Raw genomic sequence first — 230,686 nt, 5'->3', positions numbered from 1 at the left:
AAAGAAGAATTGTCATCATTATCAGGTACAAAGCAAATATTAGAACAACAAGGACCAGATGGCGTTAGTAAATGGTTAAAAGAACAAGAAGATGTACTATTAACGGATACGACGTTTAGAGATGCGCATCAATCATTATTAGCAACTCGTATGAGAACGTACGATATGTTACAGATTGCACCTGAAACAGCGAAACATTTAAATGATGCATTTTCATTAGAAATGTGGGGCGGTGCAACATTTGATGTAGCCTATAATTTCTTGAAAGAAAATCCTTGGGAACGATTAACACGTTTACGTAAAAATATCCCGAACGTACTTTTCCAAATGTTATTACGTGCTTCTAATGCTGTTGGATACAAAAACTATCCTGATAATGTTATTGAGAAGTTCGTAAAAGAAAGTGCAGAAGCCGGAATTGATGTATTTAGAATCTTTGATTCATTAAACTGGTTAGATCAAATGAAAGTAGCGAACGAGGCGGTTCAAAAATCAGGTAAGATTTCAGAAGGTGCAATTTGCTACACGGGTGATATTTTAAATCCAGAAAGATCAAATGTTTATACATTAGATTACTATATAAACCTTGCTAAAGAATTACAAAGTGAAGGCGTACATATTTTAGGTATTAAAGATATGGCCGGATTACTTAAACCAAAAGCAGCGTTTGAATTAATTAGTGAATTAAAAACACATGTAGACATTCCAATTCATCTTCATACACATGATACAAGTGGTAATGGATTAATGATTTATGAAAGTGCGATAAAAGCAGGGGTAGATGTAATAGATACAGCTGTTGCTAGTATGAGTGGTACAACATCTCAACCATCCGCCAATTCATTGTATTATGCATTGAGTGGTAATGAGCGAAATGTAAGAACAAATATTGAAGGACTAGAGAGATTATCTCAATATTGGGATACAGTTAGAAATTATTACTCTGACTTCGAAAGTGATATTCGTTCTCCACATACAGAAATTTATCAACATGAAATGCCAGGTGGACAATATTCTAACTTAAGTCAACAAGCGAAAAGTTTAGGATTAGGTGAGCGCTTTAATGAAGTTAAAGATATGTATAAACGTGTGAACTTATTATTTGGTGATGTTGTAAAAGTAACACCATCTTCAAAAGTAGTTGGAGACATGGCATTATATATGGTACAAAATGATCTAGATGAAGAAAGCGTAATTAAACGTGGACGTTCATTAGACTTCCCTGAATCAGTAGTATCATTCTTTAAAGGTGAAATTGGACAACCTGTGAATGGTTTCAATAAATCTTTACAAGATGTTATATTAAAAGGCCAAAAACCACTTGATTCAAGACCAGGTGAATTATTAGAGCCTGTTGATTTTGAAGCATTACGTGAAGAATTACAAAGTAAACAACAAGGTGAAGTGACTGAACAAGATTTAATCAGTTATGCGATTTATCCGAAAGTGTATGAACAATATATTCGTACATACGAAAGTTTCGGTAACTTATCATTATTAGATACACCAACATTCTTATTCGGTATGGCTAAGAATGAAACTGTTGAAATAACAATTGATAAAGGTAAAATTCTTATCGTTAAATTGTTATCAATAGGACATGTTTATGAAGACGGTCATCGTTGGGTTTACTATGAATTAAATGGTCAGCCAAGAAAAGTATATGTTAAAGATGAACACGTTAAAGTTTCTGATGCGATACTTCAAAAAGCAGACTTAAGTAATGAATCACATATTGGTGCACAAATGCCTGGAACAATTTCAGAAGTGAAAGTAAAACAAGGCGATGAAGTGAAACAAGGTGATGCCTTAATCATTACCGAAGCAATGAAAATGGAAACAACAATACAAGCGCCATTTGATGGAACGGTAAGTAATATTTATGTTTCAGCAGGAGACAGTATACAAACTCAAGATTTAATTATAACTGTAGATAAATAAAAGAGAGTGGCTGAGACATTATATTATGTCCCAGCCACTTTTTTTATATTTAAATTCAAAAAATCGGATGGGACATCGTGTCCCATCCGATTTCATATTAGATTAAGATTTTCTCTTGGATCTTGCAATCAACATGATGAAATAACAGAGTAAACCAAATAGCATCGTAATAAATAATGCATGTAATAAAGCGATAAATAAATTCACTCTAGTTAAAACTGATAAAGCACCTGTTGTTACTTGTAAACAAACAAGTATGAAAGCTAATGTCCAACCATATTTAATGACACGATATTGTGAATACTTTTTGAAAGTATAAATGAAGATATATAATATCCAAATAAATATAAAGAAGGCGAGTGTTCGGTGTGTCATTTGCACCCACTCATAAAAGTTTCCAGGTAATCCAAGACTACCATTGTGACATAGTGGCCAACTTAAACATGCTAAACTTGCGTCGGCATGTCTTACTAATGCTCCTGAATATATAACGATATAAATATAAAATGTAACGCCGTAAGTATGGAATTTTAAATGCTTATCAATTACTAAACGCGTTGCTTCGAATTTCTGATCGACTTCATAAATAATTAATGTAAGTAATAAGACAGATGCAAAACTAATAAGTGAAATACCGAAGTGTAATGATAAAATGAAATCATTTTGTTGCCAAATAACGGCAGCGGCACCAATTAACGCTTGTGCAAATATAAATGCAATACTCGTGATACAAAGTGGTTTAACTTCACGAATATGTCCGAGTTTAACCCAACTTAAATATGATAATAAGCATACAAGAATCAATGCTAATCCTGAAACACCTCTGTGTGCTAATTCTATAATTGTTTCTATTGGCCAATTAGATGGGATGAAAGATCCGTTACATAATGGCCATGAACTTCCGCAACCATCAGCTGATCCTGTCTTTGTAACTAAGGCTCCACCTAATTGTACAAATAGCATCACAATCGTTGCTATAGTAGATAGCCATTTTAAGAATTTATCACTAAACAATATGAACACCTCAAGTAAAATAAAATTCATATTTAAACTACTATAAAATGGGCTTTATTCTAAAATAAACCTTATTTATGTTTAAAAATATGATAGAATTTAAGAGAACACCGTATTAACATTTATTGTATCTTTTTAATACGATTCTGTTTTAAACACTAATATCTATAGTATAACAATGAAAAGGGATTGTAAATGTTACACAATAATGACTTTTTATGATATCTGCAGAAAAGCAATAAAATGTCAAAATTTTGTTTCAAAAATGTATAGATAATGTGACAATTTTCATATATCATTGAGTTATATGTGAAAGTTATGGAAGGAGGGACAAATTTGCAACAAAATCAATATAGTGTAGCTTCTGAGAAGGACATTGTGACAGGTAGACTTACGTTATATGAATTAAAAGCCATTATTAAAATGGGACTTGTTCAAGGGAATCTAATTCCAACATTTGCAGGTGCTTGGCTTGCAATTGTATTTGGTGGATTTCACTTCTTCCAAAGTTTGCCGGTAGTATTACTTATGATGGTCGGAACAACGTTAATTATGGGCGGAGCTTGTGCAATTAACAATTACTATGATCAAGATATAGATTCGATCATGCCATCTAAACAGAAAAGACCAACAGTTAATGGAAGAATTAATGACAAACACTTAATTCAACTCAGTTTTGGTTTGATGATTGTGGGTGAAATTTTATTATTCATGATTAATATGCAAACCGGAATCATTGGATTATTAGGCATATTTGGGTATGTCGTGTTGTACTCCATTTGGTCAAAAAGACATACAGTTTGGAATACTGTTGTAGGTAGTTTTCCAGGTGCAGTGCCACCACTAATTGGATGGGCTTGTATTGATCCATCATTAAGTCCACTAGCATGGTTACTATTTTTAGTGCTATTTGCATGGCAACCGGCACATTTCTATGCTTTAGCATATCGTCGTAAAGATGAATATGCATTAGCTAAAGTACCAATGTTGCCTTCAGTGAAAAGTTTCAATAGAACAAGATTAAGTATGTTGTTTTGGGTTTTATTATTATTACCGTTACCATTCTTAATGACACAACTAGGTACGGCATTTATTATCATCGCTACTTTACTTAATTTAGCGTGGATGATATTAGCTTTTTATGGTTTTAAAAAAGACATAAACAAATCAAAATGGGCGATGAGCATGTTTATTTTTTCTTTGAATTATCTTGTTATTTTCTTTGCTATGACGGTAGTAGTATCAGTCATACAGTTAATATAATTAATTTGAATGAATGCATGAAAGAGGGGTTAAACGAATGAAGACACGTTTAAAAAACACGAAAATGTTCGGTTTGCTTGCTACACTACTGTTTGTTCTAGCAGGGTGTGGCGAACCACATTTATCGGTACTTCGACCAGCTGGTGAAGTTGCTGATAAACAATTCTTTTTATTAATGCTTTCGATAGGCATTATGTTGCTTGTTATTGTTATAGTAGTTATTATTTTCTTAATTGCAATGCTTAAATTCCGTCGAAAAAAATTAGGAGAAGATTTTGTTCCTAAAGATGTGGAAGGGAACCACAAACTAGAATTAGTTTGGACAATCATCCCAATTATTTTACTTATTGTTTTAGCGATTCCAACTGTCATGCTTACATTCTCATTAGGAGATACGAAAGCAATTGACAAAGTAGATGAAAAAGGAAACAGTAAAGAACTTGTTATTGATGTTACAGCGAATCTTTATTGGTGGGAATTCAGCTATCCAAACGAGAAAGTCGTTACCAGCCAAGAATTAGTTGTACCTACAGATAAAAAAGTTTACTTCAGATTACATTCAGCTGATGTTAAACACTCATTCTGGGTACCAGCTGTCGGCGGTAAAATGGATACAAACGTTGAAGGCATAAATAAATTCTATCTTGAATTTAATGATAAAAAAGCCAAAGATGTTAAAAACTTATTCTATGGTAAGTGTGCTGAGTTATGTGGTCCATCACATGCTTTAATGGACTTTAAAGTGAAAGCCCTACCACAAGATGACTTTGACAAATGGGTTAAAGATATGAAATCTATTGATAAACCAGTAGCAGCGACTTCTAGTCAAGCTAAAGAAGGTGAAAAGGTATTTAATAAATCATGTGCAGGTTGTCACGCAGTAACACCAACTGGTGAAGGTGCTAAAGGCCCTAACTTAACTAACTTCGGTGATCGCGATTTAATCGCTGGTTATTTAAAACATGATGATGAAAACCTTAAAAAATGGATTAAAGACCCAGAAAGCATTAAGCCTGGTAATAAAATGACTGGTCAATACAAAGTTTCTGATGAAGACATTGATGCTTTATCTGCCTACTTAATGGAAAGAAAAGTTGATAAGTAAGAATTGAAAGGGAGGTTACTCTAGTGTCTACTCAAAGTAAAAAGGGGTTTGGAGCAACTGTTTGGGATTTTCTAACAACAGTTGACCACAAAAAAATTGCTATTTTGTATTTAATTGCTGGTGGATTATTCTTTGCTGTTGGTGGTATAGAAGCAATGTTAATCCGTATCCAGTTAGCAGTACCAGAAAATGATTTTGTTACTGCTGGATTATTCAATGAAATTATTACAATGCATGGTACGACTATGATTTTCTTAGCCGCAATGCCATTATTATTTGGTTACATGAATGCGGTTGTTCCATTACAAATTGGTGCACGAGATGTTGCGTTTCCATTCTTAAATGCTCTAGGTTTCTGGTTATTCTTCTTTGGAGGAATATTCTTAAACTTATCATGGTTCTTAGGTGGCGCGCCAAATGCAGGGTGGACATCTTATGCAAGTTTATCACTTGAATCGGCTGGACACGGTATTAATTTCTATGCATTAGGTTTACAAATTTCAGGTGCTGGTACATTGATTGCTGGTATTAACTTTGTTGCTACAATTGTAAATATGAGAGCACCAGGTATGACATATATGCGTATGCCTTTAATGACTTGGACAACATTTGTTGCTTCAACATTAATCGTATTTGCATTTCCACCATTAACAATCGGCTTATTCTTGTTAATTTTCGATAGAATGTTTGGTACTTCATTCTTCGTTGCTTCTCAAGGTGGTAACACAATTATTTGGGAACATTTATTCTGGATCTTCGGACATCCAGAAGTATATATTTTAGTATTACCAGCGTTTGGTATTTTCTCTGAAATCATACCTGTATTTTCTAGAAAACGTTTATTTGGTTATTCAGCAATGGTATTTGCAACTGTATTAATCGGTTTCTTAGGATTCATGGTTTGGGCTCACCATATGTTTACAGTTGGTTTAGGCCCAGTTGCTAACGCTATATTTGCAGTAGCTACAATGGCAATTGCAGTTCCAACAGGTGTTAAAATATTTAACTGGCTACTCACTGTTTGGGGTGGTAGCGTTGAATTTACAACACCAATGCTATATTCATTGTTCTTTATCCCATCATTCGTTATGGGTGGAGTAACAGGTGTCATGCAAGCATCAGCGCCAGCTGATTATCAACTACATGATTCATACTTCATTGTTGCTCACTTCCATTATGTTATCGTGGGCGGTGTCGTATTTGCACTTCTCGCAGGTCTGCATTATTGGTTCCCATTAATTGCAGGTAAAATGCTTAGTGAGAAGTTAGGTAAAATTACGTTCTGGTTATTCTTCATTGGATTCCATTTAACGTTCTTAATCCAACATTTCTTAGGACTATGGGGAATGCCTCGTCGAGTATTTACATACTTACCAGGACAAGGATATGACATTCCAAACTTAGTATCATCAATTGGTGCAATCTTAATGGCCATCGCTGTCATTATAGAAGTATTAAATGTTATTATTACATTGATTAAAGGTAAAAAAGTTGGAAGAGATGCTTGGGGAGATGGTCGTACTTTAGAATGGTCATTACCAGTACCAACACCTCATTATAACTTTGCACAAACACCACTTGTTCGTGGTTTAGATGCATTTTGGATTGAGAAGAAAGATAACAACGGTAAGATTTTACCTGCTGAATCGTTAGATGAGATACACATGCCTAATAATTCATTTATTCCATTTATGCAAGCGTTTGGTTTATTTGTAGCATCATTCGGTGCAATGTATTTTGCAGATGGAAAAGAGTGGGCTTTAGATGCAGTTAAAGACTTAAATGAAAAACCATGGGCAGTATTTGTGTTAATCATTGGTTTAGGTATTACTGCTGGAAGTATGATTGTAAGATCACTTAAAGATGATCATGGACATCATATTTCTAAAGAAGAGTTATTAGAGTATGAAAGAGGTGAGCGTTAATGTCACAAGAAGAAGTTAAATTTACTGCTGACAATTGGCCAGATCATCCGGAAACGGCATCGTTAGAAGGTAAGAATAAATTAGTTGGTTTTTGGGTATTCCTTGGTGGTGAAGTTGCTTTATTCGCATCATTATTCGCAACTTATTTAGCATTGAAAGATGCTGTACCAAGTGAATCACATATATTAGCTAAAGACTTATTTCATTTACCATTAGCGTTTGTAATGACAATGTTATTACTGACATCATCGTTAACGAGTGTTTATGCTTTATATCATTTACGTAACTTTAATGCCAAAGGATTATTTATTTGGATTGGTATTACAATCTTATTAGGATTAGGTTTCCTAGGATTAGAAATTTATGAATTTGTTGAATATGTTCATCAAGGTCATACTTTCCGTTCAAGTGCATTTGGTAGTGCGTTCTACTTCTTAGTAGGTACACATGGTTTCCACGTATTGATCGGTTTAGTTTGGTTAACATTACTTCTTTTCCGAAATAAATCTAGAGGATTAAATATTTATAATGCACATAAATTTAATACTGCTGCTTTATACTGGCACTTCATTGACGTTGTATGGGTGTTCATATTTACAGTAGTATATTTGATGGGAGCGTTAGGATAATATGAGCGAACAAATCAATCATGACGCACAAGCGCTAAAAGCATATAAGAGACGTAAAAGCACTAAAGAGATGCGTTTACAAGTAACTAACTTTGCAATTATGATTTTTGTTACATTTATTGCTTTCGCATTAGTAGCTGCAGAATTACCGAAAGAATTTGTTATACCTGTAATTTTAGGATTAGCAGTATTACAAGTTATCTTGCAGTTCTACTATTTCATGCATATGAAAACGGAGAAACATGGTATTTCTAAATTATTTATGATTACTGGCGTTTTCTTTGGTTTATCATTTATCGTAACCTTTATATATATTGTATGGTTAGGTGACCCATTATTTGTGAAAACAAAATAATGACGTTATGAAAAGAGGCTGGGACATAATGTATGTCTCAGCCTCTTTTAGTATCTTGGCAGTAGATGACTGAATTGAAAATGCGCTTGTACCAAGCTTTTTTCAACTCTAGTCATCCTTGCTGGGGCGAGACTACGAAATCTTTTTTATATAAATAAGATTTCTGTCCCGCTCCCATTTTTAAATTGTGTCGATTGGTCATACTCTTGTCATAACTTATTTTTTTGTTGGGTTGTTTAAATTTGGATTAAATTTTATAATAATGGTAATGACTTTATGAGGAAGTGTGATGATGGGAAACTTAACCTCGATATCAATTTTTGGTTTTTGGGCAAATTGGACACCTTTCTTCTTTGTAGGTGTGTTATGCGTAATTACTTTATATTTCTTAATTTGTGGAAAGTGGTATAAAGACATACCCGGTGGCAGACCTTTAAAAAAAGGTGAGGCAATCGTTTTTGTCATACTTATGCTTGTGATTTACCTTTTAGAAGGTGGTCCAGTCAATATTTTGTCTCATATTATATTCAGTTTTCATATGTTACAGATGGCGGTACTATTTCTTATTGTCGTACCATTGCTATTCTACGCGATACCAGAATATATCATTAAGTATGTAGAGGAATTACCGGTTGTTAAACAAGTAGTTCAGTTATTTACAAAACCAATTTTAGCGATTATTCTATTTAATGGATTATTTTCGATTTATCATATTCCATTAGTATTGGATACTTTAAAACAAGATGCTGTATTACATGATTTATACACGATCATTTTATTTATCAGTGCATGGTTCATGTGGCATCCAATATTTAATCGACATATTTCTGAAGAAGAACATATGTCTAGTATTAAGAAGATTTTATATATTTTCTTTATTGGTGTTTTATTAACACCATCGTGTGGATTGATTATCTTTAGTGGAACGGCGATGTATGATACGTATACATCTGGCCAAGCATGGTTAGGAGCTATGACGCTATGTGTACCACCAGATACATTAAACTCTGTTGTGCAAGGCTCAGGTATTTCTGGACCAGAATACTTCACTAACTTTACACCATTAGAAGATCAACAAACTGGTGGCGTGATTATGAAGGTGATGCAAGAAATCGTATTTGGTATTTATCTCTATATCATATTTATGAATTGGTTTAGATATGAACGTAAAAATGAAAGCCAAATTACAGAAGATAGTTTGAAAAAGTTACAAGAACAAAAAGCATTATATAATCAATTTAGATAGGATGTATAACTATGAATTTACCAATTTTACCGACAATTAGTACAACGTTTATTGTTTTAAGTGCAATCTTAGTTGCTATAGGGTGGTACTTTATTACACAAAGAAAAATAGAAACACATAAAAAATTCATGTTGTCAGCAGCAGTGGCGGCAGTTGTATTCTTTACGATTTATGCAAGCCGAACTGTGTTCATTGGTAACACGTCATTTGGTGGACCAGATAACATAAAAATATATTATACTGTTTTTCTTATTTTCCATATTACGCTTGCTACTACAGGCGCAATTTTAGGGATTTACACAATTTATTTAGGGTTAAAAAATCAATTAGACCGACACCGTAAATTTGGACCAGTCACATCAATTATTTGGTTCTTTACAGCTATTACGGGCGTTGCTGTGTATTTATTATTATATGTGTTTTATCATGGTGGAGAGACAACATCAATGATCAAAGCAATCTTAGGACATTAATTAAAGCATGAAATAAAGAGTCGTCATTCAACATACTGAATGATGACTCTTTTATTATGTAAATCATTAAATTTTAAAGTCAGTCTTGATTAAACCAGAGTCTAGAATTGTCTTAATAACAATTAAAAACAAAGGTCCGATAAAGAATCCTAGAAATCCAAGTAATTTTAAGCCGATAAACATAGAAATTAATGTAGGAAGCGGGGATAAACCAACCCCCGTTCCAAATATTTTAGGTTCTAATATTTTTCTTTGAATTAATAATACAATGGATAAAATAATCAGTTGAATACCTAAAGTTGCGTCGCCGACAATATATGCATAAATAGCCCAAGGTATGGTTAATCCTGTAGCACCTACAATCGGTAGTAAATCAACTAACCAGATGAATAAACTGATGACAAATGCCGAATCAACACCAATGATAAGCAACCCTAAATAAGTGAATACCCATGTAATAAAACTTAATACAACGGTTGCTGAAAGCATACCAACAATAGAATGATTGATTTGTTTATATATTTTAAAAGATTCTCGATAAGTTTTAGGATATAGGTGTTTTTTTATGAAACGATGGATATTCGGCACTTCTAACATAAATAAGAAGAGTGCAACTAAAAATACTACAAGACTGATAATAAAGCCGGGTAGGGATGATACAATTTCCGTTATATTTTGGACACTAATATAATTAGAAATGGAGTCTCTCATAGAGACGACTACGTTTTGTAATTCTTTATTTATCGTTACTGCCATTTCATCTGGTAATACGGCTTTCATCTTATCATTGTATTGTTCGATGATTTTGATGAGTTTATTGATTTTTTTCGGTAAATCTTCGATAAATAAAGCAATCTGATCATATAATTTTGTTAAAAATAAAAAGATAGCTAGCCCTGTAATGGAAATTAATGCAGTATAAATTAATGTTACACTCCATTTTCGACTTTTGATTTTTACTTCTAATTTATTAACTAATGGATTAAAGGCGAGCGCAATAATCATTGCCGTAATTAAAGGAATTGATATTGGCAAAATGAAATAAATAAAAAGAATCGCTAATATTATGATAATCGTGATGCTAATATTTCGTTTGTTTATCCATTTTTTCATGTGTATGACCTCTTTGATAGAATTATATATAAATGAAGAGACGTGATTATCACGTCTCTTCATTTATATATTTGTTTATGTTGAGTTTAGTGAGCACCTAAGCTGTTTAATGCTTTGATGTCTGACGTGATACGTTCAATTTGTAAGTTGCAATGTGAGACTAAATTGTCTGGATATACTTCGTCGTCGCCATATTCAACGCCAGTAGGATAATAATGTTTACCAAGATAAGGTTCCATTAATTGAATTGTTGCATTGTTAGCACCGATATCCCCTTTAAGTGCGTAACCTGGGACTCTTAAGTAATAAATGCCTTCACTGATTTCGTATTTAAAATCGTAAGTGATGCGTTCATAATCCCAATGACCCCCAGCAACAAAACCATGCTTATTCATAACATCTTTTAAAAGTTCTTGTTCAATAATAACGCTTTCAAGACCTGTATCATTAAATATCATGTGAATTTCCTCCCTCTAAGTACCTTTAAGTTTATTTTAAGATAAAAGGCCCAATGTTGCAATGTACATTTAAATTTAACATTTATCTTGTGATATCGATTGATTTAACTCAAACTTTTACTGTAAAATGATATAATTGAAAACAGGTAGAAATGAGGAGGTAAATAAGTGAAGAATATTATCATTAAAGTTGTTGCGATAACGATTTTAATCGTTGTACTCTTTTATTTATTCTATTCTCCTAAATTAGAATTTGATGTCTTAAAGAATCCTAACTACTCGCATGACAAAGCAGACCAGAATTACTATGATCAACAAGCTAAAAAATCGACTGGTAATGCAAAGTTGAAAGAGGGCGTAGGTACTTATGTTTATAAAAATATAAATGAAGTCATTAAAAATTTAGGACAACCAGATAGAGTATATAAAGTAGCACATGGTAAGAAGGAATACGTCTTTAAGTCTAAAGGTAATTATTATTTAGTTTCTGCTAAAAATAATAAAGTAGCCTCAGTGTTTGCAACAGGTAAAAACGTAAATGTATCTCCTATAAAGATAAAGCAAGATGCAACAAAATTCTTTAACGGAACGAATATAGATATGGAACCAATTGTTCAGAGTTCATATGGAAAATATCAAATTGAATTATCTGAGCGTGATATAAAGACACAATTACTCATTAAATATGGTAATGTATATGCACAAGTACTAATTGATAGTGAAACGAATGAAGTCATGGGTGTACAATTTATGGATTCAGACGTTGTTGTTGAGCATGCACCATTTTCAATGTCTAAGATATCAGATAATAAAGACAAGAAACTAAAACGTGCAGATGAACAAGATTTTCAAACACATATGAATAAAGATTTAACTTTATTAGAAATGGTTAATCAATATAGAGAAATGAAACAAGTAAAACCATTAGACATGAATGATCAATTAACATACATCACTCAAATGGAAGCAGATTCGATTGAAAATGATATTCCTGAGGATGAAGCAGTGAAGACATTAGAAGATGGTATAATGAAGCATATTGATAATCAGAAGTTAGAATATGAATCAATAAATCAAAATTTAGCATTTAACTTTTATGATGTACCTACATTAGTAAATAGTTGGCTAAATAAAGATACTTATCGAGAAAAATTATTAGGTAGCCAATATGATGAATTTGGTGCTGGTAACTCTCGAGAGTATTATTCTCTTGTATTCAAAGAAAATAAAGAATAAGGAGGCCACAATTATGTTTACAACTGAAACTGTTCATATATTGGATCAATCAGATGAATTAAGCGCCTGTATTATGAATTCAGAAATATATCAAGAATATCAAGAAGCAAAATATAAATTAGAAACAGATATAGAAGTAAAAATCTTAAGACAAAAGTTTGATCAAATTAAATCGCACTATGATGATTGTTTAAGATTTGGTAGATATCACCCTGATTATAGTAGGGTGATGAAAGAGACGAGACAACAGAAGAGAACTTATGAAATGCATCCTGTTGTTTCTAATTTCAAAACGAAAGAAACAGCACTTCAAAATTTGTTAGATGAAGTAATTAGTATTGTATCTTACTCAGTATCTAATAATGTCAAAGTAGATACCGGAAATCCATTCTTTAGTAGCGAAAGCCACGGAGGAGGATGTTCTACAGGTGGATCATGCGGTTGTTCAACGTAGAATATATAAAAGAAAGACAGCATCTAAATAAGAGGCTGTCTTTCTTTTTATTATTATTTAATATTGTTTTTTAATTAAGAAATGTGCTGTGTCTGGGCGATCTGTAACGATGGTATGCGCGCCTTTTTGAATGAGGTCGTCCATGATATCGATTTGATTTACAACCCAATAACCTACTGATATGTTCAGTGAAGTTAGAAATTGTATGAAACCAGCTTTATCAAGTGGAATATTTTTCACTTGTAATGGTAATTGGAAAGTATCTGTTTTTGGTTGATATGTGTGACCATAACCTGAAGTGTAAGCTAAATAGGCTTTAGCGACTTCATTTTGACCTGTACCAATCGAAATACTGCCTTGTGCATATAAGTTGAATCTTTCAATTTGTTCATCATAGAAACTTGTTACATTCACTCTGTCTTCAACTTTTAAATCAGTAATCAAACGATAAAGGTGAGATGGTGCTAAACTACCTGTGTATGATTCTGGATGGTCTTTTATATCAATGTTAACTAAAACATCTGGGTATGCAGTGAGTAGCTCTTTAAGTGTAACTATTTTAGCTTCTTCATGACCGCGGTATGGATGTTCATTGTTAATATCTTTAAAGTGATATCCGAAATCAAGTTGTTGTAATTCAGCTAACGTATGTTCGCCTACATAACCTGAACCGTTACTTGTTCTATCTACTGTTTCATCATGTGTGACAACTAATACTTCATCTTTAGTAAGACGAACGTCGATTTCAAAACCTGTCACGTCATATTTTAACGCATGGTCAAATGCTAATCGTGTATGCTCTGGTCTTAATGCCATACCACCACGATGTGCAAAGACGTAAGGTGCTTGTTGTGTGAAGAATGGTTTGATGCTGCGTGGTTGCACTTTAGATGTAGTTTTCGTAATTATCCATGAACCTGCAACGACACCTCCGATAAGACCTGTTGTTTTAAGTAAATTTAATTTTGCCATTTTATCCAATCCTTTCGACATGCAAATAAAGACTCATATATATTCTATCAAATAGCTTTATGATATCAAAGCAAGTAACTTAAGATATGAAGTTATCTTCTTTCATCATCTTATAGAACATGCTAATATAAAAATAAAAACTAAAGGAGGTATTGTGATGGAGCTCGTGGAACGTATCAGTTTAGTTGTATATTTAAAACATATGAAACATGAACGTCAATTACGAAAATTCGGGAATATTTATTTCGTAAATAAAGATCAACAGTACGTGATGTTATATACAAATGAAGATAAAATAGATGATACTTTACAACATCTCATGAAACTTAAGTACGTTAAAGATGTTAAAGCATCACCGTTTAAATATGTGAAGAGGGACTATTCGAGTTCGAATAGTGATAAAAAGGAATACTTAGACTTTTAATTTATTGTAATGGTGGTAAGTAATGTTCAAGTCTTAGCACACCTTTTAAATATGTAAAATAGAGGTCGTCCTCAGCAAACTCTGAACGAGATTTCACGTCTAAACCTTTTACTTGTATATCGTATGCTTCTGCCCAAGATTGAATCAAATCGAATTTCTTATTAGCTTCTGGATAGGGATATTTAATACCTTCTAAGATTGTATAAATAGCTTGAAAATGTCTACCTTCTGTTGGTTTCATAATGATACAAGCTGAAGATAATTTATCTTTAGACAAAGGTGTATGTAACATTAAAATATCTGAGATACGTGCATGGTTATATTCTATAATCGTTTGGAATTCAAACAAGTCTGTAAGACCATGCCCGATGACGATAAATGATTGTTTCATTTTTATAAACCTCGTTTTCGTTAATATACTATATAGTATAGATAATAATTTTAAATAAAGAAAGTGATGATTAAACTTGAGAGTAATTGGTGGTAAATATAAAAGATTACATATTAAAACGATAGATGGTCAATCAACGAGACCAACGACAGATAAAGTGAAAGAAAATATTTTTAATGGTCTTCATGATATAGAAGGCATAGGATTAGACTTATTTGCTGGTAGTGGTGGCTTAGGAATTGAAGCATTGTCACGTGGATTGGATAAAGTGATTTTTGTAGATGGTAACTTTAAAGCAACTAAAATCATTAAAGAAAATTTAAATACGTTAAACATTCCAAATGAACAATTCGAAGTTTATAAAAATGATGCAATAAGAGCACTTAAAGCTATAGGAAAAAGAGACATACAATTCGATTATATCTTTTTGGATCCACCATATAGAAAAACATTAATTGATCAAGCGCTAGAGAAGATTGAAGCATTTGACTTATTAAATGTAAGTGGTACAATAATTTGCGAATTTGATAAAAGTGAAAAAATAGATACGCGTGGGTTTGAAATATTAAAAAAATATGAATACGGACTCACACATGTTATGTTGCTGACAAAAGGAGAAAATCATGACAAAGAGAATAGCAGTAGTTCCAGGTAGTTTTGATCCAATCACGTTAGGTCATATTGATATTATTAAGAGAAGCGCTAAAATATTTGATGAAATTCATGTTTCCGTTCTGAAAAATGGTTCGAAAAAAGGATTATTTTCAACTGAAGAACGAGTTGAATTGATTGAAGAAGCGGTTAAAGACGTGCCGAATATCGTCGTACATTCATTTCATGGATTACTTGTTGATTTTTGTAAAGAAATTGATGCAAGAACCATTGTTAGAGGATTGAGAGCAGTCAGCGACTTTGAATATGAAATGCAATTAACATCAATGAATAAAAAATTAGACGACAATATTGAGACGTTATATATGATGACAAACAATAATTATTCATTTATTAGTTCTAGTGTTGTTAAAGAAGTAGCACAATTTAACGGGGATATTTCTGAATTCGTACCTGAAAATGTGAATAAAGCTTTACAAGAAAAAATAAAAAACAATAAAGCGTAATATAAAAAGACCATGACGATTTAAGTCATGGTCTTTTTTTAATTAGCATTTTTTATGCGCATGCTTTTCGCAGGAGTCAGCGCAAAAATGTTAGAGATATAATGCTAACGAGATAGTTCTGAGAAACAATCCCGTTAGAAAATCTAACGAGATAGAAAGTAAAAACAATCTCGTTAGCGCACAAATAGATCGCGAAAAAGCCTGAAAAGCCTATAAAAAGTGAGAAAACAACGCGCTAACGAGATAGTTCTGAGAAACAATCCCGTTAGAAAATCTAACGAGATAGAAAGTAAAAACAATCTCGTTAGCGCACAAATAGACCGCGAAAAAGCCTGTATAGCCTATAAAAAGTGAGAAAACAACGCGTTAACGAGATAGTTCTGAGAAACAATCCCGTTAGAAAATCTAACGAGATTGAAAGTAAAAACAATCTCGTTAGCGCGACTTTTCTACATAAAAAGGAAATAAATAAAAAGAGTTGAGCGGATGCTCACCCATATAGTGTCTACTAACTTATGAACTTTGTCGACGTTTTATGCGCATGCTTTAAATTTCTCTAATATATACAGGTTGGTTAAAATCAGTTTCGGTTTGTCCTGAAATTTGTTGGTATAATTCGGTTGCTTTAATTTCATTCGAGAATAGTGTAGCGGTTTTCTTGTTTACATTTGTAATGATAGGGACAGGGCATTGGTCTTTAATGGATTTTAAATATGCTTGTCCTTTTTTCGTCATAGCAAGGACGCGTATGCCGGTGATTTCATCGCTTTCAACGTCTGTTGTTTTAATATTTAACAGCACTGCAGTTAATAAACGTTGCAATCTTGTCCACGTATATCGTTTTGATTTTAGCTTTTTAATAAACATTTCAAAGTGATCACTTGTTTGAATATCTTTTTTTATTTTATATTCTAGACCTTCTGTCATCATATAAATATCTCTTAGTTCCTCATGCGTGGATCGTAAAATTGTCCATTTAAGCACAGGAAAGAAGTCGTCCCAATTTACACCTTGAGATTGATTTAAGATATGTGCAGTTGTTTGGGGGACGCTTAATTGGTAGTCTTCTTCATGAGCAAAATATGCTTTTCGGATAGAAGTTGCACTTGAAACGTGAGTATGTTGATTTAATGTGTCATCTAAATATAAATTATCTTTTCTCTGAATGGTTACAGGTTCTATAGAAAAGTTATTTTCTATAATATGCTTAACATATTCAATAGCGAGTAAATTATTTGACCCTGATAGTATAGAGTCATCGTCCATCAATTCTGATAAAATTCTAGGATGAGATTTACCTTCCTTGAGCATTGTTTGATATCTTGGATCGTTTTTAAGGTTATTTATTTGTTGAACTGCAGATTTAAATTCATCAATATTCCCTGATTCGCTACCAAATGATAAAGTGTCACACTGTAACATTTCAGCAATTTGGACGCCACCGCTTGCAAATAAATCTCCAGAAGAAATTGCGTTTATAAGTGGTAGTTCGATTACTAAATCAACATATTGAATGGCCATTTGTGCACGTTTGAATTTGTTTAAAATGGCAGGTTCTCCTCGCATTGTAAAAGAACCACTCATAATAGAAATAGTAACGTCACTTTCGGTTATATTTTTAGACGTTTCAGCGTGATATACATGGCCATTGTGAAATGGATTGTACTCCGTTATTAAAGCAACACTTTTCATTTGCATTTCCTCCCAATTCACGTCATCATAAGTATTGTATCAGATAATGAATGTTAAGAAAAAATCTTGACAAACATTGTCGTTAAGGTTACAATAATTTTTGTGTTTGTAAGAGGTGAACCCAGATGAAGTGGTCAATAACACAACTGAAAAAATACCAAAACGAACCATTTACTTTTGATAAAGAAATCGATATGAAATATTTGACTGATAGAGTTGATGAACTTATCGATATATCTCCAATAAAAGTAACAGGAGACGTTCAAGTGCGAATGCATGAGATAATTGTCAATCTTGACATTAATGGTGTATTGACGTTACCATGTGCCCGTACTTTAAAGCCAGTAGAGCTACCATTTGATACTACATCAACTGAAATATTCGACTTAGATGAGGTCAATGAGCGTAATGATGACGATGACGAATTGAGACATAAACTCGATGGCGGAATGGTTAATTTATTACCAATCATAGAAGAACTCGTCATTTTAGAGAAACCTTTACAAGTGTTCTCTGAAGGTAGTGAAGATATTTCAATGGCAGGCAATGGTTGGGAAGTTATTGGCGAAGACCAATTTGAATCAACTGAAGTTTCAGAGGATCATCCATCTGAAAAGAAAATTGATCCAAGACTTCAAAAATTACAACAATTCTTCGATGACGAAAAATAGTCGAACAAGTGTTTATAAAATTTAAGGAGGAATAAGACATGGCAGTTCCAGCTAGAAGAACTTCAAAAACAGCTAAAAGAAAACGTCGTACGCATTTCAAAATCTCAGTACCAGGTATGGTAGAATGTTCAAACTGTGGAGAAATGAAATTATCTCACCGTGTATGTAAAGCATGTGGATCATACAAAGGTAAAGAAGTCGTTTCTAAATAATAACTTGTAAAAAACGTCCTCATTCAGGGCGTTTTTTTAATTTATATGAAATGACTTATAAATGATTCGAATATCAGATATACTATATAAATAAGAATAATGAAATACGAGGAGATTATATGGAAGAAATCACTTCAGTACAAAATACTAAAATTAAACAAATTAATAAATTGAAAAAGAAAAAAGAGCGTGTTAAGCAAGGGGCATTCCTAATAGAGGGGTTCCATTTAATTGAAGAAGCGTATCGTAGTCACTTAAATATTGTTACGTTATTAGCTGTTGATTTTTCAAGAGTAGATCCTGAAATCATCGCTTATGCTAAAGAATCGTTTGTAATTAATTTCAGAGTAGCTGAAGCTTTATCTGATACAACGACACCACAAGGTATCTTTGCAATGGTAGAGTTACCAGAATACAAAGCTGATACGTTCAATCAAGTACTTATATTAGATAGAGTACAAGATCCAGGAAACATGGGTGCGCTTATTAGAACGGCAGATGCTGCAGGTATGGATGCTGTTATTTATTCAAAAGGGAGCGCAGATCCATATCAAGATAAAGTGTTGAGAGCTTCACAAGGAAGTGTATTTCATTTGCCAATCGTTGAAGAAGATATACATCAATTTGTTGAGCAGTTTGAAGGGAATACTTACGGCACAAGTTTACAAGATGCTGTACATTATAAAGAGGTAGAAAGCCAATCACAATTCGCATTAATTATGGGGAATGAAGGAAGCGGTGTTGATGAAACGTTATTAAGTCAAACAACAGCAAACCTGAATATTCCTATTTACGGTAAAGCAGAAAGTCTGAACGTAGCAGTGTCAGGTGGCATCTTGCTCTACCATTTGAAAGGTTGACCAATGTTATAATATTTAATATAATGATTTCATAATCAATATGAGCTTATAAAAGGACGTAAATTAATGTTTACACATGATAAGGGAATGGATTCGAGACTGAAAGATCCTATGTTGTAACTTAATTTTTTTCATCTTTTTAGCTACTTAAAGAAATTTAAGTCGGAATGTATATCCGTTATCAACATATAAGTGTATGCATAAGTATGTATAAATTTGGGTGGTACCACGGAAGACTTTCGTCCCTCTATATGAGGGGTGGAAGTCTTTTTTTCGACTAAAATAGGAGGATTTAAATGTCATTACAAGAAAAGTTATCTGATTTAAGACAAGAAGCACTTGTAAGAATTAATGAAGCAGAAGCAGAACGAGCATTACAAGACGTTAAAGTGAATTACTTAGGTAAAAAAGGTGTAATCACTGGATTGATGAAAGAAATGAAAGACTTACCTAAAGAAGAAAGACCAGAATTTGGTCAATTAGTTAATGAAGTACGTCAAGCAGTGGAAAAAGAAATCGAAGCTAAAAAAGTACTTTTAGAAGAAGCGGCGTTAAATGCTCAATTAGAAAATGAAGCATTGGATGTAACGTTACCTGGTAGAAAAGTATCTATAGGAGCAAAACACCCATTAACAAAAATCAATGAAGATTTAGAAGATTTATTTATTGGATTGGGTTATGAAATTGTTGAAGGATACGAAGTAGAATCAGATTATTATAATTTCGAAGCATTAAACCTTCCAAAATCACACCCTGCAAGAGACATGCAAGATACATTCTATATATCTGAAGAAATTTTAATGCGTACACATACTTCACCAGTTCAAGCGAGAACGTTAGAACAAAGAAAAGGCAAAGGCCCAGTTAAGATTATTTGCCCAGGTAAAGTATATAGACGAGATTCTGACGATGCGACACATAGTCATCAGTTCACGCAAATTGAAGGACTAGTAGTTGCTGAAAATATTAAAATGAGTGACCTAAAAGGCACATTAGAATTATTAGCACGTAAATTATTTGGTGCGGATAGAGAAATTAGATTGAGACCAAGTTTTTTCCCATTTACTGAACCTTCTGTTGAAGTAGACGTATCATGTTTCAAATGTAAAGGTGATGGCTGTAACGTTTGTAAACAAACGGGCTGGATTGAAGTACTAGGCTCAGGTATGGTACATCCAAATGTATTAGAAATGGCTGGATTCGATTCAAATAAATATTCAGGATTTGCTTTTGGACTAGGTCCAGATAGAATGGCAATGTTGAAATATGGTATTGAAGATATTAGACATTTCTATACGAATGACGTGAGATTTTTAGAACAATTTAAGCCTGTAGAAGATGGTGGTGAAGCATAATGTTAGTAAGTAAAGAATGGTTAAATGAATATATAAACACAGACGTTGAAGTTGAAGCATTAGCTGAGAAAATCACTAGAAGTGGTATCGAAGTGGATAGCATTCAAACATATGGTGATGAAATTAAAAAATTAGTTGTCGGTCATGTTGTTTCTAAAGAAAAACATCCAGAAGCTGATAAATTGAACATCTGTAAAGTGGATGTTGGAGAAGAAGACCCCGTACAAATCGTATGTGGTGCACCGAATGTAGATGTAGGGCAATATGTTATTGTTGTACGTGTTGGTGGTCGACTTCCTGGTGGCGTTAAAATTAAAAGAGCTAAACTAAGAGGCGAAGTTTCTGAAGGTATGATTTGTTCATTACAAGAAATCGGATTTGATGCTAATGTTATGCCTAAAAAATTCGCTGACGGTATATATGTATTTTCAAATGAACAAGTTCCAGGTAGTGATGCCCTTGAAGCATTGTTATTAAATGATCAAGTGATGGACTTTGATTTAACTCCAAACAGAGCGGATTGCTTAAGTATGTTAGGTGCTGCACATGAAGTGAGTGCTTTATATGGTAATGAAGTGCAATATCCGAATACTGAAGTACAAGAATCGACTGAGCAAGCATCAAAAGCATTATCAGTTACTGTACAAGATGAAGAAGCGGTGCCATTTTATGCTTCAAGAATCGTTAAAAATGTAACAATTGGACCGTCTCCTGAATGGATGCAATCAAGATTGATGAAAGCGGGCATTCGTCCAATTAATAATGTTGTAGATATTTCAAATTATGTATTGTTAGAGTATGGTCAACCATTGCATATGTTTGATCAAGATCACATCGGTTCTGAACAAATTGTCGCTCGTTATGCTAATGAAGGTGAAACGATGACAACATTAGATGATGTTGAAAGAACGTTGACAGAGTCTGATATTGTTATTACAAATGGAAAAGAGGCAATTGCAATTGCAGGTGTTATGGGTGGAGATTTCTCTGAAGTAACAGAACAAACGCAAAATGTAGTGATTGAAAGTGCAATGTTCAATGAAACTAATGTGAGACAAACATCTAGAAGACTTGGCTTAAGAAGTGAAGCTTCAAGTAGATTCGAAAAAGGCATCGCGAGTGAAAGAGTTATTGATGCATTGAATAGAGCGGCATCATTATTACAAGAAATTGCAGGCGGTACGGTATTGAGTGATATCGTTTCAGACGGTAAATTGCCAGAGACTTCACGCGTGATTCAAATTACAACAACAAATGTGAACCAATTAATTGGTTTTGAATTAACAACTGAAGAAATAAATACAATTTTTGAAAGATTAGGCTTTGGTACAAAAGTGAACGGTGAAGCATTTGAAGTTGAAGTACCATCTCGTAGAAATGATATTTCAATTAAATCTGATTTAATCGAAGAAATCGCAAGAATTTACGGTTATGATCAATTACCATCAACATTACCAAACTTTGAAAGTGCGACTGCTGGACATTTAACAGAGAATCAACTTAAAACACGTAAAGTGAAAGAAATTCTTGAAGGTGCAGGATTGAATCAAGCAATCACTTATTCATTAGTGCATAAAGAAGTTGCGAAAAAATATACAATAGAACAAAATGACGTTGTCGAATTAATGATGCCAATGAGTGAAGACCAAGCAGTGTTAAGACAAAGTCTATTACCAAGACTTATTGATGCAACACGTTATAACGTTGCAAGAAAAAATAAAAATGTAGCGCTTTATGAATTAGGTAGAGTATTCTACAGCAATGGACAAGATCAATTACCAACTGAAGTAGAATTCTTGAGTGGTATATTAACTGGTCAATATGCGGCTAATAAATGGCAACAAAAAGAAGAACCAGTAGATTTCTTCTTAGTAAAAGGAATCGTTGAACGAATCGCTGAACAATTGAATTTAACACTTACTTTTGAAGCGACACAATTAGATTTATTACATCCAGGTAGAACAGCTTATGTTAAATTAAATGACAACGTTGTAGGTTTAATTGCAGAATTGCATCCAACAGTTGAAAAAGAAAATGACTTAGATCGTACGTATGTATTTGAGTTAAACTTCACTAAATTGTTAGAACAACAAGTTGGAAAAATAGAATATCAACCAATACCTAAATTCCCAGGTGTTTCTAGAGATATCGCTTTAGTCGTAGGAACTGACGTATCTGCAGCTTCACTTATAAATACAATCGATGCGAATGGTGATGAAATATTAAATCATGCAGAAGTATTTGATGTATATGAAGGTGAACATATGGAAGAAGGTAAAAAATCAGTCGCGATTCGAATCGATTATTTAGATATCAATGATACGTTAACTGAAGAAAAAGTAACGACAGTTCATAATCAAATCTTAGCTGCACTTGAACAAAACGGTGCAACATTAAGAGCATAATATTGAAAAGCTACCCTTGAATACTTTCAAGGGTAGCTTTTTGTATCGAGATATCGTGCGATTGGGTGTGAATCGCACGAAGACTTTAGGTGTAGAGCTGAGATATCGTGCGATTGGGTATGAAACGCACGAAGACTTTAGGGGTAGTGCCGAGATATCGTGCGATTAGGTATGAAACGCACGAAGACTAAAGGAAAATGCTGAGATATCGTGCGTTTCTATTATTTATACGAATAACACTATTTCTTTTTCTTATTCAATATTGTTATTTGTTTACCGATGAACCATATTAAATAGCAAATGACTACTAAAGCCAATATGACTTGCCAACTGAATGTAATGAACAACATATTAATCTCTCCTTTTACGGCTGACTAAGCTCAATGCTTTGTCTCTATTTTTAAAATGTTTCTTTGTAATTTGATCGAGTTGTTGAATACTATGTTTTTGGATGAGCTTTGCAGCTTCTAAATCGACTTTATTACTTGCTCCTTTTGGTATCGTAACATTATATGTTTGTGATAGTTTATCCATATGTTTAACAAATGCATATCGTGCGATAATACTAGCTGCTGCAATAGCAATCGATTTTGATTCGCCTTTTGTTTCGAAATATGTAATGTCTTTACGAGGCATTGGTCCAATCACATATCTTTCATAAGTGCTTGCTTGCACAAATTGGTCAATCACGATTTGTTCTAGTGACTGTTCATCTATTCGATTAATGACGTTTGTGATTGCTTGATTATGTAAGACTGCTTTCATCTTAACTTGACTCCAACCTTCAGCTTGTTTCTCATTATAATTTTGATTATCAAGTACGATAAGTGAATGTGGACATATTTGAATGATTTGTTCAGCAAGGGTAACGATTTTTGTGTCTGTTAATGATTTTGAATCCATCACGCCTAATTCTTTTAAAAGTAATGCATTCTTTTTTGAAACATATGCTGCACATACAGTTAATGGTCCGAAATAATCACCACTTCCTGCTTCGTCACTACCAATAGTATTGTGTGAATCAAATTGATAAGTCTTTGGTGTTTTAGGCGCTGAACTTTGCGTAGGTGTCATTTTTTGACCGAGTACTTCACTTGCAACTTGTTCTGCGTCTTTACCTTGAAACATAATTTTCTTTGATCGATAAATTTGAACTTGGGTACTTTTAATTTTTTTGCGAGCGAGTGTACCAGTTGGTAAATTTGTGGTTTCCATATGATATTTTGAAATGATTTGATTAATTGTTTCTGTATTTATAATTTTTACGATGTTAGCCACAGTTATGTCCTACCTTTAATAAATTTTCTATTAATAGATTAGCACAAATAGATACAATAAACGAATATTCTCAGATGAAGTTTATGATATTCATACACAAATGAACTTATGTCATGTATAATATATTATGATTAAATATATAGAATTCCATTTATAATTTGAACAGGGGTAGTATAATGAGTGAAAACAAAAATAGAGTTACAGTAGTTATAAATGATCAACATTATACAATTATTGGTGAAGATGATCCTTCTCATATTCGATATGTAGCTGGAAGAGTAGACGAGAAGATTAAAGCGCTTGGGCGATTAAATGCCGGTTTAGATACAACGCGTAAATCAGTACTCACTGCTGTAAATGTGATGCATGAATATGTTAAATTAGAAGATGAAAATGAAAAATTAAAAGAAGAAATTAAACAATTAAAAAATAAAGGAAATTGATAATGATTACATTACTCACGGTTTTATGTTTGTTATTGGGTGTTATCATTGGCTATAGACGTGGTCTCGTCTTACAATCTTTACATTCCATTGCAACAATCAGTTCATTAGTTATAGCAGCAATATGCTATGTACCATTTAGTAAACAATTACATTTAATTCTACCTTATCCAAGTGCTTCAACGGATGGTAAGAATGTGATATTTGATAATATAAATAATGAGAATGCGTTCTATAATATTATGGCAATTCTCATTTTGTTTGTTTTTACAAAAGTGATTTTACAAATTATAGCTACTGTATTTGATTTTTATCATCAAATGACATTTGGTGGCAAATATCAAAAATATTTTGCGATAGCATTAGGCTTTATCGAAGCTTACATCATCGTCATCATTATAATTGCAGCAATTGCAGTTATACCGGTACCTTCATTTATAGAATCATTACATCAGTCTTCATTAGGAAATCTGATACTAACAAAAACACCATTCTTATCTGATCTATTAGTAAAATGGCTTTCAAATTAAATGAATTCATATTAGAAAAAAAGTCATGGGAGAACCTATGACTTTTTTTACGGAGGAATAGAGATGTTAACAAAAAAAGATATTATAAAAATGTTAGAAACAATTGCGATATATATGGAGATTAAAGGGGAGAATCCTTTTAAAGTATCTGCGTATAGAAAAGCAAGTCAATCACTTGAAACCGATGAAAGAACATTGCAAGAAATAGAAGATATTACAACTTTAAAAGGCATTGGTAAAGGTGTAGGAGATGTCATTAATGAATATTTAAATGAGGGTACACAAACCTATTTAGACGAATTGAAACAAGAAATTCCTGAAGGTTTAATCCCACTTCTAAAAATTCCTGGTTTAGGTAGTAAAAAAATAGCTAAACTTTATAAAGAATTAGATATTAAAAATAAAGAAGATTTGATAGATGCTTGTGAAAATAAAAAAGTTTCTGAATTACCTGGTTTTGCTAAAAAAACAGAACAAAAATTATTAGAAGAAGCGAAAATATTAGGTCAAAGACCTGAGAGATATCCAATAAATTCAATGATTAAAGCACAATCGAGCATTCAAAAATATTTAGAGAGTATCGACGAAATAAAACAATTCCAAGTTGCCGGAAGCTACAGAAGAATGAGAGAAACAAGTAAAGATTTAGATTACATCATTGCTACAGACGATGAAATGAAAGTACAGTCATTATTATTAGAACTACCTAATATTAATGAACAAATTGCTGTAGGACAGACTAAAGTTTCACTCGATTTAAAGATTGATGATGATATTATCGGTGTAGATTTTAGATTAATTAAACCAGCATCTTTTTATCATACGTTACAGCACTTCACTGGATCAAAAGACCACAATATTCGAATAAGACAACTTGCTAAACAAAGAAATGAGAAAGTCAGCGAATATGGAATTGAAAAAAGTGATGGAAGTTTAATCACTTATGATAGCGAGAAAAAAATATATGAACATTATGATGTTCCGTTTATTCCACCAGCAATGAGAGAAGATGGTACTGAATTTGATAAAGATCTTAAAGATATCATTCAACTCGGTGATATAAATGGAGATATCCATATGCACACGACTTACAGTGATGGTGCATTTAAAATTGAAGAAATGATTGAAGCGGCAATTAAACGAAATTATAAATTTATTTGTATTACGGATCATTCTAGAAATTTAGCAGTCGCAAATGGTTTGTCGATTGAACGATTACTCGAACAAAATAAAATAATTAAATCTCTCAATGAAAAATATCAAGAAATTGATATTTACAGTGGTACGGAAATGGATATAAAGCCAGATGGCACATTAGATTATCCTGATGAAGTATTGAAAGAGTTAGATTATGTTATTGCTGCAATTCATCAGAGCTTTAACCAAACTGAAGAAGAAATTATGCATCGACTCAAAACAGCTTGTGAAAATCCATATGTCAGACACATTGCACATCCAACTGGTAGAATTATAGGCCGAAGAGAAGGGTACAAAGTTAATATGGAGCAACTCATTAAGATGGCGAGAGAGTCGAACACAGTGTTAGAATTAAATGCAAATCCACAAAGGTTAGATTTAAATGCAGAAGTGTTGAAAGCCAATCCAGATTTAATGATTACAATTAATACGGATGCACATCATATTGATCACTTTGATTTCATGAAATATGGTGTTGGCACTGCACAAAAAGGCTGGGTACGTAAATCCCAAGTCATTAATGCAATGAGCCGTGACGCATTCAAAACATGGATTACTTCAAATAAATAAAAGTATTAAAGAAGAGGGAAGATAAAATGAATGATAAAACATTAAAAGTTCTTGAGTATCCCTTAATTATTCAACAATTATTAGCACATGCGACAAGTGATATTGCTGAGCAACTCATAAAAGAACTACAACCAAGTATAGATATAGAAACCGTAAAACATAGTTTAAACGAAACAGATGAATTAACTCAAATTTATAATAAGCACAGAATGCCGGGATATTCAGGGCTTAAAGATATTAAATCTTATGTTAGACGCTCTGAAATTGGTAGTTTATTGAACGTTGAAGAACTTAATCAAATTAAGCGAAACATTCAAGTTCAGAATCGATTTAAAACTTTTTATGCAAGTATCGTCGATGAAGATGAAGACATCCTTTATCCAAATATAGATGGATACGCAGCGCAATTGCCTGTATTAAGTGATTTGCTTAATCAAATCAGTGAACAATGTGATGAACATGATTTATTTGATAATGCGAGTCCAAAATTAGCTGATTTAAGATATCAAATCAGAAAAACAACAGATAGAATCAAATCAAGACTAGAACAAATGGTTCGATCTCAGTCCAATCAGAAGAAATTATCTGATGCGCTAGTAACTGTAAGAAATGATAGACATGTTATACCAGTTAAAGCTGAATATAGACAAGACTTTAGCGGTATTGTTCATGATCAATCTGCTTCTGGTCAAACTTTATATATCGAGCCAAGTGCAATTGTAGAAATGCATAATCAAATTGCACAAGTTAAGGCAAAAGAAAAAGAAGAAAAAGATAGATTACTTTATATCTTAACCGAAAGTGTCAGTGAAGTAGGTCAAGAATTGTTATTAAGCACACAAATTATGGGACATTTAGATTTTGTCACTGCGAAAGCAAAGTATGGTGCAACTATTAAAGCTACAAAACCAGCTGTATCGGATGATAGAACAATCTATTTACCTAAAGCGAGACATCCACTCATTAACCAAGATGATGTAGTCAGTAATACAATCGAGTTTAAACAAGATATAAATGCTGTGATTATTACAGGACCAAACACAGGTGGTAAGACTGTTACATTAAAAACAGTTGGCTTAATTTCATTAATGGCACAGTCTGGTTTGTTAATCCCAACTTTAGATGGCTCTATTATTACGATATTCAAAAAAGTATTTTGTGATATTGGAGACGAACAATCTATTGAGCAATCATTATCAACATTTTCATCTCACATGAAAAATATTGTAAGTATCATTGATCAATCTGATAAAGATTCTTTGATTTTATTCGACGAATTAGGTGCGGGTACGGATCCGAGTGAAGGTGCCGCTTTAGCAATGAGTATTTTAGATTATACGATTGAACGTGATGCGTTGATTATGGCTACAACACATTACCCAGAATTGAAAGCATATAGCTACAATCGTGAAAAAGTAATGAATGCTAGTGTTGAATTTGATGTTGAAACGTTAAGACCAACATATAAATTATTGATGGGCATTCCTGGTCGATCAAACGCATTTGAAATTTCAAAAAAATTAGGATTAAAAACAGAACTTATCAATCATGCGAAAACATTAATCGGACAAGATGAGAAAGAAATCAATCAAATGATTGCTTCATTAGAAAAAAATGCAAAATCTGTTGAAAATGATAGAATTGAAGTTGAAAAACTTAAACAAGAATCAACTGCATTACATCAATCATTAAGTCAAGAATTACAACGTTTTGAAAACTTTAAAAAACAGTTAATGGATGAAGCACGTACGAAAGCAAACCAAGAAGTAAAACAAAAGACAAAAGAAGCTGAAACGATACTTCAAGAATTACGAGAAATGAGAGACAATTCTGCAGCAAATGTGAAAGAACATGAACTCATTGAAAGAAAGAAACGATTAGATAACCAATATACAGCTGAATCACTGAAACAAAATGTGCAAAAAGAAAGACACGATAAGATAGAAAAAGGCGACGATGTCAAAGTACTTTCATATGGACAAAAAGGTGAAGTCATTGAAGTGATCAATGAAGAAGAAGCGGTTGTTCAAATGGGTATATTAAAAATGAAAATTGAAATAAAAGATTTAGAAAAACTAGATAAGAAGAAACAGCCTGTGAAAAAAGTTGTACCTAGAACAAATCGATCTACAATAAAAATGGATTTAGATTTAAGAGGTTATCGATATGAAGAAGCAATGATAGAATTAGATCAATATTTAGATCAAGCTGTACTTTCAAATTACGGTACAGTAAACATTATTCATGGTAAAGGTACGGGTGCACTTCAAAAAGGTGTCACTGATCACTTAAAACGACACCGTTCAGTTGATAGTTACAGAACAGGTATGCCTTCAGAAGGTGGATTTGGTGTAACTGTAGTAACGTTGAAATAAGGAGGAAGCATATTGGATAACTTTGATATGTATAAACTAGCAAAAGTATTGCTCGTTATTTCTGCAGTAACATTTATAGCAGGTATTGCATATTTAATATTTTTTTAAAGGAGGCAAACAATGATTGAAACAAAAATAGAAAATCAAATATTGTTTATTCAATTAAATCATGGACCAGTAAATGCGCTAAATGAAGCGGTGTTGAATGGATTGATTGAAGCGATTGAAAACAAAGGATTTGATCCAAATATTAAAGTCATCGTTATAAAAGGTAACGGTAAATGTTTTTCTGCTGGTGCAGATATTAAATCATTTCCAAATTTAACTAAGCACGAAAGGCTTAATTTAGCATCTACAAGTGCAAAACTATTTAGATTAATTAAAACTTGTCATAAACCAGTGATTAGTTCCATTCATGGTGTATGTTTAGGTGGAGGATTTGAATTAGCATTGGCATGTGATATGCGTATCATTACACAAGATACTAAAGTAGGTTTACCGGAAATTAATTTAGGTATATTCCCAGGCTTTGGTGGTGTCAGAAGGTTGTCTGATATGGTTGGACAACATAAAGCACTACAAATTGCATTAACTGGTGAGAATGTAAATTTAAATGATATTAAAGAATTGTTTAACGATATCGTTAAAGATGAAGTGGAATTAGATCAAGTAACTTTAGCGTTAGCACAACAAATTGCATCTAAATCAGCAGATTCAATTAAAGTCATAAAACAAATGTCTAATTTAGATTTATCATTAGAAAGTGATCAAATTGAAGAAAGACATTTCGTAGATATTATTGATACTGAAAATGCTAAAGAAGGTATCGATGCATTTATATCAAAGAGAAAACCACAATTTAAGTGATTGCTTCATAGCAATTCATGAAGTAAAATACAGTGTGAGCAAACAACATGCATTGATAAATAAAGCGTGCTATACTCTCACTATCATAAGTAAACAAGGAGGATTTTTCCTATGGCATTAGTAAAAGCAACTGATTCAAATTTCGATGAACAAATTAAAGAAGGCGTAAGTTTAGTGGACTTCTGGGCACCTTGGTGTGGACCTTGTAAAATGATCGCACCAGTACTTGAAGATTTAGCTAAAGACGTTGAAGGTAAAGCTAATATCGTGAAAGTTGATGTAGACGAAAACCAAGCAACTGCTGCTAAATACGAAGTAATGAGTATTCCAACTTTAATCGTATTCAAAGATGGCGAAGCTGTAGATAAAGTAGTTGGTTTCCAACCTAAAGAACAATTGGAACAAGTTTTATCTAAACATTATTAATATAACTTAACCATCATGAATATGTTGGTTCAAGAGGCTGGGACATAATATAATGTCTCAGCCTTTTTTATGTATGTTAAATAAAGACATATATTTATGTTTGAAGATTATTTATTGATATAATATTTAACGAAGGTAGGTGTATAAAGGTGGAAGACTACCAATTAAAAATAAAACAAAAATTAGATGTATTACCTACTGAACCGGGTTGTTATATTATGAAAGATAGACACCAGTCTGTGATTTATGTCGGGAAGGCAAAACGACTAAGAAATAGAGTGAGAAGTTATTTTACCGGGGCACATGATGAGAAGACAACACGTTTAGTAGCTGAGATTAGAGATTTTGAATTTATTGTTACATCTAGTGAAATTGAATCTTTATTATTAGAGTTAAATCTTATAAAGAAACATCACCCTAGATATAACATTTTGTTAAAAGACGATAAAAGTTATCCATTTATTAGAATAACAAATGAGAAACATCCACGCTTACTCGTAACGCGTACAGTTAAAAAGAATTCAGGTAAATATTTCGGACCTTATCCAAATGCATATGCTGCACATGAAACTAAAAAATTATTAGATCGCATATATCCTTTAAGAAAATGTGTCACAATGCCAAATAAATTGTGTTTATATTACCACATTGGGCAATGTTTAGGCCCTTGTGTTTATCCTGTAGAACAATCTGAATATCAAACAATGATTAAAGAAATTACAGATTTCTTAAATGGTGATGATAAAACGATTGTGAATGACTTAAATGAGAAAATGATGGCTGCGAGTGAAGCATTAAAATTTGAAGAAGCAAAAGAATATAGAGATTTAATACAACATATAGAAATGTTGAATTATAAGCAGAACATGATGTCAGCAGATATGACTATGAGAGATATCTTTGGTTATTCAGTTGATAAAGGCTGGATGTGTATTCAAGTATTTTTCATTAGACAAGGAAAGCTCATTGAAAGACAAGCCTCAATGGTGCCAATTATACAAACTGCAGAAGAAGAGTTTTATACATTTATTGGTCAGTTTTATAGTTTGAATCAACATTTAACGCCAAAAGAAATTCATATACCAAAAAATCTAGATTTGGAAACAGTAGAGTCAGTTGTAGATGCTAAAGTAGTTCAACCACAACGCGGTAAGAAAAAAGAAATGATAGATTTAGCAATAAAAAATGCAAAAATCGCATTGAAAAATAAATTTGAACTTATCGCAAAAGACGAATCTAGAACGGTAAAAGCGATTGATAACCTTGGAGAAGCAATGGGAATTCAAACGCCAATTAGAATAGAAGCATTTGATAATTCTAATATACAAGGTGTTGATCCAGTTTCTGTAATGGTTGCATTTGTTGATGGAAAACCAAGTAAAAAAGATTATCGAAAATATAAAATCAAAACGGTTGATGGGCCAGATGACTATAAATCAATGCAAGAAGCTGTGAGAAGAAGATATACAAGAGTTTTAAAAGAAGGATTACCGATACCAGATTTAATCATCGTCGATGGTGGTAAAGGTCATATGTCATCGGTAAGAGAAGTATTAGAAAACGAATTAGGTTTAGATATTCCTATTGCTGGTTTAAGTAAAAATGACAAACACCAAACGTCAGAATTACTTTACGGCATGCAAGCAGAAATTATACCACTAAAGAAAAATTCACAAGAATTTTACTTATTACAACGAATTCAAGATGAAGTGCATCGATTTGCAATTAGTTTCCATCGATCAACACGTCAAAAAACAACTTTAAAATCTGCTTTAGATGATATAGAAGGTATTGGACCGAAAAGAAAACAAAATCTGTTAAAACATTTCGGCTCAATTAAAAAAATGAGAGAAGCAGATATGGAAGCATTTACAAATTTAGGTCTACCAAAAAAAGTTGCAGAAAACTTGATTGAAAAACTAAAATCTTAAGAGTAAATTTACAATAAAAAATCCATTTATAAGGGTATGAGAATTATTCTCATACCCAAATTCATGCTAGATAATGTTACAATATACATGTAATGCTCATCGAATTTTTTTTGGAGTTGATGTAATCGTTTACAAATATTACATCCTTAAAAATAACGATCGAGCCATAGATTAAAGTTAGGGGGGACTTCTTTTGGCGTCAAGCGAAAAACAGTTTATATTACGTCGTATTCATTCATTATTAGGTGTAATTCCTATAGGGATATTCTTAATTCAGCATTTATTAATTAACCACTTTGCAACTATTAGCCCGGAGGCATTTAATAAAGCTTCGGACTTTATGTGGAACTTACCATTTAAAATTGTATTAGAGGTTGTAGTAATTTATATTCCTATACTATTCCACGCTATTTATGGATTATACATAGCGTTTACTGCTAAAGAAAATATTGGCAGACACTCATTATTTAGAAACTGGATGTTTCTATTACAACGTGTTACAGGCATCATTTCATTTATCTTTATTGCCGTACACGTATACCAAACACGTATTCAAGCTGCATTAGGTCATCATGTTGATTTTGATATGGTTTCAGATATATTATCTAATCCTATTTCACTCATCCTTTATGTTGTTGGTGTTCTAAGTGTTATATTCCATTTCTCAAATGGTTTATGGTCATTCTTCATCACTTGGGGAATCACACAATCACCTAAATCACAACGTATCATGACTTATGTAACTTTATTCGTATTTATCGTAGTTAGTATTATTGGCTTAAGAGCTATATTTGCATTCGTATAAGATTTATACTTTTTAGGGGAGTGACAATTTTTATGGCAAACAACAAAATTATTGTTGTCGGTGGTGGTTTAGCTGGATTAATGGCAACGATTAAAGCAGCAGAAAAAGGTGCACATGTTGATTTATTCTCATTAGTTCCTGTTAAACGTTCACACTCTGTTTGTGCACAAGGTGGAATTAACGGTGCTGTAAATACGAAAGGTGAAGGCGATTCAACGTTTATTCACTTTGATGATACAGTTTACGGCGGAGATTTCCTAGCTAACCAAACACCGGTTAAAAATATGACTGAAGCAGCACCAAGCATTATTCATCTATTAGATAGAATGGGCGTAATGTTTAACCGTACACCTGAAGGTCTTTTAGACTTCAGAAGATTTGGTGGTACTTTATATCATAGAACTGCATTTGCTGGCGCAACAACTGGTCAACAATTATTATATGCATTAGATGAGCAAGTGAGAAGTTTTGAAGTTAAAGGCTTAGTTACGAAATATGAAGGTTGGGAATTTTTAGGTATAGTGAAAGACGAAGAAGATGCTGCACGCGGTATCGTCGCACAAAACTTAAAAGATTCTAAAATTGAATCATTCGGTTCTGATGCTGTAATTATGGCAACAGGTGGACCTGGTATCATATTTGGTAAATCAACGAACTCAATGATTAATACTGGATCAGCAGCTTCTGTTGTATACCAACAAGGTGCGAAATATGCGAATGGTGAATTTATTCAAATTCACCCAACAGCAATTCCAGGTGATGACAAACTAAGATTAATGAGTGAGTCAGCTCGTGGTGAAGGTGGCCGTATTTGGACATATAAAGATGGTAAACCTTGGTACTTCTTAGAAGAAAAATATCCTGACTATGGTAATTTAGTGCCTCGTGATATTGCAACACGTGAAATCTTTGATGTATGTGTGAATCAAAAATTAGGTATCAACGGTGAAAACATGGTATACCTAGACTTATCACATAAAGATGCACATGAATTAGATGTTAAGCTTGGTGGTATTATTGAAATATATGAAAAATTCACTGGTGACGACCCTCGTAAAGTCCCAATGAAAATATTCCCAGCAGTCCATTATTCAATGGGTGGTATTTGGGTAGACTTTGATCAAATGACTAATATTAAAGGTTTATTTGCAGCTGGTGAATGTGACTATTCTCAACATGGTGGTAACAGATTGGGTGCAAACTCATTATTATCAGCAATATATGGTGGTATGGTTGCAGGACCAAATGCAATGGAATATGTTAAAAATATCGAAACATCTTATACTGAATTAGATGAATCATTATTCCAAACAAGAATCGAAGAAGAACAAGAAAAATTCGATCGCTTATTAAACCAAAAAGGTACTGAAAATGCTTATAAATTACACAAAGAATTAGGAGAGATTATGACAGCTAACGTTACTGTTGTTCGTCATAACGATAAACTTCTAGAAACAGATAAACAAATTGTGGAATTGATGAAGCGTTATCAAGATATCGATATGGAAGATACATCAACTTGGAGTAACCAAGCAGTATTCTTCACACGTCAATTATGGAATATGCTTGTATTAGCAAGGGTTATTACAATTGGTGCATACAATCGTAATGAATCACGTGGTGCACATTATAAACCTGAATTCCCAGACCGTAATGATGAAGAATGGTTAAAAACAACAATTGCACAATTCAGAGGCGCAGAAGAAGCACCTGAATTCTCATATGAAGAAGTTGATTTAAGTCACATTGAACCTCGTAAACGAGATTACTCTAAGAAATCTAAAGGAGGGAAATCATAATGGCAGACACACAAACAGTTGAACCAAACGCACAAGGTCAAAAACAAGAAAATAAAACTATTTCATTAATCATTAGACGTCAAGAAAATGAACAATCAGCATCTTATGAAGAAAAGTTTGAAATACCTTACAGACCGAACATGAACGTAATCGCTGCGTTAATGGAAATTCAAAGAAATCCTATTACGTCAAATGGTGAAAAAACTACACCTGTAACTTGGGATATGAACTGTCTTGAAGAAGTTTGTGGTGCTTGTTCTATGGTTATTAATGGCAAAGCGCGTCAATCATGTTCTGCAATTATTGATCAATTGGAACAACCTATTAAACTTGAACCAATGAAAACATTCCCTGTCGTACGTGATTTACAAGTAGACCGTTCACGTATGTTTGATAACTTGAAAAAAGTTAAAGCTTGGGTACCTATTGATGGAACTTATGACTTAGGTCCTGGTCCACGTATGCCTGAGAAAAAACGTCAAACAGCATATGAATTATCAAAATGTATGACATGTGGTGTTTGTTTAGAAGTTTGTCCAAACGTGAATGTTAATAATAATTTCATGGGTGCACAAGCGATTTCTCAAGTACGTTTATTCAATTTACATCCAACAGGTAGCATGACTAAGGATGAAAGAATTAAAGCAATAATGTCAGATGGTGGTATTCAAGAATGTGGTAGTTCACAAAACTGTGTGAACGCATGTCCTAAAGGAATTCCATTAACAACTTCAATTGCATCAATGAATAGAGAAGCAACATTCCAAATGTTCAAATCATTCTTTGGTTCAGATCACGAAGTAAATTAATTGATATAAGACCTACATAAATTTTGTTATCGTTACAAAATTTATATAGGTCTTTTTTTATGTGTAAAACATATCAATTGATTAACTGACAATTCATGAATATGTTATTATATAAAGTATAAGTTTTATGTAGAAAGAGGTACTATCAACCATGGAAGAAATAACAAAACAGATTGAATATTCTTTAAGACATATTGGTGAAAGAACGAAGTTAAAATCACGTGAACATTTAAAAGTATATGATATTTCACTACCACAATTTATAGCGATGCAATGGTTACATGAACGAGAGCAATTAACGATTGGTGAATTGTCAAAAAAACTATTCTTAGCTTATTCCACAACTACAGATATTGTAGATAAACTTGAACGAAAAGAATTGGTCTTAAGGGTACAATCTGAAGCAGACAAAAGAGTATTCCATGTTAAATTGCTAGAAAAAGGTTACAAGTTAATTGATGAAGTGATCTATGCAAGACAACAGTATACTGAAGGTATATTGGCTGTCATGGATGAAGATGACAAATTAAAATTTAATGAAGCTTTAGAAATCATGTTAAAAAGAATGAGAAGTGAAGACGAATGAATAAACCGATTGGTGTAATAGACTCTGGTATTGGCGGCTTAACAGTAGCTAAAGAAATTATGCGTCAATTACCAAACGAAACTATTTTTTATTTAGGTGATATAGGTAGATGTCCATATGGTCCACGTTCTAAAGAAGAAGTTAAATCTTTTACAATTCAATTAGCTAATTTCTTAGTGGAGAAAGACATTAAAATGCTTGTGATTGCTTGTAACACTGCAACAGCTGTTGCTTTGAAACCATTACAAGAACTACTATCAATTCCTGTTATTGGCGTAATAGATCCAGGTTCAAGAACTGCGATTATGACTACGAAGAATAATAGAGTGCTTGTATTAGGTACAGAAGGTACGATTAAATCAGAAGCATACAGAAAAAGTATCAAATCCATTAATCCACAAGTTGAAGTTAAAGGGATATCTTGTCCTGGATTTGTACCGTTAGTAGAACAAATGAGATATAAGGATCCGACAATAACTAGTATTGTTATCCATCAAACACTGAAACAGTGGAGATATGATGATTCAGATACAATCATTCTTGGATGTACACATTATCCATTACTATATGAAGCGATTCATCAATATTTTGACGATGGAAAGACGATTATATCTTCTGGCTTGGAAACAGCAAGAGAAGTAAGTGCATTGTTAACTTTTAGTAATGAACATTCGTATTATACACCTAATCCAAAGCATCAATTTTATGCCAATGGTGATGTTGAGCATATTACAAGAACAATAAAAGAATGGCTACATATTGAAGATGCTGTAGTAGAAAGAATAACATTGTAAGGGGAGAATTCTAATGAAAGATATTATAATTGCATCAAATAACAAAGGGAAAATTAATGATTTTAAAACAATTTTTCCAAAGGCAAATGTAATTGGGATATCAGAAATAGCACTGGACTTTGATGTTGATGAAACTGGCAAAACATTTAAAGAAAATGCAATTTTAAAAGCAGAATCAGCGTCTAAACAATTACATAAAATTGTTATTGCAGATGACAGTGGACTTTCTGTTAAAGCTTTAAACGGTGAACCAGGTATTTATTCAGCAAGATATGCAGGAGAAGCGAAGAATGATCAAGATAATATGGATAAATTACTTGAAAATTTAAAAGGAATTGAAGATAGAGCTGCTGAGTTTGTATGTGCAATTGCAGTAAGTGAACCTAATAAAGAGACAGTCACTTATATAGGAACTGTACAAGGTGAAATCATAGACGAGCCACGCGGTGAAAATGGTTTCGGTTATGATCCAATTTTCTTTGTACCATCATTAGATCGAACAATGGCTGAGTTAACATCAGCAGAAAAAGGTGCAGTCAGTCATCGTGGAAATGCAATTAAATTGATGAATGAAGACATAGGGGAGAGATTTCAATGAAATGGGTAATCGTAAGTGATAATCATGGAGAACAAGGTATATTACATGAAGTATATGATCACCATAAAGATGGAAACTTATTTCTGCACTTAGGAGATTCTGAGTTCGATTATAATGATACAGAATTAGCTTTATATGACCGCGTGAAAGGAAACTGCGACTTTGATGCGCAATTTCCAATAGAAAATCAAGGTGAAGTAGAAGGCGTTGGATACTTCTATACACATGGTCATAGATATGAAGTGAAAGGTACGAGAGAAGTACTTAGCGCACATGCCCAAAATACTAACGCTAAATTTGCGTTTTATGGACACAGTCACATAGCACTATGTGAATCAATCAATGGTGTTTATTGCATCAATCCAGGAAGCATATCTCAAACAAGAGGTACTTGGGAAGAAACATATGCAATTTTAGAGTTTGATGAACAATATGAAAATGCTAATTTGACATTTTTAAATAGAAATCATGAAGTAGTAGAGAAACAATCCCTCGCATTATAATTAATAAAGTACACAACCAAAATGTAAATAAGATTTTATGAAATGAGATATTCATCTGAATATCTCATTTTTATTACAAATTTAGAATAAACTTTCAATTAAAGTAAAATTGTTTTATAATTATTAATGTTCTTAATTTCAAGTAAATGCAATAAGGTAAATCTGAAATGTAATAGGGAGGATGTTTAAATGTATAGAACATACGTGACATCAGTTATAAATCAGGAAGATTTTTGTATAAATACGGGGAAAGATAATGAATTACATACGAATGAGAAAATATATGTCTTAAGTGCAGCTGGATTAGTTAAGGCGAATGTAGTAAAAATATTTGATGATCAGTCGATATGTAAGGCAGATAAAGAGAATTCAGTCAAAATCAATGACATTGTAATAACAGATTAAATAGAAGTATTGGAATAAATATGTAATAATACCTCTAAAGCGATTAAATAAACATTTTTCTTTAGAAAATGTATTGATAAAATGGCATCTATTAGATATAATTATTCTTGTGTTGAAAATGTCCTGGTAGCTCAGCTGGATAGAGCAACGGCCTTCTAAGCCGTCGGTCGGGGGTTCGAATCCCTCCCAGGACGTAAATTACCTATATCCCGTTGTAACAAGTGATTAGTCACTCGTTATGACGGGATTTTTTGTGTTCAAAAACTAGGTAGGGTTATTTTTTTATTATAAAACATTGTATACTATTCATATTTTTTTGTTGTTTAAAATATTTGGTTAAATTATACTATAATAAAATAAAAGTAAACAAAGGGAGTATATAATGACTATCAAAGTTGCTACAGTTGGATCATGTATTACAAGAGATAATTTTAACTCTAAATTTAATCCATATTATAAGTTATTTTTTGATGTTATCGCTCATCAAAATCAAACAGCTATTCCGAGTTTGATGTCAGATAAACTCGAATTAAAAGTTACAAAATCAATTAAAAATAAAACGAATTACGTTCAAAATTTATTATTAAGAGAATTTGACAAAGGTTTCTTGGAAACTTTAAAAAAAGAAAAACCACAATATTTATTAATGGATCTAAACCCAGACGTGAAATTCGGTCTGTTGAAAATTAAAGATAACAACTATATAACAAACAACCCTAATTTTGAAGGTATTGATAATATAGATACATCTGATGTACTAAATATTAATGATGATTTCGACCAGTATGTTGAAATTTGGAGTTCAGCTATACATAAATTTTTTAATTTCATAAATAATGAAGTACCAGGATGTAAAGTTGTTTTAGTTAAAGCAAGATTTACAGATATCTTCACGGACGATACTACATTAACTGAATTAAGAACTAAACAGAACATTACGCTACAAAATTTTGAATCTATGAATAAGATATGGGATAAATTAGACGATTATATAGTTAATAATTTCGATGTTGAAGTACTTGATATGACAAATACTAACTTTAAGTTAGATGAAAATCATGTATGGGGACCATATTATTTACATTATGAGAATAAGTTTTATAATGAATTTTTAAATAAATTAGTTAATATTACATACAAAAATCACAACAGTTCGGTAGATAATTTGCCAAGAAGTGTCCAACGCGTTCATATTGATGATGAATTAGAACTTTTACACACTAAAACTGTTGAAGTTATATTAAACTCAGAAAAAAATATCATTGAAATGTCTAGAAGAAACGAAAAAATTTATAACTTGTATAAAGAATTGCTCAAGAATGACTATATTTTATATCTTCATAAAGACGGTATATCAAAACTATATAAACGCAAATATATTAATGAATTGTGGCAAAGGAATGATCTACATCAAGAAGGTGATGTTTTTTATACTCTAGATAAACCTTTAGACCGTAAAGAAAATAAAAGTTCTATTGATAAAAAACTGATTGTTATATTCACATGTATGCCAAACGTTGAAGGATATGACAATTATTTAATGCCTAGCAGAATGTTCCCTAAATTCTTTAGTGAAATTGAGAGAAGTTTAGTCAAAAATGTGTATACTATGAGAATTATGGATTTAAACCTATCTCATGGCTCACATTACATTAACTCTGTGAATAATGATACTTTTGAAAAAGATATTACGAATGCCATTATGAGAGTTAAAGAAGAACTTAATATTAGTGAAGAAGACATTGTATTATATGGTGCTTCTAAAGGTGGTACAGGTTCATTATATTATGGTTCAAAATTAGACTTAAAATGTTTAGCCGTTGATCCAATTATAAGTTTGGGTGAATATAATGTGAAAGATGAACATTTTCTTAAAGATTTAAGAAAAGAAGATATCAGCGATAATATTAACGAATATCTTAAAGCAGGTTCAAATAATGAAAAGTATATAATAGGTTCTGAGAATGTATCTTTTAATTTTTCACATATCTCGAAAATTGAAGGGGATAACATTATAAAAATGAATCAAGTCGATGAACATATCAAAGCTCATCCTGATGTATCGAAAAATACAATACCAGAACAATTAATGATATTAAACAAAATGTTGTTGAATACAACGTTTTAAATTAGAGAAAGATAAATTATATATGATTGGTTACGTATTATAAAACATATACTTCTTAAATCGTTAGATAAACCACCTAAATAGTGAAGTGCACCCCTAAAGTTGAATTTTGGTTCAACTTTAGGGGTATTTTTTGTGAATAAAAAATATAGCATTATTAGTTTTTATAGAAATTCATCTTTTCCTTATGTATAATTACCTTACAACTTTGGTTTTACATAATTTAACAATTAGAGAAGGAGCGTAGATTTGTTTATTCCAATAAAAAATTTAATTATGAATTTCACTTTAATTTTCTTAGTCGGTATTTTTATAAGTTATGTCGGTTTAACTAAAACATTTGATCTATCAGTTCAAGTTTCATCAGTGGGTGGATTATTATTAGGATATTCTCTTTTAATACCAATAAAGTTATTTGCTAATTACTTAGACAACAATCGTAAATAATTAATCTCGTCAAAATTATATATTTAAAAAAGAGGTGTAATTAAAAGTGGTTAAATTATTATACATAGTGAATATATTTAATTATTTATTTTTAGTTATTGGTAGTATCATTTTTTACATACAGAAATTAGAATTTGCTGATTTACTATATTATTTTTTCCATACATCGATAATAGCAGGTGTCATTTCATTAGCATTTGTATTTTCAAGAATTAAAAGAGTTAGATATACAGGTTTAATAAGGTTTGTTATGAATTTAGTAAATATATTCGCATTAATACCATTTATAATCTTCTTATTATTTTTTATTATATAGATTTCACAAATTTAACCATTATTCACGTTATAACCCCAAAATCCCTTCAATAATTTAATATCACTAAGCAATGTAGTTAACATTTTGTTTTTACTTTTGCTATAATTTTTATATAAATAAGATGGAGGTATTGAAATGTCTACATTAGTTATTCTTGTACACCCTAACATTGAGGAATCTGTAGTAAATAAAAAGTGGCGCGATGCTTTGTTAAGTGAAAATATTGATGTTCATGAATTATATTTAAAATATCCAAATGGCGAATTAAATATTAAAGAAGAACAAGATTTATTAGAAAGCTATGATAATATCATTTTTCAATATCCATTGTACTGGTATAGTTCACCATCATTATTGAAAAAATATTTAGACGAAGTATTTGAGTATGGTTGGGCATATGGATCTACTGGAAATGCCTTAAACAATAAAAATATTGGACTGGCTGTTTCTATAGGTGCAGATAGTGATAAATATGAATCTGAAAATGCAACAAGATTTTCAACAGATACGCTATTGTCACCGATGATGGCTACAGCTGATTTTGTAGGAGCTAAATTTGTGGGGATACATAAATTATATGGTGCTCTCAATTTAACTCAAGAAAAACTTGAAGAGAATGTTAAAGCATATATTGCAAATATACGTGAATTAGAAGAATCAAATTAACATAAAAAACACCCGTTGTATCACATTAATATTGATACAACGGGTGTTTTTTATTCTGGCACAGTATATAGATCTAGTTCTTCTTGCACTCGAGTTTCATATTCTTGGAATGTTTCTTCAGGTGGTGAACTTAAACCAGGTCCATCGCCAATATCGTCTGTAGGGCCAGTCATTTGAAGGTCTTGCGCAGCTAGATACTGTTCATAAGTAATATCATTGATTTGAGGTTCATCTTCAAATGTTGTAGTTTCATAAATATTTTCTTCTTCGTTTATTTCTGATGTTGTATTATTTTCATTTACATTGTTTGAAGTAGGTGAATTAGTGAGAACCGCTACATTGTTAGTAGTTGTATTGCTGCTTGAATTAACATTTGTGATGTTTTCAACTGGTTGAGTGTCTGACTGTACAGTTGCTTTATCGTCCTTTTTGTCTTCCTTTTTTTCTGCTGATTGTTTTTCATCAGACAAATCAAATGTAACTTCTTTAAAACTAAATAAACTTGATGATACAACTAATTTTTTATTTTTATCATTAGCTACTTTTTCTGATACATCAAACGCAACTTTACCTTTAATAGTACTGTCAGGATTTACTTTTTCAAGGAAGAATGAGTTGCTAATAGAGCCATTATCACTTTGGTTAGCGCTAATTGAACCAGTAGAATCTGCATCTGCTGTTTTGTCTCCAGCTTTTAATTTAAACATATTAGTATCGATCGTCAGACTGTCGTTACCTTTATTTTTGATCGTTACATCAGCTACAACATACGTATCTTTTGCTTGTGTCGGTGCGATAGAAGGACCAACCTGCTTAGTTGTCTCAATACCATTCACAGTAACTTCTAAATCACCATTTTTAGCTGTTTCACCAATTTTATATACTTTTTCTTTATTGGATTTACTTGATGAATTACTAGAGTTTGATGAATCATTGCTAACTAATGCAGCACATCCTGCAAAATGATAGCTAGTATTACGAAAACTCCTAAACAACCCATACAGCCCCAAATAAATTTTTTCTTGCCATTATTCATACTTTATCCCGCCTTTGTAAAAAATTTATGTTCAACGTCTGAGATGTTATAAAGACGTACAAACCAGAAATTAAAATTCAAAAAGATTACATAATTAATATTTTGTTGATAAAAAATATTGTAATCAATTAAAATAACATTTCGAACAACATAAAATGAGCTAAAAAAATATACACTTATTCAAAATCTATGTAAGGTGTTAAAGTTCAATACACAGAGTGTAGACTATTTATATTTTAATCGACTACTTTATCAATAACTTTTGTATATTTTTTGAAAGTAGATTCATCAATTTCTCCATTCATCTGAATCAGTACATTGTCTTTCGCATAAGTATGTGAAAAGAATATAGCACTTTTTTCTCCTAATTTATCATAATATTCTTTAGTGTCTTTTAAGTCGCTCTCGTTATCAAAAACAAATATTCTAGCATTATTATCTTTGGTTACAGTAAATATTTTAGCGTCTTTTGTTTTGTTAGGAGCAAAACAAAAATCTTCATTTTTCATATCTCGGCTATCTTTAACAGAAAGACCTTCTTTTTCAAAACCTTGAATTAAATCCTTAGTTTCAACAGTTTTACCACATGCTGCTAAAACTAATAATGTTGCAAATAATAATAAGTATACTTTTTCATTTTTATTACCCCTTAAAAATCGTATTGAAGTTATAAATTAAATTAATAAAATTGAAAATAGGTGTATATTTCTATTCTATTATTCATCATATTGAAGTAGTTACAAGTAAATATTGGTACTATCACTCCTTTTTAAATTATAATTGATTACCATTTGTTTTTACTTTATATTGAACTCCTTTCTAAAAAATTAATATATTTAATCACCCTTAATGATGCAGGTTAAAAGATTAAACATTTCAAAAGAGTGGTTAAAGCAAATTTTATTAAAATTGATAAAAGACATATTAACAAAACTTTAGAATTTTGCACTTAATCACTTTGTATTTTATTTATCTTTTTTACATATTATATTTTAATTAATTATAATAACATTTCTCACAACATAAAATGAGCTAAAAAAATATACCCTTACTCAAAATTTATGTAAGGTGTTAAAGTTCATCTAAAGAATTATCATGTTAAATCTACTGATTTGTAATTCACAAATTTATTATATAAGGTTGTCCCATTATTGCAATACTTTTCACAAACTTTTTTACATTTAAAGTGATATTTATGCTCTGAATTTATCAGAGGATTTACTAACAATTTAACTTGTCTACAATTCAATTTTATTATAATATAAAATTGAATGATTCAAAAAAATGGGAAGTCAATCAAAATTAATTAGAATGAGGTGTTAAATATGAGTAATTTCATTGATAGAAGTGAATTTAATCAGTTTGAGCAACGAGTTGATGATAAATTTAATGCGATTGAGAAGAAAATAGATAATATACCTTCTAGTTCTGATATAAAGTTAATGTTGATGGAAAACAATAAAGAATTAAAGAAAGAAGCCAAACATGATCGAAATACAATCATTGGATGGACAATTGCTATTGTAGGATTAGCTGTAACAATTACAAGGACGCTAGGTTGGTTGTAAATTATATATTATTTAAACGAGGTGATAATTATGAGTGAATTTATTGAAAGAAAAGAATTTGATCAGTTTGAGAAGAGAATAGATGATAAGTTCGATAATTTAAATAAAAAAATAGACGAATTACCTTTAAAGATTGAAGATAAAATCAAGTTTCAAATATCTGAAATGAAAAATACACAAATTAAATGGTTCATTGGTACATTAATTGTTATCATTTGTTTAGCAGGTAAAGCTTTTGGAGTGTATTAATGTTTAATTATTTATGAGTTATTAGCTCTTTGTTAGATTTAAATACAATAATAAGGGATAATTGTTATAGTAGTAACATTTCGTTTCAAAAAGGAGAGGTTAAGATGATAAAAAGAAATCTAGACCAAATGATAATATGGAATATGTAATCAAGAAGACGGATGACTTGTCTCCAGCGGAATTAGTTCAAGTATTTCAAATGCGTACAAAGGTTTTTGTAGTTGAACAAAGTTGTCCATATCAAGAAGTGGATGAATTGGATTTTGAAGCGATTCATATTATTTTTAAAGACAATGAGAAAATTGTTGCTTATTTAAGAGTGATTGAAGTGGACAATGTTATACATATAGGTAGGGTTTTAGTTGATCCAAATTATAGAAGGCATAGTTATGGTAAGAAAATTGTTGCGTATGCGATTGATTATGTAAAAGAGAATTTAGAAACGAATAAAATTATCATTTCTGCTCAATCTCGACTGATTGATTTCTATTCAGCATTTGGATTCAATGCTATTTCAGAAGTTTATTTAGAAGATGATATTCCACATATTGATATGGAACTTAAATTATAAAGAAGTAACCTTGTTAAATGTCATTAAATTATGATTATTAACAAGGTTTTTTTTATGTTTTTTAATATTTTACGTAAAATGTTTTAGGTTTGCCTAAAAATAATTGACAATTGTAAATAAAAATAGATAAGATGGTTCTTGGGGTTGAAAGGAGAGGCTTATGAATTTCAAGAAGCGATTTAAATTTAAAAAGAGTTCGGGAGGAGATATCGGTATACTGTTCACTTATTTTATACTTGCGATGATTGGCGTAGTGATGATATACAGTGCGAGTATGGTTTCTGCTAATAATGGTGCTTTAACGAATGGTGTACCTATTAGTGATAAGTATTTTATTAAGAGACAGTTTATATATTTCTGTATTGGTAGTTTAGTTGTGATTACGATGAGTTATAGAGTGAACATTAATGTATTTCAGAGGAAAGAGATGCAGCAAGTAATCTTAACAGTAGTACTCGCTTTACTTGTAATTACGTTGTTGTTCGGTAGTGAAATTAATGGTTCTAAAAACTGGTTGAATTTAGGTATCGTAAATATACAATCGTCAGAGTTGTTGAAAATTTCTTCTATACTATATTTGTCATACATTATTGATCGTCGATTACGTGCGGGTAGTCATTTTAATTTAAGCTCGCTTGTGTCACCTTTATTAGTATTAGGTTTTGGTATTATGCTAATTTTAATTCAAGGTGATTTAGGGGGTGCACTTTTAAATAGTGCGATTATAGCCTTTATGTTGTTGTATTCAGATATAAAAAACAAAATCAAAATACAAATATTTTCAATCACGGCTTTACCTATGATTATTTACCTTGTATACACACTACTATTTGATGCACAAAATATTTATAGAATGAAAAGAATTAAAGTGGTTGCTAATCCGTTTTTATATGAAAATGGAGATGGGTATCAGTTAGCGAATGCATTGCTAGCAATTGGTAATGGTGGTTTTTTTGGAAAAGGTCTTGGTAATGGGATTATGAAACTAGGGTATCTGCCTGAACCACATACTGATTTTATATTTGCTGTAATTTCTGAAGAACTTGGATTAGTCGGTGTGTTAGTAATTATTGCGATGTATGCTTTTATTACATTCAAGGGCGTTATTTATGCAAATAAGACATCAAACCATTTTTATAAAATGATTTGTATTGGTATTTCAAGTTATATATTTATGCAAGTTTTTATTAATTTAGCTGGAATTTCTGGATTAATACCATTAACCGGTGTCACTTTGCCGTTATTAAGTTATGGTGGCTCGTCATTCTTAAGTATCAGTATTGCACTAGGTATACTTTTGGCGACAAGTAGAAAAATCAATAAAGAGTTGAAACAATAATCATACATATAAGAAGCACCGATCGTTAGTAATAGTTACTAATAATCGGTGCTTTAATTTTTATTGTGTTGATTATTTATAATTGAACAGTAGTACCATGTGGCAAACTGTAATTCCAATGATTTTCATCTAGTCGGTTGTTTAATTGAATATCTACATATGTATTCAATAGATGTTGAGCAATTGTAGTATTATGCAATGTGATGTTTTCTTCTTTGTACTTTAAGCGATCGACATAAGTGATTGTATTTAAAGTATCCGTGCAGAATATTTCAGTTAAATGTCCATTATAGCTTTCTGAAATGACCTCATCTATAGAAATATCACGTTCTTCTATCGAATAACCTAATTGTTTAGCTAACAAAATGATTGATTGGCGTGTCACACCTGGAAGTATACTATCGTTTAATTGTGGTGTTATGATTTTGTCGCTAATCACAAAAAATACATTCATATTGCCAACTTCCTCAACATAGTGTCTATACTTACCATCAAGCCACAATGCTTGATCAAAACCAAGTTGATTAGCTTTTATTTGTGCAGTAAATGTAGAAGCATAGTTGCCACCAAATTGTGAAGTACCAGCACCACCAGAAATTGACTTGATGAGCTTTTCTTCAACAAGTACTTGCATAGCATTTAATTCTTTTGACATGTGAGTTGATGCTAAAGGAGATAAAAAGGCGATACATTCGTACGTATCTGATTTACTAACACCTAACTTACTTTCAGACGCAAACATAAATAATCTGAGTTGAGCACAACTGATTGTTTGATTTGAGGAAAAAGAGGTATTTTCTTCAAGTAAAGTAGAAAGATAGGTAAGCATTTGATCAGGATTTACTTCTGGCATTTCGATTCTTCTTAATGAACGATTAAACTTATTTAAATGATCAAGTGGCTGAAATATATGAATGTCATCATTTATATTGAATACTTTTATATCTTCAAAAACAGTTTGACCATAATGGAGACATTGTGCACTTGGGGAAACGGTTATTGGTGCATAGGGCTTAATTTCTGGAAGGGACCATCCTTCGCTTGTTTGATATGTCATTGTTAACATTTGAGTTTCGGAAAAGTGGTTTGTTTCTGTATGGCTCGTATAATGGGGCATCATTTGTTTCCTCCTGTGTAATTTATATCAATGAGAAATATTATATCAGCTATGTTGACCTAAAACAATATAAAGATTGAAAATTCTGAAAAATTAAAAGGATAAATTTAAAATGATGTATATTCGTTGTGATAGTGATATAATTTTTTATACTTAAAGGAGTGGAGGTGACAAGCATGTTAATAACGGTGAGTTTGCTCATTTTGTTTATTATTAGTTATGTAATAGAGTTTAGAGAGTACAAAAACATTTTCATATTAGGTGCATGGATAATTGCGCTTTTAAGTAGTATATTTTTTGGAATGGTAGTTCCTCAATTACAACTAAATATGAATATAAATTATTTACTCATGGGCAATATTGTTTATAGTTTAATCATCATCGTGATCATGTTGTTGTCACTTTTAAATACTAAAAAGAAAATTGCTAATGAAGGTAAAGTTGTAACGAATACTATCGTCTTAGGCTACGGGATATTTATTCTATTTAACTTTCTAGTCATAATATTTAAACCATATATCTTTGTAGATTGTCTAAATGGTTTGATATTAATCTTATTGTCGTTCACATTTTATTATTTTAATCTGATATTTATATTGCATAACTTGTACACGTGGATTATTAATCGTGTATCTAAAAAGCATAATAGTGAATTTATCATTGTTTTAGGTGCTGGTCTTATCGAAGGAAAAGTGACACCGTTGCTTCAAGCAAGATTAGATAAGGCTATAAAAATAAAACAGAGCAATCCGGAAGCATTGATCATTGTTAGTGGAGGTCAAGGACCTGATGAAATGATTAGTGAAGCTGAAGCAATGAAGAATTATTTATTAGAACAAGGTATAAACATTGAAGATATCATTTTAGAAAATCAATCTACGAATACTAGTGAAAACCTAATGTATTCTATGAAGATAATGAAGAAGTTTAAGAAAAATCCAATTGTAACGATAGTGACGAGTCATTTTCATGTATTGCGAGCAGCATGTTTATCGAAAGAATTAAAAATAAATGCCAATATATTTGGTGGTTCATCAAAGTATTATTTTTATCCCAATGCATATATTAGAGAATGTTTTGCTTTAATGTATATGTATTTAAAGACACATATTATTGTGATTATCATCTTGCTTGCGATAATCATTACGTATACTTTGATGAAATAGTGTCGACAAAGTCATTTACTTTGTCGGCATTTTTTTGCACATGCTGTTCTTGCAGGAGTCAGTACAAAAAATGCTTGAGACTTGTGTCTAACGAGATAGTTCTGGGAAACAATCTCGTTAGCGGGTGAAATGAGTACCCAAAAGCCTGAATGAACTATATAAAGTAGAAAAATAAAGCTCTAACGAGATAGTTATAGAAAACAATCCTGTTAGAAATTTTAACGAGATAGTTCTGGGAAACAATCTCGTTACCGAATTTATACTATATAAAAAGTATTTGGACAAAGCAAAAGAGACTAGGACATTTGTCCTAGTCTCTTATTTTATTTACATTTTATTTTTCTGGTGTCCAAATAACAATGTCTTCACCAGATTGATTTTGTTGTTCAATATCTTTAAAACCATGATTTAAGAAGAAATCTTTCGACTGATTACGTGCGATACATTTTATTGGTAAGTCGAATTTCTTAGCATAGTCTAATAATTGAATACCATATCCTCTGTCTTGATAATCTTTTAAAACTTCTAATTTCCATAAGATAAGGTAGTCATTAAATTCTGGAAAATACGTTTTTTCAACTTCATCTTGTTGATATAAACACATTCTAGCAACGAGTTTATCCCCTACGTAGATACCGTAAAATGGTGAATCTGAACTAGCATCAATCATTTTACCTTTTAATTCTTCTACCATATATAAACCTTCGTTACCGAAGTTTCTGAAGTGTTCAAAATCTTCTTCAGTTTTATAATTAATTTGTAAATGTTCTACTTTTGACATGATTATCCCCCTTGTTCTTTTTCTTAATTATACTTCATTTGTAATAAATTTTAAATTATAAGCCGTTAAATTGTTTTATTTACCTACAATCTTTATACTATTAGTAGTAATTAATTTTGAAGGAGAAAGACTCGTATGGACTGTAAGAAAACGATTATTGATCAACAAAATAGTTTTATTGATAGATATACAAATCATAGTGAAGAAATATTGAACTTTTATGAATATAAACCTGGGAGTCAAAATGACTTTGAACAACGTGCTCGCACAGAAGCTAATGGTAGAGAATCAGAGCTGGCAGATGTAATAGAAAGTTATATGTCTGATCTAGATTTAACTGAAACTCAAAAGGATCATTTAGAACAGATTCGTGGAGGGCATAAAGTTGTTATAGGGGGACAACAAGCTGGTTTGTTCACAGGACCACTGTATACATTTCATAAAATGGTTTCTATTATAGTATTGGCTAAAGAACAGAGTGAAAAATTAAATACACCAATTGTTCCAGTATTCTGGATTGCTGGAGAGGATCATGACTTTGATGAAGTAAATCATACATATGTTTATGATCGTATTTCGCGTCAGTTGAATAAAGTGAAATACAGTACGATGGAGCCGCCAGAGAAAAGTGTGTCGCAGTATTCATTTGATAAAGATCTTATCATTAATGCATTAAATGAGTTGTTCAGACATATTGGGGAAACGTCGCATTCTAAAGATGTTAGGCATATGGTAAATAAAGCCATTGAAACTTCAGAATCGTGGAGTGATATATTTAAACACATTACTCACGATGTATTTAAGGAGCAAGGTTTATTATTAATTGATGCGAGTTACTCAAAATTAAGAAAATTAGAAGTACCAATGTTTAAAAAAATGATAGAGCATAGTGCACAAGTAGATGAATCGTTTAGAAAAACACAGGATGATTTTTCTAAAGTTATTAACAAACGCATGATTTTGACAGATAGTAATGTTCATTTGTTTTATGATTACAATGAAAAAAGACAATTACTTATGTTTGAGGATAATGAATTTTATTTAAGCAAAGATACGGATGTAAGATTTACGAAAGATGAACTCTTGTCATTAGTAGAAACATATCCAGAGAGATTCTCAAATAATGTTGTTACTCGACCAGTGATGGAAGAATATTTATTTAATACATTAAGTTTTGTCGGTGGGCCGAGTGAAATTATTTATTGGGGTGAACTGAAGGAAGTCTTTAACACGCTTGATATAGAAATGCCAATCGTCATACCACGAATGAGAATCAGTTATTTAACTCAAGAAAGCAAAAAATGTCTTGAGAAATATAATATTGATTTAGATCATGTGTTAATAAATGGTGTTGCACAAGATAAAGAACGTTTTATTAGGGAAAAAGCATCTGATGACGTCTTGAGAGAAATTGAAGAAATGAAAGATTCTCAAAAATCATTCCACCAAAGATTAATTGAAGAAATTGGAGACGGTTACCAAAATAGAAAATTAATCGAAAAGAACAATCAAATTCACCAGCATCAATATCAGTATTTAATAGATCGCTACTTATTAAATGTTGAAAGAGAAAATGAAATAAGTATGAGACATTTTGAAATCGTGGAGCATACGTTACACCCTCACCACGGGTTACAAGAAAGAGTGTGGAATCCGGTTCAATTATTGAATCAATTTGGGATGAGTATGTTCAGTCCCTCCACTTATCCACCACTTAGTTATACATTTGAACATATAACCATTGAACTCTAGTCATATAAAGGTTTAACACCCAATTTACGAAATCGTAAATTGGGTGTTTTTTTGTCTAATTACACAAATTTTAAGAAAACTTGTATAAATAGTGGAGGATTGTGGGGGAATGTGGTAAATTATAAATAAGGCGAGGTGAGATAAAATGTTCATGGGTGAATACCAACATCAATTGGATACAAAAGGGCGTATGATTGTGCCTTCTAAATTCAGATATGATTTGAATGAACGTTTTATTATTACTAGAGGCCTTGATAAATGTTTGTTTGGTTACACGCTTGACGAATGGGCGCGCATCGAAGAAAAACTCAAAACCTTACCTATTACAAAAAAAGATGCACGTAAATTCATGAGAATGTTCTTCTCAGGCGCTATAGAAGTTGAATTAGACAAACAAGGACGTATCAATATTCCTCAAAATTTAAGAAGTTACGCTAATTTAAGTAAAGAATGTACTGTAATTGGTGTATCTAACAGAATTGAAATTTGGGATAGAGCTACGTGGAATGATTTTTATGATGAATCTGAAGACAATTTTGAGGACATTGCAGAAGATCTCATTGATTTTGATTTTTAGGAGTGAATTAAATGTTTCATCACGTATCCGTACTATTAGAAGAAACAGTAAATAAATTAGACATAAAACCCAATGGTACATACGTAGATTGTACATTAGGTGGAGCAGGGCATAGTTTATACCTTGTTCAACAATTAAATGACAATGGTCGACTGATCGCAATTGACCAAGATGAAACAGCAATTGAACATGCAAAAGATATTTTAAAGGATCATATTCATAAAGTAACTTTTGTGCAAGATAACTTTAGAAATTTAGAATATATATTAGAAGACCTACATATTAGTGAAGTAGACGGTGTACTTTATGATCTTGGTGTATCTAGTCCGCAATTGGACACACCTGAAAGAGGATTCAGTTATCATTACGATGCAAAATTAGATATGCGTATGGATCAATCGCAACCTTTATCTGCATACGAAGTGATTAATGAATGGTCATATGAACAACTTGTGAAAATCTTTTTTAGATATGGTGAAGAAAAATTTTCTAAGCAAATCGCGAGAAAGATAGAAGCAAGAAGAGAACAAGTACCTATAGAAACGACTTTCGAATTAGTGGATTTAATAAAAGAAGGTATTCCTGCTGCGAAACGTAGAAAAGGTGGACATCCTGCCAAACGTGTATTCCAAGCAGTGAGAATTGCAGTTAATGATGAATTAGGTGCATTTGAAACGTCGATTGAAGCAGCAATACAAAATGTTAAAGTTGGCGGAAGAATTTCTGTAATTACATTCCATTCTTTAGAAGATCGTTTGTGTAAACAAGTCTTTCAAGAATATGAAAAAGGGCCAGACGTACCAAGGGGAATTCCGGTAATACCAGATGAGTACAAACCGAAATTAAAACGTGTTAACAAAAAACCAATCGTTTCTGATGAACAAGAACTTGAGCAAAATAATCGAGCGAGAAGTGCGAAATTACGAGTAGCAGAAATATTGAAGTAAGCAGAGGAGTGGCAATTGAATGGCAGTAGAAAGAGTATATCCAAATTATAGACCTAATGAGTGGCAAGAGCCACAATTCGAACCGCAGAAGAAAAAGGTAACGAAGACCAAAGTTGTTGGTATTTCTAGAATCGAAAAAATCGTATACATATCACTTATAACTATGATTGCGTTAATAAGTATTTATATGCTATCTTTAAAAATGGATGCGTACAATAGTAAAACTCAAATTGCAGAATTAGACAATAAAATTGCACAACAGCAAACAACAAACAGTGATTTGAAGACGGAATCAATGAAGCAATCGTCATATGAACGCATCTACGACAAAGCTAAAGACTACGGTCTTAAGTTGAATAATGACAATGTAAAGGTAGTGCGTAGTGATGCCCAAAATTAAAATAAAGAAAAATAAAATAGGAGCAGTCCTCTTAGTAAGCTTTTTCGGACTGCTCTTTTTTATATTGGCCGTTAGATATTCATATCTAATGATAAGTGGTCATTCCGGTGGGGAAGATTTAGCTTATCGTGCGAGTGAAAAGTATTTAAGACAGTCAGTAGCAGAACCAGAAAGAGGTAAGATTTATGATAGAAATGGTAAAGTATTAGCTAAAGATACAGATAGCTATAAACTGGTTGCCATTTTAGATAAAAAAATGAGTGAAGGTAGTAAAAAGCCAAGACACGTTGTAGATAAGAAGAAAACTGCAAAAGCAGTATCTAAAGTCCTTAAAATGGACGAAGATGAAGTGCTAAAAAGATTGAAAACAAAAAATGCATTTCAGGTTGAATTCGGTCAAAAAGGTAAAGATTTAACATTCAAACAAAAAACGACACTTGAAAAGTTAAAATTACCTGGATTAACGTTTGAAAACGAGAAAAAACGATTTTATCCTAATGGTAACTTTGCGTCGCATCTTATTGGATTAGCAGACAAAGACCAAAAAACAAATCAATTAAAGGGTGTTTCAGGAACTGAAAAAACATTCGATAGTTATTTAAGAGGTAAAACAGGTAAAAATTCATACAAACAAGATATTTGGGGCATGCTTATACCGAATAGTGAAGATAACATAGATGCTAAAAATGGTGACGATGTTCATTTAACAATCGATTCTAATATACAAGTCTTTGTCGAAAATTCACTTGATGAAATGGTAGATAGATATAAACCAGAAGATGTCTTTGCTGTTGTTATGGATGCAAAAACTGGTGAAATATTAGGTTACAGTCAACGCCCAACGTTTAATCCTGATACAAAAGAAGGATTCGGCAAAAAATGGGCAAATGACCTTTATCAAAACACGTATGAGCCAGGGTCAACATTTAAAACATATGGACTGGCTGCTGCAATAGAAGAAGGTAAATTCGATCCTAATAAGAAATTTAAATCTGGTCATAGAGATATTGATGGATTTAAGATTTATGACTGGAATGATGATGGTTGGGGTAATATCCCAATGACAACAGGGTTCACTTATTCTGCAAATACACTTATGATGAGATTGCAAGATTTAGTAGGTGAAGATAAAGCTAAGGCTTACTATGAGAAATTTGGATTTGGTAAAAAGACAGGTGGTTTATATGATAGCGAAGCACCTGGGCATATTGCATTTGATAATGAACTTCAAAGAAAAACATCTTCATTCGGACAGTCTACAACTGTGACACCTGTGCAGATGTTGCAAGCAGAGACGGCTATATTAAATCAAGGAAACATGTTAGAACCATACTATGTGAAGTCCATTGAAAATAAACAATCAAATGAAACCATTAAAGAAGGTAAGAAGAAAGTTGTCGGTAACCCGATTTCTAAAGATACAGCTAAGAAAACGATGCATGAACTAGACAATGTAGTAAATAGTAAAGAAAGTCATGCGACAAACTATAAAATTGATGGTTATCGTGTAGCTGGTAAAACGGGTACTGCACAAGTACCTGACACTAAAAATGGTGGTTATGTTAATGGAGCGAATCCATACTTCGTAAGTTTCATGGGATATGCACCAGCTAAAGATCCACAAGTAGTGGTTTATGCTGGTATGTCACTTGCTAAAAAACGTGATTTAGAAGCTTATGAATACGGTGTATCTAGAGCTTTCAATCCTATAATGGAAAACACATTGAAATATTTAAATGTTGAAGCAACAGATAAAAAAGTGAAATCAAACGTGGCTGAAGTACCTGATGTAGTTAATTCAAATACTCAAAAGGCAACTGACACGATAAAAGGTAAGAAATTAGAACCCGTTGTCATTGGACAAGGTGATAAAATTACGAAACAGTTACCGCTTAAAGGTAAAAATGTAGAAGATAAAGAAAAAATATTGCTCGTAACGGATGGTGAATTAACGATGCCAGCAACTGAAAATTGGACGAAGAGAGATCTGTTGAAATTGGAAGAAGCTACGGGTATCAAAGTTGAAACTGAAGGTACAGGTTACGTTACTGAACAATCTGTCGAAGAGAATGCAACAATCAAATCTGGGGACAAAGTGAAGTTTAAATTATCGAGTCCTCATCCAAACGGCGATTCATCTATAGGGCAAGTATCTGATACATCATCTTAAAAAAGGTGTTAATGGAAAGTTAAAAATGAAAGGCTTCGAGGTTGAAAGAAAAGGTTTCAACCTCTACCGATAAAAAATAAAAGAAAAGGTGAACGATTATGAATTTTACGCTACCTGTCATTGCGTTTTTATTGACTTTAATTCTCGTACCAGTGTTAATACCTACACTGAAAAAAATGAAATTTGGTCAAAGTATTAGAGAAGAAGGTCCAAAGAGTCATATGAAAAAAACAGGCACACCAACTATGGGAGGGCTAACGTTTTTACTATCAACAATCTTAGTGACAATTATAGCGTTGTTCTACGTAGATCAAGTTGGTCCACTTATTCTCCTGTTATTTGTGACGATTGGCTTCGGATTAATTGGATTTATTGATGACTATATCATCGTTGTAAAGAAAAATAATCAAGGATTAACAAGTAAACAAAAATTCTTTGCACAAATTGGTATTGCAGTTGTATTTTATATCGTGAGTGTGATTTTACCGAATTACGATTTTGATACTTCTGTTAATATTCCATTTACTGATTGGTCATTACCGTTATCAGTTTTCTATATTATCTTCATTGTCTTTTGGCAAGTTGGATTTAGTAATGCAGTTAACTTAACAGATGGTTTAGATGGATTAGCTACTGGCTTATCAATCATCGCTTTCGCATATTATGCAGTCTTATCATTTATATTAGACAAACCTGAAATAGGTTTATTCTGTTTAGTTATGTTAGCAAGTTTAGTTGGATTTTTAATTTATAATAAATATCCGGCTAAAGTATTTATGGGTGACACAGGTAGTTTGGCATTAGGTGGTATATTTGCAACAATCTCTATTATGTTAAACCAAGAAATAACATTATTACTTGTAGGTCTAGTGTTCGTTATCGAGACACTTTCAGTAATGTTACAGGTTACATCATTCAAACTTACGGGTAAAAGAATATTTAAAATGAGTCCATTGCATCACCACTTTGAATTAGTAGGTTGGAGTGAGTGGAAAATTGTACTCGTATTCTGGGGTGCTGGAATTGTTACAGGTGCAATCGGTTTATGGATAGGAGTTATGTAAAATGAAAACATATGATGATTTGCAAGGTAAAGATGTATTAATTTTAGGGTTAGCAAAAAGTGGATATGAAAGTGCAAAATTATGCCATAAATTGGGAGCTAATGTTGTCGTAAACGATGGTAAAGACATCTCAAAAGATCCTCATGCAGTGGAATTACAGGAGTTAGGTATTGAAGTAATCGGTGGGGAACATCCAATGTCGTTATTAAATAATCGACCTTTAATCGTTAAAAACCCAGGCATACCTTATCATATTCCTTTGTTAGAAGAAGCGGTTAAGCAAGGTCTAGATATCATTACTGAAGTAGAACTAAGTTTCTATATTTCAGAGGCACAAATTATAGGTATCACGGGTACTAATGGTAAGACAACTGTAACTTCACTAATTGGTGATATGTTCGGGAATAGTAAAGTAAATGGACACGTTGCTGGTAATATTGGCGTCGTTGCATCAAAAGTTGCACAAGAAGTGAAATCTGATGAATATTTAATAACAGAATTATCTTCGTTTCAATTGTTAGGTACAATTCAATATAAACCACATATCGCGATTGTTACGAATATATATTCAGCACATTTAGATTATCATGGTAATCTTGAAGAATATCAAAAAGCTAAAAAAAATATTTTTAGTAATCAGACAGAAGAAGATTATTTGATCTTTAATTATGAACAGCGACACCTTATAAATAAAGATGAAATAAAATCTAAAATATTATACTTTTCAACAGAACAACAAGTTAACGGCATTTACATAGAAGATGATTATGTCGTATGTAATGGAATACGTATTATTCATGTGAATGATATTGTACTGCCTGGTAAACATAATTTGGAAAATGTATTAGTTGCTGTACTTGCTGCAGTGTTATCTGGTGTAGATATAAAATCAATCGTACATACATTGACAACATTCTCAGGCATTAAGCATCGCTTACAATATGTCGGCAATAATCGAGGGAATAAGTATTATAATGATTCTAAAGCTACAAATACACTTGCAACTAGATTTGCCTTAAGTTCATTTAGATCGCCTATTATCTGGTTATGTGGTGGATTAGATCGTGGTAATGATTTTGATGATTTAATTCCTTATATGGATAATGTGAGATTGATGGTTACTTTTGGTGAAACAAAAGATAAATTAAATGCTTTAGGTGCAAGTCAAGGGAAAGAAATCATTCAAGCAACAGATGTCAAAGATGCTGTAGATAAGATACAGAGTATTATTCACCCGAATGATGTTGTTTTATTATCTCCTGCATGCGCGAGCTGGGATCAATACGATACGTTCGAAGCGCGAGGAGATGCATTTATTGAAAGCTTCCAAAAACATCTACCAACTTTCTAAATTTGTGTAAAAAGGAGTGACAACCGTGAATAAAAGTTCTGAAAATCATGAAGATGTATTACAATTTGAAACGTCTACAGATGATGAACGTTTGAAAAAGTTAAGAATGAAAAGAAAACGTAGCCGTCAAATTCAATTAGGGATCTTCATAGGTGTCATTCTCTTTGTTATTCTAATTGTGCTATATATGTTCACAGATATAAGTAAAGTTGACAAAGTTGATATTAAGGGTGAAAAACTTGTTGCTAAATCTGACATTAAAAAAGCACTCAATATTAAATCGGACTCACGCATTTACAATCTGCCAATAAGTGATATGAAATCAAAAATTGAAAAGTACGAGGGTGTCAAAAATGTCGAAATTAAAAGGCATTTTCCAAATGATCTTACTGTAGAAGTTAAAGAGTACGAGACGGTCGGTTTAATTAAAAAGAAAAAAGGGTATGAACCTCTGTTGGAAAATGGGTCAACAGTAAAAAACCTTTCAACAGATTTACCAATAGATGTTCCTATATTAAATGATTTTAGTTCGAAAAAATTAGATAAAGTAATACCTGAATTAAGCAAAGTAAAACCAAATGTGAGATCGATGATTTCCGAAGTTAATTATAAACCCGGAAAGAATAATCAAAATAGAATTCAGTTCTTTATGACAGATGGTGTAGAAATTATTGGTGATATTCAAACTTTTGCGAAAAAAATGAATTATTATCCTAGTATTTCTGATAAATTAGAGAGAGACAACTCAGGCCAATTAAAAACACCTGGGTATATTGATTTCCAAGTCGGTGCGACTTTCTTACCTTATGAAACGAAAGAACAACAAAAAGAACGTACTGATAAAGAAACTAAGCAAGAAGAAAGTACAAAAACTGAACACAAAAAGCTAGACCAAGCATTGCAAGATTTATCTAAAGAAATCGATAAATCAGATGAAGAAACAAAAAAAGATAAAAAAACGGAAGAATAAGTAAAAAATCAATAAATAAACATATAATTAGTTCACATTAAATCGACTATCATGTAAACTAATAATAGTGTAAATTTGATTATCATGTGTTAGAGGAGGTGCCTATCGATGGAAGAGCATTATTATATTAGTTTAGATATAGGTTCATCGAGTGTAAAAGTAATAGTAGGAGAAAAATTTCATAATGGCATTAACGTGATAGGTACAGGGCATACGTATACAAATGGCGTTAGAAATGGTTGTATCGATGATTTTGATATAGCTAAACAAGCTATTAAAGACACTATTAAGAAAGCAGCAATTGCTTCTGGTGTTGATATAAAAGAAGTCTTTTTAAAAATGCCTATCGTGAATACTGAAATATACGACGAGAAATTTGAAATACCTTTTGAAGGAACTGAAACTGAAATAAACGGAAGTCATATTGAATCTGTTTTAGAAGGCATAAGAGATTTAAATGATATCCCTGAAACAGAAGTCATTGGTGTATTTCCAGTTAAATTTATTGTTGATGATTTACATGAAGTATCTGACCCTAAAGAAATGGTTGCAACTCAATCATTGAAAGTAGAGGCAGGAGTTATTGCTACATCTAAATCTCAGTTAATAAATATAATTAAATGTGTAGAGTCATGTGGAGTAGATGTGTTAGAAGTATTCTCTGATGCTTATAACTATCAATCTGTATTGTCTCCAACAGAAGTAGAATTAGGCGCATGTGTCATTGATATTGGTGAAGATTTAACGCAAGTAGGTTTCTATGAAAGAGGAAATCTTGTAGATGCGGATACAATTGAAATGGCTGGTAGAAGTATAACAACAGATATCGCTAAATCATTAAATACTACATATGACAATGCTGAGAAAATTAAACAACAATATGGGCATGCTTTTTATGATTCAGCATCAGATCAAGATGTCTTTAGTGTTGAGCAAGTCAACGAAGATGGACATGCACAATTCACGCAAAAAGAATTAAGTGAAATTATTGAGTCACGTGTTGAAGAAATTTTCTTTGAAGTATTTGATTTGTTACAAGAAATGGGTATCACAAATGTAAATGGTGGTTTTGTTGTTACTGGTGGTACTTCAAATTTACTTGGTATCAAAGAATTGTTACAAGATATGGTTAATGAAAAGGTACGTGTACATACACCGTCACAAATGGGTATACGCAAGCCTGAATTCACTTCAAGTATATCTACGATATCTAGTGGGGTTGTCTTTGATGAGCTACTAGATTATGTTACAATGAATAATTATGATGCAGATAATATTGAAGAAGAAACATATGAAGACGTAAATCAAGAAACTAAAGCTAAGCCTTACGAACAATGGTTTAAAAAGAAAACAAATAAAGAGAAAAACAATGACGCAAAAGCTTCAAATTCTGGTGAGGAACAATACTCCGAAGCAACTCATGATTCGGAAAATCAAGAAGAGAAGCCAAGTGTATTGAAAAAACTAATGAAATCGTTATTTGATTGATGGGTCATAAAGATTAGGAGGATATTAAATGTTAGAATTTGAGCAAGGGTTTAATCATTTAGCTACATTAAAAGTAATAGGTGTTGGTGGCGGAGGTAACAACGCTGTTAACCGTATGATAGATCATGGTATGAACAATGTTGAATTTATTTCAATTAACACAGATGGTCAAGCATTAAATTTATCAAAAGCTTCATCTAAAATTCAAATTGGTGAAAAATTAACACGTGGTTTAGGCGCTGGAGCTAACCCTGAAATTGGTAAAAAAGCTGCAGAAGAATCACGTGAACAAATAGAAGATGCAATCCAAGGTGCGGATATGGTATTCGTAACTGCTGGTATGGGAGGCGGAACTGGTACTGGTGCTGCGCCTGTAGTTGCTAAAATTGCAAAAGAAATGGGTGCATTAACAGTAGGTGTTGTAACTCGTCCATTTAGCTTTGAAGGACGTAAACGTCAAACACAAGCTGCTGCTGGTGTAGAATCTATGAAAGCTGCTGTTGATACATTAATCGTTATCCCTAATGATCGTTTATTAGATATCGTTGATAAATCAACACCAATGATGGAAGCATTTAAAGAAGCTGATAATGTATTACGTCAAGGGGTACAAGGTATCTCAGATTTAATCGCAGTTTCTGGGGAAGTTAACTTAGACTTTGCCGATGTTAAGACAATCATGTCTAACCAAGGTTCAGCATTAATGGGTATTGGTGTTTCATCTGGTGAAAACAGAGCAATTGAAGCAGCTAAAAAAGCTATTTCATCTCCATTATTAGAAACTTCAATCGTTGGAGCTCAAGGTGTGTTAATGAATATTACTGGTGGAGAATCTCTATCATTATTCGAAGCACAAGAAGCAGCAGATATCGTCCAAGATGCAGCTGATGAAGATGTAAATATGATTTTCGGTACTGTAATTAATCCAGAGTTACAAGATGAATTAGTAGTTACAGTTATCGCAACAGGTTTCAATGACAAACCTTCTAATGCACGTAAACCACAATCTGGTGGCGCATTTGGTGGAAACACAGAAGAAACTGTTTCAAATAGAGAAGAAGGTGAATCACTAGGTAGAAAAGCTTCATTTGATAATCAACCTACAAATGAATCAACTGATGATAGTGATATTCCAAGTTTCATTAGAAATAGAGAAGATAGACGCTCTAGACGCTCTAGAAGATAAATGAACTTTAAAAGTCATCAGGCTCAGACCTGATGGCTTTTTTTAATAGGAGAGATGAAATGAAAGAGATCTTTAGTCGTCAAAAACATTATTTATCTTGTGATATCGATGGACATGATGATATAACACTTGGTATAACAACACGCCATAATGGATTAAGTCTTTATCCGGAAAAAGCTTTTAATATGGCTAGATACATCGATGATGAACCTGATAATATTACACAACATCAAGAGATATTAGCTAAAGAAATTGATTTTAAACGTGAGGATTGGGTTTTTCCGATTCAAACTCATGAAAATCATGTGAAAGAAGTGCGAAGTTCAGATAAAGGTACTAATATTCGGGAATTAACAAATGAATTACATGGCATTGACGGATTATTCACTTATGAACCTGATTTATTATTAACAATGTGCTTTGCTGATTGTGTCCCAATTTATTTGTATGATGTAAATGAATCATATGTTGGTTTATGTCATGCAGGTTGGAGAGGCACGCATTCACAAATAATTAAAGAAATGATCGCGCAATATAAAGGCGATATATCTCAACTTAGAATTGTTATCGGACCATCAACATCAAATAGTTATGAAATAAATAACGATATTTATTTGAAATTCAAGACATTACCTATTAATTCAGAATTATATATTGAACAACGTGGGCATGATAGATATGGCATTGATTTGAAATTGGCAAATGAATTATTGGCGATTCATTACGGCATTGATCCAAAACATATAATTAAATCTCAACATTGTACGGCTAGCGAAACGGATTTATTCTTTTCTTATAGAGAAGAAAAGGGTAATACTGGTAGGATGCTAGCTTTCATAGGTAGAAAGTAGGGAATCTGGTGAAATCTGTTAAAGAAAACTTAAAAAAAATTCAGACACAAATTTGTGACAGTACTGAGAAATCAGCATTTGAAACAGTACCTAAAGTGATTGTTGTGACAAAATATGTTACAATAGAGCGAGCTAAAGAAGCTTATGAATCAGGTTTGAGAAACTTTGGTGAGAATAGAATTGAAGGTTTCTTAGAAAAGAAAAAACATTTACCTGATGATGCTGTTATGCATTTTATAGGTTCTTTACAAACACGTAAGGTAAAAGATATCATCAATGATATTGATTACTTACATGCTTTAGATAGAATGAAACTTGCACAAGAAATAAATAAACGTGCAAACCAAGTTGTTAAATGTTTTGTACAAGTGAATGTATCTGGTGAATCATCTAAACATGGTATATCTCCAGAGGAAGTCATTCCTTTTATACAAGAACTTGAAAATTATGAACAAATTCAAATAGTCGGCTTAATGACTATGGCACCTTTAACAGAAGATAAAGATAAATTAAGAGAATATTTTAATCAACTAAGGGAAATAAGAGATAAAGTACAATTATTAAACGTAGCACATGCACCATGTACAGAATTGTCTATGGGTATGAGTAATGACTTTAATGAAGCAATTTTAGAAGGTGCTTCTTACGTGAGAATTGGTACAAAATTAGTTGGTGAATAGGAGTGTAAATTATGGCGATTAAGGACGTTTTTAAAGGTTTCTTCATAGTAGATGAAGAGGAAGAAGTATATGAAGAACCACAAAGAGAATCACAAAGAGAACCACAACGTGAACAAAATCATACACCACAACAAGAGTCAGTATCACAAGAGAAGAAGACGAAACAACAATCAATAAAAAGTGTACCTACTCAACAAACAAATACGACAAGGTATCAGTCACAACGCTCTCGTGATTTTAAAAAACCTGAAAGGAAAGAGGCTATGACTGAAAAACGTACAAATTCATCACAAACAAATGTTGTTAGCATGAGTGGAAATATGGATTTTGCGCAAAGTTCAAAAATGTGCTTGTTTGAGCCTAGAGTATTTTCAGATACTCAAGATATTGCAGATGAATTGAAAAATAGAAGAACAACATTAGTGAACTTACAACGTATTGATAAAGTATCAGCTAAACGCATCATTGATTTCTTAAGTGGAACAGTTTATGCGATTGGTGGAGATATTAGACGAGTAGGGACAGATATATTCTTATGTACACCAGATAATGTTGAAGTAGCGGGATCAATTACTGAGCAATTAGAACAAGTTGACCCTTATCAAGAATAGAGGTAAATGAATATGGATAGCGGATTATTAAGTACGATTTTAGGATTCATTTTATTCCTAGTTAAAATCTATCAATATGGCATGATTATTTATTTCCTTACATCTTGGTTACCAGGTGTAAGAGAAGGTGCATTCGGTCAATTTTTAGGGAAAATATATGAACCATACTTAGAACCATTTAGAAGAATCATACCGCCATTAGGTATGCTAGATATTTCTTCAATTGTTGCATTTTTAACATTAGGCTTATTCTATATGGGGCTAATTCAGATATTTAATATTTTTGCAAATGTAGTGCCAATATTATAGTATAGCAACAGTCGATTGATTAGGGTGAGACGTTAAATGTCACATCCTATTTTTTATATAATTAGAGGTGTAAACATGGATATATATCAACACTTTAGAAAAGAAGAAAAAGAAGACATTGATTTATTTATTAATAAATGTGAAATAGCGGATAGGAATTATCAGCCTGTATTAACGGACTTCTTAGATCCAAGAGAACAATTTATATTAAAAACAATAGTTGGCAGATTTGATACATTAGAAGTGCATTTTTTTGGTGGAGACGAACAATCTGAAAGAAAACGAGCTATTGTTGCACCTGATTATTTCACACCTTCAGAAGAAGATTATGAAATGGTGCTCATTGAATTAAAGTACCCATCAAAATTTGTGAATCTAACTCATAGAAATATACTAGGGACAATCATGTCACTTGGAATTGATCGAAATCAATTAGGTGATATTATAGTGAATGATCGCATACAGTTTATTTTGACAAAAAGATTTGAATCATATATTATGTTGGAACTAACAAAGATCAAAGGTGCAGGAATCAAATTGAGTACTATTCCTTTTGAAAATATGATACAATCAAATGAGCATTGGTTGACGCATGATGTGACTGTGAGCGCGTTGAGACTGGATGTAATAGTAAAACATATTACTAATACGAGCAGAGCTTTGAGTAAGAAACTTATTGAAGGTAAACGTGTTAAAGTTAATCATCGGGAAATTGATGCAGTAGACTTTATAGTCGAAGAGAATGATTTGCTGTCAATTAAAGGTTATGGTCGAGCAGTGATTGTAGCTAATAATGGCGAATCTAAAAAAGGTAAGTTACGAATAACATATAGAACATTGTTTAAATAGTGCTGAGGAGGAAAACTGATGGCATTTACCCCAGAGGATATCAAACAAAAAGAATTCAGTAGAGTTCACAAAGGTTTAGATGAAACAGAAGTAAGACAATATTTACAAACTTTAAGTGATGAAATCGAAAAGTTAAAATCTGATAAAGAACAACTGCAAACATTAATTAATGATAAAGATGAAAATATTAATCGTTTCAAAGCGGTTGAGAATACTATTTCAGATGCACTTGTTCAAGCTCAAAAAGCTGGAGAAGAAACGAAACATACAGCTGTATTAAAAGCAGATGCAATTGTTAAAGAAGCAGAAGGACGCTCTGATCAAATTATTAATGATGCACTTCAAAAAGCGCGTCATATCAGTTTCCAAACTGAAGATATGAAGAGACAATCTAAAGTGTTCCGTTCACGCTTCCGTATGTTAGTTGAAGCGCAATTAGACTTATTAAAAAATGATGATTGGGATTATTTATTAAATTATGATGTCGACCAACAAAAAGTTACTGAAGAAAATATTGACATTTTGAATAAAGAAGACGAAAATAATCAAGAGAAGATAAATAATGAAGTAGTAAATAATGAAGAGGACAAGTCTTCAAAGGAATGAATTGATTAGCGAGTTAGGGAGAGTGAAAGCCTAGCGAATTCACCTTTTTAGATATCACCTGTTCAGAAAAAACATATATGTAATTTGAGTGAACTCTAAGTTGAGTTAATAAGGGTGGTACCGCGATTTAAATCGTCCCTGTTATTTCAACTTAGAGTTTTTTTACTTTAATTTAAATGATGAAGGAGTATGAGAATGATGGACTACAAAGATACGTTGTTAATGCCTAAGACTAGTTTTCCTATGAGAGGTGGCTTACCTAATAAAGAGCCGCAAATTCAAGAGGAATGGAAAGAGAAAGATTTATATAATAAAATTTTAGAAAAAAATAAAGGTAATAAACCATTCATCTTACATGATGGCCCTCCATATGCAAATGGTAATTTGCACATGGGACATGCTTTAAATAAAATTTTAAAAGACATCATCGTTAGACAAAAAGCGATGTCAGGATATTACACACCTTACGTTCCTGGTTGGGATACGCACGGTTTACCAATTGAACAAGCGTTAACAAATAAAGGTGTAAAACGAAAAGAAATGTCAATCGCAGAATTCCGTAAAAAATGTGAAGCTTTTGCGTTAGAACAAATTGAATTACAGAAAGCCGATTTTAAACGATTAGGTGTAAATGGTGATTGGAATAATCCTTATATTACTTTGAAACCAGAATTTGAAGCGGCACAAATTAGAGTATTTGGTGAAATGGCAGCTAAAGGTTTAATCTATAAAGGTAAAAAACCAGTTTATTGGTCACCTTCAAGTGAATCATCATTAGCTGAAGCTGAGATTGAATACCAAGATAAAAAGTCTCCATCAATCTATGTAGCATTTAATGTTGTAGATGGTAAAAATGTCGTTGACGAAGATGCAGCGTTTATTATTTGGACAACAACACCTTGGACAATTCCTTCAAATGTAGCGATTTCTGTGAATCCTACATTGACATATGTTCAAGTTAATATTGAAGGTAAAAAATATATAGTAGCTGAAGCATTACTTGATGCAGTATGTGAATCATTAGAATGGAATAAAGAGACAGTAGTCATTGAAAAATCATTTAAAGGTTCAGATTTAGAATATGTAACTGCACAACATCCATTTATCGACCGTACGTCATTACTTATTTTAGGTGATCATGTAACTACTGATGCTGGTACAGGTTGTGTTCATACAGCGCCTGGTCATGGTGAAGATGACTATGTTGTTGGTCAAAAATATGGTCTAGATGTAATTAGTCCAATTGACGATAAAGGTGTATTTACTGAAGAAGCTGGAGAATTTGCTGGTCAATTTTATGATAAAGCAAACAAAACAATTACTGAGAAATTAGAAGAAGTAGGTGCGTTACTTAAACTTACATTCTTCACACACTCATATCCACATGATTGGAGAACTAAAAAACCAGTTATCTTTAGAGCGACTGAACAATGGTTTGCTTCAATTAGTAAAGTAAGACAAGATATCCTAGATGCAATTGATACGACTAAGTTCAAAATCGATTGGGGTAAAACACGTCTTTATAACATGATTAGAGATAGAGGCGAATGGGTAATTTCTCGTCAAAGAGTTTGGGGTGTACCATTACCTGTATTCTATGCAGAAAATGGCGAAATCATCATGACAGAAGAAACAATTAGTCATGTTGCAGACTTATTTGAAGCGAACGGTTCTAATATCTGGTTTGAAAGAGAAGCAAAAGAATTATTACCTGAAGGATTTACACATGAAGGAAGTCCTAATGGAGAATTCACAAAAGAAACAGATATCATGGATGTTTGGTTTGATTCAGGCTCTACACACCGTGGTGTACTTGAAACAAGACCAGAATTATCATATCCAGCAGATATCTATTTAGAAGGTAGTGACCAATATAGAGGTTGGTTTAACTCTTCAATCACAACTTCTGTAGCAACTAAAGGCATCTCACCATACAAAATGTTATTATCTCATGGTTTCGTAATGGACGGTGAAGGTAAAAAAATGAGTAAGTCATTAGGAAATGTTATCGTACCAGATAAAATCGTAAAACAAATGGGTGCAGACATTGCTAGACTATGGGTGAGTAGCGTAGATTATTTAGCAGATGTGCGTATTTCAAATGATATTTTAAAACAAACATCAGATGTATATCGTAAAATCAGAAATACATTCCGTTTCTTATTAGGAAATGTAAATGATTTTAATCCAGCAGTAGATAGTGTGAAATATGAAGATATGCTTGAAATTGACCAATATATGCACAATAGATTGAATCAATTTATTGGACGTACGTTATCACATTATGAAGCATTCGATTATTTAGATATTTATCAAGATATCCAAAACTTTATCAATGTTGAATTAAGTAACTTCTATTTAGACTACGGTAAAGATATTTTATATATTGAACAAGCAGATGCATTAAAACGTCGCAGTATGCAAACAGTATTGTATGAAACATTAGTTAAATTAACTAAAATACTTGCCCCAATCATTCCACATACTGCTGAAGAAATTTGGGGACATATTCCACATGTTGAAGAAGAAAGTGTACATTTATCAAACATGCCTAATCCACATGAAGTTGATACGGAATTAGTTGAAAAATGGACGCAACTTATGAAACTCAGAGACGATGTAAACAGAGCATTAGAAGTTGCTCGTAATGAGAAAGTCATTGGTAAATCATTAGAAGCACATATCACACTTACAAATTCAGCTGACTTTGCTAGCGTTGAATTCTTAAATCAATTTGTTGATTTACAACAATTATTTATTGTATCAAAAGTTGATCTAGTAGATGAATTAACTGATGGTGAAGAATATGAATATGTTAAAGTGAAAGTTGAACATGCTTCAGGCGAAAAATGTCAACGTTGTTGGAATTATTCAGATGAACTTGGTTCAGTAGGCGAACTAGATCATTTATGTCCACGTTGTCAATCAGTCGTACAAACACTTATTTAAAGTGATAACACCTATTTTTCAAAGATAGTCCTTCACACTTTGAAGTCTATCATTGAAAGATAGGTGTTTTATTTTTGCCATTATTATATGCCGTCTCTTTAACATAAGGGGTGTGTTATGTGGTAAAATAGTCAAGATTGGAGTGAATAAAAGATGCGTAAAGGATACAATATTCCTATATGGAGTACTTTTATATTAATATTAATTATATTTGATCAACTTACTAAGTTTCTAATAGTGAAATCTTTAGAAGTTGGTGAATCGGTAAAAGTAATCAATCACATTATCTATATAACTTCTCATAGAAATCAAGGTGCAGCGTGGGGTATCTTGCAAGGAAAAATGTGGTTATTTTATATTGTTACAATTGTTGTGCTTGTCATATTAATTGTGTTCTTTAAGAACGAAGGTTACGGTAAACCATTAACTCAACTTGGATTGAGTTTACTTATTGCGGGTTCAATAGGTAATTTTATTGATCGTTTATTTAGAGGTGAAGTTGTAGATTTTGTAGATACATATATATTTGGATATAATTTCCCTATATTTAATGTCGCGGATGCATCTTTAACGATAGGTGTAATTGTTTTAATATTAGTAATTTTATTTGAAAGTAAGGAGGAAAAAGCTTGAATACATTTGAATTTAAGATAGAAACAGAAAATGAAAAAGGCGTAAGAATAGATAAAATATTACCAGAATTAAATCCGGATTGGTCACGAAATCAAATTCAAGATTGGATTAGATTAGGATTGGTTGAAGTAAATGGCAAGGTAATCAAAGCGAATTATAAAACGAAGTTAAACGATGTTATCGTTGTAACAGAAAAAGTCGTAGAAGAAGTAGATATCGTTGCAGAAGATTTAGGTATTGAAATTTACTACGAGGACAAAGACGTTGCTGTCGTTTATAAACCTAAAGGCATGGTTGTTCACCCTGCACCGGGTCATTATACTGGGACTTTAGTGAATGGACTTATGCATGAAATTCAAGATTTATCAGGTATTAATGGCGAAATTAGACCAGGTATTGTGCATAGAATTGATAAAGATACATCAGGTTTATTGATGATTGCTAAAAATGATATCGCACACAGAGGTCTTGTAGATCAATTAGTTGAGAAAACGGTAACGAGAGAATATACAGCTTTAGTTCACGGTAATATCCCTCATGAATTTGGTACTGTTGATGCACCAATCGGAAGAAATCCGAAAGAGCGTCAAGAAATGGCAATTGTAGATGATGGCAAAGAAGCAGTAACACATTTCAATGTCATTGAAAAATTCGAAAAATATACATTAGTAAATTGCCAATTAGAAACAGGAAGAACTCATCAAATTAGGGTACACATGAAACATATTGGTTTCCCACTTGTTGGCGATCCTAAATATGGACCGAAAAAGACTTTAAATCTGGATGGCCAAGCACTTCATGCAGGTTTATTAGGATTTGAACATCCAGTTACTGGCGAATATATTGAAAGAGAAGCACCACTTCCAGAATACTTTGAAACGTTACTAGAAAAGTTACGTAACAGAGAAGATAAAAAATAGTCTGAAGTGTAATAATGCTTTATTAATTTAGATAAACCTTTGACATTAGTCGTGAAAAACGATAATATTAATTTAATCAATTTATAAGTCTTTAAGAGACAGTCCAGAGAGGCTGAGAAGACATATTATGTACGTGTGGACCATTCTAATGGTACAAGTATATACCCATGTCTTCTCGAGGACATGGGTATTTTTTTGTGAAAGGAGATTACTAATGGCTGAAAGAATGATTATGGATGATGCAGCGGTAAATCGAGCTTTAACGCGTATGTCACATGAAATATTAGAGAAAAATAAAGGTACGAAAGATATCGTCTTATTAGGTGTCAAAACGAGAGGTGTTTTTCTTGCTAATAGAATTGAAAAGAAAATTCAAACGATTGAGCAAGTGCAAGTGCCAACTGGTGAAATAGATGTGACACATTATAGAGATGATGTGAAAAATCAACAAGACGCAATAAAAGTTAAATCATTTAATATTGATGTAGATATTAATGATAAACATGTAATCATCGTTGATGACGTGTTATATACAGGTAGAACAGTACGCGCTTCATTAGATGCGATATTAGATCACGCTAGACCTAGAAAGATAAGCTTGGCTACACTTGTTGATAGAGGACATCGTGAACTTCCAATAAGAGCAGATTATGTTGGAAAGAATGTACCGACAGCATCAAACGAATCGATTGTTGTTGAACTTGAAGAGTTCGATAATATGACAGCAGTAAAATTAAATTAAATCCTTTTAATTCAGTACGAGAGACTGGCAAAGGAGTATATATGATACAAGATACCTCTATAATTTTTGGGTACTTTTGTATACATAGATCCCTTTGCATATCTTGTGAAGGGATCTTTTTTTGGAATAGGAGAATGAAAATGTCACAAAATGAAGAAATGTTTGAAAGAACAGTAGAACCCATACTAGATGTAAATGAAAAACCAAAACCATCTCAATGGTTCTTCTTAAGTACACAACATTTGTTTGCCATGTTTGGCGCAACAGTACTTGTACCATTTTTAACAGGTTTACCAGTGTCTGCAGCTTTGATTGCATCTGGATTAGGTACATTACTATATATATTAATAACTAAAGGAAAGATTCCAGCATACCTTGGATCGAGTTTTGCGTTTATAACACCCATCATTGTTGGACTTAAAACACATGACTTAGGCGAAATGCTTGTTGCACTATTTATGAGTGGTGTCTTATACGTCATTATTGGCTTCATCATTAAATTGACCGGAACAGATTGGCTGTTGAAATTATTACCACCTATCGTCGTTGGTCCAGTTATCATGGTCATTGGTCTAGGACTTGCACCGGTAGCAGTTAATATGGCGATGTATACAGATTCAAATGCGATGAAAGGTTACAGCGGCATTTATATTACTGTTGCATTAATCACTCTCATTACAACAATATTAGTATCAATATTCTTTAAAGGATTTTTATCCATTATTCCAGTATTAATAGGGATCATTGTTGGATATATATCATCACTGTTATTTGGAATTGTAGATTTAACGAAAATTTCAAAAGCAAGTTGGATTCAAATGCCAGACATATACTTACCGTTTCATGATTACACACCGTCATTACAACTTGGATTGATATTTATTATGTTACCGATTGTTTTCGTAACAGTCAGCGAACATATTGGGCATCAAATTGTTATTAATAAGATTGTTGGAAAGAACTTTTTCAAAGATCCAGGGTTACATCGTTCATTAATTGGTGATGGCGTTTCGACAATGGTGTCATCGATTATCGGTGGACCACCAAGTACGACATATGGTGAAAATATTGGTGTGCTTGCTATTACTCGAATTTATAGTATTTGGGTAATTGGAGGAGCAGCAACGTTAGCATTGATATTAGGCTTTGTAGGTAAATTTACAGCTATGATTTCAACGATTCCTACACCGGTTATGGGTGGCGTATCTATACTACTATTTGGTATTATCGCATCAAGTGGATTAAGAATGCTCATTGAGAATAATATCGATTTTGGTGACAATAGAAATTTAATTATCGCTTCGGTTATTTTAGTGTTAGGTATAGGGAAAGCGCATCTAGATTTTACAGGTATAGGTATTCATTTGAATATAGAAGGTATGGCTTTAGCAGCAACAGTCGGTATATTATTAAATCTTATTTTGCCAAAGAAAATAAAATAATTCTCAGGAGGCGTGTCATTTGAAAAATTTACTAACTATGACGGATCTAACTAAAGAAGATATTTTGAATATAATTACGAAAGCACAAAGCATTAAAGAAAAAGGAATTGAACCTTTTGAAAAAGGAAAAACAATCGCAAATTTATTTTTTGAAAATTCCACACGAACTAAATGCAGCTTTGAAATGGCAGAAAGAAGACTAGGATTAGAAGTCATTCCTTTTGAAACAAGTACATCATCAGTACAAAAAGGTGAGTCATTGTATGACACGTGTAAAACATTAGAATCGATTGGCGTAGATGCGCTCGTTATAAGACATAGTGAGAATGCATACTATGATGAATTAGAACAATTGAATATACCGATTCTCAATGGAGGAGATGGTAGTGGTCAACATCCAACGCAATGTTTACTTGATATGATGACTATATATGAAGAGTTTGGACATTTTGAGGGATTAAAGATTTTGATTTCTGGAGATATAAAAAATTCAAGAGTAGCAAGAAGTAATGCTGAAGCGTTAACGAAATTGGGCGCTGAAGTGATGTTCTCAGCACCAACACAATGGCAGTCAGATTTTTCAAATGTACCATACGTTAACATTGATGAAGTTATTGATAAAGTTGATGTGTGTATGTTACTCAGAGTTCAAAACGAAAGACACGAGGAACATGATACATTAGGTGTAGAAGATTATCATAAAGCATTTGGACTCACTGTTGAACGCTATGACAAATTGCTTGAACATGCAATTGTCATGCATCCAGCACCTGTTAATAGAGGTGTGGAAATAGATTCAACTTTAGTAGAAAGTGAAAAAGCAAGAATATTTAAGCAAATGGAAAATGGTGTTTATATCAGAATGGCTTGTATTTATGATGTACTTAATCACAAGGAGGAGAAAATAAAATGTCACTTATAATCAAAAATGGAAAAATCTTATCTGAGGGTCAACTTGTTAGTAAAGAAATCGAAATAGAAGATGGGAAAATCAAACGCATTGCAGACGAAATTGAAGCAACACAACATGAAATTATTGATGCGAAAGGTCATTTTGTTTCAGCAGGATTTGTAGATGTACATGTTCATTTAAGAGAGCCAGGAGGAGAACATAAGGAAACAATTGAAACTGGAACTAAAGCAGCAGCTAGAGGTGGTTTTACAACAGTTTGTCCAATGCCTAATACGAAACCAGTACCAGATTCTGTTGAACATTTACAACAATTACACAATATCATTGATGAACATGCAGTCGTAAGAGTATTACCATATGCATCAATTACTGTAAGACAAGCTGGTAAAGAGCATGTTGATTTCAAAGCATTAAAAGAATTAGGAATGTTCCAATTTACAGACGATGGTGTAGGGGTACAAACTGCATCAATGATGTATGAAGCAATGAAAGAAGCGGCTAAAATAGATAAAGCGATCGTTGCCCATTGTGAAGACAATTCACTTATATATGGTGGAGCGATGCATGAAGGAAAAAGAAGCCAAGAACTTGATATACCTGGTATTCCTTCTATTTGTGAAGCGGTACAAATCGCAAGAGACGTATTATTAGCTGAAGCAGCAAATTGTCATTATCATGTTTGCCACGTATCGACTAAAGAAAGTGTTAGAGTAATAAGAGATGCTAAAAAAGCAGGTATCAAAGTTACAGCAGAAGTAACACCACACCATTTATTATTGACTGAAGTTGATGTGCCAGGCGATGATGCAATTTATAAGATGAATCCACCTTTAAGAGCAGTTGAAGATAGAGATGCATTAATTGAGGGATTATTGGATGGAACAATAGATTGTATTGCTACTGACCATGCACCACATGCGAAAGAAGAAAAAGAAGTTCCAATGATCGATGCACCATTTGGTATTGTAGGTAGTGAAACAGCATTCCAATTACTTTATACGCATTTCGTTAAAACTGGAAAATTCACTTTAGAACAATTAGTAGCATTTTTAACAACAAAACCAGCTGACACATTTAACTTACCTTACGGAAGACTAGAAGAAGGTAGTTATGCTGATGTGACAATCGTTGACTTAGACACTGAAAAACCAATTCTCGGAGAAGCATTCGCATCTAAAAGTACTAATACACCATTTATTGGAGAAGTTGTATCAGGACATCCAATACTAACAATCTGTAATGGTGAAGTCGTTTTTAAGGAGGAAGTATAAAATGAGAAATAAAAGATACTTAGTTTTAGAAGATGGAACGACTTATAAAGGATATGCATTAGGTTCAGATAACTTAACAGCAGGTGAAATTGTATTTAATACAGCAATGACAGGATATCAAGAAACGATTTCAGATCCTTCTTATACAGGTCAAATTATTACATTTACTTATCCTTTAATAGGTAACTACGGTATAAATAGAGATGACTTTGAGTCATTAAGACCAACTTTAAATGGTGTAGTTGTGAGAGAAGCATGTGACTATCCAAGTAATTTTAGAAAAAGTAAATCATTAGATGAAACTTTAAAATTCTATGATATCCCTGGTATTTCAGGCGTAGATACAAGAAATTTAACACGTAAAATCAGAAAATTCGGAGTCCTTAAAGCAGGATTTGCTCAAAGTGAAGCAGATATTCCACAAGTAATCGAGAAATTAAAATCAGGTTCATTTAGAACAGATGAAGTAGACCAAGTTTCATCCGTAAGACCATATATCTCTACTGGTGATGGTTACAAAGTTGTTCTCATAGATTATGGTAAGAAAGAAAATATTATTAGAGAATTAAATAGAAGAGGTTGTGACGTTACAGTTGTACCTTATCAAACAACTATCGAAGAAATTATGAATATTTCTCCTGATGGAATTATGGTTTCAAATGGACCAGGTAACCCAGAAAGTGTACAAGATACAATTGAAACAATTAAAGAAGTAGTAGGTAAAATTCCTTTCTTCGGTATTTGTTTAGGACATCAACTCTTTGCATTATCTCAAGGAGCTACTTCATACAAAATGAAGTTTGGACATAGAGGTGCGAACCACCCAGTTCAAAATTTAGCGACTGGCAAAGTGGATTTAACAAGTCAAAATCATGGTTATGCCATTGACGAAGCATCGATTGAACAAACAGATTTAGAAATCACACATATCGCATTAAATGATCGTTCTATTGAAGGATTGAAGCACAAGACATTCCCAGCATTTTCAGTACAATATCATCCAGAAGCTTCACCAGGTCCACATGATTCAAATTATTTATTTGATGAATTCATTGAAATGATTAAACTACATAAAGAGAAGGAGCGTACAATCAATGCCTAAACAAACAGATATTAAATCCATACTAGTAATCGGGTCAGGTCCTATCATCATTGGTCAAGCTGCAGAATTTGATTATGCAGGTACACAAGCTTGTCTAGCTTTAAAAGAAGAAGGATATAGAGTCATACTTGTAAACTCAAATCCAGCAACAATTATGACAGATACAGAAATAGCGGACACAGTATATATCGAACCGTTAACTTTAGATTTTGTTAGTCGTATTATACGTAAAGAACAGCCAGACGCATTGTTGCCGACATTAGGTGGACAAACTGGTTTGAATATGGCGATTGAATTGCATGAAGCAGGTGTTCTTGAAGAAAATAACGTTCGATTATTAGGAACACAACTATCATCAATTGAACAAGCAGAAGATAGAGACTTGTTTAGAAATTTAATGAACGAATTAAATGAACCTGTACCTGAAAGTGATATTGTAAATGATCTTGAAGGTGCCTTAGCATTCGCGAATCAAATTGGCTATCCTTTAATTGTTCGACCAGCATTTACTATGGGTGGTACTGGTGGTGGTATCTGTAAAGATGAAAAAGAACTTAGAGAAGTTGTTCAAAATGGATTGAAATATAGTCCAGTAACACAATGTTTATTAGAAAAATCTATCGCAGGATATAAAGAGATTGAATATGAAGTAATGCGTGATAAAAATGATAACGCAATTGTTGTATGTAACATGGAGAATATTGATCCGGTCGGAATACACACTGGAGATTCAATTGTTGTAGCACCGAGCCAAACGCTATCTGATGTTGAATATCAAATGTTAAGAGACGTATCATTAAAAATTATAAGAGCATTGAAAATCGAAGGTGGCTGTAATGTTCAACTTGCATTAGATCCTCATTCATTTGACTATTATATTATTGAAGTAAATCCTCGTGTATCACGTTCATCTGCACTTGCTTCAAAAGCAACAGGTTATCCTATTGCTAAATTAGCAGCAAAAATTGCGGTTGGAATGACATTAGATGAAATGTTAAATCCAGTTACAGGTACATCATACGCTGCATTTGAACCAGCATTAGATTATGTCGTATCTAAAATTCCAAGATTCCCATTTGATAAGTTTGAAAAAGGTGAACGTCAATTAGGCACGCAAATGAAAGCAACTGGGGAAGTAATGGCAATTGGTAGAACATATGAAGAATCACTTCTAAAAGCAATCCGTTCACTTGAATATGGTGTCCATCATTTAGGATTGCCAAACGGTGATGAATTCGAGTTAGATTTCATTGTAGATAGAATTAAAGAACAAGATGACGAACGATTATTCTTTATTGGTGAAGCGATTAGACGAGGGACTTCACTTGAAGAAATCCATGAATTAACGGAAATTGATTACTTCTTCTTAAATAAATTCAAACATATTATTGAAATCGAACATGATTTGAAAGAGAACAAAGGTAACTTAGACATGTTGCTATGGGCTAAACAATATGGATTTAGTGATAGAGTGATTGCACATAGATGGGAACTTTCAGAACGTGAAGTTTATGATTTAAGACAGCAACATAATATTAACCCAGTTTATAAAACGGTTGATACATGTGCAGCAGAATTTGAATCTGAAACACCATACTTCTACGGTACTTATGAAGAAGAAAACGAATCAATCGTGTCAGAAAAAGAAAAAATCATTGTTCTTGGATCTGGACCAATCAGAATTGGACAAGGTGTAGAGTTTGACTATGCCACGGTTCATGCAGTTTGGGCGATACAAGAAGCGGGTTATGAAGCAATTATTATCAATAATAACCCTGAAACAGTTTCTACAGATTTTTCAATATCAGATAAATTATACTTTGAACCATTAACTGAAGAAGATGTTATGAGCATTATTAATCTGGAACAACCTAAAGGCGTAGTAGTTCAATTCGGTGGTCAAACAGCGATTAACTTAGCAGATAAGATTTCTGAAAAAGGCGTAAAAATTCTTGGTACAAGTTTAGAAGATTTAAATAGAGCTGAAGATAGAAAAGAATTCGAAGCTTTATTACAAAAAATTGACGTACCACAACCACTAGGGAAAACAGCGACTTCTGTACAAGAAGCAATCGATAATGCCAATACAATTGGATATCCAGTTGTTGTGAGACCATCTTACGTACTAGGTGGACGTGCAATGGAAATTGTTTATGCTGAAGCAGAACTACGCAATTACATGGAACAAGCTGTTAAAGCAAGTCCTGAACATCCAGTATTAATTGACCGTTATTTAACAGGTAAAGAAATTGAAGTGGATGCAATATCAGATGGTGAAACAGTAGTGATTCCTGGAATTATGGAACATATTGAAAGAGCCGGTGTACACTCTGGTGACTCAATAGCTGTATATCCGCCACAAACATTAACTGACGAAGAGATTGATATGTTAGTAGATTACACGACTAAATTAGCTAAAGGATTAAACATTATCGGATTAATCAATATCCAATTCGTACTTTCAAAAGGTGATGTGTTTGTACTTGAAGTGAACCCTAGAGCAAGTAGAACGGTTCCATTCTTAAGTAAAATCACAGATATCCCAATGGCTAAAATTGCGACAAAAGCAATTACAAGTATCTCATTAAAAGATCAAGGCTATGAAAGTGGTTTAGTATCTTATAAAGAAGGCGTTTATGTTAAAGCACCGGTCTTCAGTTTTAATAAATTGAAAAATGTTGATATCACATTAGGACCTGAAATGAAATCAACAGGTGAAGTAATGGGTAAAGATAGTACACTTGAAAAAGCACTTTATAAAGCCTTAACAGCAAGCGGATTAAAAGTACAAGACCAAGGTACAGCATTATTTACAGTTAGTGATAAAGATAAATCCGAAGCAATGAATATTGCTAAGCGATTCCATGAAATTGGATACCGCATATTTGCAACTGAAGGTACTGCTAATTACTTTAAAGAAAATCAAATACCTGTAAACACTGTTGGCAAAATCGGTGGAGAACATGACTTGCTTTCAGTTATTCAAAAAGGTGAAGTACAACTTGTTGTCAATACAATGACGAAGGGTAAACTTTACGACCGAGATGGCTTCCAAATTAGAAGAGAATCAGTTGAAAATGGTATTCCTTGTTTAACATCACTTGATACAGCAAATGCTTTAGCTGATGTAATTGAAAGTATGACATTTAGAACTGATCAAATGTAAAGGGAGGATTAAGATGTCCAAATTAATGACAGTTGTTTCAAATAAACAAATCGCAGACGCAATCTTTGAATTAAAAGTACAAGGCGAGCTTACTAATAATATGAAAATGCCTGGACAATTTGTCCATATAAAAGCTGGAACAGGAACAGAACATATGTTAAGACGACCAATTTCTATATGTGAAGTCGATCGTGAGACTCAAACTTTTACGATGCTTTTCAGAAGAGAAGGACTTGGAACTGAAATGATATCTCAATTAAAAGCTGGGGATTCCATTGATATTATTGCACCTTTAGGAAATGGTTTTCCTGTTGAAGAAGCACAGGATACAGCATTATTAGTTGGAGGCGGAATTGGTGTACCACCATTGTATGAGTTATCTAAACAACTCAATAAAAAAGGAATAAAAACTATACATGTATTAGGTTTCCAAAGTGCCAAAGATGCATTTTATGTGAAAGAATTCGAAGCATTAGGTGAAACTTATGTTGCAACAGTTGATGGTAGTTTAGGTACAAAAGGATTTGTTACGACTGTTATTGATGAATTATCAACACCCTTTGACATTTTTTATAGCTGTGGTCCAAAAGCTATGCTTAAAGCCCTTACTGAACAATTGAGTGAAGTAAGAGGCTACATCTCTTTGGAAGAACGTATGGGATGTGGAATTGGTGCATGCTATGCATGTGTTTGTCATACAAATGAAGATAATGGTTATGTTAAAGTCTGTACCGACGGACCAGTATTTGAAAAAGGAGCTGTCATAATATGAATCGATTAAATATCACGCTTCCGGGTTTAAACTTAAAAAATCCAGTTATGCCAGCAAGTGGGTGCTTTGCATTCGGTAAAGAATTTAGTCAATTTTATGATTTATCTGAGCTTGGTGCAATTATGATCAAAGCAGCTACACAAAATGAAAGATATGGTAATGAAGCACCACGTGTTGCCGAAACAGCGAGCGGAATGATTAATGCAATAGGACTTCAAAATCCAGGCGTACACCATATAATTGAACACGAACTCAAATATTTAGAACAATTTGATGTACCTATTATTGCAAATGTTGCCGGTTCAACTGAGGAAGAATATGTTTACGTTGCTGAACATATTTCTAAATCACCAAATGTTCATGCATTAGAATTAAATATTTCATGCCCAAATGTTAAAGAGGGCGGTATTCAATTTGGTACAGTTCCTGAAGTAGCACGCGAATTAACTAGAAAAGTTAAATCTGTGTCAGAAGTGCCAGTGTATGTGAAATTATCACCTAATGTAACTAATATTGTCGAAATGGCAAAAGCAATAGCAGAATATGCAGATGGTATTACAATGATTAACACACTTGTTGGTTTAAGAATAAATGAGAAAACAGGTAAACCAATTATTAGTAATGTTATAGGTGGTCTGAGTGGACCAGCTGTTAAACCAGTTGCATTAAGAATGGTTTATGAAGTGAGTCAGCAAGTTGATATACCAATCATTGCAATGGGTGGTGTACGAACTGCTCAAGACGTTATTGATTATATTTCAGTAGGTGCAGATGCTGTTGCTGTAGGTACAGCTAACTTCGAAAATCCAACAGTATGTAAAGACATCATTGATGAATTACCTGGATTATTAGATCAATTAGGAGTTGACCACATTTTAGAACTTAAAGGTCGTACGTATAAACAAGAAGGAGCCATAAAATAAATGAAAAACACACCAATTATTGCATTAGACTTTGCAACATTAGAAGAAGTAGAGCAATTTCTGAATTTATTTGATGAACCACTTTTTGTTAAAATTGGAATGGAATTATACTTACAAAACGGCCCTGAAACAATAAAAATGGTCAAAGAAAAAGGGCACGATCTATTTTTAGACTTAAAATTGCATGATATACCAAATACAGTAAAAGGTGCATTAAAAGGATTAGGTAAATTTGATATTGATTTAATTAATGTACATGCAGCTGGTGGTATACAAATGATGCAAGCTGGATTAGAAGGTTTAAGGTCTTCTAATCCTAATGCTAAATTGATTGCCGTAACACAATTAACATCGACAACAGAAGCACAAATGAGAAGCGAACAAAATATTCAAAGTTCCATCGAAGACGCTGTGATTCATTATGCTGAAATAGCAAAACAAGCTGAATTGGATGGTGTCGTTTGTTCGCCACTTGAATCACAATTGATAACTGAACATATTGGAAATGATTTCTTAAAAGTGACGCCGGGCATTCGACTAGAATCTGATAAGACGCATGATCAACAAAGAGTAACAACGCCTGAAGATGCAAAAAAATTAGGTTCTACACATATCGTCGTAGGTCGTTCTATAACACAACATGAAGATCCAGTAGCAAGATATCATGAAATATTAAGAAGATGGAAGGGATAAAATATGACACAAAATATTGCACAATCATTATTAGAAATTAAAGCTGTAACACTATCACCAGAAGATCCATATACTTGGAGTTCAGGAATAAAATCACCTATTTATTGTGATAACCGTGTGACATTAGCATATCCAGAAATTAGAGAAAATATTTATAAAAATTTAATTAAATTAATCGAGCAACATGCACCTGACGCTGAAATCATTTCAGGAACTGCTACTGCAGGTATTCCACACGCAGCATTTATCGCTGATGAGCTACGCTTGCCAATGAGTTATGTCCGTTCAAAGAGTAAAGGTCACGGTAAAGGGAACCAAATCGAAGGTGCTTCAAGTAAAGGGAAAAAAGTAGTTGTAATAGAAGACTTAATCTCTACTGGTGGTTCTTCAATTAATGCAGTAGAAGCTTTAATTGAAGATGGTGCTGAAGTTTTAGGCGTATTTGCAATATTTACGTATGGTATTAATAAAGCAGAACAAGCATTTAATCAAATGGAAATACCTTTCTATACATTATCAAATTATGATGAATTGATTACGGTTGCAGAAGAAAAAGGATATATCGAAAATAAAGATATAAAAACTTTAAAAGACTGGAAAGATACTTTATAATAAAGTCAAGAAAAGGGGGGTCTTTATGGGAAACCAACATCGATTATCTGCAGAAGAACAAAATGAGCAGATACAAAAATGGGGACATATTAATGATTTTCTAAAAAAAGATACTAACCAATCAGCTGACTTTAATCATTATAAAGTAAGAGATCCACAATCTTTTGAACGTAATGGTTATTCTAATAATACGAATGTAAATCGACAAAGAAGATATGATTTAGACGATAAGAATATATTTAAAAGCATTAAAAAAGAATTAGAGTCAAATGGCTTTTTCGATAACGAAAGAGATGAACATTAATCATACTAAAAAGGCTGGGACATATATGTCCCAGCCTTTTTGTGTAATAGTAAATGATAATTCACTAAATATTACTATAGAAGCTAGCTTTTAAAATTCTAAAAAGAATAAAGAATACACAACCTATATAATAGAATATTCAGAAAATGGTACTACTGTGGTAAAAACTTTGGTAAAATGTAAACGAATACAAATATAAGGGGGTATAAATATGACTAAAAGAGAAGACAAGTTTTCTCAAAAATTGTGGAAAGAGAGTGGCAGGACGAAAGAAATGTTGAAGTTTTTTTCAACTGATGCTCTAAAATCACAAAAGGAACCGAAGCCTGAACCTGAATTGAAAGCTTATAACACGGCTCAATTAATCGGGTTGATTTTAGGACCATTATTATTTATATGTGTCTTATTATTCTTTAATGCTGAAGGTTTAAGTCAAAAAGGGGTTTATGTTTTAGCAGCGACACTTTGGGTTGCAGTTTGGTGGATCACTGAAGCAATACCTATTCCGGCAACAAGTTTAATGCCTTTATTCTTATTTCCATTAGGCGGGATTATGGATAGTGCGACTGTTTCAAGTGCATATGGTGATGATATTATTTTCTTATTCTTAGGAGGATTTATTATCGCAATTGCAATGGAAAGATGGAATTTACATACGAGAATCGCATTAGTCATTATAAAAAGTATTGGTACAAGTACGGGTCGTATATTATTAGGTTTTATGGTTGCGACAGGTGCATTATCAATGTTCGTTTCAAATACAGCGGCTGTTATGATTATGATTCCTATCGGTATGGCAATTATTAAAGAAGCACACGAATTAACTGTCAAAGATAATGAGAAACATAGTCTGACACAATTCGAAAAATCACTCGTATTAGGTATTGGATATGCAGGTACAATAGGTGGGCTAGGTACGTTAATCGGAACACCACCTTTAATCATCTTAAAAGGTCAATACGAAAAGATATTTGGTGAAGAAATTGGCTTTGGACAATGGATGGTTATGGGTGTACCATCCGTTATTATATTACTGGCGATTACTTGGGCATATTTAAATTTCATGAAATTTAAGCACGATATGAAGGAATTACCTGGTGGTAAAGAAATTATTACGAAAGAATTAAAAGCATTAGGTAAAACAACATACGAAGAAAAAGTTGTATTTACATTATTCTGTTTAGCAGCATTTTTATGGGTATCTCGAGAGTTCTTATTAACGCAACTGCCATTTACAGAGTTGGTTAAAGATGGAACAATATCCATGTTTATTACTGTAATCCTATTCTTAATTCCTGCTAAAAGAAAATTTGCAAGAATATTAGATTGGTCAATAGCAAAGGATTTACCTTGGGGGATTTTATTACTGTTTGGTGGAGGATTAGCGGTAGCGTCAGCCATTACAGAAAGTGGATTAGATAAATGGATGGGGAAACAAATTTCAGGTTTAGATGGTGTGAATGTCATCTTAATCATCTTTATCGTTACGATGTTTGTTCTATTCTTAACAGAAATTACATCTAATACTGCGACAGCAACTATGATATTACCGATCCTAGCAACAATTGCAGTTGGTATTCATGTGCATCCATTAGCATTAATGATTCCAGCAGCAATGGCGGCAAACTGTGCATTTATGTTACCAGTAGGAACACCGCCAAATGCGATAGTGTTCGGTACAGAGAAAGTAACCATACGAGAAATGGCGACGGCTGGTTTTTGGTTAAACCTTATCAGTTGTGTTATCATCGTCGCGTTTGTTTGGTTCCTTGTACCATGGTTGTTCGGCATTGATTTAATCGCAACAAAATAAATAAATTAATAGTAAATATATAGAAAAAGCGTATGAAATTTTATTATAGTGATAAAATTTCATACGCTTGTTTTGTTTATAGAAAGAAATAACGAACTAACGAGATTGTTTTTGCAGACTATCTCGTTAGAAATTCTAAAAAGATTGTTTTCTAGAACTATCTCATTAGCGCTATGTTTTCTTATTTTTTGTATATTATTCATGCTTTTTAGATGTCTATTTACCGTCTAACGAGATTGTTTTCGCAGACTATCTCGTTAGAAATTCTAAAAAGATTGTTTCTTAGAACTATCTCGTTAGCGCTATGTTTTCTTATTTTTTGTATATTATTCATGCTTTTTAGATGTCTATTTACCGTCTAACGAGATTGTTTTCGCAGACTATCTCGTTAGAATTTCTAAAAAGATTGTTTCTTAGAACTATCTCGTTAGCGCTATGTTTTCTTATTTTTTGTATATTATTCGTGCTTTTTAGATGTCCATTTACCGTCTAACGAGATTGTTTTTGCAGACTATCACGTTAGAGCGTAAAAAATGCCTGCAAAGATTTAGTCTTTGCAGGCACTCTTAACTGGAACAGCATTTATATTTTAGTTTTGTTTATTTTTTTAATAATCGTTTAATGTCGTCATAATCAGTCGTAACATAAAGTGTTGTTTGACTATCATAAGTCACAAACCCAGGTTTTGCACCACTTGGTTTATGAACATGTTTAATTGTTGTGTAATCTACTGGAATTTGTCCAGACTGACTTGCTTTTGAATAGTATGCAGCAATCATTGCCGCTTCTTCAATAGTAGTTTGAGTCGGATTGTCTTCTTGTATAACAACATGTGATCCTGGGATATCTTTCGTATGGAACCATAGTTGATGATTTCTTGAAGCTTTATGTGTTAAATAATCATTTTGTTTATTATTTTTCCCAACTAATATCGTTTGTCCATCAGAAGAGACGAAAGTTGATAATGTGATTTTATTAGATTTTTTCTTTTTATTATTTTTACGTTTTTTAACGAAGCCTTGCTCTTCAAGCTCTTCACGCATATCATCGATGTCTTCTACAGATATATGTGCAAGCTGTTGTTCTAACGATTCAAAATACAATATATTCGATTGAGTGAGAGATATTTGTTTTTCTAATTCTATTTCTCTCGTCTTAAGTCGATTATATTGTTTGTAATAGTATTGCGCGTTCATCGATGGTGATTTAGTAGGGTTTAAAGGTATAGATATTGGTTCATTATTATAATAATTGATTGTCTCTAATGTTTTATCACCTTGTTTAATTTGATACATATTCGCTGTGATCAATTCACCATAAAGCTGTTGTTCATCTTTTGTACGTGCAGCTTCTTTTTCGTTAATAAGTTTTTCTAATTTATGTCGATTTTTTTGTAAATGTTGATCGACAATTTTAACTAAATCAAGTGCGCGTTGTTTCACGCGTTCTCTTTCTCCGCGTGATTCGTAAAAACGGTCTAAGCATTCATGTAAAGTTTCGTATTCAGTATAATCTTGACCATAACTATGCAATGGCATGAAATAGAAGATTTCTTTACCTGTTGAATCATCTGTATAAATGACAGGTTGTGTTTTGTGTTTTACTTCTTCCATGACTTCATTAAATGATTCAACTAAAGTTGTTTGATTCATAAATGGTCTTCTAGATACGATTTCTTTCGTGATAAGCGGGCTGAATCCTTCAAACTGTTGTAGTAACTGACGATCAATTTTACCTGAATTGTAATCAATGTAAGTGTTGATATCATCCACTTCAAAAGGATTAAGTTTCTTCACAGTAGGTGGATATTCATATTTAAACCCGGGCATAATTGTACGTGCTGTATTTGTATTAGGTGTATGGTGTTTGAAACCATCGATGATTTTACGGTCTTCATCAATTAAAATAATGTTACTATGTCTACCCATGATTTCTAAAACGATTGTTCGTTTTCTTAAATCACCAATTTCATCTCTTGAATGAACATCTATTTCTACCAATCTATCATTGCCAATTTGTTGAATGTTTTGAACAATACCGCCGTCTAAATGTTTTCTTAATACTCTTAGAAACATTGGAGGATCGAAAGGATTATCAAATTTTTCAGCAGTTAAATGAAATCGACTGAAATTAGCATGTGTAGATAATAAAAGTTGTTTATTCTTTCTTTCACTTCTAATTGTTAAAATAATTGTATCTGAACTTGGTTCAGAAATTTTATGAATACGCCCTGTAACGAGCGACTGTATATCTTCTACGATCTTTCTTGTAAATAAGCCATCAAAAGCCATAAGTTTTCACACCTTTTTCAAAAGTCAATTTATTGTAACATGTAAGGCATTAAATGAGTATATTTCTGTTTAAAGTTTAGAGACACTCTAGCCACAGAGAAATAAAATATGGTAAGATATAAAAAACAAAATGATAATAAATCGTTAGTATTCATTAGGAAAGGTCGTTTGACATGAACATTGAAAAAGGGTTACTGATTGTGCTCTCTGGACCGTCTGGAGTGGGTAAAGGAACTGTACGAAAATCAATATTCGATGATCCAAGTACGGATTTTAAATATTCTATCTCTATGACGACTAGAAAAAAGCGCGAAGGAGAGACAGATGGTGTTGATTATTTCTTCAAATCAAGAGAAGCATTTGAAGCTTTAATTGCCGATGATCAATTTATAGAGTATGCTGAATATGTTGGTAATTATTATGGAACACCCGTGCAATATGTAAGAGATACGATGGATAAAGGATATGATGTATTTTTAGAAATTGAAGTTGAAGGTGCGAAACAAGTAAGGAAGAAATTCCCTGATGCGCTTTTCATTTTCTTAGCACCACCAAGTTTAGAGCATTTGAAAGAGAGACTTGTTGGACGTGGTACTGAATCAGATGAAATTATCCAAAACCGTATTTTTGAAGCGCGTAAAGAAGTTGAAATGATGAATCTTTACGATTATGTTGTTGTGAACGATGAGGTTGAATTAGCGAAAGCACGTATACAATCAATAGTTGAAGCAGAACATTTAAAGAGAGAACGTGTTGAAGCACGATATAGAAAAATGATATTGGAGGCAAAAAAATAATGTTATATCCACCACAAAATGAATTAAAAGACAGTATTAATTCTAAATATTTAGTTGTTACTACTGCAGCTAAAAGAGCGCGCGAATTACAAGAAAACCCTGAAAGTTTATTGTTAGACGAATACCGTTCATTAAAAAATGTAGGTCAAGCACTTGAAGAGATTGCGGCACACAAAGTGTATGCAAAATTAGAAGACTAATCATTCGTATATAAAAAGACCTTTTATGTTTGGGAAACTTAACCAATCATAAAAGGTCTTTTTATTTTGTTTAAACAACGTTTGTTTCATGACAGTCTATTTTAAAGAATGTATAATATAAACTAAGATTAAGAAATGAGTTATCGGAGGATTACATAAATGAAGAATATACTTCTAGCTGTAACGGGTGGAATAGCAGCCTATAAAGCGATTGATTTGACGAGCAAATTAACACAAAACGGATATGACGTACGTGTCATGCTGACGGAACATGCACAACAATTTGTTACACCGTTAGCATTTCAAGCAATCAGTCGTAACGAGGTATACACAGATACCTTTGATGAAAAAGATGTAAGAGAAATACAGCACATTACACTTGCTGATTGGGCAGATGCAGTAGTTGTAGCACCAGCAACGGCTAATACGATTAGTAAGTTGGCGAATGGTATTGCAGATAATATGGTGACATCAACACTATTAGCTACAACAGCACCTGTATTTATAGCGCCAGCGATGAATGTGCATATGCTAGAACATCCATCGATTGTGGAGAACATGTCTCGTTTGAGAACTTATGGATACAAATTCATTGCGCCTGGTGAGGGTTATTTAGCATGTGGTTATGTTGCTAAAGGACGTATGGAAGAACCACTCACTATTAAAACCATTATTGATGATTATTTTAATGAACAAACACATCCTGAAACATTTTCTTTACAAGGTAAAAATGTCCTCGTAACAGCTGGACCAACTGTAGAGAAAGTAGATGCAGTAAGGTATTTTACAAACCGTTCAAGTGGTAAGATGGGCTATGCACTTGCTGAAGCGGCTAGAAATTTAGGCGCGAACGTCATTCTTGTAAGTGGGGAAACGAATTTGCCACAACCACAAGGCTTAACATTTATTCAAGTGACAAGTGCTGAAGATATGTTCCAAGCAGTGAAAACACATATGAACGATATGGATATGATCATTAAAGCTGCTGCGGTAGCTGATTATACGCCAATAGAAACGTTTAATAATAAAATGAAGAAAAAAGAAGGTAATTTAGAACTGACCTTTAAGAGAACGACAGATATTCTTAAATATTTAGGTGACCATAAAGATAAACAATATTTAGTAGGATTTGCTGCTGAAACGGATAATGTAGAAACGTATGCGATGGGTAAATTAAAAAAGAAAAATGCAGATGTTATTATAGCCAATCATGTTGCTAATCAAGAAATAGGATTTAGATCATCAGATAACGAAGTCGAGCTCTTCTTCGCAAATGGTGAACGTGTACCTTTAGCTAAAGAAACAAAACAGAAAATTGCTTTTAAAATATTAAATGAAATTACTAGTAGGTGGGAAGCTTGATAGCTAAAGTTGTAGTCGACATACCTGTCAAAAATGTTGATAAGATATTTGATTATACAATCCCGAACGATATTGTAGATGTTGTTAAAGTCGGTGTAAGAGTCGAAGTACCTTTCGGGCCACGTAAAATTCAAGGTTTCGTCATCGACATTGGTGAGCATAAATCAAGTGATATTGATGATTCGAAACTTCGACCACTCATTAGCGTTAAAGATTTTAAACCAGAATTGACTGCTGAACTCATTGAACTTAGCGAATGGATGTCGAATTTTCATTTAGCACGAAGAATTGCAGCGTTAGAAATCATGTTGCCAGCTGCTATTAAAGCTAAATATCAAAAGGTTTATCAAATCAATGATGCAGAAGGTTTACCAGCCGTACTGTTAAATTATTTTAATAGTGAAGGGTTGTTAACTTTTGATCAAGCACAAAAATTAAAAATTGTATCGGAACTAGAAAGTTATGTTAAATCAGAAGTTTTAATAAAAGATACAATTGTTGGGCAACAATTAACGAGAAAATACGCAACTTGTGTACGACTTTGTGTGACCGATCGATTGGATGAAGTGATTGATTCACTGAAAAAAATGCATAAACAATTGGATATTGTTAATTATCTTATAGAACATAGACGTGAAGATGTATTATTAAAAACGTTAAAAGAAGAAGGCTTTTCAGTTTCTAGTATTAACACTTTAGCGAAAAATGGTGTCATAGAAAAATATGATGCAGTTGTACAAAGAGATCCTTATGAACATAGAATATTTGAAAAAGAAAATAACAAAGCGTTAACTGAAGCACAACATGATGCTTATTCACAAATTGATGAAGCGGTTCAAGCAAACGAATCAAAAACGTTTTTATTACATGGTGTAACGGGTTCTGGTAAAACAGAAGTTTATTTACAGACGATAGAAAAAGTATTACAAAAAGGTGAGCAAGCGATCATGCTTGTTCCTGAAATTGCATTGACGCCACAAATGGTTAATCGATTTAAAGCGAGATTCGGTGATGAAGTAGCAGTGCTTCATTCAGGTCTTTCTAAAGGTGAAAAATATGATGAATGGCAGAAGATTAGAGATGGTAAAGCCAGTGTTTCAGTAGGGGCACGATCAAGTATTTTTGCGCCATTTGAAAAGCTTGGCCTTATCATTATTGATGAAGAGCATGAAGCAACGTACAAACAAGAAGATTATCCAAGATATCATGCAAGAGAAATTGCAATATGGAGAAGTGAATATCATAAATGTCCAGTCGTACTTGGTTCTGCGACACCAAGTTTAGAGACTTTTGCTAGAGCAGAAAAGAACGTATATCAATATTTAGGGCTACCTGAACGTGTGAATCAGCAGAAAATGCCTGAAATAGAATTAATAGATATGAGAGAAGAATTGAAAGATGGTAACCGTTCAATGTTCTCAAATAGTTTATCTGAAGCGATTCAAGAAAGAATTAATAAAGGCGAACAAGTTGTATTATTCTTAAATAGACGTGGACATTCATCCTTTGTATTATGCAGAGATTGCGGACATGTACCGCAATGTCCAAACTGTGATATTTCACTCACGTATCATAAAACTACAGATGATTTAAAATGTCATTACTGTGGTTACAGTGAACAAATGCCACAATTATGCCCAAGTTGTGAAAGTGAACATATTAGACAAATGGGTGTTGGGACACAAAAAGTAGAAGAATTAATATATGAAACTTTTGAAAATGCGAAAGTAATCAGAATGGATGTTGATACTACATCTAGGAAAGGTGCGCATGAACGATTGTTAACGGCATTTGGCAATCAAGAAGCGAATATATTGTTAGGAACACAGATGATAGCGAAAGGATTAGATTTTGAGAACATTACGCTTGTTGGTGTACTCAATGCAGATACAATGTTAAATTTACCTGATTTTAGATCAAGTGAGAAGACATTCCAGTTACTGACACAAGTAGCTGGCCGTGCTGGAAGACATGAGAAGCAAGGTGAAGTAATGATTCAAACTTATAATCCAGACCATTATGCGATATTAGATGTTACGAAGAATGATTATTTATCATTTTATCAAAAAGAAATGAAATTTAGGCAGATAGGTAAGTATCCACCTTATTATTATCTCGTGAATTTAACAATCAGTCATGTTGATAAACGAAAAGTATTAAAAGCATCTAAGCATATTCATGGCATACTCGTGCAACATCTATCAACACAATCATTTGTATTAGGGCCATCGCCAAGTCCATTAGCAAGAATCAACAATCAACATCGATTTCAAATACTCATTAAATTTAAAAATGAACCTGAGTTGTTAACAGCGTTAAAATATTTAGATGACTATTATCACGAACAATATTTAAAAGATAAACTCAGTTTAGAAATAGATATAAATCCACAAATACTAATGTAAATATGAGATGAGGCTGGGACATTAATAATGTCTCGGCCTCTTTTAGTATCTTGGCAGTAGATGACTGAGTTAAAAAATGCGCTTGTATCAAGCTTTTTTTAACTCTAGTCATCCTTGCTGGGGCGGGACTACGAAATCTTTTTTATATAAATAAGATTTCTGTCCCGCTCCCATTTTTTATGGCGTTTGTATCGGTGTATTGAGGTGGTAGGTTGAGTGAGGGGTGTCGTAATTAGCAAGAATGAGTAAACGTGCAAATAAGGGTGCCCATATTAGCAAGAATGAGCAAACATGCAAATAAGGGTGCCCATATTAGCAAGAGTGAGTGAACGTGCAAATAAAGGTGTCGTTATTAGCAAGACTGAGCAAACGTGCAAATAAGGGTGTCGTTATTAGCAAGAATGAGTGAACGTGCAAGTAAGGGTGTCGTAATTAGCAAGAATGAGTAAACGTGCAAATAAGGGTGCCCATATTAGCAAGAATGAGTGAACGTGCAAATAAGGGTGTCGTTATTAGCAAGAATGAGTGAACGTGCAAATAAAGGTGTCGTTATTAGCAAGAATGAGTGAACGTGCAAATAAAGGTGTCGTTATTAGCAAGACTGAGCAAACGTGCAAGTAAGGGTGTAGCATTTAAACCAATATCAATCTGATTTATTACCATCTAAATAAAAGCGCTGATTTCTATTCGTGTCAGACTGAAAATACTTATTACATACACGTCTGATTGTATGTTCATTTACTGGATAACACCACTTAATGGCTTCTTTCAAAGTAAACGGCGATCTCTTTAAGATTAGCAATTCCTTTAAATTTAATAAGATTAGTTTCTCAGTTTTAGTTTGAGTATGACAATGTGAACAAGTAATGAATTTCTTTTTGTTTATTATCTTTATTGTATGAAACTTCCGACAATGTGGGCATCTGAGTCCAGCCATGTTTAAATCAAAATGTGTAATGATTTCTTTTTGGTAATAGGTTGAATGTCGTTTCGATTGAAGTGTTAGAACATTTAATATGTCTAATGTCTGTTGGGATGTTTTCATTGATAATATAGGAGAAAGTTGATGAAGTTCATGAAACAATATAAGGGAGTTATGGTGTGGCCAGCTGGATGATGGAATAAAATGTGGATTTGTAAATACGATATAACCTTCGATTTCAAGATGATGCCCACACGAATAAAGTAATTGTTGAAGCTCATGTTGGTGCCGTTGCAACTGCAATAATGGAGATTTCACTTCAATACCATAACGATTCTTTAGTACATCGTTTTCAAAGTACCACTCATCACTATAATGTTTGATTTCAAAAATAACTAATTTGTTTGTAGTTGCTACTAAAAAATCAATCTGTACATGATTGTTCGATCCGAATTCAAAATCGTTTAAATAGGATAGTTGTGAAAAGTTATTTAAAAATGCTTTAAAGTAACTTTCGCCATCTATGCCGTTTTGATAAGAAATCAAATCTTTTCGTTGATTTGCAGTTAATAAATATCTCCCTTCTAAAGATAGTAAATAATCGAAATAGTTTTTAGCATCCATAAGCATTTCCTTTCTTAATAAAAATGTAAAATCTCATTTTAAATTGTATGATTTTTTATAATTATTTTCTACATTACATTTTTTATAAACTTCTTATAAAAAACTAAAATCCTTACCTTTAAAGTGTTTTGAATTGAAAAAAATGGATATTAGTAATTGTATAAATTGAAATTTTGTGAAATAAAAATTTGATATATACATAATGAATCATTAGGGGGATTTTTCATGATTTACACGGTTACATCTACGTTGCCAGCCATTCATGGGGGAAGAACGAAGTCGCTTTTGGCTAGAATAAAATTTTTAGAAGAACATTTAAACGAGCAGTCTACAATTATTACAACGAATTACAATCCGCATTATTTATACGTTTATGATGAATTGAAAGAAAGAGGATTGATCTCAGATAATGTGGTTATTGAAAATATATATGATTGGTTATCAGGGAACCAATTGCTAGAAGAGCCGAAAGTTTCGACATGGTTTAAAAAAGATGTAAAGACAACGAAAATAAATATGCCTAGAATGGAAGTTAAATTAAAAAATAACGTTGCTAGATATTATAAAAATGATCAATATTTTATATATAGAAGGTTTTATCATGATAAAAAAGTTGTCGAGTTTGAGGATTATATGTCTCAATTTTCTAAACGAAAATTAGAAAGAAGACAATACACTGAAAAAGGGACATTACATAGAATTATTAATTTCTCACCTATTACATATTATAAAATTTATGAAGAATATTATGATAAAAAAGGAAACATATATTTGAAGAAATATTTTTCAGATTCAAAAGAAAATGCATTACTATACATTTCTTTGTTCAAAGATAATCATCCATATCAATTCTTTAAAACTGAAAGAGAATTATTTACATACTATTATAATCATTTTTTTGAAGATGGAAATGTTGTGTTTTGTGATGCGAGGCTGCTTGATCGAGCACTGTCTGAATGTAATAAATCGTTAAAACGTGTTTTAGTGTTTCATAGTACACACTTTGTTGGAGACAAAACGCGCGGTTCGTATAAATACGCATTAAATAATAGTGAAAAGTTTGAGAAAATGATTACACTTACGGATTATCAAAAAGAAGATATCCATTCTGAATTTGATATTGAAGATAATAAAATCAAGGTCATTCCTCATTTTGTTGATAAAATTAATGACAATGAAGGATTAACTAAAAAGGATCAATTCTGTTATGTTGGTAGAATTGCTGATGAAAAACAAATTGATCATATTCTTCAAGCCTATAGTCAATTTAAAAATAAAGGTTATAGTACGAAACTTAAAATTTATGGTAAAGATAATAACGGCGAGATTCAAGAACTTAAAAAATTATGTACGCAATTAGGTATTGATGAACAAGTTTCATTTGAAGGTTACACTCCAAATCCTCATTTAGTATTCCAAGAATCTATTGCGTCATTTTTGACAAGTAAGTTTGAAGGATTTGGTTTATCAGTGATGGAAAGCATTAATAATGGGTGCCCAGTAATCTCTTATAATATTAAATATGGATCAAGCGAACTTATTGATAACAATAAAAATGGCATCCTTATCGAGCCAAATAATATTAATGAACTTGCAAAAGGAATAGAAATCGCTAGTAATCAACGTATGAAACATGTAAAATTGAATGATAGATATTGTTTGAAATCTGCAATAAATAATTACAAAGAATTATTAAAAGACTTAAAATGCTAACTAAAGCGAAAAATGGAGAGAAATAAATTGAATAAATTATCTATTATCATTACTTACTATAATAATCAAGATTATATTATCGACTGTATTGACAGTATGAAAGCACAAAGAAATCAAGATTTCGATTTAATTATCGTTGATGATGGTTCTACGGATGAATCCACTAAAATATTAGAAGAGCAATTAAAAGATTATGACAAAAAAGTTCAATTCATTAAGTTGGACCAAAATCATGGTCATGCTCATGCACGTAATATTGCATTAGATCACGTTGAAACACCTTATGTGATGTTTGTGGATTCGGATGATATTTTAGCGAGTTATGCAGTGGAGTATTATTTATCTAATGTTAATGGTTTAGATGGATTGATTGCGCCAATACATAAATTCAACCTTAAGATGAATAAGCCTCAATATATTAATAAGAACAAAGTTAGACTTGAATATTATTCACAAAAGTCTAATCCAAATTCTTTCTTAAGAAAAAATTCTGTGTGTAACATTCTTTTTAAGACAGCAATTATAAAAGCGCATCAAATACGTTTTAATGAAGACTTGAAAATTTATATCGATGCTTCATTCGTTTTAGAATACGTAAAATATGTAGAAAGATTTGTCAGAGTATTAGATTTCCCATTCTATTATCGTGGAGAAGTTTATGATCCATTTGAAGGCAGTGCATTAAGTGATCAAGCATTTATTTTAACTTTTGAAGATTATGCAAATAGTTTCTTCGATTCTATGGAAAGAACGAATGACAAGAAAGTACAAAAATTCCTAGTTAATAAAATGAAAAATGAAATTAAAAAGGGATTTGACCCAGCATCAAGAGACATTAAACAAATTTATGCAACGCATGAACAAACGTTAGTTAAAGTGGTTAAGTCTATAAAATGGGATTTATTGAGTGATTCTAAATTACTTTATAATTTAGAAGTACTATTCCTTTCAATGGACTCAGTTGAAAATGCGAAATACATTAATAACTTACGTAATGTAACGAGACATGTTAAAAATATAGTTAAGAAGACAAAATTAAAAAATCGTTCAACATATTACTTAACAGATAAAGAAGAAAAAGTAGATGCCCAAACAATTGTGTTTGAGTCATTTGGTGGTAAAAATTATAGCGATAGCCCTAAATACATTTATGAATATCTTCAAGAACATTATCCTAAATTGAATTGTATCTGGGTATTTAATAATCCAAGACAAAACTCAATTCCAGGTAATGGCGTCAAAGTTAAAAAAGGTTCTAAAGAATACTATGATGCATATTCACAAGCGAAATTCTGGGTAACAAATGCGAGATTGCCACAGTATTTAAATAAAAAAGACAATCAAGTATATATTCAAACTTGGCATGGTACGCCATTGAAGAGATTAGCTAATGATATGAAAGTCGTAAGAATGCCAGGTACGACTACAGCAAACTATAAGAAGAATTTCTATGAAGAAACAAAGAGATGGGACTTCTTAGTATCACCGAACGCGTATTCATCAAATATTTTCAAAACAGCTTTCTGGATGAATGAAGAAAGAACGTGGGAAATTGGCTATCCACGTAATGATGTTTTAGTAAATAGACAAAATGATACGGAATACTTAGAACAAATTAGAAAAGATTTAAATTTACCAGAAGGCAAAAAAGTAATCATGTATGCACCAACGTGGAGAGATGATGAATTTGTTAAGAAGGGTAAATATTTATTTGATCTAAAAATCAATTTAGAAAACCTTCAAAAAGAATTAGGCGATGAATATGTGATTCTGTTAAGAATGCACTATTTAATATCTAATGCACTTAAACTACAAGGATTTGAAGATTTCGCAATTGATGTTTCCAATTATAGTGACATTTCAGAACTATACTTGATTTCAGATGCACTTATTACAGATTATTCTTCTGTAATGTTTGACTTTGGTATTTTGAAACGCCCTCAATACTTCTTTGCATATGATATTGAAAAATATGACAAAGGACTAAGAGGTTTCTACATGGATTACATGAATGATCTACCAGGTGAAATTATTACAGATGAATTTACTTTAGCTGATGAGTTGAAAAAGCTTGATCAACATAAAGTAACTTATAAAGATAAAATTGATCAATTTTACGATAAGTTCTGTTCAATTGAAAAAGGTCAGTCTTCAAAATTTATTGGCGATTATATTAATGACAACGCTAAATAAATGAGATAAAAAGCGACAGGGAATATTCTCTGTCGCTTTTTATAGTGATTTAAGTTATAATTGTACGATGAGTTTTTAAAAAGGAGCGATAAATATGGCTGTAAAACCACTTGTTACGGTACCAAATACATTATTAAATAGAGAAGTTAAAGATGTTGTTGCTTTTGATGAATCTTTAAAAGAATTGATTGCTGATTTAGAGGATACAATGTTTGAAAATGATGGTGTTGGTATTGCTGCACCACAAATTGGTGTTGACCGCAAAGTAGCAATTGTTGATATGGAGCAAGAAGGTATTTTGCAGTTGATCAATCCTTCGATCGTGTCACAATCAGAAGAAAAAGAATCAGATGTTGAAGGTTGCTTAAGCATACCTGGCGTATTTGGATTAGTTAATAGAAGTAAAATGATTGTTGTTAAAAGTAACGATTTAAATGGTAATGAAGTTGAGTTAACAGCTTACGATGATGTTGCTCGAATCATCTTACATGAAGTGGATCATTTATATGGTGAATTATTTACTGATAAGATGACGAGAGAAGTAAGTGAAGCTGAACTAGAGGAGATGTATGAAGATGAGTAAGATTGTATTTATGGGGACACCTGATTTTTCGACAGGAATATTAGAAATGCTTATTGAAGAACATGAAGTTATTGCTGTTGTAACACAACCTGATCGTCCTGTAGGTAGAAAGAAAGTCTTAACGCCTCCACCAGTTAAATCAGTCGCTTTAAAACATGATATTCCAGTTTATCAACCGGAAAAGTTAAATCATTCTACAGAATTAGATGAAATTATAGCTTTAGAACCTGATTTAATCGTAACTGCTGCATTTGGTCAACTATTGCCAAAAGCATTACTAGAAGCACCGAAATATAAAGCAATTAATGTGCATGCTTCATTGTTACCAAAATATAGAGGTGGCGCGCCAATTCATTATGCTGTAATGAATGGTGAAGAGAAAACAGGTGTCACAATTATGTATATGGCTGAGAAGCTAGATGCCGGTAATATCATTAGTCAAGATGAAGTAATGATTAAAGAAAATGATACAGTAGGAGATGTTCATGATCAACTAGCAGTACTTGGTACAGCATTATTGAAACGAACTTTACCTACTATTTTTAATGGAACAAACGAAAGTATTCCTCAAGATGAATCACTTGTGAGCTTTGCATCTAATATTTCACGTGAAGATGAAAGAATAGATTGGACGCAAAATGCTGAAAATATTCATAATCACATTAGAGGTCTTTCTCCATGGCCAGTCGCTTATACGACAATGAACGATAAGAATTTAAAACTATGGAAAAGTGAAGTTGTGAAAGATGTGAATGGAGAACCGGGTGAAATCGTTGAAACAACGAAAGAATTAATAATCGTTGCAACTGGATCTAATGATGGCGTTGGGTTAAGAGAAATTCAACTGGCTGGTAAAAAAAGAGTACAAGCACGTGATTATTTAAGTGGATTACAAACAAAAATTGATGGGACTAAATTAATATGATGAAAAACAATGTAAGATATGTGGCTTTAACAATATTAGACGATGTACTGACTGGTGAAGCATACAGTAATCTTCAATTGAATGAAGCAATTAAGAACGAAGCCATTTCAAAAAAAGACGTAGGTTTATTAACTGAACTTGTATACGGTACGTTACAACGAAAAATTACATTAGAATACTACATTGAACCGTTTATTCAAACAAAATTAAAAGGTTGGATGAAACGTCTCCTTATTATGAGTGCATATCAATTTGTATACTTAGATAAAATACCGAATCATGCAATTATTAATGAAGCTGTAAATATTGCTAAGGATCGTGGGGATTTGCATAATAGTAAAGCAATCAATGCGATTTTAAGAAACTTTATGTCGACTCCATTAAGAACGTTAGATGAAATTAAACATGATGATAAACGCTTATCAATTGAAGGAAGTGTTCCTTTATGGTTAGCTAAACATTGGATCACGCACTTTGGTTATGAAAAAACGAGAGAAATGTGTTTATTAAGTTTAACGCCACCAGATACAACTGTACGTGTGAATACAACTAGAATTTCAGTAGATGAAGCAGTGGAAAGATTGCAATCTAATGGATATACAGTTGAAAGAGATAGCGATATCGAAAGATGTATACACATTAAAGGCGAACCAATTGTTAATGACCGATTATTCAAAGATGGTTTATTATCTGTACAAGATAAGAGTTCAATGTTTGTAGCGGAAATATTGAATGCGAAAGAAAACAGTACAGTTTTAGATACATGTAGTGCACCAGGTGGTAAAACGTGTCATATCGCTGAAAAATTAAATCAAACGGGTCAAGTTGATGCTTATGATATTTACCCTCATAAAATTGATTTAATTGATTTTAATGTCAAAAAGTTAAGATTAACGAATGTAAATACTGATGTACATGATGCAACGCAACCATTTGATAAAACGTATGATTATGTACTTGTAGATGCACCTTGTAGTGGTTTTGGTGTAATGAGAAGAAAACCTGAAATCAAATATGATAAGACGACTAAAGATGTCGAAGCACTATGGCATTTACAAGTCAAAATATTAGAAAATGCCAGCAAATCACTAGCACCAGGCGGCGAACTTGTGTATTCAACTTGTACAATTGAACAAATGGAAAATGAAAATGTCGTTTATACATTTTTAAAAGCAAATCCAGAATTTGAATTTGCACCATTCATTGATCCAAGAACACAAAATGAAACAAAAACATTACAATTATTGCCTCAAGATTATAACTCAGATGGCTTCTTTATAACTAAAATTAAGAGAAAGGAAAGATAAATATGCCTGCAATACAGAAAAAACGCAATAAGTTTATGCCAAACTTTGAAAAACCTTCAATTTATTCTTTAAAGTTAGGAGATATTGAAGATTGGTTAATTGATCAATCAGAACCAAAATTTAGAGCGAAACAAATCTTTGATTGGTTATATGTTAAAAGAGTAGATTCATTTAATGAAATGACTAACTTATCAAAAGAATTAAGAGAAAAATTAATCCATTCATTTGAAATCACTACATTAGAGGTAGCGGTAAAACAAGAAAGTAAAGATGGTACAATCAAATTCCTATTTGAACTACAAGATGGATATACGATTGAAACGGTGTTAATGAGACACGAATACGGTAATTCTGTATGTGTAACAACACAAGTAGGTTGTCGTATTGGTTGTACATTCTGTGCATCATCAATCGGTGGTTTGAAACGTAATTTAGAAGCAGGAGAAATTGTTGCGCAAGTACTAACTGTACAAAAAGCATTAGATGAAACTGACGAAAGAGTAAGCCAAGTCGTTATTATGGGTATTGGTGAACCATTTGAAAATTATGATGAAATGATGGGCTTCTTAAAAATTATAAATCATGATAAAGGATTAAATATTGGTGCACGTCATATAACAGTGTCAACATCAGGTATTGTTCCTAAAATTTATGATTTTGCAGATGAATCTTTACAAATTAACTTTGCATTGAGTTTACATGCTGCAGATAATGAAACGCGTTCAAGATTAATGCCTATTAACAGAGCATACGATTTAGATAAATTAATGGAAGCAATTGAATACTATGTAAATAAAACAAATCGTCGTATTACTTTTGAATATGGTTTATTTGGTGGCGTGAATGATCAAGTTCATCATGCACGTGCATTAGCTAAATTAATTAAACATTTAAACTGTCACGTAAACTTAATTCCTGTTAACCACGTACCAGAAAGAGATTACGTGAAAACATCAAAAGAAGATATCTTTAAATTTGAAAAAGAATTAAAAAGAAATGGCATAAATGCTACAATAAGACGTAATCAAGGTGCAGATATTGATGCTGCATGTGGACAACTGAGAGCAAAAGAGCGAAAAGAAGAAACGAGGTAAGTAATCATGGAAGCACGTTTTTTTACTGATGTCGGTCAATTTCGAGAACAAAATGAAGATGCAGGTGGCATTTATATAAACCAAACGGGTCAAGAATTACTTGTGATTTGTGATGGTATGGGTGGTCACGCTGCGGGTGAAGTTGCTAGTCAATTTGTGAATAACTCGCTTAAAGATAGATTTGAGCAGGAGAATTTTGTTGAATATGACCGTGCTGAAGATTGGTTAAATGCTAATTTAGCAGACATCAATAGACAACTATATAACGAATCTATGGACAACGAAGCATATAGAGGTATGGGTACAACTTGCGTATGTGTATTAATCTATGAAAAAGATATCGTTGTGGCTAATATAGGTGATTCACGTGCTTACTTGGTTAATAATCGTGAAATGCTACAGTTAACGAATGATCATACATTTGTTAACCATCTTGTTACAATTGGAGAAATTACGAAAGAAGATGCTTATACACATCCTCAACGAAATATTATTACAAAAGTAATGGGTACGGATAAGAGAGTGAAACCAGATATATTCTATTATAATACTAAATATTATGACTATCTTTTATTAAATTCAGATGGTTTAACGGATTATTTAAGAGAAGCCGAGGTACAAGATATTATTATGACGCATGAAGGTACGACAGAAGACATTGGTAATTCATTAATTGAATCAACAATTGAAGCTGAAGGTAAAGATAATATTTCGCTAGTATTATGCCCATTTGAAGGTGGGAAAATATGATAGGTCGTAAAATCGCCGGTCGCTATGAATTTGTGAAATACTTAGGTGGCGGTGGTATGAGTAATGTTTATTTAGCGAAAGATAATATCTTGAATCGTGAAGTTGCAATAAAAGTTATCAATATACCACCATATGAAAAAGAAAAAACAGTCGAGCGTTTTGAACGTGAAGTTCAAAATACGACAATACTGAGTCATAGTAATATCGTCAATGTCTTAGATGTTGAAGAAGATGATGATTGTTATTATTTAGTTATGGAATATATCAATGGTCCAACATTGAAAGAGTACTTATGTAAAGAAGGTAAATTATCTGCTGATGAAGCAGTTGAAATGACGCTTCAAATATTAAAAGGTATTGCACATGCACACCATCATAGAATTATTCATAGAGACATCAAACCGCAGAATATATTAATGACAGAGAATGGCACACTTAAGGTGTTGGATTTTGGAATTGCACGTGCATTAAGTGAAACGGCAATGACTGAAACAAACCATGTCATGGGATCTGTACAATATCTATCTCCAGAACAAGCTAAAGGACAGTCTACGGACGAATCTTCAGATATATATTCAATAGGAATTGTGTTATATGAATTGTTGACGGGGCATCCACCATTTAATGGGGAAACACCTGTGAGTGTCGCAATAAAGCACATACAAGAAGAACTACCTTCTGTTCGTAAAGAACGTCCATCAGTACCACAAAGTATTGAGAACATCATTATGAAAGCAACACGTAAAGAGAAGTCTCAGAGATATCGTGATACGAACGAAATGTATTATGATTTATTAACAGCATTAGACGAAGAAAGAAAAAATGAGACACCAATGTTTGCTGCAAGTGATGAAACAAAGACAATTCCAATTGTGACATCAAATAAAGATGATCAAACAAAGCCAGTACAAGTACCATTAGCGCAACAATATAATCAAGAGCAAGAACAGAAAGAAGAAAAGAAACATAGCGGTAAGTTAAATAAATGGCTGATTATATTTGTACCGATATTGCTCGTTTGTATGCTTTTTGGTGCAATTGCATTTGCACTGACAGCACCTAAATATGAAGATGTTCCTAATTTGTTAGGTAAATCAAGAGGCGAAGCAATTGCATTACTTGATGAAAAAGGGCTGCGTAAAGGCAAAGTAACTACGGATTATAGTAATAGCTTCAAAGAAGGTGAAGTTATGAAAGTGAATCCTAAAGTTGGCACGAAAGTGAAAGAAATGTCTAAAGTCAATCTTGTTATATCAAAAGGTGTCAAGACCTTCACGGTCGAGGATTATGTTGGCGAATCAGCTGATAAAATCAAGAAGAAGCTTGAGAAACAAGGATTTGAATCCGTTCGCATTAAAGAACAATATGATAAAGCAGACAGCGGCACAATCATAAATCAAAATATTGAACCTGGAAGTAAAGTCGTACCAAAAGATTCACTCATTATACTTACTAAATCAGTTGGTGTTGAACAAGTGTATGTCAAAGATTACACAGGTGAAGATATAGGTTCTGCAACAGCAGAATTAGAAGAAGCCGGTTTTAAAGTGGAAACGAAAGAGGTTGATAGTGATCAACCTTCAGATACAATTGTTAAACAATCATTCAAAGACGGTCAATTGCCAGTAGATTCTACAATTTACTTTGATGTATCGAATGGTAAAAATGACGATGACGATTCAGATAAAGAAAAATCTAGTGATAAAAAAGACGACAAGTCAAAAGATGACAAAAATAGTATGACTGACAAAACGTATACACAAACTGTTTATATACCATTTACAGGTTCGGATAGTAAAAAAAGTCAGAAAGTTGAAATCTTTGTAAAAGATAAATCACATGATATTGGTGAAGCGTCACAAACATTTACAATTAAAAAAGATACAACGAAAAGTATAAACTTTACGATTCCAAAAGGTGAATCTGCAGAATACCGAGTAGAAGTAGATGGCAAAGAAATCGAAGGTAATACAATCGATTATGACGATTTCTAGATAATAAAACTATCAAATGTCGACAAAGTTATATACTTTGTCGGCATTTTTTTATGTGCATGCTTTCCGCGGGCATGTTCTCAGCCTGTAGTCTTCGAATCATAATGGTCCCACAGGAGTCAGCGCAAAAAAATGCTGAACATTGCAAGTGAAGTCCGACGTGCAACATTGGAGCGCTGAACATTGCAAGTGGAGGTCGACATGCAACGTTGGGACTGGCTAACGAGATAGTTCTGAAAAACAATCCCGTTAGAAAATCTAACGAGATAGAAAGTAAAAACAATCTCGTTAGCGGGTAAATAGACCGCTCAGAAGCCCGTATTAACTATAAAAAGTGAGAAAACAACGTGCTAACGAGATAGTTCTGGAAAACAATCCTGTTAGAAAATCTAACGAGATAGAAAGTAAAAACAATCCCGTTAGAGCATAAACAAACGCCATAAAAGCCTTAAAGAGCTAAAAAATAAGTGAAATTGACACGCTAACGAGATAGTTCTGGGAAACAATCCTTTTAGAAAATCTAACGAGATAGTACCAATAAACAATCCCGATAGAGCGTAAACAGACAGACCAAACCTATCAACATTTTTTCTAAAAATGTTGATAGGTTTTTAATATTGTTAAATTTTTACGTAAAACATTGATTTCATAAGCACTTATTAGTAAAATTTAGAAAATGAATAAGTGGTGATGAGATGCTTCCATATATAGCTTTGTTCGAATATATCCATAAACAAATAGAAAATGTAATTGAAAAAAATATAACAAATAATGATGTTTACGATGAATATAAAAATATTGTTCATACTCCACAACTTGCCGATCAAGTATTCATGGAAATTATGAATAATTACTTTTATGAAGTTGGTTTGAAAAACGCCAAATTAACACGATTAAAAGAACCTGAACAATATATTGGTGTTAAAGTAAGGGCGACAAAGGATACGTTAATGGTAACTGAAGTGATTGATGATATTCGTTTTGTAGTTGGTGATGAGATATTGCAATTATCTGGGGATCCTGTTGATTATTGCAGAAAAAGATATCATCGTATTTTAGGAGATGAACCTTATCATCGTGAAGAGTGGGAACGTATCCTTACTTATCAAAACGATGTGACAATTCAAAGGGGCAACCAACAGGACCGAATTGAACTCAAATTATATCCCGTGAATCAAAGGTCATTTATTGATGTTTATGAAAAGGATGGCGTACCTATATTAAATATCGTTGGAAATATTACCTTTGAGCAGGCAGTGGAGGGATTATATCGGCTATCACATTTTCAAACAACAACTGAGAAGGTCATTTTTGATTTTAGAAAAGCGAGATTCGATCAACTCAGTATAGCTGAATTTTTATTACCTTATTTCTTTGAAATTGGTGAACAAGCAGAAGTTGATGCTATTGATACTGAAATATTATTGGAAAACGAGCGACAAAATGCGTTATTCAAACAAAAATTAGAACGATTATACAAAAGAACAAACGACATGAATGAACAAGCGTTTTATCAAAATTTATTAGATCAACCAGTAGGAAAATGGAGATTTTTTGAAGATAATAAAATTAAATTTATTGGTTTAAGCCGTTTCGAATCTATTGATGTCATCATAGATAAAGATACTGAACAAGGTGCAGAATGGCTTGTACAGAACATGTCTAAATCTCAAATTGTCAATATTATAGGTAGACCAACTAAAGGCTATTTAAACTTCTTCGAAAGTGTTGATGAAATCATTGATCAAAGATTCTTGTTTACATTTCCGGTAGCTAATCAAAATACAAATAAATGTGACGACATTGTTTATCCTGATTTATTGTTAGAATGGACAAAAAGACATGTAAAGATTGATTTAGATATAAAATTTGCATGTGATAATAGTAGTTGATTGATTATTTCTTTAGAAAATGAAATAATATAAAAGTGTATGAAAATTATAAAAATATTTTGGGGGCGTTGATTTTATGAGTAAACAAATACCAAAAGATCGTGGGCTAGATAGTACGATAAAAGTATTAAAAGAAGGATATAAGTATGTACCAAATAGACTTGAGAAATTTGATACAAATATTTTTGAATTAAGAGCATTAGGTGGTAGAAGAACAGTTGTTATCAGTGGTAAAGAAGCTGCTGAGTTATTCTATAATAATGACTTAATTGAAAGACAAGGAACATTACCAAAACGTGTTGTTAATACTTTATTTGGTAAAGGTGCGATACATACAACAGGTGGAAAAAAACATATCGATAGAAAAGCGTTGTTTATGTCATTAATGACAGAAGAAAACTTAGACTATTTAAGAGAATTAACACGTACTACTTGGTATACAAATACTGAGCGTATGGAAAGAATGGACGAAGTTAACGTTTATAAAGAATCTATCATACTTCTAACTAAAGTTGGCTTTAGATGGGCTGGTATTAGTGCTTCACCTGAAGAAGTTGAACAATGTGCAGCTGATATGGATACAATGATTGATTCATTTAAAACAATCGGTACTGCATTCAAAGGTTATAAAGAAGCTAAACAAGCAAGAGCACGTGTTGAAGATTTCTTAGAAAACCAAATTATTGCTGTTCGTGAAGGTACAATAACACCTCCACAAGGTACAGCGTTATATGAATTCAGTCATTGGGAAGACTTTGAAGGTAACTTAATGGATTCAAGATTATGTGCCATTGATTTAATGAACGTTGTTCGTCCACTTGTTGCGATAAACCGTTTCATTAGTTTCGGTGTTAAAGCTTTACATGATTATCCTGGTGAAGCTGAACGTGTGTTCAACAACGAAAATGACTATGCATATAAATTTGTACAAGAAGTAAGAAGATTTTATCCATTCGTTCCATATTTACCAGGTAAAACTGCAGTAGATGTTGAATTTGATGGTTATACAATTGAAAAAGATACTTTCTTAATTCTAGACATTTACGGTACATTACACAGAGAAGGACTTTGGGAAAATCCAGAAAGATTCTACCCTAACCGTTTCTCTGATTGGGATGGAAGTCCATTTGATTTAATTCCTCAAGGTGGCGGAGATTATCATACAAACCACCGTTGTGCTGGTGAGTGGATGACAATTATTATAATGGAAGAATCTATGAAATACTTTGCGAAAAACATTTCATACGATATGAAAAAAGACCAAGACTTATCTGTTAACCTTAATAAATTACCAGGTAGAGTTGTCAGCGGTACAATTATCGAGAATGTAAATGCACTTGTTAATCGTAACGTAGAGTCTGTATAATATTCGAAATACACTTTAAATAATTAAAAGTTATAAAGACTGTCACACGTGTGGGCAGTCTTTTTTGGTATGATGAATGTGTGAGGTGATATTATGGTAAATTGTCTAGTCGTAGATGATGATCGATTTATATTAAATGATTTGAAAAGAGAGATTGAAAAAGAAAACATACATGTTGTCACAAGTGACAGTGGAGAAGATGCTTTAAGTGTAATGGAACATGAATATATAGATATTGCCATTGTTGATGTAATGATGCCTGGCATAGATGGATTTGAATTATGCCAATTGTTAAAGGAATCTTATGATATTCCAGTTATTATGTTAACAGCTAGAGATGAATTAAGTGATAAAGAGAATGCATTCTTATCTGGTACGGATGACTATGTGACAAAACCATTCGAAATAAAAGAACTTATTTTTAGAATTAAAGCAGTGTTGAGAAGGTTTCAAATTAATACAATGAAAGAAGTTAAGGTTGGTAATACAATCGTCAACACGACAGAAATGGAAATCTCAGTCAATCAAAAATCGATGCATCTACCTAAGAAGGAATTTACATTAATAGAACTATTGACGAGAAATGAAGATAAAGTATTATCAAGGGATAAAATGATTGAAATTGTGTGGGGACTCGATTTTGAAGGTGATGAACGAACATTAGATGTGCATATTAAACGATTAAGAAAGCGTTTATTGAGTTTAGGAAGTGATATTACAATTAAAACGGTAAGAGGTGTCGGATACAAGGTGGTGCTTTCAAATGAAGTTTAAATCATTAGCACAGCGTATTACGATTTATACAATTGTCGTTATGATCGTAAGTTCTATACTAGGGTTTGTACTTACAAATGTATACTATCATTTAGATTTAAAGCATAAAAATGATGCAAAAGTAATGCAAACACTTAAGGAAGTTCAACGATTTGTCGATGAAGATTCCAATATGTCATTAAGTCGTTATCTTGAACATTTAGGGCAATTACATTATCAAATCATTTTATATGATGAAGATTTGAAACCAACATATTATGGTGATGAATTTAGAAAATATAATTTAAATAAAGATGCTGTGAAAGATGTGTTGAATCATCATAACTACCATGGGATTAAACATCGACCGTTTAATATTTTTATAACTGGATTTTTTGACAATGAAACGAGAAATACTGTTGGAGTAAATATTACATATCATGGATCGCATTATGCATTATTTATGAGACCAAGTGTTGGTTCTTTACTTGGTGAATTTAGAATATTTTTGGCTATTTTACTCGTATTGCTAACAGTTATTTCATTATTATTAGTGATGCTTTCCAGTCATTCATTAGCCAATCCGATAAAAAGGTTGATGCAAACAACGAAATCACTTGGTAAAGGCGACTTTAATGTTGATATTAAAGTAACGAGAGATGATGAAATTGGTGTGTTACAACATCAATTTATTACAATGAGAGATGAATTGAAACAATTAGAAGAAATGAGACAATCATTCGTACAAAATGTCTCTCATGAGATCAAATCTCCTTTACAATCAATTTTAAGTTTATTACGAAACTTAGAATACGAAAAAGACGAAGTTAAACGTAAACAAATCATCGAAGATATTTATGAACGTGCCAATCGATTAAGTAATTTAACGAAACAACTATTATTACTTTCAGAACTAGATAACAGTGAACATCTTAATTTTGATGAAACGATTGATTTAAGCCATATTATGAAAGATGTCATCCGAAATTTAAATTACTTATTAGACGATAAAAGTATTACTATAATGACAGATTTTGAAAAGTTAACTGTTAAAGGAAATAGTAAATTGTTGTATCAAGCTTTTTATAATGTGTTGAACAATGCAATTAAATATTCTCCAGAGTATAGTATGATACAAGTAAGTATCAATAAAGATGACAATGATCAACTTAAAGTAAGGATCAGTGATGAAGGTATTGGTATGTCTCCAGAACAATTAGGACAAATTAAAAATCGATTTTACAAAGTGGATGCATCACATAATGAACATGTCGATAGTAATGGATTAGGACTGTCTATTGTAGATGCTATTATGACGCATCACGATGCTCAATTATTATTTGAAAGTGAACAAGATATTGGAACTAAAGTTATATTTTTATTCAATCGGTTGAAGTAAATACGATTAAATGAAGTGATATTTGGTATAATATATATAAAACAAGGTAGGTGTTAAATTGAAAACAGGTCGTATTATAAAGTCGATTAGTGGGGATTATTCCGTTCAGACTAATGATGGCGTATATATTACAAAAGCAAGAGGATTATTTAGAAAAAAGAAAACATCTCCAGTAGTAGGAGATGTAGTCGATTTTCAAGTTGAAAATGAAACAGGTGGGTATATTCAACATATTCATGAGAGAGAAAATATATTGTTAAGACCGCCAGTTTCAAATATAAATAAAGTTATCGTTGTTATGAGTGCAGTTGAACCTGAATTCAGTCAACAATTACTAGATAGATTCTTGGTCGTAGTTCATTCGTACCATATTACGCCAATGATTTGTGTTACTAAGAAGGATCTCGCAAATGAAAAACAAATTAATGACATTAACCAGATATTGAGTAAATACGAAGAAATTGGATATGACACATTATTCGTAGGAGAGTCAGAAGATTTATCTGTATTGATTAAGCCTTTAATTGAAGGAATTATTGTTTTAAGTGGTCAATCTGGTGTAGGTAAATCGACGATGATGAATAGACTATTCGAAGATTTGAATATTGAAACAAATAAAATATCAAAAGCTTTAAATAGAGGTAAACATACGACAAGACATGTTGAATTATTTGAAATGGAACATGGTTATCTTGCGGATACACCCGGATTTAGTGCATTAGATTTCTCACATATAGAAAAAGAAACGTTAACAGACTTATTTCCGGAATTTGCTAACATCAAATCTGAATGTAAGTTCAGAAATTGTACGCATATCAATGAACCTAAATGTGCAGTAAAAACGCTTATAGAAGAGGACTCATTCTATCAATTGAGGTATAAGCATTATTTAACATTATTTGAGGAAATTCAAAATAGAAAGGTTAGATATTAATGGTAAAAATAGCACCTTCGCTTTTAGCATGTGATTTTGCAATATTAAAGGAAGAAGTACAACGTGTTAAAGATTCAAAAGCAGATATACTACATTTTGATGTAATGGATGGTCAATTTGTACCAAATATTTCAATAGGTTTGCCAATATTAGAATCTTTAAGAAAAGTGACGGATATGACAATCGATACACATTTAATGATTGAAAATCCAGAACAAATGATTGATTTATTCTGTGAAGCGGGTAGTGATATGGTATCCGTTCATTTTGAAGCTACACATCATATTCATAGAGCAATTCAACAAATTAAAGCGCATAATAAATTAGCGGGTGTGGTTATTAATCCGGGTACGCCAGTTGAACATTTACAAAGTGTATTAGCAGATGTTGATTTTGTATTAATTATGACAGTGAACCCTGGGTTTGGTGGACAAGCTTTCATATCTTCAACATTAGATAAAATTGCTTGGCTAGATCAATATCGTAAAAATAATCAATTGAGCTTTGAAATTGAAGTTGATGGTGGAATCAATGATCAAACGGGTGAATTATGTAGAAATCATGGTGCAGATATTTTAGTTGCGGGCTCATACTATTTTAAACATGAGGATTATCGTGCGCCAGTTCTAAAATTAAAGGGTGAATAAATGTGAAAGTAAATTTATTGTGCAGTTTGAGAAATGTAGATGAAGAAGTATTTCAAGAATCACACGTCGATTGGATCGGCGTTGATAGAGGTACGTTAGAATTAATCAAGCATAATATTACGCCAGTTGAAGCAGTAGGGGATTTTGATTCAGTAAACGAACTAGAAATCGCTGAAATTAAGCAAAAGATTAATATAAATCCTGTAAAAAAAGAAAAAGATGATACAGACCTTGCTTTGGCCGTAGACATGGCCGTCAGTTTAAATTACAAAGAAATTTGTATATACGGTGCAACAGGGGGAAGGTTAGATCATTTTATGGGTGCTGTTCAAATATTAACAAAGCCCGAATTTTTAAATATGGATATCTCCATTTCATTAGTTGATCAACAAAATGTAATAACCGTTCTAAAACCAGGGATGCACAAAGTGGATAAAATAGAGCATATGAACTATGTTTCGTTTATACCTCTTAATCCTAATTTACGAATGAAATTAGATGGTTTTAAGTATGAATTGCCATATACAACATTGGAACAAGGTTCAACGCTAACAATCAGTAATGAATTTAAAGATGATGTAAAACAGCCAGTTGCTATTGTAGAACTCGGGAATATTTTAATGATTCAAAGTAAAGATAAATAAAAAAAGAGAACCTTCCACACAAAGGTTCTCTTTAATATATGTGACTTATATTCATTAAACGCGTGTAACTTTACCTGATTTCAATGCACGAGCAGAAACCCATACACGTCTAGGCTTACCATCAACTAAGATTCTAACTTTTTGTAAGTTAGCGTTCCAACGACGTTTGCTTGAATTTAATGCGTGAGAACGATTGTTACCCGTTCTAGCTTTACGACCTGTTACGAAACATTCTTTAGCCATAAAAATCCTCCTTTAACGAAATATAAATACACATTTATTTACGTTTACACACTTTAATAATATAACACGCACATTATAGTAATTCAATGTATAATTACTAAAAAAGCAAAAAAATAATAACAAATTTCGCCAAAAGTGTTTTAAAGTTGAATTTATTTGTTATAATGATATCTTGTGAAAACGTTGTATATAAAAACATAAAAATGATGAATTCTTGCGATATGATAAAGAAATTAAGTATAATTAAACAGAACATATAAAATAAAAAATTTGAATAACAAATTCGGATGTGTAGGAGGGACATATTCATGACTTTAGAAATTACTAACGAATATGGAAGTATTGATATTTCAAATGACGTCATTGCTACACTTGCTGGTGGCGCAGCTGTAGAATGCTACGGTATAGTTGGAATGGCAAGTAAACACCAAGTAAGAGATGGGATTGCGGAAATTTTAGGTAGAGATAATTATGCCAAAGGTGTTATTGTTTCTCAAAATGAAGGTGTTCTTGATGTAGATATGTATATTATTGTAAGTTATGGTACGAAAATTTCAGAAATAGCAAACAATGTCCAATCTGCAGTTAAATATACTTTAGAACAATCATTAAATTTAAAAGTTAACGCAGTAAATATATATATACAAGGTGTACGAGTAATTAATGATGATGAGGAAGCTTAGGGAGGCAATTACAGTATGAAAAAGATTGATGGCAAATTGTTTGCTGATATGATCGTTCAAGGATCTGATAGTCTATCAAATAATGCAGATTTTGTGGATTCTTTAAACGTATTTCCAGTGCCAGACGGAGATACAGGTACGAATATGAATTTATCCATGTCTTCAGGTGCTGCTGAAGTAAAATCACAAAGCAGTGCACATATCGGTGAAGTTGGGATTGTATTTTCAAAAGGATTATTAATGGGAGCAAGAGGTAACTCTGGTGTTATTTTATCTCAGTTATTTAGAGGGTTCTCTAAATCTATAGAAAATGAAAATGAAATTGATGCTAAACAATTCGCTAAAGCATTTCATGCAGGTGTGAATACAGCGTATAAAGCTGTTATGAAGCCAGTTGAAGGTACAATTTTGACAGTGGCTAAAGAAGCGGGTGAAGCTGCTGTAACTGCGTCAGAAACAACAGATGACATTATTGAAGTGATGGAAGCTGTTATTAAACATGGCCAAGTTGCTTTAGAAAATACGCCAAATCAATTACCAGTGCTTAAAGAAGTCGGTGTTGTTGATAGTGGTGGACAAGGTTTAATGTTTGTTTACGAAGGTTTCTTAGCAGCATTAAAAGGCGAAAAAATCGAACCAAATAAAGAAAAAGTAGATACAAATGAATTTGTAAATGATGATCATGATTTTGGTGGCGTTATGAACACAGAAGATATCGTATACGGATATTGTACTGAAATTATGGTTAGATTTGGTGAAAATAAAAAAGCGTTTGACGAAGACCAATTCAGAGAAGATATGAGTCAATTTGGTGATTCATTGCTTGTTATATCTGATGATGAAATTGTTAAAATTCACGTCCATTCTGAAACACCAGGTGAAGTTTTATCATATGGAAGTCAGTATGGTGAATTAATCAAGATTAAGATTGAGAATATGCGTGAACAACATAGAGAAGTACTTAGAAAAAGTGAAAACAAAAAAATACAACAAGAAAAAAATGAACAAATAGATACAGCAATCATTACAATTTCTATGGGTGAAGGAATCACAGAACTATTTAAATCATTAGGTGCGACACATGTGATTAGTGGCGGACAAACGATGAATCCTTCTACAGAAGACATTGTAAAAGTTGTTAAACAGTCAGGATGTAAAAATGCGATTATTCTTCCAAATAATAAGAACATAATCATGGCTGCTGAACAAGTTGAACATTTAGTTGATATTCCAGTTGCAGTTGTTGCATCGAAGACTGTATCACAAGGACTTTCTGCAATGCTTAATCTTAATTTAGAACAATCAATTGAAGAGAATAAAGCACAAATGGAAGAAGCGATGCGCTTTGTTAAATCTGGATCCGTTACATATGCGGTCAGAGATACAAATATTGATGGAATCACGATTAAAAAAGGCGAATTTATGGGAATAAATGAAAGCAATATTAAAGTGAGTGATGCTGATCATATTGCAGTCAGCCAAAAATTAATCGATGATATGATTGATGATGAAAGCGAAATATTAACAATCATTAAAGGTGAAGACGCAACTGATGATGAAGTTTCTCAAATAGTATCATATGTTGAAGAAAACTATGAAGATGTAGAAGTAGAAGTTCACCAAGGTGATCAACCAATCTATTCATTCTTCTTCTCAGTAGAATAATCTTAAGATATATTAAACAACAATGTTAATTAAAATACGTTGTTGTTTTTTATTTTTTAAAACGCTTTCAAAACGTAATAAAGTTGTTATAATAGTATGGTGAAATTAATATAGAAACGAGTGATTATGAATGAAGTATAGAAGTGTCTTTGACATTATAGGACCTGTAATGGTTGGTCCATCATCATCACATACTGCTGGGGCAGTTAGAATCGGGTTAATAGCAAAAGGGTTATTTAATGGGAAACCGGATCATATTGACATTTATTTATATGGTTCGTTTATGGAAACGTATAAAGGTCATGGTACAGATGTTGCACTTGTAGGTGGCATATTAGGCTATGATACGGATGACGATAGAATTAAAACAAGTTTAAAAGATGCAGAAGAACAAGATATAGATGTTAACTTTATTGAGATGTTTGAAGAACGTACGCATCCAAATACTGCCATTATCAGTATGAGAAACAAAGAAATGGAAATATCAGTTGAAGGTATTTCTATTGGTGGTGGGAAGGTTGAAATCGTTGCGATTAATGGATTCCGAATTGCAATTAGTGGCAACTATCCTGCGTTACTTGTCTTTCATAAAGATACATTTGGAACAATCGGTAAAGTTACAAATGTCTTTGGTGACAATCGAATCAATGTGGGAAGTATGCAAGTAGCGCGTAAAGAAAAAGGCGAGCTTGCACTAATGACTTGTGAACTTGATGATGATATACCTCAAGAAGTGCTAGACAAAATAAAAGAAATCGATGGTGTTCAAACAGTATCATTGATGGGGGAATCATAAAAGGAGGGTTAACATGTTTCAAAGTGTTAAGGAACTAATAGAGATATGTGAAAAAGAAAATAAAAAAATATATGAAGTCATGATAGAACAAGAAATGCGTGTCACAAATTGCACCCAAGAAGAAGTCTATCAAAATATGGAACGCAATTTGGATACGATGGAAAAAGCCGTCGAACGGGGACTTAATGGTGTCACATCTACAACAGGATTAACTGGTATGGATGCGGTATTATTACAAAAATATTTAGAAAGTGGACAATCATTATCTGGGGATTTAATGATAGATGCTGTAAGCAAAGCTGTAGCTACTAATGAAGTGAATGCAGCGATGGGCAAAATTTGTGCAACACCTACTGCAGGTTCTGCTGGTGTTGCACCAGGCGTTCTATTTGCTCTAAAGAAACGATTAAATCCTACAAGAGAAGATATGATTCATTTTCTATTTACGACAGGTGCATTCGGATTTGTTGTTGCTAATAATGCATCAATTTCTGGTGCAGCAGGCGGTTGCCAAGCTGAGGTAGGATCAGCTGCTGCGATGAGTGCGGCGGCTACTGTTGAAATGGCAGGAGGAACACCTCAACAATCTGCAGAAGCATTTGCAATCAGTTTAAAAAACATGCTAGGACTTGTATGTGATCCAGTAGCAGGATTAGTTGAAGTGCCTTGTGTGAAACGAAATGCTGCAGGTGCATCAAATGCAATTATTTCTGCAGATATGGCACTTGCGGGTGTAAAATCAAGAATACCTACTGACGAAGTAATTGAAGCAATGTATAAAATAGGACAAACAATGCCTTCAGCTTTACGTGAAACTGGTCGTGGTGGTTTAGCAGGTACGCCTACTGGTGAAAGATTAAAACAAGAAATCTTTGGGAACTAACTATACATTAATATTGAAACTAAAAAAATAAATGCGTGCATAACAGATGTAGATTTATAAATTACACAGTTATGCGCGTTTTTTAATTATATAGTATTGGATTTCAGTGATTGAGCTATTGTTGTTGGTTAATATAGAATATTTGTTCTATAATTAAAGTAATACTAAGTATAGGTGATTAAAATGAAGAAACAACATCTGATAGATACTGACTATAAGCTTCAAGATCTTAAAGGAATTGGGCCGAAAAGTCTACAGTTATTAAATGAATTAAATATATTTACGCTTGAGGATCTTGTCTTATATTTACCAACGCGATATGAAGATGAATCTGTTATCAATTTAAATGAAGCGAATGATGGTGATACGGTTACGGTGACTGGAGAAGTATACGGTAGCCCAACAGTCGCTTTTTTTGGTAGGAACAAATCTAAACTGACATGCCATATGTTGATTAATGATATCGCAGTGAAAGTTACATTTTTCAATCAGCCGTATTTGAAAAAACGTTTGGAAATGGGTGCTACTGTTACCGTTAAAGGTAAATGGGAGCAAAAGAAACAAGTCATCAATGGACAAAAAGTTATGGCTGAACAAGTTGAAGGTGGTAATGCGTTAACACCGATTTATAGACTTAAAGAAGGACTTAAACAAAAACAACTTAATAAATATATAGAACAAGCGATGCAATTTGTGCAAATCGATGAATGGTTATCTCCACAGTTAATGCAAAAATATAAATTAATGCCTTTAAAAGAAGTTGTACCAATATTACATAGACCTGTTCAATTTGAAGCGTTACAAAAAGCGCGTCGCACTTTTTCATTCAATGAATTATTTTTATTTCAATTAAAAATGAAGTGGTTAAGTAAACTTGAGAAAGAGTCGAATCGAATCGAAGGTCTTAATTACGATGTAAATGAGGTAAAGTCGTTTATTGAAACGCTGCCCTTTGAACTTACAGATGCACAGAAAAATAGTGTGAATGAAATTTTTAGAGATTTAAAAGCACCAATAAAAATGCATCGTTTACTACAAGGTGATGTAGGTTCAGGGAAAACGGTTGTAGCAGCAATTGCGATATACGCTATGTTTAATGCTGGTAAACAGAGTGCATTAATGGTTCCAACTGCAATACTTGCTGAACAGCATGCAGTAAGCTTGGATGAATTGTTTGATGGTAAATTGAACGTAGCTTTATTAACAAGTTCTGTGAAAGGTAAGAAGAGAAGGTATTTGTTAGAACAACTTGAAAATGGTGAAATTGATATCTTGGTAGGTACACATGCTGTCATTCAAGATGATGTAGAATTTAAAGATATCGGTTTAGTCATCATCGACGAACAACATAGATTTGGTGTTAATCAACGTAAAAAATTACGAGAAAAAGGTGCAGATACTAACGTATTATTTATGACTGCAACACCAATTCCTCGAACATTATCAATTTCTGCTTTTGGAGAAATGGATGTCAGTTCTATTAAACAGATGCCTAAAGGGCGTAAAGAAATTATCACATCTTGGGCTAAACATGAAGAAATTGATCATGTACTAAATCAGCTCAATAGTGAAATTTCAAAGAAAAGACAAGCGTATGTGATATGTCCTCTGATTGAAGAAAGTGAAGCGCTTGATGTACAAAATGTTGTAGCTATTTACGAGCAATTACAACAAAGATTTGGTACAGAAAAAGTAGGGCTCATGCATGGAAAGATGAATGTTGAAGAGAAAGATGACATCATGGACCGATTTAGCCGAAATGAAATTGCAATATTAGTTTCGACGACAGTTGTTGAAGTTGGAGTGAACGTTCCGAACGCGACATTCATGGTCATTTATGATGCGGATAGATTCGGTTTATCAACCCTTCACCAATTAAGAGGAAGAGTCGGACGAAGTCATCACCAAAGTTATTGTACGCTGGTAGCATCGCCTAAGACTGAGAGTGGCGTAGAGAGAATGCATATTATGACTGAATCAACAGATGGATTCTATTTATCAGAACGTGATTTAGAAATGCGAGGACCTGGAGATTTCTTTGGTGTGAAACAAAGTGGGTTGCCTGATTTTAGAGTTGCTAACATTGTAGAAGATTACAGAATGTTAGAAGTGGCTCGTGATGAGGCGAGTGAATTGGTACAGTCTGGAGAATTTTTTGAACCACATTATGACAATTTAAGAAAGTTAGTTCAATCTTCAATGGAAGAACATAATTTTGATTGACAATTGAGGTTTGATTTTATAAATTTAAATTACCATAATTTGAGAGTAGGTATGAGATGTGAGATGGTTATTTCGATTGATTGGTATATTATTAATCATGACAGCTATTTCAATTTTTTTCTGGAATGACATTAGAACGTATTTTACAGAACGGGTGAATGATAAGGTTATTGAATCATATGAAAATAATAATCAGCGTGTTAAAGTGAACCCGATAGAGTCTTGGATTACAAAAACAGATGCAAATCAATTAAAGTCAAATGATCATATGGTTGGCTATTTAAAAGTACCTTCAGCGGATATTTCTGAACCAATTTTTAAAGGACCAGCCACTGAAAAAAATTTACGTAATGGTCTATCGTTAGTCGATAAAGGCGAGCAATTAAATGAGCAGAATATTGCCATTGCTGGTCATCGTGTTGAAGGTACAGGGATAAGATTTAATAATCTTACACGTGCAAAAGTCGGCGACAAAGTTGAATTGATCACATTTAATAAAAGAAAAACATACAAGATTACTGAAATAAAAAATGTTAAACCGACACAAGTCGATGTCTTGGAAGAACATAAAGGTAAACCGAATCAATTAACATTAATTACTTGCGACACGTATAATCCAGAAACATTACTGTTTGAAGAGCGTATGATTTACACTGCAGTGGAAGAAAAAACAGCATAATTAACTATAAAAGAGTGAAAAATTAAATTTCACTCTTTTTTTATTGTATAATTTGTTGAGAATAGTTATAAACACATGTTAGTATAAGTAAGGTAGGTCATGATAGCAGGTGCTAATTTTAGCTATAAGTACATAATAGAATGGATTTGGATGAGATGAAATTATCAAAAGCAGATCGCCAGAAGGAACTTACGCATCGTTTGAAAGAAGAACCTTTTATTACTGATGAATCTTTAAGTGAATATTTTAAAGTAAGTATCCAAACTATTAGACTTGATAGAATGGAGCTTGGTATTCCTGAATTAAGGCGTCGTATTAAAGATGTTGCGACTCAACATCATGATGAAATTAAGTCATTACCCATTGAAGATGTCATTGGGGAAATTATAGATATTGAATTAGATAAATCAGCAATATCAATTTTAGATATTAAAGATGAACATGTATTTACAAGAAATGGTATAGCAAGAGGACATTATTTATTTGCTCAAGCAAATTCATTATGTGTGGCACTTATTAATGATGAATTAGCATTAACAACTAAAAGTCATGTGCAATTTATAAAATCAGTTTATCTAAAAGATAGAGTCATTGCTAAAGCAACAGTGATACATAAATCTAAACATATAGCAAAAGTAGAAGTGACGAGTACTGTTCATGGTGAAACAGTATTTCAAGGGAATTTTGAAATGTATTATTCGAACGAAGGTGAAACAAATGGTTAAAGTTGCGATAGATTTAATGGGTGGCGATGATGCACCAGGTATCGTAATAGAAGCGGTTAAACAAGCAATTAATGATTTTCCTGATTTAAAAATATTATTATTTGGCGATGAAAATCAATTTGATTACGAGCACGAGAGAATTACTTTTTATCATACAGATGAAGAAATCTTAATGGATGATGAACCAGTAAGGTCTATTAAGAAAAAGAAAAATGCATCAATGGTATTAATGGCAAATGCAGTCAAAGAAGGAAAAGCCGAAGCATGTGTTTCGGCAGGTAATACAGGCGCTTTAATGAGTAGTGGATTGTTTATCGTAGGTAGAATTAAAGGTATCGAGCGACCTGCGTTAGTAGCAACATTCCCAACTGTGACTGGTAAAGGTTTTGTATTCTTAGATATCGGTGCGAACGCTGATGCTAAGCCTGAACATTTAGTTCAATATGCTAAGATGGGTGAAATTTATGCGAAACAAATTCGTGGAATTGATAGTCCATCACTTGCTTTATTAAATATTGGTACTGAAGAAGCAAAAGGAAATGCATTAACTAAGAAAACACATGAATTATTAAAAGAAGAAACATTTGATAATTTCATTGGTAACGTTGAAGCCAAATCATTATTATTAGATGCGAGTGATGTTGTTGTAACTGATGGATATACTGGAAACATGGTTCTGAAAACGATTGAAGGAACAGCTACAGGTATCTTTAAAATGTTAAAAGAAACAATGACAGCATCAACTAAAAACAAATTAGCTGCATTGACATTGAAAAAAGATTTGTCAAAAATTAAAGATAAAATGGATTACGCCGAATATGGTGGTTCTGTTCTTTTAGGATTGAATGGTGTCGTAGTTAAAGCACACGGTTCTTCAAATGAACGAGCATTCTATAACGCAATTAAACAAGCAAAACGAGCTGCAGATACGAATATTGTAGATAAAATGAGGAAAGCAGTAGGTGAATAAGATGAGTAAAGTTGCAATTATGTTTCCTGGTCAAGGTTCTCAAAAAGTAGGTATGGCACAGGATTTATACCAAAATGAAATCAATGCTACATCTGTATTAGATAGAGCGAATGAATCATTATCATTTGATTTACTTGATATTATGTTTAATGATCCTGAAGAATTATTAGGTTTAACTGAATATACGCAACCAGCATTATTAACACACAGTTCAGCGTTAATGAACGCTTTAAATGAGTTTAATTATGATTATGCTTTAGGACATAGCTTAGGTGAATACTCAGCACTTGTTTCTGAAGGCGTATTAAAATTTGAAGATGCAGTACAAATTGTTCATAAACGTGGTACATTAATGTCTGAGGCATTTCCACAAGGTGTCGGTTCAATGGCAGCTGTGTTAGGATTGAATATTGATGAAGTTCGTGCAATTTGTGAACAATTATCAACTGATGATGAATTGATTGAACCAGCAAACATCAACTGTCCAGGGCAAATTGTCGTATCAGGTCATGCAACACTTATTGATAAACTAGTAGCAGAAGGTAAATCTTTAGGTGCTAAACGTGTAATGCCTTTGAAAGTATCAGGGCCATTCCATTCATCAATGATGAAAACAATAGCAGATGATTTTGAGGCTTATATTAATCAATTTGAATGGAATGATGCAAAGCATCCAATCGTTCAAAATGTTTATGCTAAACCTGAAACGGATCATAAAATCATTAAAGAAAACATGGTTAAACAATTATTCTCACCAGTTGAATATAGTCAATCAATTGAATATTTGATTGAACAAGGTGTAGATCATTTTATTGAGATTGGACCTAACAAAGTCTTATCTGGATTAGTAAAGAAAATTAACAGAGATGTTAAAATAACTTCAATTCAAACTATTGATGATATTAAAGGATGGAATGAATAATGACAAAAACAGCAATCGTTACTGGTGCTTCTAGAGGTATAGGCAGAAAAATCGCTTTAGAATTAGGCAAAGAAGGATATAATGTTGTCGTCAATTATGCTGGTAATAAAGAAAAAGCAGAACAAGTTGTATCTGAAATCAAAGCATTCGGTGTTGATGCATTTGCAATTCAAGCAAATGTAAGTGAAGTAGATGAAGTAAAAGCAATGATTAAAGAAACAACAAATACATTCGGTACAATAGATGTTCTTGTTAATAATGCTGGTATCACTAGAGATAATTTATTAATGAGAATGAAAGAAACGGAATGGGATGATGTTGTTAATACAAACTTAAAAGGTGTATTCAACTGTGTTCAAGCAGTGACAAGACCTATGTTAAAACAAAAATCAGGTCGTATTATCAACTTATCTAGTGTCGTAGGTGCGTTAGGTAATCCAGGACAAGTCAATTACGTAGCAACAAAATCAGGTGTAGAAGGTATGACGAGAACTTTCGCTAGAGAATTAGCGTCACGTGGTATCACTTGTAATGCAGTTGCTCCTGGATTTATCGTATCAGATATGACAGATCAATTATCAGATGAATTGAAAGAACAAATGAAAACTCAAATACCATTAAACAAATTCGGAGAAGATAGTGATATTGCGCATACAGTAGCTTTTCTTGCTAGTGAAAAAGCAAGTTATATCACTGGGCAAACGATTCATGTTAATGGTGGTATGTACATGCAATAAGGCATATATATCGTAGTATAGGTAGTAAGAGAAAAGCATTTTCTTATTATATAGATATCTTAATCATTTAAAGGAGGTGAATGGAATGGCAAGTTTCGATAAAGTTAAAGACATTATTGTAGATCGTTTAGGTGTAGACGCTGAAAAAGTAACACCTGAAGCTTCATTTAAAGATGATTTAGGTGCGGATTCTTTAGATATAGCTGAATTAGTAATGGAATTAGAAGATGAATTTGATATGGAGATTCCTGATGAGGAAGCAGAAAAAATCAACACTGTTGGTGATGCTGTAAAATATATTGAATCATTAGAAAAATAATTCTAAATAAAACCACCCGTAACCATTAGTTACGGGTGGTTTTATTTATATAAACAGTTTTATCAGTGGGAATATATTTAATTTCAAACACAAAATTTTAAAATTCTAAATAAATACGTAATTATTACGATTCATAGAAAAATGGTATTATATTCAATTTAAAATAGTTTTTTAAACGTAAAAAATATCGCAATGAAATAACTAAACATTGTTATAATAATGAATAATTGGTATAATATTGAAAAATTGACCGCAGTGGGGGAAGTTATGGAGACTGATAATTATTTAAAACATAAGTTTGAGGATATTAGTGATGATTTACTATACATATCAGAACTAATAAATGAGAAATCTCAAGATTCAGTTCAAGATCTAACTTATGAAATTAACAAATTGAAAGAGGTAATTAATGAGATAGAGAGTGTAAGTAATATATTGTATTGATTTCTTTGAAGTACTAAATGATGTGATTATCAAAATATGTAAGGAGTAGTTGAAACTGAAAGATTTAAACGCAATTCATTCAGCTGAACTTTTTTATAAAGAAATTGCAAATGACTTAAAAGTTATTTCAGAAAAGTTCAGAGGCCAGTCACATTCGCAAATTGATGTAGATACTTTAAAAGATTGTATAATTAAACTTGAAGAGATAAAAATATAAACAGCACACATGTATATATAATCATGTGTGCTGTTTATATTTTAGTTTAGCAAGAACACTATAATATTATAAATGAATTTTTTCTTTAGAATAAAAATATAGATCTTTTTTTGGATGAATAAATATAGACAATATAATAAGTACACCGATTTTTCCAATAATCATTAGTAAGATTAAAATGATTTTTGATAATGATGATAAATCTGCTGTTATGCCTGTTGAAAGACCAACTGTACCAAACGCCGATATTACTTCAAATAGAACTTGTGACATATTTAATTTTGAATCTATAATTAAAATTAAAAAAGTACAAAATAGTACTAACATTCCTGAAAGTGCACTTACTGTAATTGCTTTGCTGATTTGTTCTGATTCTAGTGTTCTTTTAAAAATGCGTGTATGATTTTGACCTTTCAGTTGTGAGTATAAATACATTAAAATAATTGTAAGTGTTGTAACTTTGATACCACCACCTGTACTCATGGGAGCTGCACCAATAAACATTAAAATATCAAAGACAAGTAATGTTGAATCATGTAATTTACCGATATCGACAGTGTTAAAACCTGCAGTTCTAGTTGAAACTGATTGAAAAAGAGATTTATAGATTTGTACATACCACGCGTCTCCTCTTAATGTGTGGTTTACTTCTAACAACCAGAATGAAAATGAACCGATTAAAATTAAAATACTGGTGCTTAGTAATACAATTTTAGAATGTAATTTTAATTTAACGAGACGATTTGATTTCCAAATATCTATAATTACAACATATCCAAGGCCGCCAATAATAATAAGTAAAGGTACGATGATATTTATGATTAAATTATCATTGTACGACATCAGGTTATCTGAAAATAATGCAATTCCAGCATTATTAAAAGAGGAAACCGATGTGAATAAACTATTAAAAGCACCTTTCGAAAATCCTAATTCCGGAATGAATACAAATGACAAAATCATTGCACCTATAAACTCTACAATAAAACTAAAAATAACTAATCTAATTGTGATTTTGAGTAATCCAGAATCACTATCTTCACTCCATGTATACATTAATAACTCTCTGTTTTTAAAAGTAATATGCTTACCTGATAAAATGAGTATAAAAACCGTTAATGTAACGATTCCTAATCCACCGATTTGAATAAGTATGAGTATCACTAAGTACCCCAAATCGTTAAATTGATTTGGAATGTCTACAGTAGAAAGTCCGGTGACAGTAAATGCACTTGTTGCTATAAAAAAAGCATCGATAAAACTAATAGATTTCTTTCCAGTTATCGGAATGTACAGTAAAACTGATCCAATTAACGTTGTAGTTAAAAATAACGTTAAATAGAGTGAAGTCAACCTAAACATAGTATTCATTTATATTCACCTTAATTTAGTATTTTAAATAGATATTAATCCTAATATACAAAAAAGGCAATTTAAATTTTGAATTAAGTAGAAAAGAGTGTAATATACATTCTTTATCAAAATTCATTTTAATTTTGGATATATGTTTAATTACATTTGTATGTTAAAATGTTCAAATATTCAGTAATGAATATAAAATTTATACTAATCTAGGGGGAAGTATGAAAATTAAGAAGAAAGTCATACTCGCAATTGCGTTCTCAGGTTTAACTGTATTAAATTTGAATTTATCCGTTGATGCTAAGACTGAAAATCAAAAAGAGCAAAAACCTAAAATTCAAAACGTCGAAGTGGATCATAGAAATTATGATAAGACACAAAGTAAAGTTCAAAAAGAAGAAGTCGAAGAAATATCAGCAAGTGCTATGAATTACGTGTATTCATTAGAAGGGAAAGGCTGGGATTTTGATGGTTACTACGGGTGGCAGTGTTTCGATTTAGTTAACTATTATTGGAACTATTTATATGGTCATGGGTTACATGGTGATTATGCAAAAGATATTCCCACTGCGAATGATTTCAGTGGTGAAGCGACGGTTTATAAAAACACACCATCATTTGTTGCTCAACCGGGAGATGTTGTTGTATTTAATGACTCATATGGTTCTGGAGCTGGACATACGGCAATCGTCTTAAATGGTAATGCTGATGGAAATTTAATGCAGTTTCAAAGTTTAGATCAAAATTGGTATGGCGGAGGTTCTGATAAAACAGAAGTTGCTCAAAGAATTACACATAATTATGATTCTGAAATGTGGTTTATCAGACCTTATTAATTGAAATGTGAACAAACTGAACTTAGATTGATAAGTTCAGTTTGTTTTATATTATGGGTAACTGATATTTATACTATGAATACTCTTAAATGTGCTAAGAGGATTATTTCTCAAACTATCACGTTAGCGTGTGATTTTCATGAATTTTATAGTTCGATTAGGCATTTAGGTTATCTTTTTTCGCTCTAACGAGATTGTTTTCTCAGAACTATCTCGTTAGCGATATGTTCATAGTATTTATTAAGTTTTTGTCTTTTATATAGATTAAAATTTGTTCTTTGTTGTAATAAGTGTATAGTATGTCATAGTTAATGAAGGAATATGATAATATTCTTTTTTTTTTATGAAATATAACGTAAAATAGATGGGAAACATAAAGTTAGGGAGGCCATGTATGGATAAGAAAAGAGCACAAATCAAGAGCCAATTTAAAGTGAAATTTGATGCATTCATGAATAAAATTGGAATCGAGTTTGAAAATTATGATATATATGTACAAGCATTTTCTCATTCGAGTATTATTAACGATTTGAAATTAGATAAATTGAGTCATAATGAACGATTAGAGTTTTTAGGAGATGCGGTGTTAGAATTGACGGTGTCACAGTTTTTATATAAAAAATTCCCAATGCTTCCAGAAGGTAAGCTGACGAAACTGCGCGCATCAATTGTATGTGAACCATCACTTGTAACATTTGCAATGAGTATCAATATGAACGAATTATTAATACTTGGAAAAGGTGAAGAAAAGACTGGTGGCAGAGAACGTCCTTCTGTTGTTGCAGATGCTTTTGAATCTTTTATAGGTGCACTTTATTTAGATCAAGGGCTTGAGGTTGTGGAACAATTTTTAGAAAGTATTGTTTATCCTCATGTTGTTGATGAAAATTATAAAGCTAATCGTGATTATAAAACTGAACTTCAAGAATATATGCATAAGCATGGTAGAGGTACTGTAACGTATCATTTATTGGAAGAAAGTGGACCTGCTCATCACAAAATGTTTAAGTCAGAAGTATTGCTTAACGGTGAGCCTTTAGCAACTGGTCAAGGTCGAACGAAGAAAGAATCAGAGCAAAATGCTGCTAAGAAACAGCTGAATAAAGATTAATAAGGGGTATTATATGGTTTATTTAAAGTCAATTGATGCATACGGGTTTAAATCTTTTGCAGAACATACACATGTCGATTTTGATAATGGTGTGACAGCTATAGTTGGTCCAAATGGTAGCGGTAAAAGTAATATCACAGATGCGATTAAATGGGTGTTAGGAGAACAGTCAGCAAAAAGTCTCCGAGGCTCAAAAATGGAAGATATTATTTTTAATGGATCAAAAGAACGTAAGAAGTGTCAGTATGCAGAAGTGAAACTAACATTGGACAATCATTCAAGAAAATTAAATATCGATGAAGATACAGTAACTGTTGAAAGAAGATTGTATAGAAATGGCGATAGTGAATATTATTTGAATAATGAACGCACGCGCCTGAAGTCTGTCCTTGATTTGTTTTTAGATTCAGGACTTGGTAAAGAAGCATTTAGTATCATTTCACAAGGGAAAGTAGATGAAGTGCTAAATGCGAAGCCAAGTGACCGAAGATATTTGATTGAAGAAGCTGCAGGTGTATTGAAATATAAAAAACGTAAAAAAGAAGCTACTCACAAACTAGATGAGACTGAACAGAATTTAAATCGTGTAGAAGATATTGTGTTTGATCTAGAGGCACGTGTGGAGCCTTTAAGAGAGGAAGCAGCGATTGCTGAGGAATATATTACTTTAAAAGAAGAAATGAAAAAAAGTGATATTACCGTTACTGTTTATGATATTAATAGTTTAAATAAAGATTTTAAACAATTAGAAGCAGATATCAAACATTTTCAAGAACAAAAAGATCAAAAAACAAAAGAATTAGACAGTCAAACACAATCATTAAATGAAAAGAAAAAAATGCGTGATCACGTTTCTTCTCAAATTCAAGAGTCGAATAAATCACTAGTTGAAGCAACGGAATCACTAGAACGATTTACAGGCCAATTAGAAGTGTTGAAAGAACGACAAAAAAATAGTGACGCAACAAATGAAAGATTAGAAGAAGAAAAACAAACAGCGGAATCACGTATTAATAAAATTACTGAACAACTGAAAGATATTGATACCGAGCTAGTTTCGTTTAAATCGACTTATCAGGTTTTAGTTAAAGAAATAAATGAATTAGAAGGCCAACTTTCAAATGAAGATGGCAATTTTGAGGAAAGAATCGAACAACTAAAAGACCAATATTATCAATTGATGACTGAGCAATCCGATATCAATAATGAGATTAGATTTTTAGAAGATAAATTAGCAACACATCAAAAGAAACAATCAAGATTAGATGGTCGACAAAAAGAAGTTTATGATGCACTACAAGAAGTATGGAATGAAAAAGAAATATTAACTGAGAAATTAAATAAAGTAGAAACTGAATTAAAACAAACAACAGACCAATATAAATCGGATCATGCATCATTAAAAGCAAAAGAGCAAGAAGTGAAAGAAACAGAGTCGAAATTATATCAAGCGTATCGTTACACTGAACAAATGAAAACACGTATAAATACGTTGAAAAGCATGCAAGATGAATATTCAGGTTTCTATTCAGGCGTCAAACATGTGTTGAAAGAGAAATCTTTAAAAGGTATTGAAGGTGCTGTAGCTGAAGTATTAGATACACCATCACAATTAACGACTGCTATAGAAATAGCATTAGGTGCATCATTACAACATATTATTGTTCAAGAAGAAAAAGATGCCCGTTTAGCAATTAAATATTTAAAAGATAAAAAATTAGGCAGAGCAACGTTCTTACCAATGAATGTTGTTAAAAGAAGGTTTATACCACAAAGTGTCGTAGAACAAATCAAAGATGCGCCTGGGTTTGTGACGATTGCATCAGAAGGTGTTCAATTTGATGCGAAATATAGTCAAATTGTAGAACACTTATTAGGCAGTACAATCATTGCTGAAAGTCTTGAACATGCGAATGAAATAGCGCGAAACATTCAATTTAAACATAGAATCGTTACTTTAGAAGGTGATGTTATTACGCCAGGTGGTGCAATGACGGGTGGCGGTAGAGAGAAGAAAGCGAGCTTATTGTCTCAGAAAGATGAGCTCAAAACGACAGAAGATAAATACCAAAACTTTATGCAACAAACATCTACCATTGAAACAAATGTTAAAGCGCTTAAAGAGGAAGTAGAACGATTAGAAGCTTCACTTTCAAATACACAAGAAAAAGGTGCAGAATTAAGAGCAAGTGAACATGAAGTAACGTTACAACTGGATGCAATTTTAGCTAAAGAAAAGCGTTTGAAAGATGAGAATGATACTTTCGAATTTGAAAAAAATGATGGCTATAATTATGTTAAAGGAAAGGAAACGTTACAAGAAAAGACAAGTTTACTGTCGACTGTTCAACAAAAATTAGAACAAATTGATCAAGAAATTAATCAATTGAATGCTTCATTATCGAATAATAAAGATAGTGAAAAGAACATTCAAAATACATTGAATGAAAAACGTTCTAATCTTGCTGTAGAAAAAGAAAGAAATCGTCTAAAAGAACAAGATAAGAAGCGTTTAAAAGAAGATTTAAACGAACATCAACATACGTTAGAAAAAATATTGGACCAATTAACTTTAATAAATTCTGAAGAATATTCAGGTAACGGTCAATATGAACATGTTGAAAGCCAAATTCAGCTATTAACTGATCAAAAACAAACAATTGAAACTAAGATGTCAGAACAACAACATGAATATAAAACAATACAAGAAGAAATTGAAAGAGTAGAAGCGAGTACACAATCACTACATCAAAGTATTTCTGGATTAGAAACAGGTCTACAAGATATGGTAAGTAAACATTCTAAAATTGATATTATGATTGAACATCAATTGACGCACTTAAATGAAACTTACCAATTAACTTTTGAAAAGGCACAATCATTATATGAAATGCCTGAAGATATTTCAGAAGCTAGAAAAACAGTTAAATTAACAAAAATGTCCATTGATGAATTAGGGCATGTAAATATTAATGCAATTGATCAATTTAAAGAAGTGAATGATAGATACACATTTTTAAGTGATCAACGTACTGATTTACTAGAAGCCAAAAACACGTTAGAAAAAGTCATTCAAGAAATGGATAGTGAAGTATCTGTAAGATTTAAAGAGACTTTTGATGAAGTGAATCATCACTTTGGTGAAGTGTTCAAATCATTATTTAATGGTGGTAGAGCTGAGTTACAACTGACAGATAAAGATATTTTGGATGCAGGTGTAGAAATAGTTGTACAACCACCAGGCAAAAATAGACAGTATTTATCATTATTAAGTGGCGGTGAACGTGCATTATCAGCAATTAGTTTATTATTTGCTATATTAAAGGTAAGAACAGCGCCATTTGTTATACTTGATGAGGTAGAAGCGGCACTTGATGAACACAATGTTATCAGATATGCTGAGTATTTAGATAAGCTTAAAGCTGAAACACAATTTATTGTTATCACACATAGAAAAGGTACAATGTCTTATGCAGACCGTTTATATGGCGTAACAATGCAAGAAGCAGGCATTTCTAAACTTGTGAGCGTGAATTTAAAGTCAATTAAAGATGAAGAATTGGAGGCATTACAATCATGAGTTTTTTTAAAAGATTAAAAGATAGATTTACATCAAATGATGAAGATAAAAAAGAATTAGAAACACAAGAAGAAAAACCGGTCCAAGACTTATCGCCCGAATCAAATGAAAAAGAAAACCCTGAGGCCGTTCAGTTTGATGATGGTTTAATGTCATTAGATGAATTTGAAGAATGGGAATCTGAACAATTAGGTGCTAAATTTAAACAAGGTCTTGAAAAATCGAGAGAGAATTTCCAAAACAAATTAAATGATTTGCTAGCAACTTATAGAAAAGTCGATGAAGATTTCTTCGAAGCGTTAGAAGAAATGTTAATTCAAGCTGATGTTGGATTTAACACAGTTATGGAGCTTGTTGATGAATTACGTATGGAAGCAAAACGACAAAATATAACTGAAACAGAAGAATTACGTGAAGTTATCGTTGAAAAAATCGTTGATATTTATGTTCAAGGTGATGAAGATATTGACCGTATGAATATCGAAGATGATAGACTTAACGTGATTTTAATGGTTGGTGTGAACGGTGTAGGTAAAACAACTACAATTGGTAAATTGGCACACCGCTATAAACAAGAAGGTAAGAAAGTGATGCTTGCAGCTGGTGATACTTTCCGTGCAGGAGCGATTGAACAGTTACAAGTATGGGGTGACAGAGTAGGCGTTGAAGTTATTAGCCAAAAAGAAGGTTCTGACCCAGCAGCTGTAATGTATGATGCGGTTAATGCAGCAAAAAATAGAGGCGCAGATATACTAATCTGTGATACAGCTGGTCGTTTACAAAACAAAGCGAACTTAATGAATGAATTACAGAAAGTAAGAAAAGTCATTGATCGTAACATCCCAGGTGCTCCACATGAAGTGTTGCTAGCTTTAGATGCTACAACTGGTCAAAATGCATTATCACAAGCGAAATCCTTTAAAGAAGTGACTCAAGTAACAGGTATTGTATTAACTAAATTGGATGGAACAGCAAAAGGTGGTATTGTATTAGCGATACGTAATGAATTACAAATACCAGTGAAATTTGTAGGATTAGGTGAAAAAATGGATGACTTACAACCATTTGACGCTGAAAGTTATGTATATGGATTGTTTGCTGATATGATAGAAGCAAATGCTGATATTGAAAATACTACTGAAGAAGTGAATGATGATGAAGGAAAATAATGAACTTGTAAAAACAATGAGAATGAATTATTTATTTGATTTTTATCAAGGTCTGTTAACAGAAAAACAGCGTAATTATTTAGAATTATATTATTTACAAGACTATGCTTTAAGTGAAATTGCAGAGACTTTTCATGTGAGTCGACAAGCAGTATATGATAATATAAAGCGAACAGACGAATTATTAGAAGAGTACGAATCTAAATTACAGCTTTTCGAGAAATTTAAAGAACGACAATCTATTATTGAAGAACTTAAGAGGTTGTCTGTAGATAATCAAGAAATTAATCAAGCGATTGAACGCTTAGAAATTCTTGAATAGGAGGAGAAATTTATGGCATTTGAAGGGTTGTCCGAAAGACTTCAAGCCACGATGCAGCGCATCAAAGGTAAAGGTAAAGTAACAGAACAAGATATAAAAGCAATGATGCGAGAAGTAAGATTAGCGTTGTTAGAAGCAGATGTTAACTTTAAAGTAGTTAAGTCATTTGTAAACACGGTTTCTGAACGTGCATTAGGTGCAGATGTAATGCAATCACTGACGCCAGGTCAGCAAGTAATTAAAATTGTACAAGATGAATTAACTTCACTTATGGGTGGAGAAAACAGTAAAATTAATATGAGTAATAAACCACCTACAGTTGTAATGATGGTAGGTTTGCAAGGTGCAGGTAAAACGACAACTGCAGGTAAACTTGCATTATTAATGAGAAAAAAATATAACAAGAAACCATTACTTGTAGCATGTGATATTTATAGACCTGCCGCAATTCAACAATTACAAACAGTTGGTAAACAAATTGACGTTCCTGTTTATACTGAAGGGGATCAAGTTAGTCCTAAAGAAATAACAGATAATGCATTGAAATATGCGAAGGAAGAACATTTAGACTTCGTTATTATCGATACAGCTGGTCGACTTCATATTGACGAGGCATTAATGAATGAACTTGTAGATGTGAAAGAAGTATCTAAACCAGACGAAATTATGTTAGTCGTCGATTCTATGACTGGTCAAGACGCAGTCAATGTCGCTGAATCATTCGATGGAACACTAGACATTTCAGGTGTGACATTAACAAAATTAGACGGTGACACACGTGGTGGAGCTGCACTTTCAATTCGTTCCGTTACGCAGAAGCCGATTAAATTTATTGGTATGAGTGAGAAGCTAGATGGACTTGAATTATTCCATCCAGAACGTATGGCTTCAAGAATCTTAGGTATGGGTGACGTACTAAGCTTAATTGAAAAAGCACAACAAGGTGTGGACGAAACAAAAGCGAAAGAATTAGAAAAGAAAATGAGAACATCATCGTTTACTTTTGATGATTTCTTGGAACAGTTAGAACAAGTTAAGGGATTAGGATCAATAGATGATCTAATGAACATGATACCTGGTGCTAACAAAATGAAAGGCATGAAAAATGCTAACATGGATCCAAAACAAATTGATAATGTTCAAGCGATTATTCGTTCTATGACTTTAGAAGAAAGAAATAATCCAGATATACTCAATGTTTCTAGAAAACGTCGTATTGCACAAGGTTCTGGACGTTCTTTACAAGAAGTGAATAGATTAATCAAACAATTTGGTGACATGAAGAAAATGATGAAACAATTTACAGGCAGTAATAAAAAAGGCAAAAAAGGTAAACGTGGTAGTAATCCATTCCAAGGAATGAACTTACCATTTTAATATCCATTTAAAGAAAACGAGACACTCAGTTTTCAAAACAATTCAGTGTCTCGTCTTTCTTTTTGCTTAAAAAATAAATCGGTAAAGAGAAAACACTTTACAAATAATTTATATCCTGTTATAGTATGTACTTGTAGAAAAGAAATTATAAATGAGTAAGGAGTTTTTTAAACATGGCAGTTAAAATTCGTTTAACACGTAAGGGTTCAAAAAGAAACCCATTCTATCGTATAGTAGTAGCAGATGCACGTTCTCCACGTGATGGTCGTATTATCGAACCAATCGGTACTTACAATCCAGTAGCTAAACCTGAAGCTGAAATCAAAGTTGATGAAGAGTTAGCTTTAAAATGGTTAGCTGATGGAGCTAAACCTACTGATACAGTTCGTGATATCTTATCAACTCAAGGTATCATGGAGAAATTCCATAATTCTAAACTTTCTAAATAAGTGTAGATTAAATTGGAAAAATTAATACAAACAATTATAGTACCGCTCGTAGATTATCCGGAGAGCATCAATATATCTAAAGATGAACAAGATTCTAGCATTACGTTTAATATAGACGTTCATGAAGAAGACATTGGCAGAATTATTGGTAAGAAGGGTAGAATGATCAAAGCCATTCGTACAATTGTGTCTGGTTCAATGAACGAGTATGGAAAGAAAGTGTTTGTAGAAGTTAATTAAGAGTGCCTACTTGGTGCTCTTTTTTATTGTTGATATTGAATCAGTGAAGGAGGATTGGCGCAATGAAGGTTGAAATTGGAAAAATTGTAAATACACATGGTATAAAAGGTGAAATCAAAGTGTTGTCTGAATCAGATTTTACAGATGTAAGATTTCAAGTCGGACAATCGGTTACTGTGCAGAATAAAAATGAAGAATTGAATTATACAATTGCTTCACATAGAATGCATAAAAATTTTCACTTGTTAACTTTCGAAGGTGTAAACAATATAAATGATATTGAACACTTAAAAGGAAGTAAGTTATTCCAAGAACAAGAAAATGAATCTATTGAACTTGAAGAGAATGAATTTTATTATTCTGATATTATCGGCTGTACTGTATTTATTAAAGAAGATGCGCTTGGCAGAGTCATCAATATTATAGAAACTGGCGCAAACGATGTATGGGTCGTTAAAGGCGATAAAGAATATTTAATTCCTTATATTGAAGATGTTGTTAAACAAGTGGATGTCGACAATAAAACAATTATGATCGAACCAATGGAAGGTTTGTTAGATTAATGAAAATTGATTACTTAACATTGTTTCCTGAAATGTATGAAGGTGTACTGAATCATTCCATAATGAAAAGAGCCCAAGATAAGGAAATTGTACAATTCAATACAGTTAATTTTAGAGATTATGCGAATAATAAACATTCACAAGTAGATGACTATCCATATGGTGGTGGCCAAGGGATGGTGTTGAAACCTGAGCCTATCTTTAATGCATTGAAAGCTATTGAGAAGAATGAGTCAACGCGTGTTATATTAATGTGTCCTCAAGGGGAACCATTCACTCAAGAAAAAGCAGAGTCATTATCAGAAAGTGAACATATCGTATTTATATGTGGACATTATGAAGGATATGATGAGCGAATCAGAGAACACTGTGTGACGGATGAAATCTCGATTGGTGACTATGTATTAACAGGTGGAGAACTAGCAAGCATGACAATGACAGATGCAATTGTTAGATTGATACCAGGCGTACTAGGTAACCAAGTTTCACATGAAGATGATTCATTCTCATCTGGTTTACTAGAGCATCCTCAATATACGAGACCGGCAGACTTCGATGGATTAAAGGTTCCTGATGTTTTATTGTCTGGTAACCATGCCAATATTGAAGCGTGGCGTCATGAGCAATCATTATTAAGAACACAAACGCGTAGACCTGATTTGTTAGAACAATATCCGTTAACTGATAAGGATAAAAAATTCTTAAACAACAATAAAAAATAGATTGAATCAAATTACACAATGTGATATATTAATATAAGTGTGTGAGCACAATATCACTATGATCCGCTGCTAGCATTTAAAGTAATTTAATATACATTGGGCAAGAACATAGTCAGAAGGAGAGAATATAATGAGTAATAATAAGTTAATCGAAGCAGTAACTAAAGAACAACTTCGTACGGATATTCCAACATTCCGTGCAGGTGACACATTACGTGTACATGTACGTATCGTCGAAGGAAGTCGCGAACGTATCCAAGTATTCGAAGGTGTAGTTATTAAACGTCGTGGTGGCGGTATTTCTGAAACGTTTACAGTTCGTAAAATTTCTTACGGTGTTGGTGTTGAACGTACATTCCCTGTACATACACCAAAAATCGAGAAAATCGAAGTTAAACGTCGCGGTAAAGTACGTCGTGCGAAACTTTACTACTTACGTAGCTTACGTGGTAAAGCTGCTCGTATTAAAGAAATTAGATAAATTCAAATTCAACACATGCTTTTATATTAAAGTGTATGATGAATTGAACTTAAAAAACCTAGGACATCATGTCCTAGGTTTTTTGTGTTTAATTATTGCTTCGTTAACCATTTATTACGTCTTAACCAAATGAGTAATACAATGCCAATGAATGTAGCTAGCATACTTATTTTTAAGTATGGAGGTTCATATGAAATGATTACTTTTTTATCATCTTTATGAACTTTCAAACTAGACATGATATAATTCGCTTTTTTAATTGGAACTTCTTTACCGTCTATGCTCGCTTTTAATCCTTTTTTATAAACTAGTGGCATGACAAGGTTTCCTGAAGGATGCTCATTTAGATCAATTTCATAATGTGTGTTTTTATTTTTGAATTTAATGTTTTGTGATTTGAAGCCTTTTGATGCTTGTTTCAAAGTAGAAAAGTCTTCTCCATAGATTGATTTCAAATCAAACTTATAAGTGCCTTTTCTAAGTTTAATGTACACATTGTTACTTGATTTAACATTAGCAACTGTTGTATGATGCGGTCTTACATAAGGATACGTTAAACGATATCTAAATATTTTATTTTCATTAACGGCTACATAGTAGTTTTTATTTTTAGGCTTTTGAATTTCAGTATCCAAACCTAAGTATAAAGATTGATATTTTTTGTACGTATCTTTTGGCAATGTAATGTTTAATCCGCCACCATTTTTATGAACGGTTAACTTTTTATTATCGTATGATGCATTTTCATATTGAACATCAGCTGATTTTAATAAGTTTTCTGGTTTACTCACTTTTGCATTAGATGGTTGATCATTTGTAATAATGCCTTTCAACATTGCATGTTCTTTTTCTAAAGGTGATTTTAAATCTTTATCATGATATACGTTTTGAACAATACGTGCACTCGGTAATTTTTGAGTGTTTTCATAAATATGGAAGTGTTCCCCTTGGTCCTTAAATGAATCGATTCTATGTGAAAGAGCAGGATAATGTAAATCATTTTTCGCTTTGATTGTATAATCGACATTGAACAAACTATTCAAATTTGTTCGTTCAGAAAAGCTAGCATAATAACTATTACTATTTCTAGGCATGCTAATTAATAAATCTTTTTCATAAAATCTCAATATTTCAGCATTGTAAATACTACTATATAATTTCGTTCCGTTGAAGCTATAGTACATAGGTGAGTTAACTGATATAGGTTTAACCATATCTATACGTCTAAAGTCATCGGTTTGTTGATCTTTTAAGTGATTAATCTTAGAAGCCATCTTAGGGTTATAGATTAATCTTTTTTCAATTGTATTGATGTTAGGCGTATATTTTGTTAATACATGTTTTTGATAATCATGTATAAGCGTGAACTGATAAGCAACCATAATTAAGCAAAGGGCAATATTCATATATTTATAATGATGCTTAATGCTCATCATTAGTAATCCAATTACGATAGGGATAAATAATACCCAAAAGTAAAATGACTGCTGCCATATCGCTGAAATGATTATAAAGAGCACGGGTATGATAGATGCGTATAATAATTGTCTCATCGTAATTAATCGAATGTGTTGTAAAACCATACTCGTTAGTCCAGCTGATAATAATGCTAAAGCATATACCCATCTTCGTTGTGGCATTGAAAAACCATTAAAGAATGAGTCGAAATAGGGTGAAAATGAGCCTATTAATGTTAAAATTGTAAATATCGCAAATAATTTAAAATAATAAAATTTATATAGCGGCTTTAAAAATAGCGCGATCATTGCTAAGAAAGAAACAGTAATATAAAAACCACCATAAAGCATATTATATTGCTTAATAAATGGGATCAAAGGTGATACGTGGTTATTGGTAAGGGTACGATCATTATCTATAAAAGATAGAACGCCTTGCACAAAACCAAAGTTACCAATAAGGAAACCAATCATACCACATAGTACGAGATAGACTAATTTTTGTTTAATATTCAAGATGTCTGATTTGTATTTGAAGATGATTCGATACAGTGCATAACATGCTAAAATAATAAATTCATAATATGTAAAATAAAAATTAGATGTGATGGTCACTGCAATAGCCAATATTAGGACAGTTATTTTTTTCTGTTTAAATAGTCGCTCGATACCTAATATAGATAACGGTAAATAAAACATCACATCACTAAAGAATGACCAAGTAAACGTAAAGTAATAAAATACGGTAGAACAAGCGTAAAGCATAGCGCCAGCAAATGCATATGACTTTCGCATTTTGAAATTTAAAAACAATAGATAAGTAACAACGATTGTACATGCGCACTTGAATATCGCAATAAAGAGTTGGCTAGTAAGGACGATATTAAACAATTGTTCCGCATGCGTTATAGATTGATAAAGTAAAGTGAAGCCTATACCAATCCATGCAAATGGCGACGTTGAATAATAATAACTTAAGTTAGAGAAATAGTCTCCGCCAATACCAAATCCTATATCATAGAACATCGTAAATTGTTTTGCGTGTTCTGCAAGATACATTTGGAAAGGAATCATTTGTTTAAGACCATCACCAACGCTAGTATATAAATCGCCGTGAATAAAATAGCGATATAATGCAGGTGTATAAAATAGAAAAGCAGTTGCAACAGCAATTATTAATAAATAAATGATGTGTTTGATCTTGTGTGACATGTTTAGACCTCTTATCTTGAATTTACTTTATGAGATTAATCAATTATTCCCAAATATTGAATTTTGTAAACGCATAAAACGGCAACACAAGATTGTGTTGCCGTTTTATTATTAGAATGATTAATCATTTATTTTTTATGTCGTACTTTTCGTGTGAATAATATAGATAAAATGATACTTATGAATGAAATGAGTAACATAGTATTGAAATAGGGTGGTTTATATTTAATTTCAATATGTTTTGCATTTTTATCGACATCTATACCTGTCATGACATGATTAACGGCGTTAACTTCAGCTTCTTTGCCATCCACATAAGCGTATAAGCCTTTTCTATATGGAATATTGATCACTGCTGTACCTTTTTCGTGTGATTTTAAATGAATATCAATGTTGCCACGGTCTTCTTTATAAGTATAGTCTTTCTGTTTATCAGCTTGTTTAAGTACTTGATAATCTTCACCATATAATCCTTGTAGATTCAACTTGTAAACGCCATTTGTTAAAGACAAATTGATCTTTCCATCTTTAGGTACAGGAATACGGTACAGTAAATCATCTTGATTCATTCGGTACTTAGAATCTGCAAACAGTCTTTGATTTTCATACCCATTAACATCAAAAATAAAGTTCGATTGTGGTGGTTTGCGTTCGAGATGTAACATTAAATACAAGTCTTTATATTTTGAAGTTACTGATTGAGGTAGTTTTAATGTAATACCATCACCATTTTTAGGTACAGTTAGTGTTTGATTTTTATAAACTGCATTTCTTTTTTGAATAGATACTTGATCAAGTATATTTTTTGATTTATCAAGATGATTAAATGATTTCGTACTATCACTAGTAACAACACCTTTAATCATTGCATGTTCTAAGTCTAACGGATTACTGATTGCATTCGCATTATAATAATTATTTGTCACTTTCACAGAAGGTAATAGTTGTTCGTTTTCAAGTATTTGATATTTACCATCATCACTTAAAAGTTTAAAGTTAGCTGGATATTCTTTTTGGTAACTTTTTTTCATTATATATTTCGTTGACCACAAACTATATAAGTTTGATCTACTTTGCATATCGCTATAACGACTTAACGATTCATTTTGAAGATTGACTTTTGCTTTTGAATATAAATAATGATTTAAATTACCATCAAAGATACTTGAATAAATGCTCATTCCTTTAAATTGTTGGTACATAGGCGTATTGTCTTGATTTAAAACACGCCAACCAATTCTTTCGTCTGGCTGAAGATGCTGATTTAATTTGTTTATATGTGACCGTTGTAGTTCACTATCAAATGTACTTGCTTGTATAAAAAATGAATTAGCTCGGCGTTCGTGATCATCGTGATAAATTTGATTTTTACTATGCGTTTCAGAAACGAGAAAAGACAGTAATAATACTAAACTTGTATAAACAATGATTGTTACACGATAATACTGTTTCAATGTCAGTACTACTATACCGACAATATAAAGTATAGGAACCATCCAAATCCATATCACGACATCTTTAGTTATGAAATAACTTGTAAATATAATGACAAAACTCGGAATACCCGTAAGTAAGTATTGTTTTAACGGAATTGATTTAAAGTAATAAATATAACTCGCTATTAATCCACTAGAGAAAAAGGTAAGTAAATAGTGCCACCTTTTCTGTGGTGCAGAAAAGCCGTTAAAAATACTATCAACAATAGGTAAGAAACTTGCGATGATTAATGCAATCGTAATGAAGCTGAATAACCGATAATAATAATGTTTATAAAGTTTAAAAGTAAGTAATGCTTGGATAGCAATAAATAGTACAACAACTAAATAATTATCATAGAAAATATTATCATTCTTTGTAAAATCAGAAAGTAATGGAATACTTCCTTGAAAAGAAACTCTATTGTTGCCTATAAATCCACGAGCAGCATGAAAGAATACGAATAAACTGCTACCTAAGCCTAATACACTACCAATGATAAGTAGTTTGAGTTGTTGGAATCTCGGCACTATATCGTCTTTATGTATGAAAATAAAGCGATATAAGAAATATGCTAAACCGACAAGTAATTGATAATATGCAAAATAAAAGTTATTGATAAATGTGATTGTTACTACAAAAATGAAAATACCGATTCTTTTTGTCTTTAAAAAACTTTCAATACTATAAAGCAGTAACGGTAGCAAAATAAATACATCACTGAAGAATGGCCAGTATACAGCGAATCTAAAATATATGGGTGATACAGCAAATAAGAAAGCTACTGTTACTGAACTAAGTGTGTTGAAGTGTATTTTTTTGAAGTATAAATATGATGCACACATAATTAGAAAAGATTTAAAAATCGAAATGATAATTGCATTTTGTGCCCAAAAAATCATATGGTCAGTTTTAAAGTTAAAAATAAAACTACCGATCCAAATACAAATGACATTAACAACAAATAATATATTCGTAGAGAAATAGTAGGCGAGATCAGTAAACATATCTCCGCCTAAGCCTAAATCAGTCGCATAGAAAAAGGAGCCACGTGTCCAATGATCATATAAATACATTTGAATAGGTAGCATTTGTTCAATGCCATCATTCGGTCCTGTAAAAAGGACGCCATCTTTCAAGTAGCGATATAAAATGTATCCATGACCTAATATTGCAAGTAAACTGAATAATAAAATGATTTTTAATAGTGACTTGTTATGTAAGTAGTTTTTTATTTTAATAATCATACGTTTCACCTGTTTATTTATTTTTCATGTTTGATATTAGATTGTGCGATGATATATTTTGGACGATGTTTCGTTTCGTAATAAATGCGACCGATATATTCGCCAATGACACCAAGGCTAAATAATTGTAAGCCTCCTAAGAATAGAATCGCAGATATAATCGTGAAATACCCTGGCGCTTCTATTCCATGTAGTAAAATGTCTACGAATGTAACCATAATGTATAGGAGACAAACGATCATCGTTAAACCACCTAAATAAAAACAAACACGCAAAGGTTTATTGTTGAAACTAATTATACCATCGATGCCATAATCAATCAGTTTGAAGAAAGAAAACTTGGATTTTCCATCATGTCTTTCTTGGTGGTCAAATGTAACTGTTGTCTTATTAAAGCCGACCCATTCGAAAATACCTTTTGAAAATCTATTGTATTCTGTTAGGTTGAGTATGGAATCGATGACTGGTCTGGATATTAAACGGAAATCACCTTCGCCACTTTTTAATTTCACGTCTATCATGCGATGTGAAATTTTATAAAATAGATTTGCTGGTATTTTTTTGAAAATCGATTCATTTTGTCGATCTCGTAAAGCGACAACTTGATGATATCCTTCGTTATGTAATTGTACTAATTCAGGTATAATTTCGGGAGGATGTTGTAAATCTGAGTCCATAATAATGGCTGCGTCGCCTTTACAATGTTCTAATCCACAATACATGCCAGCCTCTTTGCCGAAGTTGTTTGAGAATGAAACGTATTTAACATGTTCATCTTTTTGAGACAAAGATTCTAAAACTTGTAATGAATTGTCTGAAGACCCATCATTAATAAATAACAACTCATATTGATGCTGTAAATTTAAAAAGACGTTTGATACTTTTTCATGTAAAATAGAGATATTGGTTTCTTCGTTATAAAGAGGAACAATAATTGAAATAAACATAAAATAAACAACCTCCAAAAAATTATATATATGTAAATATATCACAATAAGTGATTTTTAGTTAAGAAAGGATAATTACAAATGACAATACAATGGTTTCCAGGTCATATGGCCAAAGCGAGAAGAGAAGTAACAGAACAACTGAAAATGGTAGACGTGGTATTTGAACTCGTTGACGCACGTATACCTCTATCTTCAAGAAATCCAATGATTGATGACATCGTTAAACAAAAACCACGTGTCGTGATCTTAAATAAAAAAGATATGTCAAAACAAAGTGAAACAGATAAGTGGATGCAATATTTTAAGAATCAAGGTTTCTTTCCCGTTCAAATAGATTCTAAACATGGTAAACATTTGGGAGAGCTTATGAAAGCGGCACAAGCTGCAACACAAGAAAAGTTTGATAGAGAAAAACGAAAAGGTCTTAGACCAAGAGCAATAAGAGCAATGATAGTAGGTATACCTAATGTCGGTAAGTCTACATTAATTAATAAATTAGCGAAAAAGTCTATCGCTAAAACAGGTAATACACCAGGTGTTACGAAAAAACAACAATGGATAAAAGTTGGAAAAGAATTAGAATTATTAGATACACCAGGGATATTATGGCCAAAATTTGAAGATCAAACGATTGGTAAGAAATTAAGTTTAACTGGTGCAATTAAAGATAGCATCGTTCATTTAGATGAAGTAGCGATATATGGACTGAACTTCTTAATTAAAAACGATCCAGAAAAACTTCAAAAGTTTTATCAAATTGAATTGAATGAAGAAGACGAAGTAGTAGATTTATTTGATCAAATTGGTAAACGTAGAGGCATGTTGAAACGTGGCAATGAAGTTGATTACGAATCTGTAACCGAACTTATAATTCGCGACCTGAGAAATGCAAAGGTCGGTAATTACTGTTTTGATGTTTATGAAGAAATGAAGGAAAAATATAATGAAACAGAAGAGCATTAAAGAAATTACTGAAGAAATCATCGCATTAAATACTTTCGATGAAATTGAGCATTCAATTTATCAAGATGATGAGAGAAAAGGTGTACAAAATGCACTTTTAAAAAGACGTAAACAAATCGAAAAAGCAGAAGCTTTAAAAGAAAAATATATCAAGATGAATGAATATGAAAATCAAATCCTATCAAATAATGATGAAGCGTTGATTTGTGGTATTGATGAAGTAGGAAGAGGACCGTTAGCAGGACCAGTTGTAGCGAGTGCTGTTATCTTGCAACCTAATCATCAATATATCGGGTTAACAGATTCTAAAGCTTTATCACAGAGTAAGCGTATTTTCTTTGAGCAACAGATTAAAGAACAAGCTTTATCGGTAGGCATTGGTATTGCGACAGTTCAAGAAATTGATCAATTAAATATTTATCAAGCGACAAAACTAGCAATGCAACGAGCGATTGATCAATTAAGTTATAAACCTGATCATCTTCTAATAGATGCAATGACGCTAGATAATGGTATTGAACAAACATCCATTATTAAAGGTGATTTGAATAGTGTATCTATTGCAGCAGCAAGTGTCATAGCCAAAGAATATAGAGATAGATTGATGGATGAATATCATTTAGAGTATCCAGGGTATGAATTTGATAAAAATAAAGGCTATGGTACAAAAGCGCATTTAGATGGGATAAACCGTGAAGGTATAACGCCAATTCATCGTTTAACATTCGAACCAATAAAATCAAAAGTGAAATATTAGTCTAACAATTCTAAAAATTGCGTCCTCCTTGTTTACAATAACGCTTACATTTCCTATAATTGAAAAGTAAGCAAACATAATTGTATGTATTAGGAGGATGGAGAATGAATATCCATGAGTATCAAGGTAAAGAGATTTTTCGCTCTATGGGCGTAGCTGTACCTAATGGTTCAGTGGCTTTTTCACCTAGTGAAGCAGTAGAAAAAGCAAAAGAATTAGATTCAAATGTTTATGTAGTTAAAGCACAAATCCATGCTGGTGGACGTGGTAAAGCTGGCGGAGTTAAAATTGCTAAATCTATTGATGAAGTTCGCGAGTACGCAAAAGAATTATTAGGTAAAGTACTTGTTACACATCAAACTGGTCCAGAAGGTAAAGAAGTAAAACGTCTTTTAATTGAAGAAGGATGCGATATTCAGAAAGAATATTACATTGGCTTTGTTATTGACAGAGCTACAGATAGAATTACTTTAATGGCGTCTGAAGAAGGCGGAACTGAAATTGAAGAAGTTGCAGCAGCAACACCTGAAAAAATCTTCAAAGAAGTTATTGATCCAGTAACTGGATTAATGCCTTATCAAGCTAGAAGAATTGCATTTAATATTAACATCCCTAAAGAATCAGTAAATAAAGCTGTAAAATTAATGATGTCTTTATATAATGTGTTTGTAGAAAAAGATTGTTCAATTGTTGAAATCAACCCACTTGTTACAACAGGTGAAGGTGAAGTTTTAGCACTTGATGCAAAAGTGAACTTCGATGATAATGCTTTATTCAGACATAAAGATATCGTTGAAATGCGCGACTTAGAAGAAGAAGACGAAAAAGAAATCGAAGCATCTAAATATGATCTATCATATATTGCTTTAGATGGAAATATTGGTTGTATGGTAAACGGCGCAGGTTTAGCGATGGCGACGATGGATACAATTAATCACTTTGGCGGAAATCCGGCTAACTTCCTTGACGTGGGGGGCGGCGCTACTAAAGAAAAAGTTACAGAAGCATTCAAAATCATCTTAGGTGATTCACAAGTTGAAGGTATTTTCGTTAATATCTTTGGTGGAATCATGAAATGTGATGTTATTGCTGAAGGTATTGTAGCAGCTGTTAAAGAAGTTTCATTAGATATGCCTTTAGTTGTTAGACTAGAAGGTACTAATGTAGAACAAGGTAAACAAATCTTACAAGAATCTGGTTTAGCAATCGAGCCAGCATCAATTATGGCTGATGGTGCTCAAAAAATTGTTAAATTAGTTCAAGAACGATAAGAAAGGCGGAGAGTTACGTGAGTGTATACATCGACAAAAACACAAAAGTATTAGTTCAAGGTATTACTGGTGCAACAGCACTTTTCCATACGAAACAAATGCTAGAATACGGTACACAAATCGTTGCTGGGGTTACACCTGGTAAAGGCGGCCAAGTAGTTGAAGGCGTACCTGTATTTAATACAATAGAAGAAGCAGTAGCAGAAACTGGTGCTACAGTATCAGTTATCTATGTGCCAGCTCCATTCGCAGCAGATGCGATTGTTGAATGTGCAGATGCTGAATTAGATTTAGCTATTTGTATCACTGAACACATTCCTGTTATTGATATGATTAAAGTTAAACGATACTTAGAAGGTAAGAAAACACGCTTAATCGGACCAAACTGTCCAGGTGTCATTACTGCAGACGAATGTAAAATAGGTATTATGCCTGGTTACATTCATAAAGAAGGTCATGTAGGTGTTGTATCACGTTCTGGTACATTAACTTATGAAGCGGTACATCAATTAACTCAAGCGGGTATTGGTCAAACTACAGCTGTTGGTATTGGTGGAGACCCTGTAAACGGTACAGACTTTATTGATGTGTTAAAAGCATTCAATGAAGATGACGAAACATATGCAGTAGTTATGATCGGTGAAATCGGCGGAACAGCTGAGGAAGAAGCAGCTGAGTGGATTAAAGCGAATATGACTAAACCTGTTGTAGGTTTCATTGGTGGACAAACAGCACCTCCTGGGAAACGTATGGGACATGCTGGTGCGATTATTTCAGGCGGTAAAGGTACTGCAGATGAAAAAATCAAAACACTTAATGATTGTGGCGTAGAAACAGCAGATACACCATCTGTTATTGCTGAAACATTGATAAATCGTATCAAAAAAGAAGACGGTTTATATGAAAAATGTTTAACAATCAAATAAATTAAATTGAAATCAAATAAGTGCAGTGGATAAATTAGTTTTTACACTGTGCTTATTTGACGTTCTGTAAATATATTTAAAATGCCGACAAGTCTATGACTTTGTCGGCGTTTTTTTATGCGCATGATCTACAAAAATTGATTAGAAGTGTAGATCAAGTATGAAATAGGTGTGAATATTGTGCTAACGAGATAGTTTAAGGAAACAATCCCGTTAAAGTATGAAGCAGCTTTAAAACGCAGTAAAATCATGAAAAAACACGAGAATTATGGCGCTAACGAGATAGTTTAAGGAAACAATATCGTTAAAAAATCTAACGAGATAGAAAGTGAAAACAATCTCGTTAGATACGAAATTAGCTCTAAAATGAAGTGAAAACTCGAAAAAACATGAGAATTATAGCTCTAACGAGATAGTTTAAGGAAACAATCTCGTTAGAGAAGGTATTCTAAAACAAAAGATTTTACTTCATTTTTTATAGACGAAATTAGATACTTATATTATAATAAATGCAAAAATATGTAATGAATAGGAGAGGTAAATGAAATACAAATTAGACATGTTATATTTAAAGGCACTTGATTCAAGAATTGAACAGACCGATTTTCAATTAGAATTGAGAAACAAAATGCTTGGATTTGAAGGTGAATTAGCAGTTGATCAAATGTTGAATTTATCAAACCAAATCATATACAGGCATGACTTAGAATTTGTTGCACATAAACAAATTCAAATTGATTTCCTCGTTGTACACAACAACCAACTCAGTATTTTAGAAGTAAAAAATTATTTTGGTGATTTTGAAATTTATGAAACTTGTATGAAAAATGCGTACAATCACCAATACCCATCCCCCTTTATACAAATGGATACCACTAAGAACACACTCAATCAAATTCTCTACTCAAATAATATTAAAATTCCAATCAATGAATACCTCATATTTCCGAATGAAACTTTCTCTGCAAGAACAACTATTCCACATCGATCTAAAGTACTATTAAGATCAGAATTCTATAAATTCCCCAAACTATTTCAGTCCTATCAAATTGCTACAGACCAACAATTACTCCAACAAATATGTCAATTACAAACACCATTTTCACATAAATATAAATCAATTGATAAAGTAGATTTTTCGAAAATAAACAAAGGTTTAAAATGTCCTAACTGTAAAAGTATTCATACTATAATATTTGAAAAATTTAAGAAATTTTCGATATGTCAAAATTGTAATAAAACAATAAAAAGAGACGAACTGTATCGTTTTAATATATTGGAGCTTGCCATAATAAATGGTGAATCTGGTTTTACAATTGATGAAGCTGTAGATTGGTGTGAAGCTAAAAATATATTTACAGTTAAAAAAATATGTAATCAAAATTTAAGTTCTACTGGGGAAAGATACAAAAAGTATTATTTAAACCTTTCTGATGAGCAATTACAAAGTTTGGGCAATTTATATTGGAATATAAAGAATTGAGGTATCTAGTAATTTTAACGAGATTGTTCAAGGAAACAATCCCGTTAAAAAATCTAACGTGATAGAAAGTGAAAACAATCTCGTTAGAGTAAGCACTAGCACTAAAACAGAGTGAAAACTCAAGATATTATGAAAATCCTAACGGACAACTACCACAAACAATCCCACTAAAAAATTTTTACCACAATTAAATATACGTAAAGGAGTTGCTGCTTATATGAACCAATATCAGCAAACGGTTTTAAGGTTAATTTATTCTGGCTTCTCGACGAATCATATACATAAAATGTCGAACTTCGATCATGAACTTAAATTTCTTTCTTTTCAAAATGAATTTTCGGAATTCATTTATAGGTTCGGTTTAAAATACAATTTAACTATGGATAAATATCATCATTTTCTTAATAGTGACATTTTATATATTAAAAATGAAATACGTGATAGGAATATCCAACTTGTATTTAGCGATGACGTAATATATCCTAAGTTATTAAAGGAGATTTATGATTATCCTTTCTTATTATTCTGTAAAGGTGATATTTCTTTATTAAATAATAAGAAGAAATTAGCTATAGTTGGTGCACGAAATGCTACAACTTATACTGAACAAATTTGTAATGCTTTAATTCCTGAGTTAGTCGATGCACAAATTACTATTGTGTCTGGTATGGCAAAGGGGGCTGATTATTTTGCACATCTTAAAGCAATTGAAAATGGTGGACATACAATTGGCGTTGCTGCCTTTGGATTAGATTATCATTATCCTAATGCTACAAGATATATAAATGAATGGATGAGAAAGCATCATCTTATCGTTTCTGAATATTATCCATCTACTAAAGTACAAAAATGGCGTTTCCCTGAAAGAAACAGGATTATTAGTGGTTTATCTCAAGGTGTTCTCGTTACGGAAGCGAATAATCGTAGTGGTTCACTTATTACGGTAGACCAAGCTTTAGATCAAAATAGAAATGTTTATTGTTGTCCTGGATCTATTTTTAACGAATTAAGTAGAGGTGTAAATAAGCGGATACAAGAAGGCGCAAAGGCTGTTCAGAAGGCACAAGATATTATTGAAGATTTTAAAGTTTTTTATGATTAAAAATGAATTTTATAAAATGTTTTAATTGACAAAGCTGAATTTGTCAGTTTATCATTTACACTTGTAATCAATAGAATAGCAAGGGGGAGTTACTTTGGCAGAAAATCTTGTCATAGTCGAATCGCCTGCAAAAGCTAAAACCATTGAAAAATATTTAGGAAAAAAATTTAAAGTCGTTGCATCTATGGGACATGTGAGAGATTTACCGCGTAGTCAAATGGGCGTTGATGTAGAAAATAATTATGAACCTAGATATATAACGATCAGAGGAAAAGGACCAGTCGTTAAAGATTTAAAACGTTATGCAAAAAAAGCAAAAAACGTTTATCTCGCGAGTGACCCGGACCGTGAAGGTGAAGCAATTGCATGGCATTTAGCACATATATTAGATATAGATGAAAATAAAAAATCACGAGTAGTATTTAATGAAATTACTAAAGATGCGGTTAAAGAGAGTTTTAAACATCCGAGAGAAATTGAACATGAATTAGTGGATGCACAACAAGCTCGCCGTATTCTAGATAGATTAGTTGGTTATAATATTTCACCAGTATTATGGAAGAAAGTTAAAAAAGGATTATCAGCAGGTCGTGTTCAATCTGTAGCTTTAAGATTAGTTATTGACCGCGAAAATGAAATCAATAACTTTAATCCTGAAGAATACTGGACAATTGAAGGATTATTTAAACACAAAACGAAAACGTTTAATGCAAAATTCCTTCATGAAAAGAGTAAACCAGTTAAACTTAAAACAGAAAATGATGTTAAAAAAATAACAACACAATTAGATGGAGATAAGTTTGAAGTTACTCAAGTAACGAAAAAAGAAAAACTTAGATATCCTGCAAAATCATTTACAACGTCTTCGTTACAACAAGAAGCGTCACGTAAATTAAATTTCAAAGCTAGAAAAACGATGATGCTTGCACAGCAATTATATGAAGGTATCGATTTAAAAAGACAAGGTACAGTCGGTTTAATCACTTATATGAGAACAGACTCTACACGTATTGCTGACAGTGCGAAAGCTGAAGCAGCAACGTTTATCGAAGAACAATACGGTAAAGAGTACTTATCAAAGGCGAAAGCAGCAAGTGGTAAACAAGGGGCTCAAGATGCACATGAAGCGGTTAGACCAACAAGTGTGCAACGTACACCGGATCAAATGAAAGCATATTTATCACGTGACCAACATAGATTGTATAAATTGATTTGGGAACGATTTATGGCTAGTCAAATGGCTCCTGCGATTGCAGATACAGTTGCAGCAGACATTACACAAGGCGATTTGAAATTTAGAGCGAATGGTCAAACAATCAAATTTAAAGGATTCATGAAAGTTTATGTTGAAGCTAAAGATGACACTGATGAAGAGAAAGAGGGTAAATTACCTCCATTAGAAAAAGGTGACATGGTTACAGCAGAAAAAATTGATCCTAAACAACATTTCACTCAACCGCCACCACGATATACTGAGGCGCGATTAGTGAAAACACTTGAAGAATTGAAAATTGGTAGACCATCAACATATGCGCCAACAATAGATACAATTCAAAAACGTAACTATGTAAAATTAGATCAAAAACGATTTATACCTACTGAATTAGGTGTAATCGTACATGAATCAGTTAAAGATTACTTCCCAGAAATTATTGATGTTGATTTCACAGTGAATATGGAAACATTATTAGATAAAGTAGCCGATGGTGAAATTGAATGGAAAAAAGTAATCGAAATGTTCTACGAGAACTTTAAGATTGATGTTGCAAGAGCAGAAGAAGAAATGGAAAAAATAGAAATTAAAGATGAACCAGCTGGAGAAGACTGTGAGTTATGCGGATCTCCAATGGTATTCAAAATGGGTAGATACGGTAAGTTTATGGCTTGTTCAAATTTCCCAGATTGCCGTAACACGAAAGCAATTATTAAAACAATAGGCGTTAAATGTCCGAAATGTCACGAAGGTGACGTAGTAGAACGTAAGTCTAAAAAGAATAGAATATTCTACGGTTGTTCGAAATATCCAGAATGTGATTATACTTCATGGGATAAACCGTTAGATCGTGCGTGTCCAAAATGTGAAACTGTATTAGTGGAACGTAAAAAAGGTAAATCAGCACAAGTTATATGTCCAAATTGTGACTATAAAGAACAAGAACAAAAGTAGATACCCAACTAGGGGGCGAGACAATGAAATCTAGGTTCTAGATTTCGGTCAGCTCCCTTGTTTTTTTGAGTTTAAAGAATAAAATGTAAAGAATTGTTAATTTTTTTTGATAATTGCAGTTATTTTATTTGCTTAAATTCAGATTTGTTATACAATTCAATATGGAGAAAAAATAGAAAAGTCGAGGAGGCCATTTTAATATGACTTCAATTAATGTTATAGGTGCTGGCTTAGCGGGGTCTGAGGCAGCATATCAAATCGCAAAAAGAGGTATACAAGTAAATTTATATGAGATGAGACCGGTAAAACAAACACCAGCACATCATACAGATAAATTTGCTGAACTAGTTTGTTCAAATTCTTTAAGAGGTAACCAACTTACAAATGCAGTAGGTGTTCTTAAAGAGGAAATGAGACAACTAGATTCATTAATTATTAAAGCAGCTGATCAAGCACGTGTACCAGCAGGTGGTGCATTAGCAGTAGATAGACATGATTTTGCGGGATATATTACTGATACATTAAAAAATCATCCGAATATAACTGTGAAAAATGAAGAAATCACTCAAATACCTGAAGGTCCAACAATCGTTGCAACGGGTCCTTTAACAACTGAAGGTTTAACTAAGCAAATTATGGATATAACAGGTGAAGAGCAATTATATTTCTATGATGCAGCAGCACCAATTATTGAAAAAGAATCAATCGATATGGATAAAGTATATTTGAAATCTCGTTATGATAAAGGCGAAGCGGCTTACTTAAACTGTCCGATGACTGAAGAAGAGTTTAATGTATTCTATGATGCATTAATCAACGCTGAAGTAGTTCCTTTAAAAGAATTTGAAAAAGAAATTTACTTTGAAGGTTGTATGCCGTTTGAAGTGATGGCTGAACGTGGGAAGAAAACATTATTGTTTGGTCCAATGAAACCTGTTGGATTAGAAGATCCTAAAACAGGAAAAAGACCATACGCAGTTGTCCAATTAAGACAAGATGATGCGGCAGGTACTTTATATAATATTGTTGGGTTCCAAACACATTTGAAATGGGGCGCTCAAAAAGAAATTATTTCATTGATTCCTGGATTAGAAAACGTGGACATTGTTCGTTACGGTGTTATGCACAGAAATACATTTATTAATTCACCAAATGCTTTAAAAGAGACGTACCAATTAAAATCTCGCGAAGATTTATTCTTTGCTGGTCAAATGACGGGTGTTGAAGGTTATGTTGAAAGTGCAGCAAGTGGATTAATAGCGGGTATCAATGCAAGTAAACTTATTGAAGGACTTGAGCCAATCATTTTCCCGAGAGAAACAATTATTGGTAGCATGGCTTATTACATTACGCATGCGAATAATAATAAGAACTTCCAACCAATGAATGCAAACTTTGGATTGTTACCAACGCTTGAAAAACGTATTAAAGATAAAATGGAAAGATATGAAACTTTAGCTAATCGTGCGCTTAAGCACTTAGATTCGTTTAAAGTGATGCTATAGTGAAAAATTTTCAGAATTAAGTTAATTGTGATACAATTCAGATAAATCAGGAGGCGTATGTGATGATGTACGATATTGAGCAACAATTTGTAGATATGCTAACTTATGAGAAACAATTTTCTGACCATACATTAAATGCTTATCAACTTGATTTACATGAATTTAATGCGTTTTTAGAAGCAGAACATATTTCTATTGAGTCATTTGAATATAAAGATGCAAGGAGATATCTTGCGTTTTTATATGATAAGGGCCATAAACGTACTAGCGTATCACGCAAAATTTCAACATTACGATCTTTATATCAATATTGGATGAGTATAGACAGTAAGATACAAAATCCCTTTATTCAACTCGTCCATCCTAAAAAAGAACATCATTTACCTAGTTTCTTTTATGAAGAAGAGATAGAAAAATTATTTCAAACTTTGAATGATGGTAAGAACACGAATATTCGTGACCGTGTCATCTTAGAAATTTTATATGCGACTGGTATTCGTGTATCGGAACTTGTTCATATTAAATTAACAGATATCGATTTGAATTACTCTTTTGTAAAAGTACTTGGTAAAGGTAGCAAAGAAAGAATTGTTCCTTTCGGTGAATATTGTCAAAGTGCGATAACAGATTATTTAGAATCGTTCCGAAATCAATTTAAATTAGATCATGAATATCTGATTGTGAATATGAGAGGTCAGCCACTAACAGAACGTGGTGTACGCTATGCACTAAATGAAATTGTGAAACGCACACAAGGTGTGTATCATATTCACCCGCATAAATTGCGACATACTTTTGCAACACATTTGTTAAATCAAGGTGCCGATATGAGAAGTGTTCAAAGTTTATTAGGACATGAGAGTTTATCGACAACAAGTCAATATACACATGTGACGAAAGATCAATTAAGAAAAGTTTATTTATCTGCACATCCTCGTGCATAAAGGAGAATGAAGAATGAGCTCATCATTACATGCAACTACAATATTTGCAATTAGACATAATGGACATTCTGCAATGGCAGGTGATGGCCAAGTAACTTTAGGTGAACAAGTCATTATGAAACAAACAGCGAGAAAGGTAAGACGCCTTTATCATGATAAAGTTGTCGCTGGATTTGCTGGAAGTGTGGCAGATGCGTTCACGTTATTTGAAAAATTCGAAGTGAAGTTACAAGAATACAGTGGGAACTTAACCAGAGCTGCTGTGGAGCTTGCACAAGAATGGCGTGGAGACAAAATGTTACGCCAACTTGAAGCAATGTTGATCGTGATGAATGAAACGGATTTACTTGTCGTTAGTGGAACAGGTGAAGTAATCGAACCAGACGATGGCATTATAGCAATTGGTTCAGGTGGAAACTATGCATTGAGTGCTGGGAGAGCATTGAAATCATATGCACCACATTTATCAGCGAAAGAGATTGCTGAAGCTTCATTAAATACTGCTGCAGATATTTGTGTGTTTACAAATCATGAAATTAAAGTAGAAGAATTATAAATGGAGGGTTTAGGTTGTCAAACAATCAATTAAAAATGACACCGCACGATATTGTTGATCGATTAAACGATCACATTATTGGTCAACAAGATGCGAAACGTAAAGTCGCAATTGCATTGAGAAATAGATATAGAAGAAGTTTATTAGATGAACAACTGAGAAACGAAATTATTCCAAAGAATATACTCATGATTGGTCCAACAGGTGTAGGTAAAACTGAAATTGCTAGAAGAATGGCAAAATTAGTTGGTGCACCATTTGTTAAAGTTGAAGCAACAAAATTCACAGAAGTTGGATATGTTGGCCGAGACGTTGAAAGTATGATTCGTGATTTAGTTGAAGTTGGGCGTAGAATTGTTAAAGAAGAAAAGAAAAAAGAAGTTTATGACGATGCTGTTCAAAAAGCGAATGAGAAACTTGTTAAATTACTTGTGCCAAGTATGAAGAAGAAAGCACAAAGTAACAGTAATAACCCGCTTGAATCATTATTTGGTGGTCAATTCCCTAACTTTAATCAGCAAGATGAAGTGGAAGAAGCACCGACTGAAGAAGTTAAAACGAAGCGAGAAGATATTAAACAACAATTGTTAAAAGGCGAACTTGAAGAAGAAATTGTCAAAATCAAAGTTGAACAAGAACAACAATCACTTGGTATGATGGGTATGGATAACAATCCACAGATGCAAGATATGCTTAGCCAAATGATGCCGAAGAAAAAAATCGAGCGTCAATTACCAGTGAAGACTGCAAGAAAAATTCTAACTGATGAAATCGCTAATGAATTAATCGACCAAGAATCTGTGAATGAAGAAGCTATTCAATTAACAGAACAAATGGGTATGGTATTCATTGATGAAATTGATAAAATCGCGGTAAGTAATAGCAACGGTGGTCAAGATGTATCACGTCAAGGTGTACAACGAGATATTCTACCAATCGTAGAAGGTAGTGTCGTACAAACGAAATATGGTTCAATCAATACTGAACATATATTGTTTATTGGTGCAGGTGCATTCCACATGTCAAAACCAAGCGATTTGATACCTGAACTTCAAGGTAGATTCCCAATTCGTGTAGAATTAGACAGTTTGACAACTGATGACTTCGTAAAAATATTAAAAGAACCAAAACAATCGTTATTAGATCAATATAAAGCATTGCTAGAAACTGAAATGGTGACGATTAACTTTACAGATGAAGCAATTAACAGATTGGCTGAAATTGCATTCCAAGTAAACCAAGAAACAGATAATATTGGTGCAAGACGACTGCATACTATTCTTGAGAAAATGCTAGAAGACCTTTCTTTCGAAGCATCAAATATGCCAAATGCAGTTGTGGATATTACACCTGAATATGTAAATCAAAAATTAGAATCAATCGCTACAAATAAAGATTTAAGTGCGTTTATTTTATAACAAAAGGAGAACAATTAAATGAGTTTATTATCGAAAACGAGAGAATTAAATACATTATTACAAAAACATAAGGGGATTGCTGTTGATTTTAAAGATATGGCAAAAACAATCAGTGACGTAACTGTTACAAATGTTTTTATAGTATCAAGAAGAGGTAAAATTTTAGGTTCAAGTTTAAATGAATTATTAAGCAACGAACGTATTATTCAAATGCTAGAAGACAGACATATTCCAAAAGAATACACAGATCAATTAATGCATGTTGAACAAACTCAATCAAACATCGGTATTGAAGATGTATTAACTGTATTCCCACCAGAAAATGAAGAATTATTTGTAAATAGTAAAACAACTATCTTCCCAATTTTAGGTGGCGGTGAAAGATTAGGAACATTAGTAGTTGGTCGTGTATCTGAAGATTTCAATGAAAATGACCTAGTATTAGGAGAATATGCAGCAACTGTAATTGGTATGGAAATTTTAAGAGAAAAACATAATGAAATTGAACAAGAAGCGCGTGATAAAGCAGCGATTAATATGGCAATTAACTCACTTTCATATTCAGAAAGAGAAGCAATTGAACATATCTTCGAAGAATTAGGCGCACCTGAAGGATTATTAGTTGCATCTAAAGTAGCTGATAGAGTAGGTATTACGAGATCAGTTATTGTAAATGCTTTAAGAAAATTAGAAAGTGCTGGCGTTATCGAATCACGTTCTCTAGGTATGAAAGGAACGTTTATTAGAATTAAAAAAGAACGTTTCTTAGATGAATTAGGTTTATCTAAATAAAACACTTGATGAACGTTTGTATATATGATATATTAAAAAACGGCTATAAAAGCCAAATTCACACATAAACACAGACATTATAGAGTGGTGCAACATTTATTAATTGTTGTTTCTATAACGAGTGATTATGGCGGAATACAACCAATTAGGAGGAATTATCATGGCAGTTATCTCAATGAAACAATTGCTTGAAGCAGGTGTTCACTTCGGTCACCAAACACGCCGTTGGAACCCAAAAATGAAAAGATACATTTTCACAGAAAGAAACGGAATCTACATTATTGACTTACAAAAAACAGTTAAAAAAGTTGACGAAGCTTACAACTTTATTAAATCTGTATCTGAAGAAGGCGGTAAAGTATTATTCGTAGGTACTAAAAAACAAGCACAAGAGTCAGTTAAAGAAGAAGCTGAACGTGCTGGACACTACTACATTAACCAAAGATGGTTAGGTGGTACATTAACTAACTACAAAACAATTTCTAAACGTGTAAAACGTATTTCTGAAATCGAAAAAATGGAAGAAGACGGTACTTTCGAAGTATTACCTAAAAAAGAAGTTGTAGAACTTAAAAAAGAATATAACCGTTTAATCAAATTCTTAGGCGGAATTCGTGATATGAAATCAATGCCTCAAGCATTATTCGTAGTTGACCCTCGTAAAGAGCGTAACGCGATTGCTGAAGCACGTAAATTAAACATTCCAATCGTTGGTATTGTTGATACAAACTGTGATCCAGATGAAATCGACTATGTTATCCCTGCAAACGATGATGCTATCCGTGCTGTTAAATTGTTAACTGGTAAAATGGCTGACGCTATTTTAGAAGGTCAACAAGGCGTTTCAAATGAAGATGTAGCTGAAGAGCAAAACATCGACTTAAAAGAAACAGAACAAGCACCTAAAGAAGAATCAACTGAAACTACTGAAGCATAATTTCAAAAAGGTGATAAGGTTCTATAACTTATCACCTTTTTTTAGAAAGAATATAAAAATAATTACTTATATAAATGGAGGAATTAGAATATGGCTATTTCAGCTAAACTTGTCAAAGAATTACGTGAAAAAACTGGCGCAGGTATGATGGACTGTAAAAAAGCTTTAACAGAAACTGATGGTGACATCGATAAAGCGGTAGACTTCCTACGTGAAAAAGGTATCGCTAAAGCTGCTAAAAAAGCAGACCGTATTGCTGCAGAAGGTACTACATTTGTTGCTTCTAAAGGTAATGATGCAGTAATTCTTGAATTAAACTCAGAAACTGACTTCGTTGCTCGTAACGAAGGATTCCAAAACTTAGTTAAAGAAATGGCAGATCATATCTTAGACGTTAAACCTGCTGATGTTGACGCGTTAAATGCATCTACATTATCAAATGGTCAAACTGTTGAAGAAAAAATGAATGAATCTATTTCTACAATCGGTGAAAAATTAACTTTACGTCGATTTACATTAAAAACTAAAACTGATAACGATTCATTCGGTGAGTACTTACACATGGGTGGACGTATTGGTGTATTAAGTGTTGTTGAAGGTTCAACTAATGCTGAAGCAGCTAAAGATGTTGCTATGCACATTGCTGCATTAAACCCTAAATTTGTTTCTCGTGACCAAGTTTCTGAAGAAGAATTAGCTCACGAAAAAGAAATTCTTAAACAACAAGCTCTAAATGAAGGTAAACCTGAAAATATCGTTGAAAAAATGGTTGAAGGTAGAATGCGTAAATATTTAGAAGAAATCTGTGCTGTAGACCAATCATTTGTTAAAAATCCAGATCAAACTGTTGCTGAATTCTTGAAAACAGACGGTGGCGTGCTTGTAGATTTCGTTCGTTACGAAGTTGGGGAAGGTATCGAGAAACGTTCTGATAACTTTGCTGATGAAGTAAAAGGACAAATGAAAGGCAACTAAGATTGCTTTTTAGAAAGAAGACACGTCTTGTGTCTTCTTTCGTTATATATAGAACAAATTATAAGCATAGAGAGGGATTAAGATGACTAAGAATTCTAAATATAAACGCGTCGTTCTAAAACTAAGCGGTGAGGCATTAGCTGGAGATTCTGGCTTTGGTATTAACCCAGTAGTAATTAAAAGTATTGCTCAACAAGTGTCAGAAGTAGCAACTATGGACTGTGAAGTTGCAGTTATCGTTGGTGGAGGAAACATTTGGAGAGGTAAAACAGGAAGCGATTTAGGAATGGATCGTGGAACTGCAGATTATATGGGAATGTTAGCAACTGTTATGAATGCATTAGCATTGCAAGATAGTTTAGAACAATTAGAATGTGATACACGTGTATTAACTTCAATTGAAATGAAACAAGTCGCAGAACCATATATTAGACGACGTGCAATTCGACACTTAGAGAAAAAGAGAGTCGTTATATTTGCTGCTGGAATAGGCAATCCATACTTCTCTACAGATACAACTGCAGCTTTAAGAGCAGCTGAAGTTGAAGCTGATGTTATCTTAATGGGTAAAAATAATGTTGATGGTGTATATTCTGCAGATCCTAAAGTAGACCCAAGTGCAGAAAAATATGAAAGATTAACATATATTCAAATGTTGCAAGAAGGATTACAAGTAATGGATTCAACTGCTTCATCATTCTGTATGGACAACGATATCCCACTTGTTGTATTCTCAATTATGGAAGAAGGAAATATTAAACGTGCCGTTCAAGGTGAAGAAATCGGTACAATTATTACAAAATAAACACGAGGTGTAATTTCATGGCAGATGTAATTCAAGACACAAAGTCGAAAATGAACAAAACAATTGAAAGTTTTAGTAGAGATTTGGCAGCAATTAGAACTGGTCATGCAAATGCGAATCTTCTAGAAAGAGTTAATGTGGAGTATTATGGTGCACCGACACCAATACAACAATTAGCAGGAATTTCAGTACCAGAAGCACGCTTATTAGTTGTTCAACCTTACGATAAATCTTCTGTTGAAGATGTATTAAAAGCAATTAATGCTGCTAACTTAGGTGTTAACCCTACAAGTGATGGTACAGTTATTAGAATATCTGTTCCTGCATTAACTGAAGAACGCAGAAAAGAACTTGTAAAAGAAGCTAAAAAAGAAGCTGAAAATGCAAAAGTAGCTGTGCGTAATATCCGTCGTGATTCAAATGAAGATTTGAAGAAACAAGAGAAAAACGGTGATATTACTGAAGATGATTTAAGAAATCAAACAGATAATGTTCAAGAACTAACTAATGATTTCATTAAACAAATTGATGATTTAACTGCTCAAAAAGAAAATGACATTTTGGAAGTTTAAAGATGAGAACTGTACCAAATCAGACTTTGGTACGGTTTTTTTCTTTAAGTACACAGAACTGTTCTTTTTGTGATAAAATGTAAGACGATATGTTTAATTAATTTTACATATAAATTCGCGTTTGTTTGATGGAGGACGCTATGATAAAAAAGTATATAAAACAAAAACAACAAGTTAATAGTCAAGACAAAGAAATGACAGTTCCCGAACATATAGCAATCATTATGGATGGTAACGGACGATGGGCAAAAAGTAAAAAAATGCCTCGTATTAAAGGACACTATGAAGGCATGCAAACCGTAAAAAAAATCACACGAAAAGCAAATGACTTAGGTATTAAATATTTAACGTTGTATGCATTTTCAACAGAAAACTGGGCTAGACCAGATGATGAAGTGAAATTTTTAATGAAATTGCCAGTAGATTTTCTTAAAACATTTTTACCTGAACTAATCGAGAAAAATGTAAAAGTAACTACAATAGGTTTTACTGATGCGCTACCAAAGCATACTAAAAATGCAATTGAAGAAGCGATCGAAAAGACCAAACATAACACTGGTTTGAACCTTGTATTTGCCTTGAATTATGGTGGGAGAGCTGAAATTTTAAATGCTGTTAAAGAACTGTACCACGAAATTGAAGAGGGTGAACTATCAATTGATGATCTAAATGAGGATCATTTAATGCGACACTTATTCACTTCTGATATTCCAGATCCTGAATTGTTAATACGTACTTCGGGTGAGGAAAGACTGAGCAATTTCTTAATTTGGCAATCATCTTATAGTGAATTTATATTTACTAAAACGTTGTGGCCAGACTTTGATGAACAATCATTAATCGATTGTTTGAAAATTTATCAGTCAAGACAGCGTAGATTTGGTGGGCTGTAAAGGAGAAAATAATGAAGACGAGAACTATATCTGCAATCGTTGCAATGGCTATATTTCTTCCTGTAGTGATTTATGGAAGATTGCCAGTTGTCATATTAGCGTATTTACTTGCTTTAATTGCGTTAAAAGAAATTTTAAATATGAACAAATTATCAATTGTTTCAGTACCTGGATTTTTATCTATTATTTCATTATGCATCATTCTAATACCGCAGGAAGTTATTCATAATGATATACGGATTCAACTTCAATTACTTATTGTAATGAGCTTTTTAATGTTAAGTTATACTGTTATGTCAAAGAACAGATTTAACTTTATGGATGCAGCCTTCTGTGTTTTATCGGTAACTTATATAGGTATCGGGTTTATGTATTTTTACGAAACTCGTGAACACGGATTACAATTCATACTCTTTGCTTTATTAGTTGTTTGGTTAACAGATACTGGTGCATATATATTTGGACGTTTATTTGGTAAACACAAATTATGGCCATTAATCAGCCCTAATAAAACGATTGAAGGTTTTATTGGCGGTATTTTATCAAGTTTGATCGTAGCGGTAATATTTGGACAATCATTTGATATGGATGTATCATTATGGTTACTTATTCCGTTAACAATGTTATTAAGTATGTTTGGACAATTAGGTGACCTAGTTGAATCTGGATTAAAGAGACATTTTGGAGTAAAAGATTCGGGCAATGTTATGCCGGGACATGGTGGTATATTAGATAGATTTGATAGTTTTATTTTTGTATTACCATTGTTAAACTTATTTCTATTTCAAATGTAAAATGGGGTGCATTCTATGAAGCATATAGCTATTCTTGGTGCGAGTGGTTCTATTGGTCAACAAGCGTTGGATGTCATACGAGAACATCAGGATCAATTTAAACTAGTGGCTTTCTCTGTTGGGAAGAATGTTGCATACGCACAAAATATCATAAAAGAATTTAAACCTGAACTTGTTTCTGTACAAAATGCAGAAGATATTGATAAATTAAAACATTTAGATGTTGAAGTTGAATACGGTGAAGAAGGATTAATGCGTGTAGCAACGTATTCTAAATCAGATTTACTGTTAAATTCTATTATTGGAAGTATAGGATTGAAGCCAACAATGGCAGCTATTGAGTCAGGTATTGATATTGGATTAGCAAATAAAGAAACACTTGTTGTTGCAGGTGAATTGATTATGCGTAGAGCGAAAGAGAAGCGAGTTCAAATTATACCTGTTGATTCTGAACATTCAGCGATATTCCAATGTTTAAATGGCGAATCTAAGAAACATGTGAATAAGCTCATTATCACAGCTAGTGGAGGGTCTTTTAGAGACTTAACACGTGAAGATTTAAAGAAAGTTACTGTGGAAGATGCTTTGAATCACCCTAATTGGTCCATGGGACAAAAAATCACAATCGATTCAGCGACAATGATGAATAAAGGTTTAGAAGTTATTGAAGCGAAATGGTTATTCGATTTAAATGTGGATCAAATAGAAACAGTATTACATAAAGAGAGTATTATTCATTCAATGGTTGAGTTTAACGATACAAGTGTAATTGCGCAATTAGGTACACCGGATATGAGAACACCGATTCAATATGCGTTTACTTATCCAGATAGATTGCCTAGAGATGCAGAAAAATTAAACTTAGCACAAATTGGTCAATTGAATTTTAAAGAAATGGATTGGCAACGTTTTAAATGTATACGTTTCGCTTATGATGCAATCAAAATAGGCGGAACAATGCCAGTCGTTTTAAATGCGGTTAATGAAGTCGCAGTAAGTAAATTTTTAAACAATGAAATATCATTTTTAGAAATTGAGGCAATGATTGAAAAAGAAATGAAATCGCATCAAGTCATAGAGCATCCAGATTTAGATACGATACTAAACATTGATGCAGCTTATAAATCTAAGGATTACGGGGTGTAAGTGTGATTTATACTATATTAGCATTTATATTTGTATTTGGTCTCTTAGTGACTGTGCATGAATATGGACATATGTTTTTTGCTAAAAGAGCAGGAATCATGTGTCCTGAATTTGCAATAGGCATGGGACCAAAAATCTTTTCATATAAGAAAAATGAAACACTTTATACAATTAGGTTATTACCAGTAGGTGGATATGTTCGAATGGCCGGAGATGGTCTTGAACAAAATCCTTTAACACCTGGTATGCACATCGCAATAAAATTAAATGAAAACAATGAAATTACGCATGTGATCATGGATGACCAGCATAAATTTCAACAAATAGAACATTTAGAAGTTAAAGATAGTGATTTTGATAATGATATTTTCATTGAAGGAATTGCTTCTAGTGATGAGGAAAGACATCACTACAAAATTGCGAGAGAAGCTTATTTTGTTCAAGGTGGCGATTTAATTCAAATTGCACCTAAAGATAGACAATTGATGAGTAAGAAACCTTATCAAAGATTTTTAACGTTATTTGCGGGTCCATTATTTAACTTTATATTAGCTTTTGTAATATTTATTGGTTTGGCGTACTGGCAAGGTGTACCGACAAACGAACCTGTCTTTGGAGATTTACAAAAAGATGGACCAGCCCAAACTGTAGGTATTAAAAAAGGTGATGAAATCAAGTCTGTTGATGGTAAAGAAATTAATAAATTCACAGACCTTCAGCCGATTTTTAAAGAAAAGAAAACATCTCCAGTTGAAATCAAAGTAGATAGAGACGGTAAAGAAAAAACATTTAAAGTCGCGGCTAAGAAAAATAAAGTAGAAGTAAGTAAAGGTAAATATGAAACAAATTACCTAATTGGCGTTGCACAACCAACTGAGCATACATTGTTTGGTCCATTATTAGCTGGTATTGAGAAGACGATTGTAGCAGGACAATATATATTCCATGCTGTACTCAATTTAATCGGTAGTATTTTTACAGGTGGATTCTCATTTGATATGTTGAATGGTCCAGTCGGTATTTATAGCAACGTAGATTCAGTAGTTAAGCAAGGTTTCGTAACATTAATGGGCTTTACTGCATTATTAAGTGTAAACTTAGGTATTATGAATTTATTACCAATACCAGCACTAGATGGTGGTAGAATATTATTCGTATTTTATGAAATGATATTTAGAAAACCAATCAATAAAAAAGCTGAAATGGTAATGCTTTCTATAGGTGCAGTATTCTTAATATTTGTCATGATCATGGTTACATGGAATGATATCCAACGTTACTTCATGTAATTTTTAAGGAGGAAAACAATGAAACAGTCAAAAGTATTTATACCAACACTAAGAGAAGAGCCTGCAGAAGCCGAATCGATTAGTCATAAATTTTTATTAAAATCAGGAATGATTAAACAGAATGCAAGTGGTATTTATAGTTATTTACCAACTGCAAAACGTGTCTTAAATAAAATCGAGCAAATCGTAAGAGAAGAAATGGAAAAGATTGATGGACTTGAAGTTTTAATGCCGGTACTTCAACCTGCTGAATTGTGGAAAGAATCAGGTAGATGGGATGCATACGGCGCTGAATTAATGAGATTAAAAGATAGAAACAGCCGTGACTTTAGTCTTGGGCCAACACATGAAGAAGTTATCACTTCTCTAGTACGTGATGAATTGAAATCTTATAAAAGATTACCAATTACTTTATTCCAAATACAAACTAAATTTAGAGATGAAAAAAGAACACGCTTTGGACTATTACGTGGTCGTGAATTTATAATGAAAGATGCGTATTCTTTCCATGCTGACGAAGCATCTTTAGATGATACGTATAAAGATATGTATGACGCTTATCATAAAATATTTACACGTGTTGGATTGAATTTCAGACCAGTATTAGCGGATTCAGGTGCGATTGGTGGGGACCATACACATGAATTTATGGCACTTGCTGAAATTGGTGAGGATACAATCGTGTATAGTGATACAGCAGACTATGCTGCAAACATTGAAAAAGCAGAAGTCGTGTACACACCGAACTTAGAACATACAGATGAAGCAGCTTTAGAAAAAGTTGAAACACCGAATGTGAAAACGGCTCAAGAGTTAGCTGATTTTCTATCTGTGTCATTAGATCATATTGTTAAATCAATGATTGTTAAAGTTGAAGATGAATATGTGATGATATTAATTCGTGGACACCATGAATTAAATGATATTAAATTAAAATCATACTTTAAAACAGATAATATTGAATTTGCAACTGATTCTGAAATCGAGAATATTTTAGGTGCTAAACCAGGTAGTTTAGGTCCAGTAAATGTTGATCAAATTAAAATTTATGCTGACAATTTTGTACAAGATATTAACAACTTAGCAGTTGGTGCAAATGAAGATGGATTCCATTATTTAAATGCAAATGTGGAAAGAGACTTTAAAGTTGAAGCATATGGTGACTTTAGATTCATACTTGAAGGTGAAGCTTTACCAGATAATTTAGGTAATGCTAAATTTGCAGAAGGTATCGAAGTTGGTCAAGTATTCAAATTAGGAACAAAATACTCTGAAAGCATGAATGCGACATTCTTAGATGAAAATGGTAAAGCAAATCCATTGATTATGGGTTGTTACGGTATAGGGATTTCTAGAACATTATCTGCCGTTATTGAACAACATCATGATGAGAATGGTATCATTTGGCCAAAGGCAATTGCCCCATATGATGTTCATGTAATTGTTATTAATCATAAACAAGAGGCTCAGTCGAAATTAGGGTCACAATTATATGACCAACTTGGCGATCAATATAGTGTGTTATTAGATGATAGACAAGAACGTGCAGGCGTTAAATTTAAAGATGCAGATTTAATTGGTATTCCGTTAAGAATTATGGTTGGTAAAAAAGCTGACGAAGGCATTGTAGAAGTGAAACGTCGCGACAATTTAGAGAGTCAAGAAGTGCATATTAATGACTTAAATGAAGTAATTAATTCATTATATAATACAGTCAAATAGACTGTTAATAGCAATGAAATCTGATATAATATAAGATATTTAAAGAGGCTAAATTACAGTTAGCCTCTTTTTCATTTTGATGAAGGTGGTCATATTAGTGTCAATGACAGGGAAAGAGAAATTCCAAACGCTTCTCACTCAGTTGAACATAACAGATGAGCTCGATAAAGACATAATTGAATATGGTGAGTTAACACGTATAGACGTATCACAATCTAAGCGGTTATGGCATTTTTATATTCAATTACCAAAATTTTTATCTAGTGAAATGTACCTTGTTTTTACAAATCAACTTAAATCTGCATTTCATAGTATTGCAGAAGTTGATTGGACAATTGAAGTTGCGCAACAAGAAAATATAGACGAACATATTTTAAGATATATGCCTCATTGTATTGATGAAACTGGGTTGAGCGATAAAGTGAAACATCAATTAAAGCAAAAACCAGTTATTTTTGCAGATGAAGTAGTGAAAGTACAAGTTAATAATGATATTGAACGTGACTATTTTGATAAACGCGTTAATGGTTCATTAGTTAAAGCATTACAAAAATGTGGTTTTAAAATTTCGAGAGTAATCTTTGAAACAATAGATAATGAAGAACAAATGAAACGTGAATTAGAATCGTTTGAAGCACATATTCAGCAAGAAGATGAAGAAGCTGCACGTATCGCATCTGAGAAGATGGAACGTATGAAGAAAGAAAAAGCAGAATCTGAAGATGGCGAAAATGCTGTTTCTAAATGTCAAATTGGTAAAGACATACCAGTGGATACGATTAGAAAGATTGAAGAAATTACAGAAGAAGAATTTAAAGTTGCACTTGAAGGTGTCATTTTTGATATTGAAATGAAAGAGCTGAAAAGTGGCAGACATATTGTGACGTTGAAAATAACAGACTATACTGATTCATTGATATTGAAGATGTTTACAAGAAAAGGTAAAGATGATTTAGATCACTTTAAAGCACTTAAAGTAGGAACTTGGGTAAGGGCTCAAGGTAGAATTGAACAAGATCAGTTCATTCGCGATTTAGTAATGATGATGACGGATATTCATGAAATCAAAAAATCACCTAAGCAAGACAAAGCACCAGATAAACGTGTGGAATTCCATTTACATACATCAATGAGTCAAATGGATGGTATTTCTCATATTGGTAAATATGTTGAACAGGCAGCCAAATGGGGACATAAAGCCATCGCGATAACCGATCATAATGGTGTACAAGGCTATCCAGATGCACATGCTGCTGCTACAAAAAATGGCATTAAAATGATTTATGGCATGGAAGGTATGCTTGTAGATGATGGTGTACCAATTGCATATAAACCACAAGATATCCCACTTAAGTCAGCCACTTATATTGTATTTGACGTTGAAACAACTGGTCTATCCAGTCAATACGACCAAATTATAGAATTGGCTGCAGTAAAAGTGAAAGATGGAGAAGTCATAGATACATTTGAACGATTTTCAGATCCTGGTGTTCGTTTATCTGAAATAATCAAGAATTTAACTGGTATTACAGATGAAATGTTGCAAGGGCAACCGGATATTGAAACTGTACTTACAGATTTCCATGAATGGGTCGGCGATGCGATTTATATCGCGCATAATGCCTCGTTTGATATGGGCTTTATTGATACTGGATTTGAACGTATCGGTCTAGGTGCAACAACAAATGCAGTTATAGATACATTGGAACTATCTAGAACTGTGAATACTGAATATGGTAAGCATGGTTTGAATTTCTTAGCTAAAAAGTATGGCGTTGAATTAACACAACACCATAGAGCGATATACGATGCTGAAACAACAGCGCATATATTTATAAAAATGTTAAAACAATTAGAAGAATTAGGTGTACAGAACCATAACCAAATTAATGAACACTTATCTAATGATGAAGCATATAAACGTGCAAGACCGTCACATGTGACTTTAATTGTTCAAAATCAAGTTGGCTTAAAGAACTTATTTAAAATAGTGAGTGCGTCATTAGTAGATTATTATTACAGAACACCACGTATACCACGTTCTCTACTCAATAAGCATAGAGAAGGTATATTAGTTGGTAGTGCGTGTGATGAAGGTGAAGTATTCACAACGGTTATGCAAAAAGACCAAGATGAAGTAGAAAAGGTTGCGCAATATTATGACTATTTAGAAGTTCAACCTAAAAGTTTATATCAAGATTTAATTGATAGAGAATTGATTAAAGATAATGAAACGATGGAAGAAATTTATCAACGTATATTAAGTGTAGGTGAGAAATTAAATATCCCAGTGATTGCTACTGGAAATGCCCATTACTTGAATGAGCATGATGCAATCGCAAGAAAAATATTAATTGCAGCACAACCAGGTAATCCACTTAATAGACAGACATTACCTAAAGCACACTTTAGAACAACTGATGAAATGCTTGACGAATTCCACTTCCTTGGTGAAGAAAAAGCATATGAAATCGTTGTGAAAAATACGAATGATTTAGCGGATAGATTAGAAACAGTTGTACCAATTAGGGATGAACTTTATACACCTAATATGGAAGGTGCCAATGAAGAAATTCGAGAAATGAGTTATGATAATGCGCGTAAATTATACGGTGAGGAACTTCCTCAAATTGTTATAGACCGATTAGAGAAAGAACTTGAAAGTATTATTGGTAATGGTTTCGCAGTTATTTATTTAATTTCACAAAGATTAGTGAAGAAATCTCTGAATGATGGCTATTTAGTTGGTTCGCGTGGTTCAGTCGGTTCTAGTTTTGTTGCTACAATGACAGAAATAACAGAAGTGAATCCACTGCCGCCACATTATATTTGTCCTAAGTGTAAAGAAAGTCATTTCTTTGACGATGGTTCAGTTGGATCAGGATTTGATTTACCAGATAAGCAATGCGAAAAATGCCAAGTAGAAATGATTAAAGAAGGACAAGATATTCCATTCGAAACGTTCTTAGGATTTAAAGGTGATAAAGTACCTGATATTGACTTGAACTTTAGTGGTGAATATCAACCTGTTGCCCATAATTATACGAAAGAACTGTTTGGTGAAGATAAAGTGTTTAGAGCAGGTACTATTGGTACCGTTGCAGAAAAAACAGCATTTGGCTATGTTAAAGGTTTCTTAAATGATCAAGGTATTCATAAAAGAGCTGCTGAAGTGGATCGATTAGTAAAAGGATGTACTGGTGTTAAAAGAACAACTGGACAACATCCAGGTGGTATCATTGTTGTTCCAGATTATATGGATATTTACGACTTTACACCAATACAATTCCCAGCAGATGACCAAAAATCAGCTTGGAAAACAACACACTTTGATTTCCACTCAATTCATGACAATATTCTTAAGTTGGATATACTTGGACACGATGATCCTACAATGATTAGAATGCTTCAAGATTTATCTGGTATTGATCCTAAAACAATACCTGTTGATGATAAAGAAACGATGAAAATATTTAGTACACCTGAGTCATTAGGTGTTACCGAAGAAGATATACTTTGTAAAACGGGAACATTCGGAGTACCTGAATTTGGTACAGGATTCGTTAGACAAATGTTAGAAGATACGAAGCCAACAACATTTTCAGAGTTAGTTCAAATTTCAGGTTTATCACACGGAACAGATGTATGGTTAGGCAATGCTCAAGAATTAATTAAAACAGGAACATGTGACCTATCAAGCGTAATAGGTTGTCGTGATGATATCATGGTATATCTAATGTATAACGGCTTAGAACCGTCACTCGCATTTAAAATTATGGAAGCAGTACGTAAAGGTAAAGGATTAACTGAAGAATTCGAGATTGCTATGAAAGATAACGAAGTACCTGACTGGTATTTAGATTCATGTAAGAAGATTAAATACATGTTCCCTAAAGCCCATGCAGCAGCTTATGTATTAATGGCATTAAGAATTGCTTACTTTAAAGTACATTATCCATTATATTATTACGCAAGTTATTTCACAGTAAGAGCCACTGACTTTGATTTAAAGACAATGACTAAAGATAAAGAAACAATTAAAACGGCTATCAAGGAATATTATAGTCGATTCCATGAACTAGCTAAAAAAGAAAAAGACGTATTAACTGTGCTTGAATTAATGAATGAAATGGCACATCGAGGCTTTAAATTACAGCCGATTAGTTTAGAGAAAAGTGATGCATTTGAATTTAAAATTGAAGGTGATACGTTAATTCCACCATTTATTGCTGTACCAGGGCTTGGTGAGAACGTTGCTAAACGTATTGTTGAGGCTAGAAATGAAGGTCCATTTTTAGCGAAAGAAGACTTAAATAAAAAAGCGGGCGTATCACAAAAAATTATCGAATATTTAGATGAACTTGGTTCACTTCCAAATATGCCTGATAAAGCACAGCTTTCAATTTTTGATTTGTAATGTATCTAGTTGAGTATAGCGCTATTGTATGGTATACTGTTATTGCTTAAAATAATACTCTGACGTTGAAAGAGTGGGACATTTCCCGCTCTTTTCTGTTTGTATTAAGAGGGAGGTCATTATGAGTAAAGTTGCAGCACACGTTGAGGAAATCATTCAACCAATCATTGAATCATTAAATTATGAACTTGTAGATGTTGAATATGTTAAAGAAGGATCTGACTATTATCTACGAATTGCAATTGATAAAGACGGTGGCGTTGATTTAAACGACTGCACAATTGCCTCTGAAAAAATCAGTGAAGTTATGGATAAAGAAGATCCAATAAAAGAGCCGTATTTCATGGATGTATCATCACCAGGTGCGGAACGTCCATTAAAAAAAGAAAAAGATTATCAGAATGCAATTGATCAACCTGTATTTATCTCATTATATGAACCTGTTGAAGGGGATAAAGAATGGTTAGGCGTTTTAAAAGAAATTACTGAAGAGTCGATTACATTAGAAGTTAAAATTAAAACAAGAACTAAAAATGTTACGTTGCCACGCAAAAAAATTGCTAAAGCACGTCGATCTGTAATGTTATAATATAAAGGAGGATACATTGTGAAAGGTAATGAACTATTACTAGCAATTGAATACCTTGAAAAGGAAAAAAGAATACCACGTGAGGTTTTAATTGATGCCATTGAAGCTGCATTAATCACTGCTTATAAGAAAAATTATGATAGTGCTAAAAATGTACGTATAGAATTGAATTTAGATGAAGGTACGTATAGAGTTATCTCTAGAAAAGATGTAGTTGAAGATGTTGAAGATTATAGAGATCAAGTCGCATTAGATACTGCACTTGTTACAAATCCAGCTTATGAAATTGGTGATGTCTTTGAAGAAGACGTTACACCTAAAGATTTCGGTCGTGTTGGTGCTCAAGCAGCTAAACAAGCAGTTATGCAACGTTTAAGAGATGCTGAAAGAGGCATTCTTTATGATGAGTTTATTGATAAAGAAGACGATATCGTAACAGGTGTGATTGACCGTGTTGACCATCGCTATGTTTACGTGAATTTAGGCCGTACAGAAGCAGTGCTTTCTGAAGCTGAAAGAAGTCCGAATGAACAATACCTACCAAATGAACGTATTAAAGTATACGTTAATAAAGTAGAACAAACGACTAAAGGGCCACAAATTTTCGTGTCACGTACACACCCTGGATTATTAAAACGTTTGTTTGAGCAAGAAGTACCTGAAATTTATGACGGTACAGTTATTGTTAAATCGGTTGCACGTGAAGCGGGCGATCGTTCAAAAATAAGTGTTACTTCAGAAAATGGAGATATCGATGCTGTAGGTGCTTGTGTAGGTTCTAAAGGCGTACGTGTTGAAGCGGTAGTTAATGAATTAGGCGGCGAAAAAATCGACATCGTTGAATGGGATGAAGATCCTAAAGTATTCGTAAGAAATGCTTTAAGTCCATCTCAAGTTGTTGAAGTTATTGTTGACGAAGATAATCAATCTACTACAGTTGTTGTTCCAGACTATCAATTATCATTAGCAATTGGTAAACGTGGTCAAAACGCACGACTAGCTGCAAAATTAACAGGTTGGAAGATTGATATTAAATCTGAAACTGACGCAAGAGCTGCTGGCATCATTTCAACTGAAGAATCATAAGTGAGGTGCTTGTATCATGAAGAAGAAAAAGATACCAATGCGTAAGTGTATACTTTCAAATGAAATGAAACCAAAAAATGATATGATTCGCGTCGTGAAAAATAAAGAAGGCGAAATTCAAGCTGATGCAACAGGTAAAGCTCCTGGACGAGGTACATATGTATCTAAAGATTTAGCTGTTGTTGAAACTGCACAACAACAAGGTAAATTAGAGCGTTATTTTGGTAGTGATCAAGAAACGTTAGAGCCAGTGTATAAAGAAATTATTCGATTAATATATCGTGAGCGTATACCTAAATGAATATAGATAAGAAAGATAAAATTTTAAACCTGCTCGGTCTAGCAACAAGAGCTAGAAAGATTAAAACAGGTGAAGAAATTGTTATAAGTGAAATGAGAAGAGGCAACGTGAAACTTGTCATACTATCAGAAGATGCTGCAGCAAATGTTACAAAAACAATAAAAAATAAATGTGCAACTTATCATGTAACACTTTTAACTTTTGCAACACGCTTTGAATTAGGCTACGCAATTGGAAAAGAAAGCAGAGTGGTGTTGGGCATAACTGACATTGGATTTAGTAAAAAACTAAAAACAATGATTCATGATTTTCATGAGGAGTGAGTATATGAGTAAAAAAAGAATATATGAGTATGCAAAAGAAATCAATATAAAGAGTAAAGATATTATCGATGAATTGAAAAAGAACAACATAGAAGTATCGAATCACATGCAAGCACTAGAGGAGAATGACATTAAAATTTTAGATAAAGCATTTAAAAAATCAGCACCTGCCAAGAAGGAACAAACGAATACTCACGGTAATAAACCAAACAATAACCAAAACAATCAAAAGAAGAATAACAATAAAAAACAAAATAATAAAAAGCAAAACAATAATCAGCAGCAACAACAAAAGCCTAAAGAAGAAGTTAAAGAAACACCATCTTTAATTACTTATGAAGAAGGTATTACAGTTGGCGAACTAGCTGAAAAAATTAATAAAGACGCTTCTGAAATTATTAAAAAATTATTCTTACTTGGTGTTGTTGCAAATATCAATCAAGCATTAGATACAGAAACGGTAGAATTAATCTGTTCTGATTATGATATTGAAGCTGAGTTAGAAGTGCATGTTGATGCGACTGACTTAGAAACTTATTTCGAAGTTGAAGATGAAAATGATGCTAGTTTAATTGAAAGACCAGCAGTTGTTACAATCATGGGACACGTTGACCATGGTAAAACAACATTATTAGACTCTATCCGTAACACTCGTGTTACAGCTGGAGAAGCTGGTGGTATCACTCAACATATTGGTGCATACCAAATCGAAAATAATAACAAAAAAATCACGTTCCTTGATACACCAGGACATGCTGCTTTTACAACAATGAGAGCACGTGGTGCACAAGTTACGGATATTACAATTCTTGTTGTTGCAGCAGATGATGGTGTTATGCCTCAAACAATTGAAGCAATCAACCATGCTAAAGCAGCAGAAGTACCTATTATTGTTGCAGTAAACAAAGTTGATAAACCAACAGCGAACCCTGATAGAGTAATGCAAGAATTAGGTGAATATGGTCTTTATCCTGAAGATTGGGGTGGCGATACAATATTCGTACAACTTTCAGCAATCCAAGGCGACGGCATCGATGATTTATTAGAGATGATTGGTCTTGTATCTGAAGTTGAAGAATTAAAAGCTAATCCAAATCGTGCTGCTGTAGGTACAGTGATTGAAGCTGAATTAGATAAATCACGTGGACCAGCCGCTTCATTATTAGTACAAAATGGTACTTTAGAAGTTGGAGATTCATTAGTAGTTGGTAATACTTATGGTCGTGTTCGTGCGATGGTAAGTGATTTAGGTAAACGTATCAAAGTAGCAGGACCATCTACTCCAGTCGAAATCACTGGTTTACATGATGTTCCTCAAGCAGGAGATCGTTTCGTTGTATTCAAGAATGAAAAACAAGCACGCCAAATCGGTGAAAAACGTCAACAAGAAAATATCTTAAAACAACGTCAAGATAGTAAGAGTGTTTCTTTAGACAACTTGTTCGAACAAATGAAACAAGGTGAAATGAAAGACTTAAATATTATTATTAAAGGTGATGTTCAAGGTTCAGTTGAAGCATTAGCAGCATCATTAATGAAAATAGATGTTGAAGGTGTTAATGTTCGCATTATTCATACTGCAGTAGGTGCAATTAATGCATCTGACGTAACGCTTGCAGCTGCTTCAAATGGTATTATCATTGGTTTCAATGTTAGACCAGATGCAGGAGCGAAACGTGCAGCAGAAGAAGAAAATGTTGATATGCGTTTACACAGAATTATATATAAAGTGATTGAGGAAATTGAATCTGCAATGAAAGGATTATTAGATCCTGAATTTGAAGAGAAAGTACTTGGTCAAGCTGAAGTACGTCAAACATTTAAAGTATCTAAAGTTGGTACAATCGCTGGTAGTTATGTTACTGACGGTAAAATCACAAGAGATTCAAGCGTCCGTATTATTCGTGATGGTATTGTTATCTTTGAAGGTGAATTAGATACATTAAAACGTTTCAAAGACGATGCTAAAGAAGTAGCAGCAGGATACGAATGTGGTATCACAATTGAGAAATTCAACGATATTAAAGAAGGCGACATCTTTGAAGCTTTCAAAATGGTTGAAATCGAAAGAAAATAGTATGTAAACAAGCAGAACAAATAGCTTGTCATGCAAAGAGGCTGGGACAAATATGTTCTAGAAAACTAAAAAACAGTAGAAATTCATGTGTAAAACTGAATTTCTACTGTTTTTCTTATTTTCTTTCTCTTTTGTAGCTCTTAGAGCTACCATTTTTCTTATATTTGTTGCCATTAAGGCAACTCCTATTGATTTACAGAATGAGCAATATCATTTTCTGGAATCAATACTTCAATATTAAGTGGAAGAGTTATTTGGGAAATGTTATAATTTTTATACATAAGGCACCTCGTTAATTTGGTTTTTGTTGTGATTAATTAAATTATACGAGAGTGCTTTATTTTTTGTATAAAAATTGGAAATTTGTAACGATTTTGTAACATGCTGACGCCTGAGGGAATAGTATGAGTGAGAGACTACAGGCTCGAACCATACCCTAGGCAAGCATGCACGAACAAAATCGTAGATTATACATAATAACATCTCATTTTATGCTGAATAAATCAGTAAAATGAGATGTTATTTATTTTGAGTTAGAATTTATGTCCCAGCCTTGTTTTTTTTGTAATGATTTTTCAATTTGCATTTATGGAATAGAAGATAATGTCTACTTTAAATCAAATGTTTATCGTTTAATTGGCCTAATTCAGAAACGATTTTTCGACTATATTTGTTTAATTTTTTTACATATACAATGTTATTTTTCTCTTCAAATTTTCTTGTGATTGTATCTATGGCATCTACAGCGGAATCATCCCATAAGTGAGCCTGATCAAAATTTAACTCGATGATGCTATTTTCAATATTAAGGTTCATTTGATTCATCATAGAGTTAATGGATACAAAGAATATCTGTCCTCTAAAAGAGAAAAGCTTTGTTTCACCTAAATCTTTATGAATCACTTCCACATTAGAAATTTTAGTTACAAAGAAAAGGGCACTGAAGATAACTCCCACAATTACACCAATAGCTAAATTGTGTGTCATTAAAACTATAAATACTGTTAAAATCATCACAAACGCATCTGTTTTGGGTGCTTTTTTAATATATTTAAAAGAATTCCAGTCGACAGTTCCAATAGAAACCATTACCATAATTCCTGCAAGAATTGGCATTGGTATTTGAATAACGATGCCACCAAGTACAATAATCATAAACATAAGTACAACACCTGCTGTAAATGTTGATAATCTGCTATTTGCTCCTGATTTCACATTGATAACAGATTGTCCAATCATAGCACAGCCGCCCATACCACCAAAGAAACCTGTAATTACATTTGCAATACCTTGTCCGCGGGATTCTTTGTTTTTACTACTATAAGTATCTGTTGCATCATCTACTATTTTAGCTGTGAGAAGACTTTCTACTAAACCTACAATTGCCATTGATAAAGAATATGGGAAAATAATTTGAAGTGTTTCTAAATTATATGGAACGTTAGGGAATAAGAAGTGAGGTAAAGTTTGTTTGATGCTACCTAAATCTCCGACAGTTTTTACATTAGAGCCCGTATACAAATAAAAAGCTGTCAAAGCTACTATCGCTATTAATGGTGCTGGAATAGCCTTAAAAAATCTAGGAATAATATATACAATAAGTAGAGTTATAATAACGTATATATAAGTGGAAATAGATATACCGAAAATATGCTCAATTTGAGACATAAAAATCATAATAGCTAATGCATTAACAAAACCGATCATGACAGATCTTGGTATATATTTCATTAAATGACCTACTTTAAGTAGTCCTAATATTAATTGAATGAATCCCATTAAAATGGTCGCTGCAAAAAGGTATTCAACACCATGTTCCTTTACTAAAGGTGTGACCAAAAGGGCTACAGCCCCCGCTGCACCAGATATCATTGCAGGTCTACCACCAACAATCGCTGTCACAGTGGCAATAATAAATGCTGCATATAGTCCCACCATAGGGTCAACGCCAGCAATAATTGAAAATGCAATAGCCTCTGGGATTAAAGCTAAAGCTACCACAATACCTGCAAGTATATTTTTACCAGGCTGGTTAAGCCATTCAGATTTTAATTTCTTAACCATTATTTCATCTCCTTCATTTTATTTATAAAACAAAGTATAACACAAAAGTTTCATATATATACCCCTTAATGAAACTATATGTTATACTTTAATCATATAAGGTGGTGTTTTACAATGAAATATGGTTATATAAGACCTGTTACAATTCATGATAGCTTGAACGAACAATTAAAGAAAATAGAAACTTATACAAATAATATTATTGAAGAAACACATGCTAATAATAAAAAGAGGACAAAGCTAGAAGGTTTGGTTAATGATAAATTAACTTCTAATGATATTTTGTATGTTACAGATTTATGTATCATTGCGGATTCTACAAAACATTTAACGGAGATATTAGATACGCTTTCAAACAAGGAAGTCTCACTATATGTAATTAATTTAAACAAAAATATTATTACAGGTGTTAATGAGAGCTTTATACAAATATTGCATAATATTACTGATTTCCAAAGCGATATTGTGAAATTTAGAACACGTATGGGATTAGAAAATTATACTAGAGAAGGGAAAAGTCTTGGTAGACCTAAGCGTGATGATGCAAATTTAAGAAATGCGATAGAGATGTATATGAGTAAAAAATATACGTTAGATGAAATTAAAGAAAAAACGAATATAAGTCGAGCTACGTTATACAGACATTTAGATAGATAAAAGTTATTTTACAATGAGGCTGGATCATCAAAACCCCAATGCTCTTTTTTTACGTTCGGTGGTAAAATAGGACAATTTTTGTCTGCATCACTACATAATGTTACGACCAAATCTGATTGGTTTAAGATGTCACTATCAATCAAGTCTGATGTATGATTTGATATATCAATATCCACTTCTTTCATAGCTTCTACTGCTTTAGGGTTAACACCATGTGTTTCAATACCAGCAGAATAGACATCCCACTCTTTACCTAATATTTTTTTACCCCAGCCCTCAGCCATTTGGCTACGACAAGAGTTTCCAGTACATATAAAATAAATCGTTTTCTTTTCCACGATTAAAACCTCATTTCTTAAAATATAATTAGAGTAAGATATAAACCTAATAGGGTTATAAATAGTACTGGAATTGTAATAATGATACCAGTTTTAAAGTATGTTCCCCAAGGAATCCTTATACCTTTTTGTGTTAATACATGTAGCCATAATAATGTCGCTAAAGAACCTATTGGCGTAATTTTAGGTCCTAAGTCAGAACCTATGACATTCGCATAAACCATACCATCTTTAATAGTTCCAGTTACATTTGATTGTCCGATAGCAATAGCGTCTATTAAGACAGTAGGCATGTTATTCATAATTGATGATAAAAAGGCTGATATAAAACCCATACCCATAACACTGCTGAATAATCCATGACTTGAAATATTGGATATTACATCAGCTAAAATCGTTGTGATACCTACGTTTTTTAAACCAAATACAACTAAGTACATACCGATAGAAAATAGAACGATATTCCATGGTGCGCCTTTAATCACTTGCTTTGTATGAACTGCTTTAGATTTACGAGCAAATAGTACAAATATAAAAGCAATGATACCGGCAATGATTGATACAGGAATTTGAATAAACTCACTAACAAGATAACCCACGAGTAGTATTACTAATACAATCCATGAAATCTTAAATAATTTTGGATCTTTAATTGCATCTTTAGGAGTTGAAAGATTTTCTGTATTGAATGTTTTAGGTATAGATTGTCTAAAATATAGCCATAAAACTAGAATACTAGCAAATAGAGAGAATATGTTAGGAATAATCATTCGACTAAAATACTCAATAAATCCAATATTAAAGTAATCTGCCGAAACAATATTAACTAAATTACTGACAATAAAGGGTAACGATGTTGTATCAGCTATAAAACCACTCGCAATAATAAAGGGGAAAATCACTTTTTTATTAAATCCGAGATTTCTTACCATCGCTAATACAATGGGCGTTAAGATTAAAGCTGCACCATCATTTGCAAAAAATGCTGCTACAATTGCCCCTAATAACATGATAAAAACAAACATTTTTAAGCCGTTACCATTTGAAGCTCTAACCATATGTATCGCAGACCATTCGAAAAATCCAATTTCATCTAGTATCAATGAAATCAGAATAACGGCTACAAATGTTAAGGTAGCATTCCAAACAATACCTGTTACTTCTAATACGTCAGAAAAATTAACAACACCAGTAATGATAGCGACGATAGCACCAATTAAAGCTGTAATTCCAATATCTAAACCTTTTGGTTGCCATATCACAAATATTAAAGTTAAAAGAAAAATCACTATTGCTAATATTGTCATTAACACTCACCTGATTTCATAGTATTACATACACAGCGCTGATTAGATGCGTTAATGATGTTTAAGTTTTGATTAATATCTTCTAAAGTAGAGTGATTAAGTTGATACATGTGTTTATTACCGTTTTTACGTGTATAAACGAGTTTGCTATCTACTAATGACTTCATATGATGACTTAGCGTTGGTTGCGAGAATTGAAAATGTTCCAATAAGTCACAAGCGCATAATTCACCACAAGATAGTAAATCTAGAATTTCTAATCTGCTTGGATCTGATAAAACTTTTAGTATTGATGATAGTTCTTTATAAGACATGAAAATACCTCCTAGACTTTAAATAGAGTAACATCTATATAGGTTTAAGTCTATATAGTTTTTCTACATATTTGAATATTAGATAAGAAAGACAAATGATTGAGTTCAGAAGTGAATTGCTTTACACTTCAAAATAAAGGAAGTGAAACTATGAAAACGATATACCATGATACTGTTTCATATAATAATCATGTCATTGATGTTTATGCGAGTGAACAAGGGTTGTTATTTGTAGGTTCCTATGATCAACAGAATGAAATACATGCATTTTTTTCTGAAATAGAAATTCAAACGAATACAGAAAAAATGAAACCATATACAGATCAACTACAAGAATATTTTAATGGAGAAAGATATACTTTCGATTTAAAACTAGATATTGATGCGACTGCATTCAACCAACAAGTATGGGAAGCATTGCAAACTATTCCTTATGGAGAAACAACGACGTATAGTGATATAGCAGAACGAATCAACAATCCTAAAGCAGTCAGAGCAGTAGCCTCAGCAATAGGTAAGAATCCATTAACAATCGTTGTACCTTGCCACAGAGTGATAGGTAAAGATGGACAATTAAGAGGTTATAGAGGCGGATTAGAAATGAAACAGTCACTCTTAAGTCTAGAACAATAATAGAAAAGAGGATGTTAAAATGGAACAATCAGAACAAAGTAGAAAAATAATCTTAGACCTCGCAGTAACACTTGATGGATTGATAGAAGGAGAAAATGGTGAAATTGACTGGTGTATCATGGATGAAGAAATGAATTTTGATGATTTTCTAAACCAAATAGATACTATTTTCTATGGAAGAAAAAGTTATGAAGCTTGGGGAGAGTATGAGCCAAGTAATGAAGATTCAGAAGAAGAAAAACAAATATGGGATAAAATAAATACAAAAGAGAAATATGTATTTTCAAAGCAATTTAAATTTGAAGGTAAAAACTTACACGTGATAAATGAAAATTTAATCGAACAAGTGAAACACATCAAAAACCAACCAGGCAAAGATATTTGGCTATATGGTGGGTCAAGTCTTATTACAGCATTTATCAATTATGGGTTAGTTGATGAATTTAGATTATCTATACATCCTGTCATATTAGGAAAAGGAAAACCATTATTCATAGATATAGCACAAAGACAAGAATTAAAGCACGCATATACAAGAACGTATCAATCAGGTGTTGTGCAACTCGTTTTTGAGCAAGTATAAAATATTAAATGAGAAGTATACCTTAGCTGGAGGTATACTTCTCATTTTGGAAGATAAGCACTTTTATTGTTGAGGCGAGAATACGCACAATATTCTCTTCAAGTCTTGTAGAAATACTTGATAAATTAATCATAGCTTAAATTTTTAAAAAGTGAAATCTGTGTTAATGTATATCACTTAACGTGTGATGGTAAGTGACATCTGCATTTGTAATGATAAATTATTTATCATTGATTGATATTTTAAGGAGGATTTTTATGACGGCTTTTATACATGGGTTTCTTTTGGCATTGGGTTTGATTTTACCTTTAGGTGCTCAAAATGTATTTATTTTTAATCAAGGGGCAAATCATAAGGATTTGAGGAAGACGATACCTGTTATTATTACTGCTGGACTTTGTGATACTGTTTTAATTGTTCTTGCTATTTTAGGTGTTTCTTTGATTTTGCTTTCTTTACCTGTATTACAATTGATTGTTTATGTATTAGGTTTTGGTTTCTTAGTTTATATGGCTATTACGCTTTGGAATGAGAAACCTAAACATTTGGAATACCAAAGTCCTCTATCTGCTAAAAAGCAAATCGGATTCGCATTGTCGGTATCGCTGTTAAATCCGCACGCGATAATGGATACGATTGGTGTAATTGGTACAAGTGCAGCGTTATATCAAGGGACTGAGAAGTGGATTTTTGCGTTATCTACAATTTCAGTATCTTGGTTATGGTTTATTTTATTAGCTTTTCTTGGTAAATTGATAGGGACAGTGGATCGAACTGGAAAATGGATCGTATATTTAAATAAAGTTTCTAGTTTAATTATTATTGTAGTGGCGATAATCATATTGAAGAATATTATTGATATTTTATTTTAAACACAAATGAATGGTTTTTTATGAATACAATTGTTAAGAAATGGGAATATAATAACTATCAATATAGATGGAGTAGATAAGTATGAAAACATGGATTAAGGGTTTAGCAGCTGTAAGTGGAACATTGGCAATGGGAAGGATTATTTTGAAACGTGCTTCGAAAAGGAGTGTGAAGAGTCAAGTTGCAGAATGGTTGGTATCAGCTCAAAATAACGAAGTAAATTATGAGGATTACGATTCTAAATGTGATTTTGTTAATCAGTTATTTGAAGTTAATGCCGAGGAATATCAATTGCCTACGGGATTTAGGGCAAAATCAAATGTTCAAGAATTTCATATTGGTCATACGCAAGTCTTTAAATATCAAGGCTTAGAAAATAGTCGAATCGGTATTTTGTACATTCATGGTGCTGCTTATATACACCAACCTAATTTATTTCACCATCGATTTGTAGATGATATTGCTCATGAGCTTAATGTGAATGTAGAAATGCCTATTTATCCAAAAGCGCCAAATGACATATTTGTAAGTGCTTATGAGAGTTTGATTGATGTATATAAATATATGATTGAACAATACGATGATGTCATCATGATAGGTGATTCAGCCGGTGGAGGATTAAGTGCAGGGTTGATTCAACTGATTAATAAACAAAATATTAAACAACCGCTTCACGCTTTTTTAATTTCACCATGGATTGAAATGACTATGGAGAATGAATCAATTGATGCATCATTACAACAAAATGATCCATTGTTAACGGTTGAAGGATTGAAATTCGCTGGAGATTTATGGTGTGGTCATACATCAAAAGACCATTATTTATTATCACCAATCAATGGTAATTTAGAAGGCATGCCACCTATGACGATATTTGTAGGAACGAGAGAGATTTTATTACCAGACATTCGTAGTTTCAAAGATAAATTACAACAATTGAATTCTAAAGTAGAATATCATGAATTTATGAATCAAAATCATAATTTTCCACTATATCCAATACCAGAAGCAAATGAAGCGAAACATATTATGTATCAAACGATTCATCGTATATGCAAGTAGTAGAAATGATTGCTTTTTAACCACGTATGCTTGTGGTATAATTTAATAATGTAAAAATAGAGAATTTAATGTTAAAGAGGTGAAAGCAATGAGTATTCGTTCAGAACGTGTTGGTGAACAAATGAAAAAAGAACTCATGGATATTATAAATAATAAACTTAAAGATCCTAGAGTTGGATTTTTAACAATTACAGATGTTGAACTACCGGGTGATTTATCACATGCTACTGTTTATTTAACAGTATTAGGTACAGATAATGAAAAAGAAGATACATTCAAAGGACTTGAAAAAGCAAAAGGATTTATTAGATCTGAGCTTGGAAATAGAATGAAATTACGTATCTTACCAGAATTACATTTTGAATATGATGCTTCAATCGATTATGGGAATAAAATCGAGCGCATGATTCAAGATTTAAATCGTAACGACTAAAATATTAGCGTGCCGACAAAGTTATAGACTTTGTCGGTATTTTTTTTATGTATTTTTTTAATGCTATCGTTAGAGGGCGTGAATTAGAGCGGAATATTAAATTTTGAAGGTGATGATTGCACGTTTGCTGAGTCTTGCAATGATTGGCTATTCAATTTATCAAGACTCGGCAAACGTGATAAATAGAGCAGTCGAATTTATCAAGACTCATCAAACGTGATAAATAGAGTGGTTCAATTTATCAAGACTCACCAAACGTGATAAATAGAGTGGTTCAATTTATCAAGACTCACCAAACGTGATAAATAGAGCGGTTGAATTTATCAAGACTCGGCAAACGTGATAAATAGAGCGGTTGAATTTATCAAGACTCACCAAACGTGATAAATAGAGCGGTTGAATTTATCAAGACTCACCAAACGTGATAAATAGAGCGGTTGAATTTATCAAGACTCGCCAAACGTGATAAATAGAGCGAATGAATTTATCAAGACTCAGCAAACGTGATAAATAGAACGATTGAATTTATCAAGACTCGGCAAACGTGATAAATAGGTTCCACAATATGATATTTCTCAATACAATACATAACGTAGTTCATTATAAATTTTCCAAACTACAACTAGGCGTTAAATTTTTTAATCAATTTTTAATTTTTCTCTAATTGTTTATGAACTTTGTAAAGGTAAATTGTTAGTAAGTTCAGTAAATCAATTTGAGGAGGAAAATAAAATGAAAATTGTTGTTATACCTTCAGGGTTTAAAGAAAATTTAAGTGCAGAAGAAGTAGGAAGTGCAATATCAAGGGGGATTAAAAAAGTTGATTCTAATCATGAAGTAACAATGATTCCGATGGTAGATGGGGGCGAAGGTTTTGTTGATACAATTATCAAATTAAAACAAGGGAAGAAAATTAGAACAAGAGTTATGGGGCCAGTTGGCAAACCAATCGATTCATTTTTTGGTCTGTTTAATGAAAATGGTGTAAAGACTGCTGTAATAGAAATGGCTGCGATAGCTGGTTTAAGACATGTACCTCATAATATGAGAAATCCATTAAATACAACGACTTTTGGTGTGGGAGAAACAATTATTAAAGCATTAGACCATGGTGCCAATCGTATATTAATCGGTTGTGGAGATTCTGGTACATCTGATGGTGGTGTTGGCATGGCACAAGCATTAGGCATTAAATTTCTAAATCATAAAGGGGAACCAATCTTTGTGAATGGTGGCGGTGAAATAGATCGTATTCACGGCGTTGATATGAAGTATATGGACACTAGAGTACATCAAGTCGATATCGACGTTGCAGTGAATTGGACAAATGTACTTTGCGGAGACAAAGGTGTTGCTAAAGTGTATGGTCCACAAAAGGGCGCATCTCCTGAAGATGTTGAAAGGTTATCTCAAAACTTAACGCATCTCGCTAGATTAATTAAAAGTATGAACAAAAAAGATGTTTCTTTAATGAATGGTGGTGGTGCATCTGGTGGACTAGGTGCAGGATTACATGGATTCTTGAATGCTAAACTTCATCCAAGATTTGAGATAATTATGAAACACATTGAAATATCTGATGCGATAAAAGATGCAGATCTTGTAATCACAGCGGAAGGTTGTATTGATTATCAAACACCGAATGGGAAAATTCCTTCTGAAGTAGCAAGAATTGCAAAAATACATCAAAAACCGGTAATTGCGTTTGCGGGTACAATTGGACGAAATGCAAAAATCAATTATCAAAGTGGTATCGATGCATATAGTAGTATTATTCCAGAGCCAACAACATTAGAAAATTCAATGATAGGTGCTTTTAAATGGCTAGAAAATTGTTCTGAAAATGCATTGCGACATATCATGATTGGTTTCAATATAGGAAATCAAATGAATAAAGAAGTAGATGTGGTAGGATGACAAATAGACAAATTTTATACTTGTGTTTATATTTAGCGTTCGCTATATATATCTTTTTATACACAGAGATGGCCTACTTAGGACAGTTAAGTTTAATTATCTTTGTATTGTCGTTAGGGTTGTTCTTATTTACGAAATTACCAGCAGGCCTTGCAGGGTTAATTGCACTCATCATTGGTATACTATTCGGATTACCAGAAGATGTATTGTTTGCATCATTTAATGAACACGTTGTTTGGCTCATGATTGGAGCATTTATTATCGGTGCTTCCGTTGAAATAAGTGGGCTACACGAACGACTCATACATTGGATTGAAATAAAGTGCAATTCTGAAAAAAAGATGAATATGTTTTTATTCCTATTGATTCAAATCATTTCTGTAACGGTTCCTTCTACTTCTGGAAGAGCAGCAGCCATGTTGCCGATTTATAATGCTTTTGCAACTAAATATCGACATAATCAAACATATTTTGCATTATTATTGCCCATTTTAATATTAATTGGTGCAAATCTTACTTTAATAGGTGCAGGAAGTCATATTGTGGGTATTGGATTATTAGAAGGTCAAACGAAAGAGACGATATCTTATAGTGCATTTCTCATATGGGGATTGCCGTTTGGCCTCATCATGGGATTGATAAGTTTATATGTAATAAAGAAAATGTACTTTGAACACAACAGTGCTGAACAAGCAAATGGAAATGTGAACACGTCATACGAGAAAAAGCCTTTCAGCATCAAAGAAAAGAAAACGCTGATTTATATTTCAGTAACGGTATTGTTATGGATGACAGAAAATATACATGGTTTTGGCATTGCTTTTATCACGATGGCGATGAGTGTCATTATGATGTTGCCCAATATCGGCGTTCTTACTTGGAAGCAAGGATTGAAAAGTGTTTCGTGGAGTTTAATATTGTTTGTAGCAAGTGCAACTGCTTTAGGTGAACTACTCGTAAAGTATAAAGTTGTCGATGCAATACAAGAACAATTATTAAGCCGACTATCGCAATTTCAAAATATGAGTGAACTTGTTATTTTGATCGTTATTGTAGTTATAACAGTTACATCACATTTATATGTAACAAGTCATACGACAAGAGCAATCGTTTTCGTGCCGCTATTTCTCTTATTTAGTGAAACATTTCATTTAAATCCAGTTGCTGTTGTATTTATCACGTTAATAGGTACAAATTATTGTGTCACATTTCCTGTGAGTTCAAAGGCTTTATTATTATTTTATGAACAACAAGGTAATCCATTTAAAAATAAAGATTTGGCGAAAGTTAGTTGTGTGCTCATGCCTATTTACATGTTGTTAATGATTGGATGCTATTATTTCTGGTGGCAACATACAGGTATTTCGCTTAGATAAGGAGTAGAAGCATGGAGAAGATTTTAGTTGTTGAAGATGATGTGAAAATTGCGAGAGTTATTCAGTTGGAGTTAGAGTATGCGAACTATAAAATTAGCATCGCACATTCGGGACGACAAGCTTTAGAAAAGTTTGAAGAAGAAAGCTTTGATTTAATATTATTGGATGTCATGATACCGGAGTTAAATGGGTTGGAAGTACTTCGCAGAATTCGGGAAGAAAATGATAACATTAAAATTATTATGTTAACTGCTAGGGATGCTGTAATGGATAAAGTCAGTGGATTAGACTCAGGTGCAAATGATTATATGACTAAACCGTTCGAAATTGAAGAACTACTCGCCAGAATTAGGGTGCATTTAAAACAAAGCGGGGAAATGGTGAAAGGTAAAGAAGAAACGATACACTTTAAACATTTAGTCATTCACCCTTTAAGTAGAGAAGTTTATTCGAATGATGAAATCGTCAATTTGACGCAAAAAGAATATGATTTGTTGATATATTTACTCAAACATAAAAACCAAGCATTAACGAGAGAACAGATTATAGAAGCGGTATGGGGATATGATTATTATGGAGATACAAATGTGATTGATGTTTATGTACGGTATTTAAGGAAAAAGCTAGATCAAACGGATATATCTTTAATATCGAGTGTAAGAGGTATTGGATATATGATAAAGGATTGAGCAAATGAAGCTAGGGACGAAAATTCAACTGTATACTACTGTGATGATTGTTATTGTTGTTATTTGTATTAATTTATTTGTTTATTTTGTTTATCAAAAAATATCACTCGAATCTGAAGTGACACAATTAGAGAGTCGTGGCATAAATATAATGAAAGAGTTACAAGATACGACGAATTCAAATGTGAATTCAGAAATGATTTTACAATCTCATCTATTGTCTGATGGATACATTACTGTTGTGAATCAAGACAATAAAAATATTGTTCAAATATCAACAGACGTCAAATATAAAAATTTAGCTGAAAAATATAAAAATGAACAATACAAAAAAGTCGTTCAAAAAAATGGCCAACACTTTGCGATGGTCTCATTACCGATTATTTTAGAAAGTGGAGAAGTAAGTAACTTACAAATTTTTGAGAATATCAATTTTAAGTATGAAACTTTTTCTATATTAAGATGGATTCTTATAGTATCGACATTCATTATATTGATTGTGATTTTTTTATTAAACCGTATTATTACGCAAATTATACTCAAACCAATTAATGAATTAATTGATCAAATGAATCAAACGCGTGAAACCAAACATTATAATCAAATAGATATTAATGATAATGATACAAAAGAATTGAAAGAATTATCCCATACATTTAATGAAATGATGGTGAATTTGAAGCGTCACGACGAACAACAAGAAGCGTTTATATTAAATGCATCTCATGAATTAAAAACGCCAATTACTGTAATGACTTCTTATAGTGAAATGTTAAAACGATTTGGAAAATCACGACCTGATGTACTTGATGAAGGTATTGAAACGATTAACGAGGAATCGAAACGTTTAAAATATTTAACAGAACAAATGTTAGATTTAGCTAAAATCGAACGGTCATTTCATGATGTTGATTTTGACGAATTAGATGTTGTAGAACAAGTTTCGCGATTATCGAGAAGACTAGCACGCGTTTATGATAGAAACATTCATATTAATGCCACTGAACAACCACAAATCGCAAAAATAAATAAAGAAAGCTTTCAACAATTATTAACGATTTTCATTGATAATGCCCAAAAGTATAGCCAATCAGATATTGATATTAACATTAAAGATTTAGGACAATTGATTGAAATTACAATCAAGGACTATGGAGCTGGGATACCAGCAGAGGATGTCGATAAAATCTTTACTAGATTTTATCGTGTAGATAAAGCGAGATCTCGCAAATCTGGCGGTTCTGGTCTTGGTCTTTCTATTGCGAAAGAACTTGCTTTGAAAAATCAAATCGAAATTGAAGTAAACAGTAAAGTCGGGGAAGGTACAGCATTTATATTAAAAGTAAAAAAGGTGTGAAACGATGAATAAAGCAATTAAACCTTTGCTATTGTTATTGATGTGTGCACTATTTGTTGTATTAATGGCGGTTATTTATTTAAAATCTACTGAAAAATTAATGACCGAAAAAGAAGCGAGGGAATTAGTGACTGAAAGATATACAGGTCACATTATTAAATTAGATAATAGAAAAGATCATCGAATATATGATGTAGAAATTAAAGACAAAAATAAACTATACAGTGTAGAAATTGATCGATTAAAGGGAACGATTAAAAATGTTGATGCAAAAATAACTGAAAAAAAGAAAGTCACGAAAACCACGAAAGCCAAGGAAAAAAATAAGCCTAAAGAACAGAATAAACAAAAGAAAACAGGTATCACTGAAAAAAAAGCGAAACAAATAGTCATGCAAGAAGTTGGAGGAACATTTGTAAGCATAAAAAAGAATGAACATGCGACACCTGTGACATATTCAGTTACACATCATGTCGGGCATAATGAAGGTGCAGTTGTAACAGTGAATGCAATAAACGGAAAGGTAAATGCAGTATCTTGGTTTAATATTGAACAAACAGAAGCACAAGATAATGATACACCTGTAGTTCCTAATCAACCAACTCAAGAAGAAACACCTATCAATCCACCGCAACAAGAACACATATACGACAATGACGATGATGATTTTGATGATGACGACGGTGATGATGATTAATAGATTTCACTATATTTCTTCTTTTTATATTCAATTTCATGTAAACTAAGTAGGAATATAAAGCTTTTGGGGGTTATAAATTTGGATGGCATATTAGCAATTCATAAAGAAATAGGCATGACGAGTCATGATGTTGTCTTTAAACTTCGTAAAATTTTAAAGACTAAAAAAGTAGGACACACTGGGACGTTAGATCCGGAAGTAAGTGGTGTATTACCTATTTGTATCGGTAAAGCGACGCGTGTAAGTGATTATGTAATGGAAAGTGGAAAGCAATATCGCGCGGAAGTGACGATTGGAATGAGTACAACGACTGAAGATCAAACGGGTGATATCGTAGAAGAACGTCCAGTGAGTGATGCAGTATGGACAGTATCTGACATAGAACAAGTTCTTAAACAATTAACAGGCGAAATTGAACAAATACCGCCGATGTATTCTGCTGTAAAAGTCAATGGTAAAAAACTTTATGAATATGCACGTCAAAATATTGAAGTTGAAAGACCTGTTCGCAAAGTACACATTTCAGAAATTAATTTAATATCAGATTTAACATTTGAAAATCAAACTTGTAAATTTGAAATTGAAGTGGAATGTGGTAAAGGAACGTATATCAGAACACTAGCTACGCAAATTGGTGAATTGCTAGGTTATCCAGCGCACATGTCGCATCTTGTTCGTTTGAAAAGTGGTGGTTTTTCACTTAACGAAGCAGTTAAACTAGATGAATTAGTTCAAATAGTTGAGCAAGATAAGTTACAAGACGTGCTTCTTCCATTAGAATATGGATTGAATGGTTTGGAAAAAGTGGTCATCAATGATGAACAACTTGTTAAACGCATCCAAAATGGACAGAAGATTGATAAACAATTATTAGATGCTAAACAAAGTGAACAATTTGTTGTTTGGTATAATGATAAAGCAATTGCAATTATGGATACATACGATAAAAATCAATCGTTATACAAACCGAAAAAAGTCTTTCTTTAAAGGAGTATTTTGATGGAAGTTATAGAAATTACACACCCAATAAAATCATCACAATTTGTAAATGAAAATATTGCTTTAGCTATCGGTTTTTTTGATGGTATACATTTAGGCCATCAAGAAGTACTTCAGAAAATGTTGAAAGTGGCAAAGGATAAACATTTAAAAAAAGCTGTAATGACTTTTGATCCACATCCTTCAGTTGTACTAAACCCAGAGAAGAAACGCACAACTTACTTAACGCCAATAACAGATAAAGTTGAGGCAATTAGACAACTTGGTGTAGATTATTGTTTTGTTGTGAACTTTTCTTCAACATTTGCTGACGTATCTGCAGATGATTTTATAGACCAATATTTTGTACGTAATCACGTCAAAGCAGTTATTGCAGGTTACGACTTTAGCTTTGGAAAATATGGCAAAGGTAATATGTCTTCACTACAAGAAAATGATTATCCATTTAGTGTCCATGTTGTTTCTAAAAAAACACTTGAAGGCTCAGAAAAAATATCTACAACAAATATTAGAGCTTCATTAGAAAATGGAGAAATTGAATCTAGTAATTTATCGTTAGGTCGACCTTATGTGATTAAAGGCATGGTTGTGCAAGGAGAGAAGAGAGGCCGAACAATCGGTTTCCCTACTGCTAACGTAGAGCCGAGTGATGATTATGTCCTACCTCAAAAAGGGGTTTACGCAGTAACTTTACTGATAAAATCACGAGACCAAATGTATAATGGTGTTTGTAATGTAGGTGTAAAACCAACATTTCATGATCCATCTGTTTCTCAAATTAGCATTGAAGTAAATATTTTCGATTTTGAAGAAAGTATTTATGGTGAACGAGTGGAAGTATTCTGGCATCACTTTATTCGACCAGAACAAAAGTTTGATGGCATCGATGCTCTTGTAGCACAAATTAGGAAAGATAAAGAAGAAGCTAAATCTTTATTATCACTTGAAAATTAAAAACAATTTATGTATACTAGTTTGAGTGCCTAATCCTTGGCTAATCGACACTCCGACGAATTGCTCAGGTTTATGGTGAATATAATATTAGGAGGGAAATTGACTATGGCAATTTCACAAGAAAGAAAAAACGAACTTATCGAACAATACCGCGTACACGAAACTGATACTGGTTCTCCAGAAGTACAAATCGCAGTTTTAACAGCAGAAATCACTGCTTTAAACGAACATTTACGTACTCATAAAAAAGACCATCATTCACGTCGTGGATTATTAAAAATGGTTGGTCGTCGTAAGCACTTATTAACTTACTTACGTGACAATGATGTTCAACGTTACCGTGAATTAATCAAATCACTTGGTTTACGTCGCTAATCACTATATTTATCGAAAGAAATCATCGAGATTTCTTTCGATTTTTTTATTCATAAAGAAAATGAAAATAAATACTATGTAAACGTTTGTTATTTATAATTCGTTTTGATACGTTGTGGTATCAAAGAGTGGTATTGTGGTATGATATAATAGATTAATTGTATGAGAGGAGATTCATAAATGTCTCAAGAGAAAAAAGTCTTTAAGACAGAATGGGCGGGCAGTCCATTAATAATAGAAACAGGCCAATTAGCTAAACAAGCAAATGGTGCAGTATTGGTAAGATATGGGGAAACTGTTGTGTTATCAACGGCAACAGCATCTAAAGAACCAAGAAATGTGGATTTCTTCCCATTAATGGTAAACTATGAAGAAAAAATGTATGCAGCAGGTAAAATACCTGGTGGATTTAACAAACGTGAAGGTCGTCCTGGCGAAGATGCAACTTTAACAAGTCGTTTAATTGATAGACCAATTAGACCATTATTTCCTAAAGGGTATAGAAATGATGTTCAAGTTATCTCAATCGTGATGAGTGTCGATCCAAACTGTTCACCAGAAATGGCAGCTATGATTGGTTCTTCAATGGCATTATCAGTATCTGATATTCCTTTTGAAAGACCTATTGCAGGCGTGAATGTAGGATTAGTTGATGGAGAATATGTCATTAATCCTGACGTAGAACAAAAAGAAGTCTCTCAATTAGATTTACAAGTTGCAGGACATAAAGATGCGATTAATATGGTTGAAGCAGGTGCTAAAGAAGTAACTGAAGAAACAATGTTAAATGCGATTTTATTTGGTCATAAAGAAATTCAAAGATTAGTTGAATTCCAAGAAGCAGTAATTGCTGAAATTCAACCAGTTAAAGCTGAATTTGTACCAGTAGATGTTGAACCATCACTTGAAGCTTCTGTTCGCACGAAAGCTGAAGCATTAGATCTTAATGCGGCTATTAGAACTGAAGAAAAACAACAACGTGATATTAATATAACTGCAGTTAAGGAAGAAGTTCTTTTACAATTTGTAAATGAAGACGATCCTGAAAATGAAGAAGTATTAAAACAAGTAAGCAAAATATTAGATACGATGGTTAAAGATGAAGTACGTCGTCTTATTACTGAAGACAAAGTTCGACCTGATGGCCGTAGACCAGAAGAAATTAGACCTTTAGCTTCAGAAGTTGGATTATTACCAAGAGCCCATGGTTCTGGTTTGTTTACTCGTGGACAAACACAAGCATTTTCAGTTGCAACATTAGGTGCGCTAGGTGAACATCAAATTATTGATGGGTTAGGTACTGAAGAACAGAAAAGATATATGCATCATTATAATTTCCCTAACTTCTCAGTTGGTGAAACTGGTCCAGTAAGAGCACCAGGACGTCGTGAAATTGGACATGGTGCGTTAGGTGAACGTGCATTATTACAAGTGATTCCAGATGAAAAAGAATTCCCTTATACAATTAGAGTTGTATCAGAAGTACTTGAATCTAATGGATCATCTTCACAAGCTTCAATTTGTGGATCTACATTAGCATTAATGGATGCAGGTGTACCGATTAAAGCACCGGTTGCTGGTATTGCAATGGGCTTAATTACTAAAGATGATAATTATACAATTTTATCAGACATTCAAGGTATGGAAGATGCTTTAGGCGATATGGATTTTAAAGTAGCTGGTACTGAAAAAGGTATTACAGCGATTCAAATGGATATTAAAATCGACGGTTTAAGTGAACAAATCTTAAAAGAAGCACTTGAACAAGCACGTTTAGGTCGATTACATATCTTAAATCATATGTTAGAAACATTAAGAGAACCTAGAGAAGAACTAAGTCAATACGCACCTAAAATTGAAATCATGCATATTAAGCCTGATAAAATTAGAGATGTTATTGGACCTGGTGGTAAGAAAATTAACGAAATCATCGATGAAACAGGTGTTAAATTAGACATCGAACAAGATGGTACTGTATTCATCGGTTCTAAAGATCAAGAGATGATTGACCGTGCACGTCAAATTATTGAAAATATCGTTCGTGAAGCTGAAGTAGGCGCTATTTACATGGCTACAGTTAAACGTATCGAAAAATTTGGTGCATTTGTTGAAATATTCCCTGGTAAAGATGCGCTAGTTCATATTTCTCAATTCTCAAATGAACGTGTGAACAAAGTTGAAGATGTAGCTAAAATGGGTGACCAATTCTTAGTTAAAGTAACTGAAATTGATCGTCAAGGACGCGTAAATGCATCTCGTAAAGTATTATTGAATGACGAAAACGAACAAAAATAATAAATTGAATAAGTGATATGAGTGGGAGTGAGATGACAATCTAAATTACCAATTTAGACCATTGTCTCACGCCCATTTTTATTATGAGGTGATAAGAATGACTGAAATATTAAAATTAGAAAATGGTACGACAGTATTGTTTGAAGATGTACCTAGCAGTGAAACAATCAGTATTGGAGCTTATGTAAATACTGGTACAGCTGATGAAGGTGATTACCCAGAAGGTATCGCTCATTTCATGGAGCATATGTTGTTTAAAGGTAGCGAGAATTATACAAGACAACAATTATCAATAGAATTTGATAAAATAGGTGGTTATAACAATGCTTACACGACTAAAATGTACACATGTTACTTTTGTAAAACATTAAAACGTTTTGACCGAATCGCAACAGACTTACTATTTGATATGCTTCAGCGTCCATTATTTTTAGAGGAAGAAATTGAACGTGAGAAGAAAGTCATACTTGAAGAAATAAAAATGATTGAAGACACACCAGAAGAATGGTTATTGGATCAATTAGAAAGTGAAATATACGAGAATCAACCTTTAGGTAGAATGATTTTAGGATCACCTGAAAGTGTGAATAGTATTGATAAAGCGACACTCGTTGATTTTCACAATAAATATTATAATAGTAATCGATTAATCGTTTCTGTTGCAGGGGCAATCACTCAAGAACTTAAAGATCAAATCGTTGAACAATTATCACACGCAACTGAAGAAGGCATTGAGAAAAATAATGAAACGATGACTTTTATTGAAAAGAAAAAAACGTATTATAAAAATGAATTAGAACAAACACACTTTATGCGAAGTTATGCTGCACCGAGTTATCAATCCGATTTATATTACGCAACGAATATATTAAATACAATATTAGGAGAAACGATGAGTTCAAAACTATTCCAAGTTTTGAGAGAAGAACATGGCCTTTGTTATAATGTGTATTCTGATTTTCAAAGTTTCCATAATAACGGTTTACTGACGATTTATGTGGCGACTGATAAAGAAAATGTTGCAGCTTCGAGTGAACTGATTACGGAAGTATTAAAATCTTTACTTGAAGAAGGTATTACACAAGAAGAATTAGATGATGCAAAAAGTCATATCATTACAAGTTTCTTAATGGCATCTGAATCTAATCAAAATAAAATGACTAGAAATGCGCGTTCAATGATGTTTCATCATGAATTAGTAACGAATAATGACTTTGAAAATGAAGTGAATCAAATTAAACTCGAAGATATAAAATATGCTACGAAAAAATTATTAGAAGCACCTTATTCTGAGTTTATATTAACAGAAAAATAATTAGTTTGATTGATTGTTTAGAAAAATTGTTTCCTTTATTAAATAATCTATAAGTATGTTGTATGTGCTTGTATAATCGATTATATAAATGGTATGATTAAATAAATATATTATGGACGGGACGACATTTAGGAGGAACAATTTTGAGTTTAATAAAAAAGAAAAATGATAAAGTTCGAATCATACCACTTGGTGGTGTGGGTGAAATAGCAAAAAATATGTATATCGTTGAAGTGGATGAAGAAATGTTCATGTTAGACGCTGGTTTAATGTTTCCAGAAGATGAAATGTTAGGTGTCGATGTAGTAATACCAGATATTCAATATGTCATTGAAAACAAAGATAAATTAAAAGGGATCTTCTTATCACACGGTCATGAAGATTCAATCGGTGCAGTAAGTTATATTCTTGAAAAAATAGATGCACCTATATATGGTTCTAGACTGACAATCGCATTAGTTAAAGATCATATGAAAGCTAGAAAGCTTAATAAAAAAGTACGTTATTATACAGTAAATAAAGACTCAGTAATGAGATTTAAAAATGTAAATGTCACGTTCTTTAATACAACACATTCAATTCCAGATAGCTTAGGCGTATGTATCCATACTTCATATGGTGCAGTCGTTTATACAGGAGAATTTAAATTTGATCAAAGTTTACAAGGTGCATATGCGCCTGACATTGCAAAAATGACTGAAATTGGTCAAAATGGTGTATTCGCTTTAATTAGTGATTCGACTGAAGCTGAGAAACCAGGGTATAACGTACCTGAAAATGTAATCGAAAGTCATATGGTAGATGAATTTGCTAAAGCAAATGGTAGAATCATTGTGTCTTGCTATGCATCTAACTTTATTCGTATTCAACAAGTGTTAAATGCAGCAAGTAAATTGAATCGTAAAGTGTCATTCTTAGGTCGCTCATTAGAGAGTTCATTTAATGTTGCACGTAAATTAGGCTACTTTAATATTCCTGAAAATTTACTTGTACCGGTACATGATATTAGTAAATATCCGAAGAATGAAATGATTATTATTGCTACTGGTATGCAAGGTGAACCAATAGAAGCATTAGGCCAAATGGCGCAACAAAGACACCCAATTCTAAACATTTTAGAAGGTGACAATGTTTATATTTCAACATCAACGTCTGCAAATATGGAAGTAATCATAGGCCAAACATTAAATGAACTTGTAAAAGCCGGCGCACATATTATGCCAAATAATAAAAAAACGCATGCATCCAGTCATGGTTGTATGGAAGAATTAAAATTAATGCTTAATTTAATGAAACCTGAATACTTTATACCTGTTCAAGGTGAATTTAAAATGCAAATTGCACATGCTAAATTAGCTGCTGAAACTGGTGTAGATCCAGAGAAAATCTTCTTACTTGAAAAAGGTGACGTTGTTAACTTTGATGGTGAAAAAATGGTAGCCAATGAAAAAGTAACTGCAGGCAATGTATTAATTGATGGTATTGGTGTCGGAGACGTAGGTAATATCGTTTTAAGAGACCGTCATTTATTAGCTGAAGATGGTATCTTTATTGCTGTTGTAACTTTAGATCCTAAGAACAGAAAAATTGTTGGCGGACCTGAAATTCAATCACGTGGTTTCGTGTACGTAAGAGAAAGTGAAGAATTATTAAATGATGCTTCAGAAAAAGTACGTGAAATTGTCGAAGAAGGCTTACTTCAGAAGAAAATTGAATGGTCTGAAATGAAACAAAATATGCGTGATAAACTCGGCAAATATTTATATGAACAAACGAAACGTCGCCCAATGATTATTCCAATTATTTCTGAAATTTAATTTATAGCATTAGATGTTTTATTTATAGAAAGAAACAGGGCTGAGGCATAAATGTCCCAGCCTCTTATTTTTGTAATATGGATAAGGAGGCTATTTCATAATGGTGCAAAAGAAAAAGCCCGCAACACGTAAGAAAAGTACAACTCGAGGTAAGAAAAAACAAAAAGATACAACTTTAAAATATGTCATACAAATGATCATATTGTTCTTATTAGTGTTAGGCGTCTTTCAATTAGGATTTATCGGTTTAATAATAGATAGCTTCTTTCATTTTCTTTTCGGCTATTCAAAGTATTATACGTACATATTCATAGCATTTATATCGTTGTTTATAACGATTAACGGTAAATTGAAATTTACTCGAAGAATTACGGGATTGTTTATTTTTCAAATTGCATTGTTATTTATTATGCAACTTATTTTCTATTTTAAAGATCATCAATTTGAAACGTATAAGCGAACATTAAGTGAGACTTATTCAAGCTTAGAGAGAAATTCATTTTACTTTAATGGTGGAGGATTTATCGGTTTTCATGTATTTCAAACGATTAGTAAATTAATCTCTGTGTTTGGATATAGTTTATTAACGGTGCTTATATTATTATCAAGTATTATTTTAATCATGAAAAAAAGACACCGTGACATTACAAAATCAGCATTTGAAATTACCCAAAGTAAGACGAAATCGCAATTGACAAACATGGAAAAGAAACGGGAAGAAAAAGCGAGAGCGAAACAATTAGAAAAAGAAAAACGCATGAAAGAATCACCGAAAGATGTTTCAGATATGCAAGAAGTTAAGCAGCCTGCAAAAGTACAAGATACTGAACCACAAACACCAAACGAAGAAATACCAATTTTTGAATCTCAAGAGAAGTTACAAGAAAAAAGAAAACAACTTCCGAAACAACAAGAACCAAGTCACGAACCAAATGAACCTGAAATCAAAGAATCTGCAATTGATGAAGCAGAGAATTTAAATTATAAATTACCACCTTTAACGATTTTAAATGATCCACCAAAATCTCAAACAGTTTCTAAAAAAGCGGTTCAAGAAAAAGGGAAATTGCTTGAAGCGACGTTGAAGAACTTTAATGTTGATGCTAGAGTGACGCAAATTAGAATTGGACCAGCTGTTACACAATACGAAGTACAGCCTGCTCAAGGTGTAAAAGTGAATAAAATCGTTAATTTAAGTAATGATATTGCTTTGAATTTAGCGGCTAAAGATATCAGAATAGAAGCACCTATACCAGGGAAATCTGCTGTAGGTATTGAGGTACCAAATGAACATATTTCAATGGTTACTTTGAAAGAAGTTTTGAATGAAGCCAAATCATCAACGAATAAACTTGAAGTTGCATTAGGTAGAGACATCTCAGGTGAACCAATTACTGCAGAATTAAATAAATTACCACATTTACTTGTTGCTGGTGCAACTGGGAGTGGTAAATCTGTTTGTATTAACGGTATTATCACTAGTATTTTAATGAATGCTAAACCACATGAAGTGAAATTGATGCTGATTGATCCTAAAATGGTTGAATTGAATGTCTATAACGGTGTGCCACATCTATTAACACCTGTCGTAACAAATCCACAAAAAGCAAATCAAGCATTGCAAAAAATTGTTTCTGAAATGGAAAAGAGATACGATTTATTCCAGCATGTAGGTGCAAGGAATATTGAAGGTTATAATCAATTTATTGAACGCAGTAATAAAGAATTAGAAGAAAAACAAGCACAATTACCTTATATTGTTGTTATTGTAGATGAATTAGCAGATTTAATGATGGTTGCTGGTAAGGATGTAGAATCTTCAATCATGAGAATCGCGCAATTAGCTAGAGCAGCAGGAATTCACTTAATCATTGCTACACAAAGACCATCCGTAGATGTTATTACTGGTAGTATTAAAGCGAATATTCCTTCAAGAATTGCTTTTGCAGTTAGTTCAGCAACCGATTCTAGAACGATATTAGATGGTGGTGGTGCAGAAAAACTACTAGGTAGAGGTGATATGTTATTCCTATCTAGAGATTCTTCAAAACCGACTAGAATTCAAGGTGCATTTCTTTCAGATGGAGAAGTTGAAAATGTTGTTCAACACGTTGTAGGCGAACAAACAGCTAATTATATCAAAGAAATGGAACCAGACGAGCCAACTGAAACAAGTGAAATTGAAAGTGAAGACGAATTATATCAAGAAGCTTATTTATTTGTAGTAGAAGAACAAAAAGCAAGTGCCAGTTTACTTCAAAGAAGGTTTAGAATTGGTTATAATAGAGCTTCTAGGTTAATGGATGATTTAGAAGGAAATGGTGTCATAGGTCCACAATCGGGAAGTAAACCTAGACAAGTATTGGTGGATATTTATCAAGAAGAATAGGAGGATATTATGTCGACAAGTGCATCTGTAAATTTCGTTAAGAATTGGATATTAGAACAAATTCAAACGAATGAATTGAAACCGGGAGATACAATACCAAATGAATTTGAAATAAAGAAAATGTTAAATATTAATTATGATGAAATTGATAAAGCGATTCATGAACTTGTAACAGAACAAATCTTATCTCAAAAATTAGGTGGCATAACAGTTGTGAAGCCAACACAATCTTACTATTATCCATTAGATGAATTAGTAAGTATCACAAATATGATTGAAAAAAACGGGGAAGTTGCTGGTACGGAATTTATCAGTTTAGATGAAGAAGTAGCAACTAAGAAAGATATAGAAGTACTAAACTTAGAAGAAGATGCAATGATTTCAGTAATTGAAAGATTACGAACGGCAGACGGAAAACCTGTCGTCTATTGTTTAGATAAAATAGCGACAGATATGTTTGCTTGTAGTGATTATCGTTCAAATTCTTCTATCTTATCAGCAATTGAAAGTAAAGTGGAATTTAAAATCACACATGCGTATACATCAATTGAATCTATGAGTTATGAACCTTATATAAACGAAATACTTAACTCAGATCCTGATGAAGCGATGATGTTATTAACGCAAATTCACTATAATGAACATGAACAACCAGTGTTATACTCATTAAATTATTTTAAAAGTAGTCTTGTAAAGTTTCGTATTACAAGAAATAGGATATAATAAAATATATTGGATGAAACAAAGTAACAATTGTTGCTTTGTTTCTGTATATACATACATATAAAAGTGAGGTATCGATTATGATAACGACTGAACATTTAAAATTAGCATCAAATGATATTTATGTGATACCAACTACAAAATTTAAAACGACAACAATTGTATTAAAGTTTGTAGCGCCTTTAACACGTGAAACAATCACATCAAGATCAATTTTAAGCAAATTATTGACGAGGGTCACAAACGAATACAAAACAGATAAAGCGATGAATGAATTATTAGCTGAACTATATGGGGCACATTTATTTAGTTATGTGAATAAACAAGCTAATAATCATATCATGACAATTGGAATAGAAATTGTTAATGAAAAATATTTAAAAAATGAACAATCATTGTTAACACATGCAATTAAGTTGTTACATGATGTGATTTTCCAACCTTATATTGAGGATAGGCATTTTAATGAGAAATATACAAAACAAGAAAAGTCATTATTAAGAAAAAAATTAACTGCTATTGATGATAATAAATCACAACGTGCCTTTCTACAGTTTATGAATCATATGTTTCATGATGAGCCATATAAATATTTGGCTTCAGGAATTTTAGAAGATATCGATGGTGTAACGCCGACATCATTAGTTGATACATATTATGATTTAATACAAGAAAATGCAATATCTACATATATCATTGGAAACGTTGATTTGAATGAAGTTAAATCACTTTGCCAATCTTATCTGAATTTTGAACATAATAGCCAATTAGAAATAGAATCATCACAATTTAAAGAGGTTAAAGAAGTTAAAGAATTAGTGGATTATACCCATATTGATCAAGCGAAATTAAATATGGGTTATCGTTTTCCAATTACATTCCATTCCAAAGCATATTATTCATTCTTAGTTTTAAATATGTTATTAGGTGGAGATGCTTCATCTATTCTCTTTAGTGAAGTAAGAGAAAAACAAAGTTTAGCTTATTCTATTCATTCTCAAATAGATACTAAAAATGGATTTTTATATATTTTAGGCGGAATAGCTAAAGATAAAGTTCAAGTAGCGAAGGAAACTATACTAGATATATATCATCAATTAGAACAAGGTGAATTTGATGATCATAAATTAGATTTAGCTAAAAAAGTACTCATTTCACATGCGAGAGAAAATTTTGATAAACAGCGACAAATGATTGATTTACTTCATACACACGCACGTTATCAAGCAACTTATAATCATGATGAATGGATAAGTGAGATTGAAGGTATAACGAAAGAAGACATTATGAACATCGCACAACTTGGCCAATTAGATACTATATATATACTGACTGAAGGTGAAGAAAATGAATAATCAATATTTTGAACAAATTGATGAAACGGTATTTGAAGAAACATTAGATAATGGATTAAAAGTGGTTGTTATCCCTAAAAAAGGATTTTCAAAAACATATGTTACATATACGACGCATTTTGGTTCATTAGATCATTCTTTTAAACCTCACCAAAGTGATGAATTTGTTACAGTACCTGATGGCGTTGCCCATTTTTTAGAACATAAATTGTTTGAAAAAGAAGAAGGTGACGTATTCTCAAGTTTTGCTGAACATGATGCACAGGTTAACGCATTTACGACTTTTGATAGAACAAGTTATTTGTTTAGTGCAACTGGACATGTAAACGACAATATTTTAAGACTATTGAAAATGATTGAAAGTCCATACTTCACTGAAAAAACAGTTGAAAAAGAAAAAGGTATTATTGCTGAAGAAATTAAAATGTATCAAGAGCAGCCGAATTATAAATTGATGTTCCAAACGTTAGGCGCATTGTATCATCATCACCCTGTCCAAGTAGATATAGCGGGAACAGTGGATAGTATTTATGAAATCACAGCCGAAGATTTACATTTATCATATGAGACATTTTATCACCCAGCGAATATGGTGCTTATTATAGTCGGTGATGTAGAACCTGAGGCAACGATGGATTTAATCCGTGAACATGAAAATAAAAGAGAAATGAACGAGATGCCACCAATCACGAGAAAACCGTTCAATGAACCTCAAACAGTGAGCCAATCATATGTAGAAACTAAGATGGATATCGTTCAAGAGAAATCAATGATTGCATTTAAATTTGTTCCAAATACGATATCTGACAAAGTAAGAGTTAAAAATGATATTGAAATGATGATTGCTTTAGATTTAATGCTTGGTGAACAAACTGATTTTTATCAAGCATTACTTGAACAAGATATTATCGATGATTCATTTGGGTATCAATTTGCTAATGAAACAACGTATAGCTATTTAATTATGGCAGTTTCTACTGATCAACATGATGCGTTTAAACATGCGATTTTTGAAGAATTAAGAAAGCATATTCAAACAGGGTTTAATCATGATGACTTGGAAAGAGTAAGAAAGCAAACACTTGGAGAAATTATTTCAAGTCTGAACTCACCTGAATATATTGCAAATCAATATACGAAGTTTTATTTTGAAGGTGTAAATCTTTTTGAATTGATCGATATTCTTGAATCTATAACGGTTGAGAGTGTACATGATACGTTAACATCACTTATTGATTTTGATCATACGGTAGAAAGTCGTTTGGTGAAGAAAAATGGCTAGATCACTTGTTCTTGGAGGAAGCGGCGATATCGGACTTTCGATTGTAGAAGAATGTTTATCATTAGGACATGAGGTTATTGTACATTATCATCATTCAAATATAGATGACTTGAATCAGCGGTTTGAAGGTCAACCAGTTAGTTTCGTACAATTTGATTTATCTAAGGAAAGCGATATGCAAGTCTTGGATAACATTGGTCAAATTGACCATTTAATATATGCTGCCGGACAATCATCATTTGGTGCCATACAAGATGTATCCAACGATGAAATTAATCGACAATATTTTATCAATGTCTTTTCACTGATTAAGGTCGTTCAATTATTTGTAGATAGATTAAGGAATCGCCCAAATAGTAGAATTATCGTGCTTTCTTCTATATGGGGAGAAACGGGAGCTAGCTATGAAACGATTTATTCTACAATGAAAGCTGCTCAATTAGGGTTCGTAAAATCACTATCAAAAGAACTGGCATTAACATCTATTACGGTTAATGCTATAACTCCTGGTGTTGTTCATGGTAAAATGACTAATGAGCTAGCTGAATTAACACAAACGCAGCTAAAAGAAGAAATACCACAAGGTCGATTTGTAACAACTGAAGAAATTGGTGCGACAGTTGCTTATTTATTAAATCCATTGTCTCAAAGTGTTACGGGGCAAGTGCTTCGTATTAACGGAGGATGGTATATTTAAAATTGGGGTGGTTCTGATGGAAGAAGTAATTAAAAAAGAATGGTATTTAGAATATGATATCCAAGTGAACAGAGCAGGTTTATTAGGTGATATTTCAAGTTTACTTGGTATTTTAGGCATTAATATTATAACGATTAATGGTGTGGACCAAGGCAGAAGAGGTCTGCTCATTAAAACGGACGATATGAATAAAGTAAAACGATTTGAAAATATTGTGAGAGAAATTGATGATATATCTATAAAAAAATTGCGTACACCAGGTTTACGAGATCGATTAGCGGTTAGACATGGTCGTTACATTAAACGTGATATTGATGATAAGAAAACATTTAGATTTGAAAGAAAAGATTTAGGTCTACTTGTCGACTTTATGGCCGAATTGTTCAAGGAAAATAGACACAAATTAATTGGTGTGAGAGGGATGCCTAGGGTTGGTAAGACAGAATCCGTCGTTGCGGCAAGTGTTTGTGCGCATAAGAAGTGGTTGTTTATTAGTTCAACGCTTATTAAACAAACTGTACGTAGTTCATTGTTAAAAGGTGAGTACGGTGATGAAAATGTCTATATTATAGATGGTGCTGTAACATCGAAACAAACAGACGAGAGACACAAACAGTTAGTTAGAGAAGTTATGAGTTTACCAACAATTAAAGTGGTAGAACATCCCGATCTATTTGTCCAACGTTCAGAATATAGTCTTGAAGATTTTGATTATATTATTGAATTGAGAGAGACTGAGGATCAAGAGATTACATATGAACAATTGAATCAAAATGAATTATTTACCAATGACAATATGGCTTTCGGTGATGGATTCGGTTTCTTTGAATAATTGAGTTGAGGTGAATATATTTTGAAATCTATTGGAGAAACATTAAGAAATAAAAGAGAACAGCTAGGAATGACTTTAGTTGAATTAGAACAAAAAACTAAAATACAAAGACCGTTTTTAATCATTATTGAAAAAAACGAATTCGAAAATTTACCAAATCCTGATTATACAAGAGGATTTATAACTAAATATGCTTCTGCAATTAATGTGAGCCCTGCTGAATTAATTGATAAACATCAAAGTGAATTGCCTAAAACAGCACCTTCTGCTAAAGATGCATTTCGATCATTAACGCAAGAGAAGAGAAGTCAATCAGAAATTACAGAGAAAAAAATGATAACAAAATTGATTACGCAAATGGTCACTTTCTTTGGAATTTGTCTTGTCATTTGGGTGTTATTATTAATTATTATTTAATTATATGTCTGATTGATTTATAATAGAGTTATTATCGGATTGTATGAAAAGAAGGAGAAAGAAAATGAATATTCCTAACCAACTTACGGTATTACGTGTGATTTTAATACCAGTTTTTGTATTGTTTTTACTTGTTGATTTTAACATGGGGCATATGACCTTTTTATTCGGACAGGAAATGAGAGTTGAACAATTTATTGCTGGTGTAATTTTCATATTAGCTTCAGTTACGGATTGGTTCGATGGATACTTAGCTAGAAAATGGCAACTTGTAACGAATATGGGTAAATTTTTAGATCCGTTAGCGGATAAATTACTCGTAGCAAGCGCATTAATTGCATTAGTTGAATTGAATAAAGTATCATCAGTAATTGCAATTATTATTATTGCTCGTGAATTTGCTGTCACAGGTTTAAGACTGTTGCAGATTGAACAAGGATTTGTTAGTGCAGCTGGTCAATTAGGTAAAATAAAAACAGCAGTTACTATGGTAGCGATTGTGTTTATTTTACTTCAAGAACCGTTTTCAACATTATGGCAAATTGATTTAGGTCAATATCTAATGTATATTGCGACATTCTTCACTATTTTATCAGGTATAGAGTATTTCTATCATGGTAGAGATGTATTTAAAGGTTCAAAATAATAACAACATTGAAGGCTTGGACAGAGATGTCCTAGCCTCTTTCTTTAGGAGACGATTTGATGAAAGTAAGTATATTAAGTGTTGGTACAGAAATATTGTTGGGACAAATTGCTAATACAAATGCACAATTTATTTCTAAAGTAGTAAATGAACTTGGCGCTAGTGTAATGAGACATGTTGCAGTAGGTGACAATCCAAAACGATTGGAAAATGCCTTCAAAGAAGAACTAGATCAACATGATATTGTTATCTTGACGGGTGGTTTAGGTCCAACGAAGGATGATTTAACAAAACAAACGATTGCCAATGTGTTAGGTCGTACTCTTGAAATGAATCAAGAAGCTATGGATCAAATTGAAGATTATTTTAAAAATGAAAATCGTACAATGACACCGAATAATAGACAACAAGCACTTGTGATTCAAGGTAGTCATGTGTTGAAAAATGATTTTGGCATGGCTCCAGGAATGTATTTAGAACAAGACAATAAAAAAGTTGTCCTATTACCTGGACCACCAAAAGAACTTCAACCAATGGTCAATCAATATCTTGTACCATTCTTAATGGATGAACAAAATGTGATTTTATCAGAGTCTTTAAAATTCACTGGTATTGGTGAATCTAGTGTTGAAACAGAATGTATGGATTTAATTGATAATCAATCCAATCCGACAATCGCACCACTTGCTGGTCATCATGAAGTTTCATTAAGAATTACTGCTAATGCATCAACAAAACAAGAGGCATTAACAATGATTAAACCTGTGAAAGAAGAAATATTGAATAGAATTGGTAAATTTTATTATGGTAGTGATGATTTAACATTAGAAGAAGCGGTCTTTAACTATGTAGATCAACCTTTTGTTATTTATGATGGTATTACGGATGGTGTACTTTATTCACGATTAAAACGTGATGATAAGAAAGATGAGCATCTAAAAAATTATAATATAAAAAGCGATTGGACAGATCGCATGTTGCAGATTTCAGAATCAGATGACCATGAAGCAATTGCAACGAAACTTAGAACTACTTATGGCGTTGAAAGTGCGATCGTGCTATTACAAGATGGTAAAGAATCAAAAGTATTTATTTCTCATATGCAAAAAAGTAAAATATTTATTTCAACGCTTAGTCAGTCTTATAAAGGAAGACGCGATAGAATCAGTAATTTGACGTTAATAAAATTCTTAAATATTTTAAGAGAAGAATCATAAAATTAAATAATCGGTACCTATGTTCGCATATTATTAAAAAACGCATTAAAAAACACGAACAAATATTCGCTTAATGCTTGCATTTTAATATGAAAGCATATATAGTAATAATAGCTAATTAAACAAATAAATTTATTTAATATATAGGAGGTTATCGCGTGAACGAACGTCAGAAAGCACTCGATACAGTAATTAAAAATATGGAAAAGTCCTTTGGTAAAGGGGCTGTTATGAAATTAGGGGATAACACAAGTAGAGAAGTATCTGCTGTTTCAAGTGGATCAATTACACTTGATAAAGCTTTAGGTGTAGGTGGATATCCTAAAGGTCGTATTATTGAAATATACGGACCAGAAAGTTCTGGTAAAACAACAGTAGCGTTACATGCCATTGCTGAAGTTCAACGTCAAGGGGGCGTTGCTGCTTTTATCGATGCCGAACACGCATTAGATCCTGTCTATGCTAAGAACTTAGGTGTGGATATTGATAACCTATACTTATCTCAACCAGACCATGGTGAACAAGGTCTTGAGATTGCTGAAGCATTTGTTCGTAGTGGTGCAGTTGATATCGTTATTGTCGATTCAGTAGCTGCGTTAACACCTAAAGCAGAAATAGAAGGAGAAATGGGAGACACACACGTTGGTTTACAAGCAAGACTTATGAGTCAGGCGTTACGTAAATTATCAGGTGCTATTTCTAAATCTAATACAACTGCTATATTTATTAACCAAATTCGTGAAAAAGTCGGCGTTATGTTCGGTAACCCAGAAGTAACACCTGGTGGACGTGCACTTAAATTCTATAGTTCTGTTAGACTTGAAGTACGTCGTGCTGAACAATTAAAACAAGGCCAAGAAGTTGTTGGTAATAGAACGAAGATTAAAGTTGTTAAAAATAAAGTCGCACCTCCATTCAGAGTTGCTGAAGTAGATATTATGTATGGTGAAGGTATCTCACGTGAAGGTGAATTAATCGACTTAGCTGTTGAGTTTGATATTGTTGATAAATCAGGCGCTTGGTATTCTTATAATGGAGAACGTATGGGTCAAGGTAAAGAGAATGTTAAGACTTACTTGAAAGAAAACCCAGCGATCATCGAAGAAATTGATGGTATTTTAAGAGATCAACTTGGCTTTAATGGTAAGAAGAAAGAAGAAGCTAAAAAAGATAATAAAAAAGATGAAAAAGCAGCTAAAGATACTGAACAAGAAACATTATTAGATTAATACAATCAGTAGGCAAGTATGCTTAAGTAAAATTATAGATATTGTAAAAAAGCAACTCATTTCGAACTGAATAAATCAGTGAAATGAGTTGTTTTTTCCTATTTAATAAACAATTATATATTTTTCACAATACATACTTAATAAAATTAAGTGCAGAATCACGTATATATTTATAATTTTTGATATAGTTGCATTATTTCCAGAAAGAGTATTAAAAATAAGGATGATGTCCTTGACACTTGTACAAATTTAAACGTACAATTGAGTTGTATGATTCCATAGTTCCATTTAATCATATTTTTATTTATATAAGACGTAAAACCTAGATAGAAGGAGGTGTTTATGTGGACTTATTAACCCTCTTACTCATTTTGCTAGGAGTTATTCTAGGTGTTGTTGTAGGATACTATTTCGCACATAATAGCTTATCGAAAAAGCAAGAACAAGCTCGTCAGTCTGCTCATTATATTATAAGTGAAGCTAACAAAGAAGCTGAGAGTTTGAAGAAAGAAAAGTTGATTGAAGCTAAAGAAGAAAATCAACAAATTAGAGATCATCTTGATAGTGAAATTCGAGAGAGAAGAAGTGACCTACAAAAGCAAGAAGCAAGATTACTTCAAAAAGAAGAAAATTTAGAGCGCAAATCTGATCTTTTAGATAAAAAAGATGAAATTCTAGAAAACAAAGAAGCTAAAATTGAAGAGCGACAACAACAGGTAGATGCAAAAGAGAGTAATGTTCAAGAAATAATAACGAAACATGAACAAGAACTAGTACGCATCTCCGGACTAACACGTGATGAAGCTCGTAAAGAGCAATTTTCACAAGTAGAAGAAGAACTGTCACATGATATTGCTGTGCTTGTAAAAGACAAAGAAAGAGAACTAAAAACAAATGTAGATAAGAAAGCGAAAGAACTGTTAGCGATTACCGTTCAAAGGTTAGCAGCAGATCATACTTCTGAATCAACAGTCTCTGTTGTTAATCTACCTAATGATGAAATGAAAGGTCGTATTATCGGTCGTGAAGGTCGAAACATACGTACTTTAGAAACATTAACAGGTATTGACTTAATCATTGATGATACACCAGAAGCAGTAATTTTATCTGGATTTGATCCAATTCGAAGAGAAATTGCGAAGACAGCCTTAACTAATTTAGTATCAGATGGACGCATTCATCCGGGACGTATTGAAGATATGGTTGAAAAAGCAAGACGTGAAGTAGATGACTTAATGAGAGAATCTGGTGAACAAGCCACTTTCGAATTAGGTATTCATAATTTACATCCAGAGTTGGTTAAAATTTTAGGTCGAATGAAATATCGTACAAGTTACGGTCAAAGTGTACTCAAACACTCTGTTGAAGTTGCTCAACTTTCAGGAATGTTGGCAGCGGAATTAGGGGAAGATGTTACATTAGCCAAACGTGCAGGTTTATTACATGATATTGGTAAAGCTATTGATCATGAAGTAGAAGGTAGCCATGTTGAAATAGGGGTTGAACTTGCAAAGAAATATCATGAACATGATACAGTAATAAATGCAATACACTCACATCATGGGGATGTAGAACCAACTTCAGTCATTTCTATATTGGTAGCTGCAGCAGATGCATTAAGTGCTGCAAGACCGGGAGCTAGACGAGAAACTTTAGAAAATTACGTAAAACGTTTAGAACGATTAGAAGAAATATCTGAAGGTTATCAAGGTGTTGAAAAAGCATTCGCTATTCAAGCAGGTAGAGAAATTAGAGTAATTGTATCACCTGAAGATATCGATGACTTAAAAGCACATAGAATAGCACGAGATATTAAAGATCAAATTGAAAACGAATTACAGTATCCAGGGCACATTAAAGTGACAGTTGTCCGGGAGATGAGAGCAACTGAGTACGCCAAGTAAGATGCTTTCAAATTCAAAACCCTCTAACCATAAGTGTTAGAGGGTTATTTTTTATGTTTATATCAAAATTCACTGTATAATAAAAACAAGACAGACTAAACAATGGGGGAGAGTTATGAATATTAAATTAGTTGTAACCGACATGGATGGGACATTTTTAGACAATGAAAGTAACTTTGATAGAGAAGCATTCGATGAATTGAAAAATAATCTAGATGCTAAGAATATAAGATTTGTTTTTTGTACAGGTAAGCAATGTGAAAGAGTTGAAAATATAGTAGGTGACTTAAGCAAAGATACTTTTATTATTGGTGACAGTGCAACGCGTATAAAATACAATGGAGAATTTCTTTATACTGCTTCTATTCAAAATGAGTTAGGACTTAGTATTATAAATTCTATTAAAGAAATAGACGAAAGCCAGACAATAATCGCATGTACTGAAAAAGTGGCTTTTGCTTTAGAGTCCGTTCCAGATGATGAACGTAAATTTATACATGGATCGTATCAAAATGTAGAATACATAAAGGATTTTAAAGAAATTGAAAGTGACTTTTTAAAAATAACAGTTCATGATGCTAAAGGAAATTGTATGAAGACGGCTGAATCAATAAAATATTTTGAAAATGAAGTATATATAGTAGCATCAGAAGATTATTGGATTGATATAACAGATTTGGGCGTTAATAAAGGTACGACAATTAACCGAATACAAAATATATTAAATATTGATCCATCTGAAACAATCGCTTTTGGGGATGGATTGAACGATATTGATTTGTTCAAAGCAGCAAAATATAAAGTTGCTATGGATAATGCGTATTCAGAGTTGAAAAAAGAAGCCAACTTAATTGCTATAAATAATAATGAGAATGGTGTTATAGCTACTTTACAATTGTTAATATAATTTGTAAATCAAACCTATCAGATTCAATCACTATATTTCATCACATTTATATCAAATATATACTTGAAATAAATAGCTTTCAGGATATAATATAATTACCAAAACAACATATATCCCAAATATGATGAATAGGGTGAGAAAAATGAAGTATAAATCACTTAAAACAGTTTTTCATATGTTAGGTGTTGAAAGTGCTGAAGCTGAATATGAAAAGAGAATAAACCATTTTTCATCTTATGTTAGCCATTTAAACATTCATCCAATGAAGGATCAACAACAAATGTTGAATTTAGAATATCATTTATTTTATTGTATGACTAATGAAATTGTGGAAAATAACGAAAAAATATTATTGAATTCTGCTAAAATTCTAGAATTATCCTCTAATCAACCCGGAATTGCGACTGAAGCATATATTAAGCATCTACTGATTAACGAGTTACAAAGTACGAACGAAACTGAAAATATTAGAAGTACGAAACAAGAAATAGCAGAGGCGTTAAATAACATAAATGGGCACCCTAAGAGATTTACAGGATTGGTTAATCAATACTTATTGATAAAAGAAGATAACGTTGAATTGAAATCTATTGCAGACATTCGATCAATATATGACACTATCGTTTCGAGAGAAGTTAAAGAAGATGAACAACCTGATGGGAAACTTTTTAGAAAAGAAAGTATCGGTGTATATGATGAGTCAAATGGAAAATGGGTACATCGAAATGAATACAATGAATCACAAATATTTGAATATTTAACGAAGATACTAGATTTCATTGAGCATTTTAATTCACCTAAAATTGCTAAAATAATGGCTAGTCATTATATGTTTGAATACTTACATCCGTTTTATGATGGTAATGGAAGAATAGGACGATATTTAGTGGCAAAACTTTTAAACGAAGTCATTGATCCATTCACTTCACTTACATTTTCATACGTTGTTAATAAAAACAAATCCAAATATTATAAAGTCTTTGAAGATACATCCCATTATTTTAATAAAGGGGATTTAACAATTTTTATTCAAGATATGTTAAAAATGTTGATTGAAGGACAAGAAAACATTATTAGCTCATTCGAAGAAAATATTGAAATCATTAATAACTTACAAATATCGTTGAATAAAATGAAACTCGATAAATATGAAAGTAAAATCTTTTTCATATTATTACAAGATAAAGTGTTTGGAAGTAGCTATGCAAGACTTAGTTTGAAAGAGTTAGAGAAAATCACTGGATTTTCAAGAGGGAAAATAAATAGTGTCATTCAGCTTCATACTGATAAACTAGTCAAAATAAAAAGTAAACCAACGATATATGAGATTAAAGAATCATTTATTTATGAACTGTTGTCTCAACCTTTAGAAGATGAAGATTGAAATATACTTTAAAAATAAAAACCACAAACCTTATCACATCAATGAGGGTTGTGGTTTTTATTTTTATTTCATATTAGTCTTTAAATCATGTAAGAACGTATTAAATGCTTCTACCGTAGTATTCATTCGTACTGACTGACCGCTTTCAGTTGCCATATTCGAATGTATTAAACCTGAATCGAAATTAAGATACACAATCAATTCATCCTCATCTTGTCTAAAAATCGTAAACCAAAAATCTGGCTCGTAAAAATAGAAATCAGGACTATTATTTGTAAAATGATTGATATCTAGACTTTCTATTTCGTTTTCAAAAAATACAATTTCTTTCTCAAATTGCATTCGATCATAGCTGACATGTAGTAAATAGTGATAGTGTTTAATATCATCAATCAGTTCAGTTTGTATGAATTCAAATTGACATTGTACATTGCTTTCTTTGAAGTTAGTATCTCGTAAATTGACTGAGCAAGTCATCGTTCTAAACCTCTCTTTACATTAACTTATATTAAAATCAGTTTGTTTTTTAGCTATGAATTGTTCTACTGCTTTATTTAAGTCAACATCACTTTCTTCTGCTATAACTGCTAACCACCAAATGACCTCACCAATTTTATATTCTAATTGATCTGTATCATCTTGTTTGTATGGCCAAATCTGTGCTTTATCCATTACTAATCGATTGATAAGTCCAACATCTGTTGACATTGCTAATGCATCTTCTTGCAATGTCCATCTTCTCCCGTGATATTTCTCTTCTAAAGCATGATACGCCTCTCTAATCTTCATACTTTCTTCAACGACTTCTTCTAAATTCATAATTATTCCTCCTATTTATGTCTATTACATTATTTCTACAATGCAATCCAACTTTATCTTAATCAATTCATGTTCTTTCTTTACTTGAAGTATATTATGTTCACTATTAAATGTATGGATTTCACAGTGCATCATTTTATAATAACCATTCTCCCAATATTTAATAGTAGCATCCGGATGGTAAAATATCTTCTCAGCTAACACATAGTTTAAATCATCTAATGCATCATTGCTCAGAATAGGCTTATTTACTTTAGTTTGATCATTTATAAATTGATTAATTGTTTCATATTGTTGTGGCATTGTCGCAAATGGTGCCCATTTAATCATACCTCGTCCTCGAGGGATATCATTGTCTAAATATTGTTTCGGTATATTTCTATAGTCTTTCTCGTATTTGTACGGATCAGGCAGGCTTGGGTTAATGATACGCATATGACATTTCCTTATTCATTTGAATTAAACAGTGGATGGACTGATTTAATTCAATAATCATCGTATCTCTTTTTGAAGAAGATGATTGTACTTTATAAAAAATATTAAACAATAACTGTAAATAACTTGAGTATAAAAGGTATTGTTCAGAATGACAATGAAACGTAGGGAGTTGTTGAATGACTTTAGAAATATTGTTATAGATTACTGTTTCGCTTAGAAAAGTTGCGGTGTCATTAGTTGGCTCGACGCTATCTAGCATATAAATATAGGACTCAAATTGTTCGATCATCGGATCGATATATTTATTCATAGCTTACACCTCTCTTTGTTAAGTAATTCTATTATACGAACAAGTGTTCTGTTTTGTAAAGTATTAATGCTTAATAAATTCTTTGGTTATGATATTAAGCTGAAATTTTTTATAAAACGTTTTCATTGTTTTTAGGATATAAAAACGTGTGTATGATACAATGTGTGAAATGGAAATTTACAGTATAAAAAGATATGCTTTTGGGTAATTAAATAAAATTCAAATTATTTTGAAATACATATAGAAATTGATAGTGTGATGTATTTAAGAATGTTATTATTAAATAACAAATGAAATATACATAATGTTAAAAACAAAAGGGGAGAGATTGAATGAGAGTAAAGATATTAGGATTCAATCTACTTGCAAAAGGTGGAACGTCAAGAAGTAATATTAATTTAATTCAATCATTTCTAAAAGCTGGTCATGAAGTGATTTATTATAATTATAAAATTTTTGATAAGACAGAAAAATTTAATACGATTATTAATGAACAGTTATTTGATAAACGATTAGATTTTAAACAGTATAATGATTCGAAAGACTTGCTAGATACAGATTTAGTGATACTCACGAGAGAAACATTCTTTTATATTGCTAGAGAAATTAAAGGGATGAATTTTGAAATTAAAATAGTTGGTGAAGTGCATGCACCTATTGCTTACATTTCAGCTGAACATGATTTAGCAGCCGATTCGATCGATGCATATAGAGTAAGTACTGAAGATGTTAAGCGAGATTTTGCTAAAAAATTTAATATCACAAATGTATTTAATCAATATGTAGATGCATCACATATTAAGGTAAATGATGAAGCGAGTATTACGAAACGTAATTTATTAATTAAAGCGAGATTTGAAGATAACATCAAAGACATTTCGTATGTGATTAAATTAATGAACAATATCGTTAATGTTAAAGGTCAGGATGATATTCAGTTATATATTAAAGGGTATGGTCCGTCGGAGATATTGTATAAAAATTTAATTAATTATTATCAATTGGATGACAATGTACATATCAATGAGAAAGAACCGCTTAATTATATTTATGTATCATCATCTCCTTATGAGACATTGGGATATTCTATTTTAGAATCGATTGCAGAAGGTAATAAAGCATTTATATATGCTGGAGAAGACGATGTTTTAAAAAGTATTTATAATAAATATCACGCTGTTCAATTTTTAACTAAAGATATCGAAGATGATGGTGAACGATTGCTAGATTTTGTTGAATATAAATACACGAAAGCAAAAAGAACTGAAGACGTTCAGTTGTTAAATGAAACATTTGTAGAAAGAGATTATGCTACTGATTTTATCGAAGGCGCCAATGCTTGTATGGACGGTATTAAAAAAGGTTCAACGGTTAATCAATCTTCGAAGAAAAAAGTAGAAAAACAATCTAAAATCGAATGCGGAAGAGATTTGTATGAGACATATAAAAATAAACCCGTATTACGAATGGTATTAAATAATCAACGTGTGTTTAACTTTGCGAAAAAGAAATATGAAAAACGAAAAATGAATCAACTTATAAAGACATATGATGAAATTGAACCATCAGAGAATAAAGTCTTTGTTGAATCTTTTCATGGTAATAATTTTAGTGGAGATCCAAAGTATTTAGGTATATATATTAAGAAACACTTCCCGGAAAAAGAAGTCTATGTCAGTTCTAGAAATGCGTTAGTAGATATTGAAATTAGAAATGCACATTTAATACCTGTAAGATTCGGTAGTGATCACTATAAAATGACGTTTAGGCAAAGTAAATATGTCATCGTCAATGGTAATACATTAGATAAAGTATTTAAGCACAAAAATCAAATCTTTATCCAAACGTGGCATGGTTTTCCTTTGAAAAGAATGTTGCATGATTTAGGAGATGAAAAACAAAAATCTTTAGAAACGAAAGTCTTTCAACCAAGAATGCAGAAATGGGATTACTTACTTTCATCATCAGCGTTTAATACGATGTTATTTGAATCAGCGTTTAATACTGACAAAAATAAAGATTTGCAAATCTTACAATTAGGCGCACCAAGAAATGAGTATTTGTTAAATAGTGATGAAGAAGAAGAGGGACGAATTCGTTCGAAATACTTTTTCACTAAAAATAAAAACAAAAAGTTTATTTTGTTCTGTCCAACATGGAGAAAAGAAAAGCGAGAAGTGTTATCGAAAATCAATTTAATCATATTACTTGAAAATTTACCTGATGATTATGAAATTATCGTTAAATTACATCCGAATGAAGCACATTTAAGAACAGCGTATACGCAGTTAGATCCTCGAATCCATTGTTTTTACAATGAATTTGTAGATATACAAGAGTTATATTTAATATCTGATGCGATGATTACAGATTACTCTTCTACAATATTTGACTTTGCGCATTTAAATAAACCAATCTTCTTATTACAAGAGGATACGAAAGCATATGAAGCATCTATCGGATTTTATTTTGATATATTTGAACTCGTTGATATAGAGCTCGCAAGTAACGATGAGCGAATTTTAGCAAGACAATTATTACAAGATAAAGATTGTGATTATGAAAATATCACACATAGATTACTTGAATCAGATAAAATGAATACAACTCAAAATATCGTAAACTTTATAATGAAATAAATAGGGAGCGGGACAGAAATCTAATTTATCAAAAAAGATTTCGTAGTCCCGCCCCGGCAAGGATGACTAGAGTTGAAAAAACTTGATATAAGCGCATTTTCAACACAGTCATCTACTGCCAAGATACTAAAAGTGGCTGAGACATTACATTATGTCCCAGCCACTATTTATTTTATCACTTATCTTAATTTAAGATTTTATCATTAAGTGGTTAAATTGAGTTCTAATTCTAATGCTTCTTTCAATGTGTTAGATGTTTCTTGTGAGTTAACACCACAGTTACCATATTTTTCAGCAAGTTTAAATGCTGTAACATATAGTTCTAGACTATCTTTCGCGATGTCCTCTGCGTTTTCGTTTACGGATGGATTTGCTTTAACCACTAATTCAGCGAATTTTTCTGGTTCTATTTCAATTCCCATGTTTAAATAAACACTCCTAATAAGGTTTTGTAACGTTATGTATATAATGTAATAATATAACGTCCAACATTTGTTTACCCTTTTAAGAAAATGTTAATCATCTCTTTCAAAAATAATGTTTATGACTTAAAATAAAGTTTGTATAGAGAGGATGACAATATTGAGAATATTATTTATAGGTGATATTGTAGGTAAATTAGGCAGAGAGCAATTAGAAACGTATTTGCCAAAAATAAAGTCTGCTTATAAACCAACGTTAACAATTGTAAATGCTGAGAATGCAGCACATGGTAAAGGACTAACAGAGAAATTATATAAAGAAATATTACGTATGGGTGCTGACTTTTTAACAATGGGTAACCATACATATGGACAAAGAGAGATTTATGATTTTATAGATCAAGCGAATAGAATGGTTCGACCAGCGAATTTTCCTGAAGAAGCGCCAGGAATTGGTATGAGAATCATTAAAGTGAATGATAAAGAAGTGGCCATTATTAATTTACAAGGTCGTTCTTTCATGCCAGCAATTGATTGTCCATTTAAAAAGGCAGACGAGCTGATTGAAGAAGCTTCGAAAATAACACCGTATATCTTTGTGGACTTCCATGCAGAAACAACTTCAGAAAAGAATGCCATGGGTTGGTACTTAAATGGTAGAGTGAGCGCGATGGTTGGTACACATACACATATTCAAACATCTGATGAACGTGTATTAAACGGTGGTACTGCATATATTACAGATGTAGGTATGACAGGATATTATGATGGTATTTTAGGTATTAATAAAGATGAAGTTATTGAACGATTTATAACAAGTTTACCACAACGTCATAACTTGCCAGATCAAGGGAGAAAAGTATTGTCTGGTGTGATTATCGATTTAGATAAAGAAGGACAAGCGAAAAAAATTCAAAGAATACTTATAAATGACGATCATCCATTTGAGTAGTATCGTCCATTAGACTGATTTTTAGTAAAACCCTTTTATTTCATAGGATTAAGAGGGTTTTTTTGATATGATATAAATTGAGATATTACATGGGGAGGCCATAAAATGAAATCACAAATTTCATGGAAAGTTGGCGGTCAACAAGGTGAAGGTATTGAATCAACAGGTGAAATATTTGCAACTGCTATGAACCGTCAAGGATATTACTTATACGGATATCGCCATTTTTCAAGTAGAATTAAAGGCGGTCACACAAATAATAAAATTAGAGTTTCGTCAACGCCAGTAAGTGCGATAAGTGACGATTTAGATATATTAATTGCATTTGATCAAGAAACAATTGAAGTAAACTATGGTGAAATGCGAGAAGGTAGCATCATTATTGCTGATGAAAAAGCAAAACCACAAAACCCAGAAGACAGCAAAGCACAACTTGTTGTTTTACCATTTACAGGTATTGCTAAAGAGCTAGGTACAGCATTAATGAAAAACATGGTTGCTGTAGGTGCAACATGTGCAGTGATGGATTTAAATACAAATGTCTTTGAGTCATTAATCAAAGATTTATTTGGTAAAAAAGGTGAAAGTGTTGTTGAATTAAATATTAAAGCGTTAAATGAAGGTTATCGTCTTATGAAATCTGAGATGGAAAATCTTGAAAGCGCACATGTCTTAGAACAAATCGATTCAGAAGGACATTTATTCATGATAGGTAATGATGCTATAGGTTTAGGTGCTGTTGCAGCAGGTGTTAGGTTTATGGCAGCTTATCCGATTACACCAGCTTCTGAAATTATGGAATATATGATTGATCGTTTGCCTGCATTAGGTGGCGCAGTTATTCAAACTGAAGATGAAATTGCTGCATGTACGATGGCAATTGGATCTAACTATGCAGGTGTACGTTCATTTACATCTTCAGCTGGTCCAGGTTTATCATTGATGATGGAATCTATCGGTTTGTCAGGAATGACTGAAACACCTCTCGTTATTGTTAATACACAACGCGGTGGTCCATCAACAGGTTTACCAACAAAACAAGAACAATCTGACTTAATGCAAATGATTTATGGTACGCATGGTGACATTCCTAAAATTGTATTGGCGCCAACAAGTGCAGCTGATGCATTTTATTTAACTGTCGAAGCATTCAACTTGGCAGAAGAATATCAATGCCCAGTAATACTATTATCTGACCTACAATTATCTTTAGGTAAACAAACAGTGGAATCACTTGATTATAATAAAGTAGAAATTCGCCGTGGTGCATTAGTAGAAGGTGATTTAGAATCACAAGAAGATAAAGCATACTTTAAACGTTATGCATTAACAGAATCAGGCATTTCTCCAAGAGTATTACCAGGTACAAAAGGTGGTATTCATCACGTAACTGGTGTTGAACATAATGAAGAAGGTAAACCATCTGAAAGTGCAGAAAATAGACAACAACAAATGGATAAACGTATGCGTAAAACAGCGGAATTATTAATTGAAAATCCAGTTGAATCTAATGAACAATACGATGAAGCGGATATATTATACGTTGGATTTATATCTACTAACGGCGCAATAGATGAAGCAATAATGCGTTTAGATCAGCAAAATGTAAAAGTGAATCATATTCAAATTAGACAATTACATCCATTCCCATCAGAAGTTGTACAACGCGCATTTGATAAAGCGCAGAAAGTTGTTGTTGCAGAACATAACTATCAAGGACAATTATCAAATATCATTAAAATGAATATTAATCATCAAAATAAAATCATCAATCAAACAAAATATGATGGTACACCTTTCTTACCACATGAAATTGAAGATAAAGCATTAGAAATAGCAAGCAATTTGAAGGAGTTGATTTAATTGGCAACATTTAAAGATTTTAGAAATAATGTGAAGCCAAACTGGTGTCCTGGGTGCGGAGATTTTTCTGTGCAAGCAGCGATTCAAAAAGCAGCAGCGAATGTAGGACTTGAACCAGAAGAAGTTGCCATTATTACAGGTATTGGTTGCTCAGGTCGATTAAGTGGATATGTTAATTCATACGGCGTGCATTCTATTCATGGACGTTCATTACCTTTAGCACAAGGTGTTAAAATGGCGAACAAAGATTTAACAGTAATCGCGTCAGGTGGCGACGGAGATGGTTTTGCGATTGGTATGGGCCATACAATACATGCATTAAGAAGAAATATGGATATGACATATATCGTAATGGATAATCAAATTTATGGTTTAACTAAAGGTCAAACATCACCAAGTTCAGCTAAAGGATTTGTAACAAAATCAACACCTAAAGGAAACATCGAACAAAATGTTGCACCTTTAGAGTTAGCAATATCATCAGGAGCAACATTTGTTGCACAAAGTTTCTCAAGTGATATTAAAGAACTAACGCATATTATCGAAGAAGCAATTAATCATAAAGGATTTTCATTTGTAAATGTATTCTCACCTTGTGTGACATATAATAAGATTAATACGTATGATTGGTTCAAAGAAAATTTAACAAAATTAGCTGACATCGAAGATTACGATGCTTCTAATAAATCACAAGCGATGCAGAAAGTGTTAGAATCAGAATCAATGATTACTGGAATCGTTTATCAAGATAAAGAAACACCTTCATATGAATCACAAATTGAACAATTTGATGAAGAACCACTTGCGAAAAAATCATTAAAATTAGAACAAGATCAATTTGAAGAACTTGTTGCTCAATTTAAATAATGATATAACAAAATGGAACATAGAGTGATATACTAATTTTATAAGTTCTGGACTGAGACATTTATGTCCCAGTCCATTTTTATATCATTGAAAGGGGAAATGAACATGACAAACACATTAATGAGTATACAGGTCATTCCGAAACATCAAGAAACAGGTGTTATACCACTCGTAGACGAAGCGATTAGCATTATAGAACAATCAGGTTTGAAATATGAGGTCCATCCATTAGAAACAACAATCGAAGGCGATATGAATGCCTGCTTAATATTAATAGAACAAATCAATGAACGCATGGTTGAATTGGAATGTGAAAGTATCATATCTCAAGTGAAGTTTTATCACGTTCCAGATGGTATTGCGATGGAGACATTAACTGAGAAATATTGATGTGACAGACTGTAAAGGGTGATGATATGGAATTTAGAAATATTGATGTAGATATAGAAAAACAATTTCGAAACTATATAAATGAATGGTATGAAAATGATGAACATGTCGTACCTTGGAGTACAGATGAAAAACAGCATGGTGGATTCAAAAAGATGCTTGATATGCAGAAAGCAGGGCTGAATCCGACTGATTCAAGTTTTGTAAAAGCAGAAACATTCGTCTTGATTGTAGAAGATGAAATTGTTGGTGCTTCAAATATTAGGTATGGATTAAATGCATCTTTAAGAGAAACAGGTGGTCACATTGGTTATGGTGTGGGTCCAAAACATCGTGGTAAAGGATATGCGACCGAGATATTAACATTATCATTAGAAAAATTAAAAGAAAATAATATAAAAGAAGCACTGATTACTTGTAATGAACCAAATATTGCAAGTGCACGTGTGATTATGAATAATGGTGGTATTGAAGTGGAACCATTTATATCGGAAAACCAAGAAAAAACAAGACGATTCTGGATTACGATCGATTAACAATCCTTTAAACAAAATTAATATCTTTTTTGCACTTTAAGTTGAACTCTAATATAATATAAGGACGTAAATATATGGGCAGAAAGGGTTTTTACATTGAATGAAGAGCAAAGAAAACATGGTGCAAATGCGAAGGCAGAACCTCAAGTTGAGAAGGATTACAGCAAGTACTTCGAACATGTTTATCAACCGCCAAATTTAAAGGATGCTAAACAAAGAGGGAAATCAGATGTAGAATACCATGATGATTTTAAAATAGATGAACGACATAGAGGTATGGGGAAAGGTCGTAAATTCTATATCAGAACATATGGTTGTCAAATGAATGAACACGATACTGAAGTCATGGCGGGTATATTCCAAGCATTAGGATTTGCACCGACGAATACAGTAGACGATGCAGATGTAATTTTATTGAACACGTGCGCGATCCGTGAAAATGCAGAGAATAAAGTGTTTAGTGAAATTGGTAATTTGAAACACCTTAAACAAGAAAGACCAGATTGTTTAATCGGTGTTTGTGGCTGTATGTCACAAGAAGAGTCTGTAGTTAATAAAATTTTAAAATCTTATCAAAATGTAGATATGATTTTTGGAACGCATAATATTCATAGATTGCCAGAAATTTTAGAAGAAGCGTATATGTCTAAAGCGATGGTTGTTGAAGTGTGGTCTAAAGAAGGCGACGTTATTGAGAATTTGCCTAAAGTGAGAAATGGTAGAATTAAAGCATGGGTTAACATTATGTATGGTTGTGACAAATTCTGTACATATTGCATTGTGCCGTTTACGAGAGGTAAAGAACGCAGTCGTATGCCAGAAGAAATCATTGCAGAAGTGAGAGATTTGGCACGACAAGGTTATCAAGAAATTTGTCTTTTAGGTCAAAACGTCAATGCGTATGGTAAAGATATAGATGGATTAAATTATGGCTTAGGCGATTTGTTAAGCGATATTGCTAAAATTGACATTCCGCGAGTAAGATTTACAACAAGTCATCCATGGGATTTCGATGATCGTTTGATTAAAGTGATTGCGAATGGAGGAAACATTGTACCTCATATTCATTTACCTGTTCAATCTGGGAATAACCAAGTATTAAAAATCATGGGTAGAAAATATACGCGCGAAAGTTATCTGGAACTTGTTCAAAAAATTAAAGCCGCAATACCTGACGTTGCATTAACGACAGATATTATCGTTGGTTATCCGAACGAAACAGAAGAACAATTTTTAGAAACGTTGAAACTTTATCACGAAGTCGGCTTTGAACATGCATATACGTATGTATATTCACCGAGAGAAGGTACACCAGCAGCTAAAATGAAAGATAATGTACCTGATAAAGAGAAGAAAGAACGTCTACATCGATTAAATAAAATCGTAGGTACATACACTGCACAATCTTTAAAACCGTATGAAGGTAAAGAAGTTTATGTATTATGTGAAGGCTCAAGTAAGCGAGATGAATCAGTGTTAGCAGGATATACTGAGAAAAATAAATTAGTTAACTTTAAAGGTTCTAAAGATAATATCGGTAAAATTGTGAAAGTGAAAATTACTGAAGCAAAGCAATATTCATTAAATGGGGAAATTATAGAGATTGTATCTAAAGAAAAGGTGGTACATTAAATGTATACAAAAGACGATATACTAGATCAAGCACGTAAACTTGGGAAAATGATGTCTGAAACTGAAGAAGTAGAATTCTTTAAACGAGCAGAAGCTCAAATTCATGAGAATCAAACAGTAAGAGAAAAAATGGCAAGTTTGAAATCATTACAAAAACAAGCTGTGAATTTTCAAAATTACGGTAAAGAAAAAGCATTAGCAATGGTAGAAGAGAAAATTCAAAATATCGAAAAAGAACTTGATGAAATGCCGATCGTAAGTGAATTCAAAGAAGCTCAAGTTGAAGTTAATGAATTATTACAAATGGTTTCACATTCAATTAGTCATACTGTTACAAATGAAATTATAGAATCTACAGGTGGCAATCAATTAACTGGGGAAACAGGCGCGGCAGTAAAAAATGCACCAAATTCAAATAGCTGTTCACATTAATGAATATAAATAATGAACAAATAGAACCATCTAAGCATGATGAATGTTTTAGATGGTTTGAGAGTGGGAGCGGGACAGAAATCTAATTTATACAAAAAGATTTCGTAGTCCCGCCCCGGCAAGGATGACTAGAGTTAAAAAGCTTGATACAAGCGCATTTTTAACTCAGTCATCTACTGCCAAGATACTAAAAGAGGCTGAGACATATATCATGTCCCAGCCTCATTTTTTTGCGCATGCTTTTCGCGGGAGTCAGCGCAAAAAATGTTGAACATTGCAAGTGGAGGCTGACAAGCAACATTGAGTAAGGCTAACGAGATAGTTTTAGGAAACAATCTTTTTAGAAAATTTAACGAGATAGTTCTGAAAAACAATCTCGTTAGAGCGGAAAATGAGGTCTAAAAATGCTGAATCTTTAAAAAACCTGAGAAAATCACAGTCTAACGAGATAGTTTTAGGAAACAATCTTTTTAGAAAATTTAACGAGATAGTTCTGAAAAACAATCTCGTTAGAGCGGAAAATGAGGTCTAAAAATCCTGAATCTTTAAAAAACCTGAGAAAATTACAGTCTAACGAGATAGTTTTAGGAAACAATCTTTTTAGAAAATCTAACGTGATAGTTCTGAAAAACAATCCCGTTAGCGAGCTTTTTTACTAAAAATGATTTGTATATAGTCTAGAACCAACACAATGAATGTTTTAGATGGTTTCTTTATGAATAAAAACTTCGCCATACTCGTTAAATCGGTGAAATTTTGATAAAATAAGTAAATCGAAAGTTAAAAAAAGGAACGTGAATATAAATGTCTAAACCGACGCCGATGATGGCTCAATATTTAAAAATAAAATCACAATATCAAGATACATTACTCTTTTTCAGATTGGGCGATTTTTATGAAATGTTCTATGATGATGCAATAGAAGCATCTAGAGTACTTGAAATTACTTTAACAAGAAGAGATGCTAAGAAAGATCCTATTCCTATGTGCGGTGTACCGTATCATTCAGCATCAGGTTACATTGAAAAATTAATTTCTAAAGGATATAAAGTAGCAATCTGTGAACAAATGGAAGACCCAACGCAAACAAAAGGGATGGTTCGCAGAGAAGTTGTACAAGTCATCACACCTGGGACTGTCATGGATCAAAAAGGCATGGATGAGAAATCGAACAATTATATCTTAAGTTTTATTAAAGAAGACGGCGCGTTTCATTTAAGTTACTGTGACGTTTCGACAGGTGAATTGAAAGTCACTTCATTTGAAGACGAAACAACATTAATAAATGAAATAACAACGGTGCATCCGAATGAAATTATCGTTAATACAGTATTACAAGACCAGCTATATAAGCAAATTCAACTCATTACAGAAACGATAACTGTAGTAGATGAATTTGAGGCACGTGAATATGATGTTGTACACCATACATCTGAACCTCAAAAAAAATCACTGACTTATTTACTTAATTATATTTATGATAATGGTAAACGCGATATGCCGCATATTGAGGATGTTGTTGTTTATCATGCGTTAGATTATATGAAAATGGATTTCTATGCTAAAAGAAATCTAGAATTGACTGAGAGTATTCGACTGAAGTCTAAAAAAGGTACCCTGTTATGGTTAATGGATGATACGAAGACGCCAATGGGTGCGCGTAGATTAAAACAATGGATAGATCGACCATTGATTAATCAAAATGATATTGAACAAAGGTTAGATGCAGTTGAACAATTAGTGAATGGTTTTATTGAACGTGACGAACTAAGAAGTTATTTGAATATGGTTTACGATATTGAAAGACTTGTTGGACGTGTAAGTTATGGAAATGTTAACGCGAAGGATTTAGTTCAATTAAACTATTCCATTAAACAAATTCCATATATTAAATCCATTATTGAAAGACTTGATGTAGATTCAATAGAACGATTTAAAGCATTAGAACCACTGGAAGAATTAGAAGCACTATTGGAAGATAGCTTGATTGAAGATGCACCGATTTCTGTTAAAGAAGGCGGCATATTTAAAGTTGGCTATCATGAACAATTAGATCAATATAAAGAAGCGTCAACAAATGGTAAGCAATGGATTGCTGAATTGCAATTGCGTGAAAGAGAAAGAACGGGCGTAAAATCTTTAAAAGTGAGTTTTAATAAAGTTTTTGGATATTACATTGAAATTACGAGAGCTAATTTGAATCATGTCGATACAGATGCACTTGGCTATGAAAGAAAACAGACATTATCTAATGCTGAAAGATATATAACGGAAGAGCTTAAAGAGAAAGAAGCAATTATTCTTGGTGCTGAAGATAAAGCGATTGAGTTAGAGTATCAGTTATTTTTAGAATTAAGACAAAAAGTAAAAGCATTTACTGAGAAGCTTCAAATACAGGCGAAATTACTTTCAGAAATTGACTGTTTACAAAGTTTTGCAGAAACAGCTCAAAAATATCATTATACACAACCAACTTTTAGTGATGATAAAACATTATCTTTAAAATCATCAAGACATCCTGTTGTGGAACGCGTTATGGATCATAATGATTACGTTCCAAATGATTGTTATTTAGATAAAGATGGATTTATATATTTAATCACGGGTCCAAATATGTCAGGTAAAAGTACTTATATGAGACAAATAGCGATTATTAGCATTATGGCTCAAATGGGTGCATACGTCCCAGCAGATGAGGCGAAATTACCGATATTCGATCAAATATTTACAAGAATTGGTGCAGCAGATGATTTAGTATCAGGTAAAAGTACATTTATGGTTGAAATGTTAGAAGCAGAAAAAGCAATGGTCGGTGCCACAGAAGATAGTCTTATAATCTTTGACGAAATTGGTAGAGGAACTTCTACATTTGATGGATTAGCATTAGCACAATCTATGATTGAATATGTACATCACAATACAAAAGCGAAAACACTTTTCTCAACGCACTATCATGAACTTACACATTTAGAGACAACATTACCAGGACTTAAAAATATTCACGTCGCAGCACAAGAGTATCAAGGCGAATTAATATTTTTACATAAAGTAAAAGAAGGTGCTGTCGATCAAAGTTATGGTATTCATGTTGCTCAATTGACGAACTTGCCAAATGAAATTATAGATAGAGCACGTGTCATTCTTCATGAATTAGAGTCGAATACGAAAGAAGAACGTAAAGAAAGTACTTTTGAACAACCTGCATTCCAATTGTTTGAAGAAGAAGGATCATCAGATATAGAAAAAGATATCAAATCATTAGATATCATGAATTTAACACCAATTGAAGCATTAACGAAACTACAAGATTTACAAAATCAACTTAAATAGAAAGCGTGAGTACAGTGGGAAAAATTAAAGAACTTGAATTATCTTTAGCCAATAAAATAGCTGCTGGTGAAGTTGTTGAAAGACCTGCTTCTGTCGTAAAAGAATTGTTAGAAAATGCTATTGATGCACAAGCTACACAAATTGATATTACGATTAAAGAATCTGGTATTCAATCCATTAGAATCGTAGATAATGGAACTGGTATTGAAGAATCAGATATAGAAAAAGCATTTGGTAGACATGCAACGAGTAAGATAAACAACGATTACGACTTATTCCACATACGTACGCTTGGATTTAGAGGAGAGGCATTAGCGAGTATATCCTCAGTAAGTAGAGTGACTATGAAGACTTGTACAGATGGATTAATGGGCCATGAGGTACAAGTTGAGAATGGTGTTGTTATTAAGAAACAACCGGCAAAAGCAAAACAAGGTACCGATATCTTAGTTAAAGATTTGTTCTATAATACACCTGCAAGGTTGAAATATGTTAAAAGTTTATATACCGAGTTAGGGAAAATTACAGATATCGTCAATAGAATGGCAATGAGTCATCCGCATATATCTTTTACACTTGTTTCAGATGATAAGACGGTTATTTCAACAAATGGTTCTGGAAAAACGAACGAAGTAATGGCTGAAATTTATGGAATGAAAATAGCAAAAGATTTAATAGAAATTAATGGGACAACAGATGACTATGAGATGCATGGATTTATATGTAAACCAGAACATACACGTAGTAATAGACATTATATTTCTATCTTTATAAATGGACGCTATATTAAAAATTTCGTGTTGAATAAAGCGATTATTGAAGGTTACCATACTTTATTGCCAATTGGACGATATCCAATTGTGTACATTAATATTGAGATGGATCCGATACTTGTAGATGTAAACGTCCATCCAACAAAATTAGAAGTAAGATTATCAAAAGAACAATTACTCTATGACTTAATCAGTAATAAGATTAAAGAAGCGTTCAGAGGTATTTCATTAATACCTGATACATCAATAAATCGTGATCAACCTAAAAAATCTCAAAAAGAAATTTTTGAACAACAAAAAATAGATTTTGAAGCAAAGCGTTCATTTGTTGAACAAAATGAAAAAACAGAAGACAAACCTACCAATCCTGAACCAGTTTCGCCAGTAGAACCATCAACGAAACAATGGACGTTTAAAAATAAAGATTCAAACTCAATCATTCAAGAAGAAATAGAAAAACCTAAAGAAACAGAACGTCAATTTGAAGAAATTGAACAAACGGAACAAACGGAACAAACCGAAACATCATATAACAATCAAGAAACGATTCATGAATCCCAAGATAACGATTTAACAAATGTTGAAACAAAAACATCATCAACGGCGAATATAAATGAAGACGACAATGTGCCGAGAGTGCCATATATGGAAGTGGTAGGACAAGTACATGGAACATATATTATTGCTCAAAATGATACAGGTATGTTTATGATTGACCAACATGCTGCGCAAGAAAGAATAAAATATGAGTTCTTTAAAGAGAAAATTGGCGAAGTGACGAATGAAACACAGAGTTTATTGTTACCAATTACATTTAATTTCTCGAGAGATGAGCATATGATTATTGAGAAATATTTAACACCACTAGCAGAAGCGGGTATATTCCTTGAGCCAATTGGTCATAATGATTATATGGTGAGTGAATATCCAGTTTGGTTACCACCTATAGACGCTGAAGAAATAATAAAAGATATGATTGATTATGTATTAAAACACGCGCGCGTAGATATAAAAAAACTTCGTGAAGATGCAGCGATAATGATGAGTTGTAAGAAATCCATAAAAGCAAATCATTATTTAAGAAACCATGAAATGAGTCATCTCATAGATGAGTTGAGAGAAACAACAGATCCATTTACTTGTCCACATGGAAGACCCATCATTATTGAGTTAACGACATATGAATTAGAAAAATTATTTAAAAGAGTTATGTAGGAGGATAAGATGAATAAACACATATTGCCAGCGATTCGATCAATGAAAGATATGGAGAAATTTTTCAAAATGGATTATGAACGATGTGTTTTATTAGATACACATATTGGCCATTTACAAGGCATTTTAGAACAAATGAAAAAGCATAATAAAGATGTAATGCTGCATATTGATTTAATAAAAGGATTATCCAATGATGAAGCGGCTGTAGAATATGTGATCCAACAGTATAAGCCACATGGCATCATATCAACAAAATCAAAAATTATAAAAAGAGCTAAGAAATTAAACACACTTACTATATTAAGAGTATTTATTTTAGATAGCACGGCATTAAGTAGAAGTATAGATTTAATCAAACAAGCAGATCCTGACTTAGTGGAAGTCTTACCAGGTGTTGCTACAAAAGTAATAAAAGAAATCAGTGATAAAACTGGTAAAAGTATTATTGCTGGGGGATTAATCAACACAGATGAAGAAATTAATCTTGCGATTGAAAGCGGTGCACAGTATATTACTTCAAGTGATGTATCTATTTGGTAAATTGATTTGACAACGTTTTCATTAAGTATTATAATTTTACTTAAGTTAATATATGAGACGAGTAAATGAGACCCTCTACAAACAGCACAATGGTATTAATTTGTATAAATTAAGATGCAAATAATATGTATAGTTGTCAGTAGAGGGGTTTTTTATGTATTAGCATCAAAATTGAGGAGGGTGTTTAGTATGAGTGAATTTTTAGCAGAAATTGTTGGTACGGCCATATTGATTTTATTCGGTGGCGGGGTTTGTGCCAATGTCAATCTTAAAGGCGCTTTAGGTAAAGGTGCAGACTGGATTGTTATATCATTAGGTTGGGGATTAGCAGTTATGTTAGGTGTTTATGCAGTTGGTGGTATATCCGGGGCACACTTAAATCCTGCTGTTACAATAGCATTTGCAATTGATGGATCATTCCCATGGTCTAAAGTAGTACCATTTATTATTGCACAAATGATTGGAGCAATGATCGGTGCAGCATTAGTATGGGCAACTTATTTACCACATTGGAAGAAAACAGAAGATCAAGGTGCAAAATTAGGTACATTCTCAACTGGACCATCATATCCAAACTATGTAGCTAACTTCTTAAGTGAAATTATTGGTACAATGATATTAGTAATGGGATTATTATTCATTGGTGCTAATAAATTTACAGACGGCTTAAATCCATTAATCGTAGGTTTATTAATTGTTGCGATTGGTTTAAGTTTAGGTGGTGCGACTGGTTATGCAATTAACCCAGCTCGTGATATTGGACCACGTATTATGCATATGATTTTACCTATTCCAGGTAAAGGAAGTTCAAATTGGAAATATGCGCCAGTACCAATTTTAGGACCAATTGCAGGCGGTATGTTAGGTGCAGCTTTATATAATATATTATTTAACGGTGTCGTAAATGGATTTATCATTTTCGCATTCATCTTTACAATACTTGTTGTATTATTAGGTATAGTATTGAACAAAGCGATACTTAAAGACGAAGTTTCAGAAATTCTGTAACAGACAATTATATAGGAGTGTTTAATATGGAAAAATACATTTTATCAATAGACCAAGGAACGACAAGTTCAAGAGCAATACTGTTTGATAAAGAGGGAAATATCAAATATGTTAGCCAACGTGAATTCAAACAATACTTTCCAAAAGGCGGCTGGGTAGAACATGACGCTAATGAAATTTGGACATCTGTTTTAGCAGTTATTTCAAGTGTATTAAATGAAAATAACGTAAATCCAAACCAAATTGAAGGTATCGGTATTACAAACCAAAGGGAAACAGCTGTTGTTTGGGATAAAAACACAGGTCGTCCTGTATATCATGCGATTGTATGGCAATCAAGACAAACACAAGATATTTGTACAGAATTAAAATCTAAAGACTTAGAACCTATTTTTAAAGAAAAAACAGGATTATTATTAGATCCTTACTTCTCAGGTACAAAAGTAAAATGGATTTTAGATAATGTTGAAGGTGCTAGAGAAAAAGCTGAAAACGGTGATTTATTATTTGGAACAATCGATACATGGCTTATTTGGAAATTCACAGGTAATGTACATGTAACGGACTATTCAAATGCAAGTAGAACATTAATGTACAATATTTATGATTTAAAATGGGATGAAGAATTATTAGGCTATTTAGATGTACCAGCTTCAATGTTACCTGAAGTTAAACCTTCAAGTGAAATTTATGGACATACACAAAAACATCATTTCTTCGGTGAAGAAATTGCAATTGCTGGGGTTGCCGGTGACCAACAAGCTGCACTATTTGGTCAAGCTTGTTTTGAAAGTGGAGATGTGAAGAACACATATGGAACAGGTGGCTTCATGTTAATGAACACAGGTGAAAAAGCTGTAAAATCTGAAAGTGGTTTATTGACTACTTTAGCGTACGGTATTGACGGTAAAGTCAATTATGCACTTGAAGGTAGTATCTTTGTATCAGGATCAGCAATTCAATGGTTACGTGATGGTTTAAGAATGATTAAATCAGCACCAGCTTCTGAAGAATATGCTAGAAAAGTTAAATCAACTGAAGGCGTTTATGTTGTTCCAGCATTCGTTGGTTTAGGCACACCATATTGGGATGCAGATGCACGTGGTGCAGTATTTGGTTTAACTCGTGGTACTGAAAAAGAGCATTTCATTAGAGCGACATTAGAATCATTATGTTACCAAACAAGAGATGTTTTAGATGCAATGGAAAAAGATTCTGGTATTCCAGTTGAAACATTGAGAGTAGATGGAGGCGCAGTTAAGAATAATTTCTTAATGCAATTCCAAGCTGATATTGTTAATACACCAGTAGAAAGACCAGAAGTAAATGAAACAACAGCATTAGGTGCTGCTTACTTAGCAGGCTTAGCAGTTGGCTTCTGGAAATCAAAAGATGAAATACAACAGAGATGGAAATTAGAGACAGAATTCAAACCTGAATTAGAAGAAACTGAAAGAGAAAAACTATATAAAGGTTGGAAAACTGCAGTAAAAGCCACTCAAGCTTTCAAATTAGATTAAGTTGTGTTATCATTAGGTTAAGTTAATATTTCGTAGAGATGTGAGAGGCTTTGTTCATACAATTTTTTGTAGGGACGAGTCTCTCATTTTTTTACTTTCATAGGAGGAAAATGGTTATGCAACATTTATCAGCATTAAATCGTAATCAAGTTAAAAATCAACTCAAAAATACTGAGTATGATGTAGTCGTTATAGGTGGAGGAATTACTGGTGCAGGGATCGCATTAGACGCATCTCAACGTGGTATGAAAGTAGCACTTGTAGAAATGCAAGACTTTGCACAAGGAACAAGTTCAAGAAGTACTAAATTAGTTCACGGTGGTTTACGTTACTTGAAACAACTTCAAGTAGGTGTCGTTGCTGAAACAGGTAAAGAAAGAGCAATCGTTTATGAAAACGGACCTCACGTTACTACACCTGAATGGATGTTATTACCTCTTCATAAAGGCGGTAGCATGGGACCATTCAGTACTTCAATCGGGTTAAAAGTATATGACTTCTTAGCTGGTGTTAAAAAAGCAGAACGTCGTTCAATGTTAAGTAGAGAAGAAACTATCAATAAAGAACCATTAGTAAAACAAGATGGCTTAAAAGCTGGTGGATATTATGTTGAA

Annotated in this window: 210 protein-coding genes, 1 tRNA gene and 2 pseudogenes (2 of these 213 running past the window's edge); 186 read left to right on the top strand and 27 right to left on the bottom strand. The window is 32.6% G+C overall.

What is annotated here, in order from left to right; translation table 11 throughout:
- On the top strand, positions 1-1,941 hold the 3' portion of the coding sequence (locus P3U32_RS08605) for a pyruvate carboxylase (protein ID WP_323702723.1). The gene continues 1,503 nt to the left of window position 1, outside the view; the window shows 1,941 of its 3,444 coding nt (coding positions 1,504-3,444); its start codon lies beyond the left edge, outside the window; the stop codon is at positions 1,939-1,941.
- A gap of 102 nt (positions 1,942-2,043) precedes the next feature.
- Here P3U32_RS08605 and P3U32_RS08600 read toward each other — a convergent pair whose 3' ends face one another.
- Positions 2,044-2,955, bottom strand: a complete 912-nt coding sequence (locus P3U32_RS08600) for a COX15/CtaA family protein (protein ID WP_323704862.1) — start codon at positions 2,953-2,955, stop codon at positions 2,044-2,046.
- Between the two features lie 375 nt (positions 2,956-3,330).
- On the opposite strand from P3U32_RS08600, the gene cyoE reads away from it, so the two are divergent.
- The 7 genes from cyoE to P3U32_RS08565 all read left to right on the top strand — a co-directional run bounded on the left by cyoE (position 3,331) and on the right by P3U32_RS08565 (position 9,951).
- Positions 3,331-4,218 (top strand): heme o synthase, encoded by an 888-nt coding sequence (gene cyoE / locus P3U32_RS08595; protein WP_323704861.1) that lies wholly within the window; start codon positions 3,331-3,333, stop codon positions 4,216-4,218.
- A gap of 37 nt (positions 4,219-4,255) precedes the next feature.
- Complete coding sequence (gene coxB / locus P3U32_RS08590) at positions 4,256-5,323, top strand: cytochrome c oxidase subunit II (RefSeq protein WP_323702722.1); 1,068 nt, start codon at positions 4,256-4,258, stop codon at positions 5,321-5,323.
- Positions 5,324-5,346: 23 nt separating this feature from the next.
- Entirely contained in the window at positions 5,347-7,248 is a 1,902-nt protein-coding gene (gene ctaD / locus P3U32_RS08585) for a cytochrome c oxidase subunit I (protein ID WP_323702721.1), read from the top strand.
- Positions 7,248-7,877, top strand: coding sequence for a cytochrome c oxidase subunit 3 (locus P3U32_RS08580; RefSeq protein ID WP_323702720.1), 630 nt, complete (start codon positions 7,248-7,250; stop codon positions 7,875-7,877). The genes ctaD and P3U32_RS08580 overlap by 1 nt, the downstream gene beginning before the upstream one ends.
- Before the next feature lies 1 nt (position 7,878).
- Positions 7,879-8,232 (top strand): cytochrome C oxidase subunit IV family protein, encoded by a 354-nt coding sequence (locus tag P3U32_RS08575; RefSeq protein ID WP_323702719.1) that lies wholly within the window; start codon positions 7,879-7,881, stop codon positions 8,230-8,232.
- A 292-nt stretch (positions 8,233-8,524) separates the two neighbouring features.
- A complete protein-coding gene (gene ctaG, locus P3U32_RS08570) occupies positions 8,525-9,478 on the top strand; it encodes a cytochrome c oxidase assembly factor CtaG (RefSeq protein ID WP_323702717.1) in 954 nt (317 codons plus the stop codon).
- Positions 9,479-9,489: 11 nt separating this feature from the next.
- Positions 9,490-9,951, top strand: a complete 462-nt coding sequence (locus P3U32_RS08565) for a DUF420 domain-containing protein (protein WP_323702716.1) — start codon at positions 9,490-9,492, stop codon at positions 9,949-9,951.
- A 66-nt stretch (positions 9,952-10,017) separates the two neighbouring features.
- On the opposite strand, the gene ytvI is transcribed toward P3U32_RS08565, so the two are convergent.
- Positions 10,018-11,064, bottom strand: coding sequence for a sporulation integral membrane protein YtvI (gene ytvI, locus P3U32_RS08560; RefSeq protein WP_323702715.1), 1,047 nt, complete (start codon positions 11,062-11,064; stop codon positions 10,018-10,020).
- Positions 11,065-11,150: 86 nt separating this feature from the next.
- Complete coding sequence (locus P3U32_RS08555) at positions 11,151-11,522, bottom strand: YugN family protein (protein WP_323702714.1); 372 nt, start codon at positions 11,520-11,522, stop codon at positions 11,151-11,153.
- Between the two features lie 168 nt (positions 11,523-11,690).
- On the opposite strand from P3U32_RS08555, the gene P3U32_RS08550 reads away from it, so the two are divergent.
- Together P3U32_RS08550 and P3U32_RS08545 are read left to right on the top strand one after the other, a co-directional pair.
- Positions 11,691-12,758, top strand: a complete 1,068-nt coding sequence (locus tag P3U32_RS08550) for a CAP-associated domain-containing protein (protein ID WP_323702713.1) — start codon at positions 11,691-11,693, stop codon at positions 12,756-12,758.
- Positions 12,759-12,771: 13 nt separating this feature from the next.
- Positions 12,772-13,212 (top strand): YlbF/YmcA family competence regulator, encoded by a 441-nt coding sequence (locus P3U32_RS08545; RefSeq protein WP_323702712.1) that lies wholly within the window; start codon positions 12,772-12,774, stop codon positions 13,210-13,212.
- 57 nt (positions 13,213-13,269) lie between these two features.
- Here P3U32_RS08545 and P3U32_RS08540 read toward each other — a convergent pair whose 3' ends face one another.
- On the bottom strand, positions 13,270-14,184 hold the full coding sequence (locus P3U32_RS08540; RefSeq protein ID WP_323702711.1) for a glycerophosphodiester phosphodiesterase family protein: 915 nt from the start codon (positions 14,182-14,184) through the stop codon (positions 13,270-13,272).
- Between the two features lie 157 nt (positions 14,185-14,341).
- Here P3U32_RS08540 and P3U32_RS08535 point away from each other — a divergent pair, with 157 nt between their 5' ends.
- On the top strand, positions 14,342-14,608 hold the full coding sequence (locus P3U32_RS08535) for a DUF2129 domain-containing protein (protein ID WP_323702710.1): 267 nt from the start codon (positions 14,342-14,344) through the stop codon (positions 14,606-14,608).
- A gap of 1 nt (position 14,609) precedes the next feature.
- On the opposite strand, the gene P3U32_RS08530 is transcribed toward P3U32_RS08535, so the two are convergent.
- A complete protein-coding gene (locus P3U32_RS08530) occupies positions 14,610-14,999 on the bottom strand; it encodes a DUF7147 family protein (protein WP_323702709.1) in 390 nt (129 codons plus the stop codon).
- 76 nt (positions 15,000-15,075) lie between these two features.
- Between P3U32_RS08530 and rsmD the strand changes: the two genes are divergently transcribed.
- Together rsmD and coaD are read left to right on the top strand one after the other, a co-directional pair.
- Complete coding sequence (gene rsmD / locus P3U32_RS08525) at positions 15,076-15,654, top strand: 16S rRNA (guanine(966)-N(2))-methyltransferase RsmD (protein WP_323702708.1); 579 nt, start codon at positions 15,076-15,078, stop codon at positions 15,652-15,654.
- Positions 15,623-16,117 (top strand): pantetheine-phosphate adenylyltransferase, encoded by a 495-nt coding sequence (gene coaD, locus P3U32_RS08520; protein WP_323702707.1) that lies wholly within the window; start codon positions 15,623-15,625, stop codon positions 16,115-16,117. Before rsmD ends, coaD begins: the two co-directional genes overlap by 32 nt.
- Before the next feature lie 546 nt (positions 16,118-16,663).
- Here coaD and P3U32_RS08515 read toward each other — a convergent pair.
- A complete protein-coding gene (locus P3U32_RS08515) occupies positions 16,664-17,809 on the bottom strand; it encodes a nucleotidyltransferase (RefSeq protein ID WP_323702706.1) in 1,146 nt (381 codons plus the stop codon).
- Positions 17,810-17,934: 125 nt separating this feature from the next.
- On the opposite strand from P3U32_RS08515, the gene P3U32_RS08510 reads away from it, so the two are divergent.
- The 5 genes from P3U32_RS08510 to pheT all read left to right on the top strand — a co-directional run bounded on the left by P3U32_RS08510 (position 17,935) and on the right by pheT (position 23,312).
- The gene (locus P3U32_RS08510; protein ID WP_323702705.1) at positions 17,935-18,480 is read left to right on the top strand and encodes a YceD family protein; all 546 of its coding nucleotides are present in this window, start codon (positions 17,935-17,937) and stop codon (positions 18,478-18,480) included.
- Positions 18,481-18,518: 38 nt separating this feature from the next.
- Positions 18,519-18,692 (top strand): 50S ribosomal protein L32, encoded by a 174-nt coding sequence (gene rpmF, locus P3U32_RS08505; RefSeq protein ID WP_025904638.1) that lies wholly within the window; start codon positions 18,519-18,521, stop codon positions 18,690-18,692.
- A gap of 119 nt (positions 18,693-18,811) precedes the next feature.
- On the top strand, positions 18,812-19,552 hold the full coding sequence (locus P3U32_RS08500; RefSeq protein WP_323702703.1) for a TrmH family RNA methyltransferase: 741 nt from the start codon (positions 18,812-18,814) through the stop codon (positions 19,550-19,552).
- A 296-nt stretch (positions 19,553-19,848) separates the two neighbouring features.
- Positions 19,849-20,907: a phenylalanine--tRNA ligase subunit alpha gene (gene pheS, locus P3U32_RS08495; RefSeq protein WP_323702702.1), complete on the top strand. Its 1,059-nt coding sequence runs from the start codon at positions 19,849-19,851 to the stop codon at positions 20,905-20,907.
- Entirely contained in the window at positions 20,907-23,312 is a 2,406-nt protein-coding gene (gene pheT, locus P3U32_RS08490; protein WP_323702701.1) for a phenylalanine--tRNA ligase subunit beta, read from the top strand. Before pheS ends, pheT begins: the two co-directional genes overlap by 1 nt.
- A 351-nt stretch (positions 23,313-23,663) precedes the next feature.
- Here the strand turns inward: pheT and rnhC are convergent, their stop codons facing one another.
- Complete coding sequence (rnhC, locus tag P3U32_RS08485; RefSeq protein WP_323702700.1) at positions 23,664-24,590, bottom strand: ribonuclease HIII; 927 nt, start codon at positions 24,588-24,590, stop codon at positions 23,664-23,666.
- 176 nt (positions 24,591-24,766) lie between these two features.
- Here rnhC and zapA point away from each other — a divergent pair, with 176 nt between their 5' ends.
- The 20 genes from zapA (at position 24,767) to P3U32_RS08385 (ending at position 42,785) form a co-directional block, all read left to right on the top strand.
- Positions 24,767-25,033, top strand: coding sequence for a cell division protein ZapA (zapA, locus tag P3U32_RS08480; protein WP_323702699.1), 267 nt, complete (start codon positions 24,767-24,769; stop codon positions 25,031-25,033).
- 2 nt (positions 25,034-25,035) lie between these two features.
- Positions 25,036-25,563 (top strand): CvpA family protein, encoded by a 528-nt coding sequence (locus P3U32_RS08475; RefSeq protein ID WP_323702698.1) that lies wholly within the window; start codon positions 25,036-25,038, stop codon positions 25,561-25,563.
- A gap of 63 nt (positions 25,564-25,626) precedes the next feature.
- The gene (gene polX / locus P3U32_RS08470) at positions 25,627-27,330 is read left to right on the top strand and encodes a DNA polymerase/3'-5' exonuclease PolX (RefSeq protein ID WP_323702697.1); all 1,704 of its coding nucleotides are present in this window, start codon (positions 25,627-25,629) and stop codon (positions 27,328-27,330) included.
- Between the two features lie 26 nt (positions 27,331-27,356).
- A complete protein-coding gene (locus P3U32_RS08465) occupies positions 27,357-29,705 on the top strand; it encodes an endonuclease MutS2 (RefSeq protein ID WP_323702696.1) in 2,349 nt (782 codons plus the stop codon).
- 120 nt (positions 29,706-29,825) lie between these two features.
- Positions 29,826-30,572: an enoyl-CoA hydratase/isomerase family protein gene (locus P3U32_RS08460; protein ID WP_323702695.1), complete on the top strand. Its 747-nt coding sequence runs from the start codon at positions 29,826-29,828 to the stop codon at positions 30,570-30,572.
- Positions 30,573-30,683: 111 nt separating this feature from the next.
- Positions 30,684-30,998 carry a thioredoxin gene (gene trxA / locus P3U32_RS08455; protein ID WP_323702694.1) on the top strand — a complete coding sequence of 105 codons (315 nt, stop codon included), beginning with the start codon at positions 30,684-30,686 and terminating at the stop codon, positions 30,996-30,998.
- Between the two features lie 149 nt (positions 30,999-31,147).
- Positions 31,148-32,929 (top strand): excinuclease ABC subunit UvrC, encoded by a 1,782-nt coding sequence (gene uvrC, locus P3U32_RS08450; RefSeq protein ID WP_323702693.1) that lies wholly within the window; start codon positions 31,148-31,150, stop codon positions 32,927-32,929.
- Between the two features lie 193 nt (positions 32,930-33,122).
- Positions 33,123-33,734 carry a succinate dehydrogenase cytochrome b558 subunit gene (locus P3U32_RS08445; protein ID WP_323702692.1) on the top strand — a complete coding sequence of 204 codons (612 nt, stop codon included), beginning with the start codon at positions 33,123-33,125 and terminating at the stop codon, positions 33,732-33,734.
- Positions 33,735-33,766: 32 nt separating this feature from the next.
- Positions 33,767-35,533 carry a succinate dehydrogenase flavoprotein subunit gene (gene sdhA / locus P3U32_RS08440; protein WP_323702691.1) on the top strand — a complete coding sequence of 589 codons (1,767 nt, stop codon included), beginning with the start codon at positions 33,767-33,769 and terminating at the stop codon, positions 35,531-35,533.
- Positions 35,533-36,342: a succinate dehydrogenase iron-sulfur subunit gene (sdhB, locus tag P3U32_RS08435; RefSeq protein WP_323702690.1), complete on the top strand. Its 810-nt coding sequence runs from the start codon at positions 35,533-35,535 to the stop codon at positions 36,340-36,342. The genes sdhA and sdhB overlap by 1 nt, the downstream gene beginning before the upstream one ends.
- A gap of 151 nt (positions 36,343-36,493) precedes the next feature.
- Positions 36,494-36,928: a MarR family winged helix-turn-helix transcriptional regulator gene (locus P3U32_RS08430; protein ID WP_323702689.1), complete on the top strand. Its 435-nt coding sequence runs from the start codon at positions 36,494-36,496 to the stop codon at positions 36,926-36,928.
- Positions 36,925-37,722: a glutamate racemase gene (gene racE / locus P3U32_RS08425; RefSeq protein ID WP_323702687.1), complete on the top strand. Its 798-nt coding sequence runs from the start codon at positions 36,925-36,927 to the stop codon at positions 37,720-37,722. Before P3U32_RS08430 ends, racE begins: the two co-directional genes overlap by 4 nt.
- Before the next feature lie 13 nt (positions 37,723-37,735).
- Positions 37,736-38,320 carry an XTP/dITP diphosphatase gene (locus P3U32_RS08420; protein WP_323702686.1) on the top strand — a complete coding sequence of 195 codons (585 nt, stop codon included), beginning with the start codon at positions 37,736-37,738 and terminating at the stop codon, positions 38,318-38,320.
- Positions 38,317-38,823, top strand: coding sequence for a metallophosphoesterase family protein (locus P3U32_RS08415; protein WP_323702685.1), 507 nt, complete (start codon positions 38,317-38,319; stop codon positions 38,821-38,823). Before P3U32_RS08420 ends, P3U32_RS08415 begins: the two co-directional genes overlap by 4 nt.
- Before the next feature lie 189 nt (positions 38,824-39,012).
- The gene (locus P3U32_RS08410) at positions 39,013-39,228 is read left to right on the top strand and encodes a hypothetical protein (RefSeq protein ID WP_323702684.1); all 216 of its coding nucleotides are present in this window, start codon (positions 39,013-39,015) and stop codon (positions 39,226-39,228) included.
- A gap of 120 nt (positions 39,229-39,348) precedes the next feature.
- Positions 39,349-39,422, top strand: a tRNA-Arg gene (locus P3U32_RS08405).
- A gap of 188 nt (positions 39,423-39,610) precedes the next feature.
- On the top strand, positions 39,611-41,356 hold the full coding sequence (locus tag P3U32_RS08400) for an accessory Sec system protein Asp2 (RefSeq protein ID WP_323702683.1): 1,746 nt from the start codon (positions 39,611-39,613) through the stop codon (positions 41,354-41,356).
- Positions 41,357-41,605: 249 nt separating this feature from the next.
- Positions 41,606-41,803 carry a hypothetical protein gene (locus tag P3U32_RS08395; protein ID WP_323702682.1) on the top strand — a complete coding sequence of 66 codons (198 nt, stop codon included), beginning with the start codon at positions 41,606-41,608 and terminating at the stop codon, positions 41,801-41,803.
- 46 nt (positions 41,804-41,849) lie between these two features.
- The gene (locus P3U32_RS08390; protein ID WP_323702681.1) at positions 41,850-42,119 is read left to right on the top strand and encodes a hypothetical protein; all 270 of its coding nucleotides are present in this window, start codon (positions 41,850-41,852) and stop codon (positions 42,117-42,119) included.
- A 135-nt stretch (positions 42,120-42,254) separates the two neighbouring features.
- A complete protein-coding gene (locus P3U32_RS08385) occupies positions 42,255-42,785 on the top strand; it encodes an NAD(P)H-dependent oxidoreductase (protein ID WP_323702680.1) in 531 nt (176 codons plus the stop codon).
- Between the two features lie 50 nt (positions 42,786-42,835).
- Here the strand turns inward: P3U32_RS08385 and P3U32_RS12815 are convergent, their stop codons facing one another.
- Both P3U32_RS12815 and P3U32_RS08375 read right to left on the bottom strand, forming a co-directional pair.
- The gene (locus P3U32_RS12815) at positions 42,836-43,780 is read right to left on the bottom strand and encodes a DUF4352 domain-containing protein (RefSeq protein ID WP_416361224.1); all 945 of its coding nucleotides are present in this window, start codon (positions 43,778-43,780) and stop codon (positions 42,836-42,838) included.
- 277 nt (positions 43,781-44,057) lie between these two features.
- Complete coding sequence (locus P3U32_RS08375; RefSeq protein ID WP_323702678.1) at positions 44,058-44,330, bottom strand: hypothetical protein; 273 nt, start codon at positions 44,328-44,330, stop codon at positions 44,058-44,060.
- Positions 44,331-45,146: 816 nt separating this feature from the next.
- Here P3U32_RS08375 and P3U32_RS08370 point away from each other — a divergent pair.
- From P3U32_RS08370 to P3U32_RS08355, 4 genes are all read left to right on the top strand, one after another.
- On the top strand, positions 45,147-45,389 hold the full coding sequence (locus tag P3U32_RS08370; protein WP_323702677.1) for a hypothetical protein: 243 nt from the start codon (positions 45,147-45,149) through the stop codon (positions 45,387-45,389).
- Between the two features lie 30 nt (positions 45,390-45,419).
- Positions 45,420-45,638: a hypothetical protein gene (locus P3U32_RS08365; RefSeq protein ID WP_323702676.1), complete on the top strand. Its 219-nt coding sequence runs from the start codon at positions 45,420-45,422 to the stop codon at positions 45,636-45,638.
- Positions 45,639-45,774: 136 nt separating this feature from the next.
- Complete coding sequence (locus P3U32_RS08360; protein WP_323702675.1) at positions 45,775-46,209, top strand: GNAT family N-acetyltransferase; 435 nt, start codon at positions 45,775-45,777, stop codon at positions 46,207-46,209.
- 160 nt (positions 46,210-46,369) lie between these two features.
- Positions 46,370-47,548 carry an FtsW/RodA/SpoVE family cell cycle protein gene (locus tag P3U32_RS08355; RefSeq protein WP_323702674.1) on the top strand — a complete coding sequence of 393 codons (1,179 nt, stop codon included), beginning with the start codon at positions 46,370-46,372 and terminating at the stop codon, positions 47,546-47,548.
- A gap of 76 nt (positions 47,549-47,624) precedes the next feature.
- Here P3U32_RS08355 and P3U32_RS08350 read toward each other — a convergent pair whose 3' ends face one another.
- Positions 47,625-48,668: an aminotransferase class IV gene (locus P3U32_RS08350; RefSeq protein ID WP_323702673.1), complete on the bottom strand. Its 1,044-nt coding sequence runs from the start codon at positions 48,666-48,668 to the stop codon at positions 47,625-47,627.
- Positions 48,669-48,841: 173 nt separating this feature from the next.
- On the opposite strand from P3U32_RS08350, the gene P3U32_RS08345 reads away from it, so the two are divergent.
- Complete coding sequence (locus tag P3U32_RS08345; protein WP_323702672.1) at positions 48,842-49,831, top strand: YdcF family protein; 990 nt, start codon at positions 48,842-48,844, stop codon at positions 49,829-49,831.
- A gap of 334 nt (positions 49,832-50,165) precedes the next feature.
- On the opposite strand, the gene P3U32_RS08340 is transcribed toward P3U32_RS08345, so the two are convergent.
- Positions 50,166-50,612, bottom strand: coding sequence for an N-acetyltransferase (locus P3U32_RS08340; protein WP_323702671.1), 447 nt, complete (start codon positions 50,610-50,612; stop codon positions 50,166-50,168).
- 135 nt (positions 50,613-50,747) lie between these two features.
- Between P3U32_RS08340 and bshC the strand changes: the two genes are divergently transcribed.
- The 31 genes from bshC to P3U32_RS08185 all read left to right on the top strand — a co-directional run bounded on the left by bshC (position 50,748) and on the right by P3U32_RS08185 (position 84,678).
- Complete coding sequence (gene bshC, locus P3U32_RS08335; RefSeq protein ID WP_323702670.1) at positions 50,748-52,364, top strand: bacillithiol biosynthesis cysteine-adding enzyme BshC; 1,617 nt, start codon at positions 50,748-50,750, stop codon at positions 52,362-52,364.
- 145 nt (positions 52,365-52,509) lie between these two features.
- Positions 52,510-52,941, top strand: a complete 432-nt coding sequence (gene mraZ / locus P3U32_RS08330; RefSeq protein ID WP_323702669.1) for a division/cell wall cluster transcriptional repressor MraZ — start codon at positions 52,510-52,512, stop codon at positions 52,939-52,941.
- A gap of 11 nt (positions 52,942-52,952) precedes the next feature.
- Positions 52,953-53,888: a 16S rRNA (cytosine(1402)-N(4))-methyltransferase RsmH gene (rsmH, locus tag P3U32_RS08325; RefSeq protein ID WP_323702668.1), complete on the top strand. Its 936-nt coding sequence runs from the start codon at positions 52,953-52,955 to the stop codon at positions 53,886-53,888.
- Positions 53,889-53,907: 19 nt separating this feature from the next.
- Positions 53,908-54,288, top strand: a complete 381-nt coding sequence (gene ftsL, locus P3U32_RS08320) for a cell division protein FtsL (protein WP_323702667.1) — start codon at positions 53,908-53,910, stop codon at positions 54,286-54,288.
- Entirely contained in the window at positions 54,275-56,458 is a 2,184-nt protein-coding gene (locus P3U32_RS08315) for a penicillin-binding protein (RefSeq protein ID WP_323702666.1), read from the top strand. Before ftsL ends, P3U32_RS08315 begins: the two co-directional genes overlap by 14 nt.
- Before the next feature lie 98 nt (positions 56,459-56,556).
- On the top strand, positions 56,557-57,522 hold the full coding sequence (mraY, locus tag P3U32_RS08310; protein WP_323702665.1) for a phospho-N-acetylmuramoyl-pentapeptide-transferase: 966 nt from the start codon (positions 56,557-56,559) through the stop codon (positions 57,520-57,522).
- A gap of 1 nt (position 57,523) precedes the next feature.
- The gene (murD, locus tag P3U32_RS08305) at positions 57,524-58,873 is read left to right on the top strand and encodes a UDP-N-acetylmuramoyl-L-alanine--D-glutamate ligase (RefSeq protein ID WP_323702664.1); all 1,350 of its coding nucleotides are present in this window, start codon (positions 57,524-57,526) and stop codon (positions 58,871-58,873) included.
- 25 nt (positions 58,874-58,898) lie between these two features.
- On the top strand, positions 58,899-59,843 hold the full coding sequence (locus P3U32_RS08300) for a cell division protein FtsQ/DivIB (RefSeq protein WP_323702663.1): 945 nt from the start codon (positions 58,899-58,901) through the stop codon (positions 59,841-59,843).
- Positions 59,844-59,951: 108 nt separating this feature from the next.
- Positions 59,952-61,331, top strand: a complete 1,380-nt coding sequence (ftsA, locus tag P3U32_RS08295) for a cell division protein FtsA (RefSeq protein ID WP_323702662.1) — start codon at positions 59,952-59,954, stop codon at positions 61,329-61,331.
- A gap of 28 nt (positions 61,332-61,359) precedes the next feature.
- Positions 61,360-62,517 (top strand): cell division protein FtsZ, encoded by a 1,158-nt coding sequence (ftsZ, locus tag P3U32_RS08290; RefSeq protein ID WP_323702661.1) that lies wholly within the window; start codon positions 61,360-61,362, stop codon positions 62,515-62,517.
- Positions 62,518-62,576: 59 nt separating this feature from the next.
- The gene (gene pgeF, locus P3U32_RS08285; RefSeq protein ID WP_323702660.1) at positions 62,577-63,368 is read left to right on the top strand and encodes a peptidoglycan editing factor PgeF; all 792 of its coding nucleotides are present in this window, start codon (positions 62,577-62,579) and stop codon (positions 63,366-63,368) included.
- 8 nt (positions 63,369-63,376) lie between these two features.
- Entirely contained in the window at positions 63,377-64,048 is a 672-nt protein-coding gene (locus P3U32_RS08280) for a YggS family pyridoxal phosphate-dependent enzyme (protein WP_323702659.1), read from the top strand.
- 11 nt (positions 64,049-64,059) lie between these two features.
- Positions 64,060-64,659 carry a cell division protein SepF gene (locus P3U32_RS08275; RefSeq protein ID WP_323702658.1) on the top strand — a complete coding sequence of 200 codons (600 nt, stop codon included), beginning with the start codon at positions 64,060-64,062 and terminating at the stop codon, positions 64,657-64,659.
- A 12-nt stretch (positions 64,660-64,671) separates the two neighbouring features.
- Positions 64,672-64,968, top strand: a complete 297-nt coding sequence (locus P3U32_RS08270) for a YggT family protein (protein WP_323702657.1) — start codon at positions 64,672-64,674, stop codon at positions 64,966-64,968.
- 75 nt (positions 64,969-65,043) lie between these two features.
- A complete protein-coding gene (locus P3U32_RS08265) occupies positions 65,044-65,817 on the top strand; it encodes a YlmH family RNA-binding protein (RefSeq protein WP_323702656.1) in 774 nt (257 codons plus the stop codon).
- An 18-nt stretch (positions 65,818-65,835) separates the two neighbouring features.
- Complete coding sequence (locus P3U32_RS08260; protein ID WP_323702655.1) at positions 65,836-66,423, top strand: DivIVA domain-containing protein; 588 nt, start codon at positions 65,836-65,838, stop codon at positions 66,421-66,423.
- Between the two features lie 198 nt (positions 66,424-66,621).
- Complete coding sequence (gene ileS / locus P3U32_RS08255; protein ID WP_323704860.1) at positions 66,622-69,372, top strand: isoleucine--tRNA ligase; 2,751 nt, start codon at positions 66,622-66,624, stop codon at positions 69,370-69,372.
- Between the two features lie 153 nt (positions 69,373-69,525).
- Positions 69,526-70,005, top strand: coding sequence for a signal peptidase II (lspA, locus tag P3U32_RS08250; RefSeq protein ID WP_323702654.1), 480 nt, complete (start codon positions 69,526-69,528; stop codon positions 70,003-70,005).
- Entirely contained in the window at positions 70,002-70,925 is a 924-nt protein-coding gene (locus tag P3U32_RS08245) for an RluA family pseudouridine synthase (protein ID WP_323702653.1), read from the top strand. The genes lspA and P3U32_RS08245 overlap by 4 nt, the downstream gene beginning before the upstream one ends.
- Before the next feature lie 214 nt (positions 70,926-71,139).
- Entirely contained in the window at positions 71,140-71,667 is a 528-nt protein-coding gene (gene pyrR / locus P3U32_RS08240) for a bifunctional pyr operon transcriptional regulator/uracil phosphoribosyltransferase PyrR (RefSeq protein WP_323702652.1), read from the top strand.
- A gap of 140 nt (positions 71,668-71,807) precedes the next feature.
- Positions 71,808-73,109: a solute carrier family 23 protein gene (locus P3U32_RS08235; RefSeq protein ID WP_323702651.1), complete on the top strand. Its 1,302-nt coding sequence runs from the start codon at positions 71,808-71,810 to the stop codon at positions 73,107-73,109.
- A gap of 19 nt (positions 73,110-73,128) precedes the next feature.
- Positions 73,129-74,031, top strand: a complete 903-nt coding sequence (locus tag P3U32_RS08230) for an aspartate carbamoyltransferase catalytic subunit (protein ID WP_323702650.1) — start codon at positions 73,129-73,131, stop codon at positions 74,029-74,031.
- Positions 74,019-75,293 (top strand): dihydroorotase, encoded by a 1,275-nt coding sequence (locus P3U32_RS08225; protein WP_323702649.1) that lies wholly within the window; start codon positions 74,019-74,021, stop codon positions 75,291-75,293. Before P3U32_RS08230 ends, P3U32_RS08225 begins: the two co-directional genes overlap by 13 nt.
- 1 nt (position 75,294) lies before the next feature.
- On the top strand, positions 75,295-76,395 hold the full coding sequence (locus P3U32_RS08220; protein WP_323702648.1) for a carbamoyl phosphate synthase small subunit: 1,101 nt from the start codon (positions 75,295-75,297) through the stop codon (positions 76,393-76,395).
- Complete coding sequence (gene carB, locus P3U32_RS08215) at positions 76,388-79,561, top strand: carbamoyl-phosphate synthase large subunit (RefSeq protein ID WP_323702647.1); 3,174 nt, start codon at positions 76,388-76,390, stop codon at positions 79,559-79,561. Before P3U32_RS08220 ends, carB begins: the two co-directional genes overlap by 8 nt.
- 13 nt (positions 79,562-79,574) lie before the next feature.
- Entirely contained in the window at positions 79,575-80,333 is a 759-nt protein-coding gene (locus P3U32_RS08210) for a dihydroorotate dehydrogenase electron transfer subunit (RefSeq protein ID WP_323702646.1), read from the top strand.
- A complete protein-coding gene (locus P3U32_RS08205; protein ID WP_323702645.1) occupies positions 80,330-81,256 on the top strand; it encodes a dihydroorotate dehydrogenase in 927 nt (308 codons plus the stop codon). The genes P3U32_RS08210 and P3U32_RS08205 overlap by 4 nt, the downstream gene beginning before the upstream one ends.
- Positions 81,257-81,949, top strand: a complete 693-nt coding sequence (pyrF, locus tag P3U32_RS08200) for an orotidine-5'-phosphate decarboxylase (RefSeq protein ID WP_323702644.1) — start codon at positions 81,257-81,259, stop codon at positions 81,947-81,949.
- A 3-nt stretch (positions 81,950-81,952) separates the two neighbouring features.
- On the top strand, positions 81,953-82,561 hold the full coding sequence (pyrE, locus tag P3U32_RS08195) for an orotate phosphoribosyltransferase (protein WP_323702643.1): 609 nt from the start codon (positions 81,953-81,955) through the stop codon (positions 82,559-82,561).
- Positions 82,562-82,586: 25 nt separating this feature from the next.
- The gene (locus P3U32_RS08190; protein ID WP_323702642.1) at positions 82,587-82,865 is read left to right on the top strand and encodes a hypothetical protein; all 279 of its coding nucleotides are present in this window, start codon (positions 82,587-82,589) and stop codon (positions 82,863-82,865) included.
- Positions 82,866-83,076: 211 nt separating this feature from the next.
- Positions 83,077-84,678, top strand: coding sequence for an SLC13 family permease (locus tag P3U32_RS08185; RefSeq protein WP_323702640.1), 1,602 nt, complete (start codon positions 83,077-83,079; stop codon positions 84,676-84,678).
- Between the two features lie 599 nt (positions 84,679-85,277).
- On the opposite strand, the gene P3U32_RS08180 is transcribed toward P3U32_RS08185, so the two are convergent.
- Positions 85,278-86,969 (bottom strand): Rqc2 family fibronectin-binding protein, encoded by a 1,692-nt coding sequence (locus tag P3U32_RS08180; protein WP_323702639.1) that lies wholly within the window; start codon positions 86,967-86,969, stop codon positions 85,278-85,280.
- A 173-nt stretch (positions 86,970-87,142) separates the two neighbouring features.
- On the opposite strand from P3U32_RS08180, the gene gmk reads away from it, so the two are divergent.
- The 4 genes from gmk to priA all read left to right on the top strand — a co-directional run bounded on the left by gmk (position 87,143) and on the right by priA (position 91,733).
- Positions 87,143-87,766 carry a guanylate kinase gene (gmk, locus tag P3U32_RS08175; protein WP_323702637.1) on the top strand — a complete coding sequence of 208 codons (624 nt, stop codon included), beginning with the start codon at positions 87,143-87,145 and terminating at the stop codon, positions 87,764-87,766.
- Positions 87,766-87,966 carry a DNA-directed RNA polymerase subunit omega gene (gene rpoZ, locus P3U32_RS08170; protein ID WP_323702636.1) on the top strand — a complete coding sequence of 67 codons (201 nt, stop codon included), beginning with the start codon at positions 87,766-87,768 and terminating at the stop codon, positions 87,964-87,966. The genes gmk and rpoZ overlap by 1 nt, the downstream gene beginning before the upstream one ends.
- Before the next feature lie 159 nt (positions 87,967-88,125).
- A complete protein-coding gene (coaBC, locus tag P3U32_RS08165; RefSeq protein ID WP_323702635.1) occupies positions 88,126-89,328 on the top strand; it encodes a bifunctional phosphopantothenoylcysteine decarboxylase/phosphopantothenate--cysteine ligase CoaBC in 1,203 nt (400 codons plus the stop codon).
- Complete coding sequence (priA, locus tag P3U32_RS08160) at positions 89,325-91,733, top strand: primosomal protein N' (protein ID WP_323702633.1); 2,409 nt, start codon at positions 89,325-89,327, stop codon at positions 91,731-91,733. Before coaBC ends, priA begins: the two co-directional genes overlap by 4 nt.
- A 643-nt stretch (positions 91,734-92,376) precedes the next feature.
- Here the strand turns inward: priA and P3U32_RS08155 are convergent.
- Positions 92,377-93,279, bottom strand: coding sequence for a nuclease-related domain-containing protein (locus P3U32_RS08155; protein WP_323702631.1), 903 nt, complete (start codon positions 93,277-93,279; stop codon positions 92,377-92,379).
- A gap of 225 nt (positions 93,280-93,504) precedes the next feature.
- Between P3U32_RS08155 and P3U32_RS08150 the strand changes: the two genes are divergently transcribed.
- The 15 genes from P3U32_RS08150 to P3U32_RS08080 all read left to right on the top strand — a co-directional run bounded on the left by P3U32_RS08150 (position 93,505) and on the right by P3U32_RS08080 (position 111,473).
- Positions 93,505-94,992: a glycosyltransferase gene (locus P3U32_RS08150; RefSeq protein ID WP_323702630.1), complete on the top strand. Its 1,488-nt coding sequence runs from the start codon at positions 93,505-93,507 to the stop codon at positions 94,990-94,992.
- A 27-nt stretch (positions 94,993-95,019) separates the two neighbouring features.
- Positions 95,020-97,185, top strand: a complete 2,166-nt coding sequence (locus tag P3U32_RS08145) for a bifunctional glycosyltransferase/CDP-glycerol:glycerophosphate glycerophosphotransferase (RefSeq protein ID WP_323702629.1) — start codon at positions 95,020-95,022, stop codon at positions 97,183-97,185.
- A gap of 94 nt (positions 97,186-97,279) precedes the next feature.
- Complete coding sequence (gene def, locus P3U32_RS08140; RefSeq protein WP_323702627.1) at positions 97,280-97,768, top strand: peptide deformylase; 489 nt, start codon at positions 97,280-97,282, stop codon at positions 97,766-97,768.
- Positions 97,761-98,693, top strand: coding sequence for a methionyl-tRNA formyltransferase (gene fmt, locus P3U32_RS08135; protein ID WP_323704859.1), 933 nt, complete (start codon positions 97,761-97,763; stop codon positions 98,691-98,693). The genes def and fmt overlap by 8 nt, the downstream gene beginning before the upstream one ends.
- On the top strand, positions 98,690-100,000 hold the full coding sequence (rsmB, locus tag P3U32_RS08130; RefSeq protein WP_323702626.1) for a 16S rRNA (cytosine(967)-C(5))-methyltransferase RsmB: 1,311 nt from the start codon (positions 98,690-98,692) through the stop codon (positions 99,998-100,000). Before fmt ends, rsmB begins: the two co-directional genes overlap by 4 nt.
- A 2-nt stretch (positions 100,001-100,002) precedes the next feature.
- Positions 100,003-101,094, top strand: a complete 1,092-nt coding sequence (gene rlmN, locus P3U32_RS08125) for a dual-specificity RNA methyltransferase RlmN (protein WP_323702625.1) — start codon at positions 100,003-100,005, stop codon at positions 101,092-101,094.
- A 3-nt stretch (positions 101,095-101,097) separates the two neighbouring features.
- Positions 101,098-101,844 carry a Stp1/IreP family PP2C-type Ser/Thr phosphatase gene (locus P3U32_RS08120; protein ID WP_323704858.1) on the top strand — a complete coding sequence of 249 codons (747 nt, stop codon included), beginning with the start codon at positions 101,098-101,100 and terminating at the stop codon, positions 101,842-101,844.
- On the top strand, positions 101,841-103,838 hold the full coding sequence (gene pknB, locus P3U32_RS08115; RefSeq protein ID WP_323702624.1) for a Stk1 family PASTA domain-containing Ser/Thr kinase: 1,998 nt from the start codon (positions 101,841-101,843) through the stop codon (positions 103,836-103,838). The genes P3U32_RS08120 and pknB overlap by 4 nt, the downstream gene beginning before the upstream one ends.
- 695 nt (positions 103,839-104,533) lie before the next feature.
- A complete protein-coding gene (locus tag P3U32_RS08110) occupies positions 104,534-105,730 on the top strand; it encodes a hypothetical protein (protein ID WP_323702623.1) in 1,197 nt (398 codons plus the stop codon).
- 76 nt (positions 105,731-105,806) lie between these two features.
- Complete coding sequence (locus P3U32_RS08105; RefSeq protein WP_323702622.1) at positions 105,807-107,096, top strand: cytochrome P450; 1,290 nt, start codon at positions 105,807-105,809, stop codon at positions 107,094-107,096.
- A gap of 93 nt (positions 107,097-107,189) precedes the next feature.
- Positions 107,190-107,870, top strand: a complete 681-nt coding sequence (locus P3U32_RS08100) for a response regulator transcription factor (RefSeq protein ID WP_323702621.1) — start codon at positions 107,190-107,192, stop codon at positions 107,868-107,870.
- Entirely contained in the window at positions 107,860-109,248 is a 1,389-nt protein-coding gene (locus tag P3U32_RS08095) for a sensor histidine kinase (RefSeq protein WP_323702620.1), read from the top strand. Before P3U32_RS08100 ends, P3U32_RS08095 begins: the two co-directional genes overlap by 11 nt.
- Before the next feature lie 58 nt (positions 109,249-109,306).
- Entirely contained in the window at positions 109,307-110,182 is an 876-nt protein-coding gene (gene rsgA, locus P3U32_RS08090) for a ribosome small subunit-dependent GTPase A (RefSeq protein WP_323702619.1), read from the top strand.
- Positions 110,182-110,829 carry a ribulose-phosphate 3-epimerase gene (gene rpe, locus P3U32_RS08085; RefSeq protein ID WP_323702618.1) on the top strand — a complete coding sequence of 216 codons (648 nt, stop codon included), beginning with the start codon at positions 110,182-110,184 and terminating at the stop codon, positions 110,827-110,829. The genes rsgA and rpe overlap by 1 nt, the downstream gene beginning before the upstream one ends.
- A 2-nt stretch (positions 110,830-110,831) precedes the next feature.
- Positions 110,832-111,473: a thiamine diphosphokinase gene (locus P3U32_RS08080; RefSeq protein ID WP_323702617.1), complete on the top strand. Its 642-nt coding sequence runs from the start codon at positions 110,832-110,834 to the stop codon at positions 111,471-111,473.
- A 54-nt stretch (positions 111,474-111,527) separates the two neighbouring features.
- On the opposite strand, the gene rpmB is transcribed toward P3U32_RS08080, so the two are convergent.
- Positions 111,528-111,716, bottom strand: a complete 189-nt coding sequence (rpmB, locus tag P3U32_RS08075) for a 50S ribosomal protein L28 (RefSeq protein WP_323702616.1) — start codon at positions 111,714-111,716, stop codon at positions 111,528-111,530.
- A 308-nt stretch (positions 111,717-112,024) separates the two neighbouring features.
- Between rpmB and P3U32_RS08070 the strand changes: the two genes are divergently transcribed.
- The 11 genes from P3U32_RS08070 to P3U32_RS08020 all read left to right on the top strand — a co-directional run bounded on the left by P3U32_RS08070 (position 112,025) and on the right by P3U32_RS08020 (position 122,318).
- A complete protein-coding gene (locus P3U32_RS08070; RefSeq protein ID WP_016911554.1) occupies positions 112,025-112,399 on the top strand; it encodes an Asp23/Gls24 family envelope stress response protein in 375 nt (124 codons plus the stop codon).
- A gap of 15 nt (positions 112,400-112,414) precedes the next feature.
- The gene (gene fakA / locus P3U32_RS08065; protein WP_323702615.1) at positions 112,415-114,064 is read left to right on the top strand and encodes a fatty acid kinase catalytic subunit FakA; all 1,650 of its coding nucleotides are present in this window, start codon (positions 112,415-112,417) and stop codon (positions 114,062-114,064) included.
- Positions 114,065-114,194: 130 nt separating this feature from the next.
- Positions 114,195-114,860, top strand: a complete 666-nt coding sequence (gene sdaAB, locus P3U32_RS08060; protein ID WP_323702614.1) for an L-serine ammonia-lyase, iron-sulfur-dependent subunit beta — start codon at positions 114,195-114,197, stop codon at positions 114,858-114,860.
- Between the two features lie 13 nt (positions 114,861-114,873).
- Positions 114,874-115,743: an L-serine ammonia-lyase, iron-sulfur-dependent, subunit alpha gene (gene sdaAA, locus P3U32_RS08055; protein ID WP_323702613.1), complete on the top strand. Its 870-nt coding sequence runs from the start codon at positions 114,874-114,876 to the stop codon at positions 115,741-115,743.
- 183 nt (positions 115,744-115,926) lie between these two features.
- The gene (gene recG / locus P3U32_RS08050) at positions 115,927-117,966 is read left to right on the top strand and encodes an ATP-dependent DNA helicase RecG (RefSeq protein WP_323702612.1); all 2,040 of its coding nucleotides are present in this window, start codon (positions 115,927-115,929) and stop codon (positions 117,964-117,966) included.
- Positions 117,967-118,024: 58 nt separating this feature from the next.
- Positions 118,025-118,645: a class A sortase gene (locus tag P3U32_RS08045; RefSeq protein WP_323702609.1), complete on the top strand. Its 621-nt coding sequence runs from the start codon at positions 118,025-118,027 to the stop codon at positions 118,643-118,645.
- A 155-nt stretch (positions 118,646-118,800) separates the two neighbouring features.
- A complete protein-coding gene (gene fapR, locus P3U32_RS08040; protein WP_323702608.1) occupies positions 118,801-119,370 on the top strand; it encodes a transcription factor FapR in 570 nt (189 codons plus the stop codon).
- A complete protein-coding gene (plsX, locus tag P3U32_RS08035) occupies positions 119,363-120,340 on the top strand; it encodes a phosphate acyltransferase PlsX (RefSeq protein WP_323702607.1) in 978 nt (325 codons plus the stop codon). The genes fapR and plsX overlap by 8 nt, the downstream gene beginning before the upstream one ends.
- A 1-nt stretch (position 120,341) precedes the next feature.
- On the top strand, positions 120,342-121,262 hold the full coding sequence (gene fabD, locus P3U32_RS08030) for an ACP S-malonyltransferase (RefSeq protein ID WP_323702606.1): 921 nt from the start codon (positions 120,342-120,344) through the stop codon (positions 121,260-121,262).
- Entirely contained in the window at positions 121,262-121,999 is a 738-nt protein-coding gene (gene fabG / locus P3U32_RS08025) for a 3-oxoacyl-[acyl-carrier-protein] reductase (RefSeq protein ID WP_323702605.1), read from the top strand. The genes fabD and fabG overlap by 1 nt, the downstream gene beginning before the upstream one ends.
- 85 nt (positions 122,000-122,084) lie before the next feature.
- Entirely contained in the window at positions 122,085-122,318 is a 234-nt protein-coding gene (locus P3U32_RS08020; protein WP_017000113.1) for an acyl carrier protein, read from the top strand.
- 727 nt (positions 122,319-123,045) lie between these two features.
- On the opposite strand, the gene P3U32_RS08015 is transcribed toward P3U32_RS08020, so the two are convergent.
- On the bottom strand, positions 123,046-124,350 hold the full coding sequence (locus P3U32_RS08015; protein ID WP_323702602.1) for a TrkH family potassium uptake protein: 1,305 nt from the start codon (positions 124,348-124,350) through the stop codon (positions 123,046-123,048).
- Between the two features lie 404 nt (positions 124,351-124,754).
- Between P3U32_RS08015 and P3U32_RS08010 the strand changes: the two are divergent.
- The 11 genes and pseudogenes from P3U32_RS08010 to rplS form a co-directional block, all read left to right on the top strand.
- Positions 124,755-125,177, top strand: a pseudogene (locus tag P3U32_RS08010) (CHAP domain-containing protein); the annotation flags it as partial.
- Positions 125,178-125,571: 394 nt separating this feature from the next.
- On the top strand, positions 125,572-126,288 hold the full coding sequence (gene rnc / locus P3U32_RS08005) for a ribonuclease III (protein WP_323702601.1): 717 nt from the start codon (positions 125,572-125,574) through the stop codon (positions 126,286-126,288).
- A 13-nt stretch (positions 126,289-126,301) separates the two neighbouring features.
- Complete coding sequence (smc, locus tag P3U32_RS08000) at positions 126,302-129,868, top strand: chromosome segregation protein SMC (RefSeq protein ID WP_323702600.1); 3,567 nt, start codon at positions 126,302-126,304, stop codon at positions 129,866-129,868.
- Complete coding sequence (gene ftsY, locus P3U32_RS07995; RefSeq protein ID WP_323702599.1) at positions 129,865-131,037, top strand: signal recognition particle-docking protein FtsY; 1,173 nt, start codon at positions 129,865-129,867, stop codon at positions 131,035-131,037. The genes smc and ftsY overlap by 4 nt, the downstream gene beginning before the upstream one ends.
- Positions 131,024-131,359, top strand: coding sequence for a putative DNA-binding protein (locus P3U32_RS07990; RefSeq protein WP_323702598.1), 336 nt, complete (start codon positions 131,024-131,026; stop codon positions 131,357-131,359). The genes ftsY and P3U32_RS07990 overlap by 14 nt, the downstream gene beginning before the upstream one ends.
- A 12-nt stretch (positions 131,360-131,371) precedes the next feature.
- The gene (ffh, locus tag P3U32_RS07985) at positions 131,372-132,736 is read left to right on the top strand and encodes a signal recognition particle protein (RefSeq protein ID WP_323702597.1); all 1,365 of its coding nucleotides are present in this window, start codon (positions 131,372-131,374) and stop codon (positions 132,734-132,736) included.
- Positions 132,737-132,909: 173 nt separating this feature from the next.
- Complete coding sequence (gene rpsP / locus P3U32_RS07980) at positions 132,910-133,185, top strand: 30S ribosomal protein S16 (protein WP_016910739.1); 276 nt, start codon at positions 132,910-132,912, stop codon at positions 133,183-133,185.
- 12 nt (positions 133,186-133,197) lie between these two features.
- Positions 133,198-133,425, top strand: coding sequence for a KH domain-containing protein (locus tag P3U32_RS07975; protein ID WP_323702592.1), 228 nt, complete (start codon positions 133,198-133,200; stop codon positions 133,423-133,425).
- A gap of 62 nt (positions 133,426-133,487) precedes the next feature.
- A complete protein-coding gene (rimM, locus tag P3U32_RS07970; RefSeq protein ID WP_323702591.1) occupies positions 133,488-133,988 on the top strand; it encodes a ribosome maturation factor RimM in 501 nt (166 codons plus the stop codon).
- Positions 133,988-134,710, top strand: a complete 723-nt coding sequence (gene trmD, locus P3U32_RS07965) for a tRNA (guanosine(37)-N1)-methyltransferase TrmD (protein WP_323702590.1) — start codon at positions 133,988-133,990, stop codon at positions 134,708-134,710. The genes rimM and trmD overlap by 1 nt, the downstream gene beginning before the upstream one ends.
- A 130-nt stretch (positions 134,711-134,840) precedes the next feature.
- A complete protein-coding gene (rplS, locus tag P3U32_RS07960; protein ID WP_323702588.1) occupies positions 134,841-135,191 on the top strand; it encodes a 50S ribosomal protein L19 in 351 nt (116 codons plus the stop codon).
- A gap of 92 nt (positions 135,192-135,283) precedes the next feature.
- On the opposite strand, the gene P3U32_RS07955 is transcribed toward rplS, so the two are convergent.
- From P3U32_RS07955 to P3U32_RS07945, 3 genes are all read right to left on the bottom strand, one after another.
- Complete coding sequence (locus P3U32_RS07955) at positions 135,284-137,860, bottom strand: YfhO family protein (protein WP_323702586.1); 2,577 nt, start codon at positions 137,858-137,860, stop codon at positions 135,284-135,286.
- A 128-nt stretch (positions 137,861-137,988) separates the two neighbouring features.
- Positions 137,989-140,583, bottom strand: a complete 2,595-nt coding sequence (locus tag P3U32_RS07950) for a YfhO family protein (RefSeq protein WP_323702585.1) — start codon at positions 140,581-140,583, stop codon at positions 137,989-137,991.
- Between the two features lie 17 nt (positions 140,584-140,600).
- Positions 140,601-141,530, bottom strand: coding sequence for a glycosyltransferase family 2 protein (locus P3U32_RS07945; protein WP_323702584.1), 930 nt, complete (start codon positions 141,528-141,530; stop codon positions 140,601-140,603).
- Positions 141,531-141,611: 81 nt separating this feature from the next.
- Between P3U32_RS07945 and ylqF the strand changes: the two genes are divergently transcribed.
- From ylqF to infB, 27 genes are all read left to right on the top strand, one after another.
- Complete coding sequence (gene ylqF / locus P3U32_RS07940; protein WP_323702583.1) at positions 141,612-142,496, top strand: ribosome biogenesis GTPase YlqF; 885 nt, start codon at positions 141,612-141,614, stop codon at positions 142,494-142,496.
- Complete coding sequence (locus P3U32_RS07935) at positions 142,477-143,253, top strand: ribonuclease HII (RefSeq protein WP_323702582.1); 777 nt, start codon at positions 142,477-142,479, stop codon at positions 143,251-143,253. Before ylqF ends, P3U32_RS07935 begins: the two co-directional genes overlap by 20 nt.
- Before the next feature lie 104 nt (positions 143,254-143,357).
- Entirely contained in the window at positions 143,358-144,524 is a 1,167-nt protein-coding gene (sucC, locus tag P3U32_RS07930) for an ADP-forming succinate--CoA ligase subunit beta (RefSeq protein WP_323702581.1), read from the top strand.
- Positions 144,525-144,541: 17 nt separating this feature from the next.
- Positions 144,542-145,450 carry a succinate--CoA ligase subunit alpha gene (gene sucD, locus P3U32_RS07925; protein ID WP_323702580.1) on the top strand — a complete coding sequence of 303 codons (909 nt, stop codon included), beginning with the start codon at positions 144,542-144,544 and terminating at the stop codon, positions 145,448-145,450.
- Between the two features lie 541 nt (positions 145,451-145,991).
- Positions 145,992-146,933 carry a nuclease-related domain-containing protein gene (locus tag P3U32_RS07920; RefSeq protein WP_323702579.1) on the top strand — a complete coding sequence of 314 codons (942 nt, stop codon included), beginning with the start codon at positions 145,992-145,994 and terminating at the stop codon, positions 146,931-146,933.
- A 217-nt stretch (positions 146,934-147,150) separates the two neighbouring features.
- Positions 147,151-148,035, top strand: coding sequence for a DNA-processing protein DprA (gene dprA / locus P3U32_RS07915; protein ID WP_323702578.1), 885 nt, complete (start codon positions 147,151-147,153; stop codon positions 148,033-148,035).
- Between the two features lie 94 nt (positions 148,036-148,129).
- Positions 148,130-150,202 (top strand): type I DNA topoisomerase, encoded by a 2,073-nt coding sequence (gene topA, locus P3U32_RS07910; protein WP_323702577.1) that lies wholly within the window; start codon positions 148,130-148,132, stop codon positions 150,200-150,202.
- A 200-nt stretch (positions 150,203-150,402) separates the two neighbouring features.
- Positions 150,403-151,707, top strand: a complete 1,305-nt coding sequence (gene trmFO, locus P3U32_RS07905) for an FADH(2)-oxidizing methylenetetrahydrofolate--tRNA-(uracil(54)-C(5))-methyltransferase TrmFO (RefSeq protein ID WP_323702574.1) — start codon at positions 150,403-150,405, stop codon at positions 151,705-151,707.
- Between the two features lie 65 nt (positions 151,708-151,772).
- Positions 151,773-152,651, top strand: coding sequence for a tyrosine recombinase XerC (gene xerC, locus P3U32_RS07900; RefSeq protein WP_323704857.1), 879 nt, complete (start codon positions 151,773-151,775; stop codon positions 152,649-152,651).
- A 13-nt stretch (positions 152,652-152,664) separates the two neighbouring features.
- Complete coding sequence (gene hslV / locus P3U32_RS07895; protein ID WP_323702573.1) at positions 152,665-153,207, top strand: ATP-dependent protease subunit HslV; 543 nt, start codon at positions 152,665-152,667, stop codon at positions 153,205-153,207.
- A 35-nt stretch (positions 153,208-153,242) separates the two neighbouring features.
- Positions 153,243-154,625 (top strand): ATP-dependent protease ATPase subunit HslU, encoded by a 1,383-nt coding sequence (hslU, locus tag P3U32_RS07890; RefSeq protein WP_416361246.1) that lies wholly within the window; start codon positions 153,243-153,245, stop codon positions 154,623-154,625.
- An 18-nt stretch (positions 154,626-154,643) separates the two neighbouring features.
- A complete protein-coding gene (gene codY / locus P3U32_RS07885) occupies positions 154,644-155,417 on the top strand; it encodes a GTP-sensing pleiotropic transcriptional regulator CodY (RefSeq protein WP_323702571.1) in 774 nt (257 codons plus the stop codon).
- Positions 155,418-155,577: 160 nt separating this feature from the next.
- Positions 155,578-156,354, top strand: coding sequence for a 30S ribosomal protein S2 (rpsB, locus tag P3U32_RS07880; RefSeq protein WP_323702570.1), 777 nt, complete (start codon positions 155,578-155,580; stop codon positions 156,352-156,354).
- Positions 156,355-156,444: 90 nt separating this feature from the next.
- On the top strand, positions 156,445-157,329 hold the full coding sequence (gene tsf, locus P3U32_RS07875) for a translation elongation factor Ts (RefSeq protein ID WP_323702569.1): 885 nt from the start codon (positions 156,445-156,447) through the stop codon (positions 157,327-157,329).
- An 82-nt stretch (positions 157,330-157,411) separates the two neighbouring features.
- Complete coding sequence (pyrH, locus tag P3U32_RS07870) at positions 157,412-158,134, top strand: UMP kinase (RefSeq protein WP_323702568.1); 723 nt, start codon at positions 157,412-157,414, stop codon at positions 158,132-158,134.
- Positions 158,135-158,151: 17 nt separating this feature from the next.
- Complete coding sequence (gene frr / locus P3U32_RS07865; RefSeq protein WP_323702567.1) at positions 158,152-158,706, top strand: ribosome recycling factor; 555 nt, start codon at positions 158,152-158,154, stop codon at positions 158,704-158,706.
- 140 nt (positions 158,707-158,846) lie between these two features.
- Positions 158,847-159,599, top strand: coding sequence for an undecaprenyl pyrophosphate synthase (locus P3U32_RS07860; protein ID WP_323702566.1), 753 nt, complete (start codon positions 158,847-158,849; stop codon positions 159,597-159,599).
- 11 nt (positions 159,600-159,610) lie between these two features.
- Positions 159,611-160,393, top strand: coding sequence for a phosphatidate cytidylyltransferase (locus P3U32_RS07855; protein WP_323702565.1), 783 nt, complete (start codon positions 159,611-159,613; stop codon positions 160,391-160,393).
- A gap of 15 nt (positions 160,394-160,408) precedes the next feature.
- Positions 160,409-161,539: a 1-deoxy-D-xylulose-5-phosphate reductoisomerase gene (gene dxr, locus P3U32_RS07850; RefSeq protein ID WP_323702563.1), complete on the top strand. Its 1,131-nt coding sequence runs from the start codon at positions 160,409-160,411 to the stop codon at positions 161,537-161,539.
- Between the two features lie 2 nt (positions 161,540-161,541).
- Entirely contained in the window at positions 161,542-162,828 is a 1,287-nt protein-coding gene (gene rseP / locus P3U32_RS07845; protein WP_323702562.1) for an RIP metalloprotease RseP, read from the top strand.
- A gap of 18 nt (positions 162,829-162,846) precedes the next feature.
- The gene (locus P3U32_RS07840; RefSeq protein WP_323702561.1) at positions 162,847-164,550 is read left to right on the top strand and encodes a proline--tRNA ligase; all 1,704 of its coding nucleotides are present in this window, start codon (positions 162,847-162,849) and stop codon (positions 164,548-164,550) included.
- A gap of 97 nt (positions 164,551-164,647) precedes the next feature.
- Complete coding sequence (locus tag P3U32_RS07835) at positions 164,648-168,967, top strand: PolC-type DNA polymerase III (protein ID WP_416361223.1); 4,320 nt, start codon at positions 164,648-164,650, stop codon at positions 168,965-168,967.
- A 121-nt stretch (positions 168,968-169,088) separates the two neighbouring features.
- Positions 169,089-169,556 carry a ribosome maturation factor RimP gene (gene rimP, locus P3U32_RS07830; protein ID WP_323702560.1) on the top strand — a complete coding sequence of 156 codons (468 nt, stop codon included), beginning with the start codon at positions 169,089-169,091 and terminating at the stop codon, positions 169,554-169,556.
- Between the two features lie 18 nt (positions 169,557-169,574).
- Positions 169,575-170,642, top strand: a complete 1,068-nt coding sequence (gene nusA, locus P3U32_RS07825; protein ID WP_416361222.1) for a transcription termination factor NusA — start codon at positions 169,575-169,577, stop codon at positions 170,640-170,642.
- A gap of 16 nt (positions 170,643-170,658) precedes the next feature.
- Positions 170,659-170,943 (top strand): RNase P modulator RnpM, encoded by a 285-nt coding sequence (rnpM, locus tag P3U32_RS07820; protein ID WP_323702559.1) that lies wholly within the window; start codon positions 170,659-170,661, stop codon positions 170,941-170,943.
- Entirely contained in the window at positions 170,940-171,266 is a 327-nt protein-coding gene (locus P3U32_RS07815; RefSeq protein ID WP_323702558.1) for a ribosomal L7Ae/L30e/S12e/Gadd45 family protein, read from the top strand. Before rnpM ends, P3U32_RS07815 begins: the two co-directional genes overlap by 4 nt.
- Before the next feature lie 4 nt (positions 171,267-171,270).
- Positions 171,271-173,343 carry a translation initiation factor IF-2 gene (gene infB / locus P3U32_RS07810; RefSeq protein ID WP_323702557.1) on the top strand — a complete coding sequence of 691 codons (2,073 nt, stop codon included), beginning with the start codon at positions 171,271-171,273 and terminating at the stop codon, positions 173,341-173,343.
- 612 nt (positions 173,344-173,955) lie between these two features.
- Here infB and P3U32_RS07805 read toward each other — a convergent pair.
- Complete coding sequence (locus P3U32_RS07805; RefSeq protein ID WP_323702556.1) at positions 173,956-175,407, bottom strand: SulP family inorganic anion transporter; 1,452 nt, start codon at positions 175,405-175,407, stop codon at positions 173,956-173,958.
- Positions 175,408-175,521: 114 nt separating this feature from the next.
- Here P3U32_RS07805 and P3U32_RS07800 point away from each other — a divergent pair, with 114 nt between their 5' ends.
- On the top strand, positions 175,522-176,064 hold the full coding sequence (locus P3U32_RS07800) for a recombinase family protein (protein ID WP_323702554.1): 543 nt from the start codon (positions 175,522-175,524) through the stop codon (positions 176,062-176,064).
- A 17-nt stretch (positions 176,065-176,081) separates the two neighbouring features.
- On the opposite strand, the pseudogene arsC reads toward P3U32_RS07800, so the two are convergent.
- The 3 genes and pseudogenes from arsC to P3U32_RS07785 form a co-directional block, all read right to left on the bottom strand.
- Positions 176,082-176,402: pseudogene (gene arsC / locus P3U32_RS07795) on the bottom strand (arsenate reductase (thioredoxin)); the annotation flags it as partial.
- Positions 176,403-176,419: 17 nt separating this feature from the next.
- Entirely contained in the window at positions 176,420-177,709 is a 1,290-nt protein-coding gene (gene arsB / locus P3U32_RS07790; protein ID WP_323702553.1) for an arsenite efflux transporter membrane subunit ArsB, read from the bottom strand.
- Positions 177,709-178,023, bottom strand: coding sequence for an ArsR/SmtB family transcription factor (locus tag P3U32_RS07785; protein ID WP_323702552.1), 315 nt, complete (start codon positions 178,021-178,023; stop codon positions 177,709-177,711). The genes arsB and P3U32_RS07785 overlap by 1 nt, the downstream gene beginning before the upstream one ends.
- A gap of 150 nt (positions 178,024-178,173) precedes the next feature.
- Here P3U32_RS07785 and P3U32_RS07780 point away from each other — a divergent pair, with 150 nt between their 5' ends.
- The 29 genes from P3U32_RS07780 to P3U32_RS07640 all read left to right on the top strand — a co-directional run bounded on the left by P3U32_RS07780 (position 178,174) and on the right by P3U32_RS07640 (position 210,383).
- Complete coding sequence (locus tag P3U32_RS07780; protein WP_323702551.1) at positions 178,174-178,656, top strand: methylated-DNA--[protein]-cysteine S-methyltransferase; 483 nt, start codon at positions 178,174-178,176, stop codon at positions 178,654-178,656.
- A gap of 19 nt (positions 178,657-178,675) precedes the next feature.
- Positions 178,676-179,239: a dihydrofolate reductase family protein gene (locus tag P3U32_RS07775; protein ID WP_323702550.1), complete on the top strand. Its 564-nt coding sequence runs from the start codon at positions 178,676-178,678 to the stop codon at positions 179,237-179,239.
- A 257-nt stretch (positions 179,240-179,496) separates the two neighbouring features.
- On the top strand, positions 179,497-180,111 hold the full coding sequence (locus P3U32_RS07770) for a LysE/ArgO family amino acid transporter (protein WP_323702549.1): 615 nt from the start codon (positions 179,497-179,499) through the stop codon (positions 180,109-180,111).
- 82 nt (positions 180,112-180,193) lie between these two features.
- Positions 180,194-181,174, top strand: coding sequence for an alpha/beta hydrolase fold domain-containing protein (locus P3U32_RS07765; RefSeq protein ID WP_323702548.1), 981 nt, complete (start codon positions 180,194-180,196; stop codon positions 181,172-181,174).
- A gap of 88 nt (positions 181,175-181,262) precedes the next feature.
- Positions 181,263-181,607 (top strand): 30S ribosome-binding factor RbfA, encoded by a 345-nt coding sequence (rbfA, locus tag P3U32_RS07760; RefSeq protein ID WP_323702547.1) that lies wholly within the window; start codon positions 181,263-181,265, stop codon positions 181,605-181,607.
- A gap of 732 nt (positions 181,608-182,339) precedes the next feature.
- Entirely contained in the window at positions 182,340-183,524 is a 1,185-nt protein-coding gene (locus tag P3U32_RS07755; RefSeq protein ID WP_323702546.1) for a glycerate kinase, read from the top strand.
- Entirely contained in the window at positions 183,521-184,900 is a 1,380-nt protein-coding gene (locus tag P3U32_RS07750; RefSeq protein WP_323702545.1) for an SLC13 family permease, read from the top strand. Before P3U32_RS07755 ends, P3U32_RS07750 begins: the two co-directional genes overlap by 4 nt.
- 11 nt (positions 184,901-184,911) lie before the next feature.
- Positions 184,912-185,589 carry a response regulator transcription factor gene (locus P3U32_RS07745; RefSeq protein ID WP_323702544.1) on the top strand — a complete coding sequence of 226 codons (678 nt, stop codon included), beginning with the start codon at positions 184,912-184,914 and terminating at the stop codon, positions 185,587-185,589.
- Between the two features lie 4 nt (positions 185,590-185,593).
- Positions 185,594-186,946: a sensor histidine kinase gene (locus tag P3U32_RS07740; RefSeq protein WP_323702543.1), complete on the top strand. Its 1,353-nt coding sequence runs from the start codon at positions 185,594-185,596 to the stop codon at positions 186,944-186,946.
- 4 nt (positions 186,947-186,950) lie between these two features.
- Positions 186,951-187,643: a PepSY domain-containing protein gene (locus P3U32_RS07735; RefSeq protein ID WP_323702542.1), complete on the top strand. Its 693-nt coding sequence runs from the start codon at positions 186,951-186,953 to the stop codon at positions 187,641-187,643.
- A gap of 81 nt (positions 187,644-187,724) precedes the next feature.
- Positions 187,725-188,633, top strand: coding sequence for a tRNA pseudouridine(55) synthase TruB (gene truB / locus P3U32_RS07730; protein WP_323702541.1), 909 nt, complete (start codon positions 187,725-187,727; stop codon positions 188,631-188,633).
- A gap of 12 nt (positions 188,634-188,645) precedes the next feature.
- Entirely contained in the window at positions 188,646-189,599 is a 954-nt protein-coding gene (locus tag P3U32_RS07725) for a bifunctional riboflavin kinase/FAD synthetase (protein ID WP_323702540.1), read from the top strand.
- A 105-nt stretch (positions 189,600-189,704) separates the two neighbouring features.
- Positions 189,705-189,974, top strand: coding sequence for a 30S ribosomal protein S15 (rpsO, locus tag P3U32_RS07720; RefSeq protein ID WP_323702539.1), 270 nt, complete (start codon positions 189,705-189,707; stop codon positions 189,972-189,974).
- Between the two features lie 180 nt (positions 189,975-190,154).
- Positions 190,155-192,269: a polyribonucleotide nucleotidyltransferase gene (gene pnp, locus P3U32_RS07715; protein ID WP_323702538.1), complete on the top strand. Its 2,115-nt coding sequence runs from the start codon at positions 190,155-190,157 to the stop codon at positions 192,267-192,269.
- Between the two features lie 97 nt (positions 192,270-192,366).
- On the top strand, positions 192,367-193,584 hold the full coding sequence (locus tag P3U32_RS07710) for a M16 family metallopeptidase (protein WP_323702537.1): 1,218 nt from the start codon (positions 192,367-192,369) through the stop codon (positions 193,582-193,584).
- Between the two features lie 143 nt (positions 193,585-193,727).
- Complete coding sequence (gene rnjB / locus P3U32_RS07705; RefSeq protein ID WP_323702536.1) at positions 193,728-195,401, top strand: ribonuclease J2; 1,674 nt, start codon at positions 193,728-193,730, stop codon at positions 195,399-195,401.
- 100 nt (positions 195,402-195,501) lie between these two features.
- Positions 195,502-197,790 carry a DNA translocase FtsK gene (locus P3U32_RS07700; protein WP_323702535.1) on the top strand — a complete coding sequence of 763 codons (2,289 nt, stop codon included), beginning with the start codon at positions 195,502-195,504 and terminating at the stop codon, positions 197,788-197,790.
- Between the two features lie 9 nt (positions 197,791-197,799).
- Entirely contained in the window at positions 197,800-198,513 is a 714-nt protein-coding gene (locus P3U32_RS07695) for a GntR family transcriptional regulator (protein ID WP_323702534.1), read from the top strand.
- Positions 198,514-198,593: 80 nt separating this feature from the next.
- Positions 198,594-199,868, top strand: coding sequence for an EF-P 5-aminopentanol modification-associated protein YfmF (yfmF, locus tag P3U32_RS07690; RefSeq protein WP_323702533.1), 1,275 nt, complete (start codon positions 198,594-198,596; stop codon positions 199,866-199,868).
- The gene (yfmH, locus tag P3U32_RS07685; protein ID WP_323702532.1) at positions 199,861-201,150 is read left to right on the top strand and encodes an EF-P 5-aminopentanol modification-associated protein YfmH; all 1,290 of its coding nucleotides are present in this window, start codon (positions 199,861-199,863) and stop codon (positions 201,148-201,150) included. Before yfmF ends, yfmH begins: the two co-directional genes overlap by 8 nt.
- Entirely contained in the window at positions 201,143-201,847 is a 705-nt protein-coding gene (gene ymfI, locus P3U32_RS07680; protein ID WP_323702531.1) for an elongation factor P 5-aminopentanone reductase, read from the top strand. Before yfmH ends, ymfI begins: the two co-directional genes overlap by 8 nt.
- A 16-nt stretch (positions 201,848-201,863) precedes the next feature.
- Entirely contained in the window at positions 201,864-202,679 is an 816-nt protein-coding gene (locus P3U32_RS07675) for a YmfK family protein (protein WP_323702530.1), read from the top strand.
- Between the two features lie 21 nt (positions 202,680-202,700).
- On the top strand, positions 202,701-203,096 hold the full coding sequence (locus tag P3U32_RS07670) for a helix-turn-helix domain-containing protein (protein WP_323702529.1): 396 nt from the start codon (positions 202,701-202,703) through the stop codon (positions 203,094-203,096).
- 64 nt (positions 203,097-203,160) lie between these two features.
- Positions 203,161-203,742, top strand: coding sequence for a CDP-diacylglycerol--glycerol-3-phosphate 3-phosphatidyltransferase (gene pgsA, locus P3U32_RS07665; RefSeq protein ID WP_323702528.1), 582 nt, complete (start codon positions 203,161-203,163; stop codon positions 203,740-203,742).
- A gap of 59 nt (positions 203,743-203,801) precedes the next feature.
- Entirely contained in the window at positions 203,802-204,959 is a 1,158-nt protein-coding gene (locus P3U32_RS07660; RefSeq protein WP_323702527.1) for a CinA family nicotinamide mononucleotide deamidase-related protein, read from the top strand.
- A 200-nt stretch (positions 204,960-205,159) separates the two neighbouring features.
- Complete coding sequence (recA, locus tag P3U32_RS07655; RefSeq protein ID WP_416361245.1) at positions 205,160-206,188, top strand: recombinase RecA; 1,029 nt, start codon at positions 205,160-205,162, stop codon at positions 206,186-206,188.
- Between the two features lie 344 nt (positions 206,189-206,532).
- Positions 206,533-208,092, top strand: coding sequence for a ribonuclease Y (rny, locus tag P3U32_RS07650; RefSeq protein WP_323702525.1), 1,560 nt, complete (start codon positions 206,533-206,535; stop codon positions 208,090-208,092).
- Positions 208,093-208,207: 115 nt separating this feature from the next.
- Complete coding sequence (locus tag P3U32_RS07645) at positions 208,208-208,999, top strand: Cof-type HAD-IIB family hydrolase (protein WP_323702524.1); 792 nt, start codon at positions 208,208-208,210, stop codon at positions 208,997-208,999.
- A gap of 142 nt (positions 209,000-209,141) precedes the next feature.
- The gene (locus tag P3U32_RS07640; protein WP_323702523.1) at positions 209,142-210,383 is read left to right on the top strand and encodes a Fic family protein; all 1,242 of its coding nucleotides are present in this window, start codon (positions 209,142-209,144) and stop codon (positions 210,381-210,383) included.
- A 63-nt stretch (positions 210,384-210,446) separates the two neighbouring features.
- Here the strand turns inward: P3U32_RS07640 and P3U32_RS07635 are convergent, their stop codons facing one another.
- Genes P3U32_RS07635 through P3U32_RS07620 form a run of 4 tightly spaced genes read right to left on the bottom strand, consistent with a single transcriptional unit; the run spans position 210,447 to position 211,950 of the window.
- Positions 210,447-210,860, bottom strand: a complete 414-nt coding sequence (locus P3U32_RS07635; protein ID WP_323702522.1) for a hypothetical protein — start codon at positions 210,858-210,860, stop codon at positions 210,447-210,449.
- A 21-nt stretch (positions 210,861-210,881) separates the two neighbouring features.
- A complete protein-coding gene (locus P3U32_RS07630) occupies positions 210,882-211,202 on the bottom strand; it encodes a nucleoside triphosphate pyrophosphohydrolase family protein (RefSeq protein ID WP_323702521.1) in 321 nt (106 codons plus the stop codon).
- Positions 211,203-211,226: 24 nt separating this feature from the next.
- The gene (locus P3U32_RS07625; RefSeq protein WP_323702520.1) at positions 211,227-211,637 is read right to left on the bottom strand and encodes a YolD-like family protein; all 411 of its coding nucleotides are present in this window, start codon (positions 211,635-211,637) and stop codon (positions 211,227-211,229) included.
- Positions 211,624-211,950: a hypothetical protein gene (locus tag P3U32_RS07620; RefSeq protein ID WP_323702519.1), complete on the bottom strand. Its 327-nt coding sequence runs from the start codon at positions 211,948-211,950 to the stop codon at positions 211,624-211,626. Before P3U32_RS07620 ends, P3U32_RS07625 begins: the two co-directional genes overlap by 14 nt.
- A gap of 332 nt (positions 211,951-212,282) precedes the next feature.
- Between P3U32_RS07620 and P3U32_RS07615 the strand changes: the two genes are divergently transcribed.
- Positions 212,283-214,589 (top strand): CDP-glycerol glycerophosphotransferase family protein, encoded by a 2,307-nt coding sequence (locus P3U32_RS07615; protein WP_323702518.1) that lies wholly within the window; start codon positions 212,283-212,285, stop codon positions 214,587-214,589.
- Between the two features lie 203 nt (positions 214,590-214,792).
- Here P3U32_RS07615 and P3U32_RS07610 read toward each other — a convergent pair whose 3' ends face one another.
- On the bottom strand, positions 214,793-215,011 hold the full coding sequence (locus tag P3U32_RS07610; protein ID WP_323702517.1) for a hypothetical protein: 219 nt from the start codon (positions 215,009-215,011) through the stop codon (positions 214,793-214,795).
- 160 nt (positions 215,012-215,171) lie between these two features.
- Here P3U32_RS07610 and P3U32_RS07605 point away from each other — a divergent pair, with 160 nt between their 5' ends.
- From P3U32_RS07605 to P3U32_RS07545, 13 genes are all read left to right on the top strand, one after another.
- Entirely contained in the window at positions 215,172-215,963 is a 792-nt protein-coding gene (locus P3U32_RS07605; RefSeq protein WP_323702516.1) for a TIGR00282 family metallophosphoesterase, read from the top strand.
- A gap of 105 nt (positions 215,964-216,068) precedes the next feature.
- Entirely contained in the window at positions 216,069-217,826 is a 1,758-nt protein-coding gene (locus tag P3U32_RS07600) for a 2-oxoacid:acceptor oxidoreductase subunit alpha (protein WP_323702515.1), read from the top strand.
- Positions 217,827-218,693 carry a 2-oxoacid:ferredoxin oxidoreductase subunit beta gene (locus P3U32_RS07595; RefSeq protein ID WP_323702514.1) on the top strand — a complete coding sequence of 289 codons (867 nt, stop codon included), beginning with the start codon at positions 217,827-217,829 and terminating at the stop codon, positions 218,691-218,693.
- Between the two features lie 105 nt (positions 218,694-218,798).
- A complete protein-coding gene (locus tag P3U32_RS07590) occupies positions 218,799-219,083 on the top strand; it encodes a thiamine-binding protein (RefSeq protein ID WP_323702513.1) in 285 nt (94 codons plus the stop codon).
- A gap of 26 nt (positions 219,084-219,109) precedes the next feature.
- A complete protein-coding gene (locus P3U32_RS07585; RefSeq protein ID WP_323702512.1) occupies positions 219,110-219,619 on the top strand; it encodes a GNAT family N-acetyltransferase in 510 nt (169 codons plus the stop codon).
- A gap of 96 nt (positions 219,620-219,715) precedes the next feature.
- The gene (miaB, locus tag P3U32_RS07580; RefSeq protein WP_323702510.1) at positions 219,716-221,251 is read left to right on the top strand and encodes a tRNA (N6-isopentenyl adenosine(37)-C2)-methylthiotransferase MiaB; all 1,536 of its coding nucleotides are present in this window, start codon (positions 219,716-219,718) and stop codon (positions 221,249-221,251) included.
- Positions 221,252-221,683: a YlbF/YmcA family competence regulator gene (locus P3U32_RS07575; RefSeq protein WP_323702509.1), complete on the top strand. Its 432-nt coding sequence runs from the start codon at positions 221,252-221,254 to the stop codon at positions 221,681-221,683.
- Between the two features lie 804 nt (positions 221,684-222,487).
- The gene (gene mutS, locus P3U32_RS07570) at positions 222,488-225,013 is read left to right on the top strand and encodes a DNA mismatch repair protein MutS (protein ID WP_323702508.1); all 2,526 of its coding nucleotides are present in this window, start codon (positions 222,488-222,490) and stop codon (positions 225,011-225,013) included.
- Between the two features lie 5 nt (positions 225,014-225,018).
- Positions 225,019-227,001 (top strand): DNA mismatch repair endonuclease MutL, encoded by a 1,983-nt coding sequence (gene mutL / locus P3U32_RS07565; protein ID WP_416361221.1) that lies wholly within the window; start codon positions 225,019-225,021, stop codon positions 226,999-227,001.
- 9 nt (positions 227,002-227,010) lie between these two features.
- Positions 227,011-227,544 carry a glycerol-3-phosphate responsive antiterminator gene (locus P3U32_RS07560; protein ID WP_323702506.1) on the top strand — a complete coding sequence of 178 codons (534 nt, stop codon included), beginning with the start codon at positions 227,011-227,013 and terminating at the stop codon, positions 227,542-227,544.
- A 189-nt stretch (positions 227,545-227,733) separates the two neighbouring features.
- Positions 227,734-228,552 (top strand): MIP/aquaporin family protein, encoded by an 819-nt coding sequence (locus tag P3U32_RS07555; protein ID WP_416361220.1) that lies wholly within the window; start codon positions 227,734-227,736, stop codon positions 228,550-228,552.
- Between the two features lie 26 nt (positions 228,553-228,578).
- Positions 228,579-230,072, top strand: coding sequence for a glycerol kinase GlpK (gene glpK / locus P3U32_RS07550; RefSeq protein WP_323702504.1), 1,494 nt, complete (start codon positions 228,579-228,581; stop codon positions 230,070-230,072).
- A 116-nt stretch (positions 230,073-230,188) separates the two neighbouring features.
- On the top strand, positions 230,189-230,686 hold the 5' end (the start) of the coding sequence (locus P3U32_RS07545) for a glycerol-3-phosphate dehydrogenase/oxidase (RefSeq protein ID WP_323702503.1). The gene runs 1,179 nt beyond the window's last position; only the first 498 of its 1,677 coding nucleotides appear in the window; the start codon lies at positions 230,189-230,191; the stop codon falls past the right edge of the window.

The organism is Mammaliicoccus sp. Dog046 (assembly GCF_034039665.1).
GTDB lineage: Bacteria > Bacillota > Bacilli > Staphylococcales > Staphylococcaceae > Mammaliicoccus.
The sequence above is the reverse complement of the archived record's forward strand: the minus strand, read 5'-3'. Positions and strand labels throughout refer to the sequence as shown.

What these genes read in the sequence shown, in the direction of transcription:
- coxB (WP_323702722.1), top strand. Translation starts at nt 4,256, where the DNA reads ATGAAGACACGTTTAAAAAACACGAAAATGTTCGGTTTGCTTGCTACA.
- P3U32_RS08580 (WP_323702720.1), top strand. Translation starts at nt 7,248, where the DNA reads ATGTCACAAGAAGAAGTTAAATTTACTGCTGACAATTGGCCAGATCAT.
- P3U32_RS08575 (WP_323702719.1), top strand. Translation starts at nt 7,879, where the DNA reads ATGAGCGAACAAATCAATCATGACGCACAAGCGCTAAAAGCATATAAG.
- ctaG (WP_323702717.1), top strand. Translation starts at nt 8,525, where the DNA reads ATGGGAAACTTAACCTCGATATCAATTTTTGGTTTTTGGGCAAATTGG.
- P3U32_RS08565 (WP_323702716.1), top strand. Translation starts at nt 9,490, where the DNA reads ATGAATTTACCAATTTTACCGACAATTAGTACAACGTTTATTGTTTTA.
- ytvI (WP_323702715.1), bottom strand. Translation starts at nt 11,064, where the DNA reads ATGAAAAAATGGATAAACAAACGAAATATTAGCATCACGATTATCATA.
- P3U32_RS08555 (WP_323702714.1), bottom strand. Translation starts at nt 11,522, where the DNA reads ATGATATTTAATGATACAGGTCTTGAAAGCGTTATTATTGAACAAGAA.
- P3U32_RS08545 (WP_323702712.1), top strand. Translation starts at nt 12,772, where the DNA reads ATGTTTACAACTGAAACTGTTCATATATTGGATCAATCAGATGAATTA.
- P3U32_RS08540 (WP_323702711.1), bottom strand. Translation starts at nt 14,184, where the DNA reads ATGGCAAAATTAAATTTACTTAAAACAACAGGTCTTATCGGAGGTGTC.
- P3U32_RS08535 (WP_323702710.1), top strand. Translation starts at nt 14,342, where the DNA reads ATGGAGCTCGTGGAACGTATCAGTTTAGTTGTATATTTAAAACATATG.
- P3U32_RS08530 (WP_323702709.1), bottom strand. Translation starts at nt 14,999, where the DNA reads ATGAAACAATCATTTATCGTCATCGGGCATGGTCTTACAGACTTGTTT.
- coaD (WP_323702707.1), top strand. Translation starts at nt 15,623, where the DNA reads ATGACAAAGAGAATAGCAGTAGTTCCAGGTAGTTTTGATCCAATCACG.
- P3U32_RS08515 (WP_323702706.1), bottom strand. Translation starts at nt 17,809, where the DNA reads ATGAAAAGTGTTGCTTTAATAACGGAGTACAATCCATTTCACAATGGC.
- P3U32_RS08510 (WP_323702705.1), top strand. Translation starts at nt 17,935, where the DNA reads ATGAAGTGGTCAATAACACAACTGAAAAAATACCAAAACGAACCATTT.
- rpmF (WP_025904638.1), top strand. Translation starts at nt 18,519, where the DNA reads ATGGCAGTTCCAGCTAGAAGAACTTCAAAAACAGCTAAAAGAAAACGT.
- P3U32_RS08500 (WP_323702703.1), top strand. Translation starts at nt 18,812, where the DNA reads ATGGAAGAAATCACTTCAGTACAAAATACTAAAATTAAACAAATTAAT.
- pheS (WP_323702702.1), top strand. Translation starts at nt 19,849, where the DNA reads ATGTCATTACAAGAAAAGTTATCTGATTTAAGACAAGAAGCACTTGTA.
- pheT (WP_323702701.1), top strand. Translation starts at nt 20,907, where the DNA reads ATGTTAGTAAGTAAAGAATGGTTAAATGAATATATAAACACAGACGTT.
- zapA (WP_323702699.1), top strand. Translation starts at nt 24,767, where the DNA reads ATGAGTGAAAACAAAAATAGAGTTACAGTAGTTATAAATGATCAACAT.
- P3U32_RS08475 (WP_323702698.1), top strand. Translation starts at nt 25,036, where the DNA reads ATGATTACATTACTCACGGTTTTATGTTTGTTATTGGGTGTTATCATT.
- polX (WP_323702697.1), top strand. Translation starts at nt 25,627, where the DNA reads ATGTTAACAAAAAAAGATATTATAAAAATGTTAGAAACAATTGCGATA.
- P3U32_RS08465 (WP_323702696.1), top strand. Translation starts at nt 27,357, where the DNA reads ATGAATGATAAAACATTAAAAGTTCTTGAGTATCCCTTAATTATTCAA.
- P3U32_RS08460 (WP_323702695.1), top strand. Translation starts at nt 29,826, where the DNA reads ATGATTGAAACAAAAATAGAAAATCAAATATTGTTTATTCAATTAAAT.
- trxA (WP_323702694.1), top strand. Translation starts at nt 30,684, where the DNA reads ATGGCATTAGTAAAAGCAACTGATTCAAATTTCGATGAACAAATTAAA.
- sdhA (WP_323702691.1), top strand. Translation starts at nt 33,767, where the DNA reads ATGGCAAACAACAAAATTATTGTTGTCGGTGGTGGTTTAGCTGGATTA.
- sdhB (WP_323702690.1), top strand. Translation starts at nt 35,533, where the DNA reads ATGGCAGACACACAAACAGTTGAACCAAACGCACAAGGTCAAAAACAA.
- P3U32_RS08430 (WP_323702689.1), top strand. Translation starts at nt 36,494, where the DNA reads ATGGAAGAAATAACAAAACAGATTGAATATTCTTTAAGACATATTGGT.
- racE (WP_323702687.1), top strand. Translation starts at nt 36,925, where the DNA reads ATGAATAAACCGATTGGTGTAATAGACTCTGGTATTGGCGGCTTAACA.
- P3U32_RS08420 (WP_323702686.1), top strand. Translation starts at nt 37,736, where the DNA reads ATGAAAGATATTATAATTGCATCAAATAACAAAGGGAAAATTAATGAT.
- P3U32_RS08415 (WP_323702685.1), top strand. Translation starts at nt 38,317, where the DNA reads ATGAAATGGGTAATCGTAAGTGATAATCATGGAGAACAAGGTATATTA.
- P3U32_RS08410 (WP_323702684.1), top strand. Translation starts at nt 39,013, where the DNA reads ATGTATAGAACATACGTGACATCAGTTATAAATCAGGAAGATTTTTGT.
- P3U32_RS08400 (WP_323702683.1), top strand. Translation starts at nt 39,611, where the DNA reads ATGACTATCAAAGTTGCTACAGTTGGATCATGTATTACAAGAGATAAT.
- P3U32_RS08385 (WP_323702680.1), top strand. Translation starts at nt 42,255, where the DNA reads ATGTCTACATTAGTTATTCTTGTACACCCTAACATTGAGGAATCTGTA.
- P3U32_RS08375 (WP_323702678.1), bottom strand. Translation starts at nt 44,330, where the DNA reads ATGAAAAATGAAGATTTTTGTTTTGCTCCTAACAAAACAAAAGACGCT.
- P3U32_RS08370 (WP_323702677.1), top strand. Translation starts at nt 45,147, where the DNA reads ATGAGTAATTTCATTGATAGAAGTGAATTTAATCAGTTTGAGCAACGA.
- P3U32_RS08365 (WP_323702676.1), top strand. Translation starts at nt 45,420, where the DNA reads ATGAGTGAATTTATTGAAAGAAAAGAATTTGATCAGTTTGAGAAGAGA.
- P3U32_RS08360 (WP_323702675.1), top strand. Translation starts at nt 45,775, where the DNA reads ATGGAATATGTAATCAAGAAGACGGATGACTTGTCTCCAGCGGAATTA.
- P3U32_RS08355 (WP_323702674.1), top strand. Translation starts at nt 46,370, where the DNA reads ATGAATTTCAAGAAGCGATTTAAATTTAAAAAGAGTTCGGGAGGAGAT.
- P3U32_RS08350 (WP_323702673.1), bottom strand. Translation starts at nt 48,668, where the DNA reads ATGATGCCCCATTATACGAGCCATACAGAAACAAACCACTTTTCCGAA.
- P3U32_RS08345 (WP_323702672.1), top strand. Translation starts at nt 48,842, where the DNA reads ATGTTAATAACGGTGAGTTTGCTCATTTTGTTTATTATTAGTTATGTA.
- P3U32_RS08340 (WP_323702671.1), bottom strand. Translation starts at nt 50,612, where the DNA reads ATGTCAAAAGTAGAACATTTACAAATTAATTATAAAACTGAAGAAGAT.
- bshC (WP_323702670.1), top strand. Translation starts at nt 50,748, where the DNA reads ATGGACTGTAAGAAAACGATTATTGATCAACAAAATAGTTTTATTGAT.
- mraZ (WP_323702669.1), top strand. Translation starts at nt 52,510, where the DNA reads ATGTTCATGGGTGAATACCAACATCAATTGGATACAAAAGGGCGTATG.
- rsmH (WP_323702668.1), top strand. Translation starts at nt 52,953, where the DNA reads ATGTTTCATCACGTATCCGTACTATTAGAAGAAACAGTAAATAAATTA.
- ftsL (WP_323702667.1), top strand. Translation starts at nt 53,908, where the DNA reads ATGGCAGTAGAAAGAGTATATCCAAATTATAGACCTAATGAGTGGCAA.
- P3U32_RS08315 (WP_323702666.1), top strand. Translation starts at nt 54,275, where the DNA reads ATGCCCAAAATTAAAATAAAGAAAAATAAAATAGGAGCAGTCCTCTTA.
- mraY (WP_323702665.1), top strand. Translation starts at nt 56,557, where the DNA reads ATGAATTTTACGCTACCTGTCATTGCGTTTTTATTGACTTTAATTCTC.
- murD (WP_323702664.1), top strand. Translation starts at nt 57,524, where the DNA reads ATGAAAACATATGATGATTTGCAAGGTAAAGATGTATTAATTTTAGGG.
- ftsA (WP_323702662.1), top strand. Translation starts at nt 59,952, where the DNA reads ATGGAAGAGCATTATTATATTAGTTTAGATATAGGTTCATCGAGTGTA.
- ftsZ (WP_323702661.1), top strand. Translation starts at nt 61,360, where the DNA reads ATGTTAGAATTTGAGCAAGGGTTTAATCATTTAGCTACATTAAAAGTA.
- pgeF (WP_323702660.1), top strand. Translation starts at nt 62,577, where the DNA reads ATGAAAGAGATCTTTAGTCGTCAAAAACATTATTTATCTTGTGATATC.
- P3U32_RS08275 (WP_323702658.1), top strand. Translation starts at nt 64,060, where the DNA reads ATGGCGATTAAGGACGTTTTTAAAGGTTTCTTCATAGTAGATGAAGAG.
- P3U32_RS08270 (WP_323702657.1), top strand. Translation starts at nt 64,672, where the DNA reads ATGGATAGCGGATTATTAAGTACGATTTTAGGATTCATTTTATTCCTA.
- P3U32_RS08265 (WP_323702656.1), top strand. Translation starts at nt 65,044, where the DNA reads ATGGATATATATCAACACTTTAGAAAAGAAGAAAAAGAAGACATTGAT.
- P3U32_RS08260 (WP_323702655.1), top strand. Translation starts at nt 65,836, where the DNA reads ATGGCATTTACCCCAGAGGATATCAAACAAAAAGAATTCAGTAGAGTT.
- ileS (WP_323704860.1), top strand. Translation starts at nt 66,622, where the DNA reads ATGGACTACAAAGATACGTTGTTAATGCCTAAGACTAGTTTTCCTATG.
- lspA (WP_323702654.1), top strand. Translation starts at nt 69,526, where the DNA reads ATGCGTAAAGGATACAATATTCCTATATGGAGTACTTTTATATTAATA.
- pyrR (WP_323702652.1), top strand. Translation starts at nt 71,140, where the DNA reads ATGGCTGAAAGAATGATTATGGATGATGCAGCGGTAAATCGAGCTTTA.
- P3U32_RS08235 (WP_323702651.1), top strand. Translation starts at nt 71,808, where the DNA reads ATGTCACAAAATGAAGAAATGTTTGAAAGAACAGTAGAACCCATACTA.
- P3U32_RS08225 (WP_323702649.1), top strand. Translation starts at nt 74,019, where the DNA reads ATGTCACTTATAATCAAAAATGGAAAAATCTTATCTGAGGGTCAACTT.
- P3U32_RS08220 (WP_323702648.1), top strand. Translation starts at nt 75,295, where the DNA reads ATGAGAAATAAAAGATACTTAGTTTTAGAAGATGGAACGACTTATAAA.
- carB (WP_323702647.1), top strand. Translation starts at nt 76,388, where the DNA reads ATGCCTAAACAAACAGATATTAAATCCATACTAGTAATCGGGTCAGGT.
- P3U32_RS08210 (WP_323702646.1), top strand. Translation starts at nt 79,575, where the DNA reads ATGTCCAAATTAATGACAGTTGTTTCAAATAAACAAATCGCAGACGCA.
- P3U32_RS08205 (WP_323702645.1), top strand. Translation starts at nt 80,330, where the DNA reads ATGAATCGATTAAATATCACGCTTCCGGGTTTAAACTTAAAAAATCCA.
- pyrF (WP_323702644.1), top strand. Translation starts at nt 81,257, where the DNA reads ATGAAAAACACACCAATTATTGCATTAGACTTTGCAACATTAGAAGAA.
- pyrE (WP_323702643.1), top strand. Translation starts at nt 81,953, where the DNA reads ATGACACAAAATATTGCACAATCATTATTAGAAATTAAAGCTGTAACA.
- P3U32_RS08190 (WP_323702642.1), top strand. Translation starts at nt 82,587, where the DNA reads ATGGGAAACCAACATCGATTATCTGCAGAAGAACAAAATGAGCAGATA.
- P3U32_RS08185 (WP_323702640.1), top strand. Translation starts at nt 83,077, where the DNA reads ATGACTAAAAGAGAAGACAAGTTTTCTCAAAAATTGTGGAAAGAGAGT.
- P3U32_RS08180 (WP_323702639.1), bottom strand. Translation starts at nt 86,969, where the DNA reads ATGGCTTTTGATGGCTTATTTACAAGAAAGATCGTAGAAGATATACAG.
- gmk (WP_323702637.1), top strand. Translation starts at nt 87,143, where the DNA reads ATGAACATTGAAAAAGGGTTACTGATTGTGCTCTCTGGACCGTCTGGA.
- rpoZ (WP_323702636.1), top strand. Translation starts at nt 87,766, where the DNA reads ATGTTATATCCACCACAAAATGAATTAAAAGACAGTATTAATTCTAAA.
- coaBC (WP_323702635.1), top strand. Translation starts at nt 88,126, where the DNA reads ATGAAGAATATACTTCTAGCTGTAACGGGTGGAATAGCAGCCTATAAA.
- P3U32_RS08155 (WP_323702631.1), bottom strand. Translation starts at nt 93,279, where the DNA reads ATGGATGCTAAAAACTATTTCGATTATTTACTATCTTTAGAAGGGAGA.
- P3U32_RS08150 (WP_323702630.1), top strand. Translation starts at nt 93,505, where the DNA reads ATGATTTACACGGTTACATCTACGTTGCCAGCCATTCATGGGGGAAGA.
- def (WP_323702627.1), top strand. Translation starts at nt 97,280, where the DNA reads ATGGCTGTAAAACCACTTGTTACGGTACCAAATACATTATTAAATAGA.
- fmt (WP_323704859.1), top strand. Translation starts at nt 97,761, where the DNA reads ATGAGTAAGATTGTATTTATGGGGACACCTGATTTTTCGACAGGAATA.
- rsmB (WP_323702626.1), top strand. Translation starts at nt 98,690, where the DNA reads ATGATGAAAAACAATGTAAGATATGTGGCTTTAACAATATTAGACGAT.
- rlmN (WP_323702625.1), top strand. Translation starts at nt 100,003, where the DNA reads ATGCCTGCAATACAGAAAAAACGCAATAAGTTTATGCCAAACTTTGAA.
- pknB (WP_323702624.1), top strand. Translation starts at nt 101,841, where the DNA reads ATGATAGGTCGTAAAATCGCCGGTCGCTATGAATTTGTGAAATACTTA.
- P3U32_RS08110 (WP_323702623.1), top strand. Translation starts at nt 104,534, where the DNA reads ATGCTTCCATATATAGCTTTGTTCGAATATATCCATAAACAAATAGAA.
- P3U32_RS08105 (WP_323702622.1), top strand. Translation starts at nt 105,807, where the DNA reads ATGAGTAAACAAATACCAAAAGATCGTGGGCTAGATAGTACGATAAAA.
- P3U32_RS08100 (WP_323702621.1), top strand. Translation starts at nt 107,190, where the DNA reads ATGGTAAATTGTCTAGTCGTAGATGATGATCGATTTATATTAAATGAT.
- P3U32_RS08095 (WP_323702620.1), top strand. Translation starts at nt 107,860, where the DNA reads ATGAAGTTTAAATCATTAGCACAGCGTATTACGATTTATACAATTGTC.
- rpe (WP_323702618.1), top strand. Translation starts at nt 110,182, where the DNA reads ATGGTAAAAATAGCACCTTCGCTTTTAGCATGTGATTTTGCAATATTA.
- rpmB (WP_323702616.1), bottom strand. Translation starts at nt 111,716, where the DNA reads ATGGCTAAAGAATGTTTCGTAACAGGTCGTAAAGCTAGAACGGGTAAC.
- P3U32_RS08070 (WP_016911554.1), top strand. Translation starts at nt 112,025, where the DNA reads ATGACTTTAGAAATTACTAACGAATATGGAAGTATTGATATTTCAAAT.
- fakA (WP_323702615.1), top strand. Translation starts at nt 112,415, where the DNA reads ATGAAAAAGATTGATGGCAAATTGTTTGCTGATATGATCGTTCAAGGA.
- sdaAB (WP_323702614.1), top strand. Translation starts at nt 114,195, where the DNA reads ATGAAGTATAGAAGTGTCTTTGACATTATAGGACCTGTAATGGTTGGT.
- sdaAA (WP_323702613.1), top strand. Translation starts at nt 114,874, where the DNA reads ATGTTTCAAAGTGTTAAGGAACTAATAGAGATATGTGAAAAAGAAAAT.
- recG (WP_323702612.1), top strand. Translation starts at nt 115,927, where the DNA reads ATGAAGAAACAACATCTGATAGATACTGACTATAAGCTTCAAGATCTT.
- fapR (WP_323702608.1), top strand. Translation starts at nt 118,801, where the DNA reads ATGAAATTATCAAAAGCAGATCGCCAGAAGGAACTTACGCATCGTTTG.
- plsX (WP_323702607.1), top strand. Translation starts at nt 119,363, where the DNA reads ATGGTTAAAGTTGCGATAGATTTAATGGGTGGCGATGATGCACCAGGT.
- fabD (WP_323702606.1), top strand. Translation starts at nt 120,342, where the DNA reads ATGAGTAAAGTTGCAATTATGTTTCCTGGTCAAGGTTCTCAAAAAGTA.
- fabG (WP_323702605.1), top strand. Translation starts at nt 121,262, where the DNA reads ATGACAAAAACAGCAATCGTTACTGGTGCTTCTAGAGGTATAGGCAGA.
- P3U32_RS08020 (WP_017000113.1), top strand. Translation starts at nt 122,085, where the DNA reads ATGGCAAGTTTCGATAAAGTTAAAGACATTATTGTAGATCGTTTAGGT.
- P3U32_RS08015 (WP_323702602.1), bottom strand. Translation starts at nt 124,350, where the DNA reads ATGAATACTATGTTTAGGTTGACTTCACTCTATTTAACGTTATTTTTA.
- rnc (WP_323702601.1), top strand. Translation starts at nt 125,572, where the DNA reads ATGGATAAGAAAAGAGCACAAATCAAGAGCCAATTTAAAGTGAAATTT.
- smc (WP_323702600.1), top strand. Translation starts at nt 126,302, where the DNA reads ATGGTTTATTTAAAGTCAATTGATGCATACGGGTTTAAATCTTTTGCA.
- ftsY (WP_323702599.1), top strand. Translation starts at nt 129,865, where the DNA reads ATGAGTTTTTTTAAAAGATTAAAAGATAGATTTACATCAAATGATGAA.
- P3U32_RS07990 (WP_323702598.1), top strand. Translation starts at nt 131,024, where the DNA reads ATGAAGGAAAATAATGAACTTGTAAAAACAATGAGAATGAATTATTTA.
- ffh (WP_323702597.1), top strand. Translation starts at nt 131,372, where the DNA reads ATGGCATTTGAAGGGTTGTCCGAAAGACTTCAAGCCACGATGCAGCGC.
- rpsP (WP_016910739.1), top strand. Translation starts at nt 132,910, where the DNA reads ATGGCAGTTAAAATTCGTTTAACACGTAAGGGTTCAAAAAGAAACCCA.
- rimM (WP_323702591.1), top strand. Translation starts at nt 133,488, where the DNA reads ATGAAGGTTGAAATTGGAAAAATTGTAAATACACATGGTATAAAAGGT.
- trmD (WP_323702590.1), top strand. Translation starts at nt 133,988, where the DNA reads ATGAAAATTGATTACTTAACATTGTTTCCTGAAATGTATGAAGGTGTA.
- rplS (WP_323702588.1), top strand. Translation starts at nt 134,841, where the DNA reads ATGAGTAATAATAAGTTAATCGAAGCAGTAACTAAAGAACAACTTCGT.
- P3U32_RS07955 (WP_323702586.1), bottom strand. Translation starts at nt 137,860, where the DNA reads ATGTCACACAAGATCAAACACATCATTTATTTATTAATAATTGCTGTT.
- P3U32_RS07950 (WP_323702585.1), bottom strand. Translation starts at nt 140,583, where the DNA reads ATGATTATTAAAATAAAAAACTACTTACATAACAAGTCACTATTAAAA.
- P3U32_RS07945 (WP_323702584.1), bottom strand. Translation starts at nt 141,530, where the DNA reads ATGTTTATTTCAATTATTGTTCCTCTTTATAACGAAGAAACCAATATC.
- ylqF (WP_323702583.1), top strand. Translation starts at nt 141,612, where the DNA reads ATGACAATACAATGGTTTCCAGGTCATATGGCCAAAGCGAGAAGAGAA.
- P3U32_RS07935 (WP_323702582.1), top strand. Translation starts at nt 142,477, where the DNA reads ATGAAACAGAAGAGCATTAAAGAAATTACTGAAGAAATCATCGCATTA.
- sucC (WP_323702581.1), top strand. Translation starts at nt 143,358, where the DNA reads ATGAATATCCATGAGTATCAAGGTAAAGAGATTTTTCGCTCTATGGGC.
- P3U32_RS07920 (WP_323702579.1), top strand. Translation starts at nt 145,992, where the DNA reads ATGAAATACAAATTAGACATGTTATATTTAAAGGCACTTGATTCAAGA.
- dprA (WP_323702578.1), top strand. Translation starts at nt 147,151, where the DNA reads ATGAACCAATATCAGCAAACGGTTTTAAGGTTAATTTATTCTGGCTTC.
- trmFO (WP_323702574.1), top strand. Translation starts at nt 150,403, where the DNA reads ATGACTTCAATTAATGTTATAGGTGCTGGCTTAGCGGGGTCTGAGGCA.
- xerC (WP_323704857.1), top strand. Translation starts at nt 151,773, where the DNA reads ATGTACGATATTGAGCAACAATTTGTAGATATGCTAACTTATGAGAAA.
- hslV (WP_323702573.1), top strand. Translation starts at nt 152,665, where the DNA reads ATGAGCTCATCATTACATGCAACTACAATATTTGCAATTAGACATAAT.
- hslU (WP_416361246.1), top strand. Translation starts at nt 153,243, where the DNA reads ATGACACCGCACGATATTGTTGATCGATTAAACGATCACATTATTGGT.
- codY (WP_323702571.1), top strand. Translation starts at nt 154,644, where the DNA reads ATGAGTTTATTATCGAAAACGAGAGAATTAAATACATTATTACAAAAA.
- rpsB (WP_323702570.1), top strand. Translation starts at nt 155,578, where the DNA reads ATGGCAGTTATCTCAATGAAACAATTGCTTGAAGCAGGTGTTCACTTC.
- tsf (WP_323702569.1), top strand. Translation starts at nt 156,445, where the DNA reads ATGGCTATTTCAGCTAAACTTGTCAAAGAATTACGTGAAAAAACTGGC.
- pyrH (WP_323702568.1), top strand. Translation starts at nt 157,412, where the DNA reads ATGACTAAGAATTCTAAATATAAACGCGTCGTTCTAAAACTAAGCGGT.
- frr (WP_323702567.1), top strand. Translation starts at nt 158,152, where the DNA reads ATGGCAGATGTAATTCAAGACACAAAGTCGAAAATGAACAAAACAATT.
- P3U32_RS07860 (WP_323702566.1), top strand. Translation starts at nt 158,847, where the DNA reads ATGATAAAAAAGTATATAAAACAAAAACAACAAGTTAATAGTCAAGAC.
- P3U32_RS07855 (WP_323702565.1), top strand. Translation starts at nt 159,611, where the DNA reads ATGAAGACGAGAACTATATCTGCAATCGTTGCAATGGCTATATTTCTT.
- dxr (WP_323702563.1), top strand. Translation starts at nt 160,409, where the DNA reads ATGAAGCATATAGCTATTCTTGGTGCGAGTGGTTCTATTGGTCAACAA.
- P3U32_RS07840 (WP_323702561.1), top strand. Translation starts at nt 162,847, where the DNA reads ATGAAACAGTCAAAAGTATTTATACCAACACTAAGAGAAGAGCCTGCA.
- rimP (WP_323702560.1), top strand. Translation starts at nt 169,089, where the DNA reads ATGAGTAAAGTTGCAGCACACGTTGAGGAAATCATTCAACCAATCATT.
- rnpM (WP_323702559.1), top strand. Translation starts at nt 170,659, where the DNA reads ATGAAGAAGAAAAAGATACCAATGCGTAAGTGTATACTTTCAAATGAA.
- P3U32_RS07815 (WP_323702558.1), top strand. Translation starts at nt 170,940, where the DNA reads ATGAATATAGATAAGAAAGATAAAATTTTAAACCTGCTCGGTCTAGCA.
- infB (WP_323702557.1), top strand. Translation starts at nt 171,271, where the DNA reads ATGAGTAAAAAAAGAATATATGAGTATGCAAAAGAAATCAATATAAAG.
- P3U32_RS07805 (WP_323702556.1), bottom strand. Translation starts at nt 175,407, where the DNA reads ATGGTTAAGAAATTAAAATCTGAATGGCTTAACCAGCCTGGTAAAAAT.
- P3U32_RS07800 (WP_323702554.1), top strand. Translation starts at nt 175,522, where the DNA reads ATGAAATATGGTTATATAAGACCTGTTACAATTCATGATAGCTTGAAC.
- arsB (WP_323702553.1), bottom strand. Translation starts at nt 177,709, where the DNA reads ATGACAATATTAGCAATAGTGATTTTTCTTTTAACTTTAATATTTGTG.
- P3U32_RS07785 (WP_323702552.1), bottom strand. Translation starts at nt 178,023, where the DNA reads ATGTCTTATAAAGAACTATCATCAATACTAAAAGTTTTATCAGATCCA.
- P3U32_RS07780 (WP_323702551.1), top strand. Translation starts at nt 178,174, where the DNA reads ATGAAAACGATATACCATGATACTGTTTCATATAATAATCATGTCATT.
- P3U32_RS07775 (WP_323702550.1), top strand. Translation starts at nt 178,676, where the DNA reads ATGGAACAATCAGAACAAAGTAGAAAAATAATCTTAGACCTCGCAGTA.
- P3U32_RS07770 (WP_323702549.1), top strand. Translation starts at nt 179,497, where the DNA reads ATGACGGCTTTTATACATGGGTTTCTTTTGGCATTGGGTTTGATTTTA.
- P3U32_RS07765 (WP_323702548.1), top strand. Translation starts at nt 180,194, where the DNA reads ATGAAAACATGGATTAAGGGTTTAGCAGCTGTAAGTGGAACATTGGCA.
- rbfA (WP_323702547.1), top strand. Translation starts at nt 181,263, where the DNA reads ATGAGTATTCGTTCAGAACGTGTTGGTGAACAAATGAAAAAAGAACTC.
- P3U32_RS07755 (WP_323702546.1), top strand. Translation starts at nt 182,340, where the DNA reads ATGAAAATTGTTGTTATACCTTCAGGGTTTAAAGAAAATTTAAGTGCA.
- P3U32_RS07750 (WP_323702545.1), top strand. Translation starts at nt 183,521, where the DNA reads ATGACAAATAGACAAATTTTATACTTGTGTTTATATTTAGCGTTCGCT.
- P3U32_RS07745 (WP_323702544.1), top strand. Translation starts at nt 184,912, where the DNA reads ATGGAGAAGATTTTAGTTGTTGAAGATGATGTGAAAATTGCGAGAGTT.
- P3U32_RS07740 (WP_323702543.1), top strand. Translation starts at nt 185,594, where the DNA reads ATGAAGCTAGGGACGAAAATTCAACTGTATACTACTGTGATGATTGTT.
- P3U32_RS07735 (WP_323702542.1), top strand. Translation starts at nt 186,951, where the DNA reads ATGAATAAAGCAATTAAACCTTTGCTATTGTTATTGATGTGTGCACTA.
- P3U32_RS07725 (WP_323702540.1), top strand. Translation starts at nt 188,646, where the DNA reads ATGGAAGTTATAGAAATTACACACCCAATAAAATCATCACAATTTGTA.
- rpsO (WP_323702539.1), top strand. Translation starts at nt 189,705, where the DNA reads ATGGCAATTTCACAAGAAAGAAAAAACGAACTTATCGAACAATACCGC.
- pnp (WP_323702538.1), top strand. Translation starts at nt 190,155, where the DNA reads ATGTCTCAAGAGAAAAAAGTCTTTAAGACAGAATGGGCGGGCAGTCCA.
- P3U32_RS07710 (WP_323702537.1), top strand. Translation starts at nt 192,367, where the DNA reads ATGACTGAAATATTAAAATTAGAAAATGGTACGACAGTATTGTTTGAA.
- P3U32_RS07700 (WP_323702535.1), top strand. Translation starts at nt 195,502, where the DNA reads ATGGTGCAAAAGAAAAAGCCCGCAACACGTAAGAAAAGTACAACTCGA.
- P3U32_RS07695 (WP_323702534.1), top strand. Translation starts at nt 197,800, where the DNA reads ATGTCGACAAGTGCATCTGTAAATTTCGTTAAGAATTGGATATTAGAA.
- yfmF (WP_323702533.1), top strand. Translation starts at nt 198,594, where the DNA reads ATGATAACGACTGAACATTTAAAATTAGCATCAAATGATATTTATGTG.
- yfmH (WP_323702532.1), top strand. Translation starts at nt 199,861, where the DNA reads ATGAATAATCAATATTTTGAACAAATTGATGAAACGGTATTTGAAGAA.
- ymfI (WP_323702531.1), top strand. Translation starts at nt 201,143, where the DNA reads ATGGCTAGATCACTTGTTCTTGGAGGAAGCGGCGATATCGGACTTTCG.
- P3U32_RS07675 (WP_323702530.1), top strand. Translation starts at nt 201,864, where the DNA reads ATGGAAGAAGTAATTAAAAAAGAATGGTATTTAGAATATGATATCCAA.
- pgsA (WP_323702528.1), top strand. Translation starts at nt 203,161, where the DNA reads ATGAATATTCCTAACCAACTTACGGTATTACGTGTGATTTTAATACCA.
- P3U32_RS07660 (WP_323702527.1), top strand. Translation starts at nt 203,802, where the DNA reads ATGAAAGTAAGTATATTAAGTGTTGGTACAGAAATATTGTTGGGACAA.
- recA (WP_416361245.1), top strand. Translation starts at nt 205,160, where the DNA reads ATGGAAAAGTCCTTTGGTAAAGGGGCTGTTATGAAATTAGGGGATAAC.
- P3U32_RS07645 (WP_323702524.1), top strand. Translation starts at nt 208,208, where the DNA reads ATGAATATTAAATTAGTTGTAACCGACATGGATGGGACATTTTTAGAC.
- P3U32_RS07640 (WP_323702523.1), top strand. Translation starts at nt 209,142, where the DNA reads ATGAAGTATAAATCACTTAAAACAGTTTTTCATATGTTAGGTGTTGAA.
- P3U32_RS07635 (WP_323702522.1), bottom strand. Translation starts at nt 210,860, where the DNA reads ATGACTTGCTCAGTCAATTTACGAGATACTAACTTCAAAGAAAGCAAT.
- P3U32_RS07630 (WP_323702521.1), bottom strand. Translation starts at nt 211,202, where the DNA reads ATGAATTTAGAAGAAGTCGTTGAAGAAAGTATGAAGATTAGAGAGGCG.
- P3U32_RS07625 (WP_323702520.1), bottom strand. Translation starts at nt 211,637, where the DNA reads ATGCGTATCATTAACCCAAGCCTGCCTGATCCGTACAAATACGAGAAA.
- P3U32_RS07620 (WP_323702519.1), bottom strand. Translation starts at nt 211,950, where the DNA reads ATGAATAAATATATCGATCCGATGATCGAACAATTTGAGTCCTATATT.
- P3U32_RS07615 (WP_323702518.1), top strand. Translation starts at nt 212,283, where the DNA reads ATGAGAGTAAAGATATTAGGATTCAATCTACTTGCAAAAGGTGGAACG.
- P3U32_RS07610 (WP_323702517.1), bottom strand. Translation starts at nt 215,011, where the DNA reads ATGGGAATTGAAATAGAACCAGAAAAATTCGCTGAATTAGTGGTTAAA.
- P3U32_RS07600 (WP_323702515.1), top strand. Translation starts at nt 216,069, where the DNA reads ATGAAATCACAAATTTCATGGAAAGTTGGCGGTCAACAAGGTGAAGGT.
- P3U32_RS07590 (WP_323702513.1), top strand. Translation starts at nt 218,799, where the DNA reads ATGACAAACACATTAATGAGTATACAGGTCATTCCGAAACATCAAGAA.
- P3U32_RS07585 (WP_323702512.1), top strand. Translation starts at nt 219,110, where the DNA reads ATGGAATTTAGAAATATTGATGTAGATATAGAAAAACAATTTCGAAAC.
- P3U32_RS07575 (WP_323702509.1), top strand. Translation starts at nt 221,252, where the DNA reads ATGTATACAAAAGACGATATACTAGATCAAGCACGTAAACTTGGGAAA.
- mutS (WP_323702508.1), top strand. Translation starts at nt 222,488, where the DNA reads ATGTCTAAACCGACGCCGATGATGGCTCAATATTTAAAAATAAAATCA.
- P3U32_RS07560 (WP_323702506.1), top strand. Translation starts at nt 227,011, where the DNA reads ATGAATAAACACATATTGCCAGCGATTCGATCAATGAAAGATATGGAG.
- P3U32_RS07555 (WP_416361220.1), top strand. Translation starts at nt 227,734, where the DNA reads ATGAGTGAATTTTTAGCAGAAATTGTTGGTACGGCCATATTGATTTTA.
- glpK (WP_323702504.1), top strand. Translation starts at nt 228,579, where the DNA reads ATGGAAAAATACATTTTATCAATAGACCAAGGAACGACAAGTTCAAGA.